The following is a 198,718-nucleotide window of genomic DNA, read 5'->3' as shown; positions in this document are numbered from 1 at the left end:
GCTAATGGCAGTCCCTAGGGGAATTGAACCCCTCTTTCCAGGTTGAAAACCTGGCGTCCTAACCGATAGACGAAGGGACCGCGATTGGCGTGAGGCGGTATTTAGGCGAGCCGTCCGCGCGGCGCAAGAGATAAAATGCCTCTGAACCCATTTTTTTCAAAAGAGGTTCAAAACACCTAACTAAGTGGCCTCGGCACCATCTTCCAAACGGAGTTGCACCGATTGACGTCCGCCCCATGTGTTAATTTCCAAACGCCCTGCCAAATGAAACCGTTTTCCGCCGTGACCTTCTAAGGCTGGGCCAAGTTTGGTATCAAAAGCTCCAAAGCTAATGGCATCCAAGCGTGGGCCTTGGCCGTCAGAAAAACTGATTTTCAGATGGCTTTCTCCGACGCGTTTGGCAAAGTGAATCATGCAACTGGGAAATGCAAAGCGCGGTGCGGCGGCAGATGCCCCATAGGGGCCTGCTGCCTCGATTTTATGGATCAACTCGATGCTAGCGGCGCCAGGCATCAACAACGAATCAAGTTTCAAATCTGCAGGCCCCGCTTCGCCAGCCCCCTGTTTTGCCAAAAGTTCGGACAGGCGCGCCATGGCGGGTTCCAACTGATCGCGCATCACTGTCAAGCCAGCGGCCATCTTGTGCCCACCACCTTTGACCAGAAGGCCCTCTGCCGCCAGACGTTGGATGCTTGCGCCCAAATCAACGCCAGAAATAGACCGGCCAGAGCCCTTGCCCTCATCCCCATCAAAGCCGATCACCACGGCCGGACGATTGGTGGATTCTTTCAAACGTGAGGCAACGATGCCCACCACACCTGGATGCCAGCCATCGGCCGCAGCCCAGACAAGCGGTCCGTCCAAGCCCCGCTCGGCCGCTTGATCCAACGCGCCTGCGCGCACTGTGGCTTCGATCTCGCGGCGCTCTGTGTTCAGGTAATCCAATCGTTCGGCCAGCATTTGCGCTTCGGCCTCGTCCGTGGTTGACAGCAATCGCGCCCCCAAATCCGCAGCGCCGATACGCCCGCCCGCATTGATGCGCGGGCCCAGCATAAACCCAAGGCTATACGCCGTCGGCGCGGTGTCCATGCGCGACACATCGGCCAGTTTGCGAATGCCAATGCGTTCGCGGTCGGCCATCACCCGCAGGCCTTGCCGCACCAGCGCGCGGTTCACTCCAATCAGCGGTGCCACATCAGCCACGGTGCCAAGGGCCACAAGATCAAGATAGCGCATCAGGTTCGGCCCGCGCACATCTTGCGCCCGCAAGCGCCTGTTCACATCCACCAGCAGCAAAAACACCACGCCCGCCGCGCAAAGATGCGCCAGATCGCCAGTTTCGTCTTGGCGGTTCGGGTTCACCACGGCCACACAATCGGGCAGGGTCTCGCCGCCAAGGTGGTGGTCCAGCACAATGACGTCGGCGCCTTTTGCTGCCGCAATAGGGTCGTGTGAGAGCGTGCCACAATCAACGCAGACAATAAGATCGTGATCGCGGGCGAGGGCGGCCATTGCCGGATCATTCGGCCCGTAGCCTTCATCAATGCGATCCGGAATATAGAGCGTCGCGCTATGCCCCATGTCGCGCAGCCATGTGATCAACAAAGACGCCGAAGTCGCGCCGTCCACATCGTAATCTGCAAAAATGGCGATTTTTTCACGCGCCTGTAACGCTTTGATAAAGCGGGTGGCCGCAGGTTCCATGTCTTTCAGAACCATAGGATCAGGCAGCAAGTCTTTGAGGGCAGGGGCTAAAAATGCCTCGGCCTCTTCCACAGCAACCCCGCGCCGCGTCAGCGTTTGACAAAGCGGCAAAGGCAGGTCCGTTTGCTGCGCCATGGCTTCGGCCAAGCGATTGTTTTCAGGGGTGGGGCCAACCCAGCGGCGGCCTGTTAATGAGGCGGAGACGTCAAGAAAATCATTCATGCCCAATTGTATCGTCGCATCTTAGCACACATGCAAACCCTGAATGCACTGGGCGCGTGACTGATTTGTGGAATTTGTGACGTTTGGACAGAGAGGATGCCAATCCCCATCGGCTTGATGGTTGTTCATCACCCGATGATAAGCTTCAGGCGCTCATTGGTATGGGATCAGATTTAGGGGCGCGTGATCAAAACGCGCCCCGATACCAACGTCTAGACCGTCTCAATACGGATTGCGACGGGGTCACTGACCAGAACGCCCGTGGCTTGCATTGTCTCGATCGCCGCATCCAAGCCGCTGCGCGGGGTAGGGTCTGTGACGATCAAAACAGGGGCGACATCGGCGTCGTCGGTTTGGCCGTATTGACGCATTTGGTCGATAGAGACGCCTGCATCGCCCAAAGCGCTGGTGATTTTCGCCATGGCGCCGGGTTTGTCGATAAGCGCCAGACGCAAGTAATAGGGCGCAGGAGTCGCGGCAACCGCAGGGATTGCATCGACCAAGGTGGCAGCGGGTTGGCCAAAGGTGCTGATCCGCGTGCCGCGCGCGATGTCCAAGATATCGGACATCACAGCAGAGGCGGTCGGTCCCATGCCCGCGCCCGCGCCGCGCAAGACGATCTGACCCACTTCGTCGCCTTCCAGCACCACCATATTGGTGCCGCCATCAAGTTGACCCAAGGGGGAGGTGTCAGGCACAAGACAGGGTGTCATGCGCTGCTCAAGGCCGCGCCCAGACATCTGAGTGACGCCTAAGAGTTTGATTTTATATCCCATATCGGCAGCATGCGCGATATCGTCGTTTGAAATGCGCTCGATGCCTTCCAATTCCACTGCGGCGAAATTGACTTTCGTGCCAAAGGCGACAGAGGCCAAAAGCGACAGTTTGTGGCCAGCATCAATGCCGCCCACATCCAGTTGCGGATCGGCTTCAAGGTATCCCAAACGCGCGCATTCATCGAATAGAGCGTTATAACCTTGGCCCGTGGCTTGCATACGGGTGAGGATGTAATTGCAAGTGCCGTTCATCACTCCCATGATACGGGTGATACCATTGCCAGCCAGCCCTTCGGTGAGGGCTTTGATCACGGGGATGCCACCAGCGACGGCGGCTTCAAAGCGCAAGACAGCGCCATTGGCTTCAGCCGTTTCTGCCAAAGCCTGACCATGATGCGCCAAAAGCGCTTTGTTGGCGGTGACCACATCTTTGCCAAGGGCCAAAGCGGCCTCAGTTGCTGTTTTGGCAGGGCCTGAATCGCCGCCCATCAGCTCAACAAACACATCCACATCGCCGCGTTTGGCCAAGGCGACGGGATCGTCTTCCCAGGCGTAGCCAGACAGGTCAAAGCCACGATCTTTGGATTTCGAGCGCGCGGAAACGGCGGAAATGACCACATCGCGGCCGGTGCGAAGGGCCAAAAGGTCTGCTTTTTCCTGCACGATTTTGATCACGCCCATGCCGACCGTGCCCAATCCTGCGATTCCGAGACGAAGGGGGGCTTTGGCGAGGTTTTCTGCGGGCATGATGCGCTCCAAACGATGAAAGTGAACTTGCACGTCTGTTACCGACTTCTGCGAGCCTGTGCAACTGAATGAGGGGTGCCGCGTTATGTGTGGGGGGAGGTTCGGGCGCGTTAGGGGTGACGCGCGACTGCCGCCAAAAGGTGCTTGCGTGTGGCACTGTCCAATACTGGCGCCGACAGGCCGCGGGCACGGGTGCGCAATGCAGCGGCGCGCGCGGTCAGACTGTCGGTGGCCTCCGTGCTGGTCTTGTCTTCGCTCAGGGTTGGGGTGACGGTCTGTTCCAATTGTGCTGTGGTGAACAGCGTCGGCCATGGGAGCGTATTGTCTATCGGCTGGACGCGTCCCTGTAGATCAGGGGGCGGCGTGCAGCCGATGAGTATCAAACAGATCGAAGCCACACCGGCGACGCGCGCCAAGGCAGGGGCGTATGTGAGGCTGAACTTGGACTCTGGGCTGCGCATCGGGGACACTCTTGAGGGGATCAAATCAACGCGACCTTAACTTGCGTAGGACAGGGGAGCAATGCGCCAAAGCTGCGATGGCTGATAGAAATTGGGCTGTGGGGGCTGACAAAACAAGGCATGGCTGGTTTTCGCTTTTCGTTTGTGGCGCTGCAAGGTAGGCAGTTGAAAGATTTTAACGCGGTACATCTTTTGAGGAGGGTCTCATGAGCGACCAAAATGAAGACGGCTACAACGCGATGTCAGCAGAGCATCAGCCTGAAGAGAAAGAATTCGCTTTGCCCGCGACGATGCCGCGACGGGTGTTTGCCGTTGGGACTTTGGGCGGCTTGGGGGTGATCCATCTTTGGATTTTGGCGACCACGCCCCCTGCGGTTTTGATCGGTAAGGTGTTTTTGCTTGCAATGGGGGTGGTGCTTTTGTTTGCCACCTACCGTCTTTGGGTCTCGACCTCACGCGATCTGGTGATGACTGCTGAGGATATCCGTGAAGAGGGCGGTCGGGTCTTGTGCCGGATTGACGATATTCATCACGTACAGCGCGGCGCGTTTGCGTTCAAACCGTCCAACGGATTTGTGATTGTCTTGAATGATAATATGCCAGCCGCGCGCGGTTGGGCGCCGGGTCTATGGTGGCGCCTTGGGCGTCGCATTGGTGTCGGCGGCGTGACATCGCCAGGGGCTGGCAAGGCAATGGCGGATGTTTTGGCCGCGCGTGTGGTGAACCGCCGTTTGAACGCGCAGGCAGATAGTTGATTGCATTTGAAATATCGTAAATGACCACAGGAAAAATGGCCGCCTCAAGTGAGACGGCCATTTTTATTTTTGGTTTTATATCGCGTTTCGTATCGCAGTTTAGATTGAGGCATGTTGGGCCAAACCTAGGAGCCACTGTTGTAATAGCTATAGGTGTCTGTGCCGCTTATATCATCTGATGAATCACCGCCGCCATCGTCGTCTTCGGATCCATCATCAAACAGAACTTGTGTCGCAAAACGAGGTTTGGTCACAACAAAGTCAGTAAAGGTCAGGTCGTCGAGGCCCACGTTGAACACAGGGGCCCAATCGGTTGTCGTTTCCATAACCAATACTGTTTCGCCACTGGTCATGGCCGGCAGGCGGGACACGACGGATGAATAGGACTCTCCGTTGAGCGCCTCGCCACCATTTGCGGCATAAGACCATTCGAGTTTGTAATCGGGTGATCCATCAATGTCTGACCATGTGAAAGACGACAACCGCAGGGATTTGGTTCCTGTATTGGTCAGATAGCCGTAAATACTGGACAGACCTTCGACAAAATCTGCGTCGATAGGGTCAGTTTGGCGGGACACATAATCGGATACCGTATAGGCGGCTTTGTTGGCCATGCCTTTTATTTGAAAGGCAGAAAAATAGGTGTAAGCCAATAGAAGGCCGGTCAATATCACGGGCAGAACCAACACGGTCTCGATGCTCATCGAGCCAAGGTCGCTACATCTATAGCGGCGCGCGATAGAAACGATGCGCTGCTTGGGAATGCGAAAATGTTTCATGCTACATGGCTCCTATGTGTTTGGTTCGTTAACGAAAGCAGCGGTCGAGACCATGGCGATGCCTGAGCCTTCATAGCTTTCAAGCTGTGCCCCAAGCCATGTCGTTGGAAAAATAGGATCGATGTTCACACAGGCGCGCACCAACATCAGTTCGTTTTCATCGCCATCAGAAAAGGTCGTGGCGGGGGTAACATCCTCCGCGCGATCAATGCATTCGGCGTAGCTTGAAGGGATGACAAATCCGCTGGCGACCACAGGTTCAAGTGCGATGTGAATGTTTTCTTCACAATTTCTGATATAAGTCGCATAGCGGCACACGCTGTTTTTCAGCGTTGGCAGATCAACGTCTTCCATAAGACCCAAACGTACATCGCGCACAGCCATGTCCAGACCGCGATCCAGCATGGTTGACGATACCGTGTAATAACCTATCTCGTATCCGCCCATCAGGATGAAGACGAAGATCGGGAACAGCACGGAAAATTCCATGGTGGCAGAGCCGCAGTCGTCTTTCGCAAAAAATCGCGTTGTGTGTTTCAAGCGTGAAAGAATACTCATTCCACCAACCTCAATTCAGTGATTTTGGTCGCCACAGCGGCAAAAGCATCTGCAATCTCTAATCCGTCGGCATCTTTGTAATGCGCTTCCGACGAGGCACAGCTCTTCAAAATAGATGCGGCTGAGCTTGGCGCCTCGAAACCGATCGTGAAGACGATAATGCCTTTGTCTTTGGCGGCTTGGCAGGCTTGTAGCAAACGCGAATTCTTGGTGCTGCTGCCATAGCTTTTGTCAATGTCGCGCCAGTCGTAGTAATCATCTGAATCGCCTGAGGCCTCGTAACGGGTATAGGCGTGGCTATCGATGGTGAAACGGTCCCATACTTCGGGCCAGGTCAACAAACGCACATCATCCCAGCCACCATAAGGATCTTCGTAAAACGATTCATTATGTGGTGCGTAGTATTGGATCACGTCTTCGCAGGTTGTTTTGTATTTTGTCTTACCCTTCCAGTTCGTATACGGCGTCGATGTGCAGACTTCATTCTCTTCTGCAAAAGACACGCGATCTGTGTCGGGGTCCAGATAGATGTCTGAATTGCCTGAACGGTAAGGATCAGGCACATAGTACTGCGATGTGTTCACACCATCAGTCATCACCACCATCACTTTTAGCGTTGATGATGAATATTCATGTGGGCGGCCTGCATTTGACGCGTCCAATCCATCAGCGACCAGTGCTGTCGTCACATCTTGGAACGAGGGGTCCAGCATGGACATGCCCCATTTCACACCGACATCAATGGATGTGTTGCCGTCTGCCGTTAGGCCCGTAATTTTATTCTCGACGGCAGTGTTGGATGTCGAAAAGGGCAAAACGCGATTGTTTTCGGCTGGGTTACAAACCTGTGTCACGAGCCCTTCATTTGGCTCGTTGTAGTACCAAGGGTCAAAATTCAGCGTTTGTTCGTAGGATTTTGGATCGTCATCGGTGATCAACTCGACTGAATTGGTCGTAAAGTCATCTGCGGTAAAGTTTAAACAATGGGAGGTTTCGTGGCTGTCTTCGCGCAAGAATTGCGCGGCGATGTCAGGGCCAACGTTGACCTGCGTTGCGTAGGGCACAACTGAGACGGCCACATGACCGGCAATAGAGTTTGAAAATACGGTTGTCGCAAAGGCTTTGCCTGCAAGGCTCAGGTTTGCCAAACGGCTGCTGCTGTTCATGGATCCGGACACGTCCAAAACCAGCGCCACTTCCAGTTCTGTCATACCTTGTTCGGCGACGCTGTAACTGTTTAGTTCTAAATTATCCACGCCAGAGAGGCGCAAGAAATAGGTCGGAATATCTGCCGTCACGGTGGCTTTAACGCGTTTGCCGTAGCCCACGCCTTCGACTTCCACGTCCTCAAGGAATTCTGTCAAACCGGCTTTTGCGAAGTAATCGCGCACAACAGCTTTGGCTGCATCGGTTGTTTCACTGCTTGCCGCAGCCAAAACGGCGCGGTCGGCGGTGTTTTGCAATTCGGTACGCAGGGTTTCGTGGCGCACGATATCGACGCCAATGCCTGCAAGAACAAGAACGATCACAAAGGTGAAAAGCCCGAAGATGAGCAAAGAGCCCTCTTCATCACGGCCATACTGACGCGCCATGATTTTGGTTCGGTTCAACCATGCCCGACACGCGCTAAGTGTCTTGGCTGGGCGCAATTTGTGCGCTGTGTCCCGAGTGTTTTGTGTCGTCCCAAACATTGTAGCACCAACTCACGTTGTCCAGTGGTGCCCCCATTTCCCAAATGCCGATGCGTCACGGGCTTGCTTAAGGCCCACATCGACACGTCAATATCCCTCAAAGCGTTAACAATGTAAAACGAAACGCGTCTTTGGTGTGCGTTTTTGATCATAAGTATAGCTTAATATTCTTTATGGTTCTTTTTTGCTTTTGATTGAACACAGTGCTGACACAAAGCAAATTGGCTGCCGTATTGATGCCATAATGCCGACACCTGAGGGGCGCGCTTTGGGAACCTACGGCGCAAAAATGCGAATCACTTGGGGGGCAATGAGGTGGATTTTTGCCTGTTTTCATGCCAATTGAGGGGGCGCGTTAACCAATTAGATATACGTGAAAAGCGTTTGTGATGCGCATCGTTGAGTACGTCATTTCATGACTTGGCGATACGCCGGCAAAGTCGCACAGCCGCGCTGGACTCTGGCGACGCGGGCGCAGATAATATGCTCATGTCATTACCACCCGGATTCCTTGATGAGTTGCGCGCCAGAAGTTCCCTGACCCAAGTGGTCGGACGCAAAGTCATATGGGACCCACGCAAGTCCAACCAAGGCAAAGGTGACATGTGGGCGCCATGCCCGTTCCACCAAGAAAAATCGGCCTCCTTTCACGTCGATGACAAACAAGGCTTTTACTATTGCTTTGGCTGCCATGCGAAAGGCGACGCGATAACCTTTATCCGCGAAACCGAAAACACCAGTTTTATGGAGGCGGTCGAAATTTTGGCGGGTGAGGTGGGCATGCCCATGCCTGCACGCGATCCTGTGGCGCAACAAAAATCTGACAAACGCACAGAGCTGGCTAAGGTGACAGAGGCCGCCGTGCGCTTTTTTCGTATGTCTTTGGCGCAAGCCAGCGGCGGGGCCGCACGTGCGTATCTGGACCAGCGCGGCATGTCAGAGGCCACGCGTGACCGTTTCGAGATTGGTTATGCTCCCAACGGAAATGCCTTGCTGGCGCATCTAAAAGCCAATGGTGTCTCAGAAGAAATGGCCATTGAGGCCGGCGTCGCGGCCAAGCCTGACGATGGACGCGGGGCGTATGATTTTTACCGCGATCGGATTATTTTCCCCATTCGCGACGCACGTGGACGGGCGATTTCATTCGGCGGGCGCTCGATGGACCCGAACGCGCGGGCGAAATACCTGAATGGGCCAGAGCGGCTGTTGTTCGACAAAGGCGCTGCGCTGTACAATCACGGCGGCGCGCGCACGGCATGTGGCAAAGGCCAGACCTTGGTTGTGGCAGAGGGCTATATGGATGTCATTGCTCTGTCTGAAGCAGGGTTCGAGGCCACTGTCGCCCCTCTTGGCACGGCTGTCACCGAACGCCAATTGCAATTGATGTGGCGGATGCACCCTGAGCCGGTGATCGCACTTGATGGCGATAAAGCGGGTTTGCGCGCCGCCATGCGGGTGATCGATTTGGCCATGCCTTTGCTTGAAGCCGGAAAATCCCTGCGCTTTGCAATTATGCCTGAGGGCAAAGACCCTGATGATTTGATAAAAGCGGAAGGCCGCGCAGGTATGCGCGCTGTTTTGATGGCCGCTGTGCCCATGGTCACTTTGCTGTGGCAGCGCGAAACCGAAGGGAAAGTCTTTGACAGCCCTGAACGCCGCGCGTCTCTCGACAAAGCGCTGCGTGATGCCATCACCCCGATCAAGGATCGCTCGATCAAGCGCCATTACGGTGAAATCCTTAAAGACATGCGGTTTGAGCTGTTTCAATCCAAGCGCACCCAAAGTGAGCTGGATCAGGGCGGTGATCCTTTTGAGATGGCACCAGATTTTGCAGCTCCGCCCCCTCCAAGTTATGACGCTGGATATACGGGCATGGATCAGGGCGGCTCTGATATGGGCTATGATGATCGCTACGCTGATGCGCCCTCGGGGTCGGGTCAGGGCAATGGCCGCGCTGGGCGTGACGGGGCAGGCGGCAAACGCAACACCGATTTCGAGGCCCGCCCCAAACGCGAATGGGACCCCAAAACCAAGTCTTTCAAATTGCCGGCTGTGCCCGTGCCCTCGACCAAATCCTCGGTCATTGCCTCGTCGGATGACAGCTATATGGACTTTCTGCGCGAGGCTGTGATCTTGGCCACGGCCCTGCGCAACCCGTCCGTGATCCTTGAATTCGATGCGCGCCTTGAGGCGCTTCACCCCGCCAACGCCGAACACGCTAGCCTACTGCACGCGCTGCTGACCCATGCCGATGAGACCGATCCGCAAACTCTGTGGGATAAAGTTCTATCTGATTGTGGCAAGCCAGCCCTTGATCGTTTGATGGCGCATCCCCATGTGCAAATCGCGTCCCAAGTGCAACGGCCAGATGTGGAAATGGCGCAGATGTGCCTGACCGAGGAATTGGCCAAGCTCAAAGCGCGTCGTGGCTATTCGACGGAATTGAGTGACGGTATCTTGGATATGGTCTCTGCGGATGATGAAAACGTCACATGGCGCTTGGCCCAAGCAGCCGAGGCACGCAATCGTGCGACCAAAGCCGAGGCCGAGGATCGCGCAGAATACGATATCGGGGCCAATGGGGCCGAAATGAAACGCGATGAACGCCGCGCATTGGATGATCTGATCGCGCGGATTTCAAAGGGCAAAGGGGCGCAGGGCGGGGCAGAATAGCCTTTTACCTGTGCTAAGCTATATATAATTCACCGCGCGGCACCCTCTGGTGTAGGGACGGTTAAGGAAATATGGGTAAACGGGTGGCGAATCGTTGATTCGCGTGACATGATTCGTAAAGCCATTGATTCGCGCGTCTTTGACGGGCGAATCGCAGGAAACGATTTCGACTGAGGAGAGCCGGATGGCCGCTAAGGACAACGATGATCAAAAAACCGACGTCGCGGAAGCAGATGTTGGTCTCGATATGAGCCAAGCGGCGGTCAAGAAAATGATCGCGGAAGCCCGTGAAAAAGGCTACATCACCTACGATCAGCTCAATAAAGTTCTGCCCCCTGAACAGGTCAGTTCCGAGCAAATCGAAGACGTGATGTCGATGCTGTCAGAAATGGGCATCAATATTATCGAAGACGAGGAAGAAGAAGAGGTCGCCAGCAGTGGCGAGCTTGTCAAAGCTGACGGCCCGCGCGATCTGACGCTGGCCAATTCTGAAACCGAAAAGCTTGATCGTACCGATGACCCTGTGCGGATGTACCTGCGCGAGATGGGCTCTGTCGAATTGTTGTCCCGCGAAGGCGAGATCGCGATTGCCAAACGGATCGAAGCAGGTCGCAACACGATGATTGCGGGTCTGTGCGAAAGCCCTTTGACCTTCCAAGCGATCACGATCTGGCATGACGAGCTTTTAACCGAAGACATTTTGCTGCGCGATGTGATCGATCTTGAGGCCACATTCGGCACAGGTATCGATGGCGACGACGAAGAAAATGTCGTGGGCGGCGTTGTGACGCCTGGTGTTGCGGGCGCGGCGGCTGCTCCTGCGGCTGTAAAAGCCCAAGAACTCGATGCAGATGGCAACCCGATTGCCAATGATGACGACGATGATGATGACGAAGATGAACAAGCCAACATGTCTTTGGCCGCGATGGAAGCTGCGCTGAAACCACAGGTTTTGGAAGTACTCTTGAACATCTCTAACGACTTTGCGCGCCTGTCTGAAATGCAAGATTTGCGCATGTCTGCGACCTTGAACGAAGACGGGTCTTTTTCGAAAGACAACGAGGCCGAATACCAAGCACTGCGCTCGGAAATTGTGATCTTGGTGAACTCGCTTCACCTGCACAACAACCGTATCGAAGCCCTGATCGACCAGCTTTACGGCATCAACCGTCGCATCATGTCCATCGATTCCAACATGGTGAAACTCGCCGACCAAGCGCGGATCAACCGTCGTGAATTCGTTGACGCCTACCGTGGTGCTGAGCTTGATCCAAACTGGCTGGACCGTATGGGCGAAAAATCTGGGCGCGGTTGGCAGATGCTGCTGGAACGCTTTACGCCAAAAATCGAAGAGCTGCGCGGCGAAATGGCCATCGTGGGTCAATATGTTGGTGTTGATATCTCTGAATTCCGCCGCATTGTTCAACAGGTGCAAAAAGGCGAAAAAGAAGCGCGTCAGGCGAAAAAAGAAATGGTCGAGGCCAACCTGCGTCTCGTGATTTCCATCGCCAAGAAATACACCAACCGTGGTCTTCAATTTCTCGATCTCATTCAAGAGGGCAACATTGGCCTGATGAAAGCGGTCGATAAGTTTGAATATCGTCGTGGGTACAAATTCTCGACCTACGCCACTTGGTGGATCCGCCAAGCTATTACGCGCTCTATCGCCGACCAAGCGCGCACCATCCGTATTCCTGTGCATATGATTGAGACGATCAACAAACTTGTGCGCACGGGCCGTCAGATGCTGCACGAAATTGGCCGCGAACCTACACCAGAAGAATTGGCAGCCAAGCTGCAAATGCCTTTGGAAAAAGTGCGCAAAGTGATGAAAATCGCCAAAGAGCCTATCTCTTTGGAAACCCCGATTGGCGACGAGGAAGATTCACAGCTCGGCGATTTCATCGAGGACAAGAATGCGATCCTGCCTTTGGATTCCGCCATTCAGGAAAACCTCAAAGAAACCACCACACGGGTTTTGGCCTCGCTCACACCGCGAGAAGAACGTGTCCTGCGGATGCGGTTCGGCATCGGCATGAACACCGACCACACGTTGGAAGAAGTCGGCCAACAGTTCAGCGTGACCCGCGAACGTATTCGTCAGATTGAGGCGAAGGCTTTGCGAAAGCTGAAGCACCCAAGCCGCTCCCGCAAGCTGCGCAGTTTCTTGGATCAATAAATAGGAGCGCCCTCGGAAACGGGGGCGTTTTTTTATGACAACAGACGAAATACGGAAATCACGTGAAGCCCTGTTTGGGCTTAGAGAGTTGCTGCATCGATGCGTGATGTACGATGTTTTATCCCCACGTAAAACAGACTTGAACTTTTTTCGTATCTATCAGGGCAGCTTGATGGACTCGATCAGTGTGGATTGGTGCAAATTCTTTGGAAAAAATGCTGAGTGTTCTCATTGGAAAAAACTAGTTGTCGATGTGGAGCCTTTTCGCGAGAAACTTAATCGCCGACTTGTTGAAGACGATCTGGGCACTTTGAACGATGTTTGGGATACAATGAAAGGGTATAGGGACAAGGCTGCAGCCCACTTGGACTTCAATGAGAGCAAAAGACCGAAATGCTATCCTTCTTTGAAGGCAGCTAAGGTTACTGCTGAACTTCTTTACCAAGAATTGTATGCACGTCTCCAACGAGAACAAGAGCATCACGATCACGTTGATCCCAGTCAAATAACGGGAGATTCGCGGAAAGGGATTGTCGCACACAATGCAGAATTATTTTCAGTTTGTTTGGATGCGCTTGACGGCTGGAACAATGAGAGCCGTCCATGAAAGGCAATTGGACAGACATGCCAAAATAATTCATCTGGTACAGTCAGTCTTGCCCTCATCCCTCACACACGCCAAACTCCCCTCAACCAAATCAATACGAGGCACCGCACATGTCCCTTCTCTCAAAACTCTTCGGCGGCAAAGCCAGCGCTAAGGTCAAAGACATTGAACCAGAGCTGTACAAAGACTTCCTGATTTTTCCCGATCCAGTAAAAGCCAGCGGCGGGTTTCGCATCGCGGCGAGGATCGAAAAGGACATCGACGGCGAGGTCAAAGTGCATAATTTGTTGCGCGTTGACACCTTGGCATCCGAGGAAGAGGCGGCTCAAGCCAGCATCAACAAATCCAAAGTCTTCATCGACCAAATGGGAGATCGAGTCTTTGACTGACACGGGCCTGTATCGTTGTTTGGGATGCTAAAAGTGAAACCTGTGTTGCAAGCTATCGCCGCTCTCATAGCAACAACGGTCTATGCCACGCCAGCGTTGGCTGTCTGTGCGGGCAATCAGATCGAGCTGTTTTCCTGTTCCTTTGGCAGCAAACAGGTCGAACTGTGCATGACTGCAGATGACCAAAGCGTGACCTATCGGTTTGGCCCCAGTGCGGCCCCGGAGATTGAGCTGACCCGCGGTTTTGACGCGATCACCATGCAGCCGTGGAACGGAATTGGGCGCAACATTTGGGATCGAGTTGTCCTGCCCAACGGTCAGTTTTCCTACGCGCTATATGCCGCCTATGACAAAATGGATCAGCAGCAAAGTGGTGGGCTTGAGGTCTTGCGCGGCGAACAGGAATTGGCATCTCTAAATTGCGCGGCGGATATGTTTTTCGACTTGGACACGCTGCGATTGACAATGGAGCAGGGGGGCTTTTGTCGCAAAGATACCGCAGACGTGCTATCAGCTGAAGCCTGCGACTAAAGCGTTTAAGCGCTACGCGACCTTAGGGACATTTACGTCCAATGCCATATTGGCGGGCCAAATCGCGGGCCATTTGCTCAGGGCGCTGTCCAAGCCAACGCGCGTTCGGGAATTGCGCCTGAAACCGTGCTGCACGGGCGGCGAAATCATTGGCCCAAGTACTGTTATGTCCGTTACAAGCGCCACCAAAATGGGCTGCGTGGCTGATTTCATGCAAGATGATAAACGGGCTGAGGCCTGCCTCTGATTCCGAATCCACATAGACCACACGATTGCGCTTGGTCAGCCCATACAGGCGCGCTTTGCCCGCCGCGCGACCTACGTTGTATATCTTTGGCAATGCGCTGAAATGGCGTACGCCTGCGTGTCGACCTTCTTGGGCTAGAAACGCGATGAACTGCGGGTCTACGCCTAGCGTTTGCAAATCGTTAGCGAGCGTCTGGGGCGTTGTCATCGGCGGTGATGTTTGATCCCCCGTGGGGACGCAACCGGCCAGAAAGGTCATCGACAGCATGAGATAAACGAAAACACGCAACATAAAACCGCTTTCACTTTGGATTAACAACAGGCGGAGGGTCTATTCTGTGGTGAGGTCCACCGTCTGACAGGTATCTATAGCAGAGCGCCTTTTGTGTCATCCCCGCTGAGTCTCTTTGGCAACGCATTGCTGCGCTACATCTAGCGGCAGATTTTGCATCTACCCAATTTGTGGCGGCTGCCCTATAGTGCCTGTGGATAAGTGGGGCGTAGATCCTACAGGTCGAGGCAGTAAACATAGAAAAGGGGACGCCCATGCGCTGTCCGTTTTGCGGAAATTTAGATACACAAGTTAAAGATAGCCGTCCAGCCGAGGACCACGTCGCGATCCGTCGTAGACGTTTTTGTTCCGCCTGTGGGGGCCGTTTTACCACATACGAGCGCGTGCAATTGCGTGATTTGGTGGTGGTGAAAACCAATGGCCGTCGTGAAGAATTCGATCGTGATAAGCTTGAGCGCTCTATTCGCATCGCCACGCAAAAACGGCCCATAGAACCCGAGCGTTTGGATCAAATGATTTCAGGCATCGTGCGTCGTTTGGAAAGCATGGGCGAGACGGATATCCCATCGAAAAACATCGGTGCGATTGTTATGGAAAGCTTGGCGCGGATCGACACTGTCGCCTATGTGCGCTTTGCGTCTGTGTACAAAAACTTTCAAGCTGCGGATGATTTCGATAAATTCGTCAGCGAGTTACGCCCACCTACCGAAGGTGACGAGTAAGTTCAGGTGCCTGAGTCATTGATCGACATGCACCACATGCGCCACGCGCTGTCTTTGGGGGCGCGGGGGCTGGGTCGCACTTGGCCGAACCCTGCCGTGGGTTGCGTGATTGTCAAATCTGGTCGCGTCATCGGGCGCGGCTGGACCCAAGATGGCGGACGCCCCCACGCAGAAACCATGGCCTTGGCGCAAGCGGGGGGAGCGGCAAAAGGGGCCACGGCTTATGTGACGCTTGAGCCCTGTTCGCATATTGGAAAAACGCCACCCTGTGCCCAAAGCTTGATCGACGCAGGGGTGACCCGCGTTGTGGTGGCGCTTGGCGATCCTGATCCGCGTGTTGACGGGCGTGGTTTGAATATGCTGCGGGCTGCGGGCATCACGGTTGATTTCGGTGTGCTTGAAGCTGAGGCCAAAGCCGCGCAGATCGGATTTTTAACGCGTGTGACCCAAGGACGCCCTATGGTGACGCTGAAACTGGCCACCTCATGGGACGGCCGGATTGCAACATCAACGGGCGAAAGTCAGTGGATCACAGGGCCGCAGGCCCGCAGACGTGTACACGCGATGCGTGCCAGCCATGACGCCGTGATGGTGGGCGCAGGTACGGCGCGTGCCGATGATCCCAGTTTGACAGTGCGCGATTTAGGTATTGATCGCCAACCTGTGCGGGTGGTGCTGTCGCGCGCCTTGGATTTGCCTTTGACGGGGCATTTGGCGCGCACTGCGGGCGAGGTGCCTGTGTGGTTGATCCATGGGCCACGTGCAGATGTTGACTTGAGGCGCACATGGGAAACTTTGGGGGCACGTTTGTTTGAAGTGCCTTTGATTGCGGGGCAACTTGATCCATCTGCAGCACTCGCCGCGCTTGGCGAAGCCGGTCTGACGCGTGTGTTTTGCGAAGGGGGCGGGGCATTGGCCGCGTCACTGTTGCACGCAGATTTGGCGGACCATGTGGCGCTGTTTACGGCAGGGCTTGGTATTGGTGCAGACGGCACGCCAAGCCTTGGCGGCTTGGGGCTCACCCGTTTGGCGCAAGCGTCGCGCTATCAAGTGACACATTCAGAAATTCTGGGGGCTGATGCTTTAACGCATTGGCGGAGGTCGTAAACTTAACGATCTAATCCCAGATATTGAGCCCGTAATTGGCGCAGTTTTGCCAAGGCAGATTGCGCCATTTTGCTGCGCCCGTTTGGGGCTGTCAGCAAGACATCTATCGCTTGTTCCGGTGCGAGAGCTGCCCCTGTGGTAGGGTCGAAATAGCGCGGATAATCGATCAATGTTGCATGGGCCAAACCCAAAATGCTGGGCTTGGCGCCACGGCGTGCGGGCGTGTTGCCAAGGTCTGTGGTCAGGCCCCAGCCCGCATAAAACGGCGCGCCGGTGCAGGTGACTGGTTTGTCACGGATGAGGGCTTCGAACCCGATCAACGAGGTCATGGTCCAAACCGCGTCACAGGCATCGATCAGCGCGATGGGGTCTGCTTCATGGGCAATCACATCGGCGATGTCATGCGCATTTTCCACCTTGCCGCGTCGCAGGCCAGCTTCGACATCGGGGTGTGGTTTGAACACGATTATGGCCTCTGGATGGGCTGCACGCGCGGCCATCAGCAGCGCGTGATTGGTGTTGATGTCACCTGCGCCAAGTTTGATCGAGGCGTCATCTTCGACCTGACCTGCGACCAAGATTTTGTATCCTTCGGGCAGGGGCGGGCAGCCATGGCCGACGTTGTATTTGCTGAGTTTGGCCGCATTGAGACGGGTGAGAAATTGTTCGATGCGCAGGCGTGCGTGGTCAGGTAATTGCGCGCGTTTGGTGATCAGCGCCTCAAGTTTGGACGGGTGCGTCGGGTCGAAGTAAATGCCTGTGTCATCCATGATCAAAGACAGCGGGCGCACCAAAGCAGCCCCCAATCCGCGAGACCTGAGAAACCCGTCCTCAATGCGCACAGGGGCGTCGCTTGCCGTTGCGCCCCAAGCCATATGGGTGCGGCCAAGGTTGATCTGCTGAGTGATGGCTGCGGCATCATCACTAAAGGTCATCGCGGTCTGGCCGAAATATCGTCGCATATGCGGTCGTTTCCAGCGCAAGATGTTTGAGGCGACATAGCCGTGCTGATCCTCTAAGGCGGCGCGATTGCGGGCCTCAAGAATGGCCAGCGCGTGCTCGATCTCGCAGAGCGCTTTGGACTTGGGGTCGTACCATTGGCAGTAATGAAACAAAGCCCCCGCAACGAGTTGCGTGCGGGTGAGTTGACGGGTGCGGCGATGGATCGGTGTATGATCTTGTGTCAGACCCCAGCCCGCATACCAAGGCTGACCAAACACAAAGGGTTTGTGCCCTGCAAGGATCGCATCAAATCCGAGCGGCGATGACAGAGTATAGACGGCGGTGGCCAGTTCGAACAGATCCCAAGGATTCGCGGGCTCCGTAAAAAGAGTGATATTTGGCGAGGCATCAGCCCCGTCAAAATGGCCCTCAACTGGTCCTGCGTCGTCACGATTTGGGGAATAGATCAGGATGTTCGCATGTGGGTGCGCTTCATGCGCCAGCACCAACATTTCGCGTAGCTCATTGGTGGCCACGGGTTCGCTGGGAAGGGTCTCGTCGTCTTTGGGTTGATCCAACACGAGAACATATGGAACATTTGGCAGTTCAGTTTGACCGCAGAGAGTTGGATTCTTACACAATTTCAACATTGGCAGGTGATCTGCGACATGTCGAGCGCGAGCCAATATGGTGGCATCGTCCAAAGGCAGCTTGGCCAACATCATCTCAAGGTCAGATGGGTGACGCGCGTCGTGAATAGGGCCGCGCGTGTCTATGGTGATGCCCAACGGGGCTGGGCGCGCCTCTTGCGGGCAGGGTTGATCTGGAATGAATGCCGCACCAATCCATGCCGCGCGGGTCTTGCGCGCAGGAGCAGCGGCCGTGAGAGCCAGCGCATCATCGCGTTGAGGTGTCTTGCGATGCGGGGTCCAACCTGCGGCCGATAGAATTTGTTTTATTTTTGGAATCCGTGCAATTGCAGGGTCGGATAATAAAATCCGTCCGGGCGCATGGGCTCGGACGGATTGATCAGGCACATCGTGGTGCATGTTTTGTTTACTCGACAGCGGTTGCGAGGCTGGCCGCAGCAGAGACTGAGCCTGTGAGCACTGAAAGCGATTTGGTCCATTGGACATAGGGCGCTTCAGTGACGTAAACGGTATCGCCATCGCGGATCAAGAAATCACGGGCAAGGAACAAGCCGTTGGGTTCTGTCAGATTGAGCACATAAACAAGGCGCTGTGTCCCAACGAGGTCATCACGTCCCAATACCTGTTTTGCGATTTCGTCTGTTTCATTGCGCAAGACAAAGACACCAGTTGGATCGGCGCTGTTGGTTTGCAAGCCGCCGACTTGGGCGATGGCTTCCAAAGCGGACAGGGTGCGCGTCTCAAAGGCTACACGGCTTTGCGCGCCAGTTGCGCCAAGTGCCATGAAGGATCGTTGATCGGCTTCGACCAAAATCCGGTCGCCGTTGCGCAGCGCGATATCGTAACGTGCGTCGTCAAACAGATCATCGAACCAAACCGAACCGGTTTCACCACCACGGATCACTTTGATTTGCGCCAAAGAGGGTTCCACCGAAACGCCGCCAGCATGGGCCAGCATCGCCGTTAGGGTGCGGGTGGGGCGCTCAATCGGGTAGACGCCTTGGCCGTTGATTTTACCGGTGATCGACACAGTTGCACCGTCGCCTGCTGCACGAGTCACCATGACTTGTGGATCAGGTGTTTGCGTGTCGAGCTTTTCGGTGATGATGCGGCGGATGGCTTCGGGGCTGTTGCCCGCAGCTTTCACGCGGCCAGCGTATGGCACAAAGATAAACCCTGACCCGTCCACTTGGACTTCGCTGAGCACAGTTGCATTCGCGCCTTGACCAGCCAAAAGACCGTCGTCAACGTTTTCCCAAATGGTGAGAGATAAAACATCGCCCGCTTGGATCGTGTCAGAGCCCAATGTGCCAGCGTTTGTGAAGCGGCTTGAAAAGCCGAGTGAGGGGGTGACACCAGTGGCAGCGTTTACGCGGTCCGTCACAGTCACTACGAAAGAATCACCTTCTTGCAGAACCGAGCCCGAATAGACTTGTTGTTTGGTGGGGCCGGATCTGGGCAGTCCACAGGCGGATAGGCTTGCCACGATACAAAATACCGCTGTGGCACGCAGGGTGCGTGATTTAATAAAACTCACTGCTCGGTCTCCTCTGAGCCATTATTGTGCTCGCATTATGTCGTGATCCTACTGAAGTTGGCCGCAATAATCTAGTCAGAGGTCACCCGATGCAGTTGGAGTTGAAAATGTGTTGCAGGGGCGCAGCTTGTACGCAGGGAATGTGGACGGACGCAGACATACCCGCCAGATATAGTGCCTATTTTCCTGCCTGTAGGGGCAGCCGTGGCGGGGCTTTCCCGATCATCAGCGCCTCGTAGGGGGCTTCTGGTGCCAACATCATGTCCACGACGAGTCGCAACAATTGGCGGCGCCCTGCGGCCGAGTAGTATCCGCCGGGCACTTGGCTGGTTTCCAAAAGGAATTGGCGATAGATGCTATAGGCGCGTTTGTCTGGGCGCGCCGCCTGTTTGAAAAACTCAGGCAATGGCTGGCGCGAGACGAATTCTGGTTTGTCGTAAACGGCAGCACCAAAGACTTTGACGGGCAGGCCGCGCCATAAGACCTGTTGGCCCGCGGTTGAGTTCACGGTCACGGCAGAGCGCGCGAAATTCAACAACTGCGCCAGTTTCCCGCCACGCACATAATGAACGCGCGCCAGTACGCCGTGTTCTTTGGCGATGCGTTTGACTTCGGATTTCAAGTTGCGCCGATCTGTTTCCAGCGGGTGTGCTTTGAACACCAGATGATGATGGCGTGCTGCACCCTGTGCAAAGCCTTCGATCACATCCGCGATGAATTCCGGCATGGTTTCGTAAGGCGAATGAACCTTAAAACTGGTGTCATGTTCCAATTGCAACAAGCAGATATGATAGGGATAACCGCCGTTTTTGATTCTGCGTGTAGACCAAGATCGGCGCAAGTAATGACTGGGCATCATGATCAAGCGTTTGAAGTACAAATAAAACTCTTGAAACACAGACATTTCACGGTGGCGTTTGAAGTGTTTGAACGCCCCGTTTCGGAACATCACAAACCAATGGTACAAAGCGCCGTAAAAGATGTGATGCCGCATGTCGCCCCAATGGGCGGGGGCTTCGATATTGTCGCGCTCGGCATTGGCCAAGGCTGTGCGCATGTCGTCCACAGAGAGCGACATCAGTTCGGAATTGCCGTTGGACCCGCCGCGTTCATAAGTGCACCAATAGGGGCGCAGATAACCTTCTTCAAAGACATGAATGGTCAGGCCAAGCGCTTTGGCACGGGTCACCGCCATGGCGTGCATGGGGCGTGTGTCGCCATACAATACAATATCTGTGACGGATTTTTCACGCACCAAGGTTTCGAATTCAGCTGGCCAATCTTCGGTTTTGCCGACAAAAGGGATGAAACTTTTGGTGGAAAACCAGAACGCCCGGTCGCCCGCGTTAAAGCCCACACGCCACGTTTCAGCGCCAGCCGCGCGCAGCATTTTGCCCAGCTTCCAAAAGAACGGCCCATGGGGGCCTTGGAGCATAAGAAAGACGCGCTGATCTGAGGAGGGGGCTGTACTGTGTTCTATCATGGGCCTGTGATACGGTTTTACAGGGATAAGTCTGCTGCAAAATAGTCAATGCATGGTGAATCTGGCGGATTTGTGACCATCTGGAAACAACGTTGCGCACTTGAAAGCAAGCAAACAGGCGGATAGGTCTAGGGGCAACGACATCGGGACGGAAAAGCCCGATCTGGATAAAGGCGGAGACAGCTATGTTTACTGGGATCATCACAGACATCGGGCGCGTGCTTGATATGAAACAAGAGGGTGATCTGCGTGCGCGCATCGGTTGTGCCTATGACATCGATGGTATCGATATCGGGGCCTCGATTGCCTGCAATGGTGTCTGTTTGACGGTGATTGCGCTGGGGACCACTTGGCAAGATGCGCCGCAAAACTGGTTTGATGTGCAAATCTCAGCCGAAAGTGTGGACCTGACCAACATTGGCGATTGGACCGTCGGTGCGCCGTTGAACTTAGAGCGCGCTTTGAAGCTGGGCGACGAACTGGGCGGGCATATCGTATCGGGCCATGTCGATGGCGTGGCTGATCTGGTCGAGATGCGCGATGAAGGCGACAGCACGCGTCTGACATTCCGCGCGCCAAAAGCCTTGGCTAAATTCATAGCGCCTAAAGGATCTGTCGCCTTGAACGGCACGTCTTTGACAGTGAACGAAGTTGATGGCTGCGATTTTGGCATCAACGTGATCCCGCATACTCAAGAGGTGACAATCTGGGGCAAGGCGAAGGTCGGCGACCGGATCAACCTAGAGATCGACACGGTCGCGCGCTACGTGGCGCGTTTGCAAGATTGGGATAAATGATGTCCAAGCCTGAGCCGCATATTTTGGACCTGCCTAAGTTTGACGATCCTGTGAAACTTTTGATCGTGGTTGCTCCGTATTTTAAAGATATTTCTGACGAGCTGGTGCTGGGTGCCAAAACCACGCTTGAGGACGCTGGTGTGTCCTATGATACGATCGAAGTGCCCAGTGTGGGCGAACTGCCTACAGCCATCGCCATCGCGGAACGCATGTCGAATTTCGACGGCTATGTGGCGCTTGGTTGCCTTGTCCGCGGGGAAACTGCGCTGTTTGAAACTGCCAACAACGATTCGTCGCAGGCTTTGCAAATGATGGGCATATCAGGCCTGTGCATCGGCAACGGGATATTGGCTGTAGAGGCAAAATCACAGGCTGAGGCGCGTGCAGAGGCAAAAGGTCGTAATAAAGGTGGCCAAGCGGCGGCTGCGGCCTTGCATCTTGTCGCACTTTCCCGCAAATGGGCTCGTCCGAGCAAGGGCGTTGGCTTTAACACCGGCGCGATCCGCCTTGCGGGCGAAAACACGGGACCAAATATCGCATGACCGAAGATCACTCACACCTGAAGCCGCCCTCAAAACGCGACATGAGATCCGCCGCCCGCTTATACGCGGTGCAGGCCCTGTTTCAGATGGAAGCCTCGGATATGACCGTGGACAAAGTCCGTCGCCAATTTTACGACCACTTTTTTGGCTTAGAGACCGAAGAAGAGGGCCTGTTCATCGATGGCGACTCCGATCTGTTTCACGAGATCACCGAGCTGGCCGTAAACGATCAGGTGAAAATCGACCAAATGACAGACCGCGCTTTGGTGGCGAAATGGCCTATTGGCCGTATCGACAGCACCATGCGGGCCTTGTTTCGTGCCGCTGGCGGCGAGTTGATTTCGGGACGCACACCGCCGAAAGTTGTGATCACTGAATTTGTCGATGTGGCCAAAGGGTTTTATCCTGACGGCAAGGAATCTAAATTCGTGAATGCTGTTTTAGATCATATGGCCCGCGAAGTCCGGCCTGAAGCATTTAAAGCGTAAGGTCGGACGAGCAAATCAAACATGCTGAAGTCCGGCCCGAAGCCTTAAAGGCGTAAGGCCGCGCGAGCAAATCTATGGTGTTGAAGTGCGTGTGTGCGCATTTACGGCGTAAGACCCGCCGCGACATTTTGCAAAATTGAACAGGGTGGGCCAAAAGCCTACCCTTTTTTTATGCGCAACCTTAAAGGGTTTCACTGAAATTCGAACAGGAATGTCCCGTGCCAAAACTTATTCGTCTTTATATCACCCAAGTTCTGATCGGCTTTGCCATCGCCGCCGCCTTCGTGGGGGTGCTCTTGGCATTGAATGTCGCCAATCTATGGCATTTGATAAGCCATTCCGACATGGGAATTTTGGCCGTTGCAGTGCTTTGGGTGTCTAATGGTATCGTGTTTTCCGGTGTGCAATTCGCCATTTCTGTTATGCGTATGGCGGATCGCGATGACGATGATCAAGGTGGCAAAGGTGATGTCGTTTTTCATGAACCTGTGCGTGTTATCGCCACGCAAGTTTCGCCCAAGGCGCCCAAGCGTTTTTAAAGCACACGGGGTTATTCGCAGGGTCCAAAGGGAAAAGGTGGCGGGGGACCGCAGCAGTCGTTGCGACGCGTATGCTCCCGAAGCCTGATTATATCAGGTGGGCGCCAGGTAAAAGGACCAGGGTCCGGACAGAGCCAGCTCCCGTACGGTTGCGTAAGGCCACCGGAGTCTTGCGCCCATGTGAACGAACCGAGCAGATCCCGCCGTCTCAACACCTAGTGCCTGTGCGGCCCCTCGGCAAGGGGCCACATGCAGTTTGTCATAAGATCAGTGCCTGTGCGCCGATCTGTGTCTCTGGGGCGGCTGTTAAGCGCTCAAAGCCACGCGCAGCGCGGCGATGTGGTCGTCCCAGCCTTTGTCCAGCGCCAGCGTCAATCCAAGTTCTTCGGCTTTGCGGGGCAGGCCAGAATGCACCAGCGACAAACGGGTGATGTTTTCGACCTCTTTGAGGGACCAGATCACCTTGGATTTCACGCCGTTGGTCTGCGCCATCGAAAAGGTGTATTCCAAGCGGTCGTAAGGCGTCGCATCGCGCACGCGACCCCAGCACAGCTTTTCACCGCTGTCGCGTTCGAACATCTCATAGGGCTCACCCATAGTCAGTTCAACAGATGGCACATGAAACCAGGCTTTGAGCCGTTCAGGTTTGGTCAGGTGATCCCAGATTCGAACGCGTGAGGCTTTGACATAAATGGCTTTGCGGATGGTGTTGTCGGTCATGAGATGGCCCCTTTGGGTGCGCGTGATTGATCTTGCAGGGCGTGGGCCCCGTCAAATCCATTGCATAGCTCATGATGCGATCTGTGCGCGGGGTCAAGGAGCAAGGGATTCACGCGCCGTCCCTTTGGCGCTCATACAGGACATTCGAGGGCCTTTGCCCTTAAGGTCAACCGCTGGCGGCTATTTCGCTAGGGCCCGCGCTTGGGCGGCCGCCGCGCGAATTTCTTCGGCGATTTCCTCGGCTTCTTCAGGATCGAAATCCATCGGAATCTCAAGGCCTTCACCTTCGATATAGATGCGCACCATGCCAAGCGTGGTGGGGCCGATTTGGATGTTCGCCTCGACGTCGCTTTCTTTATTGATGCTCATAACCTTGCTCCTTTGGATTGCCTGTTGAAATAAGCCCAAAGACAGCTGTGTGCAAGGGCGCGCTGTGGCTGTGTTGTGACTGTGGACCCTGCTGCGCGACAACCACCACAAAAGGACGTGTAGAAAGGCGGGCGGAGGGCTTCCGCGAAAAAATCGTCAAAATGCGCAATCTTGCTCTTGCATTCACCCAGCACCTTCCGTAAATCACCCCACAAGTGCCGCCTTAGCTCAGTTGGTTAGAGCGCCTGATTGTGGATCAGGAGGTCCCTGGTTCGAGACCAGGAGGTGGTACCATTTCCCCCTTTTATTTTCAAATAGATAAGAAAACGGCTGATTTCGTCCGTCCGACTGTCCGAGTCCGTCCGAGTCGGACGCTGTCGGATTTCCCACAAATTCGATCATTCCTGCCTCGTAGTAAAAGACCAGGAGCGCGCCGAGATTTGATAGTCCGGACGCGGTTTCCCCGAATTTTTTGGCCATTGTATCGAAATCGTTTTTGTTCATGCCGCTTGTTCTTTTGCATCGATGGCGTCAACGCGCACGTTTCCGTCTTCATCGAGGGACGTGACAAAGATGCGTCGAATAGGTGGTGCCATTTCATCTAGAAGGTCATAGAGGGATTTGAGTTCGCCTGGTGATAGTTCGATGCCGATTAGGCTTTCGAGATCCGCACCTGTGTCTGAGATCGCATGGGCGCAAACTCTTGGTTCGTCGTAGGCTTGATTGGCGACAATCGCCCCCATGATGATGCCGAGGTTAAATGATTTTGTGTGTAGGTCTGACATTTGTTTTTTCCAAAATTGCTGGGTTATTTGGGTTCGTTGGATTTATATTCACCGCACCATCCAGTTCGCTTAGCTTCTGGGTTTTTGTCTGATGTAAAAAACGACCATCCGGCAATGATAAGCGGAGCGCGCTGGGGCGGAAATCTCAGGCATCTATGGGCTTGAAAATATCGACATGTATTACATGTGTTTTTCTTAGCGTCCGTCATGTGTCACCTTTGGGTCTGGTCACGGCGTTGACCGCGCGTGTGGTGGTGGCGAGTTGGGATGCCATGTAGATTTCGGCCAGCTGCGGGCTTTTGGCGGCTGAGTTGCCAAGCACGTCGGCGGTGTCTTCTATGGTTGATCCGCCTTCGCGGGCGCGTTTGGCAAAGGTGCGGCGCAGATCGCGAAATTGAACGTCGCGCAGCGATGGCACTTTTTTGGCCGCTTCATCGCGGATCGCGCGAAAGCGTTTGCCGAATAGGTTGGCGTCATAGGGCTTGCGCGTGCTTTCATCGATCAACAGCGCGGGGGCGTCATCGTCGCGCTCTAAGAGCAGCTGTGCCAGTTTGAGGCTGATTTCTGCATGGATGGGCGTTGTGCCCATGTTTTGGCGCTTGGAGCGTCGCAGCGTCCAAATCAGTGCGGAGGTCAGCGTGTTGTCTTTTAGGATGTTGCCCCATTCAAAATCTGTGGGCTTTGCCAGGAACACGTCTGTTTGTCTTTGACCTTGATAAAGCGATAGGCCAATGCCGATGGCCATGTTGTGCCAGCCAAGTGTTTCGGCGGCTTCAATCAGTGCGTCGGTTTCTTCCCAAGTGCCTTGGCGTCTGCGCCCTTTGGGGATCTCTGCGCCAATGCGGCGCGCGGGATTGGTGTTTTCCGGCCGCCAGCCGTGCGTTTCTGCAAACTCGAACAAAATAGACAGCATCCGGTTGAGTGCGACAGCTTGGGTTTTGCCGCGGCATTCGTAATTGGTTTCGTACCAGGCGACGATGATCGGTTTGGAAAATTCTAAGACGGATGTTTCGCCCCATTTTTCATCGATCAATTTAAGATTGCTGCGATAGCTGGCTTGGGTTTTGATGGCGAGCTTTTTGAACCTGCGGCCGTGGGTGTAGGTTGTGATCAAAGCTGACATCGATCTATCGCCAGAGGCGCGCGACGGGGCGGCGCCGGTCACGCGGGCGGTGTCCACGTCTTTGTTTAGCCGCTTGGCTTCACGGATCGACCATGTGAGGCGTTTTTCATCCAGTTCGGTGACAGCAAAGCCCAAGGGGCGGATCGCGGTTTCTGGTTCCCACCAAATGCGCCAAGAGCCATTTGCGCGGGCGCGTTGGCGTAGCCGTGGGATTTTATCCGTGATGGGATTTTTCATGCGCTTTGGGCCATTTCCAGCAAGGCCTTGTTACAGTTTGGCGCTGTTGGCGGCGTTTGTGATGCGGGCAGGCCTTGGGTTGCTGCCCATGCGTTGACCAAAGATGTGCGCCATTTCATCGGCGATTGGCATGTGGGGATTGGCAGTGGAAAATCGTGGTCGCGTTCCAAGCGGGCGCGATTGCGCAGAAATTCTTTGCCGCAGCTGAACCCGATCATTTCGGCCACTGTGTCGGCTGGGATAAAGGTCGCCATTGGGGTGAATTTCAGAAAGGATGGATCTGATTTGCGCGCGTCAAGAGATCCCCCGCGCGCGTGCGGTGGTTGATGTGTCATTGATTTTTGCCTGTTTTGGTGATCGCGACGCGTCAGGACCGCGATGTGTAAGGGAAGGGCCTGCACCAAAAAGAAATGGTGGGGTAATAGCAGCTGACGCGCCCGTGACGTTAGTGGGTTTGTTCGCCCATGCTTTGCAGTGCGTGGTGCAAGGCGGCGGCGCAACATTCGATCATGTCCGTGATCGGGACTTGGGCAACGAGATCGCCCATGCGCACTTCCATGCGTAAATTGGTAGCGGATCTGCAGACCTGAAAGGGTATTTTGTCTGGCCCATATTCGCCATCACCCACTGTTTCATGGATCATTAAGGGCGTTTCGGATTTGTGTTTGACGGTGATTGTGGTGGTTTCTTTTAGTTCGGTCGCGGGCATCACGCGCCCCCAATGTGGTCTTCAAGGTAGACCACGTTTTCTTCGAGGTGCTGCACAATCGCAACTTGGATTTTGCGGCGCTCTAACAGTTCTTCGATGATCGGACCAACTGACACGAGTAGAAATTCAGCTTCGGCGGATGACATGTCTTGGCCATTGGTGGCGCGATGGACCACGTCTTTAAGTCCATGAAGAACACGGTCACTCAGGGGGCCAGAATGGGCAAATGGGATTTGAGGTTGGGCTTGAGGCACGGGGTCTCTCCTAAAGTGGGTTATTGAGCCCAAGTTAGGAGTGCGCACCACCTACTGTCAACTAAAAATTTTAGTTTGCTAAATTATTTAGTAAAGTATCGAGGGTTCTGTTTTCAGGTATTCGTTCTTTTCTGCTGTTAGAATTTGCGAATATTGTTTTGTGAGTGACGCTTTGATGGCGCGCTCTATAGGGCGTGCGACTGCTACCGCAATGCAAGCAGAGATCACTATAGCAAGGATAGAGACTGTTTTGTCGGTGTGGCCAAATGAAAGTTCGGCTGCGATGTGTAGTGCTGTTGTTGATGCGATGAATGTGGGTATGCCGACTTTGAACCCCATCGCGGCGACGCTTGATCTTATTGCGGTGTTTATTGTGGATTGGATGCTGTCCAGGTCGCGTTCTTGTCTTAGTGATGGTGGGGTGCGGATCCATTCGTCAAAGCGGTCGCTTGCGTGATCTGCATCCCTTTGGTCTGTCTTTGTTAGCTTCGCCATTGGGCAACCACCTTGCCTTTGATGACTGTGTTTGTTCCGTCCACTATGATGATGCGCTGGTTTTCATCTAGGGCGCTGTCTGCAATCAAAGCAGGGGGTTCAAAGCGTCTTAGGACGGTTTTTGCGCCGCCGCCTTGGTTGTCGTAGACTTGAGCAATGACCACGTCACCAGCGCGGCATTGTTCTGATTTATGTGTGTCTACAAGTATTTGATCGCCTTTGAGGTATCCGCCCAGGCGCATGCAGTCCGTGCCTACAGTCCAGACATCAACACCTGCGCGTTGGCCAAATTGGATGGCGATGGTTTCGGTCTTTTTTGTCTCAGATGGGCCAGCTGCATAGGGGGTGGCGTCGCTGTCTGAAAAGCCGCGCCGTAAGTCTTTTAGGGTGCGTTCAGTTATTTCGTCGCGACCCGTTTCGCCAGTCTGTCCTGCGCGTCTTAGTATCTCGTCAACGGGTATGTCGAGGGCTTGTGAAAACGCTTGCGCCCATTTTAGGCTCATTTGCTGGCGGCCAGCATAGATGTGCGAAATGTTTGACTGTGCAAGCCCAAGGATGCTTGCAACATCTTCGGAGCTTACGTTTTTTTGCTTTAGCGTGTTCTTGAACCACATTACATCCATGTGAGACAGGTAATCGCTCGTAACTAAAAAATAACGTTAGAAAATCTAAAAATTTAGTTGATTACTAAAAAAATGTGATCTACATCTTGCGTTATGAGTAGTCACCTTACACCACTTCAAGTATGCGAACGCATGATAGGCTCTGTTGAAGATGTTGCGCGGATATGCGGAACGGATCGCAAAGCTGGTTATCATTGGCGTCACGCATCCCAGACCCGCAGTGCCGGAGATTTTCCGTCAGCGCGCCATTTGCGCTTTTTATTAGGCCATGCCGCCAAGATTGGTGCGCCGCTGACTGCAGATCATTTGGTCTGGGGCGCGACAGAAGTTGAAATCAACGCTTTGATGGCAAAGTGGCACAAGCAACGTGCCGCGCAGGTGGCTGCGCAATGAGTTTTTTAGTTACTGCAACACCTGCCCTCTGCTCGGGGTTCCATGCAGGTGTCACCTACGGACGCGCGGCCATCGTGCGTCCGGCTTTTATTCTTATTCGTGAGGTGACGTGTTGCACTTTCACGAATTGGGCGGCGCGGATGGTAGGAGCATCCAGCGCCCCGCGTGTTGCGGCTGTTGTTGGGATGCGGGCAGTCGCAACACTTTCAATTCAGGGGGTGTTGGCATGTCTCGTGAAATTATAGCGCTAAGACAATATGCAATCGGAATTGCAATGCAGGCCATGTTGGGCGGCGTTGAAAAGGACAAGGTCGAGCGCCTTTGGCTGCGTGCCTGTGCTGCTGATATTGATCATGACAGCGGTTTGTTTGTCGCGATCCACGCGTTTGTCAAAGCGTTTGAGGTATCGCGGTTTTCACCGCGCTTGGCCGAGATTGGCGAGAGCTTTCGCGATGCGCTGATGATGGATTTTCCAAAACCAAAAACAGAACAACACGCCACCGCAGTGCTGCCCAATGCTTGGGAAACGAGGAGAGATATTTATGGCTGAGCTTCCAAAATTGACGCTTGCGGATCAGGCGCTGGCCAATGCGATTTATTGCATTGCCGGTATGCCGTTGGTTGATCCCGCGCAGGATGAAAACACCGACATGTTTGTCGCAATTGTCACGGACCTGTTGTTCCAAGTGAACCGCAATCACCCTTACGTCGAAGTGCTTGCCCAAGCGGGTGAAGAGATCCGCGACGCTTACGCGGACAAAGATCATGAGTATTGCAATCGCGCCTATCAGGCCGCCCGTCGCGCCACACGGCATTTCGCGCATTGGCGTTTGGGTGAAGCAATGGAGCTTTTGAATTACGGAGGGCGGGCAGCATGATGGATCAGATCAAAGAAATGGTTGAGATGCGCAAGGATGAAATTGATCTTATCCAATTGCAGGTTCGCGCCCTGGAGCGCATCGGCGCTTTTGTTCAAGGACTGAGAGATCTTGGTGGTGCATTTGATGTTGATTGCGACTTTCCTGCTGCTGGGGTCGTGTTGATCAATATAGATCTTGGTGGGTTTGGCGAAGAAACGCACACGCAAACTGTTGTTTCTGGTGATGTTTGTATCAAGGCCAATCCTGATGCATTGCGCGCGTCTTTGAAAAATACAGTCGGTGACGCGCCGGATCAAACTGTTCCAGAGCCAAAGCCACAATTGAAAACAGGCGACTGGACCGATGCGGAAATGCAGCGATTGCATGACTTGGACAAGCAAGGTTTAGAGACGTCTGACATCGCGGTGCGGTTGGGGCGCAGCGCTCAGTCTGTTGGCGTTAAGCGCCATTGGCTGAAGAAAAACGCGCCAACGCCCAAGCCCGCATCACCCAAGCCCGCAACATCCATCCAAGATGTGACACCAGTTCCGACAGCGCCAAGTGCGCCGAAGGATGGGCGCAGCGGGTCTGTCGGGGTTCCTTCCTCCCGCTCTGATAGATCCACTGTGCCTGCGACTAAACTTGGGTCTCGGTCTGGCGGTTTGCCCCGTGATTTTTCATCTGCTGAGATCGAGGCGCATGTGCGGTTTGTTCACGCAGAGGCCGATCCTTTTTGGGATTTAGAAGCCGATTTGATTTTGGTCAATGCGTTGATCCGTGGCGATGGTGCGCAAGGCGCGGTGGCTGAGTTGAGTGATCGCGATAATGCGCCGACGCGCGGCGCTGTTGTCGTGCGCTGGCAGACCCTGTGCCCCCAAGTGACGATCGCAAATCAAAGCCACCTTAAAGCGGCGCTAGAGCGCCTTATTCGCGAGCGCGACGATGGATGATTTGACGCCAATTTTCACAACAACACGAAGGAAAGATACGATGACAGATCCTAAGCAAAATGAAGCACAGCTGCGCGAGCACATCTTGCAGTTTTTTGACTATGAGCACCTTCCCAAGTTTTTGCAGGACGTGAGTAAGCCCTTTGGTGATTTGGCCTATTCCGTCGCAAATACGATGCCACGCAATCCAGAGCGTACAGTCGTTTTGCGCAAATTGCTTGAGGCCAAAGATGCCGCCGTTCGGGCCGTTGTTGCCAAGTAGAGCCGTCAGTTCAATCCACTCAAACACGGGAAAAACACCATGAAATATCTAAACTTACTCTGCTCGGGGCTTGTAGGATTGTTGCTTTCAGCATCGATCGCGACAGCCGAACCCCTTACTATTTATGCTGGCGGTAAAGGTGGTGGCTATGACACAGCAGCTGTGTCTATAGCAGCGCGCCTCAATCAGCGCGGGATTGATGCTGTTGTTGAAAACCGTGGCGGCTCTGACGACATCACCCTGCAAGCCTGCCGCAACCCCAATTCGGTTTGGATCGCTCAGATTGACGCCCTCTACACCCGCGAATTCAAGGATGGATGCTTCCTGCCCGTGATCGCCGAATATGGCGACGAAGTTGCAGTGCTGATGTTTGCACCAGGGGAAAAGGCCAATGAGCTTTCGGACCTTAACGCGAGCCATACGGTCTTTGTCGACAAAATTGGGTCTGGCTCCGAGCTTACATGGCGCACGATGGTTGCGATTGAGAAAGAACACGGCAAAAGCAACGCTTGGATTGAAGCGAGCTTGGAAACCTCCGATTTGCGCCGCGCTACCGCCTTGGCCGGCCGTGGACTTGTTCACGCCGCACTTTTGGTTCGCAAGCCCAATTCACCGGACATCACGCGACTGCTTGATCAAGGCTGGGATCTTGGCGAACTGTACGACAAGGACATCAACGATCTGAAATTTGGAGCAAAGCCACTCTACAAGGCGACCAAGATCAAGATCGGGAAAAATCGCGGCGATGGCTATGTCGTTCCGTCATTCATCGGCACCACCGAAGCGATTGAGCGCGACAGCCCAGATGTGTTCGACGCGTTGCTGGGCGCTCTGGAATGACCCTAGCTTTGCGAGTTTGGATTGCACGCGGCCTGATCGGCTTAGCTGCAACGGTTGTTGGCCTTGATTGGGCACTCCCCTCAAACATCACCCTGTTTTTCGATGAACTCGCAATGTTCGCAATCGTCTGCGCCATGCGCTGGCTGTTCAAACCAAAGCAAACTTGACCCATCGGTGCGGGCCGACACAGCGCGGCCCCATCCCATGCGCCAGAACTTAACGCAACTCCCAAAAAAACAAGAGGTCTATCATGCCTGATCCATTCGCGAAATTGTTTGAATTTGACGACATCGGGCAGGTGTTGATCACCAAAGAGACGCTTGAGGTTGAGGGCGAGGATCGCCCATCAATCGTGACGCGGGTTGATACGGGGTCTTGCGTCATGACCTTAGATATGAAGTTTCAAAGTGACGACGATGGATGGTCTGCACGCGATCGGGTTTTTGCCGATGTGATTGCAGATTGGGCGCATGCGCGTGGCTCTGAGGCCATCGATCTGGCTGAAAGTTTGGGGCTGTAACGTGAGCGCCCGCCAAACATATTCGATCGATCAGATCAAAGACATGTTGCTCGCGCGGGTGCTTGATGTGGTGTATTTCTATGCGCCACCGGCCAAGGGATCGTATACAAATTTTGGCAAATATTTCACGTTAAACCCTGGGCGCGCGGATCGCAGCGTGGGCAGTTTCTACGTTCATTTGGACGGCCCCAACGCTGGCAAATGGTGTGATCATGCTGTGGCTAATGGTTTTGGCGATGTTTTGGATTTGATCGCGCTGTCGTGTCATTGCGATTTGAGCGGCGCGGTGAAAGAGGCGCGGGCCTATTTGGGGCTAGAGACCTTATCACCAGCTGAAGCGCAGCAGCGCCAAAAGTCGGCTGAGTATTTCAAACGCCAACGGGCAGAACAGGCCGCGCAGGACAAGGCCAAAGCGGTCCAACGTGGCAAGCAAGCCTTTGCCGTTTGGGCGTCGGGCCAAGAGAAAATCAAAGGCACGCCAGTTGAGTTCTATTTGCGTGATGCACGGGGCATTGATTTGTCAGTGCTGGGGCGTCAGCCGCGTGTGATCCGGTATCATCCGGCCTGCTATTACCGGTTTGACGACACAGAGACAGGCGAAATCATCGAGCGCAAGTTGCCCGCGATGCTGGCGCTTGTGAACAACAAACACGGCGAACCTGTGGCGCTGCATCGTACCTATCTTGGCCGTGCTGCCGATGGGACATGGGGCAAAGCAAATTTGCCCTGTGGGACGCCCAAAAAGGTGCTTGGCAGCTATGGTGGCGCGTGGATCAATATCTGGACAGGGACGGGGCCACGCGGCGGCAAGGCAGGATCATTGACCGCCGACGATAAGCCGAAGCACGTCTATATTGCCGAGGGCATCGAGGACGCTTTGAGCGGCGTGTGCCTGTTGCCAGATGCGCGATTTTTATCAGCGATTTCACTGTCGAATATGGGCACGCTTGATTTGCCGCCCTGCGTTCGTTCGGTGACGTTGATCGCGGATCTGGACGAGAACGCCACCGCGCGCAAGCAGTTGGATATGGCTGTGCGCGCGCATCAACGTGCGGGGCGCAGCGTTAAGATTTTTCAAAACAAATGGGGCGGCAAGGATCTAAACGACGCATTGCGCGACGTGATCCAGCCGCAAGATGAGGGGCAGGCACATGGCTGAATTGTTAGTATCGGAACGCTTGGAGCTTCAACTGAAATTGCCTGCTATGGGGGTTTCGTTGGAAAAATCCGACATGAATTTTTTGATTGCGGCCGCGCGCGAGAAAGAAGCGCGGGATATGGTCAAAATAGAATTGCGCGCCGCCCCGCCGATCAAGACGGAGACCGCGCGCAAGGGCTGGATCCGGTCGTGGTTGCTTGTTGGGCTTGTGGCTTTGTTCTATGGCGCGGTTGTGGTCTTGCTCATTGGAACAAGCGCATGAGCGAGACTGTGGACGATTGGGTCACAAATCCTGAAAAGTCTTTGGTGCCATCACGCAAGGATCCAGCGCGGCCAAGTCACGATGACTTGCGCAACGAGTTGGAAAATGCGCCGGAGGCTGTGCCGCTTGAGGCTTACGGCGACATGGGCGGCCAAGGGCCGGATTTCGGGCGCGATCCACAAGACACAGGCGCGGGCTATGACGCGGCCGTGTCTGGGGGCAGTGGTTCTGACGATCGGCCCTTTGGTGAAATTTACAGTGGTTGTCCCGTGAAGCCGTTGGGTATTTATGGCGATCTATCGTTTTACTTGGACGTGCGCGGCCAGTTGCGGGCCGTGAAAAAACATGAGCTGGACACCATTCGGCACCTGTTTGGCGGCCGCATTGGGTTGCTCAGTGAAAAGTGGCCGCAGATCGATGCAAAGGGCTTTGCTAAGAGTGGTAAATTCGACCAGAACGACGCGGCCTTTACGATGGTTCAGGCCTGCGAAGAACGAGGCGTTTGGTCACCCACGGGCCGCGTGCGCGGTGCTGGCGCATGGGTTGACGATGATGGAAAGCTGATTTTTCACGCGGGCGACAAGATCTTGATCGATGGTGAATGGGAAGCGCCTGGCGTCTATGACGGTAAGGTCTATTCCGCAGCTGACAAGATCCCGCGCCCTGCAGAAACTAAGGGCCGCTATGAGGCGGGACAAAAGTTGCTTGAACATCTTGGGTCTTGGTATTGGCGCAGGCCAGACGTTGACCCGCATTTGATGCTTGGCGTGGTCTGCGCACAGATGCTCGGCGGGGCGTTGGATTGGCGGCCGGTGACGTGGTTGTCAGGCGATCAGGCAACGGGCAAATCAACGCTGCAAAAATTGTTGAAAAACGTGCATGGCGGATCCGATGGCTTGCTGCAGGCGTCTGACGCGACAGAAGCGGGCATTCGGTCTGTTATTGGCTATTCGTCGCTGCCAGTGGCGCTGGACGAATTGGAGCCTGACGAGGACGCAAGATCGAACAAGGCAAAGAACATCATAAAGCTGGCGCGTATCGCGGCCAGTGGCGATCAGATTTTGCGCGGCTCAACGGATCAAAAGGGCTATCAGGGCAACGCCTACAGCTGTTTTGTTTTCAGCTCGATCTTGGTTCCCCCGCTCCCCCCACAGGACCGCAGCCGCTTGATCTTGTTCGATCTGAACGAAATACCAAAAGAAGCCCGCAAACTTGATCCCGATTGGCGTGCGATCCGCAATTTGGGCGGTCAGTTGCGCCGCCGTTTGATCGATGGTTGGGAGACCTGGCACGAGCGTTTGGATTTGTGGCGCGCGGCGCTGGCAAATGGTGGCTATGGCGGGCGTCATGCCGACAACTATGGCACCGTTTTGGCGATGGCAGACATGGCGCTGAGTGAAGATTTGCCAAGCGAAGAACTGTTGGCCGGATGGGTTGCAAAAATCGCGTTGCATTTGAAGGACGACACGGCAGACATCGGATCAAATGCGCAAGACATGATGACCCATTTGATGGGGCAACAGCTTGACGTTTGGCGCGGTGGGACGCGGTACAACGTGGGGTCATGGGTGGCGATGGTGGCCAAGTTGCCAGGCGCGCCCCAACAACTTGGCGAGGCGACGCCAGAAAATGGAAATGGCCACTTGGCACAGTATGGCCTGCGCGTGCGTGGATCCGGTGCCAGTGCGGAGTTGGCGATTGCAAATCAGCCGGTGAACCAGCTGGGATCGCTATTTTTTGACAGCAGATGGGCGGGCGGCGTCTGGCAACAGGCCGCACGGCGCGTGCATGGCGCCAAGGCTGGCAATCTATCGTTTGCACGGGTGCGATCGCGGGCGACGTGGATACCGCTGCCATCAATCGCAGGCATGATGGACATGCCCGCAGATCGCGGCGAGCCGTTTAGCCACCCAGAAGGTGCCAGCGGTGATGTGGAGGGCTTCGCATGATTTTGAGCGTCTTGGCCTCAATCAATGGTGCGCGGGCATTTTTGTGCTTTCCCCCAACCCCATTTCGCGCCTATATTTCTCAGGCGTTCTGGCCTTGCGGTTTGGGTCTGGGGCTACAACGCTACAACGCTCTAAAATTGGACCGTTGTAGTTTTTGTTCCAACGATAAGCATTTTAAAACAATGCCTTATCATGTAGCTACAACGCTACAACGCACAAGCCGCCCCTCTCACACACATGCGCACACACACATGCACACGCGTATTTTTACGCGTTGTAGCGTTGTAGCGTTGTATTATATTCTTATCTTATTGAATATAAAGAATAATAACTACAACACGCCCTACAACGCTTTTGCCAAGAGTGTTGTAGGGGCGTTGTGTGCCCTGACTAACCCTTTGAAAAACAATAAAAAAGGGGTTTTTTAATGGCCAAGGCGAAGAACACATTCGAGAAAATGGCGTCCGATGCCGCGACACGGCTTGAAAAGGTGCGGGCAGCGGGCGAACAGTTGGCGCTTTTGCCAGACGAAGCTGGGAACACGCCCGCGCAGGCTGGCAACGCGGCCAAAGGACGTCCGAAGGGTGCCAAGAACAAAGGTTCAACGCAGATGCGCGATTGGCTGGCGTCCAAAGGCTACGCGATGCCCGAAGATATGCTGGCGCAGATGGCTGGTTTGGCCAAGTCCCAAGACGCGATGGTCACAGCGATGGAGAACACTGAGCGGGTTCTGTCATGGGCCTACGATGGCGCGACCAAAGCCAAAAAGGGCGGCGGGACACAGCCGGACACGCCAAGCGGTGCCCAAAGGCTGGCCACGTTCTTGCACCTTTACGCCGTGCAGTTGCGGGCAGCTGATGCGCTTTTGCCGTATGGCGCGCCCAAAGCAACGCCAGACGTGCAGGTCAACCAGAACACCACCGTGATCGTGCCAGCGCAGCCAGTGCAGCCCACACGGGCAGGAGATCACGCGCTTGATGTGACGCCCGTGCGCAAGGGTCGGATGATGCCTGCGGACGTCGCGCAAGAAATTGAGCAAAATCAACAGGTTAACAAGTCACCCAATGGCGTGTCGGACGCAGAAAGTCGGACGGAATGACTAAGGCTTTGATTAATATGGACAAAAAAGGCACCGACACACTGATTGAAAATCAGGCGTTTACCTTCATTGGTATCGATCGCGCGGCAGGTCCAGACATCACGGTTCGCTGGACGTATTCGCGCGTTTTGCCCCCCTGGGGGGTGCCATCCGCGAAGTCTGTATGCGGGTCTCTCCGACCCTGTACAGCAAATTCGAAAGGTCTTTCATAATGGCCCAGAGCGCGAACCTTTGGATGTGGGGATGGGGTCGGGGGGAATGCCTTGGGCCTGCCGACACGGGGTCGGGGGGAACACGCCCTTTGAATGAGGTCGCAAAGACCGCAGAGGACGAGGATGCGCTGAAATCCGTTTTGGAAAGGTTTTCTGCGAAAGAGGCAATTGACAGCGTATCGGGTGAACAGTTCGCTGGCAAGATCGAAGATTTGATAGATGATCTGTCAGAACCAAACGGCAATGTCAGTTTCCCTGGTCCTATATCAGAAGCCTTTTACTGGTCTGATGGAGATGTGGTCGGTATTCAGGGGCCAGTTGGTTCTGGTAAGACTACAACATTGATGAAATCACGTTTGCGGCGCGCGATTATGATGCCGCGCTCCACTATCGATGGTGTGCGTCGATACAAGGTCGTTTTCATTCGTGAGACTTATCGCCAACTGTGGTCAACCACGATCCCATCATATCTTGAAGCTTACCCAAAAAGTATGGGGCAATGGTCTGGTGGTCGCGGCGATCCAGTAACTCACAAAATGCACTTTGAAGACGAATATGGGCCGATAGAGTTTACAGCGGAGTTCAAAGCATTTGGGGACGACATCGTCGCTTCAATGCGCGGTTTAGAAGCAACGGATATTGTACTCAACGAAGCTGACACAATGCCCGTGCTGATTTTGACTGTCGCGATTGGGCGCATCGACCGATACCCTGGTCGCCAGCATTTTGCAGGCTTGGCTGATATTTTGAGATCTTACGGCCAGATTTGTTGTGATTTTAACGCTCCTGATGAGGAAAATTGGACCTTTGGTGTTTTCCACGACGAGGAAGAGCGCACAAAAATGTCTGAAAAACTGACATCTAGTTTGCCTGAGGGTGCGAAGGCAATCGAAATGCTATTTTTCTTGCAGCCTGGGTATGGTGAAGAAGGATGTGAAAACCTACAAAACCTCTCTCCTGGTTACTATCCACGTCAAATAGCCATCAATGAACTTGCCGGCCGTGGCGATATGAATGAACGGCTTGTTTACAACAAAATCACCTACATGCGTGTGGGCGATCCGATCTTTCTCAAGCACTTCAATCGTCGCATTCACGTTGCCGAAGACACGCTTGTGCCGATTGCGGGGATCCCGTTGTCCATCGGTCTTGATCAAGGTTTCAAACCAGCAGCTGTGATCGGGCAATTCATCCCGTCTGGCACGCATGGCTATTGGCGGCTCTATGCTGAGCTGCACTTTCCCAAAGAACGCTTGTTGGCCAAGGTCTTTGGTGACCGTTTGGCTGTGTTGTTGAGCAGTGATCGCTTTTCGCGGTTTCGTGTCGATGCTGGCTGGGGTGATATGGCGGGTGAGGCCGGATCTTCACTGGCCGATGATGAAAATGAAAACTGGAACCTGCTAGCAGGTGGTGCGGCTGGTATCACAATTCGCCCGCAAACGGTTGGTGCAAACAGGATCAATCCACGCCTTGAGGCAATGCGATCGGCATTGGACGCGCCCCTTGTTCAGGGCCACCCTGGTCTGTTGTGTGATCCGTCCATGAAATTTTTCATCGCGGGTCTGTCTGCGCGTTACGTCTGGGTCGATGCGGTTGATACAAACGGTGACAAACGCAAGGTGCCAGACAAAAGCCACACCGAGGCCAACGTCATCGATGCGACGCAATACCTGTTCCTGTCGCAATTCTTGGCCAACGGTATGAGCCCCAATTCCCTGCCAAACAGCAACGGTCAAATCGGCCACAACGGCGGCCCATCTATGAGCCATCGTGGGGCTGCACGGCCATCTGGCCTGATCACTGGCCATGATATTCTTAACCCATACGGAGATTGAAAAAAATGATTGATCTGCGCGACTTCGATGAAGCAGCTGCCTTGTCTGTCTTTCAGTTTTTGGATGCGGATGATCTGCGTGAAGCTGAGTTGGTGCGGGGGCGTGATTGTTCTCGTTACGGGCTTTGGGCCGATTGGCGCGCTATGGTTCCTGCGCATCTTCTGTCTGTTGTCGCGCATAAAACCGCAGCGTTTGGCAGTCCAGCCTTTGCCATTTTGGCCCTTGGCAATACGGGACAATCTGGCGTTGCACAGGCTGCACTTGTCGCGCGGGATCACAAAAAATATCGCAGATCGTTGGCCGAATTTGCGCTGACGATCCGCAACGAAATGCCCCGTTTTTGCCTCGAACGTGGGATCAATCGTGTGGAAGCGCGCGCATGGGCGGATCATCCGCGTGCGTCAGCGTTTTTAACCGCGGTCGGCTTTGTTCTCGAAGCTGAAATGTCGGGTTTCGGCGCTGATGGCGCTGTGACCTTTCGCCAGTTTGTCTGGCTTTCCCCTGAAATCCAAAAGGAGGCTTCAACATGTGCCTGATGAAACAACCAAATATCTCTGCGGCGTCTCAAGTTTTCGCATCGTCAAACAATTCCGAAAGTGTGCGCCAAGCTGACATCGAGGCGCGTCTGCGTCGTCGTCGCGGTGGGGCGGCTGCAAATGTATTAACAAGCGCCAATGGCATCCCTGCCACGCCCAAATTGGGGAGTGCGGTTTGATGGCTGAGCAAAAAACAATCGGCCATAACCCGACCTTTGCCAAAGAGGCAATGCGTCGGTGGGATGAGCTGAAAGCATTTCGCGCCAATTCAGAACGTGATTGGCAAGACATCGCGGCGTTGATCCGGCCACAGCGCAGTGGCATGGGGCGGTCAGATATAGGCGGGCAGCGCAAGTTTGAAAAAGCATTGTCGAGTGAGCCGATTATGGCCGCTGTTGATATGTCGGCAGGGCTTTATGCGGCGATCACCAACCCTGCCAGCAATTGGGTGGGGTTGCAAAGTTCAGACAGTGAGTTCAACAAGTGGAAGCCCATGGCAGACTGGATCGAGGTGTCCACAAAGCGCGTCATGGCGTCACTGTCGCCATCCAATTCGACGTTCTACAGCGCAACCTTTCAAGGCTATTCTGACATTGCGGCATTTGGTCAGTTCGCGGGCTATGACGAAATCGATCTTGTTGAGCGGCGCTTTATTGATCAAACGCTGTCGTTGTCAGAGGTTGTCGTGGACATCGATGGGCACAACCGTGTCTGCGAAGCGGTGCGCAAATTTTTCTTAAAGCCGCGTGCCGCTGTTCGGATGTTTAAAAAATCGGGTGATGTTGTTTCTGCCAAATTGATTGATATGGCTGAAAAAGGTGCAAACGACGACATCGCTTTTTTCCATCATGTTTGTCTAAATGATGGATACTCTGCAGGGGCGCTTGGCCCGCGTGGCAAACGGTATTTGTCTGTTTACGCCACCGAGCTTGAACAAAGCACAATTCGCGTGGCTGGGTTCGATGAAATGCCGTTTTATTATCCGCGTTGGGATGTGGATGGTGGGCAAATTTATGCAACTGGCCCTGGTCATGTTGCCCTGCCAAGTGCGCGTGTAAATCAACAAATGGACGCGGCAACCATACGTGCGGCACAAAAGGCTGCGGATCCGACGATGCTTGCACCGGATCGCCGCGCAATGCCGCTTGAAGGGCGGGTGCGCCCTGGCGAAGTGCTTTATGGGGGCATGAGCGTGCGTGGGCAGCCGCTGGTTGGTGCGTTGAACAATGTTGGTAATCTTAATCTGACGATCGACGAGAAACGCGAAAAAGTTCAGGCGATGAAGAACGCTTTTTATTATTCGCTGATGACCCTGCACAATCGGACAGGGATCACGTCTGAAGAAGTGCAAATCATCGAGGAAGCCAAGTTGCGCAGTTGGGCACCGCACGCGGATCGCATCATGGAGGAATATGCGGCCCGCAAAGTCGAGCGCCGGTTCCGTCAGCTTTGGCGTGCGGGCCAAATTCCACCGCCCCCCAAGGAGGCGCAGGGCTTGCCGCTGTCTGTGCGCTATCAATCGGCCGCGACACGGGCGCTTAAAGCGCGTGAAGGCATTGCTGTGCGTCAATTCATCAATGACTTGGGTGGTTTGGCACAGCTTTCAAGCTCAGGCACGCGCGCAGGGGATCGCTTTGATGAAGATGCCGCGATTGAGGCGTTGCATGATGCCAGCCCGACATTGCCGCAATCAATGCTGCGGTCACGCGAAGAAGCTGATGCGCGCGGTCAAAGTCGCGCAGAGCAACAGCAACAAATGATGCAACAGCAACAAATGATGGAAGCGGCCAAGGCAGGCGGCGGTTTGGCCAAAGACTTGGCTCAGGCACAGGCTGCAGGGGGTGTCCAATGAAGATTTGGGATCGCATTTCTATTGGCATTGCAACGTTTTTGCGTGGGGCTTCCGTTGAGGAGCATGTGGCCGCAGGTCAGGCGGCTGCCGATCTTGCCAAACGATGGTCGCACGCATTTGTCGTCAATCCAGAATTGGCCTGTGACATCATTCGCTTGAGTGGAATTTTGGCCATTGATCCACCGCTTTACGACAACGTGACGGGGCTTTTGGCCCCGCGCGATCCTTACCGTGAATTTGAGCAAAAGGGCGCTCGTGACCTTGCGCTTAAACTGCTCGCCGCCGGTGGGATGACACTGACAGAAATCAACGAACTTATGGAGACATCGGAATGAACTTTTTTGATCTGTATTTGAAGAAACCCGTTTTTGCGCCTGCTGATGATGCTGGTGCTGGTGCGGTAGCTGGTGATGCTGCGGCAGCCGGTGCCGCAGACGCGGGTGCTGGTGATGCTGGCGCGGCGGGTGCTGCCGATGCTGGTGCGGCAGGTGCCGGTGATGCGGGTGCTGCACCAGCTGTTGAAAAATGGTGGGAAAAAGACAAATTTACAGACGATCAACGGCGCTCTTTGACCGCGTCAGGGTATACCACCGAAGATCCATTGGACGCCATTGCCAAACTCACGGATGCTGAAATTGCAGCGCAACGCAAACTTGGCGCAAAGCCTGATCAGCTTATTGGCAAGCCCAAAGAGGGGCAGTCATTGTCTGAATGGAAAGCCGAAAATCGTGATCTGTTTGGCGTTCCTGAAAAGGCCGAAGATTACAAAATTGAAATTCCTGAAGGCTTTGGCGAAGGCGGTTTGAAATGGGACACTGATTTTGAGGGGCGTGTCCGTGAGCTTGCGCATGAGCGTGGCCTATCCAATGAGGATGTTCAGGGCCTCACCGAGATTTACGCAGATAAAATCAAAGCAATGGAAGGGGATGCCACACAGCAACTTGAGCGCGCCAACACGCAAATGATGACCGATCTCACAAAAGACTGGGGGGATCAAACCAATGCAAAAATTCAGCAAGCAAAAAGCGCGGCTGAAATGCTGGCCGCCAAGATTGGCATGGATAGCGAGGCTTTGGCTGGTCTTAGCGATGTTTTGTCCACCAAAGCGGGCGGTGATGCCAATACCCTGAAACTGTTCGCTGCCATTGGCGAAATGATGGGCGAAGACAGCATGGGGCAGATCCGCACCCTTGGCGGGTCTTTGACGACAACGCCAGAGCAAGCCCGCGCTGAGCTGGCCCAGCAACAATCGCCTGATGGGGAATGGTTCAAGGCAACTCAGGCCCGAAATAAAGCCGAGATCGACCGGCTAAAACCGCGCATGGATCAGCTGCGTAAAATTGCAGGATAGACTGTAACACCAAATGTGCCCTGCATGGTGAAAGTGCGGGGCACATTTAGTTTTTTATTGACTTTGGTTTCTTGTTGGTGTTCAGGTTTCTGTGCGCGGGTGGCCCCACGGGGTCCGCTGACATCAGGAATAGAACTGACGACTAGGCGGATGATACCCGTCAGGCGCAGGTCCGGTTAACCGGGTGGCCTCTCCGAAAAATCACACACTTAGATGAATTTTCGCAGGAGGGGCAAATGTCCTATCAACGCTTGGTTGAGTCACACAACCGCACAACCTATTCTGACAATATCAAAATGGTGGCCCAGCAACTCAAAAACCCTTTGGTTGATGCTGTCACCGTGACCCATGAAACAGGCGAAGCCGTTTCTGTAGCGGATCTTCTTGGCAAAAAAGATTACATTGAGGGCGAAGACGGTTCGCGTCGTAACCCAGACAATCCAACGCCAAACTCGCGCCGTTTTTTGTTAAAGCCTGGCGTGATCGAAGATGGCGAATATATCGACAAAGATTTGAAATTTAACCAAGCGATGGATCCAACGTCGAACTTGGTGAAAAACTCTGTCGCCACAGTTCAGCGTGGCGTTTTTGACCGCATTCTTGGCGTCAAAAAGAAATCGGATGGTACTTTTGGTATTCGTTCTGGTGGCATTTATGGTGCTGCGCTCGAAGGCAAGCGGGGCCAAACCAAGGTCCAAATCCCAGGCACATCTATCATCGCTGCTGGGTCTACCGGTTTGACGATTACCAAACTGCGCAAGGCGCAGGAAGGCATGGAAATCGAAGACTTTGGTCTTGAAGAAGAGCAGCAAATGTTTTCGATAATCTCGCCAAAGCAAAAAACTGATTTGCTGGAAATTGCAAAGGCGACAGGCACCGCGTTGAACCAGTTTGACCTTGAGCAAATCAAAACGGGCAAGCCGACAACGCTTCTTGGCATCACTTGGCTGTTTTCCAACCGTGTGCCGCATGTTGCTGGCAATCGCCGCATTGCTTTGTGGACCAAAGACAATGTTGTCGCGAACTTCTGGCAAGAATTGCAGGGCGATATGTGGAACGATACATCCGCCAAAAACATGCCCTACATCTACACCGACGCTTACGTTGATGCGACCCGTGCGGAAGATGCTGGTGTGCGTTTTATCGACTGTGTTGAAGGCTAAACCACAGTCTTGATGCGGCTGACTTAGCGTTGGCCGCCCCCTTTTCAATTCAATTAAGGAGATCATGCCATGGGCATCGTAGCTTTACTTAGCAATCTCATCAAAGATTTTTCAGACGTGGATGGCGTCGGTCCAGATCCGTGTGAGGCGCGTGGTCGCCTTGTGATCGCAACTGGCACAATCAGCAATGAGGCAGATGATAGCGACACATCGACCTATCATCTGTGTGACATTCCCAGCTATGCGCTTTTAGATCCAAGCACATTCTTTGATGTCACCAGTGATGGTTTCGCAGCCATCGCGATTGGCACGTTGACGGACAGCACGGCTTTTGTTGACCAGACCCAAGCAACGGAAAACCTGATCACGCCTGTCGCCCAAGGTGGGGCAGATCACGGCAAGCGCTTGTGGGAAGTTTTGGGGCTTTCAGAAGATCCAGGCGGAATGATCGGCATTTACAAACATGCAGCGGCAGATGCGGCGGGTGCCGGTTCGATGCCATTCCGGTTGGCGTATATCGCAAATTAAAAACGGCATCGGGTTTCGGCCCGAATGCTATTTCTTTGAGGGGCGAGCATGACCAATTCAATTGCGGTATCCACGATAGCGAAACAAGCCTTTCGGATCATGAAGCTCGCCCCCATTTCTTCATTTGCCGATGACAGTGAGCAAGCCGCAGCGGCGGGGGAACAATATCCTCATGCGCTGACGATGTGCCTAGAGGCCTATGATTGGTCATTTGCCCGTCATGTTGTCAAATTGCCAATGTCGGACCTGCCTGAAAACTGGGTGTCTGATTTGGAGCTGCCCTATCTGTATGAGTTGCCAGGTGATTGTGTTGCATTGCGTCACGTCATCGAAACAGGGGCGAATTGGCGCATCGACGGCACCTATCTGCGGGCGAGCGTTGAGGGCGGTTTTTCTATCCGCTACACGCGCTTGATTGAAAATGAAAAGTTGCTGCCATCCAAGTTTCAATATTTCGTTGCTGCTCAACTCGCCGGATTGCTCGCAGACGTCTATGTGCGTGAGGGATCTGAAGTTGACCGTATCAACAATAAAATTGTGACGAGTGAGCAAAAGGCGATCGACAACGATACATTGTCCGCTTCCTCTAGCCGGTCAGATGATCTTCCCGAAGCTGTTGATTGGGTGACGGAGGCAACGCGATGAGTGGCGTCCAAAACATCCCCCAAGTCAGCTTTAATGGCGGGGCAACGTCGCCGCTTCTATATGGCCGGACTGATTATCAGCGCTATCGCACTGGCGTTCGTGAAATTCGGGGTTTTATCCCTTTGCGTCAAGGTGGATTTACGCGCGCGCCAGGCACGATCTTTCGCGGTTATGTCAAAGACAATGCCGAGGCAAAGTTAGTTCCGTTTGAGTTTGCAAAAAACGATAGTCTGCTTTTGGAATTTTCCGACAGTGCGATGCGTGTTTGGCGTTATGGCGCGCTGATCGAAAACGTCGGCGTTTATGAATTGCCGACGCCGTTCTCATTGGACGATGTGAAAAACTTTTCGATCGTGCAATCTGCAGACGTGATCTACATTGCTGATGGCAACCGCACCATTCAGAAACTTAGCCGCTATGATTTGGATAATTGGACCATCGCGGATTGGGATCTGACCACAGGTCCGTTCCGCGTTCAAAATCTAGATGAGGATATTACGGTTTCTTGTTCTGCAAGTTCAGGAACCATCACTTTGACGGGTGTTGGTGATCCTTTTGATGCAGCACAGGTCGGCAGTTTGCTACAAATACAGCCCACCGATATTACTGAAATTCCGTTATGGACAGCTAACACCGAAGCGGCACCAGCTACAAACGGCGGAACCCAGGTTTGGCCGCATGAAGGCCTTGAAGGCTCAGGCGATCTATTCTTATCTGATAGCAGGATCTATGAGCTAACTGCAGGTAATCATACTGGGTATGAGCCGCCTGTGCATTTGGAAGGCGAGCAGCTTTACAACAAATCAGAGGGCACAACGTGGAAATTCGTTTCTGATTTGATCGGTGTTGTCCGGATCACGGCTGTCACTGATGCGAACACAGCGACGGCTGTAGTTATCAAAGCAATTCCAAATCCTTGTATTAATACGCCAACTTATCGCTGGTCAGAGGGCGCATGGTCTGACAAATATGGCTACCCATCGTCCATTGAAATTATGAAGCAACGTTTTGTTGCGGCTGCCACACCAAGTGAGCCACGTACTATTTGGTTTTCATTGATTGGTGACTATGACGACCACACCCCGTCGACCGAAGCGGATGGGGCCTTCCCGTATAATATTGATGGGTCAGAGGGCCAGAATGGCATTTCTTGGCTGCGCCGCAGTCGTAAGGGCATTTACATTGGCACTCTTGGCGAAGTCCTGCGTGGATTTTCTGCGACGACAGGGCAGGCAATCGGACCAACAACATTCGACACAGATGTCGAGGCAACAAATGGCGCCAGCCCCGCTTACCCAATCGCGCCCAACGGTTTTCCAATTTATGTGACCAAGGATCAAACGCGTATCGAAGAGCTGCGTTATTCATTCGAAGTTGATGGTGGTGCACCGATCGATCTGAGTTTGCCGTCTGAACATTTGGGTGCGGCAGGATTTGAGCAAATTGTTTGGCAATCCGCACCTTTGGGCCTTGCGTGGATCCGTAGAGCGGACGGCGAATTGGTCGTGATGATTTATGACGCAAAAGAAGAAGTTCTCGGCTGGGCCGAGGTTCCGATTGCGGGCGGTTTTGTTGAAAGCATGGCCGTTTCCAGTTCAGAGGACGGCAAACGAAATATCCTTACGATGGTTGTACGCCGTGAAATTAACGGCGCGACTGTGCGAATGGTCGAGGAGCAAGATGTTGTTTATGGGGCGTTGCCTGGTGAACCGGACATAAAGTTTGCAAATCACCTGTTTGCCAGCAAGGTTTTTGATCTTGAGGTCGCAACGGATACTTTCGACGTCCCTCATTTGATTGGCGAAAGTGTTTATGCGTGGACCGATGAGGGGCAGTTTGGTCCTTTTGAGGTGGATGTGGCAGGTCAGATTAATCTGCCTGTGGCCGTGGAATATGCCGTTGTTGGACTGTTTGACGACACACATCACGTTGATACGCACGATGTCGATGTTCAAGCCAAAGATGGTGACACCCGTGGTAAAAATAAGCGCATATCTCGCGGCGCAGCTGTTGTTGTTCATCGCACATCTGCGGGAACCATCCGAGGCATTGAGCGTCATTTTGGCCAAGATGAAATTGTAAGGCAGGCCGTACCCCTTGTGCCTGAACGTGTAGCGGCGTCTTTGACACGCGCATATTCGGGTATTTCAAAAGTTGATGCTTGGACCGGGTCTGCGGATGAGGTCAATTTTCGGTTTGAACCAAGCGGTGGCGCACCAATGACAGTCTTGGCCCTTGTCTCACCTGCAGAAGCGGGGGCCAACTGATGTGTATTCCTGCGGTAGGAACTGCGTTTGCATCGATGCTTGCGGGAGGGGGGGCAGCGACTGCTGCCGGTGCGACTGCAGCTGCAACCACAGGTGCAACGCTTGCGACATATGGGACATATTTGGCGGCAGCCGGCAGTCTGCTCAATGGCATCAACCAATCTCGCGCGGCCAAAGCCAATGCTAAACTCATTGAAAATCAACGTATCGAAGAAAAGACACTAACTGCGCAAAAAGACAGTCGCGCCCGTCGTCAATTCCAAGTTCAAATGAGCAAGCAGGTCGCAGAATTGGCGGAGCGCGGAGTGACGCTTGATAGTCCGACTGCTGTGTTGCTTGGTCAAGAAGCCGCTCAGGAAATGTCGTTCCAAAGCCAATCTATCCGTGCAACCGGCCAAGCAACGGATCGTGAGCTATCTGCCAGTGCGTCGGCTTATAGATCCCAAGCGTTCTCATCATTCCTTTCAGGAACCACAAAGGCGGCAGGCACATTGTTGACTGCCGCCCCTGATCTTTGGCCAAATCTTGGCGGGGAAGATGCGTATGTCTGAGTTAACAGTACCACGCGCAGGGCTTGATGCGGGGCGTTCGGCAACCGTTCGTGTCGAGGCAAATTCCGCAGCGGCCGACGTCGCGCAATTTGGCCAGACAATGGCCAATGTTGGAATGCAGCTTGAGGGGGATCGACTTGAGCGGGAAATGAACCGCCTGTCTATTGATCTTACCAAGGACATGAATGATCTTCGTTTGGATCTTGCCCAAATTGGCGATCCAGATCAATTGGAGGCCGTATTCAAATCGCGTGTCAAGGATCTGAAATCATCCTACATCGATGGTCAAAACGACTTGGGTCGCCCCCGTGTGGATCCACGAAATAAAGAAAAGTTTGGGCTGGCCTTTGATGATCTCGCTGTGCGTCAACAGTTTGCTGTTGGTTCGCAGGCGCTTGCAGGGCGATTTGCACAGCGTGAAGCGACCTACATTGAGTATGCTCACACGGCGGCATCGACGGCTGCAACAGCGGATCAAGACACGCGTGATGTGATGTTTGATCAAGGTTCAGCACAAATTGACCAACTAGAAGCGAATGGGATTATTGATCCTGCAACCGCCGCGCAACGCCGTTTGAGCTTGCGTGCATCGATGGATGAAGCGGCAGCGCTTTCATTGTTGAATGAAGATCCTCAACAGTTTTTAGACGCGGACGCTGACGGCGACTTTTCTGGTCTGTCAGGCGATAGCCGGTCGCGGTTCATTGCATCCGCCAACAACAAAATTTTGTCCGCACAGGCAAAAGCCGAAAAAGATTTAGAGATTGCAGTCAAGGCCGAAGAAAAAGCCGTTTCTGATCGTCTTGGTGAGATGTCGGGAATTTGGAGTGCTGGCCAACGCGCTGTTGATGAGGATGCTTATCTGAGCCGTCCCGATGTTCAAGCCCATCCCGATTTTCCAAAAGCAATGGCGCAAAAACAGTTGCTCGATGAACAGCCTGCACTTGATATGATGACTGTCGGCCAATTGGATCAGTTGGTAGATGCAGAGAAAAATCGCCCCAAGGCGTTCAAGTTTCAAGCCGAGCGGCTTGAGGTGTTGGAAGGCAAGCTCGCATCTGAAAAAGAAGCCTGGGCCAAAGACCCGATCGCGCAAGCGCGTCAAAAAGGATTTGGGGCACCAGAGGTTCCGCAGTTTGATCCAGAAAATCCAGATGCGTTTGCGCAAGGGCTAAATCAGATCCGCAATTATTCGTCGTCATTGGTAGAAAATGGCTGGACCGATCATGATGCTGTCTTTTCACAAGACGATATTACCAATTTAAAAGAACAGATTGCGGGTCAAGATGATCCTGCGCAGCTGGCTGTCATGGCCAAAGCAATCGTTGGGTCACTTGGCAGTCGTCCTGATGTTATCGGGCTTGTTTCAAACGATCCTGTTTTCCAATATGTTGGGTCATTGCAATTGAGCAATGGTTCGCCAAAACTCGCTGCAGAAATTCTTACGGGTCAACAGGCCGTTGCCCAGAAAACTGTTATATTGCCCCCACTCAAAGATCGGTTGGAGCCGACTTTTGAAAGTGTTGAAACGTTATTCTTGGACATTCCTGGCGGGCCAAAGTTGCAAGCCAATGTCATGGCGTCCGCTGATGCACTTTATGGTGCGCGCATGGGACGTGTAGATCCTGCGGATGACATCGATGAAGATGTGTATGGGCAGGCGTTGCATGAGGTTTTGGGCGGCACTGGCGCATTTGACGGTCGGAATGCCCGCGGTGGTGTGCAAGATGTTTTTGATACCAAGACGATGCTGCCGATGGGCATTAACGCCAAGCAAGTTGAAAATGCACTTGATGGCCTGACAAAGCAATTGGTCGATGATGGTCTTGGTGGGCCAAATAAAATCACCAAGACGGGTCATGATATTCTGTCTTCTGGCCTGTCTCGAATTGCTGTGCGTGCGGATGAAACTGGCGCGTTTGTTTCTTCTGATGATGTTCCATTGATCAATGGCCAAGACGTATTTCTGCAAAGTTTTGATCGGTTGAAAATCCGAGCCGTCGCGAATGGCGTTTTTGAATTTTTCTACACCGACCAACGCGGGCGCGTTTTGGTGCCTGAAACACAAAGCGGCGAGCCTTATCGGTTTTCAATGTCCGCCCTCATGAAGGGGGCGGCGAAGTGACGTTTTTCTTAGGCGATAAGTCCGTTGCGCCAGACGCAGACGCTATGGAAGCTCAAATTCCAACGACGTATCAGCGGACAACTGCATCGTTCAGTCAGAGGCGTTTTGAAACAGATTCAACAAATCGATCTGTTGTTTATCAAGGCGCTTTAGAGAGCGAAATTCTTGATGAATTGCGCTCAGCCGGAATGCCGCTGGATCCGTCGTTTGGATCCAAAGTGGGGCGCTTGGCTGCGGGGCCCCGCAATGAAATTTTTTCAATCATCACCTCTGCGCGCGAAGAAAATCCAGAAGCCTTTGCAGGACTGCCTGCCAGTGATGATGAGTTCGAGCAAATTTGGCAAGATCGACGTCGCCAAGATTACGCCGAACAAGTGGCCATTACAGATGCCGCACCTGCAGGCAGTTGGGCGGCTGAATTTTTGGGAGCAATGGGGTCTGATATTGCAGATCCTTTGACGGTGGGCACGGCAGTTATTGGTGCAGGTGCGGGTAGCGTTTTGCGTGTCGCAGCAACTGAGGCTGTGATTGGGGCGGCGACTGAAGCGGCAAATGTAGAATTTCGTGAAAAGCCAATTGCTGAAGATTTGGGGATCGAGCCGCCGTCAACTTTGAAATCTGCCGTTGCAGGCGGTGCTTTGTCAGGTGTGCTTGGCGGTGCGCTTGAAGGTGGTGCGCGCTATTTTCAGTATCGTGGCGCAAAGTCGAGTGCAGCTGAAGCTGCCCCAGCTGGCACGGATCCATTGGATGCAAATAGTGCGGTAGACGATGCTCAGGAGGCACTTGAGCGCGGGCAGCTAAATTCCAATGATGCGACTGGCAACAGTGTCTATCAGCTGCCTGAAATAAATCAGGATGCGCCCCCCAATTGGCAAGCTATTCGTGGCGGAATTTTTGCTGGGGAAAGCGGTGGCGATTATGGCGCGCTGTTTGGCTATTCAAACCGTGCAGGCGGGACTTTCGAAAATATCAGCCTGCCAGACATGACGGTAGATCAGGCCATCAAGTTTTCACATCCAGATGGCGCATACGGCCAATGGGTAAAGTCCAAGATTGGTCGTGTGGCCACGCCGATGGGAGCCTATCAAATTGTAGGAAGAACGCTAAGAGCTGCAAAAAAAGGTTTGCGCTTGACTGGCAATGAGTTGATGACGCCTGAATTGCAAGAGCAGCTTGGGATTTGGATTTATAAGCGCCAAGGCACCGGTGCCTGGGAAGGGTATCGCGGCCCCGATGCAGGTTTTCAGCCAAGCAATTCTGGTGCTGGGTTTTCGCCAACGTCTCGTGGATTTACTGGCACAGGCCAATTGCGCGCTGGCGATGATATTACCATCGATGTCAAATATGAAGCGGTTGATGCGAGTTTGCTGCAGCGTGCCAGTGGTGATTTGCAGCCGCGTGATAGATCGCGTGGCACGTCAGATGCTTGGATCGCAGACACGGCCGCGCGGCTTGATCCTGCGCTTTTGATGCCCGCCAGCACGGCGGATCGTGGCGCGCCAGTTGTTGGACCTGATGGGATCATCGAAAGCGGCAATGGTCGCGTTGCTGCCATCGAGCGGGCTTATGATCAACACCCCGATCGTGCGGACGCTTACCGAAACTCTATCCTAAATATGGGCGTGGAAATTCCTGATGGTGTAGACCGTCCTATTTTGATCGCAAGACGCGCGTCTGAGCTGTCTGACACCGCGCGAAAAGACTTTGTTGTCGCAGCCCAAGACAGTGGTGTTGCGCGCATGACGCCAACGGAAATTGCCCAGACCAGTGCGCGCGCTATGACGGCAGATCGCCTTGCAACGTTTCAGCCAGGCGCAAAAATTGTTGATGCTGAAAATGGTGAGTTTGTGCGATCTGTGCTTTCGGCTTTGCCGCGTTCTGAGCGCAATGCAATGTTTGATGCAAATGGTGCCTTGAATGCAGAAGGGCTGCGCCGCCTTGAGGGCGCATTCTACGCACGGGCATGGTCTGCGCCTGATTTGGTTTCTCGCGTTGTCGAAAGTGATGATGCGGGCGAATTAAAAGGGCTTATGGCGGCCATGCAAAAATCTGCCCCAGATTGGGCAACGTTGCGCGCTGAAATCGAAGCAGGTCAGGTCAAAGAGGCTTTCGACATTACCGACAGCGTCACTGATGCAATGCGCTTGATTGCGCGGGCGCGTGAAGAAGCAGGGCAGGGGCGTGCTGTTGCTGACATGGTGGTTGAGATGGTAGGTGAGGTTGATTTGCTTGAAGGCCCCGTGCCGCCTCTCACAGTGCGCCTGGTCAAGCATTTTTATCCAGATGGTCGTGTCGCATCGGCTGACAGCATCACAAGGTTTCTAACGTCATTCGCGCGTGAGGCGCGCCAGATAGGAAAGTCTGGCGACATGCTGGGCGGATCGCCCCGTGATGTGTTGGCATCGATCGACAAATCCTTTGCAGACTTGCCCGAAGACTTGGGGCGTCCGCGTGGGCGCATCTCACCAGATCAAATTGCCCCGATAAAAGAGCCTGTTGTTGTGCCTGAAATCGAAGGGCTTGATGTGGCGGCTTTGCGTGCTGAGTTTTCGTTGGATGATTTGTCGCCAGCCTTTTTGTCCGATGAGATCACTTTGCCTGATGGCACGACTGCAAGCGTGTCGGACCTACTTGATGATCTTGAGCAAGATCGCGGCCTCATCGATGCCGTGAGCCATTGCTATTTGGGGGGTGCTATATGACCAATATGGCTGACTGTATTTCAAGCGCGGTTAAAGCTGGACAGCTTGATCCGGCGCGTGCGAGCCAAGCGCGCTTGAATTTCCAACAGCTTGCCGCACGGTATGAGAATATCATGCCTCGCGCGCAAGCTCACGCCGCCGCTGCCGCAGACCTGAAGGAGGCAACTGAAGCTGCGGCGCGGCGGCGGTTCCATGCTGTGACCAACCAATTGCAAGCGATGCGTCGTTTACGCGATGCCGTTGAAACCGCTGATAATCCTGCGGCTGTATTGCGCAACCTGATCGAATATTCCGAAGGCTCTGGCTACAAAGGCGAAAGTGTTCGATCGATAAAGGAAGCCTACGAAAATCAAATTCGGGCAACCATTTCTGAGACACTCAATGAAACCGGTTTGAACGTGGCTGGTGCTTCACGCAATAAAGCCCGTTTGGAAAACCTAATTCGTGAGCTGCATGGTGAGGCCACGGGGGATGTGCGTGCGGTAGAACTGTCGAATGCTGTCCAAAAAGCACAAGATGATATGCGCAGAGCCTTCAACGCTCATGGTGGCGACATCGGCAAAATTGACGGTTATGGCGTGATGCACACGCATGACATTGCACAATTGCGCAAATCGACCTTTAACGCCTGGCGCGATGACATCGAGGGCAAGCTGGCGTGGGATAAAATCGACGACGCGGCCACTGGCAAACCGTTTGCTGCAGCGGGTCAAGTGCCATCCCGTGCGAAGTCTGAGAAATTTTTGAAAGATGTTTATGAGGGCATCACCACACGCGATTGGGATGATAAAGATCCATCAATGAGTGTTGGCGGGCGGGCATTGTACAACCAGCGTGCTGAAAAGCGCGTGTTGCATTTCAAAAGCGGCAGCGATTGGTTGGCTTACAACAAAAGTTTTGGCGCGACAGATCCGTTTTCCGCAATGATCAATGGCCTGTCAGGGCTGGCAAGTGATGTGGCTTTGATGCGCGTTCTTGGTCCTAACCCGCGTGCAGGATTGGAGTATGCCACTCAGGTCGCTAAAAAACGCGTTGCAACAGTTGCTGGCACTGCGAAAACACCAGATGCGCTGAAAGCGGCCGCAAAACTTGAGACGCGTGTGAACCACGAAGCGGCGCGCGCAAAGGCAATGCTGTCACACGTGACGGGTGACGCCAATGTTCCTGAGCATGCGGCCTTTGCGTCTTTCATGTCGGGCACGCGGTCTGTGCTGACATCGATCCAGTTGGGCAGTGCGGTGGTGTCGTCGTTTTCCGATTTGGCCACAATGAGAATGGCCTCAAAAATTATTGGCCTAAATCCAAACAATGCGATTTCAAAAAGTGTACAGCTGATGGCCAGTCATGCGACGCGCCAGACCGCTGCGCGCATGGGCTATGTCGCCAATACGCTGGCCGACGCTGGTGGGGGGAGTTCGCGTTATTTTGGTGAGCTGTTTGGCGCAGGTATCCCAGAACGTTTGGCTGGCTTCACTCTGCGGGCATCCGGTCTTTCGTTCATCACCGACATGCGTCGTATCGCATTCAAGATGGAATTTTCTGGTTTCATGGCTGACAATGCCGATCGCGCATTCGACCGGATTGATGACAGCCTGCGGCAGATTTTACAGCAGCGCGGCATTTCGTCCAGCGATTGGGATGCCCTGCGCGACCCTGCTGCCCGCTTTGTGGATCAGGCATCGGGTGCCGATTTTATCACACCCTCATATTGGCTTGAGGCCCAAACAGGTTTGAGCCGCGCAGAGGCCGAAGGCCTGTCTATGCGTCTTGATGCGATCATGTCCGAGCACATGGAATATGCAATCCCATCGGCATCGATAGAGGGGCGAGCCTTTATTCAAGGGGCTTCGGTGCCAGGTACGCTGGGTGGAGAATTGTTAAGAAGTGGATCGATGTACAAGAGCTTTGCGTATTCATTGACCCTTGGCCAAGTTCGCCGTTGGAAATCTCTCGATGGTCCAATGTCAAAGTTTCAGTATGCCGTTGAAATGAGCGCATCATTGCTGCTTATGGGGGCGATTTCTTTGCAGCTTAAAGAGATAATCAAAGGCAATGACCCACGTCCGATGAATGAATTAAAGTTCTGGGGCGCAGCGTTGATGCAAGGTGGTGGTCTTGGCATCTTTGGTGATTTTTTTGCGTCAGAAACAAACCGTATGGGTGGCGGGTTCGCCCAGACTTTGGCTGGACCCGTTATTGGCTTTGGTAGCGATATTGCGGGCCCAATTCTTTCAAATGCGGCGCGGTTTGCAAATGGTGATGACCTATTGATTGGCCGAGATGTCGCTAATTTTGTGCGTCGCGATACTCCATTTTTCTCAAGCCATTGGGCCTCTCGCGCCGCCTATGACCGCATGGTGGCTGACACCCTGCAACGGTGGCTTGACCCTGATGCAGAGGCGATTTGGCGTCGGCAAGAACGTCAACGCGAGCGCGATTATGGCGCGACTGCATGGTGGGGAAAAGGTGATGTTTTGCCAAGCCGCGCCCCTGATCTTTCAAATGTAACTGGAGCCAAATAATGACAACCGAAGCATTTACGCCAGTCGTGCCCAAAACAATAAACGGAATTGGCCCATACGCAGTTTCGCATGAGTATGATCTTGGCGCGTTAACATGCTGGGTCTTGGCAGGCGGTAACTTGATAGAGCTATCCAGCGATAAATATTCAGTTTCGCCTGAAGCCTCTGAAGTGTCTGGCAATGTCTATTTGACAGAGCTGACAGCCGATACTTACGACGGCGAAAAAATGTTTATCATTCGTAGAACGCCTGTAGAGCAAGGTTGGACCGGCCTATCTGCCAGAGAAGTTTCGTTGGCGAAACAGTTAGATCAACTGTCGCGTAGCGTTCAAGAAAATACAGCTAATATTGATCGCTCAATTCGCTTTCCCTTTAGTTTCGATCCAATTGATTTTATTACTTCTGACGCAACAGAGCGCGCAGGAAAGGTAATTTCCTTCGATGAAACAGGAACAAAGCCTGTCGCCGTAATAACGGCGGAGGATATTGCAAATGCACAAGGTAATGCGGAAGAAGTGGCGGCTGATCGCATTGCTGTCGAACTCGCTGCGGCCAAACTAATTTTCTCATACACGGACAGCGCGAACATGGCGGCTAACCTCACGTCTGGGGGTGACGGAACTATCCACAACGAGACGGAGAGAAACCTTTCTTGGGTCGAAGATAGCACCTCGCCACTGACTAAAAACGGTGTTGGTTTGCGGCCTGTTATTGATCGGGACGGGAAGGTAGACCTAGAACAGTTTTGGGCGAGCGCTGACTTTGACGACAACGCGGAGATTATCGACCTAGCCATTTCGATGGGTTACGAAAAAATTACAGGAAGCGGCGGTCGTTACAAAACCAGTGGTGGGCACCTACTCGACGCGGTGAGGATTGTAGGCGGCAAGTTTATCCATATAAACGGAAGCATCTTGTCATGCACCTATGCGCAAGCGGGAACTGACGAAATAACAGTGTATTACGTAGGGCACGGCGTCAAAGCGGGCCAGTCTGTTTACATGACCGTCACGCTTGGAGATGTAACAACAGGTCTATACACAGTGCAATCTGTAACAGACGACAGCTTTGTTGTGGGCGGCCCTGAGCTAACCACTTCTGGCACTGTGACTGTGGACCCTTCATTCTGCTGCTTTAAGATTTTCAGAGCTACCTTTGCGGGCCAAACAAAACACACGGGGCTGCATGACGGTGTTGAACTGTTTTCTGAGCGCACGCGAGTACATGGTGCTGGTACTATGATCCAGAACTACGCACACGCTGTAATCGACGCGGAGATTTGGGACTACGATGCAGCGGGTGAGTACGGCACATTACTCGAAAACTATGATGGCCGTTGGGCGGAGCGCTGGCGGATTAACGTCTTGTGGGTCAATTGTAAACACGACATCGCTTTTCGCAACAACAACGCAGTGCCTGGAACAGCGAGCTTTGCTTACGGTAAACTAGAGGGTGTTGGTTCGACCAAACCGGAAGGCGGCACGGGAATTGAGATTGATGGCGTCGATCCCTACGGTGTTTCGTGGGACATGGTAATTTACCAAGAGGGTGACGAAAACTTTATCGGGGTCAATGTCATCAACGGCGGAAAGCTGAACAAAGGATCGGGTTTCATTCGTGGCGAGGCTGCGGGTGACGAGACACCAGAGCATACGTTTTTCCGTGTAGATAGCACCTCAGAATTTCGTGACAATATGGGCCTCGACCTGTTCAGTGGAAACGGCGAGATTGACATTCATGCGTCAGCAACCGTTGTCAATAACCGCTCAGTCATATCTTCACTAAACCCTCACGTCCGCCTGACTTTTGACAATCGGATCGCTGTGAGCGCACGGCTCGGTTCGAGCTTTGACCTCGACGCAGATACGTGGACTACCATTACGGGTTGGACTGAGGACAAAGAGCGCCCTAGTGGTGCAAATAACTTTAGCTCCGGCATTTTCACAGCTCCTATGCGGGGACTCTACGACGCTAAACAAAGTTTAGCCTTCACGCCACGATCCACAGGCGTAAAAATGGCGGTTCGCGTTGTGGGTCCGAGTCGTACATACGTCCTTGGGAGCCAAGTATCACCTAAATACTACTCCTATACGGACGGGGTTGATACTGAGTTGCAGGACGCGGACACAGCCCTTAGCGATGTGATCGTTGTCGGCAGTCATCCTATATGGCTGGAAAAAGGTGAGACCCTTACATTTCAAGGTTATTCTAGCGTCGCGGACACTATCAGGGCCTCGGATACTAACGGGTCCTCCTCCCTTCTCTCCGTCGAGTACCTATCATCATGATCGCCCTATTCCGCATACACGCCGAACTAATAACGACAAGCAATGACGAGACAGTTGAGGTAATTTAACTATGACGAAACTTGAGGCAATTATGACAAAAACAACAACAGGGGTATCAGCGGTTGGGGTGACGATGCCAGCTTGGTGGCCGACATTGGAGGGGGCAAGCAATGTAGCTGTTTTGTTGGTTCCTATCTTGTCGGCCCTTTGGTTGAGCTTGCAGATATTTACATTTGCGCGAAAGCATTGGCGGGCTTACCGAACGGCGGATGATGGGTTTATGGGGCGTCGTGGTGCGTTTGGTATCCTGGCTGCGGCATCACTTGCCGCGGCGGTGCCTGTGGTGTCTCAGTTTGAGGGGCGAAGTTTAAATGCTTACCGAGACATTGTTGGTGTGGCGACGATCTGTGATGGCGTGACGCTTGGTGTGACGATGGGGGACACTGCCACACATGCTGAATGCGATCAGCTCTTAGCGCGAGAGCTGCGGGCACATGCGGCGGGCTTGTCTGCTTGCATCTCGGATGATGTGGAAAAGACGATCCCGCGAGATATGGCCGTGGCCCTGATCTCGTGGACCTACAATGTGGGGATTACTGCCGCTTGCGGATCTACGCTGGTGCGCAAGCTCAATGCCGGTGATCTTGTCGGGACATGTGAGCAGCTACCACGATGGAACCGTGCGGGTGGGCGCGTAGTGCGCGGCCTCACGAACCGGCGCGCGGCTGAATTTGATATGTGCATCGAGGCGCTGTGATGAAGATATTATCAGCAATCACCATAGCCGCGCTGTGTGGGTGCCTAGGACTTTTCGCTTGGGTCATGTTTCTGCGGTCTGGCAATGACGTCCTGCGCGACGATTTAAAGGATGCACAGATTGCCTTGGCGGTATGCAAGGCCGATGTACTCAACCAAATCCAACATGAGGAACGTGAAAATGAAGTCAACGCCACACCTGATGCTGATCTTGGCGTCCTTATTCGTGATGAATGGATGCGCAACGCCGGAGATTGAGGTCACTCAAGACCCCAAGTTTTGCAACCTATACGAACCCCGTAAGTTCTCACAGCAAGAAATTGATTGGCGATCTGATAACGCTCCGTGGAACCTTCGCCGTGACATCACCAACAACAAAGATTTCGATGATGAGTGTGGAGATAATCCTGTCTAATGCCCCAAATACAGGCGATAGTAGATTGCGAGGAAAAAGGTCATCGGCCAAGATATAATGATCAGGGTTCTATTCGCGCGCGCGCCTCCGATAGCATAAATGCCAGGGACGTAAAAAAAGTAATACCGTGCATTCTGAAACGCATGCGTCAATGACCCAAATAACATGATTGTCAAAAATCCAGAACGAGCAGCGGGCGATTTTATGATGTCTATATAGAAGCTTTTCGATAGCAGTTTTTTCCCTAACGCCGCTATGAAAAAGAAAACAGTATATGTGAACCCAAAGTAATAATCTATTTGAGGCTGTATCCCAATTGTCATCGAAGACAAAAAGACAATCACAGATTCAATATACGAAAATTCGGGGTTCACGATGTCTCTCGTATAGTTGTATGCGGCGAGGCCGGGGACGAATGGAAACAAAAGTGATATGTTTTTGTCGATAAAAATAATACCGGCAATCAAGATGAAAATCCAATATAGCTTAGGTTTAAGCACAGATAAAACGATGAAAGACAGCCTGAAAAGCACGATGATTAGGCCGTTGTTTTCATCAAAGAACACCGTCATACCAAGCAGCATCAATATAACCATGACTTCCCGTTTCCAGCCCAATCCAAGAGCGATCAGTGCAAAGGGAAAAAACACGAATTCCACCTTTAATTTCGTGGCTAGGTATGCAGAAAAGGGCAACGCCAAATAGGTGATCAATACTTCACGCTTGATGAGGCCCATTGCTCTAAGCGTCATGACAATCAGAAATGACACCAACGCCATCACGATACGCAAGCTCACCTGATTGTTTTCATCATAGAACGGCTGTCCTTCAGCTAACAAAGCGTTGAACTGACGCCAGCCACGAACAGCATCGCCATAGCCTTGCACTTCTGGATTAAAAAAACTGATACACATCGCAATATTGCCAATGAAAATTAAGGCTGCGACGTAAACGTCAAAATTGGGACGCGAACGAATTGTTTGTGTAGCAGGATCAAAAGTCATCTGGATCTGGCTCCAAGCAGTCGATGTCCAATTTTAACAGCGGGACGCTCAACCAAATGAAACAGGGGTGCTGAAATCAAAATGGACAGCAGCATCACTAGAATGAACAGGATCACGCCTTTTTCAAACCAAGGCGAGATGAGATAAATGATGATCATATGGAACAGATAGATGCCGTAGCTCCAATCCCCCAGCGCTCGCACATGTTTTCCCAAATCAAGCTGTGGGCGTTTTAAAATAACGACAAAGATCAACATGCCCACAATGTAAGTCACGATGTAACGGCTTGAGGTCTCGCCAAAACTTATCGAAAACGAGTAAGCAATCCAGCAGGTTGGGATGGCGACAATTAGGTATGTTTTTATGGGAGGCAAAATGGATTTCCCTTGATTGCTCAAAAAGCGCATTTGAGCGCCGCTGAACATACAAAGAAGCCCCAGAGGTAGCGCAACAGGAAGCTTGGCTTGGAGGCCCCAACGGGCAATGGCCATCAAAATACACACTGCACCCAGCGCCCACAAAACAGTCCTAAAATGATCTGTAAGCAGGGCGGGGCGGAAAAGAAGGCATGCCGTGATGATCGAATACAGCGCAACTTCGATTGTCAGTGTCCAATAGACATCGATGGCATTCTCAAATCCTAAAAATTGTTGAGCCATTGTAATGTTTGCAATCCAATCAGCCAATTCCAATTCAGAGCGCCAAACGACGAAGGCAAACAGCAAAGAGACCCAATACAGCGGATACAGCCGGAACAATCGTTTGATCAAAAAGCGCTTTGCTGAGCCGTCACTTGCAGCACTTGGAATGACCAGAAACCCTGACAAGAAGAAAAATACAACGACACCAATTTTGCCTGGGTCGAATACCGCGTCGTAAAACCATCCATCCTTGGGCATCGTGTGAGAGAATACGACCAAAAACGCAGCTAAGCCTCTCACGGCTTCAATAAGTGCAAAGCGTTGCGATGTTCCATTTTTTTTCTGGATATCATTCGTCACTTTAAGCTCTCCAAATAAAACGGCCGTTTTTTGTTTCTTAAACATTGAGCTCGATATGTCGACTCAAAGATTTAGGTCGGGCCTGAAATATGTTCGTTTAGAGTGTCAAAAGTGCTTGAGTTTTCATCTCCACCTCACTCTAACCCAATGTGTATCCATGGACCTCGCAGTTTGTGCAGATGACAATCTCCATAAGTATTTATCTCCTTTGGGTTCAGTGGAGTGCTCACCAACCAACCTTGGTGCATTTCAGTGCCATTATCTTAAGTCATTGTTTTCATTATCTGTAAAATTGTGGCGTGACTTGTCTATATCATTGAAAACATTGAGTTCACTCTTGATTGTGGATCAGGAGGTCCCTGGTTCGAGACCAGGAGGTGGTACCACTCATACCCCAATACATTCTACTATATCACTTATACTGGGGTTGCAGACCTTATTGGTCTGCCCCGTGGTCCACAATGGCGTTTACCACTCGAATTCTTTCATTGAGTTGATGTCTGCCGCGGCCAAAGCTCCGCGTTCTGCTCCTTTCGTATAAATTTCAGATGCACTCGGTTCGCCGCGTGACATCTCAACCACGCGGCGCAGTTCATTGGATGATAAATCCACGCGTGCCATGACTTTCATTGAGTCAGCCGTGCCCGTGGCAAAGGTGATCGTATGTGAGGATGTTTTCGGTATCGTGAGGCCCGCTGCGGTGACAATAGGAATGATAATGGGGGACATCCGGTTTGCCGAGTTGCAATGCCATCGCCCAAAATTGCGCTTCGCAACGACGCGCGCGAGGGAAAATTCAAGTTGTATCCAAGTTTACTGACAGTCTCTTCGCCCTTCAGCGCCTCTAATGCGACCTTCGCCTTAAACTCTGGATGGTGTTGCTTCCGTTTCGATGTTTCTGATCTCCTTCGTGTTGAAGATCAGCAGACTACAAATTGCAGCTTACGTCAGTGTCCCAATTTCGGGGGGTGCTCTGGGCGATGCAAGCAAGACTAACCAAGCTGCCATCGCCAGAACGCCAGCCATTGAGAACAGAAGTTCAAAGTTCATGCTTGGATCAGGCATAGATCACACCATTGCCTGACATTCCTTTTCAACAGGTGAACGCGCCCTGCCGTGAGGTGTTACAGTGACGACAACGTTCCCCTTCTTATGCCCCGTATCGACATGGGCATGGGCGGCCTTCATATCGTCAAACGCATAACTTCTGTCGATGACCGGCTGAAGAACACCTTGTGCGGCCAGTTTAACGACGGCCTCCAAGATATCCCGGTGCTCAGACGCGACGCCACCCACCATTTTCTTACCCGCAAGACGCGCCTTAAAGCCTCCTAGGACCATGTCCGATGTTATGCCCGCGATCAGGACCATTTTGCCTCCGTCTCGGATCGCGTGTTTGGCTCGCGTCCAAGGCAAGGTCCCAACGGTATCGGCAACCACGTCATATTGGATACCTGGCTCAATGACGTCTTGCGTGCGATAATCAATCACGTGATCTGCCCCCAAACCTCGAACGATCTCTGCGTTCCCACCGCTACAGACTGCAGTGACATGCGCGCCGAGATGTTTGGCGATTTGGACACAGGCCGAACCGACAGACCCAGAGGCCCCGTTGATCAGAACCGTTTCACCCTGTTGTAGTTTGGCCTTGTTGACCAAAAAGTCGTAAGCTGTTGTAGCGCCAAAAGGGATCGCCGCTGCGTGTTCAAAGCCTATATTGTCTGGCTTGAGGGTCAGCTTTCCGTCCGCTGGCATCGTGATAAACTCTGCATGTGCGCCAAATGCAGCACCGGGAAATCCAATCACGGCGTCGCCGATTTGGTAATTAGTGACATTTATGCCAATCTCTTCGATCACACCCGAAAATTCAGTGCCAAGGATTGGCTTACGCGGACCGTGCAAACCAAACACCAGCCGCCCCATCAGGCCAAGACCCTTCGGCATTATCAGGCTGCGGGCCCGCCAATCGCCCGCACTGACAGTGGTGGCGAAGATGCGGATCAAAACCTCATTTGGCTTGGGTATTGGTTGGGGCAGTGTGACCTGAGTAATCACGTCAGATGAACCGTATTGTGTGTATGAATAAGCAAACATAGTTATTCTCCTTTATGCGGTTGCAGATGTGAACCGGAGCGATGTGCGGCCACCGCGGATCAGCAGCCAAAGACCAAAGCTGATCTCGGAAATTGTCACAATCACCAGCAATGCGATGTAGGTGTAGTCGAGTGCCGCGATATCCGTGAACGTCAACTCGACAACGCCTTGCAGCAGATAGCCAAATGCGCCGATGAACAGCCCCCAGCCCAACCATTGCGGAACGACATCGGATTTCAAGATCAGCCAGCCAAGCGCCAGCAAATGGGCCCCGAAGAACAGCTGCCAGACAAAGACTCCCGACGCATGCGCGTCAAAAAACATTTGAACAAGGTCGTGCTGTTGCGCCGTATCCCAGCCTGTGTCGTGGGTCAGCAAGATGTATGGCATCACCCAGAGCAGCATGTTGATGCTGATAACGGTAATCATGCCGGCACGAGAGATCAGCGCGACCATAGCCATTTTGGGCCCAACGTGACGGAACATCTGATAAAGGATCGCAGTAATCGCCAGTTCAAATAGGATCACTAGGCTGTCGGCAAAAAGGCCGAGCTTGTACAGGCCTTGATTGGCCATAAGGTTTGCCACTGAAGTAGCTGCATCGCTCGATACGATCTGCATGGGCACATAACCGATGCTGAACCCGCCGCAGACGGCGATTGCGAGATAGAGTGCGCCAGCTGTGCGAGCGGCAACCGGATCCCAGTTGGTTTGTGTTGGTGTGGTCATCTTCTGTCCTTTCCCGACTCCAATGTGGCGTTACGCAAGGGTCTAGGCCTCAATCTTGCTCATGCGAATTGACCAAATTTTCATTTTTGATATGCATATCTGCATGGATTGGCGTGCCGTAAAATTCGACTGGAACAAAGCCCGCGCTTTTTTGGTGACGGCAGAGGAAGGGTCACTGTCTGCCGCGGCCCGTGCTTTGGGCATGGCGCAGCCAACGCTTGGGCGTCAGGTCGATGGCTTGGAACAAGAACTTGGTGTGGTTTTGTTTGAACGTGTGGGGCGCGGTTTGACATTAACGCCAAGTGGCATGGAGCTATTGGACCATGTTCGCGGCATGGGTGAGGCAGCAGGCCGCGTATCGCTGACCGCCGTCGGTCAGAGCCAAGCGCTGGAGGGATCGATCAGCATTTCCGCGAGCGAGATCTACGCCACAGCCCTATTGGCGCCGATCATCGCCAAGCTGCGCGTTGAAGAACCGGGTATTCAAGTCGAGATCGTCGTTTCAAACCACGCGAGTGATTTGCTGCGGCGTGAGGCTGACATCGCGATCCGCCATTTCCATCCAACAGAGCCCGACCTGATCGCCAAGAAAATCGGAACGGCGGATGCAATTTTATATGCCGCACCCAGCTATATCGAAAAGCTGGGCAACCCTTCTAAGCCATACGATTTGCGCCACGCCGATTTTGTGAACATGGATCGCAACGGCTTGATGCTGAAGGGCCTCAATAGCCTTGGGCTGGGGCTGACGGAGGCGAATTTTCCTCTATTGACTGAAAGCTATCTGGTGATGTGGGAACTGGTAAAGCAAGGTGCTGCCATCGGTATTTTGGATGCGTACATCGGGGACGCCGAACCTGATGTGGTGCGGGTCTTACCCGATCTGGAACCGTTGTCCTTTCCGATTTGGCTGGTTGCCCACCGCGAATTGACGACAAGCCGGCGGATCAGGCGGGTCTATGATTTTCTGATTGAAGAGTTAAAGCGCTAGCTATGGCGCAACCGGCTGAGCGTCACTGGCGTGACACCCAAAAACGACGCGATAAGCGCGTGATTAAAGATGTCCTCAAAACCGAGATAGGTTTCGCGAAACCACCGCAGCCGATCAGCGCCACCAAGGGCAGCCCAATCAAGGATTGTTGCAGGGCTTTTTCACGCATTTCTAACGACGGGCCCTAGAGCCCGCCTTCTTAGCGCAGTTTTGATCTGCGAGCTCATCAAAGCGCAGGCCGTCACTCAAGCATCCGTCTTGTTTTTTAGTCTGTTAGCGCGTCGAGTTTGGCGGCGCAGATGAAATCGTTTTCGGTCAAGCGGCCAAGTTCGTGGGATGTATAGGTGATCACGCAGTAGCCCCACCCAAAGGACACATCCGCGTGGTGACCTTCTTTGTCACTGAGGTATGCAGCGAGATTTGCGGTGTAGACGGCCTTGGCGAAGGCTTTGAATTCAAACCGGCGTGTCAGGCTTTTTCCGTCATCGACAATCTCCCAAGCGTCATGCAGCTGGGCTTTGAGCTTGCTCACCTCTGCCTCGCTCAGCGGCGGAACCCATCCTTCGCATGCAGCGCATGATTGTTCGTTGAGGTCATGCATGTTGTTTCTCCGGGTAGGTTGGCGCAAAGAGGCCGAGTGATTTAGCTTTTTTGATATCGGCAATAAGATCGCGCTGTGAAGCTTCAAGCAGTTGATCAACGGTCTCAAGCACAAAATAAATCGGCTGGTTGATATCGATCCGATACGGCGTGCGCAATATGTCGATCACATCAAAGGGGCGGCGCACGACGGTTTGCTCATTGACCGAATGCCACAGCTCGCCCGGCGAAGAAGCGAGACCTGAGCCGAGTGCTTTGATCCCGTCATTTTCACTGATCAAGCCAAACTCAATCGTGAACCAGTAAAGCCTGATCAGCCAAGCGTATTCGGAGGTGTCACACGCGAGGCCCACTTGACCGATCTTTTGTGAGAAATCCGCAAATCTCTGATCCGTCAACAACGGGGTATGGCCGTAGATCTCGTGAAAAATATCTGGCTCTTCAATGTAGTCAAAGTCTTCGCGGCTGCGGATGAAAGAGGCAGCAGGGAAGCTGCGTTCGGCCAGCATGCCGAAGAACTTTGAAAAGCCGATCAGCGCAGGCACAGGCGCAACGGACCAGCCTGTGAGATCGCGCAGCACCTCGGAGACTTCGTTGCATTGCGGCACGCGCGTCGCTGATAGGTTAAGGGCAGCTTGCCCGTCTAAAAACGGCTGTGCAGCATATTTTTGCACGTTGGGGGTCTGCTGGGCTGCAAGGTCGCGCCAGACAGCATCCTCCTCAGGCGTGTAATGAATATAGCCCGTCCCATCGGGATGTTTTGCTTGGTACTTTGTACTTTTCGGCATTTGGGGTCCTCCATGAGATCAAGTCTTGCCTATAAACGCCGAAAGTTTTTGCCTATTGCAGTGAATTTTGCCAATTTCGAGGTACAGTTTTTCTTAAACTCGCCAATTTTAGGTATAATTATGCTTGATAAATATGAGCGTCTCATTCTGAAGGTTCTTCAAAAAGATGGCCGCGCAAGCACGCAAGAGCTGTCCGATGCTGTTGACTTGTCCCCGTCGCCAGTTTGGCGGCGCGTAAAGCGCTTAGAGGATGATGGCTATATTCAGCGATACGCTGCAATCGTCGACAGTAAGAAGCTTGGGCTTGGGGCTTTTGGCTATGTGCAGGTCTCACTAGTGGATCATAGCGAGAACTCCATCACTATTTTTAAGCACTTCGTTCATAAGAGCGAGCAGGTGCTTGAGTGTGCTTCAATCACGGGAGATTTCGATTTTCTCCTGAAAATCGTGGCCACAGATCCTGAGGCACTTGAAGAGTTCATCATGAAACACATGCTGCGCTTGGGCGTGGTGCGCAACACGACGACCACATTCGTTCTGCGTCGGATCAAAAGCTCAGGCGCGCTGCCTGTTGATATGTAGCGTCGCGCGCCACTGCGCGTGCGTGCTGCGCTTGCTCAGGAACATCTCCATCTGCCCATGTCGGGAAGGTTAACGGAAATGTCTCGCGAGTAACAGCATATCGACACACTTGGGGCGGCACGAAAGCACGTCAGGTCCAGTTTCACAACGCAGCGAATGTCGGCGAACATTTGGGGCACTTTTTACTTTTCATCTCAGCAGATCTGCAAAAGTCATTCTTATCTGGCTCACTGTACGACCATTGCAAATCTGTTCTCGGCAGATTGCCGCAATCGGGCGGCGATGGGGTGGCCACGCATTCCCGCTCTATAAAGCCTATCAACCTCTAGTAGACGAAAGCTCTGGAACCCACCGAGTCTCAAGTCGGCTTGCAACCTTTCAGCCGTTAATCCGGCCCCATAGGGTAATCGGCTGACAATCGCACGATGTGCGGATATTTCTTTAACGGAACGGGGCCTTCTTTCACTGATCCGGTCAGCTATCCAGTTTTTGACCCGTTGCAGGTTGCTTTTACCCGCGACCCAATTGCCATCGACGATCAATAGCTGCCCACCGGGTTTCAAAACCCGGCGCCATTCCTGATAAGCGGTCACCGGATTCGTTAGCGTCCAAGCCAAATGTCGTGTCACCGCAAAATCGAACGTGGAATCCACAATCGGGTGCAAGGCTTCGGCATCGGCTTGCACGGCGCGCCAAGTCTGGTCATTCAGTTTTTCTTGTGCCCGTGCCAGCATGGTTTCTGAAAAATCTACGGCCGTCACATCAGCACCAAGTCCGACCAAGACGCGGCTGATTTCGCCAGTGCCACAGGCGATATCCAACACCTTTTGCCCGTTGAATTGCGCGCCCTCTAAGCCAAAGGCCGTTTCGATAAACCGATGCCATTCGGGCACACCAAACTGGGGTTCAATTTGATGCGACACTGACAAATCAAAATCCGCCGCACGATCTGACCAAAAGCTACGAATTTCGTCTTTCAGGGTGAAATTATTCATGGATTTGGTCAATGGACACACTCCAACGTTGCATCAACATAAAGCGATCCGCGCCGCGTCTGCTCCAATGCGGTTTCAACGCGATAGGTCTGCCCGATCTCGGGCAACGTCAGAATTTTGTCCGCCGTGCCATCGGCCACGATACGCCCTTCGCGGATTAGGATCAGACGATCACAAAACTGAGCGGCAAGGTTCAGGTCATGCAGGGCCGCGATCACGATGGTGCCACGCCGTTTCGTCTCGTGGCGTACGGATGAAAGGATTGACAGCTGGTGGTGCAAATCCAACGCGCTGGTCGGTTCATCGAGCAAAACAATGTCGGGGTTGCGCACGAGCGTTTGCGCCACTGCAACCATCTGGGCCTGACCACCACTAAGGTTTCCTAAGCTTCGGTTCGCCAAATGCGCCAAATTCAGCGCCGTCAATGTTTGCGAGACACGATCAAGGTTGTTCTCATCTACGCGCCAGCCTGTCGTTTGCTTCAAGGCCAATAGCACGCTTTCATACACTGTCAGGATGGCATTGCAGCCAAAGGCCTGAGGCATATAGGCGATCCGGCGCGCGCGATCACGCCGGTTAAGTGTGCCCAGATCGGTGTCACCAAGATGGATCGTTCCAGTCATGGGGCGCAAAAGTCCAGACAAGGTTTTGAATAAAGTGGATTTTCCCGATGCATTCGGTCCAATCAGTCCCACGAATTGCCCCGGCTTAATCGCATCTGCAGTCACGTTATGAAGCACCTGTGTGCGCCCGTATCCGGCAGAGAGGTCGGTGATTTTTAAGCTCATGACAGGCTCCTATGTCGGGTGGAAAGAATGATCGAGACAAAGACTGGCACGCCGATAAGCGCTGTGATGATCCCGATAGGATAGATCACCCCCGGCGAGATTGACTTTGAAATGATCGAGGTCAATGAAAGCACGAGCGCGCCAATCATTGCTGATAAGGGCAAAAAGAACCGCTGATCTTCACCAACAATCATGCGCGCAATATGCGGCCCCACCAGCCCGATAAACCCAACAGTGCCAACAAAAGCCACCGCAGTTGCCGCAAGAATAGACACCACGATCAGCATCTCAATCCGCAGACGGGCCACATCAACACCCATACTTTGAGCCGTCGCCTCGCCCATACGCAACGCCGTCATCTGCCAGCTGCGCATCAGGCCAAACGGAATGGCTAAGGTCAACAGAGCGGCCCCAATCGCAATCTTTTCCCAGCTTGCCCGCCCAAGTGATCCCATCATCCAAAAGACGATCCGCGCAATCTGGTCTTCAGAGGCCATATATTGCATCAGCGCCAGAAGCGCCGAAAAGGTAAAGAAAATGGCGATTCCAAACAGGATCATCGTTTCCGATCCGACTCCCTTGAGGCGGGTGGCAAACAGAATAAAACCGCAAGTGAGCAGCGCAAACATAAATGCGTTTAATGTCACAACAAGCGAGCCGACCATAGGCAGCACGCTCCAGCCCAATACAATCGCCAACGAAGCGCCAAAGCTCGCGGCAGAAGACACGCCCAATGTGAAGGGTTCCGCCAGTGGGTTGTTCAGGATCGTCTGCATCTGGGCTCCGGCCACGGCTAGAATCGCGCCGACGATGACCGCAGTCACGGCAATAGGCAGGCGGTAATCCCAGATAATAACTTTGATCTGCACACCATGCGCCATCGGATTCAGCAAGGTTTCAACCACGGTGCTTAGCGGGTATTTTCCAGGCCCGGTCGAAACATCCACAATAAAGCTGAACAGTAACAACCCCGCAGTAACAGCAAGCACAAAGTAACGCCGCGTGGTTTGGGCGGTATAGCTTGTGCGCATTTCGGAAGTATCGGACATCATCGCCATCGGGGATTCCTTTAAGAATGGTGCTCTCCGCGCGATTTGAGCGCGGAGAATAAAGGTCTTGAGTCAGGCCTTAGTTGGCGGAGGCGTCCAGCGTTCCCCAGAACACACCCGAATAGTCGATCGGCAAGAACCGGTCGTGCAATTCGATCATGTTTGCTTCTGGGTCAAGATCTGCGAACTGATCGGGATGCATCCACTTTGCAAAGGCTTGCATGGCTATGAAATGGTAAGGACTGTTGTAAAACTGGTGATAAACAGAATGGAACTGGCCATTTTTCACCGCCGACAGTTCTGGCCAGCCAGGGCGTGCAGCAAGGCCCGCGAGACGTTCTTGAACCGCTTCGGGTGTGGCCTCATACCCAAAGAGGACCGCCTGCGTTCCGGGAATGGAGTCTGTCCAGTTCGCACCTGTACCAATGATCACCTCAGGGTCTTCTGCGAAAAGGGCCTCAAGGCTGACCGTGCCGCCAAAACCGGGAAATAGCTGTGATCCCCAATTGCGACCGCCTGCAAGGTCAACAAGGCGCCCAAGATTTGCCGAGCCAAACGTGTTGCAACATTTGTTCGGGTTGTTTCCCGCGGCTTGCTCGATAAAGACAGCTGGGCGATCCTCAAGCGGGATCTGATTAACGACCTCATTAACGCGAGCCATCTGTGCTGTATAGAAATCGGTGAATTCGTCGGCTTCGTCGCGTCGATCCAGAATGCGGCCCATCAATTGTAGGCTTGGCACGGTATTTGCTGTCGGGTCTTGCCGGAAATCAATGAAGACAGTTGCGATACCAGCCTCATCAAGTTTTTCAATGATCCCACTTTCTTGTGCTGCAAGCAAATTGCCGAGATTCATAAAGACCACATCCGTTTCCAACGTAATGACGGATTCAAGGTTCCATTCGTCGGAATATGGGCTGCCCAGAGTTGCGATTTCTGTCGCTTGGGGAAAAGCCGTCTTATATTTGTTCCAGGCGTCAGGATCATAATTGATCATGTCGTCTTTCCAGCCGACAACCCGCTCGAAGGGGTTTTTATTATCCAACAGAGCGATTGAATAGATCATACGCCCTTCGCCCAAAACGATGTGATCGGGGTCTTTGTCCACCTTAACGGTACGGCCGGCAATGTCTGTAACGGTGATGATCTCTGCTGTGGCAGGCGTGGCGGACGCGAAATTTATCGCGATGGCTGCGGAGGCGAGGCAGAGGCCCGGGACCAGTTTTGAAAACTGCATGGGTCTCTCCTTAAATGATATGGTGTCGCTGTCTGCGACAAGAAGGCTGATGCTATATCATAGTTTTTTTGTCAACTATAATTTAGAGCTGATGCAGTCTCGGAATTTCTACCTTGAACGAGAATATCCACATCTTTGACGCTTCCAAATCACGCTAAAAAAGTAGCGATTTAGACGAAGCGCGAGTGCCTCTACTCTAAGAGATAACTGTTTGTTGCAGTTGGACTCTAACCCACTTGGGGTTAGAGCTCACGTCGATGTTAAAAATAGCCCCCTACATAGTCATTGCTTTATAAAATCAATTGACCGGAGTTGTATCGGCTGCGCAAATTCGTGGTCGGAATCTGGCTTAACAAATTGTTTTCGATAGATCATTCTAGGGTCACGTGTCGTCTGGTGCCAACGTCACATCGAAACTCACGTAAAGGAATGGGTCTACAACCTTTCCAGACAGTTCCAAGCCAGCAGGAAACGCGCTGGCGGGTTTTGTCTCGTAGGACATTACCAAATCTTCGCGCACGCCAAAGACGGTATCTTGGTCAAGGTATTGATCATCATCTGGGAAGACTTCGGTCACAAGCGAGCGGTAGCCAGGCGCCGTCACGATGTAATGCAAATGCGATGGACGCCAAGGGTGCCTGCCACAGGCATTCAGAATAGCCCCCACAGGTCCATCAGATGGAACCGTGTATTCAACGGGCTTTACAGTGGTGAAGGCATAACGACCATCCGCGCCCACGGTCATCAAGCCATGGAATGAAAAAGTGTCTTGGTCTTCGTCTTGGCTGGCATAAAGCCCGTTCGGTGCGGTTTGCCAAATATCGATCACTGCATTCGGGATCGGGTTTCCCTCGGTGTCGCGGATGACACCTTCCGCCAACAAAACAGGCCCGCCAAAGTGCCGCTTCATATCGCCACCAACAGCCAAGGGTGGCGCACCTGAAACGTGAAATGGCCCAAGCACCGAAGATGAGGTTGCATCGTCGCGCGAGTGTAGCATGTCTACAAGAGAGGACAGCCCCAGCACGTCTGAGGCCAACACGAACTCGTGACGGTCTTCGGTTTCAATCGCCGCGCAGCCCTCAAGAAACGCGATGCCTTGACGCCATTCATCGTGCGTCAGTTTGGTCTCGCGTGCGAAGTCATGCAGGTGCTGTACCAGTGACCCCATGATTTCGCGGGTCCGTGGGTCCATATCAGCGGACATGTAGCTTTTAAAAACATCGGTGATGTTGTCTTTTGTGACGTTGCGCATCGTGCAGGTCTCCTAGTTCAAAAGGATAAGGCTTAGAATTGGGAACTCGATCAAAATGACCAGCGCGATCAGCATGACAAAGGCAAAGGGCAGGGCGCCCATAAAGACGTCCATCAGCGAGATGCGGTCATCGTTCAGTGTCGATTTGATCACGAAACACGATATGCCAAGCGGTGGGGTCAACAGGCCGATTTCTGCACCCACAACCGTGATGATCCCGAACCAAACGAGCGACAAATCCATCGCTTCGACAAGTGGCAGAAACAGCGGCACGACGATCAAAATGATAGAGGCTGTGTCAAGAAGCGTCCCAAGGAAAAGCATCAGCAAAACATATAGGATCATGATCATCCAGAACGACGCCTCACTGCCTGCAAGTATGTCTTGCAATTGGTTTGGCAGACCTGCCATCCCAAGCATTCGGCTGTAAATAGACGCAGCGGTGATCAAGAACAAAATAGCCGCTGTGATGTGCCCTGTTTCCAACAACGCGTCCCAAAAACCTTTGAGCGATATTGATCTGCGAACAATGGCGATGACAAGCGCCACAAGCCCGCCTGCTGCCCCGGCTTCCACAGCTGTAAGCCATCCTGAATAGATACCGCCAAGCACGACAGTGATCAAAAACAAGGTCGGTAGAGTTTTGGATGCAATCTCACGTGTGGACATCCATTCGGTTTCTTGAACGACACGACCGCCAACAAAATTGGGGGTGAAACGCGCCATGAACCAAATCGCACCCACGTAAAATACGGCAAGCATGACGCCGGGAATAACGCCAGCAAGGAACATGTCGCCGACAGATTGCTCAGAGACAAAAGAGTAAATGATCAGCATCGCAGAGGGTGGAATGATCATGCCAAGTACGGATGAGCCAGCAACCACACCCACAGCAAAGCGCGGATTGTAGTCTTGCGCGATCATCTCGGGCACAGAGACCTTTGTGAACACAGACGCCGAGGCGATGGACGACCCTGTGACGGCCGCAAAGATAGCGTTGGCGCCGACGGTGGCCATGCCAATCCCGCCTTTCACCTTGCGAAAGCGCTGGGTCAGTACTTCGTAAATATCACTGCCCAAACCTGCCTTCGAGACGATAAGCCCCATAAAGGTGAACAGGGGAATGGTGGCAAATGAATACTCCATAGCGCTGTCGCCAACGGCCACTTTGAGCAGATTCAACGACAAGGTAAAGTTATCACGCATCAACCAGATAGAGACCAGCGACACAGTGCCAAGCGCGATTGGGATATAAAGCCCTGCGTAGATCAGAAAAACGATTGCGACGACCGAGATTAGGCCAATTTCAATAGGGCTCATTTAGAGGTCTCGTTATGCTCTGGGGCGCGGATCAGGGCGGGGCGATCCTGCGCGGTTATTACCTTGAGAACAAAGATCAGACTGGACAAGGCACAGCCCGACGCGATGACCAATTTGATCGGCCACCAAGGCACTGTGAACAGGCCGGGGATGCCGAAAAAGTCTTGCGTGTTCCACATGTGCACAAATTCAGGAAACATGATGTATGAAATCAAAAACATGAAAATCGCGGACACGGCATTGATGATCCGTCGCAGATTTGCGGTCAGCCTTGGGCGGCGATCGTGAAGCAAGTTTAGAAACCCGTCGGAGCGGGTCAGCCTGTCAACACGGGCCACATCGGCCAATTGCAAAAACACGATAAAAACCACCGAAAGCTGGACGATTTCATAGGTGCCTTTGATGGGGGCGTTAAAAATGCCGCGTGCAATCACGTCGACATTTAGGATCACCACCAGGGCCAGAACCGTTAAGGTTCCGGCCACGTTGGCGGCAATCGCGAGCTTGTGAGCAACCCCAGAAAGGCCGCTAAGTGCAGTTTTAAACATGGATATGTCCTCTTTCTGGGGGCGCTGATTAAGGTTGTGACCAGTCGCGGACACCTGTGAAGCCTTCGGCCTCAAGCTTTGCCAAATAGGCTGCCAACATCTCAGAACCGGGTTCACCTGCATCATTCAAGGATGACGCCCATTCCTGTGCAATGTTCGGAATGGCAGCGGCCCATGCGGCACGATCCTCGTCAGAGACCTCGATGATCGTACCACCAGAGGCGACATAGGTCGCTTCTGATTCAGCGGCGATTTCCATTGCGATATCTGCAAGATGATCACGGTAATCGATGGATACTGCTTGCAGGACGCCTTTGACTTCATCAGGCAATTTCGCCCAGTAATCTGCGTTCACGGTGACCGTTTTAGAGTTCACAGCACCAAGATCAGCGCGCAGCATGTATGGGCCGACTTCTGAGATTTTAAAGGTTGCAGCCGCTTCGGGCCAAAGCATCGCTGCATCCACCAAACCCGTTTGCAACATGTTGTAGAAGTCGGTCAGACCGCCACGCACGCCAGCAGCGTCTTTGATGCCTTCAAGATACCGCAGGTTCATACCCGCGCCTGCGACTTTAAAACCTTCTAGATCGCTGGGTGTCGCAATCTCTTTTGAGGTAAACACTTGGTAGGTATCAAGCACCACGCCTGTGGCCAAATACACTTGGTTCTGTGCTGCAAATTCGTTTTGCATGGCGGGGAATTCGCGGGCGATTTCATCTACCGCTTTCGCGACAGCACGTGCGTCAGATGACACAAATGGTGTTACCGCTGCGATGCCCTGACTGGGCAGTTTCGACGAGTGGAAAATCGTGGTGACGATACCGATATCGCCTAGACCAAGCTGAACGCCTTCCAAAACGCCACGTGGCTTCACGATAGAGCCGCCGTAGTTTTCTTGCCAGTCCATGACGTAGTTGCCAGTCTCGGCAAGGCGGCGGTTCACCTCAGGAATAAAGAAATCCGTAAACTCGCGAACCCATAAGGCACGGTCTGGATAACCATCGATTACAACTGCAGAAATTTTTTCCTGCGCGACGACCGGTAATGCTGTCATCGTCACAAGGGCTGCGCCCATAAGGCCGCAAACTGTCCAATTCTTCATCTTTTTCTCCTCCCAGAAAAGCAGGCGTTGCCCGCAAGATTGATTATGTCTTTTTCTTCCAATTCACGGTTAGATCTGTGCCGGCTGCCTCAAAAAGTTTGGCAATGGCACAGTATTTCGCCGTTTCAACACCCACCAATGTCAGCTCCTCCTGACTGGCGGATGTGGTGCAATTCACAGTTAATGTGATTGCGGGGAACGGTACGTCTATTTCCTCTTGCATGAGGACGCCGCGCCGATCAAATTGGCACGCCGCATCGATGGTGATCTCTCCCAGATCAACACCAAGGCGGTGCGCATTCTTATGTCCGATCACATTTGTACAGGCGATCAGGGCCGTCATCGCTGCCTCTGTCGGAGTCGGGCCAAGATTGGTGCCTCCCCGCTCTAATGGCTCATCGATGACGACCTCGAGATCACGCACAGGAATTTCTGTGCGTGCATGTGTGGGGCATGACGCCGTTGCGCGGTAGGTGACGACAGATTTCATTTTAATTGCCATCTTGTCTATCCTTTACGCAAAGCTGCACACTTGATCGAAGGCAAAGCGGGGCAGCTTTTGGAACAAAGCTGTCTCATCAGCATAGCCGATATTGCACAGAAAATTTGATTTCAAAGTTGTGCCTGCGAAAAATTCTTCATCAACGACCGCGTTCGAAAATCCAGACATGGCCCCAACATCAAGACCAAGCGCGCGGGCGGCAATCATAAAGTAAGCCCCCTGCATGGTGCCGTTGCGGTAGGCTGTGTCTGCGCAATACTCGGGATTGTCCTCAAAAAGGTGGCGGCGGTCCTCATGTGGGAACAAGAACGGCAATTCCTTCCAGAAATCCATATCATGCGCGATGATGGCTGTGACCGGCGCGCCCATCATCTTGCCAACGTTTTGCGGCTTGAGTGACTTTGCCAGCCGTTCTTTGCCTTCAGGTGTTTTCACAAAAACAAAGCGCGCAGGCAGCGTGTTCATGCTGGTCGGCCCATTGATCGTGATGTCGTAGAGTTCGTGCAATAATGCGTCATCAATCGGTTTGTCCGTCCACGCATAATGCGACCGCGCATCGCGCAAGATCAAATCAATTGCATCAGGGGACAGTTTATCGATCCGCCCACGCAAAGCACGATGATCGGCTTGGGCTTTCGCGCGCAGGGCTTCAAGTTCTTTACCAGTTGGAGCAGCCATCACGCGTTCACCTCATCTACGATTGGGTTCGAACAAATGCCGATGCCTTCGATTTCGATGTCCACAATTTCACCGGGCTTCAGCCAACGCGGGTTTGGCTTTTTGGCGTGGCCCACGCCGGGGGGCGTGCCCATGGCAATCAGATCGCCGGCCTCAAGCGTCGTGTATTCGGAAATCGTCGCAATCGTTTGCGCAACCGACCAAATCATGTTGCCTGTGTTGGACGATTGTAAAATCTCACTGCCAACACGGCTTTCGATTTTCAGACCGCTAGCCCCTGCTGGCACTTCGTCAGGGGTCACGACAATAGGACCAATCGCGCCGGTGTTGTCAAAGTTTTTCCCCGGCGTCCATTGATGTGTTTTGCGCTGATAATCACGCACAGACCCGTCGTTAAACACAGTGTAGCCAAAGACGTGATCCAGCGCGTCGGCTTCAGAAATATGACGCCCGCCTTTGCCGACGATGATCATCAATTCTGCTTCGTAATCAAGCTTGTCTGAACAGGTCGGACGCACGAGCGGCGCGCCGGCGGCCATGATGGAATTCTTGGAGCGCATGAAAAGCGCGGGGTAGTCGGGGATCTCGTAGCCGCCCTCTTTGATGTGATCTGTATAGTTCAAACCAAGACAAATGATCGTGCCGGGCTTGGCAACAGGCAGTGCCGGCGTGATGGAGGAGACCGCCACTTGCGGTGCGCCCGCGATTTGATCTGCCACCGATTCGATCAATTCAGGAGACTGGATCAACGCCATCAAATCTGCCCCGATCGCAGGGTTCAAAGCCGTAAGATCAACAGCATTTTCGCCCTGTACAGCAAAAACTGCAGCGCCCGAAGGTGTTTGCCCAACCAAATATTTCATCATCTCAATCCTTGTAAGTTCACACCATTTCTGCCTACTATATTTGTGGCTGTCAATTAATATCGATATTTTAAGGATTGCAAAAAATGGTGAAGTGGACGGATTACAAAGCAGAAGCAAAGTCACGAGGCGCTTTGGCACTCGAACTTTACGTTGCGCAAAGCACACCGGCATTGGGGCCAGATGCGGTAAAAGCGTCGCTTCATGATCACCTTGCCTATCAGGCACAATTGGAAACTGCGGGCCAACTTGCCTTCGCAGGGCCTATGTCTGATGAGAGCGGGGACAACATGCAGGGCATGGGTCTGATTATCTACCGCGCTGAGAGCTTGGATGCCGCCCGCCAACTGGCCGAGGCAGATCCAATGCACCAAAGCGGCGCGCGTGTTTTCACGTTGCGGCGGTGGATGATAAACGAAGGGTCACTGACCCTGACAGTCGGCCTCTCAACCAAGGCCGCTAACCTGACTTAAATGCCAGCACGAGCGTGCTTTAAGAATATGACGCCGAAGTCGCACATAAAGAGCACTTCATAAGTGGCGCTTATATGAGCTTGCGCGACGTATACCCACTTGCGCGACGTATACCCAAAGGACGTCACCATTTCTTGAGTTGATGTCTCGTCGCATCGCGCGCGACCATTGTCCTTGGATCAATGGCGAATTGGGGGCGGTTGGGTTTAAGGTGTTTGCGTGCACACGAATGTGAGCCGCAAAAGTGCGATCAGCACCATTTGTCCCGTGGTTTCTCTCCTCAATTCGTGACAAAACCAGTGCCAAACACAACCACGCCGCGTCTGGAACGATTCCCGTTTGAGAGGTTTTTCGTTTGGGGCGATGAGAGGATTCAGAATGTTAGCAGTTATTTCCCCCGCCAAGAAATTGAACATGGATCCTGTTGTGGGGCTGGAGCGCACGCATCCAAGTTTTAAAGCCGAGACCAAAGAGCTGATCGAGATCGCGCGGAGGTTAGACGCGGCGGCCCTGCGCAAACTGATGGGTATCAGCGAAAAACTGGCGGAATTGAACGTGGAGCGCTTTGCGAATTTCTCTGACACCCCTGACGTGGATGCGGTCAAACAGGCGATGTATATGTTTGATGGCGATACTTATACGGGGCTGGATGCGGTCAGTCTTGAGGCGGACACCATCCCATATGCGCAGGATCATCTGCGTATCTTATCAGGGCTTTATGGCCTCTTGCGCCCCCTTGATGCGATCCAAGCGTACCGTTTGGAAATGGGCAGCCGATTGGCCTCGCCCAAGGGCAAAAATCTGTACGCATTCTGGGGCGATAAAATCGCACTGAGCCTGAATGACGCCGCCAAAGCGAGCCAGTCCGAGTTTTTGGTCAACTGCGCTTCAACTGAATATTTCTCTGTGGTGAAAACAGAAGTGCTGAGCCCAAAAGTGATCACGCCCGTGTTCTTAGAACGCCGTGACGGCACCGAGAAAACCATCAGCTTTTTCGCCAAAAAAGCACGAGGCGCCATGGCGCGCTTTGTTCTTGAGAACCGTATCCGAGAGGTCAAACATCTGCGCGATTTTGACACTGGCGGCTATGCCTATGATGCGGAAAAATCTGACGGGGCGACACTGGTGTTTTCGCGGGATAGTTAAGAAGAATACGATCGGCGGACACGCGTTGCCTCCTGATCCAAGAGTTGCTGTGACCTAGTGGTGTCTGCGGCGCGGTCTGAATAAAGACCGCGCCTGAACCTTATCTGTACAGCAGAACCGGAATTTTCACCGATTGGATCATTGTAGTGGTCGTGGACCCGATAATCAGGGTCCTGATCCGACTATGCCCATAGGCCCCCATCACCAATAGATCGAATCCCTCTTGGGACACCAAATTGTGCAAGGCGTCTTCGGGCTCTCCTGTCGCGACGCGCGAGGTCGCTGCTATCTTGGCGATTTGGAGCTTGGACACAGCTTCATCGGCAACTGTTTGGGCCTGTGTCTGGTTCTGCGCCACGCTTAGGATGCAGACATCGAGATCCGCGAAAACGGGGCTGCTCGACATGCGGTCAATGGCGACCTTGGCACTCGCACTGCCATCATAGGCCACAAGAACCTTTGAAATGGGGCGAAACTCCCGTGAGGCCACAAAGACTGGCACCTTCGCGCTGCGCACGATTCGCTCCAAATTCGACCCCAAATGACCAGAGGCAAAATCAGCTCCTTCGCCGCGTTTGCCGATGGTGATTGCGCGAATCTCGCCTTCAAGTGCGCGCATCTCTTCCAAAAGATCCCCTTTCCGCAGTCGCAGGTTCACATTTGGAATGCCGTCTTGGGCAAGGATCGCTTGTGCATCCTCTAAAATGGCGTGGCCCTTCGCCTGCGCGAGCTTGGCGCGTTGCGCATCCAGCGCGGAAAGCTGTTCCAAAAGCGCGGTTCTCGCACCGAGGCTCAGCGCCCCCGACAGATCCGTCGAAGCGGCACCCTCATTGCGACCTAATACATGCATGGCCTCAACGCTGGCGTTGAGTTTCTGCGCGATCCACGCGGTATGATGGCAGACGCTTTTGGAATAGGCCGAGCCGTCCAGTAGTGTCAGTATCTTATCCATAATGATCCTCCCTCAGTGTCCCATCAACTTGTCCATCGCGCCGGGCTTGTCATGTATGGCAAGCTTATCGACGAGCGTTTCCGTTGCAGCGTTCATGCCCACAACCTCGACCTCTGCGCCTTCTCGGCGGAACTTCAAAATGGCCATGTCCAGCGCCTGAACCGAGCTGATATCCCAAATATGGGCGCGACTTACGTCGATGGTGACACGGTCCAGTGCCTCGCGGAGATCAAAGGCATCGGCAAAATCCTCGGCTGAGCCATAGAATAGCTGACCTTCGAGCACATAGCTGCGGTGGCGGCCATCGTCCGACAAGGTCGATGTGATGCGGAAAAGTTGCGCGATCTTGCCAGCAAAGAAGATGCCGGACAACAATACACCCACCAAAACACCAATGGCGAGGTTATGTGTGTAGACCACTGTGACGACAGTTGCGATCATCACGATAGAGGAGGAGCGCGGGTGTACTTTGAGCGCCTTGATAGATGACCACGAGAAGGTGCCGATAGACACCATGATCATGATCGCGACCAATGCGGGCATCGGGATACGCGCCACAAGGCCACCGAGGCCGACGACCAGAATCAATAAAACAACGCCAGCGATAAAGGCCGATAGACGTCCGCGACCGCCAGACTTTACGTTGATGATCGACTGGCCGATCATGGCACATCCCGCCATGCCGCCAATAAACCCCGTACAGGTATTGGCGATGCCCTGACCTATACATTCTTGGTTTCGGTTGGATTTGGTGTCCGTCAGATCGTCAACAATATTCTGGGTCATCAGGCTCTCCAGCAGCCCCACCACAGCAACGGCAGCGGAATAGGGAAAGATGATCAACAGCGTCTCTATGGTCAATGGGATATCGGGGATCAGGAAAAAGGGCAGGGTATCGGGAAGTGCGCCCATATCGCCCACCGTTCTGACATCCCAGCCCATCGTCAGAACCACCACGGTCAGCACGATGATGGTAACCAGAGGCGAGGGAATGGTCGTGGTGATCCGAGGAAAGAGATAGATGATGGCAAGGCCTGCCGCCACAAGGACATATGTCAGCCAAGTCACGCCGGGGGTGCTTGGATTCAATTCTGGCAGCTGCGCCATGAAAATGAGAATCGCCAAGGCATTCACAAAGCCGGTCATCACCGATTTCGACACGTAACGCATAAAGCGCCCGAGCTTCAAAAGCCCCGCCCCGATTTGCAAGAGGCCCGCAAGAACGGTTGCCGCCAAGAGATATTCAAGCCCGTAATCCTTTACAAGCGTGACCATCAAGACGGCAGTGGCCGCCGTCGCCGCCGAAATCATGCCTGGCCGTCCGCCCGTAAAGGCGATCAACACGGCAATGGAAAAGGAGGCATATAAACCCACCTTGGGGTCCACGCCTGCGATAATAGAGAATGCGATGGCTTCGGGGATAAGCGCCAGCGCCACGACGGTACCCGCAAGCACATCGCCACGAATATTGCCGAACCATTGCTGTCGGTAGTCAGAAATTGAGATCATATAGTCAGTCCATTACCCTGCGCACGAACGTCTTTCACGAGACGGTCTGCGGTATATATTGGGAGTTATCAGGGTTGTCCGGCGGATCAGCGGCCGGAAGAGCCACCCGGGCTCTCACCGGGTCCTTACGCTATTGGGATCACATAAACCCTATCTTCGCGGAAAAATCAAACCTTCAGTTGGCTCTGCGCCGCATTCAGGTCCGTTTTGAGCTGGAATTGCCAAGTCATCGCAAATTGCGAACCGCAACGCGGCCCAGTGCATTCTTATGGCCAGAGGCGTCATGCCGCTCGCGTGCTACTCAATCTCAACAGTCTGGCGCAACGCACCTGAGGTCGCATCAAAGATCAAAATCTGATTGTCTGTTGTGACAATCGCCACCCAATCGGCACCGCGGGTAAAGTTCTGTGCGGTGGCACCGGCGGGCAGGGCGATGTTTTCAGGCAAATCAAAGCTGACAGAGGCGTCCATCGTGGGGAAACGGGTGACAAGCAGGCCGATCAGGAGTAGGAACCCCAAAATCATCACCACCAAGAGCGATGTGACAAGCCTGCGCATCAGCGTGAGCCCTGCCATCGCTTTTGGGTCAATTCTCGCGTCCACGCTCTTTAGGTCGCCCTGTACCGGATCAATCATGTCTCTTAGCGCTCCACTTATCACCGTTGAATTTACCATCGCGGAAAACCCGCCTAACCGTCTTGATAAGGCGATTGCGCGTGATGTGCCAGCGGATGCGAACCTATCGCGGTCGCGTTTGGCGAAATTGATCGCGGACGGGTCTGTTGTGGTCAATGGCAAGCCTGCGCTGGATCAAAAGGCCAAGATTGCCGAGGGGGCATCGGTGGTGATCACTGTCGAGCAACCCGTGGACAGTCACTTGGTGGCCGAAGATATTCCGCTGGATATCATTTTTGAAGATGAGCATTTGGTGGTGATCAACAAACCTGTGGGCATGGTGGTGCATCCTGCCCCCGGTTCACCCTCTGGCACTTTGGTCAATGCGCTGATGCATCATTGCGGTGACAGCCTATCAGGTATTGGTGGCGAAAAACGCCCCGGTATTGTGCACCGTATCGATAAAGACACCTCGGGTTTGCTTGTGGTGGCCAAAAGCGATATGGCCCACCAAGGCTTGGCGAAACAATTTGAGAAACACACAGTAGAGCGCAAATACACAGCGCTGGTTTACGGTATGCCCGATGTGATGGATCCGCGCCTGCGCGGTGTCAAAGGCGTGAGCTTCGAAGGCTCGAACATCATGCGCATCACCACCATGCTGGGGCGTCACAAGACGGATCGGCAAAAACAAGCTGTGTCCTTTTCTGAAGGCCGTCACGCCATCACCCGTGCGCGCGTGTTGGAACAATACGGCCTGCCGCATCAGCTGACCTTGGTGGAATGTTGGCTGGAAACAGGGCGCACGCACCAAATTCGTGTGCATATGACCCACGCAGGGCACGGCTTGATCGGGGATCAAACCTATGGCGGCAAGCGCAAACTGTCGCATAAGGCTGGGATTTCTGAGGCGTCACTAGAGGCCATCGCGGCCTTTCCGCGTCAGGCTTTGCACGCGGCTGTTTTGGGGTTTGTACATCCTGTGACCGAAGAAAACATTCGTTTCGAGGCCCCTTTGCCCAGCGATATGCATGATCTGATTGAGGGCTTGCGCTAATATGCACGCTGTCTGCGCGTTTGGGGCAGGGTTGTAGCAATTGTGCACATTGGTGTGATCTGGCATTCTATCGCTAGACCACCGACAGAAATGGGTTCATCTTTCGTATAAAGATTGATGGTAGCGAACAAAAAACAACTTTTTGCCTCGCGAACCCTTGAACCGCTATAACCGTAGACCTATTTGCATGTTAACGCCTGTAACATTAGGCATTCGACATGGGAGTGACCCGAACAATGAGTAACTATACCAATCTGCCTGCCCCGAGTCCCGAACAGGGCCTCAACCGCTACATGCAAGAAATCCGCAAGTTCCCCATGCTGGAACCGGAAGAAGAATACATGCTGGCCAAGCGCTGGGTCGATCACGAAGACAGCGGTGCCGCGCACCGTCTTGTGACCTCTCACCTGCGCTTGGCGGCTAAAATCGCTATGGGCTACCGTGGATACGGTTTGCCACAGGCCGAAGTTGTGTCTGAGGCCAATGTGGGCTTGATGCAGGCGGTGAAACGCTTTGACCCTGAAAAAGGCTTTCGCCTCTCCACCTACGCGATGTGGTGGATTCGCGCTTCTATCCAAGAATATGTGCTGCGCTCATGGAGCCTTGTGAAATTGGGCACCACATCTGCGCAAAAGAAATTGTTCTTCAATCTGCGCAAAGCCAAAAACCGTATTGGGGCTTTGGAAGATGGCGATCTGCATCCTGATCACGTCAAACGTATCGCGACAGATTTAAGTGTGACAGAGGACGAAGTGATTTCGATGAACCGTCGCCTGTCGGGTGGGGATGCGTCTTTGAATGCCACAGTGGGTTCAGAAGACGGCAGCACTGCACAATGGCAAGACTGGCTTGAAGACGAGAGCATGGATCAAGCTGGCGATTACGAGGCCAAGGATGAAATGGAAAGCCGTCATGTCTTGCTGATGCAGGCGATGGATGCGCTGAATGATCGTGAAAAAGACATTCTCACCCAGCGCCGTTTGGAAGACAAACCCGTGACGCTTGAGGCCTTGTCAGAACAATACTCAGTGTCACGCGAACGCATCCGCCAGATCGAAGTGCGCGCGTTCGAGAAACTTCAGGCGCGTATGAAAGAGCTCGCTGTTGAAAGTGGCGTGTTCGAAGACGCGTAACCGCGTGGTATTTTTGACCTGTGGTCATATTTTGCAAAGGGGTGGTGAATGCCGCCCCTTTTCCTTTGAGACGCGCTCTGCAATGGTCTGTTCAAAGCCTATAGGAGAACGATCATGAGCAAACCGATCCGGTGGGGCATCTTGGGTGCCGCGAATTTTGCCAAAAAACATATGGCACGGGCGATACATAGTGCAGAGGGTGCGCAGCTTGTGGCATTGGCCACCTCAGACCCTGCCAAAGCTGAGGGGTTTCAAAGCTTTTGCCCTCAGCTTGAGGTCGAGACCGACTATGATGCCTTACTTGCGCGCGATGATATCGATGCGGTCTATGTGCCGTTGCCCAATCACATTCATGTGGATTGGACGCTCAAAGCGATGCGTTCTGGCAAACATGTATTGACGGAAAAACCCATCGCGATGACGGCGGAACAGATCGATGATCTGATTGCCCTGCGCGACAAGACAGGGCTCATGTGTGCCGAGGCCTATATGATCGTGCATCATCCGCAATGGAGTCGAGCCAAACAGCTTTTGGCCGAGGGCGCTATTGGCACCGTGATGCATGTCGAAGCTGTTTTTTCGTATAACAACAGTGACATGGATAACATTCGCAATCGCCCTGAAACGGGTGGCGGGTCTATACGCGATATTGGCGTCTACACTTACGGAGCTGCGCGTTGGGCGACAGAGCAAGAGCCGCGCACGATCACGCATACCAATATTCGCTATGAAAATGATGTGGATGTTGTCGCCGAAGTAAACGCGCAATTTGACACGTTTTCCTATCATGCGCTGACCTCGATGCGGATGTGTCCCGCACAAGAGGTGCGCTTTCATGGCGACACAGGCGTGTTGACGATGGAGACGCCATTCAACGCCAATCTATTCGGCCCAACGCGACTGCATCTGACGGATACATCGAACAATGAAATGGTTGAACATTTCACTGGGCAGAACCACTATATAACCCAAGTTGAAAATTTCTGTGCAACTGTGCGTGCAGGGACATCCGCCCATGCCGATTATCCTTGGACCTTGGAAGACGCGCGTGGCACACAAGCGATGATAGACGCTGTTTTCAAAGCGGATAAAGCCGCGCGAAGCTTAAAGGATTAAACATGGCCGACCCACATGAATTTGACGACGTGATGCCCGACCTTGAAAACATGACGCCCAAAATGCCTGAACATCTTGAAGAAAACATCTTTCATCGGATTTTTTTCATGATCCTCATCGCGATCATGATCAGTCTGTCCAAGACACTTTTGGTCCTGCTGACATTGTTGCAACTGGTGTTTGTGGTGCTTGGAAAAGGCAGCCCCAACCCCCGAATCGCAGAACTGGGCACCGATTTGGGCATTTGGATGGCCAAAGCCATCCGCTATCAAACGGCAGCCAGCGAGGTCAAACCTTGGCCTTGGACGGAGCTGGATTAAATGGCGGGTAAGCCCGAGACCTTTCACGCATCTTGCCATTGCGGAACGGTTCAGTTCGACGTGACTTTGCCCGAAGGGTTTGCGTCGGCGCGACGGTGCACCTGTTCGATTTGTGCCATGCGCGGTGCGGTGGCCGTGTCAGCCAATTTGGACGGGATCAATTTCTTGCAAGGCCAAGACGCCCTGACGCTGTACCAATTCAACACGAAAGCCGCGAAGCATTACTTTTGTTCAAAATGTGGGATTTACACCCACCACCAAAGGCGCTCGAACCCCAATGAATTTGGGGTCAATGTCGCCTGCCTGGACGGGGTGAGCCCCTTTGATTTCAAAGAAATCGAAGTACTCGATGGGGTGAAACATCATACCAGCGATACCAAAGCGGGACCGCGCCTTGCAGGTGTGTTGCGTTTTGAGGCCTTCCAGATCGACGACATCTCAAACTGAAAAAGCCCCACCAAATTTGGCGGGGCTTTTTTTCTGATGTTAACACTTTCCGCGTGGGTTTAGTCCATCGCTTCCAATTCATCGATCATCGCTGAAATCATCGACAGACCTTTGTCCCAGAATTTGGGGTCAGAGGCGTCAAGACCGAAGGGGGCCAAAAGGTCGGTATGGTGTTTTGATCCGCCGGCTTTGAGCATGTCGAAGTATTTGTCCTCAAACCCGTCTGGGTTTTCCACGTAAGCTGCGTAAAGTGCGTTCACGAGGCCATCGCCGAAGGCATAGGCGTAAACGTAAAACGGCGAATGGACAAAGTGGGGAATATAGGACCAGAAGGTCTCATAACCGTCCATGAATTCAAACGCAGGCCCAAGGCTTTCGCCTTGCACAGACATCCACAATGCGTTGATGGCGTCAGATGTGAGCTCGCCGCCTTTGCGTGCCTCGTGCAGTTTGCATTCAAAATCGTAAAACGCGATTTGGCGCACAAGAGTGTTGATCGAATCTTCGACTTTGCCCGCCAGCAAGACTTTGCGCTCGTTTTGGGTTTTCGCGCCTTTCAGAAGTTGTTGAAAGGTCAGCATTTCACCAAAGACAGAGGCGGTTTCGGCCAAGGTCAATGGTGTAGATGACAGCAATTCGCCCTGATCGGCCGCCAGCACTTGGTGCACACCGTGGCCAAGCTCATGCGCCAGCGTCATCACATCGCGCTGTTTGCCCAAGTAGTTGAGCATCACATAAGGATGCGCGTCGGTAACGGTCGGGTGGGCGAAAGCGCCTGGGGCTTTGCCCTCTTTCACGCCGGCATCGATCCAGCCTTTGGTAAAGAAAGGCTCGGCGAGTTCGGCCATTTTCGGGTGAAACCCAGCATAGGCCTGCATCACCATATCGCGGGCATCATCCCATTGGATGGCTTTGTCGTCTTCAAGGGGCAGTGGCGCGTTGCGGTCCCAGACTTGCAGCTTATCAAGGCCGAGCCATTTGCGTTTTAATTCATAGTAACGGTGCGACAGCTTGGGGTAGGCGGCGACCACGGCATCGCGCAGGGCCTCGACCACCTCGGCTTCGACATCGTTGGACAGGTGACGGCCCGTTTGCGGGGTCGGCATGCCGCGCCATTTGTCTTCAATATCGCCCATTTTCGCCAGCGTGTTGTGCACACGGGTAAATGTCTTAAGGTTTTGCCCCAAGACATTGGCCACTTCACGGGCAGAGGCTTCGCGGGTGTCGCGGTTTTGGTCTGACATCAAGGTGGCTGCGGCCTCAAGACCAAGCTCTTGACCATTCACGGTGAATTTCAGATCGGCAACCGTTTCATCAAACAGTTTGTTCCACGCAGAGGCACCGACAATGGACATGTCGTGTTCATAGCGTTCAAGTTCGTCAGACAGCTGATAGGGCCGCATTTTGCGCATGCGCTCAAAAATAGGACGGTAGCGCGCTAGATCAGCGTGCTGCAACATCGCCTCGACGGTTTCATCTGGGATGCGATTTACTTCGAGTGAGAAAAACACCAATGGCGCTGTGAAATTGGTGATCTTGTCTTGGATATCGGAAAAGAATTTCGCGCGCTCGCCGTCAACAGTGTTTTGGTAATACAAAAGCCCCGCATAAGACCCAAGACGCCCCGCCACTTGGCTGATGCGCTCATTACGTAATATGCAGTCATACATGCCAGCGCCGTCAAGTTCGGCCAGTTTGCCCTCATAGTCTTTAGCGAAAGACACGCAGGCCTCTTCCAGCCAATCCAGATCGCGTTTCACTTCCGGCGCATCTACGGCAGGGTAAAGGTCGCTGAGGTCCCAATCGGGCAGATCGCCAAAATCGCCTGTTGCCGCCCCTGTGTTCGCGTCAAACACGCGGCTGTCATAGGCGCGGGCGTCGAGGGCTTGGGGGCCGTGAGCACGAAGGGCGGATGTATTGCTGAAACGCATGAAAATTCTCCTGTTCCTATGCTCAACACTTAGGGATGCAGCGCACCGGTTTGCAACCCGTTGAGGTCAAGAGATTGAAGACCATCACAAATTTTGTCAGGCTTGCCGCCTTGATGCGCCGCATAGGGCAGGGCTACTGTCTCAGGGGCGGGGGATTACAGATTGGCGTCGAACAGCGCGCAAGACCGATCAAAGAATATTTTGCGGGTTTCAGGCACTTCCATAGGGATCTCGTGCTGGCCTTTTGGCACTTCAACCAGTTCGCCGCGCGGCCAGCGTGCCATGCGGGACCGCACCGCATCTGTGTTGACGATGGATTCGTCTAGACCCAGAAAGCATAGAGCTGGCACATCGGGGGATGTAAGCATGTCGATATGCCTGTTCTCAGCAATGGATTCGCAGACCCAGCGTGTGGAGGGGCCGCCAAGTCCCAAATCAGGTTCTGCTGCGACTTGTGCGCGCATATAGGCATACATATCAGCGTCACGGGTGAGCACGTTCCCTTTGAAATCTTGTACCATCATATAGGTGTCGCTTTTGGTGCCCGGCGCGCGTTTGCAATCCATGTTGAGCAAGGTCAAAATGGGGGCCAAGAACCGCAACATTGCCTTTTGCACGGTCGTCAGCCCAATGCCCCACATTGGGGCCGAAAAACTGGCAGCTTCAAAGGGCGCGCCTTCAAACAGCGCATGCAGACCAATGGCCCCGCCCATGGAATGTCCGATCATGAACCAAGGTTTGGGCAAATCGAGGTCGCGCGCCATATTGAGCACGGCGGCCATATCCAATTGGTAATCATCAAAATGGTTCACATGACCGATGCTGCGATCAGGCAACATGCGATCCGCTATGCCTTGCCCGCGCCAATCAATCGCCAAAGAGGCATAGCCTCTTGCGGCCAAATCTGTCGCCGCGCGCCCATACTTTTCCACACATTCGGTCCGCCCCGGCAAGATGAACACAGTGCCTTTGGTTTTATCTGCACCTTGGGTATCGCCAGCATGCGGCCAAACGCCCGCGCGAATGCGTAGCCCATCACTGGTGGTCAACCAATAAGCGTGGCCGCCTTTGGGGCCATCACAAACCTGTTCGAAAAAGGGGGCTGGTTGCATGTGGGGCCTCGCGAAGATGCTAGAAAAATATGAAAGCGGAGACATTCCGCAAAGCAAAAGACCCTGCCACTGTGACGCGGCAAGGCTTAAAAACTCTGTAATTTAGGCCAAAGCAGACCCAAGCTGCATGGCCATACCCATGTCGCCATCAACGGTCAGCTTACCTTGCATGAAGGCGGCGGTGGGGTTCACTTCGCCTTCGATCATGCCTTGGAAGGTCTCGACATCTGCTGTCAGCGTGACGTCTGCGTCGTCATCAGAGGCACGTGCGCCATCCGCATCGACAATAATAGAGCCTTCGTCCGCGATGACGAATTTCGCGGTGCCCGCAGCAAAGCCGCCATCGATCTTTTCATTCAAGGCTGCGACGGCTGCTGTTAGGATATCGCTCATAAGTTTTCCTTTGGTTCGGTTGTTTTTGGCTTCTTTTACATATGGGGCATTGCCCACAAGAGCCAAGAAGCTACACTCATAAACATTATGGACCGAATGCAACTGTTTCTCAAATGTATCGTTACGTCTTTGTGTCTGTGTTGGACCCAAAGTGCGCTGGCCGTGGATGCGGATAAATTGAATGGGCTGTTTGACCAGCTGGCCATGGCAGATGAAACACAGGCTGGAGCGATTGAACATGATCTTTATGCCGAATTGGCGCGCTCCGGCTCTGATGCGATGGATTATTTGCTCGAACGGGGGATGGAGGCAATGGAAATGGGCGATTCGCTTTTGGCGATCGATCATCTTACTGCCTTGATCGATCATGCGCCTGACTTTGCCGAAGGGTATAATGCGCGCGCAACCGCCTATTATCACGCGGGGCTTTACGGCGCGGCGATGGCCGATATTGGCACCACATTGACATTAGAACCACGTCATTTTGGGGCGATGTCTGGCATGGCGCAGATTCTGGACGAGTTGGAACAGACCGATAACGCGTTGAAGGTTCTATATGCCATACGGGATATCCATCCGCATATGGGCGGGCTTGATCAACGAATCGAGTTTCTTGAACTGGCACTTAGCGGTGCCGCGCTTTAAATGACATCCAAAGACTAAAAAGGCAGATGCCATGAGCAGCGCAATGGGGCAGGCCGCCCGTATCACCGCCATGTTGGGGGCAACCAACACGGGCAAAACACATTACGCGATTGAGCGGATGTTGAGTTATCGCTCTGGCGTGATCGGCTTGCCGCTGCGGCTTTTGGCGCGTGAAGTCTATGACCGTATCGTCGCCATTCGCGGGCCCTCTGTGGTGGCGCTGGTCACTGGCGAAGAACGCATCGTGCCGCCACGCACGCAATATTGGGTCTGCACGGTTGAGGCCATGCCCACAGACATCGGCCCTGATTTTCTAGCCATTGACGAAGTGCAGCTTTGTGCCGATCCTGATCGTGGACATGTGTTCACAGATCGTTTGCTGCATGCGCGCGGCACGCATGAGACGCTGTTTTTGGGCTCTGAGACGATGAAATCCGTCATCGCGGACCTTGTGCCCAAAGCGCAATTCATGAAACGCGAACGCTTTTCCAAACTGACCTACGCAGGTTCGAAAAAGCTAAGTCGGATGCCTGAACGAGCGGCGATTGTTGGGTTTTCTGTTGAAAATGTCTATGCCATCGCAGAACTTCTGCGCCGTCAAAAAGGCGGCGCGGCTGTGGTGATGGGGGCGTTGAGTCCGCGCACGCGTAATGCGCAAGTCGAGATGTACCAAAATGGTGAGGTCAATTATCTCGTGGCAACAGATGCCATCGGCATGGGGCTAAATCTTGATGTGACCCATGTGGCGTTTTCGGCTACGACAAAATTTGACGGACGGCGGATGCGGCCATTGCTGCCCAATGAAATGGCGCAGATCGCAGGCCGCGCTGGGCGCTATCAAACGGATGGCACATTTGGGGTGACGGGTGAGGCTTCGCCCTTGGACGAGGCGGTGATCGAGGCGATTGAAAGCCATCGGTTCGAGCCAATCAAGAAACTTGTTTGGCGCAATCCACGGCTTGAATTTGGCACAGTGGACACATTAATCGGCTCGCTTGAGCAGCCGCCAAACGATCCAAGCCTGATCAAAGCGCGCGAAGCAGATGACTTAGCGTCACTCAAAACGTTGGGATCTTTGCAGACGGTGCGGCCGCGTATTCGGGGCAGTAAAGACGTGAAACTTTTGTGGGATGTGTGCCGCATTCCTGATTTTCGCGGCATTTCGCACGGCGAACACACCAGCCTTTTGGAGCGAATCTTTGATTTTCTTCATGGGGTTGGGCGGATTCCCGACGATTGGCTGGCCGCACAGATCAAACGCATTGACCGGATTGAGGGCAATATCGATACATTGTCTAAAAGACTCGCCTATGTGCGCACTTGGACGTATGTTGCGCAGCGCACGGGTTGGGTCGACGATGAAAAGCATTGGCGTGCCGAGACCCGCGCAGTAGAAGACCGATTGTCAGATGCGCTACACAATGCGCTGACGCAAAGATTTGTTGACCGGCGGACGAGTGTACTCCTCCGGCGGTTGAAGCAGAAGGAGGGCCTAGTGGCCGACGTGAACGATAAAGGTGAAGTGATGGTTGAGGGTGAACTCATCGGCCGTCTAGAGGGATTCCGTTTCAGTCAAGATACGACTGCGACACCGGACGAAGCAAAGACATTGGCCCAAGCGGCTGTGGCTGTGCTGGCGCCTGAATTCCATTTGCGTGCTGACCGGTTCTACAATGCACCGGACACTGAAATGGATTTCACCGAACAGGGTGGCCTCATGTGGGGTGAGCACGCTGTGGGGAAACTCATAGCTGGCGATAGCGCCTTGCGCCCACGGGTGGTTGCTTTCGTTGACGAGGTTGCTGGCCAAGACGTGATCGACAAGGTTACGCGCCGTTTGCAGCATTTCATCGACCGCAAAGTTGCGACACTGTTTGAGCCATTGCTTGCGATGTCCAAAGACGAAGCGTTGACAGGTTTGGCCCGCGGGTTTGCTTTCCGTTTGGAAGAAAACCTCGGCGTGATCGAACGCGGCGCTGTGGCCGCTGAGGTGAAAGAGCTGGATCAAGACGCTCGTGGAGCTTTGCGCAAACACGGTATTCGGTTTGGTCAGTTCACCATCTTTATGCCTGCGATTTTGAAGCCAGCGCCAACGCGTTTGCGTTTGCTTTTGTGGTCTTTGTCGGCGAAACACGATGTGGCTCCCGATAGCCCCCCCCCTGGCTTGGTGACAATCCCAGCAGCGGCACACGCTCCTGAGGGCTATTACGCGATGTCTGGCTACCGTTTGGCTGGCGCGCGCGCGATTCGCATCGACATGTTGGAACGCTTGGCAGATTTGCTGCGCACTAAAGACAGCCGCGCTGGGTTTGAAGCCAACCCTGACATGTTGTCGATCACAGGCATGACGCTAGAGCAGTTCGCTGATCTGATGGTGGGGCTTGGTTACGCGGCTGAAAAAGGCGAGCGGGTCAAAGTCAAAGCAGCCCCTGAAAAGCCGAGCGATGCGGCTGTCGAAGCCTCTGCTGAAGTTGCGCCAACAGAGGAAGCGGCAACAGAGGATGCGCCTACGACGGAGGCTGTAGCGGCTGAGGCACCTGCGGTTGAAGCCGAAGCGCCAGTTGCTGAGGCAGAACCTGCGCCTGTTGCGGATGCGGCTCCTGTGGACATGGAAGTGTTCTACACCTTCAAATGGGGTGGCAATCGCGGTGCAAACCGTGGGCCGCGCCGTCAAGAAGGGCGTCAAGGCAACCGTCAAGATGGTGAAGCTAAAGGCAAAACTCGCCCACAAGGCAAAGGCAAACCTCGGCGTGACGGTGGCAAACGCGATGGCGGCAAAGGTGGCAATAAACCACAGTCATTCTCTGCGCGTCCTACACGTAAAGAAAAAGCCATCGATCCAGACAACCCCTTCGCAGCAGCGTTGATGGGATTGAAAGACTCTAAATAAGTTGGAAAAGCGGGACACGATACGCCTCGATAAGTGGCTATGGTATGCCCGCTTTTTCAAAACCCGCTCGCTTGCGACCAAGGTCGTCAGCGGCGGGAACGTGCGATTGAATTCTAACAAAGTGGCAAAGCCGTCTGTGGCGGTCGGGGCAGGGGACCTGTTGGTCTTTACCCAAGCCAAAGAGGTCAAAACCGTGCGCGTGATTGCTTGTGGCACGCGACGTGGCCCCGCGCCTGAGGCGCAAATGCTCTATGAGGATCTGACACCTGTTTCAGAGGCAAAGGAATTCGTTCCACAATCGCCTAAATTTGAGGGAAAAGGTCGCCCAACTAAGAAAGATCGTCGCACTGGTCTTCTTTCCCCCAAAGATATGTTTCGAGATGCTTGAATGATTTGGCAATGAGCGTTAGCTAAGGCCGACCTTGAATTTCTGGATGAGCCGCAATGACCTATGTCGTGATCGAAAACTGCATTTCTTGTAAGTACACTGACTGTGTAGAAGTCTGTCCTGTGGACTGTTTCTACGAAGGTGAAAACATGTTGGTCATTCACCCCGATGAATGCATCGACTGTGGTGTTTGCGAACCTGAATGCCCCGCTGACGCGATCCGCCCAGACACAGAGCCAGCAATGGAAAAATGGGTTGAATTCAACCGCAAGTATTCCGAAGCTTGGCCGGTGATCCTGTCCAAAAAAGACCCAATGCCCGGCTATGAAGAAAAAGACGGCCAAGAGAACAAGCTTGAAACCGATTTCTCGGAAGCCCCCGGCGAAGGCGGCTGATCACGCCATTTATGCGTGGCGTGTTTCGGTAGGATTTTTTGCCAAATACCCGAATCATATTCCATCGAGAGCCCTCGTCATGTGTGACATGCGAGGGCTTTGATTTTACTAAATCTTCATAATCAGCCGTATTTTTTCGCTTTATCGCCTTGAAAACAGGCCAAAACTTGCTGCCATGCTCTTGCCCACCTTTTAAATGGTGCGTTTTTTTGGTATGGTACCCCAACAACATCAGGACATATCGACCTCAAACCCCAACAGCATAGTTTGACTGGGGCTTGAGTTTTTCGCGCCAAAATTGACCCTTGGGTCGCACCGTCTTGCCCGCAGTTGCGGCAAAACAGCGTGAAGTCGAAGGTCTTTAATACCTGTTCTTTGAGGAACCAGATTGACTATGAGCAAGACCAATAGACCAGATTACAGCCCCAATGATTTCGTCGTTTACCCGTCGCATGGCGTGGGCAAAGTCGTCTCTATCGAAGAGCAAGAAATCGCTGGGATTTCTCTCGAACTTTTCGTCATCGCGTTTGAAAAAGACAAAATGACATTGCGCGTTCCTACGCATAAAGCTGACGAAGTGGGCATGCGGTCCTTGTCGTCGCCTGATGTCATTGCACATGCGATGAAAACGCTCAAAGGCAAAGCCAAAGTCAAACGGGCTATGTGGTCGCGCCGCGCGCAAGAATATGAGCAAAAGATCAACTCAGGTGATCTGATTGCCATCGCCGAAGTGGTGCGCGATTTGCACCGCACAGACGATCAGCGCGAACAGTCTTACTCTGAGCGTCAGTTGTACGAAGCAGCCTTAGAGCGTTTGACACGCGAAGTGGCGGCTGTGGCTGGCTCGGATGAAGTTGAAGCGGGCAAAACAATTACGGATGTTTTGACGTCGCGCGCACCTGCTGCGGCTTAACAGTCCCAAGCTTACAATTCAGAACCGCCGCGGACATGATCTTGCGGCGGTTTTCTTTTGCGCGAGCACAGAAGATCATTAAAACGCGGCGATCAGTAAAGTGTCGTGCCAATGGCCAGAACGCAAAGTTCGCACAAAACCTGCGTCGCCCCCAAAATATCACCCGTTTGACCACCGATTTTTGCTTTGGCAATTTTCATCACCCCCAAAATCACCAAACCACAGGCACTGGCGGCCAAAACCATTGGAACAAAGCCGATACTCACCCAAGCCAAAGCAAGCGCGATCACAGCGCCGATAGCAGCGGTGGTGCCACTGGGACGTCCAGTTTGTACTGACAGTCCATCATCACGCGCATGGGGCAATAGGGCCATGACAAAAGGCATCGCCGCGCGCGACAGCACAGCGGCGGCAACGAAAGCACCAAGCTGCAAGTTGTTCACCAACATTGTGATGGTCGAGAACCGCAGCAGCATTACCAAAATCAAGGCCAATACGCCGTAAGTACCGATATGGCTGTCTCGCATAATTTCCAAACGGCGGGCAGGGGTCCAACCGCCCCACAGTCCGTCTGCACTGTCGGCGATGCCGTCTTCATGCATGGCGCCGGTGAGGAACACAGCGCTTGCAATGGCGAGACCCGCAGAGACTCCAAGGCTTAAACCAAGCCAATCCGACAGCAAAGCTATCATCACCATGAAGACCCCGACACAAGCCCCAATGAGCGGGAAGGCCCAAGTGGCTTCAGCCGTGCGCGTGAAACTGGCTTGAACAGGCAGGCGGGTCAACAAGGCAAAAGCGGTTTTAATGTCGCTGATTTGGGGTCGAAAAACGGTGGACGTCATGGGCAAATATGCTCCCTGCGGCAAGTTTGTTCTATAATCGCATCGTCCAAGCAGATAGACAAACCCCAGCTTAAAGACAATGACGGAGCCGTCCCATGCCATTCACCACACTTGATGCTTTCCAGGCCATCTTGGCTGCCGCCCCGCATGCTGATGCACAAAGCAAAGCAGGGGCCGAGGCGCGCAATGGCAGTTTGACCAAACCCGCTGGCTCTTTGGGGCGCTTGGAAGACATCGCGATTTGGTATGCGTCTTGGCGCGGGACTGCGCGGCCGACAATCGAAGCGCCTCAGGTGATTGTATTCGCGGGCAACCACGGTGTCACAGCACAGGGTGTCTCTGCCTTTCCCGCAGAAGTCACCGCACAGATGGTGATAAACTTTGAACATGGCGGCGCTGCGATCAATCAATTGTCGAAAAACGCAGGTGCGTCGATGTCTGTTCACGCAATCGATCTGGATCGTCCGACCCATGATTTCACTGAGCAGCCCGCGATGTCCGAGGCCGATTGTGTCGCGGCTTTGACGGTCGGTTGGGATGCCGTGTCCGAGACCGCCGACCTGTTGGTTGTGGGGGAAATGGGCATTGGCAACACCACCCCTGCCGCTGCGATTTGCAACGCGTTGTTTGGTGGCGAAGCGTCCGATTGGACGGGGCGCGGCACGGGCGTGGATGATGCGGGCTTTAAGATCAAACAAGATGTGGTCGCCAAGGGTGTGGCCAAGTTTGGTAATTTGGATGCACTACAGGTCTTGGCCGCTTTGGGCGGGCGTGAACTGGCTGCGATGGCTGGCGCCATTGCGCGCGCACGGGCTTTGCGTATTCCGGTGATCTTGGATGGGTTCATCTGTTGTGCTGCCGCTGCGACCTTGGAACAAGCGCAGGTCGGCGCGCTGGATCACTGCATTGCGGGGCATACATCAGCAGAAGCTGGACATGAACAATTATTGGCTGCTTTGGGCAAAGACGCTCTTATCGACTTTGGCCTGCGCCTTGGTGAAGGCTCGGGGGCAGCACTGGCATTGCCTTTGGTCAAGGCGGCAGTGGCCTGTCATTCTGGCATGGCGACTTTTGCGGAAGCCGGCGTGTCCGAAGAATAGCATGTCAGTGTCGGAGTGCGCGCGCATTGCGTGGGACGGGCTAGGACACTTTGGTATCTGTGTCGCGCCCTTGCTGCAGTTGTGCCACAAGGGCGGCTTCCAAATCGATATCCAAGGCCTTTGAGCGTTCCACATAAGCGGCATTTTCTGACACAGGTTTCCCCGGTTGCCATAGTTCCGCCAATTCGCGCAAAGCGCGGCGATCATGTTGGTAATAGGCCTGTTCACTCTGTGAGGCGTCATAGTCTGACAGACCCATTTCTTCCAAAACATAGCGGCCTGCGCGCAGCGATGAGTCAAACATTTCACGCACGATTTTGTCGGCTCCGGCCTTATACAACTCATACACGTGGATACGATCACGGGCGCGGGCGATGATCATAATATCGGGATTGGCCTTGCGGGCGAATGCCACCAGCTTGAGCGCAGCAGCCTTGTCGTCCAGTGCAATCACCAAAATTTTCGCACTCTCAAGTCCCGCTGCATGTAGCAAATCTGGGCGCGTTGGATCGCCAAAAAAGCCTTTGATGCCAAATTTACGCATCACTTGGATGACCTTGAGATCATGGTCGATCACCGTGGTTTCAAACCCAGAGGCCCGCACCAAACGGTTGACCGTTTGGCCAAATCGACCAATGCCTGCGATGATGATTTTTTGTTTGCCGTCAATTTCGTCATCTGGCTGTCTGTCTTCCATTTTGTCTGACAAACGCGCGCGCAGATAATCTTGGAACATGAAAAACAACGGCGTAAACAGCAATGACAGGGCAATGATTAACAACAAACGCTCGCCCAGCCACAGTTCCAAAACACCTTGTTGCAACGAAAAGGTGGTCAAAACCATACCAAATTCACCCGCTTGCGCCAAGGACAGTGCTAGCAGCCATTGCCCGCGTGTGCGCAGCGAAAACAGGCGCCCGATCATCAGCAAAATCACGCCTTTAAGCAGCATAAGCCCCAGTGTTAGCGCAATGATTTCAAAGGGATCTCGAAACAGGATGCTAAAATTAATGCCTGCCCCCACTGCAATGAAAAACAACCCCAGCAACAGACCTTTGAAGGGTTCGATCGAGCTTTCCAACTCGTGACGAAACTCGGTATTGGCCAAAACCACACCCGCCAAAAACGTGCCAAGTGCAGGCGATAGACCGACGGAGCTCATCAGCAGGGCGATGCCCACCACGATAAACAATGATACAGCTGTATAAAGTTCACGCAGATTCGCCGCGTGTATAAATCTGAAAAAGGGCCGTGTCAGATAGACGCCGGCAAAAATGATCAAGGCGACAGCCCCCAAAGTGGCCAAGGTCACGCCCCAAGCGGGCAAAGTTTGAACCCAAGTCAAATCCTCATGTGCGACAGTTTGCGCGCCGCGCGAAATAGACCCGTCAGGATTGATAGATAATAGATTGCCGACAGCCAAAAGCGGCAAAATAGCGATCATCGGGATGACCGCTATATCTTGGGTCAGCAGCACAGAAAACGACGCACGCCCGCCGCCGGTTTGCATCAATTTCTTTTCCGATAAAGTCTGCAACACCACAGCTGTAGATGACAAAGACAGGATCATGCCTACGGCCACGGCTGTTTGCCACGTCAATCCCATAAGTATCGCAGCACCTGCCACAGCCCCAAGAGTTAGCGTGATTTGCAAACCACCAAGCCCAAGCAATTTATGGCGCATATCCCAAAGCGCGCGGGGGTCCAGTTCCAATCCAATGAGAAACAGCATCATTACCACGCCAAATTCGGCGAAATGCATCAGATCTTCGCTCTCTTTGTGCTGGATCAAGCCCAAAATCGGTCCAATCACAATCCCTGCCAACAAGTATCCTAGGACGGATCCCAATCCCAAACGGCGTGCCAAAGGCACTGCAATCACAATGGCGCTGAGGTAGATGAAAAATGGTGTCAGGATGCTGAGCATCTTAGAAAAGATCCTTTATGAATATAGGCTGGTTGATTGGGGCCAGATCAGGCTCAGCTTAACGCGGCACGGATTTCATTTATCCTAATGATTCATGGATATGCAGCAAGGCCGTTCTGCATTAAGGGCCAAAGTAAGGAAGGCAAAAATCACAAAGCCTTAATAGACGGCGTGTAAGTCTCAGCGGGATTTACGCGCCGATTTTGAGGGTGATCGATCTGTTGCCTTTGACGTAAACCAATGCGCTGTCTGAAATGGATTGAACGCGGCCCCCATCAACGCGATCACCTATTTTGACTTTGGCCAGACGCCCCGATGGCAAACGGACCAAGGCGCGACGATCAGAGCTGGACCCGTAGACGCCCATCAGATTGACTTTGCGCAGGTTGATCGCGTTTTTGACCGTGGCCGCACGCGCCACTGTGGTTGCTGTGGGGCCTGACGGAATTTTAGGCGCTGGAACCGCGGCGGTCACGCGTGTGGCTGATACATTGTCCGTGGTGGATGCAGACCCAGACGCAGCCGCAGTTGCGGCCTGGGCAGCGGCCTCTGCCGCACGCGCAGCGGCGGCAAGTTTGGCGATATTTTGTGGACGCGGTTCGGGCAAGAGCGATGCTGTGACTACAGGAGCAGTGGGTGCAGGGGCGGGGTCCCCTTCGGCCTCGGCGTCTGATTGCGCTGTTTGTTGCGCCGATTGTGGGCGCGCTTTGGGACGAAAAGCCCCCAGTTGGGTGCGGGTCAACCCGCCTAAATTGGCCTGTTCGCTGCGCTCGACCAAGCCTTCAGGGCGTAGACGCGGTGAAAACCCTGCCAAAGCCGCCCGCGCAGTGTTGCCTTCGGTGTTGGCGGCCTCAAGAGCTGCGACGTCGCTGTCCCCTGGACGGGCGGCTGGCGCGATTGGTGGCGTGCCCGCGTAGACCATAACGCCCGACGGGGTGATCGCGCCCTCAGGCGTGGCGCGCACCAACCCGCGTGGATCAAAGTCATAGGTGGTGCCCGCTGGGGCTGGCCCCGCAGCTGCAAGGGGTTGCGCGTCGATTTGGTGGGGCTGTGCATTGGGTAAGGCCACCGCATCTTGCGAGAGAATATTCGGGTCAATAGAGGCTACGTATAGATCCGAAGTGGTGTCCTCAAAGACGCTTGCACCAGCTTCGGGGGGCAAAGGCCAGATGCCAGTGGCCACATATTGTCGTGTGACTTCTGCGATATCGACCGGGTCATCTGCGGAAGGCAACGGCGGTTCAAAGGCCAAATCCACTGTGTCGTCATCGGTTGTGTCGATTTCTATCGCAGCCTCAGACTCCAATGCGAGATCGGTCTCATCCATGTTTGGGATAACATCCGGTGCAATCTGAGAGGTGTTCTCGCTCTGAGTCGTTTCGGTGATCGGGGCAGCCGTGTCTGGCGTGCTCCATGATGCCCACATTGCCACGAGCGCCATAAACAACAAAAGCCCAAGCGTTAGTGCAATCCCAAGGGAAATGCGTTTTGGCTTTGGCGTGGTTTTGCGTGCACCAAAAACGTTGAATTTGGTCTCACTTGCATCTTTGGGAGCCATAAGACCCGCAGCTTTGTCCGACATCGGCTTGGGGCCTGTGTCGATTTCATCGCTGAGATCCTCAATCGGGGCAGGTGTGCTGTCCAACGCCATTTTGGCCTCGGTCGCAGCCTGTGCTTGAGCCGCTTTTTTCGCGTTGCGAGCCTTTAGTGTCGCAAGAGCAAGTGCGCCGCCTTGGGCCAGTTTGGCCCGTACAGCAGTGGCTTTTGGCGTCAATGTTGCAATGGTTGAGGTTGTTGCCTCGGGTGCTTGGGCCTTGGCCGAAAGTGCGGTTTTGGGACCTGGCTTTGGTGTTTTGATCGCTCCAATTTGCAACTTTTGTTCGGTGGATGCAGGCGGCAAGGTGTCGACGCGGCGCTGCGCGGAGGGGGGCGCTGGCATCGCGGGCGGTTCGGGGAGCGGTGCAGATTTATTCGATTTGATATCGTCGCTTTTTTGCGCCCGCAAAATACCACTCGTGCGGCTGTCGCGCGGTTGAGGCAGAGACTCATCGACCACCTCAGCCATCGGTGCGCCGTCGTCATTTGGGATGCTTTTGTCCGTCACGCGTAGGGGTGGAGAACTGACCTCTTGCGGTGGGATTACAGCCGATAAAACGCGTGACGGGGCTGCTGATAAACGCATGAGCGCAGGCTCTGGTGCCGTGCTTGAGCGCGTTGCGGCGAAAGACGCGCGCATGGATTGAAACCCTGTTGTGGGGGCTGTGTCAGGGCTTGGCGCATCGTTTTCAGAGGAAATACTGTCAGTCGCAGATTCTGCGGTACTGTTTGTTTCATCTGCATCATCGGCGTTTGCTGTGATGGGGGGTATGACTGTCTCAACGGGCGCGTTGACGTCACTGTCGTTTGTTTGTTGGGCATCAGTCTTATCTACATCCGTAGCCTCAATGATGTCATCGGCGGAGGCTGGCGCTTGATCTGCCATGTCATTAGGCAAGACGTTGTGAGCGTTTGCGTCTTGAACAGGCGGAGCCGTCACGTCATTTGCCGAAGCGATCTTTTCAGGCGTGGTCTGATCCGTCTCGTTCTCATCAGGCGTTTGATCGACCGTATCAATGGGAACTGTCTCTTGAGGGGGGATGTGTTGAACATCTGAGACAGGATCGTCTTTGGCTGGCGCGGTGCCTTCGGCGTTATTTTTACCCTGTGATGTATTGGCGTGCCCGTTCGAAGCCGTCTCGGTCTCGGCTTGTGGGGCATTCGGTGCCTCGGGTTCTGATCCGATGTCAGTATCTACAGTTGCAGACACGGTCTCAACTGGCGTGGGGTCCGGTTCAGGAAGGACTGCCGTTTGCGTCGCTCCGTAGAGCGCTAAAATATGTATGGCCGATGGGTCACGATCTATCTTGGTGTTTGTTCCGATCAGCGCGTCAGCCGCCGCAGCGCGACCAAAGAAAGGTTCTGCGTCAAACGTGCCGTCTTCGGGGATAGCGACAAAGCACAAAGGGTTAAAGCGATGTTGGCGGGCAAAACTTTCGGCTTCCTCAAGTGTTTCGCGTGCGACCACGGCGATTTGCAAACCGTCCTTGGTGACGTTCCAATCATAAACCAGTTCGTGCAACGCATAGGGTGTGGCACCTGTTAGCGCGTCTTCGATGGATTTCTTGCGCTTGGATTCATTGCGGCCAGGATCAGGAATGGTGCGATACAAAATCTGGCTGTTGGGGATCACCAATTTGGTCGACAGACCTGATGACGCCATGGCGGTTGCTGTGCTGCGCAGGCGCGACAAAGCGGCGTCCATGTCTGGATCTTCCAACGATACATCGCCCATAACATGCCAGCCGCTAGAGGCGCGGTGCAGCAGAGAAATGCCTGTATGGGTAAAATTTAAAGCAAAATTTGGCTTCATACTCTTGGCGTAACCTGATTATGCCGCGTAGATTGCGGCCCGTGACTGTGCTTGACAACGCTACCCTAAGGCCGCGCGCATGCAAAGAAAAACCGATCTTTTTCACTTGGCGGTTTGTCGCGGATATGCGGCACCACAAACGCCGCAGGCCAATTTAACCTAACGCATCCACATATTTGCTTTTTTGATACGATTGCGGATCATCTTTTCACGGCGGGGAAGATTATCGCGGTCAAACATATCGCGGATTCTGTCCCCTTTGTTTTGAAAAACGATGCGCTTGATGGGCTCGTATTCTTTGAGCACTTTCTTGATCCAATTGGGCTCACAGGCATGACGCAGTTTGGTGACCACGTCGTCACTTTCGCGCGCGAAGAGCAGCGGGAAGGTGCGGTAATGACAAGATATCGCACCATCAAGTGTGTTCTCGGGCAAGGTGCTGCGTGCGCCGCCAAAAGAATGGATCACCAGCGGCAAGGCGACTTGGTCAAGCCAAGGGTCAAAGCTTTGCAGCATGGCCTCAGCGGGCGGATCGGCTAAGATTTCCGTTGCATATTGGGTAAAGCGTTCGCCAAAGAGTTTCGGGCATTTGTAAAAGAAAAAGCCCGCGTTGAAATACATGTAGCGTTTCCAATACTCGTCTGGCTGGGTCAGATCGAGAGTCGATTCAAATTCCAATCCGAATTTGTCGTAGAGAGATTTCCAAATTTCGCCATATCCTGGACCGTAAAGTTCGATCTCTGGCCATGTGCCTTCGGCTTTGAGTGAGGCACAGGGGCGATCAAAATCAAACGGTACGCTGGACACAGGGCCTGTGATCAACGTGTCTGTGTCAAAAAACACAAAGGGTTCACCTTCGGGCAGGGCTTTGAGCGCTTCAATTTTATTGCCGTAAGGGTATGACTGGCCAAAATGCACAGTCTCAAATGGTAAAATTTCAGCACCAAGACGCGCGAGAGCAGAGAGTAGATCTGTCTGGCGAATCCGCGGATCGCCGTTCCAATTGGGCCCAGGCTGCGGTTCTGCGATAAACAGTCGTCCTTTGAAATCAGGATCGTTTTGGCGCAATGAGGCGGCAAACAAAAGAGCTTCATACATGAGGCGCCCATTTTGACCGATCACAACAATGTTGAATGAATTTGGCTTTTGGGAGGTACCTGTCATAACGTGTGTATCATCTCTCGGATCAGGGCCACATTTGCTTTTAGTATAGGCTGATTTGTCCCCATTCGAAAGGCGACAAATGCCACCTTATGTAAAAGGATTTTTCCATGAGACGTTTTATGCCTATCGTATTGGCGCTTGGGATAATTTCGCCCGCTTTTGGGGCGAATTTCACCACTGCAGCTGAAGTGAAACCTATATTGCAAGCGACCAAAGCCAATTGGATTGCGGTCCGATTGTATGAAGGGCGTGATCTTTTGTATTTCACCAACCTTTTGGCGTGGCGCTGTGGCGTCGCCAAGATTGAATATGCGGTTAACGGCGGCGATATGGTCAAATTTGTAGCCGAGCCTTGCTATTTAGATCAGGCGCAACCCAATGCGTTGAAGGTCGAAGGGTTGGACGCGATCTTGGTGTCATTCCCGCCGCAGACGATTGAGGCCATCGATGTGCGGGTAACCTTTGCGGATGAAACCGTCGAAGAGGCAACATATACGCGTGCGGCTGTTCAGATCGACTGATTTCGGCCATTGAATTTGCGGCGCTGCACAATTTGCTATGCCTAACAAACAGGCCACCAGTATCCCGAAACGATCTTATATGTTTAGAGGGGGATAAATGGTGGGCGACCCTGGAATCGAACCAGGCGTGGGTCTCCCCGGCGGAGTTACAATCCGCTGCCGCACCTTGCAGCCCGTCGCCCACTCGGATGCGTTAGCATCGTTGTGTGCGGGGTGGATACAAGTGCAGTGGGGGGGCGTCAACAGGAAAATTGCTTGTATCTCAACAAACCGCAAGGCAAGGAAGGGACGCAGGCAAAAACGGGATATCTGGTCATGAAAAAACCCCAATGGGTCGTCGAAAAAGAGCAACACAAACGCAAAGCTGCCGCAGCCACGGTTTGGCTCTTTGGATTGCACGCGGTGCGCGATGCGTTGCGCAACCCTGATCGCGAAAAGCTTAAGCTGGTCGTGACCAAAAATGCTTATGACAGATTGGCCGAAGACATCGACAAATCGGGCATGGATCCAGAAATCGTTGAGCCGCGCAAATTTGACGTGCCCATCGATGCGCAATCCGTGCACCAAGGGGCGGCTTTGGAAGTCAAGCCTTTGGCTTGGGGCTCTGTCTCCGAAATTTGTCTGGGGGCAGGCGAGGGCGTGCCGACGGTTGTTTTGCTTGATCAAGTGACCGATCCACACAATGTGGGCGCGATTTTGCGCTCTGCCGAAGTGTTCGGCGCCGAAGCCGTGATTGCCACCGCGCGTCACGCCACGCCAGAAACAGGTGCTTTGGCGAAAACCGCATCCGGTGCGCTAGAACGCCAGCCGTATTTGCGGGTGCGCAATCTGGCCGACACGATGACCGAATTGCAAAATATGGGTTTCGTTTGTTTGGGCTTGGATGGCACGGCTGAGGTCGAGTTGGATGATGCTTTGGCGGACTTGTCTGGTCGCCCTGTCGCGCTTGTGATGGGGGCCGAAGGGCCGGGGCTTCGTCAAAAAACCAAAGAGACCTGTGATCTATTGGTGAAAATTCCCTACAAACGCGACTTTGGCTCGCTCAATGTATCAAATGCGGCCGCTGTTGCGCTGTATTCTGCGTCCAAACGTTAAAAGAGCCGCGCGTTATAACAACGGATAACGCGCAGTCACGCTTGCGTTGGGGGGGCTTCTCATTGGTCCCCTCAAGCCTCATCCTTTTGTCACGTACACAAAAGGAAATCGCTATGATCACACGTCGCTCGTTGCTCGCTCTTGCCATTGTCCCCGTTGCGGGTGCCGTCTTGGTGCCCCTTGCCAGTTTTGCTGCTGATACTGCCTCGATGAAAATCTACACCAAAAACGGCGTGGCCATTCGAGGGGCTGATCCCGTGGCCTATTTTACTGAAAACGCTTATGTGCAAGGTGATGCAGCCCATGCCGCTGAATGGGCTGGCGAGGTCTGGCATTTCTCATCTGCTGAAAACAAAGACAAATTCGTTGCCGACCCAACAGCCTATGCGCCTGAATTTGGCGGCTATTGTGCTTATGCTGCGGCCAAAGGTGGTCTGGCTGACGGCGACCCTGAGGCTTGGACCATTCACAACGGCAAGCTATATCTGAACTTTAACAAAACAGTGCGTTCCATTTGGCTGGAAGACACGGATGCCAACATCGCATTGGCCGAAACCAATTGGCCTGAATTGAGCAAGCAATAAGGGACATGTTTAGAAACAGTCTGTTGATCACGGGCGTTAACACTGTGTTCACGAATGTATTACATGCTCTTTAACAAGACCCGATAAGACCTAAGTATATCCACAGACACGCACTGGAACCCGCGTGTCGCTTCTATGTCCCTCGTTCCACACTCTGCCCGAGCCGTTTCCCCTGGCTCGGGCTTTTTTATATGGATCGCGGGTGTTTTTTCTCAAAGCCCACACTATCTTTATATCATGAGCCATGTAGACCGTCTGAGTGACCCCGACATCGCACGTATTTTAACGTCAACACGTGTGATCGCGATGGTCGGCGCCTCGCCGCGCCCTGAGCGCGCGTCCAATCGTGTGGGTAATTTTCTCGCGGCGCATGGGTATAAGGTGATTCCTGTCAATCCGGGGCAGGCGGGCAAGGAACTCTTTGGCCAGACATGCGTGGCCTCGCTGCGCGATATTTCCGAGCCTGTTGATATGGTTGATATCTTTAGGCGCTCTGAACATGTCTTGCCTGTGGTCGAAGAGGCTTTGGAACATTTGCGGGGCTTAAAAACGATCTGGATGCAGCTTGATATCGTCAATGACAAAGCCGCCGCGCTTGGACGTGCCCAAGGGGCTGAGGTGGTGATGGATCGCTGTCCTAAGATTGAAATCCCTCGTCTTGGCCTTTTGCCGCTCTCAAGCTGATGCTTTGGCCGCTTTGATCCAGCCTTGAATGGTCTGCAACGTATCCAATTGCGCCTCTTTGGACGTGAAAGCGGTCTTCGGGATGGTCACAAAATGTGCCTCCGCAATCAAAAGCGCAATGCCCTGTGATGTGTTCTGCGCATCCATAAAGGCGTCCCAGCGCACACGGTGCAGCTCAACAGCGCTTTCTTGGGTAAAGCCTTTTTCATCAAGCGTATAGGCCGTGGGCGTCACAAAGGTCTTGGCGTTTTGAATGGACTGATTGAGTTGAATCCGCTTTTGCAACAGCACCCACATGAACAACATCAGGCTCATCATCGCCAAAATAGGTGAGATTCTGATCATCCACATCGGCAAGCTGTTTGGCCAAATATATAACACAGCGGGCGGGCCAAGGGCGAAGAGCGGAAACCATATGTATCGCAAACGATAGAGCCAAGAGCTGCGCGCTCGCATGATCTCTTTGCCGCCTTTGTACATGTCGAAATCGTTAGGTTTGGCGACAAAGTTTAAGGGCATGTGGCTGATCTCATTCCGTGGGATTAGAGGTTGCGGGCGGCTTTTTCCGCGATGCCAGACACGCCAGCGCGGCGATCCAGTTCGTCCATGACCTCGCCCAAGGTGATGTCGCGCGCGGCCAGCATGACACCGAGGTGATAAATCACGTCTGCGGCCTCATATGTCAAATTCTCGCGGTCATTCTTGGCGCAGGCGATGATCGCCTCAATACTTTCCTCGCCAAACTTCTCGGCGCATTTGTCAGCGCCTTTGGCCAGCAATTTTGCCGTCCAAGAGCTGTCGGCAGCCGCAGATTTTCGGTCTTCGATGGTGGCCGCAAGGCGTTCAATGGCATGTGTCATCAGATTATTCCCTAGTTAAGCCGCATCGGAATGCCTTTAGAGGCCATGTATTCCTTGGCCTCCTGAATGGTGTGATCGCCAAAGTGGAAAATGCTCGCCGCCAAAACCGCCGACGCATGGCCCTCAACGACCCCTTCGACCAAGTGATCTAAATTGCCAACACCGCCAGAGGCAATCACCGGCACATTCACCGCATCGGCGATGGCGCGGGTCATTTTCAGGTTGAATCCCGCACGCGTGCCGTCACGATCCATAGAGGTCAGCAGGATTTCGCCCGCACCCTTGGCAGCGATCAATTTGGCGAACTCAACCGCATCAATGGGATTGCCGTCTGTATCAAGGGCGGCTTTGCGCCCGCCATGGGTGAAAATGCCCCATTTGTTCGGCACGCCATGCGCGTCCGTACCAATGGTTTTCGCATCAATCGCACAGACAATACACTGCGATCCAAAGCGATCAGCAGAGCGCGCAATCACATCAGGGTCGGCCACAGCGGCAGAGTTGAAAGAGACTTTGTCGGCCCCAGCCAGCAGTAAATCGCGTACATCGTCAGGCTTGCGCACACCGCCGCCTATTGTGAGCGGCATAAAGCATTGTTCCGCCGTGCGGGTCGCCAGATCAAACATTGTCCCGCGATTTTCATGGGTGGCTTTGATATCGAGGAAACACAGCTCATCCGCGCCCGCAGCGTTATAGGCGATGGCCTGTTCCACAGGATCGCCCGCATCGATCAAATCAACGAAATTGACGCCTTTGACCGTACGGCCTTCGGCGACGTCAAGGCAGGGGATGATGCGGGTTTTAAGCATGGGGCAAATCCGAATGTAAGCGGTGTTGCCCTGTCTTTACTTGGCTCGCGCCTATGATGCAATTGGCGCGGTGCCTTTGTGGCGCGCAATGCGTTTCATACAATCGCGCACAATCAGCACGTGAAAGGGCATGATCACCGCCAAATAGGCGCGCCCCAGTGTGTTGTTACGATGCACCCATGTGGCCATGTGGATGCGATCATCATGGCGGACAAATGAGATGCGAAAGTTAAGATGGCTGTCGTCAACGCCAAGGATCAGTTGATCTGCGTCTTCATAGGTTATGGGAAACAGCGTGTCTTGTCCCTCATCAATATCATCGGATTTCAATCCCAAAGGTCTTACGATGGCATTGCGCAACGCCATCAAAGCCATGGCCCATCTCGGCATTGATAGCCCGATCTCGGCGGCATCTTTAGGGGGCATAGGCGAGGCAACAGAATAATTGTCGATGAAGTCCCCGTTCATAAAGGAGTCCCAAATTTTAGCGTGCTTGGGGTGCGACGGTGTGGTGATCTTTGTCATCTGATATGCTTTCGGTCCTGATGTTGCGCAGACAATCATACAGGTGCGCTGCGTTCAATGAGGCGTGTTGCCACGCAAGAGATCAAGAGCATTTGCGACAGCAAAGATCCGCACCATGACTAAAAAGTGATTGGTCAAGATATCAGCTATCCCATTGAAGTGGCCATATTAATTGTATTCAGGAGAACCGAAATGAAAACGCGAATTTTGACCGCCACAGTGGCTACAGCCTTGTCACTTGCTGCTGCACTGCCTGCCGCTGCTGCTGATTTGATTTCAGTGCCAAGCCACAAGACAGTATCCGAGACTTTGGACGCTTTGGAAGTGGTTTTGGGCAATGCAGGTGCCACTGTCTTTGCGCGCATCGATCACGCGGCGGGGGCTGCGAGCATCGACGCAGAGCTGCGCGACACGCAAGTGTTGATTTTCGGCAATCCAAACCTTGGCACGCCGGCGATGCAGGCTGATCAGCTTGCGGGCTTGTACTTACCGCTCAAAGTCTTGGCCTATGAAAACGCTGCAGGTGACGTTTTCTTGACCTATGAAGACCCAAAAGACACGCTTGCTGATTTGAACATTCCAGCGGATGCGCCTTACGTGGCGATGATGCAGGGCGCTTTGGGTAAATTGACTGCAGCGGCCGTTAAATAATACAGCCGCCGCATGGGGCGCGACAAAACCCTATAAAACAGGTGCTTTGCGGAGGTTATCCGCGCAGCACGTTTAGGGCCTCGCCCAGATCAATTGCGCCGTCATAAAGTGCACGACCTGAAATGGCACCGTTGAGCGGCGCGCCACAGGATTTCAGCGCGCGCAGATCGTCCAAAGACGACACGCCGCCAGAGGCAATCACAGGAATGGACACCGCATTGCCAAGTGCTGCAGTGGCCTCAACATTCGGGCCTTGCATCGCGCCATCGCGATTGATGTCGGTGTAAATGATCGCCGCGACGCCTGCGTCTTCGAATGATTTTGCCAGATCGGTGACGTTGACATTTGTCTCGTTGGCCCAGCCTTTGGTCGCGACCATGCCATTGCGTGCATCGATGCCCACGGCCACATGTCCGGGAAACGCGCGGGCGGCTTCGCGCACAAGATCGGGGTTTTCCACAGCGACAGTTCCCAAAATCACACGTTGCAAGCCTTTGGACAACCACCGTTCAATCGTCGCCATATCGCGAATGCCGCCACCAAGCTGTGCGGGCACTTTGCACTGTTTGAGAATTTCCTCGACAGGGGCTGCGTTCACAGGCTCGCCCGCAAAGGCACCATTGAGATCGACCAAATGCAGCCATTCACAGCCTGCATTGACGAACTCAAGCGCTTGGGCGGCTGGGTTGTCGTTGAACACTGTCGCTTGATCCATTTCACCTTTGTACAGGCGCACGGCATTGCCGTCTTTGAGGTCAATTGCGGGGTAGAGGATCATGGCAGAGGCCCTTTCATAAATCTGTTGATGTCCTTTGGCATGAATGCACAAGAATTGCAAAGATGTGCTGTGTTGCGATTTTCCCCAACGTCAGACTTGCCTCAAAAGGGCACGGGCCACAGGATCGTAGGGATCAAAGGGAGGATTGAGAAAATGCGTAGTTTTGGTTTTATTGCGGCCTTGGTGTTGGGGCTTGGGTCGTGGACGGCCCCTGCGATGGCAGCTGACCCTGTGGAGGGGCTGTGGCAAACGCAGGTGGATGACGGGGCTTTTGCCTATGTCAAAATGGCGCCTTGTGGGGATAAAATTTGCGGCCATATCGCACGCACCTTCAACGATACCGGTGAATATAAATCGCCCAATATCGGCTTGAAATTGGTCTGGGATATGAGTGCGGCGAGTGGCGGTGCCTATAAAGGTGGGCAGATCTATCAGCCTTCGACAGGCAAGACCTTCAAATCCAAAATGGCTTTGAGTGGGGATAGACTCAACGTGTCGGGCTGTGTCGGGCCGATTTGTAAAAAACAAACATGGGCGCGGGTGAAATGATCGGCGCGGGCTGTGTTTAGCGCTAGTTGAATACAGACCAATCTTGCGCTTTGGCCAAGGCTTCCATCGCTTCTGTGCCCAGTTTTGAATTGCCATAGCTGTTCAGACCCGGTGACCAGACCGCGATAGAGGCCTTGCCGGGTGCTATGACCAAAATACCGCCGCCCACGCCGGATTTACCCGGCAGGCCCACACGAAAGGCAAAATCGCCAGAGCCGTCATAGTGTCCGCAGGTCATCATCAGCGCGAGAATGCGCCGCGCACGGGTTTTGGACACAAGGCGCGGGCCAAGCCCGTTAACGCCCCCCAACAAAAAACGCCCTGCACGGGCCAGTTGTAGGCAAGACATATCGATAGCGCATTGATGGCAATAGGTGCCCATGGTCAGTTGCGGGTCATGACTGAGATTGCCATGAGATTTCATGTAATGGGCCAGCGCGAAATTGCGATCTGCCGTTTCCATTTCTCCGCGTGCCACCGCATCATTGATGTGAATGTCGCCGTCTTCGGCTGCATCGCGCACGAAGCGCAACAACCCGCCTAAGGCTTCTTTCGGGGTGGACCCTTGAAGATAGGTGTCGGTGGTGACAATCGCGCCCGCATTGATGAACGGATTGCGTGGACGGCCATTTTCGCGTTCAAGCAACATGATGCTATCAAAGGCCAAACCAGAGGGTTCGCGGCCCACGCGAGACCAAAGACTGTCGCCCACCTTACCCAAGGCTAAAGCCACGGCAAAGACTTTGGAAACCGATTGGCTTGAAAAGGGCGTCAAGGCATCGCCCGCGTGAAATTCACGCCCATCTGCCAAACACACGGCGATGCCAAATTGATTCGGGTCTACATTGGCCAAATCGGGAATGTATTGGGCTGTTGTGCCGCGATCTGGGTTTTGCCCAATCGTTGCGGTGATGTGATCCAGCACCTCTTGCATAGGGTTTACGGCTTCCATGCCAAAAAATTGGCGATGATGCGCAGGCCGGCGGCTTGGCTTTTCTCGGGGTGAAACTGACAGCCGATCATATTGTCGCGCCCGATGATGGCCGTGATATCGCCTGCGTAATCCACATGCGCCAAGCGGTGCGCAGGATTGGCCACGCGCACATGGTAGGAATGGACGAAATAGGCGTGTTCGCCTGTGGTGATACCATCCAAAACAGGGTGAGGGTTGTCGATGATCAGATCATTCCAGCCCATGTGCGGCACTTTGAGCGCCTTATCCGCAGGGTCGATATGCACCACATCGCCGCCGACCCAATCAAAGCCTGAAGTCTGGCTGTATTCATGGCCTGTGGTGGCCATCATCTGCATGCCGATGCAAATGCCCATGAACGGCACCGCGTTTTGGTTGACCTGCAGCTCTATTGCCTCGAATAGACCTGTGTGATCAAACAAATGCGCTTTGCAGGCTGGAAATGCCCCATCGCCTGGCAAAACGATGCGATCAGCACGTGCCACCACATCAGGATCAGAGGTGACGACAACCTCGCCTGCATCCGTTTCGCGCGCCATGCGCTCGAACGCTTTTTGCGCAGAATGAAGATTGCCGCTGTCGTAGTCTACAAGTGCTGTGAGCATGTAAGTCTCAAGTCAATATAGGGAAAAGGGGCAAGGGCAGGCGGGGCTGCTCTTGCGAACTCAGGGCGCTGGGTTACAGCATGCCTTTTGTTGACGGCAAAGAATTCGCCATCCGCGGGTCAAATTCCACAGCCATGCGCAAAGCTTTTGCTACAGATTTGAACGCGGCTTCTGCAATGTGGTGGCTGTTGATGCCGTGCACTTTGTCGATGTGCAGGGAAATGCCGCCGTGGGTGGACAAGGCTTGGAAAAACTCACGCACGAGTTCCGTGTCAAACGTACCGATTTTGGCGGTCGGAAAGTCAACATTCCACACCAAAAAGGGCCGCGCAGACAGATCCAGCGCTGTGGCCACTTGGGTGTCATCCATCGCCAAAGCAAAATGCCCGTAACGGTTCATGCCCTTTTTATCGCCGACAGCTTTTGTCAAAGCCTGCCCAATCGCGATGCCCACGTCTTCGACGGTGTGGTGATCATCGATATGGGTGTCGCCATCCGCGCGAATGGTCATGTCGATCAAAGAGTGGCGCGACAATTGATCCAGCATGTGGTCGAAAAAACCAACGCCGGTTTGATTGTCATAGGTGCCAGTGCCATCGAGATTGATCTCGACGCTGATTTTTGTCTCGGCTGTATCGCGGGTAATGGTCGCTGTGCGCATTGGGGGTCTCACTTTGTGATTTGAGGCGTTTATAGGCCGCAAATGGCGATAGGCCAAGCGCTGTTGCTGGGCTTATGCTGCACGCGTTGCGTCAAAGGTAGCAAAAGCGCCTCGAAGAGAGGGGCTGGGGCATTCGACCCCATTGGCCGTGGGGAAGCCGCTGCATCTGACATCGCGCGAGGCGTTTGCCCTAAGTTCGTAGGACCGCTCTGATATTAAGACTAAGTTAAGCAACTTTTGGTTAACTATAATTGAAGGATTGTAACTGGAGAGCGCCCTTGAGACTGCTCATTATGCATGGTGAGATTGAAACCACGACCCGTTGGCAAGTCGCTTTCGGGGCGCGGGGGCATCATGTCCGTCGTGCGCGCAGTATCGACAGTGCAGAACAACAATTGCGTGAAGATCGTTTCGATCTGCTGTTGTTTGATTTCCTAGTGGATGGGCACAGTTGTCTTTCGACGGCGCTTTTGGCGCAATTTCATCAGCCTCATATTGTGTCAGTCTTGGTTTCAGCGCGCGCGCCGACGATACAGGGGGACATGTTCGCGCGTCTCGCCAGCCTACGCTGTGTTTTGGGAACAGAAACCCCTGTCAGTGATTTGGTCGCGATCTGTGAAGAACTCACCAAAGGCGTGTCTCCACAGCAGGTTGAAGCCATTGAACAGGACAGATCGGAAGGCGAGTCTCGTTTGGCCGCTTTGGAAGCACTCTATCGCGGGCGCACCCGTTCCGACCCTGATGCCCCTAAAAATGGCCGTGGGCTTCACGTTTAACACTGTTTGTCGGTCTGTATTCAGATATGATGTTGATCTCAAAAACAAAAAAGGCCGCCCAAAGGCGACCCTATTTTTGTTCGTTTGTTTGGAGCGGGTGAAGCGATTCGAACGCTCGACCCTAACCTTGGCAAGGTTATGCTCTACCCCTGAGCTACACCCGCTTCCTTGGACCGGAACAATGGCCCTATCGTTTGTGCTTTTCGCTGCTCTCAGCGTTTGGGTGGGTAACCCAAATCTCTCATGGGTGTGAGAGAACCATTGGAGCGGGTGAAGCGATTCGAACGCTCGACCCTAACCTTGGCAAGGTTATGCTCTACCCCTGAGCTACACCCGCTTCGTTGGTGAGGGCGGATATAGGACGTGGGCATTGGGGCTGCAAGGGTAAAATTGCGCTAGGGTTTAATTTTTTTTGCGCAGCCTCAGTCGTCGCGGTCCTGAGCCTTTAAAATAAGGCGATTGCGAGCAAGGTGATCACCAAGACACTCAGCACGGCGAAACATGTCAGAACGCCGAAAGTGCGCAGTTTCAATCCGATGGGCACGGCCATCCGCTCAAGACCCACCACATGGGCGATACGGCTGGCGAGTAAGGCCAAGCCGAGCGCAATCATCAACAAGGTCGGCGCGCCTTGCAGCTCGGCCAACCCCATCAAGATCAACGTCAGAGGCACATATTCGTTAAAATTCCCGTGTTGGCGTATGCGGGTCTCAAGGCGGGGATCTGCCCCATCGCCAAGTGAAATGCGCTTTGCTCTACGGATCGCAATGATACGAAAAGCCAAAACGATATACATCATTGTGGCGAGGCAGGCGAAAATGGATGTGATTGGCAGCATGTGTGGGCCTTTCTGTTTGTCTGATTCTATCGGATACGACGCAGGCCGTGCATTGGCTCAGTTTAAGTTTTTGCAGGCCCCAACAAATCCCATCGATTGCCAAAGGGATCGCGGAAAACAGCCACCATGCCGTAGGGCTCGTTGCGGGGGGATTCTTCAAAATGAACACCTTTGGCTTTCATCACTGCATAGTCCGCTTCAAAATCATCCGAGCGCAAAAACAGCCACACACGCCCGCCGCCCTGCGCACCAATGGCCTGCGTTTGATCGCCAACAGCGCGGGCCAACAAAAATTCTGTCTGCGCGCCTTTAGGTGCAACCCGAACCCATCGCTTGTCGCCGCCCATGTCGGTGTCTTCCAGCAAATTGAACCCCAGTTTTTGCGTGAAGAAATCGATGCCTACATCGTAATCAGGTACTAATATTGCGAGCAAAGAAAGATGGGTGAGGGCCATGTGGTTTGCCTTTCTGGGGGGCTTTGGTGACACGATGTGATCGTAAGCTCATATGAAAAAGGCCACCAGCGCTGATGCACCGATGGCCCTTTTATTAAAGTTGATCGATTGGCTTACGCGAATTCAACCAGCAAGTCTTTGGCGTCAATCTGCGCGCCCGGTGTGATGTGCACCGCTTTGATTGTGCCGTCTTGGTCTGCGGTGATCGATGTTTCCATTTTCATCGCCTCAATGGTCAACAGAACATCGCCTTTAAGCACGGCTTGCTCTGCCACCACAGCGACAGTCGCCACAACGCCCGGCATCGGTGCGCCGACATGGGCGGGGTTGCCCTGTTCGGCTTTTGGACGTGCGATGACTGTGGCTGCCGCTGAACGGTCTTTGACCCGTACAGTGCGCGGTTGACCGTTGAGTTCAAAGAACACTTTTACTTCGCCAGAATCATCTGCTTCGGACAAGGCAGAACAGCGCACTTCAAGTGTCACACCGGGGTCGATGGATACAGAAATCTGTTCCCCTGGAACCATACCGTAGAAGAAGTTTTTCGTCGGTAAGGTGCGCACAGGGCCGTAGGTTTCGTGACGTCCGCGGTAGTCTGAGAACACTTTCGGGTACATCAGGTAGCCGTTGAGATCCTCGTCATCCAGTTCAACCCCCAGGGCTTCAGAGGCCTCTACACGTGTCGCTTCGATATCGACAGGTTTCAGGTGCTTGCCGGGGCGTTCCAAATTGGGTTGCTCGTCGCCCAGAACTTTGGCGAGGATGGTTTTGGGGAAACCAGCCGGCGGCTGGCCCAAATTGCCGCGCATCATATCGATGACAGAATCTGGGAAAGAAACCTCGACAGATGGGTCTTCGACTTGGGTGCGGGTGATGCCTTGAGACACCATCATCAAGGCCATATCGCCGACCACTTTGGACGAGGGCGTCACTTTGACGATATCGCCGAACATCATGTTCACGTCAGCATAGGCTTGCGCCACCTCATGCCAGCGTTCCTCAAGTCCAAGCGAGCGGGCTTGGGCTTTGAGGTTGGTGAATTGGCCGCCGGGCATTTCGTGCAAGTAGACTTCGGAGGCTGGTGCTTCTAGGCCGCTTTCAAATGCTGCGTATTGGTGGCGCACCGATTCCCAGTAGATCGACATCTCGCGGATCGCACTGATGTCCAATCCAGTGTTGCGATCAGAGAAACGCGTGGCCTCAACGATTGAACCCAAACATGGCTGCGATGTGCCGCCGGAGAAGGCATCCATCGCCACGTCAACCGCATCAACGCCGGCATCCGCTGCGGCCAAGATGGTCGCCGCCGCAATGCCGGATGTGTCATGGGTGTGGAAGTGGATCGGCAGGCCGACCTCTTCCTTCAAGGCTTTGACCAACATTGTGGCTTGCGCTGGTTTCAGCAGACCCGCCATGTCTTTGAGACCCAGAACATGCGCGCCTGCTGCTTTCAAATCCTTGCCCATTTGGACGTAGTATTTGAGATCATATTTGGGGCGTGTCGGGTCCAACAGATCGCCTGTGTAGCAAATCGTACCTTCACAGACCTTGCCGCTGTCAATCACCGCGTCCATGGCCACGCGCATGTTTTCAACCCAGTTCAGCGAGTCAAATACGCGGAACACATCAACGCCTGTGTCTGCCGCCTGTTTGACGAAAGATTGCACAACGTTGTCAGGGTAGTTGGTGTAACCCACGCCGTTAGAGGCGCGCAGCAACATTTGGGTCATGATGTTTGGCATGCGTTCCCGAATGTCACGCAGGCGTTGCCATGGGCATTCTTGCAAGAAACGGTAGGCCACATCGAAGGTCGCGCCGCCCCAACATTCAACCGAAAACAGCTGCGGCAGGTTGGCTGCATAAGCTGGGGCCGCATTGATCATATCGATCGAACGCATCCGTGTGGCCAACAAAGACTGGTGGCCGTCGCGCATGGTGGTATCGGTGATCAGCAGTTGCTTTTGCGCGAGCATCCAATCGGCCACAGCTTGCGGGCCTTTGTCTTCCAGCAGTTGACGGGTGCCAGCTTGGATCTCTTGCGTGCGCGGCTTGGGCGCGACCGGCGTGCGCGCATCCGCAGCAGGTTTGGGGCGACCCAATGTTTCGGGGTGTCCGTTGACAGAAATATCCGCGAGGTATGTCAAGATCTTCGTCGCACGGTCGCGACGTGGCTTGAAATCAAACAGCTCGGGCGTGTTGTCGATGAATTTGGTGGAATATTCGTTTGACACAAAGGTTGGGTGTTTGAGCAAGTTTTCCACAAAGGCGATGTTGGTGGACACGCCGCGAATACGGAATTCACGCAAAGCACGGTCCATACGGGCAATCGCAGCCTCGGGGGTGCGCGCCCATGCGGTCACTTTGGTCAGCAAACTGTCGTAATAGCGCGTGATCACTGCGCCAGAATAGGCCGTGCCGCCATCAAGGCGGATGCCCATGCCTGTGGCTGTGCGGTAGGACGTGATGCGGCCATAATCAGGGATAAAGTTGTTGGACGGGTCTTCGGTGGTGACGCGGCATTGGATCGCGTGACCATCGAGTTTGACGTCATACTGGCTGGCAACCCCTGTCGCATCAGTCAAGGATTTGCCTTCAGCGATCAAGATTTGTGCGCGCACGATGTCGATGCCGGTGACTTCTTCGGTGATGGTGTGCTCAACTTGCACGCGTGGATTCACTTCGATGAAGTAAAACTTGCCGCTGTCCATATCCATTAAGAATTCGACGGTGCCCGCGCATTCATAATTGACGTGTTCACAGATTTTCTTACCCAAAGCACAGATTTCTTCGCGCTGGGTTTCAGACAGATACGGGGCAGGGGCGCGTTCAACCACTTTTTGGTTGCGGCGTTGTACCGAACAATCGCGTTCATAGAGGTGATAGATATTGCCGTGGCTGTCGCCCAGGATTTGCACCTCAACGTGACGCGCGCGCACGATCATTTTCTCGAGGTAGCCCTCGCCGTTGCCAAAGGCCGCTTCGGCCTCGCGGCGGCCCTCTTTGACTTTTTCTTCAAGCTCTTCTTCGTTGAACACAGGGCGCATGCCGCGTCCGCCGCCGCCCCATGACGCTTTGAGCATCAATGGAAAACCGACCTCTTTGGCCTCGGCGCGGATCGCGTCGAAATCGTCGCCCAAGACTTCGGTGGCAGGAATAACGGGCACGCCTGCTTCAACCGCGACGCGGCGCGCAGAGGCTTTGTCGCCCAATTGGCGCATTGTTTTGGCTTTGGGGCCGATAAAGGTGATGCCAGCCTCGGTGCAGGCATCTACAAATTCAGGATTTTCGGACAAAAGCCCATAGCCAGGGTGGATCGCATCGGCGCCAGACAATTTGGCGACACGGATAATTTCCTCAATAGACAGATAGGCCGCAACTGGTCCCATGCCTTCGCCAATTTTATAGGCTTCGTCCGCTTTGAAACGGTGTAGGGACAGTTTGTCTTCTTCGGCATAAATAGCGACCGTTCGTTTCCCCATCTCGTTTGCAGCGCGCATCACGCGGATCGCGATTTCGCCGCGGTTCGCGATGAGAATTTTTTTGAAGTCGGTCATAGTCTATTTTCCCCTAAGATAGTGATGACGTCGGTACGCTATGTTTTTTTCTGCGATGCAGCAAACACAAATTGCGTTTTTTGGTCGCAGTCTTGTAATGGTTGCGCAAACAAAACGAAAGGTCAGGAAGTTCGAGACCTGGGAAAATAGCCTAAAACATCGATATTACGTGAGTAAACCCTTGTTTTAACGATTTCCTGCCCCGTGGAGTTGCTCCTCTTTGAGGAACAGTGAAATAATGAATGCCGTGAAAGAAAATCCTGCCACGATCCAATATACGGGCTGAATGGCGCTGGTCACGGACTGCGCGATCTGATCTTGAACGGCCGCTGGCAAGACTGCCAGCATTTGTGGGCCCAGTTCCGCGACCGATGTCATGCCCTCGATTTCGACACCACCTAATGATCTCGCAACGCCTGAGGCAAAGATCGCGCCAAACAATGCCACGGCCACTGATCCACCGATTTGCCGAAACAAAACACCCGCTGCTGTGGCCGTACCAAGATGGGTGCGTGGCACAGTGTTTTGCACAGCCGTGCTGATCACGGGAAAATTCATCCCAAGGCCCGCACCCATAAGGATCAGCATGGCCGAAAAGAACAGGCCGCTCATGTCGCTCGAAATTTGCGTCAGTCCCAGCGCACCAAATGTTGCCAAAAACGTGCCGATGATAGGCAATCTACGGTAGCGTCCGGTTCTGCCCATATAACGACCCGCGATTGTGGAGCCAGATAAGACCCCGATCGTCAGCGGGATAAGTTGTAAACCAGATGTCGTGGGGCTCACGCCTTTGGCCATTTGCAAAAATAGTGGTAAAAAGGTGATGGATCCAAGCATCATAGCGCCCGTGAACAGGGCCAAAAGTGAACACACCACAAAAACATTCATCCGAAACAGGCCCATTGGCAAAATCGGTTCGGCAGCGCGCTTTTCTGCCATGATGAATGCTGCCGTCGACGCGATGCACAGGGCAATTAAACCCAGTGCGGCGGCGCTGTCCCATGCGATATCTCTGCCGCCCAAAGCGGTCACCAGCACCAAAGCGGACAAGGCAATAGTCAATGTCACGACGCCAGAAAAGTCGATGGAGGCTGACTTGCGTTTTCCTGTCGGTTTGAAACCGATCATGAATCCGACCAAAGCCAGCGCGCCAATGGGAAGGTTAATAAAGAAAATCCAGTGCCAGCTCAGCGCATCCACAAACCAACCGCCCAACAGCGGGCCGACCACTGAGGATATACCAAACACGCCCGCGAATACGCCTTGGATTTTGCCGCGATCTTTGGGTGGCAGCACGTCACCGATGATAGACAACGCCAAGACGAACAAGCCGCCACCGCCAAGCCCTTGGACGGCACGCGCCAAGATCAGAAATATCATTGATCCGGCCAAACCGCACAGAATAGACCCGATCAAGAACAGGGTGACGGAAATGAACACCATATTGCGGCGTCCGAATAGATCGCCGAATTTGCCGTAGAGTGGTGCGACCACAGTCGAGGCCAAGATATAAGAGGTGACCACCCAAGACAGATGCTCAAGCCCGCCAAGGTCTGCGACAATCGTGGGCAGGGCGGTGGACACGATGGTTTGATCGAGTGCAGCCAATAGCAATAAAACAGCGACAGAGGCGATCACCAATCCGACAGATTGAGATTCTGTGCTTGGGGCGTGCGGCGCGGGAGATTGGGCGTGTGGCATGTGCGTTCCTCGACGGTATCTTGGACTTTTGTCCTTGGTGTTGGTTTAGGGGGTGAAAATATGTGTGTCAATGTCACATATATGACAATCGCACACACTTGACGGTCGTATATAATTATGGCACCCACAAAACATGTCTCAAAAAACGCCCCCTTACGCATCGACGCAGTCCAAAGCCTCTGGGTTCAAAAGTGATCCCCGCATTCAAAATGGAATTCCCGAATTTCTCAAAGAGAAAGGGTTCTCAGAAGAGGTGACAGAAGCACTATTGCAGTTTGATGTCGCAAACTTTCAATGGCGCAGGATGTGGGAACGCGAAGAATTTCGCGGCAAGGTTCTAAAGGATTTGAGTGACACGTTAGAGCCCGCTTTGTTGCAAGGGCTGATTTCTGTGGCGCGCATCCAAGGTGGTATCGGGCGGCCTGAACCGATGTTGCCGACAGTGGGCTTGGTGGCCGAGATGATGCAAGTGGATCCGTCGCGGGCCTCGCGCATTGTTGCAGATATTGTATCTCGCGGTTATGTCGAGCGCGGCGTCGCGCAAGATGATGCGCGTAAGGCCGTTTTGATCGTGACGACCAAAGGCTACGGTTTTTTGAATGAATTCATGCGGTCGAAATGGTCTTTGATGGTGCAGGCTTTTGAGGGCTGGACCGAGGCTGAGATCGAGACCTTTTCTAGCCTGTTTCAACGCTATGTCAGGTCCATCGAGCGCGTGGTGCAAGCGCCTTAGTGCGCTTGATGGGATAAAACGCGCCATAATGGCTGTGCCGAAGACTCCTTTTGTTGAATTGATCTGCGAACAATTGCAGAACACTCTTTTCCTTGGCGCGCGTCTGCATTAACGTCTGGCTCATGAGCAGATTTGATGAAGAAGACGCCTTCGAGGCCGCCGTTGCCCCTGCTGGGGGCTCTTTGACGCAACGGGCCATGGCCGCGCGGCCAATGCCCTATTTGGATGGGTTGAACCCCGCGCAACGCGAAGCGGTTGAGACCTTGGATGGTCCCGTTTTGATGTTGGCGGGCGCTGGCACAGGAAAAACCAAGGCCCTGACCTGTCGGATTGCGCATTTGCTCAACACCGGACGGGCGCGCCCCAATGAGATTTTGGCAGTGACCTTTACCAACAAAGCCGCGCGCGAGATGAAAGAGCGCGTGGGATCTTTGATGGGCACCTCCGTGGCGGGCATGCCGTGGCTGGGCACCTTTCACTCTGTCTGTGTCAAACAATTGCGCCGTCATGCGGAACTTGTGGGGTTGAAATCCAACTTTACGATTCTCGACACTGACGATGTGCTTCGATTGTTCAAACAGATCATGAAAGCTGAAGGCATTGATGACAAGCGGCATCCTCCGCGTGTTTTGATGGGGCGGATAGATGCTTGGAAAAACCAAGCTCTAAGCCCAGCCAAGGTAATTGGGCGCGAAGAAGATGAGCTTTGGTCCGATCGTCTTTATTCTCAGGATGAAATGGGGACGGAGCATCAAGCCTATGAATTTAAGCGCCGCAATCCCGAAAGTGGGGCGATTGGGCGAAGAATCGTAACGCTGAAAGAACTCTATCGCCAATACCAAGACCGCCTGCGCGCGCTCAACGCCTGTGATTTTGGCGATTTGTTGTTGCACATGGTGACGATTTTTCAAAAGCATCCCGATCTTCTGGAGCAATATCAGCGCTGGTATAAATACATTCTGGTGGACGAGTACCAAGATACCAACGTGGCGCAATATCTGTGGCTGCGTTTGCTTGGGGCGGCGCATAAAAATGTCTGCTGTGTGGGCGATGATGATCAGTCGATCTATGGCTGGCGCGGGGCTGAAGTGGGCAATATCCTGCGCTTTGAAAAAGACTTTCCCGGTGCCAAGGTTGTGCGTCTGGAGCAAAACTACCGCTCAACGCCGCATATTCTGGCCGCCGCGTCTGGCGTAATTGCAGGCAATACAAATCGTTTGGGCAAAGATCTGTGGACGGCAGAACCTGAGGGCGAATTGGTGCGCCTCATTGGCCATTGGGATTACGAGGATGAAGCGCGCTGGATCGGTGAAGAGATCGAGGCCATGGCCTCTGGATCGCGCGCCAAACTGCGTCAGTTTTCACTGGAAGACATGGCGATTCTTGTGCGCGCCTCGCATCAAATGCGCGCTTTTGAGGATCGGTTTCTCAAGATTGGCTTGGCCTATCGCGTGATTGGTGGGCCGAAATTCTATGAGCGTTTGGAATGTCGCGACGCCATCGCCTATTTCCGCGTGGTGATCCAACCTGAAGACGATTTGGCGTTCGAGCGCATCATCAACACCCCAAAGCGCGGTGTTGGCCCGAAAGCCTTGCTTGATATTCAAACTATGGCGCGTGCCAATGGTGTGTCGCTCAAAGAAGGCGCGCGGTTGGCCATTCAAGAGGGGCTGCTCAAGGGAAAAGCCAAGGGCGCTGTCGCCGAATTGGTCACCCAGCTTGACACGTGGTCGTCGTTGGCCGAACAGCAAATTCGTTACCCTGGGATTGAGGATGACGAAGCGGTGGTCGAATCTGTCGATTATGTCCCCGCCGAGATCAGCCATGTCGAACTGGCCGAGCGTATTTTGGACGAAAGCGGCTACACCGCGATGTGGCAAAACGACAAAACCCCCGAGGCACCGGGGCGTTTGGAAAACCTCAAAGAGCTGGTCAAAGGCTTGGATGAGCATGACAACCTGAACGGATTCTTGGAAAACGTGGCGCTGAGCGTTGATAATGATTCCAACGAATTCGACCCCAAAGTCACCATCATGACCCTGCATGGCGCAAAGGGCCTTGAGTTTCCCGTGGTGTTCTTACCCGGTTGGGAAGAGGGCTTGTTCCCGTCACAGCGGTCGATGGATGAAAGCGGGTTGAGCGGGTTGGAAGAAGAGCGGCGCTTGGCCTATGTGGGAATCACCCGCGCCGAAGAGCTGTGCACGATCTCTTTTGCCAGCAATCGTCCTGTGTTTGGGCAATGGCAATCGCAATTGCCTTCGCGGTTTATTGACGAGATGCCGCATGAACATGTCGATGTGATGACGCCGCAGGCCGTGGGCAGTGGCTTTGGCACCTCTCGCGCAGGCGCTGCATCCTTTGATGACCGAGTCTCTGACGCTGATGTGTATAATTCACCGGGCTGGAAGCGGTTGCAAAACCGTCAAAATCGTGCGCCATCAGCCAAGCCGATCACGCTTGATATGCAAGCCGCGCCTGTGTTTACCGTGGGCGAGCGCGTGTTCCACGTCAAATTTGGCTACGGCGAAGTGATGCAATCGGATGGGGCGAATCTGACGGTTGAATTTGACCATGCAGGTTCCAAGACCCTAAAGGCGCAATATGTGAAACCTGCCGCCCAAGCGGATGATGCGCCATTTTAACCCTCTAGGTCGGGGGCGTGTTACAAAGCTTTGAGCTGTACCAGCCTTTGTGGGTGTTGGGTTCACGGTCTGCTGGATGTTTGCGCCTTCGATTCGTGCGTGGCTAAATGCTGTGCAGTTTTGCGTGTAGTCTCAAAATGTCTTTGCAAAATTCATATGAGCGAATGACACTTGCCTTATGGATGAACAATCACGCAAGGATAAGTGACGATGAAATCTCTGTTTTTGGCAGCGGCGCTTGGCTGCTGTGCAACTCTGGCGCAGGCTGAAGATGTTACCTTTTTGAATTCGGGCGCTGTTGTGCCGACCACATTGCCTTTCTCAGAAATGGTCATTGTTGGTGATACGCTTTATCTTTCAGGTCAGATTGGCAACTTGCCAGGCACGCTGACCCTCGCTGAGGGCGGTATTGCGGGACAAAGCAAGCAAGTGATGGATAATATCGCGACCTCACTTGAGGCGCATGGCTACACGATGGCTAATCTGGTGAAATGTACCGTCATGTTGGCGGATATTTCTGAATGGGGCACGTTTAACGAAATCTATGCTGGCTATTTCGAATCTGGCCGATTCCCTGCGCGGGCGGCTTTTGGTGCGAACGGTCTTGCCGTTGGTGCCAGCGTCGAAGTTGATTGTGTCGGCGCGAAGTAATTTTGAACGTCTTTTCAGGGGCGCCGAAATGCGGTTGGCAAATAAACTGCACTGGCGCGTTTGGCGTCCCTTATCTTAAAGATTTGAAAGATCTCGAGCATCAAGATGTTTTGTAAATAAATGCGCGATGAAGCCTGGCTTCGGTAGAGCATCGCAATTGGCGATCTTTCGCAGCATCAACATGAAATATGTCCCATAAAACGAAAAACACCCGCGCCAGGGAGGAGGGGCGCGGGTGTCTTTTTTTGTCGAACCATGATGGGAGGATCAGGTTCTAGACTTAAGGCTGCACCATCAGGGAGGAGGAAGATGAAGCAACCTTGCCTTAGGTCTCTTAGGGAGGAGGAAAAGAGACCAAAGAAGGTGTGGGCGTTGAGCCCGAATTTTTATGCGGTGATGTCAGGGAGGAGGAAGACATCACCGCCTTGCTTTAAGTCCCTCAGGGAGGAGGAGGAAGGACCCAAGACCGTGTGGGCGTTAAGCCCGAATAAGTGCGATGAAGTAGGGAGGAGGAAACTTCACCGCGAGGTCTTCATGGCTTCAGGGAGGAGGAGGAAGCCGTGAATTCCAAAAATGTCGACAGCGTCAGGGAGGAGGAAGACGCTGCCGTCGTAATCAGGACCCAAGGGAGGAGGAGGGGCCCGATATAAGAATTAGTTGCCGTAGGCTGCTTCAAGTGCGATGGCTTTGATGCCAGCGCGGCTGAGGCCTAGGTCGCTGAGTTCGCGATTGGACAGATTTTCGAGTTCTGCCTGTGTTTCGCGGTAAACGCGGTAACGAGCTGCGCGTTCAACAAGAGAGTTTTTGATTGCGTTGAAACGACCTGCAAGACCGAAGTCAGCTGTGTGTGATGCGTTTGCGTATGCCATCGTTTGTAAACCTTAAGTGCGTGGGCGTTTGCCCTTGTGTGTATCTTGGCGTTTGGCGCTCATTGCTGTGTCGCTGTCTGCCTTGCTTGATACTGAATTTAGAGCATTGCTGCGGATGCACAATCCACCCAATGGTCATTGCCGCCATGCAGAAAATGCATAGCAAGTGCTGACCTATTTTTAAGCGCTTTAGGGGACTTTTGAGGCGCTATGAAAACTTCTTGTCAAAAAGCTGAGCTGACAGGTGGTGTCAGGGGGGATTTGGCCCTATTTCAAAGAGGAATTAGACAGAGGGGGCATTTATATGTCGATAAGTCGTGACACAATTATGACAGTGCTGGCTGGAATTGCTTTGCCAAACGGCACGACGCTAGCTCAAGGCGATGTGGTCAAGGCGCTCACCGTTAAGGATGGGGCGGTGAGCTTTGTGATTGAGGCGCCAGATGCCGCCGCCGCGCGGGCTTGGGATTCGGCGCGTTCTGATGCAGAAGTCGCGCTCAAGGCACTTGCAGGCGTGCAGTCAGTCTCTGTCGTCATGACTGCGCACAGCGGCACGCCTTCTGCGCCGTCGGCTCCCGCCAGTGGTGCGGCGGCACCCAATCTCAAGATCGGTCGTCATCCAACACCGCAAAAAGGCAAGATGGCGGTTCCGGGGGTGAAAAGCATCATCGCGATTGCGTCGGGCAAGGGTGGTGTTGGTAAGTCAACGGTATCGTCCAATTTGGCTGTGGCTTTGGCCAAGCTGGGCCGCAAGGTCGGGTTGCTGGATGCGGATATATATGGACCATCACAACCGCGGATGATGGGCGTGTCCAAAAAACCGGCCAGCCCTGATGGCGAAACAATCGAGCCGCTCTATGCGCATGGCGTCACGATGATGTCTATCGGGTTGATGGTGGAGGAGGGCGAGGCGATTGTCTGGCGTGGTCCGATGTTGATGGGCGCGATGCAGCAGATGCTGGGTCAAGTGCAATGGGGCGAGTTGGATGTTTTGTTGATCGACATGCCGCCCGGCACTGGGGATGTGCAATTGACGCTGTGTCAAAAAACCGAGCTCACGGGCGCGATAGTGGTATCGACGCCGCAAGACGTGGCTTTGCTTGATGCGCGGCGCGGGATTTCCATGTTTGAAAAGCTTGGTGTGCCTGTGCTGGGACTTGTAGAAAATATGTCTACATATGTTTGCCCTGAGTGCGGGCATGAGGCGCATATCTTTGGCCATGGTGGCGTCTCTGATGAAGCCGAAAAAATCGGCGCGCCGTTCTTGGGGGCTTTGCCTTTGGCTTTGCCGACCCGTTTGGCGGGCGACAGCGGTGTTCCTATTGTTGTGACTGATGAAGCCTTGGGGGAACCCTATATGCGTCTTGCGGATCGCTTGGTGCAAGGCGGCATCGCTTAAAGCAACACTTCGACGAATTGAAACCTTTATGGCGCGTGGGGCATTTGCTTTGCGCGCCATTTTTGTGGGTGCAAATCATAATGTCTGCGCTGCATGCCGGTGCTTATGCTGGGGCATGGTACTTTTGTGGGAATTGGTGGGAAATGATCTGTTTTTTGTGAAAATGGCAACATAGCCTGTTGGGATATGATGGTCTGACTATATTTTTCCTAAAACTCTTTTGGGAATCTGCTGTCTATATGTAGTAGTGATTTTACACTAATATCAATTTATGGTGATTGATTTGTGATGTTCTTTCTTTGTTCAATCTCGCATCTCTAGAGGATTCACTGTTTTGATTTCTGGGCCCAAAGAAAACCATTGATTACCATGAATTCCCGTGGCATCTTAAGTGCATCAGATGAAACGGGAATGAGCGGCACATCAAGAACCGCGAACATAATCAAAAAAACAAGTCAGGCTTCATACAGGCGCCCGCATTCATCGATACAAAAGAGATCCGGCGCGCGAGCGAGCAGACATCCCCCCAGGTGGCGCGCGCAGCTGGACAGGCCCGAAAATCGGGTGCCCGGAAACGGGATGAGAGCGGCGAATTGAGCAGTGGCAGCAGCTCGGTTCGCCGTTTTCCGTAAGCGGCCTCGGGTTCGAGGGTGAATGTACAAGTCCCAAGTTGGGACGAAGAGAATGAAGGAGCGCCGCATTGGCCGGCATGTTCATTGGCGAACACACCTTTAAGGTGGACGGAAAGGGACGCGTGTCGATCCCTGCCGATTTTCGTCGTGAACTTGAAGAGGGCGACCCCCTTGCCAGCCAGTCAGGCCGCCCCCGTATGGTAATCGTTTACGGTCACGACGCGCAAAAGCAGCTGCAAGTTTATACATATAATGACTACCGCGCTTTGGCGGCTGAAATCGCGCAAATGCCGCGCGGCTCAAAACAACGCAAAATCATGCAAAGCCTTATCCTGAACAAAGCCCGCCCAACCGAAGTTGACAGCGATGGTCGTTTGGTTTTGCCGCAAGCGCTGCGTGACAAAATCGGCCTTGAGGGCACAGCGTATTTTGGCGGCATGGGTGAGACATTTGAAATTTGGAAGCCAGAAGTCTTTGAGGCCAATACGGCGTCAGTGACCGAAACTTGGCTGGAAGAGCAGGGCGATGATTTCGATCCCTTGAGCCTGCTCAATGATTTGGAGGGCTGAGGTATGACCTCTCCCGAGAACGATACACCGAAAGCCCCGCATGTCCCCGTTTTGCTGCGCCCGCTTCTGCGTCAATGTGCGCCGATTTCTGGGCGTTGGTTGGATGGCACCTTTGGGGCTGGCGGTTACACCAAAGGTTTGATCGCTGAGGGCGCTGATTTGGTTTACGGTGTGGATCGCGATCCTTTGGCGCATGACATGGCGTCCAAGTGGATTGGCGATTACGGCGGCAAAATCGAATTGGTTCTGGGCACATTCGGCCAAATGGATGACTACGCGCAGGATTTGGACGGCGTCGTTTTGGATCTGGGTGTATCGTCCATGCAGCTCGATTTGGCAGAACGCGGCTTTTCGTTCATGAAAGATGGCCCGCTTGATATGCGTATGTCGCAAGACGGGCAAACGGCTGCTGATTTTGTGAATTCTGCGGATGAGGCCGAATTGGCCGCTGTGTTGTTTCATTACGGTGAAGAAAAACAATCGCGCAAAATTGCCAAAGCGATTGTGATGGACCGTGTCGAAAAAGAGCCGTTCACAACGACCTTGCAATTGGCAGGGCTGATTGAGCGTATTTTGCCGCGTAAAAAACCGGGTCAAAGTCATCCTGCGACCCGTACCTTCCAAGCGATCCGCATCGCAATCAACGACGAATTTGGGCAATTGATCGAAGGGCTTGAGGCCGCTGAACGTGCGCTTGCCCCCGGTGGTCAACTGGCTGTTGTGACATTCCATTCCTTGGAAGATCGCGTGGTCAAGCGGTTCTTGCAAGAGCGGTCCTCGATTGGCGGGGGGGGGTCGCGTTATGCCCCTGTGATGGCTGAAAAAACGCCTGCATTTGAAAAACTGTCGAAAGCGATTGGTCCTGACGAGGACGAGCTTGAGATCAATCCACGCGCGCGCTCTGCGCGTTTGCGTGTTGCCACCAGAACATCTGCACCTGCCGCGCATGTAGAGCGTGCGGGGCTTGGGTTGCCGAAACCTGTTTTGTCGCGAGGAGGTCGTTAATGCGTTCTGTTTACATCGTTTTATCCGCTTTGTTCGTCATGGGGCTTGCTGTGTGGGCCTATAAAGAAAACTACGCCACCCAAGAGGTGCTGCGCGAGGTCAGTCAAATTCAACGCGATATCGGTCACCAGCAAGAAGAGCTGGCCGTGCTGCGCGCGGAATGGGCTTATCTGAACCGCCCCAGTCGTTTGCGCGATTTGGCCGAGCTTAATTTCGATCGATTGGGTCTGTTGCCCTTGTTGCCAGAGCAATTTGGCGAAGTCGCCAGCGTGGCCTTTCCTGTTGAGGAAGACATCTTAATGGAGTTGGACAACCCCGTTTCAGTTGTTGGCAGCTTGGAGGCCATCGTACAATGACCATGCGTACACCGCTGCGCCCCTTGGCGCGTATCTTGAAAGCACGATCCTCAGGCGAAAATCCTGACACAATCGAGCGCGAGAACCTGCGGCTGCGACATGAAGAAATGCGCGACACCACCCGTTTGCGCGCCGAAGGGCGACTGCTGGTTTTGGGCCTGTGCTTTGTCTCGGCCTTTGTGGTCGTTGGCCTGCGCATGGGGCAGGTGGCCGCGTCCAATCCTGAAGAACCTCAAGCCGTCACCACAGGCACCTCAATTTTGGCGCAGCGTGCTGATATTTTGGACCGCAATGGTCGTATTCTTGCGACCAATCGCACCACGCACAGCTTATATGCCCAGCCGCAAGAAATGATCGATCCGCTTTATGCGGCCAAAGAACTTGCCAAGATTTTTCCCGATTTGAACGAAGATAAATTGATCAAAGACTTTACCGGCACGCGTAAATTCTTGTGGATCAAGCGGCAAATCGCGCCTGAGCAACAACAAGCGGTGCATGATATCGGCGATCCGGGGCTGCTATTTGGCCCACGTGAATCGCGTCTCTACCCGAACGGCAAGCTGGCCAGTCACATTCTGGGCGGGACCAAATTTGGCCGCGAAGGTGTGATGAGTGCTGAAATCGTTGGGCAATCTGGCATCGAACGCTACCGCGATGAATATTTGCGCGATCCGGCAAATGGTGACAAACCCTTGCAATTGTCGATTGATCTGTCCGTGCAATCGACCATGCGTGAAGTCTTGTTCGGCGGAATGCATTTGCTGAATGCCAAAGGCGCTGCCGCTGTTTTGATGGATGTACACACTGGCGAAATCGTTTCGATGGTGTCTTTGCCTGATTTCGATCCCAACGGGCGTCCGACCTTTGCTGGCCAAAATGCAGCCGATAACCCGCGGTTCAACCGTGCGGTGCAAGGTGTGTACGAGCTTGGATCGACGTTTAAGATTTTCGCTGCCGCCCAAGCGATGGAACTTGGGCTCATGACGCCAGATACCCTGATTCCTGCGACGCCGCCGTTCAAGTGGGGCAAGCATAGTATTCGTGAGTTTGAAGGGCATAACTACGGCCCGATGTTGTCTTTGACGGACATGATCGTGAAATCATCGAACGTGGCCACAGCGCATGTCGCCCAACAAATCGGCGTGGCACGTCAAAAGGCATTTCTTGACTCGTTGGGGTTTCTCGACGCAACGCCTGTTGAGTTGACTGAGGCCTCTGGCGCCAAGCCCTTGTTACCGCCCAATTGGTCTGAGCTGTCCACAATCACCATCGGTTTTGGTCACGGATTGTCTGCCTCGCCATTGCATTTGGCGACGGCTTATTCGTCGCTTTTGAACGGGGGCACCCGTGTCACTCCGACTTTGATCAAGCATCAGGGGCCCATTCGACTTGGCCCGCGTGTTGTGCGTCCTGAAGTGTCTGCCGCCTCGCGCGCAATGCTGCGCGCTGTCGTAGGCGAAGGCACGGCTTCATTCGGCGATGTGCGCGGGTATAAAGTGGGGGGTAAAACGGGCACCGCCGACAAACCGCGCGAAAACGGAAAAGGGTATTATGACGATAAAGTCATCACCACGTTTGCCTCTGTTTTCCCAGTTGACGAGCCGAAATACGTCTTGATCGTAACGATGGATGAAGCAGTTGAAACCTCTGGCCCCAAACCACGGCGCACCGCCGGTTGGACCGCTGTGCCAGTCGCAGCCGAGGTGATCCGCCGCGTCGCGCCGATTTTGGGCATCAGACCTGATATTGAAACCCTCGCGCTGGGACAGTAATACTGCTGGAACCGTCACACTTAAGACGAATAACACTTATCAAAGGCACGCGCGCGCATGGCAAAAATGCTTTCCGAATTGGGGCTCACCGCGAAAGGGGCGCGCGATGTCCCTATCAGTGGCCTTGCCGTCGACAGTCGTGAGGTGCGTGCGGATATGTTGTTTGCGGCGCTGCCTGGCGTCAATGTGCATGGGGCCGAGTTTATCACCTATGCTTTGCGTATGGGGGCGACCGCGATTTTGACGGACCCTGAGGGCGCGCGGATCGCGGCAGATACCATTGCCGAACACGACCCCGCCATGGTGATCGTTGAAGATCCGCGGCAGGCTTTGGCCTATACGGCCGCGCTTTGGTATGGGCGTCAACCCAATGCGATGGTAGCTGTCACGGGCACGAATGGCAAAACATCGGTGACGAATTTCACCCGACAGATTTGGCAGTTGATGGGGCACCCTGCAATCAACATCGGCACCACGGGTGTCGAAGGTGATTGGCAAACCCCAAGCCCGAACACCACGCCAGAACCGATTACCCTGCACAAGATGCTTTATGATGCGGCTTTCGAGGGCATAACTCATGGCGCGATGGAAGCTTCCAGCCACGGATTGTCACAGCGTCGCCTTGATGGCGTGCGCCTTATGGCGGCTGGGTTCACCAATTTCACCCAAGACCATTTGGATTACCATGAGACATTCGAAGCCTATTTTGCTGCCAAAGCAGGGCTGTTCACGCGCGTATTGTCCGAAGACGGTGTCGCTGTGGTCAATATCGATGATGCACGCGGCATGGAGGTCGAGGCGCTTTGTGCCGAGCGCGGGATCGATGTCATGCGGATCGGGCGTTCTGATGCGGCGGATTTGCGCATATTAGGCCAGCGTTTCGATGCAACAGGTCAAGATTTGCGCGTTGATTTTGTTGGCAATATTTACCAAGTACGGCTTGATCTGATCGGTGGGTTCCAAGCGGAAAATGTAATGGCCGCCGCGGGGCTTGTGATGGCCTGTGGGGGCGATCCTGAGGAAGTGTTTTCTTGCCTGCCCGAACTAAGCGGCGTGCACGGACGCATGCAGCACGCGGCGACGCGTGATAATGGCGGGACGGTATTTGTTGATTACGCGCATACGCCTGATGCGGTTTCCACGGCGATCAAAGCCTTGCGTCCCCATGTGATGGGACGGGTGATTGCTGTGATCGGTGCTGGCGGGGATCGTGATGCTGGCAAGCGTCCGTTGATGGGGCAGGCGGCGGCTGAAAACGCTGATTTGGTGATCGTCACCGATGACAATCCGCGTTCCGAAGATCCAGCCGTTATTCGCGCCGCTGTGATGCAGGGCGCGCCTGAGGCGCTTGAGGTGGCGGACCGCTCAGAGGCGATTTTGCGCGGAGTTGATGCTCTGCAATCAGGTGATGCTTTGATCGTTTGTGGCAAAGGCCATGAAAGCGGGCAGATCGTTGGCGATATTGTCTATCCATTTGATGATGTTGAGCAAGCCTCGATCAGCGTGGCAGCTTTGGATGGCGCTTTGTGACCTCGTTTTGGGCTTTTTCGGGGACATTATTTGATCGAAGAGTCAAAAAGAACAAATGTCAGCCAGTGGTTGACGGCATCCGAAACTTGGGGCATCCGCTCATCAAATACTACGCGGCCAAGCTGATCTAGGCAGGCCAAACTTTAGGGATAAAAAGTAGATGTTATATTGGTTGGCCGAACTGTCAGATGGCGGTGATTTCTTTAACTTGTTTCGCTATATCACCATGCGGGCAGGCGGGGCGTTTTTCACCGCTTTGATTTTCGGCTTCATCTTTGGCCGCCCTTTGATCGATATGCTGCGTCGCCGCCAAGGCAAAGGTCAGCCCATTCGCGATGATGGCCCTGAAAGCCATTTCGCCAAAGCGGGGACGCCGACCATGGGCGGGCTGTTGATTTTGACCGCTTTGCTGACCTCTACCTTGCTTTGGGCGCGACTTGATAACGGCTATGTTTGGCTGGTGCTGTTCGTGACCTTTGCCTATGGCGCGATTGGCTTTGCAGATGATTTCGCCAAGGTCTCTAAGGCCAATACCAAAGGGGTGTCGTCCAAAATTCGCCTGATCCTTGGTCTTGTGATCGCAGTCATTGCTGGCATCTGGGCGTCTTGGTTGCACCCCGAAGCCTTGACCAACCAGTTGGCTTTGCCTGTGTTTAAAGATGTGTTGATCAATATGTCCTTTGCCTTTGTGCCTTTCGCTGTGATCGTGATCGTGGGCTCTGCCAATGCGGTGAACCTTACCGATGGTTTGGACGGTCTGGCCATTATGCCGGTGATGATCGCTGCTGGCACTTTGGGCGTGATCGCCTATGTCGTGGGCCGTGTGGATTACACCGAATACCTTGGCCTGCATTATGTGCCTGGCACCGGTGAGATTTTGATCTTTACCTCAGCACTGATCGGCGGCGGCCTTGGGTTTTTGTGGTACAACGCCCCGCCCGCCGCTGTGTTCATGGGGGATACAGGGTCTTTGGCCCTTGGCGGCGCTTTGGGGGCCATCGCTGTGGCCACCAAACACGAGATCGTTTTGGCCATCGTCGGCGGCTTGTTCGTGGTCGAAGCCCTGTCTGTGATCATCCAAGTCCTGTACTTCAAACGCACCGGAAAACGCGTGTTCCTGATGGCGCCGATCCACCACCACTACGAGAAAAAAGGCTGGGCCGAATCCACCATCGTGATCCGCTTTTGGATCATCTCTTTGGTGCTGGCTTTGATCGGATTGGCGACGCTGAAACTTAGATAAGCCGTCGCTTTTCTTTGTCGCAAAGTTATGAGAGCCTTCACCCATTGGGTGAGGGCTTTTCTTTTAAAGGCTTTTTAAAAAACGCAATGATGCGTCTCCCAAGGTTGATCTTGTCGATGATTTGTTCGCAGCAAATTGAAGGTCGCGCTTGGCCCTAACGATGCGCAGTGAAATCAAATGATGTGCTCTTTCCATTTGCGCCCATACCGTCGATGATGCGGTGAAAGAATTTGCGGGTGATACAATGATTCCAGTCTATGGATATGACGGACAGAATGTAGCTGTTTTGGGGCTTGGGCGGTCTGGCATGGCCACGGCACGCGCTTTGGTCGCGGGCGGGGCGGAACCCATTTGTTGGGACGACAGTGTCGAGGCGCGCGAGGCTGCTGAGGCCGAGGGCTATACCCTGCGCGATTTGAGCAAGCACGAGGCCTTTGATGGCATCGCCGCCCTCATTGTGTCGCCCGGAATTCCGCATCTCTATCCAGAGCCCAATAAAATCACCCAAGCAGCATGGGCGGCGGGCGTGCCAGTGGACAATGACATCGGCGTGTTTTTCCGCTCGTTTGGATCTGGCGATTGGATGGACCACGACACCCCGCCGCGCATCATCGCGGTGACTGGATCGAACGGCAAATCCACCACATCGGCGCTGATCCATCATATTCTCACTGCCACTGGCACGCCCGCGCAATTGGCGGGCAATATCGGTCGCGGCGTGCTGGATCTGGACGAGCCGGAAGACGGCGAAGTGATCGTGCTTGAGCTCTCAAGCTACCAGACAGATTTGGCGCGATCGATGACGCCTGATATTGCTGTCTTTACAAACCTTTCCCCCGATCATTTGGATCGTCACGGCGGTATGGGCGGCTATTTCGCCGCCAAGCGGCGCTTGTTTGCAGAAGGCGGACCAGACCGCGCCATCATCGGCGTGGATGAGGTCGAGGGGCAATATATGGCCAATCAACTGGTCGATAGCTTTGCTGACGGGCGTTTGATCCGTATTTCCAGCGGCCAAAAGCTCAAAGGTGCGGGCTGGAATATCTACGCGCACAAAGGGTTCTTGAGCGAGTGGCGCAAAGGCCGTCAGGCGGGATCAGTTGATCTGCGCGAGATCGCGGGGCTCCCCGGCGCGCACAACCATCAAAACGCCTGCGCGGCCTATGCCGCTTGCCGCGCGATTGGCACTTCGCCGAAATTGATCGCGGAAGCCTTGAACAGTTTCAAAGGTCTGCCGCATCGATCGCAACTGGTGGGCGAAAAGGATGGTGTGCGTTTTGTGAATGATTCCAAAGCCACAAATGTCGATGCCGCGGCCAAGGCCTTGCAAGCGTTCAAATCGATCCGCTGGATTGCAGGCGGAATGGGCAAAGATGGTGGTATCGCTGAGCTGTCCGCGCATTTGGGCGCCGTGGCTAAGGCGTATTTGATCGGGTTTTCCGCCAAAGAGTTCGCGCTGCAGTTGGGCGACACACCTTACGAGCTGTGCGACACGATGGAGGTTGCCGTGGCCCGCGCAGCAGCTGAGGCACAAGTGGGGGACACGGTTTTGCTGGCGCCTGCGGCGGCGTCTTTTGATCAATATCCAAATTTCGAGAAACGCGGTGACGATTTCATCGCGCAGGTTGATGCGCTGATGTAAAGGCTTAGAGTTTCAGCGCTGCGTAGGTGTCTTTGAGCTTGCGCGCTGACGCCGCAAGTGCGCTGTGTTCGGCGCTGTTCAACGCGGGGAACACTTCCGTGTCTGCGCCGCGCGCGCCGACGATACGCGGGATCGATAGGGCGATATCATCAACCCCTTCGATCTGCGGCGTGACGCAAGATACGGACAGTACCGCTTGTTCGTCGGTGGCAATCGCGCGCACGATGCGTTCCAGTCCTGCGCCGATCCCATACCATGTGGCGCCTTTGCCTTTGATGATGGTCTCAGCCGCACCGCGCACGCCGTCGTCGATCTGGCGTTTGATATCATCAGTCAAAGGCACGCCACGCTGGGCGGCAAAATCAGCAAGGGGCAAGGCGCCAACGCGGGCCGAGCTCCACGCCAGAACTTCGCTGTCGCCATGTTCCCCCAGCACATATGAATGCACAGAACGGGCCGCGATCCCAAGGTGCAGGCCAAGCAGGTGGCGAAACCGTGCGCTGTCTAAAATGGTGCCTGACCCGATCACTCGCGAGGCGGGAAGGCCGCTCAAGCGCGTGGCGATCTGGGTCATGATGTCGACGGGATTGGATGCGATCAGCAAAATGGTCTGCGGCGCGATAGGGCTGAGGTCCGACAATATAGATCGAAACACATCGGCGTTGCGCGACAACAGATCAAGTCGGCTTTCGCCGGGTTTCTGCCCGACGCCTGCGGCCAAGATGATCACATCGGCACCATGCAGGGCTGCGTGATCGCCAGCCGAGACCCGCGTGGCGGATGAAAACGGCACGGCATGGGCGATGTCTTGGGCCTGAGCGCGGGCAAGATCAGGGTTTTGGTCAACAAAAATAATATCGCTGGCCGTGCCTTTCAATGCGATGGCATAGCCTGCGGCCGAGCCGACCATGCCTGCGCCGATGATGCCTATTTTCATAGTGATTGCCTCATACCGATTGTCCCTATGGATGTGATGTGTCGCACCAATCTTTATTATGTCGTGCCCTATGAGCAATGACACGGATCAAGGGGATGCAGGGCGCTGATCTTGACTGTAACGGGGCTATCGGCTGAACATCGCCCGCAAAAAAGGCAAGATGCAATCTATTGTAGCAAAACACGCCAAAGCCCGCTAGGTTGGTCCTATAGATCCGCAAAAGCGGGCAAAGGCAGTAGAGGCATAGGCATCCCATGACAGAAATGGTGTATGGTTCCATTCCCGTACGGGAAGGGGAGCCGGTTCTTCCACGTTGGTGGCGCACGATCGACAAATGGACGCTATCTTGCGTCTTTATGTTGTTTGGTATCGGCATTTTACTGGGTTTGGCAGCCTCTCCGCCTTTGGCTGAGAAAAACAACCTTCCTTATTTTTATTTTGTGCAACGCCAAGTTTTCTTTGGATTTATTGCGCTGAGCACCATGATATTCGTGACCATGATGGACCCGCACAAGGTGCGGCGTTTCGCGGTTGTGGGCTTTGTCGGGGCGTTCATCGCCTTGGCTTTGTTGCCGTTTTTCGGCACTGATTTTGGCAAAGGCGCTATGCGTTGGTATTCGTTCGGGTTTGCCTCTGTGCAGCCGTCCGAATTTTTGAAACCTGCGTTTGTGATCACCTCGGCTTGGTTGATCGCCGCAGCGTTAGAGATTGGTGGCCCACCCGGGCGCTTGTATTCCTTTATGCTGACCGTAGTCATAGTGATGATGCTGGCCTTGCAGCCTGATTTCGGGCAGGCCTGTTTGGTGCTGTTCAGCTGGGGTGTCATGTATTTCGTTGGCGGCGCGCCTTTGTTTCTACTGATTGGTTTGGCCGCATTGGTCGTGTTCGGCGGCACTTTTGCTTACAATGGGTCAGAGCACTTTGCGCGGCGTATTGATGGGTTTTTAAATCCTGATATCGATCCGACCACCCAAATCGGTTATGCCACAAACGCGATCCGCGAGGGTGGTTTTTTCGGCGTTGGCGTGGGCGAGGGGACTGTGAAATGGTCTTTGCCTGATGCGCATACTGATTTCATCATCGCTGTGGCCGCTGAAGAATACGGGACGATTTTGGTGATTGTCATTATCGCCCTATACGCCACGATCACCGTGCGGTCTTTGTGGCGTTTGCTGCGTGAACGCGATCCTTTTATCCGTCTTGCAGGCACAGGGTTGGCCTGCGCCTTTGGGGTACAAGCCTTTATCAATATGGGTGTGGCGGTGCGGCTTTTGCCTGCCAAGGGCATGACCTTGCCGTTTGTGTCCTATGGAGGGTCATCCGTGATCGCATCTGGTATTGCCCTTGGCGCGCTTTTGGCGTTTACCCGCACGCGCCCCCAAGGTGAGATCGGCGATTTGTTGATCCGCCGTGGGCGCTAAGGTGACGCTTTGAAAGGGAACTCTATGTCTGGCTATTCTCCACTTGTCGTGATCGCTGCTGGCGGCACAGGCGGGCATATGTTTCCGGCGCAATCTTTGGCCGAAGTTCTGCTGGCCCAAGGCTGGCGTGTGAAGCTGACGACCGATCCGCGCGGCGCGCGCTATGCTGGCGGCTTTCCCGAGGCTGTCGAGATCGAGGTTCTGACCTCAGGCACCTTCGCGCGCGGCGGGATCTTGGCCAAGCTTGGCGTGCCGTTCAAAATCGCAGGCGGCGTTCTGGGCGCTATGGTCAAGTTTCGCAAAGACCGCCCCAATGTGGTGATTGGCTTTGGTGGCTATCCGGCTATTCCGTCTGTGGCGGCGGCGACTTTGATGAAATTGCCGCGGATGATCCACGAACAAAACGGCGTTTTGGGACGTGTGAACACTGTGTTCGCCCCCAAGGTTGCACAGGTTGCTTGCGGCGTTTGGCCAACGGATTTGCCCGAAGGGTCGCAAGGCGTGCATGTGGGAAACCCTGTGCGTGGTGCTGTTTTAGAACGTGCTGGCGCGTCATATATTCCGCCCGGAGATTACCCGATGGAAATCTTGGTTCTGGGAGGCTCTCAAGGCGCGCGGATCACGTCAGACGTGGTGCCAGAAGCAATCACGAACCTGCCCGAACATATTCGCAAACATCTGCGGGTCAGCCAACAAGCGCGCCCCGAAGACGTGGAACGGGTCGAGCAGCATTATATGCAGCACGGTATGTCTGCGGATATCAGACCCTTTTTTGATGATGTGCCCAATCGTATGGCCGAAGCGCAGCTTGTGATCGCGCGCTCTGGGGCTTCGACTGTTGCGGATATTTCCGTGATTGGGCGCCCCTCTATTTTGATCCCGTTTGCCGCCGCCACGGGCGACCATCAGACTGCCAATGCGCGTGGGCTGGTCGAAGCTGGGGCTGCGATTATGATTCCTGAAAGCCAATTGACGCCTGCAAGTTTGGCCGCGCAAATCGCTTTGGTTTTCGACAATGCCGAAGGCGCAGCCACCATGAGCCAGGCGGCTTTGTCAGTCGGCAAACCAGAGGCGGCATATGAATTGGCAGAGCTTGTAACACGGCTTGCCCAGTAATTTTGTCGGCCACACCCAACAAGGCCGCACCGAGATAGAAGAGAGATACGACATGAACGCATCCGCAACCAAGCTGCCCACGGAAATGGGGCCCATTCACTTTGTTGGCATCGGCGGTATCGGCATGTCGGGGATCGCAGAGGTTCTTTTGGATCATGGGTATACGGTGCAGGGTTCTGATCTGAAGGGTTCGAAGATTACCAAACGCTTGGAAGAGCTGGGGGCGAAAGTCTTTGTCGGTCAAAAGGCCGAGAACCTAGAGGGCGCGGCTGTCGTGGTGATTTCATCCGCGATCAAACCGGGCAATCCTGAATTGGACACAGCGCGTCTGACGGGCTTGCCTGTTGTGCGCCGCGCTGAAATGCTGGCCGAATTGATGCGGCTGAAATCCAATATCGCCGTCGCTGGCACCCATGGCAAAACCACCACAACAACGATGGTAGCAGCGCTTTTGGATCAAGGCGGCATCGACCCCACGGTGATCAACGGCGGCATCATTCATGCCTATGGGTCTAATGCGCGTGTTGGGGCCAGTGATTGGATGGTTGTCGAGGCGGACGAGAGTGACGGCACGTTCAACCGTCTGCCTGCAACCATCGCGATTGTCACCAATATCGATCCTGAGCACATGGAACATTGGGGCGATTTCGATACGCTGCGCCAAGGCTTTTTGGATTTCGTGTCCAACATTCCGTTTTACGGTCTGGCCGTGTGCTGTACCGATCACCCCGAAGTGCAAACACTGGTGGGCAAAATCACCGACCGCCGCGTTGTGACCTTTGGCTTTAACGCCCAAGCCGATGTGCGTGCGATCCACCTGACCTATAAAAAAGGCGTGGCGCATTTCGATATAGCGCTGCAACAAGATGACATCGTGATCAAGGATTGTAGTCTACCGATGCCAGGCGATCACAACGTGTCCAACGCTTTGGCGGCTGTGGCTGTGGCGCGTCATTTGGGGATGAAGCCAGATGAAATCCGCGAAGCCTTGGCAAACTTTGGCGGCGTGAATCGCCGCTTTACCCGTGTGGGCGAAGTGGGAGGCGTGACCATTATTGATGACTATGGTCACCATCCTGTGGAAATTGCAGCCGTTCTCAAAGCCGCGCGTCAAGCCACTGAAGGTCGCGTGATTGCAGTGCATCAACCGCACCGCTTTAGTCGGTTGCATTCGCTGTTCGAGGATTTCTGCACCTGTTTCAACGAGGCTGATGTGGTTGGTATCGCGGATATTTTCTCGGCCGGTGAAGACCCGATTGAGGGCGCTGGCCGTGACGATTTGGTCGCAGGGCTGATCCGTCACGGGCACCGTCATGCTCGCGCTGTGACCTCTGAGGAAGACTTGGAACGTCTGGTGCGCGAACAAGCCCGCGACGGCGATATGGTTGTTTGCCTTGGCGCGGGTACGATTTCGACTTGGGCTTACGGTCTGGCTGAACGCCTTGCCAAGAACTAGGGTGATGTTCATGTGGTTTGTTGAGCGCCATTGTGACGCCTTTGGGGCAATCCATTGACCTCAATCACCGCGATGTGCATTTGGGCGCTTGCCACCATGGGGCTTTCACCGTTACCAATTAGGTATCAGATTCTGCCTGGGGCAGGACTTTTGCTCGTCTTGCCCATACTTTTGATATGGCTGGGGCGCGATTATGGCGCGCTGCCGGTTGTTGTTTGTATTTTTGCTGCTGTGTCTATGTTTCGCAAGCCGTTGATAGCTCTTGTCTTGGGCTTGAAACGTTGGATCACTCGGACCTGAACAGAGGTGCTTATGACGCTATCCCTTATTCTTGCTTGCCTTTGGGCGATCGTGGCGAATGTCATCGCCATGCTGCCGTCTCGCACATCCCATTGGCGTGCAGCTTATGCTTTGATCGCCGTTGGGGTTCCCATCTTGGGCTTTGTCACCTATGAAAACGGCCCATGGGTTGGGCTGGTCGTTCTTGCTGCGGGGGCGTCTGTTTTGCGGTGGCCATTGCGGTATTTGGCGCGCTGGATCAAGGCAAAGCTTACCCAAATCTAATACTGGCAAGGGCCTGACTTCATCGGGCCTTAACGATAAGGCGTTTTTATGAATCTCCCTGATGTGCGTGGCACTTTGACTGAAAACCGTCCTTTGGCTGATTTGACATGGTTGCGTGTGGGCGGACCAGCGGATGCTTTGTTTCAGCCTGCGGATGTCGATGATCTGCAAACGTTCCTTAAGAATCTGGATCAAACTATTGATGTCTTTCCCATGGGGGTCGGGTCGAACTTGATCGTGCGCGATGGGGGCATCCGAGCTGTGGTGATCCGCATGGGACGAGGGTTTAACGACATTTCTTTTGACGGCAATCTGGTCACGGCTGGCGTGGCTGCCTTGGATGCCCATGTGGCGCGCAAGGCGGCTGCACAGGGGCTGGATTTGACGTTTTTGCGTACTATTCCAGGGGCTATCGGTGGCGCTGTACGCATGAATGCGGGGTGTTACGGATCTTATGTGGCGGATCATTTTGTCTCGGCGAAAGCGGTCACGCGCAGGGGCGAGATCGTCACGCTCACCGCCGATGATTTGAATTTCGAATATCGTGGCTCAACCTTGCCAGAGGGTTGGGTTTTGATCGAAGCGACATTTAAAGCTGGCAATGGCGATGCAACCGAGCTTGAGGCGCGGATGCAGGCCCAGCTCAAAAAGCGCGACGAGACGCAGCCCACCAAAGATCGTTCTGCGGGATCGACCTTTCGCAACCCCGCTGGATTTTCCTCAACAGGGCAGGCGGATGATGTGCATGATTTGAAGGCATGGAAGGTCATCGATGATGCGGGACTACGTGGTTTTTCCATCGGTGGCGCACAAATGAGCCCGATGCATTCTAACTTTATGATCAATACAGGTGATGCCACTGCGCATGATTTGGAAAGCCTTGGCGAAGAGGTGCGAAGAAAAGTGTTTCAAAACTCAGGCCTTACGCTAAGATGGGAAATTAAGCGCATCGGAGAATTTTTAGGCAAACCTGTTGTCAGCGGGTGCTCCACTGGTTAAACGATTCGCAAGACCTCTTTGCAAATGAGGTGATTTGGGCTTAGCCCTTATGAGATAAGTATAAATTGAACCGCAAAAGGTTCAAAAAAAGCACAGGGACCAAAAAGGTTCCGGAGTATGAGGCACTTGTGGGTATGTCGAGCAGGACACCCCGAAAAGTGGCGGTATCGATTGACGTGGCTTCGTTTGAACGCGAGGCGTCGTTGTCGTCGTGGCGTATTGGCGCTGCCGCGCTTAGGGGCATAGTGAGAAAAGATGTCGGTTCAGACTCAGGCGCAGTGCTGCGTCAGCGGATTTGTGTCGCCGATACAGTTTATGTTTTATCGCACCAGTTTTTGTCAGTTTTTGCCTTATCGCAGCCTCAGTCTTTAATGTCGGAGGTCAAATGACGCGTCCTGTAGATCCATTGACCTTTGCCAAACCTGCGTCTGCCGGAGGGTCCGTCCGCGTATCCGAGGCTGTGGCGCGGGTGATCCGAGCGCGCACAGGCGTAAGCGAAAGTGCTGCGCCGCGCCCACGTGATCCAGCTCCCTCCCGTGCCGCCTATAAGATGAGCCGCTTGTGGTTGACCCCGTCGTTTCGCTTTGCGATGCGCAAATTGGCCCCCCTTGCGGTTCTTGTGGCGGTCGTTGGGGTTTGGGTCTCCAATGAGGACAACCGCCAAATCATCGCTGATCAGTATGATGTGATGAAAGCCGAGCTGCAAAACCGCCCAGAGTTTATGGTCAAGATGATGGCGATCGATGGCGCTTCTCCCGATTTGTCTGCCGACATTCGCGAAGTGGCCCCTGTCGATTTTCCGATTTCCTCATTTGATCTCGACCTGAATGGAATGCTTGATCAGATCGAAGGTCTGGATGCCGTTGCGAGTGTCGGTTTGCGTGTGCGCGCTGGCGGGATTTTGCAGGTGGATATCACCGAACGTGTGCCCTCCGTCGTGTGGCGTGGTCCGCAAGGGCTTGAACTGCTTGATGTTGATGGGCATCGGGTTTCCGCTTTGGCTTCTCGCTTGGATCGCCCTGATTTGCCGCTGATCGCGGGCGAGGGGGCTGAGCGCGAAGTGGCCCAAGCTTTAGGTTTGCTTAAAGCAGCCGAGCCTTTGATGGACAGGATGCGTGGTATCGTGCGAGTCGGCGAACGTCGTTGGGATATCATTTTGGACAACGACCAAGTCATTATGCTGCCCGAGACCAATCCTTTTGCGGCGCTGGCCCAAGTGATTGCCTTGGATCAAGCCCAAGATCTATTGGCGCGCGATGTGCGCGCCGTCGATATGCGTAACCCGGACCGGCACACATTGCGGATTTCAGACGCCGCACGTGATGAATTCCGCCGTCTTCAGGGGCTATAACCGGAGTGTTTTTACTATGACCGATCTTTACTCTGCTCAACGCGCCATGCGCAATATGCGCAAAGCGGCTATCCAACGCGGTGTCATCGCTATTCTGGACGTGGGCACATCAAAGATTGCCTGTCTTGTTTTGCGCTTTGATGGTGACAAATTCGTCGGGGCTGACGGTGTTGGCACGCTTGCGGGTCAGTCAGGGTTTCGGGTGATTGGCGCTGCGACAACGCGGTCTCGCGGTGTGAAATTTGGCGAAATTGACGCCATGGGTGAAACAGAACGCGCCATTCGGACTGCCGTGCAAGCCGCACAGAAAATGGCGCAGACCCGTGTGGATCACGTGATCGCCTGTTTCTCTGGGGGCGCGCCGCGCTCTTATGGCTTGGCAGGCCAGGTTGATCTCGAAGGTGAGTCCGTGTCGGAACAAGATGTGGCGCGGGTTCTGGCCTCTAGCGATGTGCCAGATTACGGTGCGCATCGCGAAGTCATCCACGCGCAACCGGTAAATTTTGCGCTGGACCACCGCTCGGGCATGGCTGATCCACGTGGTCAGATTGGGTCCACTTTGGCGGTTGATATGCACATGTTGACTGTCGATACGGCGACGATCCAGAACCTTTTGTATTGTATTAAGCGTTGCGATCTTGAAGTGGCGGGCATTGCGTCCTCTGCTTATATGGCGGGCGTGTCGGCTTTGGTCGAGGATGAACAAGAGTTGGGCGCGGCCTGTGTCGATCTTGGTGGCGGTGCTTCGGATGTGTCGATCTTTATGAAAAAACACATGATCTATGCCGATTCCGTGCGCATGGGCGGGGATCAAGTGACTTCAGACATTGCGATGGGTCTGCAAATTCCAAACGCGACGGCGGAGCGGATCAAGACCTTTTATGGTGGTGTTGTCGCCACTGGAATGGATGATCGCGAAATGATCGAGATTGGCGGCGACAGCGGCGATTGGGAGCGCGATCGTCGTACTGTGTCACGTGCTGAACTTATCGGCATCATCCGTCCGCGTGTTGAAGAAATTCTCGAAGGCGTGCGCGATTGTTTGGATGCGGCTGGGTTTGAACACCTGCCAAGCCAACAGATCGTTTTGACAGGGGGGGCAAGTCAGATCCCTGGTCTTGATGGGTTGGCGCCGAAAATTCTGGGGCAACAGGTGCGCATTGGTCGGCCTTTGCGCGTTCAAGGTCTGCCGCAGGCAGCAACGGGTGCAGCTTTTGCCTCTGCTGTTGGGCTATGCCTTTTTGCTGCGAACCCGCAAGATGAATGGTGGGACTTTGAAATTCCGGCTGAGCGCTATCCTGCGCGTTCTTTGAAGCGCGCAGTGCGTTGGTTCAAAGAAAATTGGTAAGGTTTGCAAAAGCTGAATTGTGATTGGTGCGTGTGTGAAATAGGTTTGCACGCGCGCTGTTTCATATTAACATCGTGTTACGAAGTGACCCTATGAGGGCTGATCAGAGAATCCTAAGGATCGAGATCGTCAGATTCGTGTCAGGTGCCGAGCAGTGCTTTGACAAAAGTGTTAACGTTTGCGGGGTTTAGCCCCGTTTTCTCCGCAAGAGTGTTTTGCGGCTAGGGTATTTTGACGTCTTTGACCCCAAATATAGAGGGGGTGCGCAAAATACCGCCTAACTTTATGTAATATTCTACCACATTTTGTGTCTCGACTGTGTTTTTTGGGTGACGCCGCTGTCGAAAACCCATAGGATGGATGGTGAATAGGTAAGATTTGTCCGGCGCAATGTTGGGCAGGGACAGTCAAAGGGCAAGTGTGTGGGACAGCGCGCTGCCTCGTAAACAGATAAAACAGGCGGTAGATCATGGCTTTGAACCTCACAATGCCCGAGCGGGAAGAGTTGAAACCTCGTATTACAGTGTTTGGCGTCGGCGGCGCCGGTGGTAATGCGGTCAACAACATGATTGAAAAAGAGCTTGAAGGCGTTGAATTCGTTGTTGCGAACACCGACGCACAGGCTTTGCAGCATTCCAACGCCGCAGCAAAAATTCAAATCGGCATCAAAGTGACCGAAGGTCTCGGTGCTGGCGCGCGCCCCACTGTTGGTGCCGCCGCAGCTGAAGAGAGCATCGAAGCCATTGTTGATCACCTTGCTGGCGCTCACATGTGTTTCATTACGGCTGGTATGGGCGGTGGCACGGGCACGGGTGCAGCCCCAATCATCGCGCAAGCCGCGCGTGAGTTGGGCGTTTTGACCGTTGGTGTCGTAACCAAGCCTTTCCAGTTTGAAGGCAACAAACGGATGCGCCAAGCCGATGAAGGTGTTGAAGCGTTGCAAAAGATGGTCGACACATTGATCATCATTCCGAACCAAAACCTGTTCCGTCTTGCCAATGAGAAGACGACCTTCACCGATGCCTTTTCTATGGCCGATGACGTGTTGTACCAAGGCGTGAAGGGTGTGACTGATTTGATGGTTCGCCCCGGTCTGATCAACCTCGACTTTGCAGATGTTCGCGCTGTGATGGACGAGATGGGCAAAGCTATGATGGGCACAGGCGAGGCAGAGGGCGAAGATCGCGCGATCCAAGCGGCAGAAAAAGCCATCGCAAACCCATTGCTCGACGAGATGTCACTGATGGGCGCCAAAGGCGTTCTGATCAACATCACCGGCGGCGACGATTTGACCTTGTTCGAACTCGACGAAGCCGCCAACCGCATCCGCGAAGAAGTCGATCCAGAAGCCAACATCATCGTCGGCTCTACTATGGATCCGTCCTTGGGGGGCAAAATGCGTGTGTCTGTTGTGGCCACAGGTATCGATGCGGCACCAAGCTCAGCTGATATGCCAACGCCACGTCGTCGTCTGGCTGAGCCTCTCGCTCCTGCGGCTGCTATTGCTGCAGTCGAAGCTGCACCTGCACCTGTTGCACAGCCAGAGCCGCAAGAGGCACCAGTCCAGCAGCAAGCGCCTGCACAACCCACTTTGGATGTCTTTGACGCCCATGCTGCTGCGGCAGAAGAGCAAGCCGAAGAGCTGTTTGATACCGCCGATGAAATGCCTGCGCCTGCCTATCAGCCGCGTCCGGAGCCAACCTATCAGCCCTCTATGCATGAACCGGAAGCGGACGCCTATGTTGCGCCACGCGCGCCATCTGCGGGTGTGCCTTCTCCTGAGGCGATGTCACGTTTGCAAGCGGCTGTGTCTAAGCGCCCTGAAGCGCCAATGCACCGTCAACCGCAGCAACCTCAAGTCCAGCATCCAGGTCCGCAATCGCGCAGTTTTGGCGCGCCTGAGCAACCCAAGCAGGGCCGTTTTGGTATCAATTCTTTGATTGGTCGTATGACTGGAAATGGCGCGGAAGAGGCGCAAGCTGAACAGCCTCGTCACGCTGCGCCTGTTGCGCGCCAAGCGGCTCAACCGAGCCGCCAGCCACAAGTGCATCAGTCTTACGACGAAGATCAGGATCCGAATCCTGAACAAGAGAAGATTGAAATCCCAGCGTTCCTGCGTCGTCAGGCAAACTGATAGTTTTCGCGAGATGCGGGGTTTTCCTGCATTAGCGTGATCACAATTTGTATTACATAGAGTTTTAAAAGGCCGGTTTATTCCGGCCTTTTTCTTATTTATCAATTGCTTGCTGCGATGCAGCACGAGTGTGCGCGATTTGTCGCCCGTGGCGCGGGGGCTATGTTACATTCCGTTACAAAGATTGAGTTGAGTGGTTGTCCAAAGATGCTTAACCAAGTCTCAACAAGTTTTGCTGCGTTGGTGTGCGTCGATTTGACGGGGGCCACAGTAAACGAACTAAGGATTGAGGCACAGCGTGCAAAAGACAGTTGCCAAGACAATTACCTTTGATGGCGTAGGCCTTCACTCTGGTGCGCCGGTGCGGATGACGATTGAACCTGCACGCGCAAACTCTGGCATTTCCTTTGTACGGTCCGATATCGCCGCCGATGTCACGGATACCCGTAACGCCTCGATTGCTGCGCGTTGGGATTCTGTCGTGCCTTCCAAACTGTGCACGCTGATCCGCAATGATGATGGCGTTGAGATTTCAACAATTGAACACATCATGGCGGCGCTTGCTGGCTGTGGCGTGACCAATGCTCTTGTGCATGTCAACGGACCCGAAGTGCCAATCGAGGACGGGTCTGCTGCGCCTTTTGTCTCCGCTATTCTGGACGCAGGCCTGTCACGCCAAGAGGGGCCAAGCCGTGCCTTGAAGATTTTGAAACCTGTTGAGGTCATCCTTGGCGATGCGACAGCGCGTTTGGAAGCCGCAGAGACCTTGGAAATTGATTTTCATATCGATTTTGAAGACGCGGCGATTGGCGTGCAAAGTAAAAATCTTGTGATGGCCAACGGGGCTTTCATTCGTGAATTGTCGAACTGCCGTACATTTTGCCGCAAAGCCGAGGTGGATTGGATGCAATCCAACGGTCTTGCGCTTGGGGGAGTTCCCGGTGAAAACGCCATCGTGTTTGATGGCGCTAAGGTCGAAGGTGGGGTGGCTGGTCTGCGCCACGAAGATGAACCTGTCCGCCACAAAATGTTGGATGCTTTGGGGGACTTGGCGCTTGCGGGTGCACCGATTCTTGGGCGTTACGTTGGCGTACGCTCAGGGCATGCGATGACAAACGCTTTGTTGCGCAAGGTTTTTGCAACACCCGGCGCATGGGCTTTTGTCTCTGTTGACGAAGCGACAGCGCAAACTTTGCCCGGGGCAGGTGTCACAGCTTTGGATCTCGCTTACTGCGCGTGATCCGCTGGTTTTCGCCACCAACTCTTCACTTCTTAATTTTCCGCACCAAAGGCGTTTTGCACCGAAAAATTCTGTGCTAGGAGTTGATCCATCGCTCGCGTTCGCGGGCACGATATTTGACGAAGGTGGAACGTTCATGCGTGCAGCACTGTATAGCGGCCTCAAAGTGGCAGCAGTTTTCTCAGTGGCAGTCTTAACAGCTTGTGGAGATGTCGCGCCCACGCGTGATCTTGAAGGCTATTCTGCTGAAGAAATCTACAAGCGCGCAGAATATGAAATCAGCACCAATGATTTTGATACGGCGGCGCATCATTTTGGCGAAATTGAACGGCTTTACCCCTATTCGTCATGGGCCAAGCGCGCGTTGATTATGGAAGCCTTTTCCTATCACCGTGATCGCGATTACGAACCCGCACGTCTCGCAGCCCAACGTTTCATTGATTTCTATCCAACAGATGCCGATGCCGCCTATGCGCATTACCTATTGGCCTTGTCCTATTACGACCAAATCGATGACGTCGGCCGCGATCAAGGTCTGACATTCCAAGCGCTGCAAGCCCTGCGCGTCGTGATCGAACAATTCCCCGAAAGCGAATATGCGCGGTCGGCGATTTTGAAGTTTGATTTGGCGTTTGATCATTTGGCAGCCAAAGAAATGGAAATCGGGCGTTACTATCTGAAACGCAAACATTACACGGCAGCCACCAACCGGTTCCGTGTCGTCGTTGAGCAATTCCAAACCACACAGCACACGGCTGAGGCTTTGCACCGTCTGGTCGAATCCTACCTTGCCTTGGGGCTGACCGAAGAGGCGCAAACCGCAGGCGCGATTCTGGGTCACAACTATAAATCCACCCAATGGTATGCGGACAGCTATGCCTTGTTGACGGGGCAGGGGCTTGAGGTCAAATCTTTGGGCAACAATTGGTTGAGCGCCGTTTACCGCCAAATGGTGCGCGGCGAATGGCTCTGATCGGTGGCTTGACGTTACCATGCTAAGAAGTCTCGATATCCGTGACATGTTGATTATCGATCGGTTGGAACTGTCGTTTCAGCCTGGTCTCAACGTGCTCACGGGCGAGACTGGCGCGGGTAAATCCATCTTGCTCGACAGTCTTGGTTTTGTTCTGGGCTGGCGTGGTCGCGCCGAACTTGTTCGTGCTGGGGCCAAACAAGGCGAAGTGATCGCTGAATTTGATGTGCCACAGGGGCCTGTCGCACAAGCGATCTTGGATGAGGCAGGCATCGACACCAGCGATGGCGAATTGATTTTGCGCCGTATCAACACCGCAGATGGTCGCAAAACCGCATGGATCAATGATCGTCGTGTCTCTGGCGATGTGCTGCGGCGCTTGTCTGAATTGTTGGTGGAATTGCACGGCCAACACGATGATCGTGGCTTGTTGAACCCTCGTGGTCACCGTGTGTTGCTCGACACTTTCGGTTCATTGGATGCCAAGCTCGAGAAAACCCGCAAAGCATGGAAAACGCTGGCGGTCATCCGCAAGTCCTTGAAAGTGGCGAAAGATCAACAGGTCGCGCTGAAGGCTGAAGAAGAATTTTTGCGCCACGCTGTGGGCGAACTGGATAAAATCAACCCAGAAGCTGGCGAAGAAGCCAAACTTGATGCCGAGCGTCGCTTGATGCAATCGGCTGAAAAGATTGCTGTCGATATTTCCAAGGCGCATCAAGCCATGTCTTATGATGCTGCAGAGGGCGCTTTGATTGATGCGCTGCGCTGGTTAGAGGGCGCCGCTGACAAAGCCGATGGGCGTCTGGATGCCCCGATTGAGGGGCTCAATCGCACCCTTAATGAATTGGCCGAAGCGCAATCGGGTGTCGAGGACTGTATGGAGGCCCTGCAGTTCAATCCGCATGAGTTGGAAAGCATCGAAGAACGCCTGTTTGCCATTCGCGGCCTCGCACGCAAGCACAACGTTCTGGCAGATGACTTGGGGCCTTTCGCCGATACATTGCGCAGCAAACTTAAATCGCTTGATGGTGGGGCGGATGATTTGATCCGTCTCGAACAAGAATTGAAAGACGCGGAGGCTCTTTACACGCAGGCTGCAAGTGCCTTGACCAAAGCGCGCGTCGCAGCCGCCAAAGAATTGGATGCGTTGATGGGGGCCGAACTTGCGCCACTCAAAATGGAGCGCGCGGTTTTTGCCACGCTGGTTGATGCTGGCGACGCTGGCCCTGACGGACAAGATGCCGTGTCGTTCACTGTCGCGACCAATCCCGGTGCCCCTGCGGGGCCGCTCAATAAGATTGCATCAGGTGGCGAGTTGTCACGATTTTTGCTGGCGCTCAAAGTCTGTCTGACGCGTGATCAGTCTGACGTGACGATGATCTTTGATGAGATTGATCGTGGCGTTGGCGGGGCCACGGCGGATGCTGTCGGGCGTCGCCTGAAAGCCTTGGCCGCTGACGGACAAGTGCTTGTCGTCACTCACTCGCCGCAAGTGGCCGCTTTGGGCGCACATCATTGGCGTGTGGCAAAACGGGTCGAGAATGGCATGACATTGTCCGAAGTGGTGCCGCTGATCGACCAAGATCGTATCGATGAAATCGCGCGGATGTTGTCGGGTGATACAGTCACAGACCCAGCGCGCGCGGCAGCACAGGCTTTGCTCGACGGCTAGAGCTTGGCCCCAAGATTTACGGCACAAGCTTTCCAGGGTTCATGATATTTTTTGGATCAAGTGCCGCTTTCAACGCTCCCATGGCGGCCCAAGCCTCGGCCCCGTGTTCGCGCGTCATGAAATCTTTTTTGCCAAGCCCGATCCCATGTTCGCCAGTGACCGTCCCGCCGAGTTTGAGCGCGCGCAATGCCATGCGGTGCGCCAATCGTTTGGCCTCGGCCAGCTCCAATTCGTTGTCGGGCTCAACCAGCAAGACCGAATGAAAGTTGCCATCCCCTACGTGACCCAAAATGGGCCCGTCAATAAAGGATTTCGCGATGTCATCCGCCGTCTCGCGGACGGCTTCGGCCAGTTTTGAGATCGGCACGCAAATGTCCGTGACAACGGAAATACATCCCTTTTTCAATGCCAAACAGGCATAGAATGCGTTGTGGCGCAGTGTCCAGAGCGCGTTGCGGTCCTCAAGTTTCGCGGCCCAGTCAAAACCGGATGCGCCAAAATCCTGAACGATTTCGCCAAACATCGCCACTTGATCGGCGACGCCCACCTCAGAGCCGTGAAATTCAACGAACAAATGAGGCATCAAAGGATAAGTCGTCCCAGCGTAGGCGTTCACCGCTTCAACACTTTTGCTGTCCAAAAATTCGATACGCGCCATGGGAATGCCCATTTGGATCGTCGCCATCACCGCGTTCACAGCACTGTCCAAATCATCAAAGGCGCAGACCGCCGCATTGATCGTCTCAGGCTGTCCATGCAAACGCAGTGTGAGTTCGGTAACAAGGCCAAGGGTGCCCTCGGAGCCGACGAAAAGCGCAGTTAGGTCGTAACCGCTGGACGATTTGCGTGCCCGCGATCCGGTGTGAATGATCGTGCCATCGGCCAAAACCACTTCGAGTCCAATGACATTGTCGCGCATCGTGCCATAGCGCACGGCGGTGGTGCCAGAGGCCCGCGTCATCGCCATGCCGCCAAGCGATGCATTGGCGCCGGGATCAACGGGAAACATCAAACCGGTGGAGCGAAGATCAGTGTTCAACTGTTCACGGGTCACGCCGGGTTGCACCGTGACGTCCATATCCGCATCATGAACCTTTAGGATCGCGTTCATCTTTGAAAAATCAACACATAACCCGCCATGCACTGCTAAACTTTGCCCCTCAAGCGAGGTGCCGGTGCCCCAGCCGATGACAGGAATCGCCTGCGCGTGACATATCTTCATCAGCGCGCTGACTTCTGCCGTCGTATGCGGATAGGCCACAGCATCAGGGGCCGCATTTGCAAACCACGTCTCGGATTGGCCATGTAAATCAAGATCGGACTTGGAACGAGTCACGCGACCCTCTAGAACGAGAGAAAGTTCGGTAAATTGAGTGTCTGTGATCATTAGGGGCTCGTTTGCTGGTGGGGCTGTTATGTCTTTAGGGTGCAGTGCCAATGTGAAAAGCGCAAGTGACAATGCGGACAGCAGATAGGACCGGCGAATCCGATGGCCGATGACAATTCATCCTACCCACATAAAGCGTGGCGTGACATGTGTAGCGGCTTCAAATCGGCGTTGCAGTTGATGCGCCTGCGCGGCCCGTCACAGGTGCAGTTTTGGTTCATAGCACTTTTGATCGGCGTGGCCTCGGGCTTTGCTGCGTTATTTTTTCGCAAGTGGATCAACGCTTTGCAGTCGTTTTTCTATGGGGTGGATGATCTACACATCTTGCACAGTGCGGCCAGAGATCTGCCGTGGTTTTGGGTGCTGTCTTTACCTGTGATGGGCGGTTTGGTCGTTGGGGTTATTCTCAATTGGTTCACGCCTGATGGGCGCGTGCGCTCGGTCGCGGATGTGATCGAGGGGGCTGCGCTGAATCAAGGACGCGTTGAAAAACGCGCGGGCTTGGCCTCGGCTGCGGCGTCTTTGATCACCTTGTCGACAGGCGGGTCGACAGGGCGTGAGGGCCCCGTGGTGCATTTGGCTGCCGTGATTTCAAGTTGGGTGTCCAATCGAATCCACGCCAGCGGCCTCACGGGGCGCGATCTTTTGGGCTGTGCGGTTGCGGGGGCAGTGTCTGCCTCGTTCAATGCGCCTATTGCGGGGGCGCTTTTCGCGCTTGAAGTCATCTTGCGCCATTTCGCCGTTCACGCTTTTGCACCGATTGCTATCGCTGCCGTTGCGGGCACTGTGATCAACAGGTTGGAATTTGGCGATGTGACCGAATTCACCTTGGCGGCTGAAGGGGCGCTGTCATTTTACGTCGAGCTGCCCGCCTTTATGTTGTTGGGCTGCGTTTGCGGGTTGATCGCTGTGTTGATGATGCGGTCTATTTTTATGGCCGATGATTTTGGAACTTGGGTGGTGGAAAAAATACATCTTCCGCCGGTGTTTCGCCCCGCGTTGGCTGGGCTGATGTTGGGGCTTTTGGCGATTGTGTTTCCCCATGTGATTGGGGTTGGATACGAGACCACATCGGCTGCATTGACGGGGCAATTGTTGATCTGGCAGGCCATCGTCTTCACCGTGATCAAAGTGGCAGCCGTCGCCATCACCATGGCGGGGCGTATGGGGGGGGGCGTATTTTCCCCTGCGTTGATGGTCGGCGCTATGTCTGGTTTGGCATTTGGTTTGATCGCCACGGCCGTGTTCCCTGATGTGTCTGGCACTGTGACGCTTTATGCTTTGGCGGGCATGGGCGCAGTGGCCGCTGCCGTTTTGGGCGCGCCGATTTCGACAACATTGATTGTGTTTGAGCTGACGGGCGATTGGCAAACGGGGCTGGCTGTGATGGTGGCTGTGTCCTTATCCACGGCCATTGCGTCAAAGCTTGTGGATCGGTCGTTCTTTTTGACACTGTTAGAACGCCGGGGCGTGCATTTGGCCGCAGGTCCGCAGGCTTATTTATTGGCCACTGTACGGGTGCATCAGTGCTATCGCGCACCAGATGCAGCACGGGCCGCCAAAGAAGACGAGTGTAAAAGACTGATCAAAAAGGGGCTTTATATTTCGCCAAATGCGACACTTAAGACCGCGATGCCGATCTTTGAGGCACATAATTTGGTGTTTATTCCCGTTGTGACGTTGCTTGAGGGCAGCGAGCCTGAATTGCATGGTGCGCTATTTCACGTCGATGCTTTGCGAGTGTTTAGCAAGGCTTTGGCCGAGACCGCTGCTGAAGAGCATAGCTGATCGGGCGTTTGTTTTGGACGACATAAAAATAAAACCGGCATGAAAAAGGCGCCACCGAGAGCGCCTTTTCATACCTATAGCCATGTTCAAAATAGATTAGAGCATCTCTACTGCGGCTTTTTGCGGATAAAACGCAATGTAATCTTTGATGCGCTCGATACCCGCTGTGGGGGATTCATATGACCAAGCGGCATCTTTAATCAAAACAGACTTGGTTTGAATCGAAAAATGCGAGGCGACGCCTTTGTGCGGGCAGGTGGACGTCGTGTCAGACGCGTCCAAAAATGCCATGGCCAGTGCGTCGCGTGGAAAATAAATCACGGGCGGGTAATCACCTTCGGTCAGTTCCAATGCCGCATTTGTTTCGCCCAAAACGGCACCGCCTGCACGCACAACCCAAGTCCCAGGTGCCACGCGAATGTGTATATGGTCAGTCATTATCTGTCCCCCTCGTTCAAATTTAGTTTATTCTAGCAGACCAGTCTTAACAGGTATATGTCACAATGCAGCGGTTGCCTGTCGCAACCACTCGCGCGCGGCCTCGCTCACGCGGGGGGAAATAACATCCCAGACCTGCGCGTGATACCCGTCAAGCCAATCGCGTTCCCATGGTGCCAATTCATCGGCGTTTATCATGTCGCGGTCAATTGGCACAAAGGTCAGGGTTTCGAAATCCAACATGTCGCGGGCATCGCTGCCTGAAATTTCACCAGCCTTGCGCACGACGATCAGGTTTTCAATGCGAATGCCATAGGCACCGGCCTTATAATACCCTGGTTCATTGGACAGGATCATGCCTTCTTGCAAGGCCAAAAGAGATGCCCGCGAAATACGCTGCGGGCCTTCATGCACAGACAAATAGGCACCAACGCCGTGGCCTGTACCGTGGTCATAATCACGCCCCATGCGCCACAAAGGCGCGCGAGCCAGCGCATCCAAATGCGCGCCCGCGACACCGCGTGGAAAGCGCGCGGTTGAAATTGCGATCATGCCTTGTAGCACGGCAGTAAAGGAGGCGCGTTCTTCGGCTTTGGGATGCCCCAGAGATACCGTGCGGGTGATATCCGTTGTGCCATCAACATATTGCCCGCCGCTGTCGATCAATAGAATTTCACTTTCGGACAACGGGCGATCTGTATCAGTGTTGACGCGGTAATGGACGATGGCGCCATTTGGCCCAGAACCACTAATGGTCTCAAAGGAAATATCTTTGAGCTGGTTGGTGGCGGCACGGAACCCTTCAAGCGCTGTGGCAGCTGAAATCTCAGACAGTGTGCTTGGGTCTTGCGCGTCGAGCCAAGCCAAAAATTCAACCATGGCAGCACCATCACGCAGATGCGCCTCGCGCGCGCCTGCGATTTCGGCTTCGGTTTTACAAGCCTTGGGCATGATGCAGGGGTCTTTGCCGGTGACAATCGTGGCCCCTGCGTCCTCGATCAAGCTGCGCAAGGCGTAAGGTGCTGAGGCCGGATCGATCAGAACTCTGCCTTCAAGTGTTTTCAAATAGGTTTGAAATTCTGAGCGGGGCGCGATTGTGATGCGCGGATCAGGGCCAAGGCTGTCATATTTAGAGGCCTCATCAAACAGATGCATCTTACCCTCTACGTTCAGCGTGGCAAAAGCCTGCACCACAGGATTATGTGCCACATCAGCTCCGCGAATATTGAGCAACCAAGATAAACTGTCAGGCAGGGTGAAGACAACGGTATCGGCCCCAGCATCCTTCAGGGCTTCAATGATCATCGCAAACTTGTCTTCTGAACGTCGCCCCGTCAACTCGATCGGTAAAGACATCACGGGAGCGTTGGGGCGTGCGGGGCGGTCTGTCCAGATTTTGTCGATCACATTGCTGGTGGCCACAACGGTTTTGCCGCTGGGCTCAAGCGCTTTGCGCAGGGCGATGATGTCTTGTTCTGTGTGCAGCCACGGGTCAAAGCCGATGATTTCAGCATCGCGCGAGGCGATCCATGTGCCAAGTGACGTGGCGGGCCAATCAACATAGTCAAAAATCTCTGCATCACATTGTGCGCGCACTTGTACGGTGTAACGCCCATCGGTGAACATGGCCGCGGCATTGCGCGCAACAACGCAAAACCCTGCCGAGCCTGTGAAACCCGTCAACCAAGCGAGACGATCATCGCAAGGGGCAACATATTCGCCTTGGTGTGCATCGGCGCGCGGCACGATAAAGGCATCTAACCCCGCATCTGCCATGGCGACGCGCAGGGCTGTGACGCGCGGGGCGGCTTGCTCGGGGCTGCTTGTGACATCATAGCTTTGAAACATCTCATAGATCCTTGTCTTGGGCGCCATGAGGCGTCGGCATCATTCACGTATTATTAATATCACCTGTGGATCGCGTGTCTTACATGGCTTTGCGAATGCCAGCAAAACGGGCTCTTGCGCGTGGATCTGTGTCGAACAAAGACGCCAACTGTTCGGTCATCGCTCCGGCCAATTGTTCCACGTCTGTGATGGTTACAGCGCGTTCGTAATAACGGGTCACATCATGGCCGATGCCGACCGCGATCAGTTCGACCTGTTTGCGTTTTTCAACCAATTCAATCACATCGCGCAGATGCTTTTCCAAATAATTCGCAGGATTCACTGATAGGGTGCTGTCATCCACAGGGGCACCGTCAGAGATCACCATCAAGATTTTACGCGCCTCAGGGCGTGCCATCATCCTGCGGTGCGCCCATTCAAGCGCTTCGCCATCGATGTTTTCTTTCAGCAAGCCTTCTTTCATCATCAGACCCAAATTGGCCCGTGTGCGGCGCATCGGCGCGTCTGCATTTTTGTAAATGATGTGGCGCAGATCGTTCAAACGACCGGGCATTTGCGGGCGACCATGGGCCAGCCATTCTTCGCGGCTTTGCCCGCCTTTCCACGCGCGGGTGGTGAACCCGAGCACTTCGACTTTGACCGAGCAGCGTTCCAGCGTGCGCGACAGCACATCGGCACAGATCGCCGCGATTGAAATCGGGCGTCCGCGCATTGAGCCTGAATTGTCGAGCAAAATGGTCACGACGGTGTCGCGGAACTCAGTGTCTTTTTCGTGCTTGAACGACAAAGGTGTGGTGGGGTTGGCAATCACGCGGGCCAAGCGGCCAGCGTCCAATGTGCCTTCCTCTAAATCAAATTCCCATGACCGGTTTTGCTGGGCCTGCAAGCGGCGTTGCAATTTGTTGGCCAAGCGCGATACAGCGCCTTTCAAAGGCTCAAGCTGTTGGTCCAAATAGGCGCGCAGACGTTCCAGCTCAGCGGGTTCAGCCAAGTCTTCGGCTGTGATTTCTTCGTCATATTTTGTTGAAAAGACTTGGTAATTTGGATCGGCGTCAGACACAGGGGCCGATTGAGGGGGCTCGGCTTCGGCCTCCTCGTTGGGCATTTCCATCTCGTCGGCGTATTCTTCTTGGGCCATATCGTCTGACGACACTGTGGCCTCAGAGGCGTCTTGTTGTTCCTCTTGAGCGCTCTCTGGCGCGGCCTCTTGATCGTCTTCTTGCTCTTGATCTTCGCCCTCGGATTCGACGTCGTCTTGGTCTTCGTCGTTTTCAGCGTTTTGGTCTTCGTCAGAATCCAATTCATCTGGGTCGTCCCCCAGTTGATCGCCGTAGCCGAGGTCTTCGATCAGGCGGCGCGCAAGGCGGGCAAAAGCGCGCTGGTCGTCCAAAAAACTGTCAAGATCATCAAATGCGCCGGTTGTTTGCTGTTCGATGAAATTGCGCCAAATCTCCATCACGTTTTGCGCACCGGCGGGCAGATCGCGCCCTGTTGTGAGGTGGCGCATGTAATAGCCCATAGCCTGAGCCAGAGGCGCATCATCGGTGGATTTCACCCCGTCATAGCCACGGCGCATCGCATCGTTGCCGATTTTCGCATCGATGTTTTTGCTGGTGCCCGGCATGTGGCGCGCGCCGACGGCTTCGACCCGTGCGGTTTCCAGCGCGTCATAGATGTCGAACGCCATTTGCCCTTGAGGCGCATAGCGATTGAAGGTGCTGTCGTTGTGAAATTTGTGCCGTAAAGCCAAGGCGTCAGCCGTGCCGCGTGCGATCAACACCTCGTCACGGGTCACCCGACGCGAAATCTGCGGCAACCGCACTGTGTCAGGTGTCAGGCCCGATGGATCCATAGAATAGGTGATGGTCAAATCGGAATCATTGGCCAAGACTTTGGTGGCCTCTGCTAGGGCCTTTTTGAACGGATCTGCGGGGTTGTCGCTGGGCTTTATCATGCCTCGTGTTAAATCACTCTGCGCGGCGGCGGGCAAGAGAAAGCGGGGCGTCACGGGTGCAAAATCGACTGCAATTTGGACGGGGCAAGCCGCAGATCCAACAAACAATCACGTCAGTTGGATTTCGAAATTATGTGGCATCTGCGTTAAAATTAAAGAGGGACGCAAAATGCATCCCTCTTTTGTCATTTCATAACTGTCTTATTCAAGTCGTTGCCGCAGCGAGCACTGGCTTACATTGTCATGCTGACAGCTGATTCAGGCAATTCTTCGTCAAAGCAGCGCTGGTAAATCTCGGCCACTGTCTGACGCTCAAGTTCATCACATTTGTTGAGGAATGTCAGGCGGAAGGCATAGCCCACATCGCGGAAAATCTCTGCATTTTGCGCCCAAGTGATCACGGTGCGCGGTGACATCACGGTGGACAGGTCGCCGTTCATAAAGGCCGTGCGTGTCAGCGCAGCCGTTGTCACCATTTGGCTGATCTGTTTGCGGCCTTTTTCGGTGTTGTAATGCGGGGTCTTGGACAAAACGATGTTGGTTTCCGCATCATGGTTTAGGTAGTTGAGCGTTGCCACCAAAGACCAACGGTCCATCTGCGCTTGGTTGATCTGTTGCGTGCCGTGATACAGACCGGTTGTGTCGCCAAGGCCCACTGTGTTTGCTGTCGCGAACAAACGGAAATAGGGGTTCGGCGTGATGATTTCGTTTTGATCAAGCAAGGTCAATTTGCCGTCTGTTTCCAAAATCCGCTGGATCACGAACATCACATCTGCGCGGCCCGCGTCATATTCGTCGAATACAATCGCAACAGGGTTGCGCAGGGCCCAAGGCAAGATTCCTTCATGGAATTCCGTGACCTGTTTGCCATCGCGCAATTTGATCGCGTCTTTGCCGATCAAATCGATACGCGAAATATGGCTATCAAGGTTCACACGCACGGAGGGCCAGTTGAGGCGCGCTGCCACCTGTTCGATGTGAGTGGATTTGCCCGTGCCGTGGTAGCCTTGGATCATCACGCGACGATTGTGCGAAAATCCCGCCAAAATCGCCATCGTGGTGTCCGGGTCAAATTTATAAGTGCTGTCGACCTCAGGCACGCGGTCGGTGCGATCCGCAAACCCTTTGACGGTCATATCCGTGTCGATACCAAAAACATCGCGGACTGAAATCACTTCGGTAGGTTTTGCATTCGCATCCATGGTGTGGCCTGTTCTGATAGCTGTTGTGTCTTTGTGCCTTCTTGCCCTTTTCAACGCGTGGGTGCAAGGGGCGCGCAGGGGATCAATCGCTATAAACATGATTGTGCACATACGGTGCAGCGCTGCCTTTGGATCACATTTTGATCTCAATTCAACGTGACCATCATGTGATGATTTTAAATGGTCCAAAGTCAAAGGGGCTCCGTACCCATTGTAACCTCGCCAAAATGGACGAGGGTTTTGACACCCAACGGAGAAACATCATGACTTTCGCAAAAACACTTCTTTCGGCTACAACTGCAATCGCTTTGACAGCTGGCGCCGCTTACGCCGATCACCATGGTGAAAACCCGATGGTTGGCGGCGCTGAAATGTTTGCCGATAAAAATATCGTTGAGAACGCCGTAAACTCTGCCGATCACACAACTTTGGTCGCGGCTGTGACTGCAGCTGGTTTGGTTGACACATTGGCAGGCGACGGCCCGTTTACGGTGTTCGCTCCTGTGAACTCAGCTTTCGCAGCGCTGCCAGAGGGCACCGTTGAAACATTGTTGATGCCTGAAAACATTGACCAATTGACCACGATCCTGACCTGCCACGTTGTCGGCAAAGCCGTGATGGCAGACGCATTGCAAGGCATGATCGCAGACGATGGCGGCAAGCACCCCGTGCCAACTTTGGGCGGCTGTACATTGCAAGCCTCTTACGTTGATGGCGTGATGATGTTGGAAGACGAAAACGGCAATATGGCTTCCGTCACCATTGCTGACGTGAAGCAATCAAACGGCGTGATCCACGTGATCGACGCGGTGATGTTGCCAGCGATGTAAGCTGACGACGACAGTTTTTTAACGAGTGATATGGGGCGTCCTTTACAGGGCGCCCTTTTTTATGGGCAAAAACGAGACAAACCTTGAGGATCATTTGCCTCTGGTCGCGCGCGCCACTACATATGAGGCAACCAAAGCGTGAGGACGAATATATGAGTGGCTTGTTGGCCCTATTGGATGACGTGGCAGGGATCGCCAAAGTGGCGGCCGCCAATGTAGATGATATCGCAACTCAGGCGCTGAAAGCCTCAAGCAAGGCTGCAGGCGCTGTGATTGATGACGCTGCCGTGACGCCCAAATATGTGCAAGGGTTTCAGCCTGCGCGTGAGTTGCCCATCGTTGGCAAAATCGCTTGGGGATCGATCAAGAACAAGCTGATCATTTTGTTGCCTGCGGCTTTGCTGCTGTCGACCTTTGCACCGTGGTTGATCACGCCGCTCCTGATGCTGGGCGGGGGGTATTTGTGTTTTGAGGGGGCTGAAAAAGTCTATCACCTGTTCAAGCCTCATGCGCCCTATGCGGATGGACAAAAAGCGGGCGAGGGCGATCCGGTTCATTTGGAAGAGTCCAAGGTGGCCGGTGCCGTGAAAACAGATTTTATTTTATCGGCTGAGATCATGACAATCATTTTGTCGGGCATTGATCCAGAGGGATCGATTTGGTTCAAAGCGGGGGCTTTGGGCCTTGCTGGGATATTTATCACGGTCGCTGTTTATGGCGCTGTGGCGCTGATCGTGAAAGCCGATGATGTTGGTCTGTGGTTGGCGCGGGTTGGGCGCTTGGGGGTGACGCGGGCTTTAGGCCACGGGATCGTGAAATTCATGCCTTATCTGATGAGGGCGTTGCTGATCATTGGCACCGCCGCGATGATTTGGGTTGGCGGGTCTATTGTGATTCATGGTCTGCACGCATTTGGACTGCATGAACCTTATCAAAGTATTCATGACCTGGCCGAGGGGGCTGCGCATATGGTCGGTCGTGCCACGGGATTTGTCACATGGTTTGTCACCGCGTTCTTTGATGGGATTTTCGGGCTGATCGTCGGCCTGCTGCTGATCCCTTTGGTGGCGAAGATCATTGATCCGGCGATTGCCAAACTGACGGGAAAAGAAAACACGCATCACTGATTTCATGCATGTTGTATGACTATGCAAAAAGGCCGCCCAAATGGAGCGGCCTTTTTAGTATCTGATGCGCCAAGCTGACTTAAAATCGGTGGCTTACTTGAACCAGCGGCTTTCTTTGACTTGATCCCATGCCCAAACAACTTGTTGCAGCTGTTCTTCTTGTGATCGGTCGCCGCCGTTGACGTCTGGGTGCAAGACTTTGATCAAGCTGCGGTACTGCTTTTTGATCTCGGCCTTGGTCCAGTGATCTTTGACTTCCAGAATCTCAATCGCTTGACGCTCAAGGGGTGGCAGTTTGCGGGTTGAGGCACCGGGGTCGCTTCGTCCGGGGTTTTGTGTGGCGTTTTCACCCAAAACTTGATGCGGATCATCCACGCCGAGACGCGCCCAAGCGCGTTCTTCGCTGGTGACTTTACGGCCAAAAGGCTTGGTCGGGCGTTCACCCGTTTCCGATGCCTTATGCTGTTCGTCTATTTCTTCTGGCGTTGCATTGTCGAAAAAATTCCATTTCAGGTTATAAGCCCGAACATGTTCTTTGCAGAACCATTTGAATTCATCCAAATGATCAGGGGAGCGCGGGGCGCGGTATTGACCGGCTTCGGTACATCCTTCGTGTTCGCACTCTCTTTTCGAGGTCTCGAACGCACCTGACATGCCGCGGCGTCCGCCGCGACGCTTTTGTTTGTCCTTCGCTGCGGACATATCGAAACCAAAGGGATCGTCTTTTTGCATGTGGTTTAACCTTCTAGACTCAGGCAAAAGACCATAGACGATATGGAGAATTTGGAAAGAGGAGAAAGCCTAAATGTCGATCTCAGATGACATGAAATCACGATTGACCGACGCTTTTTCGCCGACACGCTTGGAAGTGGTCGATGACAGTGCCTCGCATGCGGGGCATTCGGGCAATCCTGGTGGCGACGGCGAAACGCATTTCAACGTTTTGATCCGCTCCGCCGCCTTTGACGGGCTGTCCCGCGTGGCGCGACATCGTGCCGTGCATAAGGCGCTTGGCGATATCGTGCCGCGCATTCATGCACTGGCACTTGATTTGGACGTTTAATGTGATCTAGGCGCGCTCTGCATCGGTTTGATCGTCGTTGTCGTTGGTTTCCGTCTGTGTTGCGGCCTGTGCTGTGGCGTCATCCGCCAAAGCTTCGGCTTCTTCGGCGGCGGCCAACGCGTCGGCGTCCTCTTGGGCAAAGGTGCCGAAGCCTTTGTTTTCTTCCGTGAACATACCGAAATCGGCGTCGCGGCGGAAAATCAATACGGTGTGGTAGCTTACGGTTTTGGAGGTCAGCCCTGCACGTTCTTCCATGGGCACAACATCAGAGCGCAGATATTCCCAGCCCTCTTCACCAAGGGCATTCAGGCGGGTTTCCATAGCCTGTGCCATGCGGGCCTCAGGGGTTTTGATGCCCTTGGCTTTTTCGCCTCGGCGTGGGGCAGGGATGACGCGGTACTCGTAGGCTGACATGGAAGGCTCCGTTATTGGCTGGCTTAGTTAGACCTTAATGGACTGTGTATTGCATGAAAAGGTTTGCGTTTTTGCTAATGATCGCAAACTTCTGTTAACGCGTAAAAAAACGAGGCCTCCGATGAGCGCCCCGTTTTTCAATTTTCATGATCGTAAAGTTCGGGTTTGGTTAAAGCCCAAGCTTTTTCACAACCAATTCGTTCACCGCTGCAGGGTTGGCTTTGCCGCCTGACGCTTTCATCACCTGACCCACAAAGAACCCAACCAGTTTGGGGTTTTGTTTGGCTTTTTCGACCTGTGCAGGATTGGCTGCGATAGCTGCGTCCACAGCCGCTTCGATGGCGCCCATGTCTGTGACCTGTTTCATGCCGCGCTCTTCGACGATCTGTGCTGGATCGCCGCCTTCAGTGTAGACGATCTCGAACAGGTCTTTGGCGATTTTGCCAGAGATGTCGCCGGATTTGATCAATTTGACCACGCCGCCAAGCTGTTCGGCTGACACAGGGCTGTCTGCAATGTCTTTGTCGTCTTTTTTCAAACGACCAAACAATTCGTTGATCACCCAGTTGGCGGCCAGTTTGCCGTCTGTGCCCTCTGCCACGCGTTCAAAATAAGCGGCATTGGCGGTGTCTGCGGTCAAGACCGATGCGTCATATTCGGACAGGCCAAATTCGATCACAAAACGGGCTTTTTTCTCGTCTGGCAATTCAGGCAAGCTGGCTTTGATGTCATCCACCCAAGCCTGTTCGATTTCCAAAGGCAAAAGATCGGGATCAGGGAAGTAACGGTAATCGTGCGCTTCTTCTTTAGAGCGCATAGAACGGGTTTCGTTCTTGTCCGCATCGTACAGGCGTGTTTCTTGCTTGATCTCTCCACCGTCTTCGATGATGGCGATTTGGCGGCGCGCCTCATAGTCGATTGCAGCTTGGATAAAGCGGGTGGAGTTCATGTTTTTCAACTCACAACGCGTGCCCAAGTGACTGAAATCACCTGTTTCTGCAAATTTCTCGTATTGGCCAACACGGCAGACAGAGACGTTCACATCTGCACGCATAGAGCCGTTTTGCATGTTGCCATCGCATGTCCCCAAATACCGTAGAATTTGGCGCAGCTTCAACACATAGGCAGCGGCTTCTTCGGGGCCACGAATATCTGGAAACGATACGATTTCCATCAATGCAACACCGGTGCGGTTGAGGTCGACGAACGACATGGTCGGGTCCATATCGTGGATGGATTTACCCGCGTCTTGTTCCAAGTGGATGCGCTCGATGCGCACTTTGCGTGCCACACCGGGTTCCATATCAACCAGAACTTCGCCTTCGCCCACGATGGGGTGATAGAGCTGCGAAATTTGGTACCCTTGGGGCAAATCAGGATAAAAATAGTTTTTGCGATCAAAGGCTGAGAACAGGTTGATTTTGGCTTTCAGGCCAAGACCTGTACGCACCGCTTGTTCGACACAGTATTCGTTGATCACTGGCAGCATGCCGGGCATGGCGCTGTCAACGAAAGCCACGTTCGAGTTGGGCTCTGCACCGAATTGCGTAGAGGCGCCGGAAAACAGCTTGGCGTTGCTTTGCACCTGAGCGTGAATTTCAAGACCGATGACCAGTTCCCAGTCGTGTTTTGCACCCGCAATCACTTTGGGCTTTGGACTTGTGTATTGAATGGTGTCAAGCATGACGCGGGCTCCGGTAAATCAGGTTCATCCGCGTTCTAAGATATGGCAGGGCGGGGGGCAAGGCCTATGCCCGCCCGCCGCCGTCAGTAATATTGGCTAAACAGCGCGTTTGAGGGCTTCTGCTTCCCATGATTTCAACTCATAACGTGACAATTGAGCTGTGCTGCTGTCATCACTCAGTTCGGGGAAGATGGTTAGAATCTCTGCGCGTGCATCACCAGACACGGCATCGAGGGCCTCTTGACCCGGAAACAGGCTTTCAGTGGGGCAACTTTCGGCGAAGATGATCTGGTGTGTGTCAAACAGCATGTGGAAATAATCGACTGTTCCACCGCTCACGATGCGGATTTTATCGTCGTTGACCAGATGTTTGGCGGCGACCAGAACATCACGTTCACCGAACAGGATTTGTGCTTGGGGGCCGCGCACCAACATGCGGTGGTTTTGCGACACTTTGAGATCACGCAGATTGCCCATGGCACCAGCTTTGATCAGCACAGGCGCCAACGCGGCTTGCGCGGGCATTGTACGCGCGCCGATCCAACGAATGGCTTGCGGGCCATTGTCGAGCGTGTTGACCATGTCGCCCGCTTTCAGGGTCTCGATGTATTTCGGGCCATTTGGAGTGTCGATCAGCGTACCGCGGGTCAAGCATACGGCAGCCCCGATGATATCTTCGGCAAAGACGTTGTTGTCGACGTTGAAATTGCCATCGCCAATCTTGTCGATCACGCCATCGCCATCATAATCCATGTCGGTTTCATGGTCGATCTGGATGATCGGGCGCAGGTCTGTGAGGTCTTGTCCTGGGGCAATCAATACATTGTTCAAACTTGGGCCACCATCAGAAGAGACCAGCACGTTTGCGTTAAAGCGCAGATATGTATCGCCCAGCCCTGAAAGATCGCTTTGAATCGTGGCCGATTGTCCAGGGTTCATAGGCTCATAGGTGTATTTCACCGTACCATTTACATAGTCGGTGGGGGAATCGTAGACGATGATGCCCACGACCTTGCTTTGGCCTGTCACCTCACCATTATAGACGTCTTCCACTGTAATGACGATGACATCGTCTGTATCAAAATCGGTGTCACCGTTTTTGATCATCACGCGACCGCCATTTTGGCCGCCGTGGTTTGTACTAACAGAAACGTTGTCGAGAAGGGACGAGCCCATCACGAGAATCTCTTCGGTTGCCATATGCTTTGCCTGTATGTCTTGGGTTTTGACACCCGCTGCCTCAAGATGACGCTTATCTATGGGCTACAGGTCTTCTACCGAGACCCTTTGCGCAGCACCACGCGTCTAAGGGTTAAGGTTAAGGCTAAAAGTGTTAATTTGTCTAGCGGCTTGCCGATCCTGTCGCATGTCGTGGGAAAAGCGTGGCTTTTGCGCAAATACGCGACTGTTCTGGCTGAATAGGATGGCATCCAGTCGCGTCTCAAGCATGAGCTTTGGTGAGGCGTGGGTTTTAAAGTGGCCCAAGCCCTGCACGCATGACACCCATTCGTACAGGCTTGATATCATGAACGGCTTTGAGACCCAGCAGGCGCACAGATTGCAAAATGCTGTCTTCGGATTGCACCACACGGTTGAACAGATCCACGACGCGGGCGCGGGCGGTGATGTCGCGGTGTCGGCTGCGCGCATAGGCGTCAAGCATGGCAGTATGACCTATATCGCCGCCATTGGCCTCGCACAGTGTCAACAGTTCGGCCAGATCGTTCAGCGATGTGTTCAAACCTTGCGCGCCAATCGGGGGCAGCACATGTGCGGCTTCCGCGATAATCGCGACTCGCTGTGCGGACAATTGATCCGCCACTTGGGTGATGATGGGAAAGACCCCGCGCTGTGAGGCCAGTTCAAGATTGCCATAAAGCCCCGCCGAGCGATCCGTCATCTCTGCGTTAAAGGCAGGTATATCCATGTTCAAAAGCTCAATCGCCTTAGGGCCTTTGTTCATCCAAACGATGGCGGAGGCTGGCCTGCCGTCTATGTCTTTCAACGGCACCATGGTGAAAGGGCCCCCATCGCGGTAAATCTCGGTCGATAGATTGCCGTGTGGCACGTCGTGAAAGGCTGTAAAGGCCAGCGATTTTTGCCCATAGCGCGTGGTGGACACTCCGACCCCTGCGGCTGTGCGCACAGACGAGTCGCGCCCGTCGGCGGCCACAACCAATTTCGCCTCAACCGACGCGCCGTCCGTCAATGTAACAATGGCAGACCCCGTGCGGGTCAACATGGATTTGAACCCAACGCCATAGCGGATTTCGGTTTGTGGGATGTTCGGCAAAATGCGCATCAATTCGCGCCGCATGTGCCAGTTGAGAAAATTCCACCCGAAGGGTTCGTCGGCTGTTTCACGCCCTTCAAACTGACGCTCGTTGCGCAACACAGGCCCGTCTGGGCCGTCAGTAGTGTCGACAATGCGCAGACCCTCAAGCGGTGTGGCATGGGGGGCAAGCTGGTCCCAAACGCCAATTTTTTCAAACAGATCGCGCGCAGGGCGTAAAAATGCGGTCGAGCGTAAATCAGTGCCAACCTCATCGCCTACGATCACAGGCGGAACAGGGTCAATCATCAAGGTTTTAAACCCAGAGGCGCCAAAAGCCGCCGCCGCAATCATGCCTGAAATGCCCCCGCCAACAACAAGCACATCGACTTTGGGGCGGTTGGGTTTCTGAGCTGTCTGGGTCATGGGTTATTCCTTCGCGCATGGTGGCGCAAATGTTGCAAGTCTTGGCGTCAGTGCAAGTCTGAGCCCAAGTGATAGGCGCAAATCCATGCAATGTCCAAGCGGCAGCCTGTCTCAGGGTGGTGTCAGAGGAAAGTTCTATTTGCCGACGGTCAAAAGAATCAAGCAGACAAAAACGATTGGCACACAGGCCAAGGCCACAAGACCCAGAACAGGCCAGCCAAACAGCGCGATGGCCCCAGCAATGACTGCACCAAGGAGGCTGATGATCGTCAGCGTCATAGCAACTTGACGCGGTGTTGCGATATATTTCTCATCATGGTGTTCAGTGTCTGTCAAAGGGCTGGTCTGCGCGTGCGTCATTCTGACTCTCCGTCAATGATGTATTTCAAAGTCAGCTTTTAACGAAAGACTGTCAGTACTTCAGGGTGGCGGGGTGTCGCATGACAACCTCAGACCTTGGCGATATAGAACTCAAATGCTCATAAAGCAGCAAGGCCTGTGGATTATATCTATCGTCGTTTTTATTGGGTGCTGACTAAAAAACGCGCCAAATCATCCGTATGGTGATGAATATACTCACGCCCCGTGATCTCATTTTTGGGGGCGACGTGGACGGTTTTCATGCCTAAGGCATGTGGCACTTCTAGGTTGCGAGGATCATCTTCGAACATCGCGGCTTCGGTGGGATCCAGCCCGTCTTGTTCAATGACACGCGTATAGGCATCAGCGTTTGGTTTTGGCTCAAAGTTTGCGTGTTCAACGCCGTAGGTGGCATCGAACACACCAGACAGCCCACGTGCCTCTAGCACATCGCCTGCATAGGGCGCGGTGCCATTTGTAAAAATGATTTTGCGTCCAGGGAGCGCCTCAATCGCTTTGCGCAGCTCTGGGGCAGGATCAAGTACAGTGAAATCAATGTCGTGCACATCTTCCAAATAGGGATAGGGCTCTACGCCGTGCAGCTTCATCAGCCCTGCCAATGTGGTGCCATGATCACGCCAATATGTGGTGCGCAGGGCGCTCGCCTCAGCGTGGGAAACGCCAAGAGTTTGCATCATAAACGCCGTCATCTTGATCTCGATTTGCGGAAACAACGAGGTTGCAGGCGGGTAAAGCGTGTTGTCGAGATCAAAGATCCACGTGCGCACATGAGAGAATTGTTTTTGCACCATGGCCCCTTGTTAGGCCTGCGGTTTGGATCAAACAAGCCCCTTTAGCCTGTTAAAGCTTGAACCATCGCAACGGGCCTGTTTATGGTGCAGCCTCGTACGGTAAAGGGGACGCCGATGAAAGATGCACATAAAGATCACGCTTCAGGCCAGATCTCTGGACAGGCCGTCGGACAAAAAGACGCCTATAGTTTGATCTTGGAAGCCATCGATACAGGTATTTATCGCCCTGGTGATCGCTTGGTTGAAAGCGAGCTTGCCGAACGCTTTGGTGTGTCGCGCACCCCAATTCGCGAGGCGCTGCAACGGTTGGAAACCCAATCTATGCTCACCCGCGATGGGCGCTCATTGATTGTGGCTTCCTTGGATCACAATCAAATGGCTGATCTTTACGTGGTGCGTACTGAACTTGAAGGTTTGGCCGCACGATTGGCCGCGCGCCATGCCACCCCGGAAGAAATCCGCGTGCTGCGTGATATGGTCGATGAAGATCGCGCTTTGGTCGCTGATCCTGATGCGCTTTCAAAGGCGAACAGACGGTTTCACAAACAGATTCATTTGGCGTCGCACAATCGCTATTTGGTCAAGCAGTTGGATTTGGTGCATCGCTCCATGGCGCTTTTGGCGACGACCTCTTTGGCCGTCGAAGGACGTGGGGCAGAAGCCATCGATGAACACAATCAAATCGTATCCGCGATTGAGGCTGGTGATGGCAATGCCGCCCATGCCGCTTTAAGCAATCATATTTCCAAGGCCTTTGTGACGCGCCTTAAAATAGATGCGGAAACAGAGCGTTAAGAATTTATTTCCGCTTTGGGCTCAGGCCGTTGATTGCGCGTTTTAAACGACGGAGTTTTTGACGGGGCGATACAGGCAACCACTCGGGTGTGTCTGAAAACGCCGCCGTATGCGCCATATCGGGCGCCATTTGTGCGTTGTCCGCGACTGGGCGCGGTAGATTTTGCAGCAATTTTGGCATAATATTCTGGCCGGTGGCGATTGGGTTTTCATGTGCCGATGTGTCGGAGCCATGACGTTTTGGCGCTGGGCGTACAGGTGACAGATCACTGTTCGCACCAGTGAAGCCTGCGTCGTTTTGCACTGGCTCTGACACTGGCACGATGTCTTTCACATCATATGCCAAATTCAATCCAAAGGTCAGGCGTCGCTGCCTAGGTGTTGCCGCTGGCATATTGTCAAAATCTGCGCGGGCTTCACGAAACCCTGACGCGTGTTTGAAAGTCGGTGGATCAACGCGATTGGCCTGCGTTAATTTATATGGCACGTCCCCTATGGCAACACGGTTGCAGGGCTTTAAAACCAAGGGCGCAGTAGAGTGTAGAACCGTCGCATCCGAATGGGTTTGTGCGCTCTGTGTCACCGCAAAAGCGTCAACATTCAGTTGGTCGCCGGTTGCGCTGCCTGCATCTTGGACAGATATCTTCGGCTTTTGTTCAACTTGGGGGGAGACGTTGTCTTGGTGATCTGGATCTGCAATCAGATCATGCAAACCATGGGCGGTTTTATCCCAATAATATGGTCGCGTGACCACTTCCCACAACCCTTTGATCGCGGCCAGAGTGCCCAGTGGATAATAGAAATGCAATGTGGGCACCCATTTCCAAAGCCCTTTGTGTTTCGGCGTTGAGGTGGCCAGCATGCCAATTGCGACGGTGATCACTTCTGACATTAAAAACAAAGCGCCCAATGCCAAGAAAGTTCCGTTTGGCACGACGTCTTGTAACGGATGATGCAGTCCGAGCGGCATAGACCAAAACGACCACAGCAGCGGCGCAAGTAAGAAATTGGACAAAGCCCCAAAGAACAAAACCTGTACGCCAAAGAATTTCCACCAGCCCAAATCTGCCAATAATTTGCGTGGATTGCGCATATGCATCGCCCAAGTCATCGCATAGCCTTTGAGCCAGCGTGATCGCTGTTTGATCCATGGCCACAACCGGCAATTTGCCTCTTCGTCGGTGACGGTACGAATAAGCTCGGTGCGATAGCCATGGCGGGCCAATCGAATGCCCAGATCTGCATCCTCTGTCACATTATGAGCATCCCAACCGCCAAGCTTTTCAATGGCTTCACGGCGGAAAAACAAAGTTGTCCCCCCCAATGGTACGACCAGCCCAAGGCGTTCATACCCAGGCAAAATAATGCGAAACCAAGAGGCATATTCAACGGTAAAACACCGTGCAAGCCAGTTGGTGCGGGCGTTGTAAAAATCCAGAATACCTTGCACGCAGGCCACATCGGGGGGCGCTTGGGCAAAATGATGCGCCACTTTGTGGATTTGGTCCGGCTCGGGTGCGTCTTCTGCATCATAGATGCCAATAAGTGTGCCACGGCAAAAATCGAGTGCAAAGTTCAACGCCCGCGGTTTGGTTTTGACGCCGCCACGGGGCACAACAATCATCCGCATCCAACGGGGCAGGTCTGTACGCGCGACGGCGTCTTGGGTGATGGTGTCATCTTCCTCAACCACAAGGCAAATGTCCAAAAGTTCGCGCGGATAGGTCAGTTTTGACAGGCGCTTGACCAGCCGTCCTGCAATCTCGCGTTCATGAAACAGCGGTACCATCACCGACACGGTGGGTAATTTTTGCGTACGCCGTGTCGTGCTAAAGGTAGATTGGCGTTTTTGCGACACACGCGCCTGTGCAAACGCGGCCGCAAGTTTCAAGATAGATGTGATGACAAGGACCAAAATGGCCCAGCACACCAGAGCCAAAAACATCGCATGTGGAAAGGCAACTGTCGCGGCAATGACAACGAAACCAATGGCCGACATCACACGGGTGAGGCGGGCAATATCAAGTTCGCGACAGCTTTCATGAGCTGCAACGCGGGTCTCTGCGGCCTTTGCAAGCTTGCGTTGACGCGATTGCATCAAAGCCTCATGCATCGTTGTTTCTGAAATCACCGCCATGCGCACAGGCCCAAACAGCGCCGTCAGACGGGGGCGCATGTCTTCGAATTGTTCGGGGCGGCAGGATGCGATAAGCACGGTTGAGCCAACGCGACGCCACGGCAGGAGCCCTTTGCGCAAGCATTCGTCGGCCCCAAGCGCATCAATCAAGCGTACATCTGCGGCATGGGCGTCGAAATTCGCGACTTCCGCGCCATATTGCTTGGCCAAAATGGCGTATAGAGTCGTTTCGTTCACCATGCCATGCGCCAACAAAATATCGCCGATCCGCGCATCATGGCGTTGACGCATCGCAGTGGCGCGAACCAAATCTTGCGCGGTCAGCGCGCCTATATCGACAAGCATTTGCCCGATTGGTGTTCGGCTGGCGTTGTTTGAGGCTCGAAACGCCTGTGGGCCCGCGTCCCTAAAGGGAGAAGCTTTAAATATACCGTGCCGCAGTTGCGTCATGTCCCACCAAAAATCCAGTCCGAGCGAGGGATTTTGTCCCTACGCTAGGATGACCTAAGATGGTTAATGGCCCGTTAATTATTAACCATGTTTGGTGAGGAGATGGTTCCTAAACTGCGATAGATATGGATTGTTTCGCATGTTTTACGAAAAAAGCCGACTTAGAAAGCCGGCTTCATCGAAATATAATCAGTGGTTTAAGCTGCCGCGCGGGCTGTCATAGCCTCTGCAAAGCGTTCAAACAGGTAGTAGCTGTCCATCGGACCAGGGGAGGCCTCTGGGTGGTACTGAACTGAAAATACAGGTTTTCCAGAAACCTTGATCCCACAGTTAGACCCATCAAACAATGAGACATGTGTTTCGACAACACCTGCGGGCAATGTTTGCGCATCCACAGCAAAACCGTGGTTCATTGATGTGATTTCAACCTTGCCTGTGTCTTTATCTTTTACAGGGTGGTTTGCACCGTGGTGGCCGTGATTCATCTTGACGGTTTTGGCCCCAAGCGCCAATGCCAGCATTTGGTGACCAAGACAGATGCCAAACACAGGGATATCAGCGGCCAAGACAGCTTTGATCATCGGAACGGCATAGACGCCGGTCGCTGCAGGGTCACCGGGGCCATTGGACAAGAAAACGCCGTCTGGCGCGTGTGCAAGCACCTCTTCTGCCGTGGCAGAGGCCGGTAGGACGGTGACATCGCAACCGGCAGAGGCGAGGCAGCGTAGAATATTGCGTTTGGCCCCAAAATCGATGGCCACGACCTTAAAGCCTTTGCTGGTGCGTTTTGGGAAACCATCAGGCCAAGCCCACCGCATTTCGTCCCATACATAGGATTGTTTGCAAGTGACGTCTTTGGCCAAATCGGTGCCCTCCAACCCTTTGAAATCACGCGCCATTTGTACCAGTGCTGCGATGTCAAAGTTGCCTTCAGGATCGTGGGCCATGGCGACGTGCGGTGCACCTTGTTGGCGGATCGCGCGGGTCAGCCGGCGGGTGTCAATGCCGCCCATGCCGATACGTCCGCGTGCAGACAACCATGGGCTTAGCTCGTTTTCTGTGCGCCAATTCGATGGGTCTGTGGGGTCCCATTTGACCACCATGCCTGCAGCGACGGGATCGGACGTTTCGTCATCTTCCGCGTTTACACCGGTGTTGCCGATATGTGGAAACGTAAAAGTCACGACTTGACCCGCGTAAGACGGGTCTGTCATGATTTCTTGATAGCCGGTCATGGCGGTGTTGAAACACAACTCGGCGGTGGTGGTGCCTGTGGCCCCGAACCCTTTGCCGTAGAAAACAGTGCCGTCTGCAAGCGCCAAGCATGCTGTCGGTTTCGCAGTTGAGTGTACGGTGGTCATGGCACGACTCCCCTTAAAAGGCCCAAAATTGTCGGGAAACTAAGGAAAGCAGCGGGGGGCGTCAAGCGCGTGTTGCTATTTTCCGTGAAGTTTCTGTTGTCTATATTTTTCAATGGGTTACCCTTTGAGTTAAGATGTTGTTAATTGCCGCTCTTTTGGGTAGGGTGAGGACTTGCAATGGCTCAGGGGATGAGACACCAATGGATATAAGAACGCGACTTAGCACGGCTTTAAAGGCGGCTATGAAAGACAAAGACGCAGCACGCCTGTCGACATTGCGGTTGATCAGCGCTGCGATCAAAGATCGCGATATCGCGCTGCGCAGTGAAGGCAATGATGCAGGGGTATCTGATGCAGATGTCCTTGGTATTCTTGAGAAAATGGTCAAGCAGCGCAAAGAAAGCGCTCGCGCATTTGACGAAGGCGGCCGCATTGAAATGGCCGAAAAAGAACGCGCTGAGATCATCGTGATTGGTGATTTTTTGCCACGTCAATTGACCGATGCTGAGGTTTCACAAGCGATCGATGATGCGATTTCGACCTCTGGTGCTGAGTCGATCCGCGACATGGGCAAGGTGATGGGCGCGCTGAAAAGCAAGTACACCGGTCAGATTGATTTTGGTGCTGTTGGGCCGCGCGTGAAAGAAAAATTGGCTTAATTCGCAAAAATGCGCTTTTGAGTGCGCTTTGCTTAGATAAATGACAAATTGAAAAGACCGCCGAGCTTCGGCGGTCTTTTGCGTTTGCCGCCTCATCAGGAGCGTCTTTTTTATATTTGCGGTTTATTAAGATGTCTCGGACATCCTCAATCGAATTGGGGGCTTATGTTTTGGCCCTGCATTTGATTTGGGAGGATTCTGTGACGACACGTTTGATTTCATCTTTGCTTGAAACCCGCCAGGCTGCAGAAGTTGCGTATTTGGCTAAAATAGATGCTGAGACCCCGCAACGATTGGAGGGATTGCCACGCCAAATGTTTGACCATTTGACCGCAGATGAACTGGCTGAAATGGCGATGATTCACGCGGAACAGTCTGAGGCGGCATAGGCAATCATAAGGTCGGATTATGCCCTACCTGGATTTGAGTTGGCTCAAGACATAGGTCAAATTCTGGTGCAGGGTTTGGCGCTCTTCTGGTGATAAAAATGCGGCCAATTCGACGGCGCGCCCCTTGTCTGTCGTGCTGCTGTATAGGGTCAAATATTGGTTGACGGGACCGCCCTCTGCGCGCAGATGTAGTTTGATCCAATAGGGATTGGCTTGCCACTCTTTGCGCAAGTTCTTTGTTGTCCAATGGGTCAAGATCACCTTGTCAGGCCAGATCAACAGCTCTTCGCGCAGGCGTTCGCGATCTGAAAGGCGCAAAGCCGTCCATAGAGCAGCCAGTGTGATCAGGAGGCCCGCCAATAAGACCCAAAACGCCGCTGTGCCGATAAACGCAAGTACAGGCAAACAACCCGCCAAGAACATCACCCAAATGGCGGCTTTGAAGCCTGCGTTTGGCATGGAACGATGTGGCCAAATATCCAAACGTATCAATGGCTCAGTCGTGGCTTGATCAGGCAAAGTCCCGAGCGTTTGATGATCTGGTGTCCATTCATAAGGCATATGATTTTGTCCACGGTCCTGACTAGGCCATAAGCCAAGCGAAAGCGCGTTTCAGAAAGCGGTTTGCGTCTTTGGTTACAGGGCGCCCATGTGCCATAAGCACCTGCGTGGCGGGCCAACCAAGAATGGTTTTCACAGCCGCTCTGGCCGCGTCGCGATCCCGAAACGCCAAGCGAAATTTGCGTGGCACTTGGGGTTCTGTGCCTTCCATCAAATCCAATCGCGCGACGATGGCACGCCATCCGGTGAACCAGCCTTTGTCGAACTGTTGCAAAATATCGGTGAACAACACTGTGCCGCTGGCCTTGTGAAAAAATACCACTTCGTCGGTCACCATATTGCCGCGCATAATCACCTGCGCCAGCTCACCCATCCAGATCACATCAGGGGCATCGGTCAGGGTTGCATCGAAATTGATGTCTGAGCGTTTTTTCTCAAGACGCGGAGCAGCAAAACATTTGGCTGATGGGTAAGCGAGAGCCCAATCTTTGAAGAACACGTGATGAAACGAATTCGGTGCAATCAAGGCTTTAACAGGACCAAGGGCATCTACGGCTTCTTTAAGGTCCGGCGTTAAAGTGACTGGCGACCAAATCACCAAGTTGCCGTCACTAAGCCGGACAATGGCGCAGCGTGTCGGGTATTTAAACCCTGCCGTTGACAGAACTGGCCCTTTTGCGATCCAAATATTGGTGCCAAATGGTGTGAGCATAACTGTTTTCGACGTTCCTCGTGTTACTTATGGTTGTATCGGTTTTATCGTGAATGAAAAGCCCCACATCGTTGTGAGGCCCTGTGCAAGTTTTAGCTATGCCGGTGCTGCCGTAATTCGGTAACTGATTGATGCAGAATTTGCCACGCAGATGACAGAAATAACCCTGCCATCAACAGGGCGACGACCAAATCAGGCCATGCAGTTTGGGTGATCCAGACCGCCGCAGCTGCAATCATCACTGCGATATTACCGATGGCGTCGTTGCGCGAACACAGCCAAACAGAGCGCACATTGGCGTCGCCGTCTTTGTATTTCACCAAAAGCATAACGCTGACCAGATTGGCTGCGAGCGCTAAGAAGCCGATACTTCCCATCAGCGGGGCCATGGGCAGCTCTAAGAAAAGAAATTGATAGGCCGTCATAGAGAACACCCAAATCCCCATCAATAACAGGCTGATCCCTTTAGCAAAAGCAGCCCAAGCGCGCACCGAAATTGCCGCGCCGATCACCGCCAAAGATAGCCCATATGTGGCGGCATCTGCAAGAAAATCCAAAGCATCGGCTTGTAAGGCTTGTGATCCGGCAGCTTGCCCTGCGCTCATTTCAACACCGAACATCACAGCGTTTATGGCCACGACGGCCCAAAGGCGGCGTTTGTAATCTTTTGATAGCCCATCAAATTTGGCCTTGTTATCGCAACATGCAGACATGTGAGTCGTCCTTTTCTTTTGTCTGCAGTATGTCTAATCTCTCTAGTGACTAGAGGTTCAAGAGGTTTTTATGTTGTCTATCGGAATGCTGTCCAAACGCTCTGGGGTCAAAGTCCCAACCATTCGCTATTACGAAGAGATCGGAATTTTGAATGAGGCCGAACGTAGTGCGGGTAATCAGCGGCGCTATCGGGACAGTGATTTGGAACGGTTGGCGTTCGTGAAACATGCGCGTCAGCTTGGGTTCTCGTTGGATGGCATCGCGAACTTGATCGCGTTGCAAGAGCACCCCGATAGGTCTTGTGCAGAGGCAGGTGAATTGGCGCGAGCGCAACGGCAATTGGTGAAAGACAAGATCGTGCGATTGCAAAGGTTGGAGCAAGAGCTGACGCGGATATCGGACGGTTGCACAGGGCAGGGGACGACTGGAGACTGTTATGTGCTGAGCAGTTTAGGGGATCATGGGGCTTGCGTGACGGATCACGAGTAACTGTTAAGCTGAACCAACACCTGTGACCCATAAAGACAAAAGGCCCCGCAACATCTGCGGGGCCTTTGTTTAGATCAAAGAGGGATTAGTGCGCTGGCGCTTTGTCCCAGTCTTCTTGTTTTGGCAGGGTCTCGAATGTGTGCTCAGGTGGTGGGCACGGTAGGGTCCATTCGAGTGTATCTGCGTATTCATTCCAGTAATTGTTTTCGGTGACGCGTTTGCCCCATTTAAGGGAGTAGATCACGATGCCGATAAAGAAGATGAATGACGCAAAGGACAAGAATGCACCGTAAGAAGAGACTTTGTTCCAAAGCGAGAAGGCTTCTGGGTAATCGATGTAGCGACGTGGCATGCCTTGGCGACCCAAGAAGTGTTGTGGGAAGAAGGTCAAGTTTGCGCCGATGAACATCATCCAGAAGTGCAGATGTGCAGCCCATTCAGGGTAGTGACGGCCAGACATTTTACCGAAGTAAAAGTAGATACCGGCAAAGATCGAGAAGATCGCACCCAAGGACATCACGTAGTGGAAGTGCGCCACAACGTAGTATGTATCATGGTAAGCACGGTCCACGCCCGCTTGGGACAAGATAATGCCTGTCACGCCGCCAACGGTGAAGAGGAAGAGGAAGCCAAAAGCCCAAACCATAGGCGCTTTGAATTCGATCGACCCGCCCCACATGGTGGCGATCCAAGAGAAGATTTTAACCCCTGTTGGCACGGCGATAACCATGGTTGCCATCATGAAGTATGTCTGTTGGCTGAGCGACATGCCGACTGTGTACATGTGGTGCGCCCACACAACAAAGCCAAGACCACCAATCGCGATCAGCGCCCAAACCATCGGCAAGTAGCCGAACACGGGTTTGCGGGCAAAGGTTGCGATGATGTGAGAGATCAAGCCAAAGCCGGGCAAAATGATGATGTACACTTCTGGGTGTCCGAAGAACCACAGGATGTGTTGGTACAAAATCGGGTCGCCGCCGCCGCCAGGTTGGAAGAAGGATGTGCCAAAGTTGCGGTCTGTCAGCAACATGGTGATCGCGCCCGCCAAAACAGGCAAAGACAAAAGGATCAACCAAGAGGTCACAAAGATCGACCAAGCAAACAATGGAACCTTGAACAATGTCATGCCTGGTGTGCGCATGTTCATGAATGTCGTGATCATGTTGATCGCGCCAAGGATGGACGAGGCACCTGAAACGTGGACCGCAAAGATCGCGAGATCCATGGAATAGCCCGCTTCAGAGGTGGACAAAGGTGGGTAGAGAACCCAACCAACGCCGGAGCCCGCTTGACCATTGCCGCCAGGGGCGAACAAGGACGCGATGCCCAAAGCAACACCACAAACGTACATCCAGTAAGACAGGTTGTTCAAGCGTGGGAAGGCCATGTCCGGCGCGCCGATTTGCAGCGGCATAAAGTAGTTACCGAAACCGCCAAAGAGCGCTGGAATAACCACAAAGAACATCATCAAAACACCGTGGTAGGTGATCATAACGTTCCAAAGGTGCCCGTTTGGCGCACATTCGTCGCCGCCAAAGCCAGAGATCAGGCGCGCGGCTGCGTTGCCGGCCTCATCAAGACACATGAATTGCACACCCGGTTCCATGAGCTCAAGGCGCATGTAAACTGTGAGGGCGACAGAGATAAAGCCCACCACCGCAGCGGTGATGAGGTAAAGGATGCCGATATCCTTGTGGTTCGTTGACATGAACCAGCGCGTAAAGAAGTCGCGGTTGTCTTCATGTTCGTGGCCGTGAATGGCTGCGTCTGCCATGCGGTCCTCCCGATTTATGCTTAAGCTATGCGTTAATCCGCGCTGCAACCAAACAGAGTCACCACACGGAATTGCGTATGGTCTTAAAGGCAATATATCGCTGGGGCAATGTGTCAACGCGCCCCATGGGGTGAAAAAGTGTCTCATGTGGCTTGAATTTTGATACCGGCTGCCGCCTCACGGGGATTCGACGCGTGTTGCGAGGGGCATGGCTTTCGATAGAGGGCTGTGATCTGGTGGTTTGTGCCGTGGTGTCTTGGGGGGACATAGCGCTATGCGCAAGCATTCGGGGAATCGATGCGCCATAAAAAAACGCCGCCCCGAAGGGCAGCGTTTCAAAATCTATCTGTGTGAGGCCTTCTTACTCGGCAGGGGCCGCGTCTTCTGTTGGCATGTCTTCCACTGGCATCTCTTCGACAGCGGGTCCAACGGACGCCAAGTAAGCGGCAACGTCTGAGGCGTCTTTGAGTTTGAACGACATTTTGGATTTTGCCGCCGTATCAAGCTGCGCGCTCAAGAATTTTTTTGGATCTTGCACATATTCAACCAAAAGCTCTTCGGTCCAAACCAGACCTGCCGCACCGACCGCAACCAAGTCGTCACCGTATTTTGTAAAGCTTTCTTCTGTTCCAGCTGTACGCCCGATCACGCCATAAAGGTTCGGACCGGTTTTGCCGCCTTTGAAAATCACGTCATCGCCATTTTCGACCGTGTGACAGGCTTTACATTTTTTCATATCTTTTTCGCCTTTGACGGCGTCACCTGCATAGGCAGATGTCGTGGCTAAAAGGGCAGCGGCAGTGAGAGCGAACATCTTAGTCATCGGAATCTCCAACGTGAGTCGTTTACGGTTGTATAGACAATAGCGCTTGTATCTTAAGATGCGAGTTCGAGATTGTCGCAGGGCGCGTTTGGCGCCGTTCTTGGGCATTATTTGTGAATAAGCGATACGATAGCGCGGCTTTTTTCGGTTTTTACTGCGGGTCTGGCGCATCTCCGAACACATCGTCAAAGGCACGACGCAAGGCTATATCCACATCATCCATGGTGACCGGCAGGCCCAAATCCACCAAAGACGTCACGCCATATTCTGTGATGCCACAAGGCACGATGCCATCGAAATGCGACAGGTCCGGCTCGACGTTGATCGACAATCCATGAAATGACACCCATTTTCGAATGCGCAACCCGATTGCGGCCACTTTGTCTTCGGCCTTCTTGCCCGTCACGGTCAGCGGTTTGTCGTCGCGTTCAACCCAAACGCCGACACGCCCCTCACGAATTTCACCTTTGATATTGAATTCCGCCAAGGCCGCGATCACCCATGTTTCCATGTCATGTACAAATTTGCGCACATCGCGCCCGCGTTTGTTCAGGTCAAGCATAGCGTATGCGACCCGTTGCCCAGGCCCGTGATAGGTATATTGCCCGCCGCGCCGCGTGTTATAAACAGGGAAGCGATCTGGTTGCACGAGATCTTCGATCTTGGCGGATGTGCCGGCTGTGTACAAAGGCGGGTGTTCGACCAACCATATCAGCTCATCCTCTTCACCCTTGGCAATCGCATCCGCACGCGCTTCCATAGCGGCCAGCGCCGTGTCGTAATCGGTCAAGCCGTCTGAGATTTTCCATTCAACCATAGTGTATCAGGGCAAAACCCTGCCTCCTTGAGCACAGGGACATAGGTGCTTGGCATTGGAATGTCACGCCCATCCGAAATTTTGATCGCAGCTTTCGCGCCAGCACGTTTCTCGGCTGCAATGCTCATTCATTCGGGTCCGCAGGCAATGGAGCTCAATCTCTTGCGCCCAAACACTTCGACCCAAAAGGGTTTGCCTAAATCCACATCAGGTCGAAAAGACGATGACATTTGGTGGCGTCATTGGCTTGTCATTTTTTTCCTACAAAGATCATTTTTGGCCTTTCCATCCATCCGCACCTTCGTTAGATACGCCTCACCAAGTCAAGACTGTGCGGTCGTGGCGGAATTGGTAGACGCGCAGCGTTGAGGTCGCTGTGGGGTAACACCCGTGGAAGTTCGAGTCTTCTCGACCGCACCATTTACTTTCCAGTAAATTACCTTTGCTCTTATGAATAAGAGATATAACAAAGGTTTAGGCATGGCCTTATCCCCTCATTTACCTCTAAGTTGACCAATCATGCGAATAGACATGTTTGTTCTTTATTCAGGGCAGATTTTGTCAGTCAAACCGTTATTGTAACGCTGGCCTAAGCGCGCTTATTGATGTGTGCTGGCGGTGAGAATGCGGCGCAGGCTTAAGGCGCGCGCCACACACCGCGCCAGCCATCGCGGCGCTCATAGTATGCGCGGGTATGAACAGGCGCAGCCAAAGACACCACATCCATGTCGAACAAGGTCATACGTAGGATTGCGAAGCGAGCCTGATCAGGCTGGCGCGCATAGGATGTGGCTGTTGGAATGTCTGATCCCGGGGGCGGGGTCACGCCATAGTTGGGCAAGGCCAGATCGGGTAAGGCCGACCATGCGGCTTGCGCCTCAAGCCCCTCAACAATCTCGATCGTGCCAGACAGACGCAATTGTAGTTGTAAATCCTCACGCCAAAGGGTGAGCGCCGCGCGGGGGTCATTGGTGATTTCAGCGCATTTTGGGGTCGCGGCATCCGTGAATATATCAACAGATGCACGTGACCTGTCACTGGCACGCAAAACGACACTGCGGGCTGCGGGTGCACCACCTTGACCGACGGTCGACAGTGTCGCAACTTGCGCTTTGCGCTTGTCCGCGACGATCTGTGGGACCAATGCGGACCATGCAATGGTTGAAAATTGTGCAAGGTCTGCGGGATGTGGTGCATTCATGTCATGTGTCATGGGTTTAAACTGGCCTGTGTCACGTCGTATTGCAAGCTGCTGGACGCGGGTGCACTTGCATGTGATAATTAGAGTATGCAGATTGATATGAACGCCCCGACGACGCCCTTGAATTTTTCCGAAATGCGCGAACGTGCTTTTGAAGTGTTTATGGCGGGAGTTGGTGAAGCCGATCCGGCCAGTGCTGTCGAAGAGGCCTTGAAAAACCGTACTTTTGTACGCCCTGCCATCGTTGCCGTTGGTAAGGCTGCGCGCACGATGGCGCAGGCTGCTATGAAACATGTCCAGGCTGAAACTGTTTTGGTCGTGACCAATTACGAGAACGCGGAACCCCTTGATGGCGCTGAAGTCCGTGGAGCCGCGCATCCTGTCCCTGATGTTGAAGGTGCACGTGCCGCCCAGCGGGTTGAGAGCGTGCTGAGCATGGCCCAAGGCGATGTTATCGCTTTGATTTCTGGCGGTGGGTCTGCTTTGCTGCCCGCGCCCGTTATGGGGGTCAACCTAGAAGACAAGGCCGCAGTGAATGCGCTTTTGCTCGCCTCTGGGGCTGATATCGTCACGATGAATTTGATCCGCCAGCAGCTGTCGCGTCTTAAAGGTGGCGGACTTTTGCGTGCGGCCAGCCCGTCGTTTGTCACCACTTTGGTTCTGTCCGATGTGGTGGATGACGATTTGCGTGCCATTGCCTCTGGCCCATCTGTGTCGCCTATTGGAACGCGCGCGGATGCTGTCGCAGCTTTGAAGTCATTGCAGGTTTGGAACAGATTGCCTGAATCTGTGCGCAAACATTTATTGCAGGTCGAGCCAGACCTTGGACCGTTGCCTGATAGTGAAACCATTTTGATTGGATCGAACGCGCGGTCTGTCGCGGCGATGGCGCGTGCTTGCGGCGGTGTGGGGCAGGGGGTTCACCTGTTTCCAACGCCTCTTGAGGGTGACGTGGACGCCGCAGCCCATGTGATTTTAGACTGTGCCAGCGAGCCCGGCATATTTCTGTTCGGTGGCGAGACTACTGTAAAACTTGCTGGCCGAGGGCTTGGCGGACGCAATCAGGAATTGGCGCTGCGTGTGGCAAAGCTTGCCGGTGAACGTGGGCTTGACGACTATGTGTTCTTGTCTGGAGGCACCGATGGACGCGATGGCCCAACGGATGCGGCGGGCGGTCTTGTGGATGGATCAACGCTTGCGCGCCTCAAATCGGCAGGTGTGGACCTCAATGATATCTTGGCGCGCAACGACAGCTATCACGGACTTGAGGCGGCGGGAGATCTGTTGAAAATCGGCGCGACGGGCACGAATGTCGCTGATCTTCAGGTGCTTATGCGGCGTTGATCAGGTGACGGGTGAAAAGCCGTAAATCAGGTGTCGCAGGCCCAATGCGGCGCCAGCGATAATGGCCACCACTGTGATGGGGGCCGAAAAGGCCAGCACTGACATGGCGGAAATGCCTTGCCCGATGGTGCAACCAAAGGCCAAAACCGCGCCGACACCCATCAAAGCTGCCCCGCCAATTTGGCGTTTCAATTCGCGTGGATCATCGCAGGCCTCCCATCTGAAATGACCTTTGATCCGCGACCCAATGGCCGCACCGATCAACACACCCGCCACAGATCCAATACCAAAGCTTGGCGTCGTGGCCGAAGACATCATCAGAAAAAACAGCGTATCGCCAATGGGCGCGGCAAAGGAATGGGACGCAAGGGGGACGGCCTCAAACGTAAGATGTGACAGCCAAGCAGTGCCTGCCCAGCCAGAGGTGATTGCCAAGCCAACAATGCCGCCCCACAGAATGGATTTTGGGTCAGACACGAACGATTTTGAACTCAGCGCAAGGATAAGAACGGCAAGGCCGATGCTTAGTCCTGCAGGCACCAAAGGCACGCCGTACCCATTGAGCCAATGCGCGATGCCAGCAGGGTTTTGCGCGGGCGCAGGCGGAAATAAAACAACGCGCAGCTCTGCCAGTGGCCCGTTCAACGCCATATAACTGAACAGCCCCATGACGATCACGATGACGAAATTGCGCAGGTCGCCGCCGCCAAGGCGCGCCAATGCCCCAAAGCCGCAGTTGCCGGCCAAGGCCATGCCGTATCCGAACATCAACCCGCCCAGAATGGACGCCGCAGGGGACCATCGCAATGCTAAGAAATGGGACGCCGTTGGGTCAAAGCCAGAAAGCCCGATAAGAGTGAATACACCGATGATTGCCACGCCAATCGCCACACCCCATTGGCGCGCACGGATATATGAGCCTTGGTATAAGGCATCCTCAATTGCACCCATAGAGCAAAAACGCCCAAGCCGCGCAGCCAAGCCAAGTCCAATGCCTCCAGCACAGCCGATCAGGGCCGCCAATGCGCCCGGACTTAAAATATCAAGCATATGTCCTCCCTATCGGTGGGAGAGGCGGGGCTAGTTGCCGCGCTTTTCCGCACCGTTATCTGCGCCACAAAACAGGTCGTAGATAACTTCAAGGATGCGTTTGGGGCGATCATCGGTCAAGGAATAATAAATTGCTTTGCCGTCGCGCCGTGGGGTCACAAGCCCTTCAAGGCGTAGCCTTGCCAGTTGTTGGCTGACGGCAGCTTGGCGGGCAGATAGCAGGTCTTCCAACTCTGTGACCGATTTTTCCCCCGTGACGAGGTGACACAAAATCATCAAGCGCCCCTCGTGAGACAGCGCTTTGAGCAAGTTTGAAGCGTCACAGGCACTCGACATCATTTTGTCGAGTTCTGCGTCAGATAGATCGTCCGAAAACACTGGCAAAGAAGAGGTCATCGCCCCAGTCCCTTATTGTTAAAACGCGATATCATCCAATATCGCATCAATCCCGTCTTGAGCACAGCGCTCGTCAATATCCGGCCCTGGTGCCCCTGATACACCAATACCCGCGACAATAGAACCCGCGGCTTCGATCATCAGCCCGCCACCAAGCGCGAGGGGTTCTGACAGTTCGCGGATGCCCGCCATCATCTCGCCTGGGGCCGTGATGGTGGCAAGGTCTAATGTCGAGGTGCGAAAAGACACGGCCGTCCAAGCTTTGCGGCGCGCGGTCTCGAACACGTGCAAACCTGCATAGCGGTCGCGCAGATACACTTGCGGGATACCAAAGCGGTCAACAACCATAACGCCGACCTGATAGCCCTGTTCGCGGCAGCTTTCCATCGCGGCCACGCGGGCCACTTCGGGTTTGAGCACTTTGAAGGTGACAAAGGCGTCATCGTCTTGGGCAAAGCTTGGGTATGCCGTCGCAGTCATTAGGGCAAAGGCGGTGAAAATGCGTTTCATATCAGTGTCCTCCCGTTTATTATTTCTATTTTTATTCAGTGGCTTCCTCGCCGAAGTCGCTGTGGTTTTGCAACGTCACAGTCAGCATCGCCCAAAACATTTCATCGCCGCCGTAGCCCTCGATCCGTGCTTGTTCGACACCGTTTTCGACCAAAACAAATGTGGGCGTGATCGCGAGTGGCCCTTTGAATGTGATGTCTTTTGGAGGCTCGGCGCGCAGATCCATGCGGCGCAGCGGGGCAAATTTGCCCTCTGGCGTTTTGGGATAGATGTCAGAGATTTCTGCATTCCAGCGCGCGCAATAGATGCATCCGTCCTGTTCCACCATGATCAGCTGCGTACTGGTTTTTGAAAGGGGGGCCATTTTCTCGGCTTGATCTGCGGCAGCTGCGCCAAAGAACATCACAAGGGGGATGCACAAAAAACGGGCTAGAATGAAACGACGTGTTTGCATAAGGATGTCGAGACCACTGGATTTGATTGCAAAGAATGTTTGTTGACGTCTGCTTAACAATCAACATAATTTGAATATGTGAATAACACAAGGTTTTCACTGCGCAAAACACCTCGCGCAGGTAAGGCCGAGGGAGGAATAATATGTTAGATGTGACGGTGGTCTCCGCTTTTCTAGGGGGGCTGATTGTGTTTTTTTCGCCCTGCATTCTGCCCATCGTGCCGTTTTACCTGTCCTATATGGCGGGTACATCGATGGGAGAAATCTCTGAGGATGGTCAATTGGCGCCAGGCCTGCGCAAGCGTGCTGTCATATCATCTATCATGTTTTCGCTTGGTATTATCACGGTTTTTGTCGCTCTTGGTGCTGCCGCGTTTTCCTTTTCGCAGGTGTTTCGCGGCCAACAAGATCTGTTTCGCATCCTCGCCAGTGGCATCGTGTTTGTCATGGGGCTGCATTTCTTAGGTGTTATTCGAATTGGCATTTTAAATCGCCAGTTCCAGATGGATGCGGGCGATACCTCGAACATGAGCGTGTTTGGCTCTTACGTTGTCGGGCTGGCCTTTGCTGCGGGCTGGACGCCTTGCGTGGGCGGTGTTTTGACGGCGGTGGTCTTTACCGCTTCGGTTGAAGAAACCGCTGTGAAGGGCTTGATCATGATGCTGGTTTTCGGCGTCGGGATGACCCTGCCGTTTGTTGTGGCGGCTGTGTTTATCAAGCCATTTTTGAAATTCGCGGCTAAATTCAGACGTCATTTGCCCAAGGTTGAAAAACTCATGGGGGCATTTTTGATTGTCTTCGCCATTCTTATTCTAACCAATTCTGTCAATATGATCGCGGCTTGGATGTTGGAAACCTTTCCGGCCTTCACCAAAATCGGATCAACTGGGAGCCTATAAAATGTTTCATATCTCACGTCGCACCTTTGGCGCGCTCGCGCTTGGTTTTGCCTGCACATTAACCCCAGCTTTTGCCGCCGTATTGGGGGATGACGGTTTGCACAAAGCGCCATGGCTGCGCGAAACGTTCAAAGACCTGCGTGAAGATTTGGAAGAGGCCACAGCCGAGGGCAAGCGCTTGATGGTGATGATCGAGCAGCGTGGCTGCATCTATTGCACCAAAATGCACGAAGAGGTGTTTCCCGATCCGGAAGTGACGCAAATGATCGAGGACAATTTCTTTGTCGTTCAGATCAACATGTTTGGCGACGTAGAGGTGACTGATTTCGATGGGGAGGTCTTGTCCGAAAAGGACATGGTGCAAAAATGGCGGGCTTTGTTTACGCCCACGACCTTTTTCTTTCCCCAAGAGGTCCCTAAGGGGTTAAGCGCGCCTGAGGCGGCTGTGTCCACTGTGCCCGGCGCTTTTGGCCGTATGACCACCTATAATATGATGGCTTGGGTGCTTGAGCAGGGCTATGACACCGATGTGCCCTTTCAAAAATATCATGCAGACCGCGTGGCACAGCAGCAAAAGGCAGGTACACTGCGCCTTGACGCTCAATGATTCTAATAAGATAACATCCTTCGTCCGTTTTGCGATTTGATCGCTTTTACAAATATTAAAATTCTGTTTTTTGAATTTGTTCTTGCGCCAATGCGAAATGCTGGTCTACGGTATCTGACAATACACAAGTCTTTCTAGGGAGGAGACATGAAACGCATCGCAACGACACTCGTCGTACTTGGCCTAACGGCTGGTGCCGCACTCGCAGAGGTAACGCCAAATGACGTTGCCTATGTTGATGGCGCAATCGCAGACTCTTTGACTGGTGTTGCTGGCAACGCTGAAAAGGGACGCGAAATCTTGACATCTAAAAGTCTCGGCAACTGCGTGGCGTGTCACGCGGCTGAGGCTTATGACGACATCTCTTTCCACGGCGAAATCGGCCCCATGCTTGATGGTGTGGGATCGCGTTGGGAAGAAGCTGAAGTCAGGGGCATCGTGGCCAACGCCAAGATGACCTTTGAGGGCACAATCATGCCCGCTTTTTATAAAACAAATGGCTACATTCGTCCGGGCGATGCCTACACAGGCAAAGCCGCAACAGGAGATTTGCCACCGCTTTTGAGTGCGCAGCAGATCGAAGATGTGGTCGCCTACCTTATGACGCTGAAAGACGAGTAATCGCTTTGAGCTGGCTGGAATTTTTGAGGAGAACACTATGAATCTCACACGACGTGACGCTCTTGCGCTTGGGCTTGGGGCGACGGCTGCTTCATTATTGCCTTTGCGCGCTGTTGCTGCCGCTGACGATGCGATTGCCGCCTTTACGGGTGGTGCAGAAATCGGTTCTGGTGGTATCACTTTGACCGCACCTGAGATTGCTGAAAACGGCAACACTGTGCCTGTGTCAGTTGATGCGCCTGGGGCCGTTTCTATTATGGTTTTGGCGACCGCAAACCCGACACCTGGCGTGGCGACCTTTAACTTTGGTCCATTGGCTGGGTCGCAATCTGCGTCTACGCGGATGCGTTTGGCGGGGACGCAAGACGTTGTTGCGATTGCCAAAATGGCAGATGGTTCTTTTGTGAAAGCATCGAGCACTGTCAAAGTAACCATCGGCGGCTGCGGCGGCTAACTTAACCGACTAATCTAGGAGACCCTATCAATGGCATCAGGTGTAAAACCCCGCGTGAAAGTCCCCAAGTCGGCAGCAGCTGGCGAGACAATCACCATCAAGACACTCATCTCTCACATCATGGAATCTGGTCAACGCAAAGACGGTGATGGCAACATCATTCCGCGTTCGATCATCAACCGTTTTACCTGCGATTTCAACGGTCAGTCCGTGATCGATATTAAAATGGAAGCGGCCATTTCGACCAATCCATATTTCGAATTCGACGCTTTGGTTCCCGAAGCTGGCGAATTTAAATTCACTTGGTATGACGATGACGGCGATATCTATGAAGACGCTAAAGCTATCGCAATCGCATAAACCAAGCGCTTAGGGAGGAGACACGCATGAAAACGAAATTGCTTAGCAGAGTGCTTGGCACGGCGGCGCTTTCGGCTTTGGTATTTGCAGCACCTGTGCTTGCAGATGAAGAGGCCGAACTGGTCATCAATGGCGAGCTAGAGATCGTTACCAAAACCGCCGCGCCAGCCCATTTGTCAGACAGTCTTGACGAAATTCTATCTGGATGGCGCTTTCGTTCGGATGGGACGCAAGCGATGCAAATGGATGATTTTGACAATCCCGGCATGTTGGGCGCTGAAGTTGGCCTTGACCAATTTGAGACGGTTATGGGGTCAGAGGGCAAAGCCTGCGCTGATTGTCATAACGGTCCTGAAAGCCTGTCCACAGTGCGTGCCACATATCCGAAATGGAATGAAAGCGCGGGCGAAGTTCGTACTATTCAGATGCAGATCAACGATTGTTTGACGACGCAAATGGGTGCGGAGCCAGAGAAGTACGACAGCGCTGCAATGTTGAATTTTGAAGCTATGCTTGCGGTTGCGGCGCGCGGCACACCGATCAATGTTGCGATCGATGGGCCTGCTCAATCCACATGGGAGCAGGGCAAAGAGATGTATTACACGCGTTTTGGTCAGCTTGAATTGTCTTGTGCCAATTGTCACGAAGACAATTATGGCAATATGATCCGCGCCGATCATCTGTCGCAAGGTCAGATCAACGGTTTTCCAACATATCGTTTGAAAAACACCAAGCTCAACGGGTCGCATTCACGCTTTAAAGGCTGTATCCGCGACACGCGCGCCGAGACCTTTAACGCTGGTTCGCCTGAGTTCGTTGCACTTGAGTTGTATGTCGCGTCACGTGGCAATGGACTGTCGGTCGAGGGACCGTCTGTGCGCAACTAAGTCATAGAAGACCCCGCCAGAGATATGTCTGAGCGGGGTCTTCTTTCTAATTATATATTCAAGTTTACGCATAAGAGGTCGCGCGCGACCCTTGCGATTTTCGGAGCCAAATATGATCAATCGTCGTGATTTTCTTCAGGTGTCCATGGCCGCTTCTGCCGTGGTTGGTGCGTCAGGATTTGGCGATTGGTCGCGTTTGGCTGCGCAACAGCTTTTGACCCAAGATCAGTTGTTGGATTTTGACACTTTTGGCAATGTGTCTTTGATTCATGTGACCGACATCCATGCGCAGCTTAAACCGATCCATTTTCGCGAACCCAGCATCAATATCGGTGTGGGCGACAACAAAGGCCAAGTGCCGCATATCACCGGTGCGGATTTTCGCAAGCTTTACGGCATCGATGACGGATCAGCGTCTCATTATGCGCTGACGTCCGATGATTTCGCAGCTTTGGGACAGACCTATGGCAAAGTGGGCGGTTTAGACCGCGTGTCGACCGTGATCAATTCGATCCGCGCTGCGCGCCCCGATGCGTTGCTGCTGGATGGAGGGGACACATGGCATGGGTCCTACACCTGTTATCACACCGAAGGCCAAGACATGGTCAATGTGATGAACGCGCTGAAACCTGATGCGATGACCTTTCACTGGGAATTCACACTGGGGTCTGATCGTGTGCGCGATATTGTGCAGGACTTGCCGTTCGCTGCCTTGGGTGCCAATATCTATGACGCGGAATGGGACGAGCCTGCCGAGGATTTCGAGCCTTACAAATTCTTCGTACGTGGCGGGGTGAAAATCGCTGTCATCGGGCAGGCTTTTCCTTACATGCCCATCGCCAACCCCGGTTGGATGTTCCCCGAATATTCATTCGGCATCCGCACAGAGCGCATGCAAGAGGTCGTTGACGAGGTGCGTGGGCAGGGGGCCGAATTGGTGGTTCTGTTGTCGCACAACGGCTTTGACGTGGACAAAAAAATGGCTGGACTGGTCAAAGGCATCGATGTTGTCTTGTCGGGGCACACCCATGACGCCTTGCCGGAACCTGTTTTGGTGGGCGAGACGATCATCGTCGCCTCTGGGTCCAACGGAAAATTTGTGTCTCGTGTGGATTTGGATGTGCGCGATGGCCGGATGATGGGCTTCCGACATAAGTTGATCCCTATTTTCTCTGACGTGATCGAGCCTGACAAAGCTGTCACCGAATTGATCGACGCACAGCGCGCCCCATATGAGGCAGCCATGTCCGAAGTGATTGGCGAAACTGATGGCGTTTTGTACCGTCGTGGCAATTTCAACGGCACATGGGATGATCTGATTTGTGACGCGCTGTTGTCTGAACGCGAGGCTGACATCGCGCTCAGCCCTGGCGTGCGTTGGGGGCCGTCATTGATGCCCGGCGATCAGATCACCCGCGAGGACATCTTTAACACCACCTCAATGACTTACCCCAATGTTTATCGCACTGAAATGACAGGTGAATTGATCAAAACGATCATGGAAGATGTGGCCGATAATATCTTTAATCCTGACCCCTATTATCAGCAGGGTGGCGATATGGTGCGCCTTGGTGGGCTTGGCTACCGTATCGATGTGACCAAACCGCAGGGGTCGCGAATTTCGGACATCACTATGCTGAAAACCGGTGAGCAACTGGACCCTTCGAAATCATATGTCGTTGCGGGCTGGGCATCCGTCAATGAGGGCACTGAAGGTCCCGAAATCTGGAATGTGGTCGAAGATCATATTCGCAAAATTGGCACCGTGCACCCGACCGAGAACACCTCGGTGAAAGTCGTCGGCGCTTAAATCTATTGGCCGTCTTGCCGATCTGGCAGGGCGGTTTTTAAACCTCAGTTTCATTCACATAGTTGAATGAAAGAATGCATAAGGGAGACATCCCCATGACTGACAAACGGATTGAAACGACACTAATTCAAGCCCCATCGCGGCGCGCGTTTTTGCGTGGGGCGGCGGCCACGGGCGCGGGGCTTGCCGCCAGTGCCGCCAGTGGTCAAGATATCCCCGATCCACTGATCACCGAGGTTCAAGATTGGGCTTCAGGCACGGGGGATGGGGTTGATGCGACGCCTTACGGATTGCCCATCGAATTTGAAAGCGATGTGATCCGTCGCAATGTGGCTTGGCTCACGGCAGACACGATTTCATCGATCAATTTTACCCCTATTCATGCCCTTGATGGCACGATCACGCCCCAAGGCTGCGCGTTTGAACGGCATCACTCTGGGGCGATTGAGCTGAGCAAAAGTGACTATCGCTTGATGATCCACGGATTGGTCGATACTCCGCTTGTGTTCACCTATGCCGATTTGGAACGCTTCCCCCGCATCAACAAGACGTTCTTTTTGGAATGTGCTGCCAACACTGGCATGGAATGGGCGGGCGCGCAGTTGAATGGCGCGCAGTTCACCCATGGCATGATCCATAATATGGAATATTCGGGCGTATCTTTGCGTAGCTTGCTGAACGAGGCGGGCCTGACTGCCGCAGGTGATTTCAAAGACAAATGGGTTTACGTCGAGGGGGCAGATGCCTCATCAAACGGGCGCTCTATTCCGCTGGAAAAGGCGCTTGATGATGTGATGATAGCCTTCAAAGCCAATGGCGAAGCCCTGCGTAAAGAGCACGGCTATCCGGTGCGTTTGGTCGTGCCCGGTTGGGAAGGCAATATGTGGATCAAATGGTTGCGCCGTATTGAGATCACCGATCAAGCCATTGAATCGCGTGAAGAAACGTCGAAATACACTGACACATTAGAAGACGGCACAGCGCGCAAATGGACATGGGTGATGGATGCCAAATCTGTCGTTACCTCGCCCAGTCCACAAGCGCCGATCGCGCATGGCAAAGGGCCTTTGGTGATCACAGGTCTAGCGTGGTCTGGCCGTGGGGCCATCATTGGGGTTGATGTGACGATTGATGGCGGCAAAACGTGGCAAAAGGCCCGTTTGGCCGCCCCCGGTCAGCCGATGGCGCTGACACGGTTCTATTTGGATATCGATTGGGATGGCTCAGAAATGTATCTGCAAAGCCGCGCCCATGACGACACCGGCTATGTGCAACCGACTAAAACGCAGCTGCGCGAGGTGCGTGGGCTCAATTCGGTTTATCATAACAACTGCATTCAAACGTGGTGGGTCAAAGCAAACGGGGAGGCCGAAAATGTCGAAGTATCTTAAACTGGCACTTGTAACGGCGATCACCACTGGCTGCCTTAGCGCGCCCGTTCTGGCCGCAGGCCTTGGGGTGGGGCGTGTCGCACTGCCTGAGGAAATCGCGGCTTGGGACAAAGACATCGCGCCCGATGGCACGGGGCTGCCTGTTGGATCTGGCTCTGTTGAATATGGCGAAGAGATTTTCTCTGAGACTTGTGCAAGTTGCCACGGTGAGTTTGCCGAAGGCGTGGACAATTGGCCTAAGCTTTCGGGGGGCATGAACACCTTGGATCGCGAAGACCCCGTGAAAACGATAGGGTCATATTGGCCATATCTGTCAACAACTTACGATTATATCCGCCGTTCTATGCCCTTCGGCGGGGCGCAGACCCTATCGGATGACGATGTCTATGCCATGGTCGCCTATATACTGTATTCCAACGATCTGGTGGATGACGATTTTGTCCTCTCGAATGAGAACTTTCTTGACGTTGAAATGCCGAATGCTGGCGGTTTTATCGTCGATGACCGCACTGTCACCGAATACGCGCATTTTACATCTGAGACGGCCTGTTATGAGAATTGTAAAGATACGGTCGAGATCACCATGCGCGCCGCTGTGTTGGATGTGACGCCAATAGAAGACACGCCTGACACCGTGGTTGAACCGGTGCAAGAAGCCGCTGTTGAGGTGGCTCCTGTCACGACTGAAGAATCTCCAGCGGTCATCGCAGCCTTTGACGCCGATCTGGCGGCAGCTGGTGAAAAGGTCTTTAAAAAATGCAAAGCCTGTCACCAAGTGGGCGAGGGCGCAAAAAACAGGGTCGGGCCGATGTTGAACGGCGTGGTTGGGGCATCCGTCGCCCATGTGGATGGGTTTAAATATTCCAATGACCTATTGGCGGCAAAAGACGCAGGCCGTGTTTGGGATGAGGCTTTGATATCAGAGTTCTTGGCCAAACCGAAATCCGTGTTCAAGAAAACAAAGATGAGTTTTGCAGGCCTGAAAAAGGACAGTGAAATTGCATCTGTGATTGAATATTTGAAATCTGTGTCGCAGTAATTTTTGAGCGATCTTTGGACAAAGGCGGCGTGATGCCGCCTTTATTCGTTTGCAGCGTTGATCTATGCTATGATCAAGCTAGAAAGGATTTTGTCATGAGAAATAATCTGTTAGCTCTCGTTCTGAGTTTCGGAATTGCCTCACAAGCCAGCGCCGGTGAGGCGATTTTATATGACTACGATGGCACGTTCGAGGACGCGGCATTCGCGGTTGAAGACGCCATCGTGTCAAAAGGTTTGGTGATCGACTACCGCTCGCACACAGGCGAAATGTTGGAACGCACCCGTGAGACCGTGGGGTCTGATGTGGTTCTGTTCGACAACGCAGATATATTTTTATTTTGCTCAGCCGTAGTGTCGCGCAAGGTGATGGAAGCGGACCCGATGAACATCGTACATTGTCCATTTTCTATTTTCGTTGCCGACCAAGCAGGTAAGGTGACAATAGGTCATCGTGACTATCCCGAAGGCCCGATGCAAATGGTTGAAGACTTGTTGACTGAAATTGTGACAGAGGCCACGTCGTTTTAAACAACAAGGCAATGAACATAGCCGTTTTGGTTATGCACAAAGGCAAAGGCGACTATGGACTGGATTGATAGATTTGCAGGGCTGTCTCAGCTTGAGGACAGCTTGCGCAACACCTTGGTGTCGAAATCTCAGATCGTGAATCTGCCCCAAAAAACCGTGCTGTTTGGCCCTGGGAATTCGCCTGAAAACCTATTGCTGTTGCTGGACGGCGTCGTGCGTGTGCAACAGATTACAGAAGGCGGGCGCGAGATTGTCCTGTACCGCGTACATGCGGGCGAAAGCTGTGTGCTGACGACAGCCTGTCTGTTGGCCTATGAAAACTACGCCGCCGAAGGCATTGCAGAGACCGACGTCAAAGCGGTAGCGATTCCGCGTATTGTGTTTGATGATCTTGTGGCTGGCTCGAAATCGTTCCGGAATTTCGTGTTCTCAGCTTATTCGCGCCGCATTACTGATTTGTTCCATGTGATCGAAGAAATAGCCTTTCAAAAGGTCGATATTCGTCTGGCGCATAAACTGGTGGAACTGGCAGGACCAGATGACAAGTTGTCAGCGACCCATGCGCAACTGGCCGCAGAGCTGGGCACAGCACGCGAAGTGATTTCGCGGCAATTGCAAGAGTTCCAGCGCCGCGGATGGGTTTCCACCGCCCGAGGCGCAGTCACGTTGACGGATCGCAGCGCTTTGGAAACCCTGTCTGAAGCAGGGTAGCGCAAAGCGCGTTGAGCCTTTATTTTTTGATTTTACAGGTGTTGATCCCGATGAGGGAATACAAAGCGCAACTGCTCATCAAACCCGTGACCAAGGGCACGATACCGATGAGGTAGAGCCAGCGGTAAGCTGCGTCTGCGTTGATCACAAACCCAGCCAAAAGCGCGACTCCGACGACGATGCGGATGATACGGTCAATCTTGCCGACATTCTTAGAAAACATGGTGTAACTCCCCTGATGTTTTATTGAACATCGCATAAGTGGCGCGGGGCTGTCTGTGACAAGGTCACCAAGTTCAGCTGAAATCCTGTTTTGAAACGAATGTTGGAAATTGAATAGAAAAGGGCGGGCTTTCTAACGACAACCCGCCTCATTAATCGTATTTGTGTAGTTTAGCGCTTAATCGAGCGCTTTGAAATTCAACGCAGCGCCATCTTTGATGCCAGAATACCAACGGGATGTGACGGTTTTCGTCTTGGTGTAGAACTTGAACGCGTCAGGACCGTATTGGTTCAAATCGCCAAAGGCTGATTTTTTCCAGCCGCCGAACGAAAAGTAAGACAAAGGCACTGGGATCGGGAAGTTGATGCCCACCATGCCCACATTGACACGAGACGCAAAATCACGCGCTGTGTCACCGTCAGCGGTATAGATCGCGGTGCCGTTGCCGTATTGGTTGTCCATGACCAGTTTGAGCGCGTCTTCGTAATTGTCTGCGCGCACTGTGGTCAATACAGGGCCAAAGATTTCTTCTTTGTAGATGTCCATGTCCGGGGTCACGTCATCAAACAGTGTTGGGCCGATGAAATAGCCGTTCTCATAGCCTTGTAACGCGAAATCACGCCCGTCGATGGCCAGCGTCGCGCCTTGCTCAACACCAGAGGCGATAAGGCCTGTGATGCGTTCCAAGGATGCGGAGGTGATCACAGGCCCATAATCCACGTCGTCGCCCGCCGTATAAGGACCGACTTTCAAGGCTTCGATTTTGGGCAGCAATTTCGCAACGAGTTTGTCAGCCGTGTCTTTGCCCACGGGCACAGCCACAGAAATCGCCATACAGCGTTCGCCTGCCGCGCCAAAACCAGCGCCGATCAATGCGTCAGATGCTTTGTCGAGATCCGCGTCCGGCATGATGATCATATGGTTTTTCGCGCCGCCAAAACACTGCGCGCGTTTGCCATTGGTGGCTGCACGACCGTAGATGTATTGCGCGATTGGCGTTGAGCCAACAAAGCCGACTGCTTGGATCGTGTCATTGTCGAGCAGGGTATCAACAGCTTCTTTATCGCCGTTAATCACTTGCAGCACGCCATCAGGTAGACCCGCTTCAGAAAACAATTCCGCCAAACGTAAAGCTGTAGAGGGCACGCGTTCGGAGGGTTTCAAGATCATCGCGTTGCCGCACACAATCGCAGGGGCCATTTTCCACAGCGGGATCATCGCAGGGAAATTGAACGGCGTGATGCCTGCCACAACGCCCAAAGCTTGGCGCATAGAGGTCAAGTCGATGCCTGGGCCTGCGCTGTCCATGAATTCGCCTTTGAGCATCGCAGGCGCGCCCATGCACACTTCGACCACTTCCAAACCGCGCTGGACGTCGCCTTTGGCGTCTGGGATGGTTTTGCCGTGTTCACGTGCAACGAGTTCGGCCAACTCTTCCATGTGCTCATTGATCAAGGCACCGAATTTCATCATGACACGGGCGCGACGTTGTGGGTTCACTTTGGCCCATTCCACTTGCGCAATCGCGGCTTTTTCAACCGCGTCTGCAACTTCATCAGGGGTCGCAAGCGGCACACGCGCTTGAACTTCGCCTGTGGCTGGATTGTAAACGTCTGCAAAGCGGCCAGATGTGCCTTTGACGTGCGCGCCGTTGATGTAGTGAGTGAGCTCTTGCATGAAATCCTCCTAAGGCATTTTTTTCCAATCTACTCTTGCGAAAATGTCTGAAAAAGAGGCAATAATTCAAAAAAGAAATGCAAAAATGCAAAACCCTGTGAGGCGATGTGCATTTGAGCAGATAAATACGGGGTGAGTAGATGAATTGGGATGATATACGCGTGTTTTTGGCTGTGGCACGCACCGAAAGCCTGTCTGGGGCTGGACGCGCACTGAAAATGGACCCTGCAACAGTGGGGCGGCGGGTGGCACGTCTTGAGCACGGCATGAGCGTGACATTGTTTGCCAAGTCTCCACAGGGGTATGATTTGACACGTGACGGTGCACGATTGTTGACCCATGCGGAAGACGCGGAAAAGGCCATGACCTTGGGCGCGGCTGATTTGGAAGGCAAGGGGGACACATTGAACGGGGTGATCCGTTTGGGTGCACCAGATGGCTGTGCAAATTTTGTTTTGCCTAAAGTCTTGGCGCGCATCGCGGCTCAGCATCCTGATTTGCAGGTGCAAGTCGTGGCCTTGCCGCGGGTGATCAGCCTGTCCAAGCGCGAAGCGGATCTGGTGATTTCTGTCAGTGCGCCGCAAACGGGGCGTCTTTTGGTGCAAAAGATAACGGATTATCACCTCTCACTGGCGGCGATGCGCTGGTATCTGAAGCAAGAAGGCGAGATCGAAACCCTAGATGATGTGAAAAAACATAAGATTGTCGGTTATGTCCCCGATTTGATTTTTGATAAAGAACTCGACTACTTAGACAGTATCGGTGGTGCCACGGCGGATTTTTCATCGAATACGGTGTCGGTGCAGTTGCACATGATCAAAGCGGGTTTGGGGGTCGGTGTCGTGCATGATTTTTGCCTACCACATGTTCAACGCATGGTGCGCATTTTGCCTGACGATTTTCGGCTCAAGCGGGCTTTCTATTTGATCCGTCATGCGGATGATCGCAAGGTGGAACGCCTTACGCGATTTGCCGATCTTTTGGTGAGTGAGATGAAAATTGTCGTCGAAGAGCTTGAAGGTGATGCTTGACACATGAGGCTGTCTGACGGACGCTGAAGGTGGGAGCAGGACAATTAAGGAGGAATTATGTTAGTCGGTCAGATTCTAAAAGAAAAAGACATTGCAGAGATTGTTACAATCGGACCAGATATGACGATTGCCGCAGCTGCAGAGCTTTTGTCATCGAAAAAAATCGGTGCTGTTATTGTTCAAAGCAAAGTCGGCGGGTTTGATGGCATTTTGTCCGAACGTGATGTTGTGCGTGAGCTGGGCAAAGAAGGCGCAAGCGTGTTGAAGCGCAAAGTGTCCGACTTGATGACGACAAAGCTACAAACATGCGTGTCCGATGACACCGCTTTGGCCGTGCTTGAACGCATGAGCTCGGGGCGTTTTCGCCACATGCCTGTGGTCGATGGCGGAAAATTGGTGGGCCTTGTGTCTATCGGCGATGTGGTGTCCGCGCGGTTGTCGCAGCTTGCGATGGAAAACTCGGCCCTTGAGGGCATGATTATGGGGCATTGATGGAGCGAGAATGATCCATCACCCTCTATCGCCATTGCTGAGAGCTTTGTCTGTCAGAATGGGGTAGAGGCCCTGTTCAGTGAATGCTTTGATGTGGGGCGGTGACAGTTTCAAGCTGAGGTGAAAAACTGTCGACTTGTGCTTGCAATTGGGGGCGCAATATTGTTGCGTTCGCTCAAGCAAAAGGAGAATGCGATGCGCATTGGGCTATACCCTGGAACCTTCGATCCAGTCACTCACGGTCATCTTGATATCATCCGCCGAGGCTGTGCCTTGGTGGATCGTTTGGTGATTGGTGTCGCAATCAACCGATCCAAGGGACCATTGTTTTCTCTTGAGGAACGTGTGGCCATGCTTGAGCCGATTTGCGCACAATTGTCGCAAGATACGGGATGCGAAGTGGTTGTTCACCCGTTTGAAAACTTGCTGATCCAATGTGCGGCGGATGTCGGGGCGTCAATCATTGTACGAGGCTTGCGAGCTGTCGCCGATTTTGAATATGAATATCAGATGGTTGGCATGAATAGAGCGCTGGACGATAGTATCGAAACCGTGTTTTTAATGGCCGAAGCGCGGCATCAGGCGATTGCCTCTAAACTGGTCAAAGAAATCGCACGCCTTGGCGGTGACGTGTCCAAATTCGTCACGCCAGAGATCGAGCTGCGCTTGAAAGACAAGCTGGGCAGCCGCTAAATTGGGACTTTAACAGCAGATCAACGACAAATCGCTGCAATTATACTTCTGCGACGGCGTTCATGACATTAGGTGTTCGGGGGCGTTAGAAGTCTGGAATGACGCCAATGGCCACAAAACCTTGCAGCACTGTGTCGACCGCAACTGCTGCTAAAATCATGCCCATCACACGGCTGACAATTGCAGCCCCTGTGTCGCGCAGTATCCGCAAAATGGGGCGCGCAGCCAGCAGTATACCCAGTGTGATGATCAAGATGAGGGTCATGACCGTGGCTGTCATCATTTGATGGGCCACTGAAAAACGATCATTGTCTGTTAACATGACCACCGCCAACATGGCACCCGGCGAGGCGATAGATGGCATCGCCAAGGGAAAGACTGCCACGCGGCGTGCGTGCAAAGATAGGGATTTCGTTTCTGGGGATGTCTGCCCCGTTTCCTGTTGGGGTTTCCCATCCCCAAAAATCATCGTCATGGCAAAGAGAAACAGCACAAGGCCGCCAGCAATTTGGAACGATGGCAAACCGAGGCCAAGCGCGTCCAGCACAACCTGACCAAAGACAATAAACACCAACAAAATCGCGAAAGCTGTCGCAGTCGCACGTATGGCGACTTTTCTGGAAAGCCGAGGGTTCAACGAGGCTGTCGCGGCGATAAAGACGGGAAGAGTGCCGATAGGATCAATCACGACCCAAAGGGTAATAAATTCGCTTAGGATCGTCTGGAAATTAATCATGAATTGGATAAATCGTCATTTTGGGGGCATATGGGCTCAGACCTACATATGCTCATTCATGGGCGGAAAATCAATGAGCAAGCCGACAAAGCTTGAGGGGGATTGCAAAAAAAAAGCCCCGCACAGGGCGAGGCTTTTGAATGTTGTAATCGTGACCGCGCAAGCAGGGCTTGCACAGGCATCTACATCTGCCTTTACAGGAATTTTCCCATCGCAACGGCTGTGTCGGACATACGGTTTTTAAAGTCCTGCGCAAGCAGGGCTTGCACAGGCTTCAACGTCTGCCTTTACAGGAATTTTCCCATCGCAACGGCTGTGTCGGACATACGGTTTTTAAAGTCCTGCGCAAGCAGGGCTTGCACAGGCTTCGACGTCTGCCTTTACAGGAATTTTCCCATTGCAACGGCTGTGTCGGACATACGGTTAGAAAAGCCCCATTCGTTGTCGTACCACGTCAGGATGCGCACCATTGTGCCTTCCATGACCTTGGTTTGGTCTGTGTGGAAGATCGAAGAATGCGGGTCGTGGTTGAAGTCAGAGGACACGAGCTGTGCGTCTGTGTAGCCTAGAACGCCTTTGAACGGGCCGTTTGCAGCGTCACGAATCAACTGGTTTACTTCTTCGACAGTTGTGTCGCGGGCCGCTTCAAATGTAAGGTCG

At 53.6% G+C, this 198,718-nt stretch carries 201 protein-coding genes, 6 tRNA genes, 1 pseudogene and 1 other annotated feature (1 of these 209 cut by a window edge); of the genes and pseudogenes, 113 read left to right on the top strand and 95 right to left on the bottom strand.

The window, feature by feature from the left end:
- Positions 1-5: 5 nt before the first annotated feature.
- The 4 genes from KO497_RS08750 to KO497_RS08735 all read right to left on the bottom strand — a co-directional run bounded on the left by KO497_RS08750 (position 6) and on the right by KO497_RS08735 (position 3,910).
- Positions 6-80 (bottom strand) — tRNA-Glu (locus KO497_RS08750).
- A gap of 100 nt (positions 81-180) precedes the next feature.
- Positions 181-1,926, bottom strand: a complete 1,746-nt coding sequence (gene recJ / locus KO497_RS08745) for a single-stranded-DNA-specific exonuclease RecJ (RefSeq protein WP_215943578.1) — start codon at positions 1,924-1,926, stop codon at positions 181-183.
- Between the two features lie 212 nt (positions 1,927-2,138).
- Positions 2,139-3,449: a homoserine dehydrogenase gene (locus tag KO497_RS08740; protein ID WP_215943577.1), complete on the bottom strand. Its 1,311-nt coding sequence runs from the start codon at positions 3,447-3,449 to the stop codon at positions 2,139-2,141.
- A 110-nt stretch (positions 3,450-3,559) separates the two neighbouring features.
- Positions 3,560-3,910, bottom strand: a complete 351-nt coding sequence (locus tag KO497_RS08735; protein ID WP_215943576.1) for a hypothetical protein — start codon at positions 3,908-3,910, stop codon at positions 3,560-3,562.
- A gap of 206 nt (positions 3,911-4,116) precedes the next feature.
- Between KO497_RS08735 and KO497_RS08730 the strand changes: the two genes are divergently transcribed.
- A complete protein-coding gene (locus tag KO497_RS08730; RefSeq protein WP_252729572.1) occupies positions 4,117-4,665 on the top strand; it encodes a hypothetical protein in 549 nt (182 codons plus the stop codon).
- 125 nt (positions 4,666-4,790) lie between these two features.
- On the opposite strand, the gene KO497_RS08725 is transcribed toward KO497_RS08730, so the two are convergent.
- Genes KO497_RS08725 through KO497_RS08715 form a run of 3 tightly spaced genes read right to left on the bottom strand, consistent with a single transcriptional unit; the run spans position 4,791 to position 7,693 of the window.
- Positions 4,791-5,444 (bottom strand): TadE/TadG family type IV pilus assembly protein, encoded by a 654-nt coding sequence (locus tag KO497_RS08725; RefSeq protein WP_215943575.1) that lies wholly within the window; start codon positions 5,442-5,444, stop codon positions 4,791-4,793.
- A gap of 12 nt (positions 5,445-5,456) precedes the next feature.
- Positions 5,457-6,002, bottom strand: a complete 546-nt coding sequence (locus tag KO497_RS08720; protein ID WP_215943574.1) for a TadE/TadG family type IV pilus assembly protein — start codon at positions 6,000-6,002, stop codon at positions 5,457-5,459.
- Complete coding sequence (locus KO497_RS08715; RefSeq protein WP_215943573.1) at positions 5,999-7,693, bottom strand: TadE/TadG family type IV pilus assembly protein; 1,695 nt, start codon at positions 7,691-7,693, stop codon at positions 5,999-6,001. The genes KO497_RS08720 and KO497_RS08715 overlap by 4 nt, the downstream gene beginning before the upstream one ends.
- Before the next feature lie 489 nt (positions 7,694-8,182).
- Between KO497_RS08715 and dnaG the strand changes: the two genes are divergently transcribed.
- The 5 genes from dnaG to KO497_RS08690 all read left to right on the top strand — a co-directional run bounded on the left by dnaG (position 8,183) and on the right by KO497_RS08690 (position 14,072).
- Positions 8,183-10,366, top strand: a complete 2,184-nt coding sequence (dnaG, locus tag KO497_RS08710; RefSeq protein WP_215943572.1) for a DNA primase — start codon at positions 8,183-8,185, stop codon at positions 10,364-10,366.
- A gap of 184 nt (positions 10,367-10,550) precedes the next feature.
- The gene (rpoD, locus tag KO497_RS08705) at positions 10,551-12,545 is read left to right on the top strand and encodes an RNA polymerase sigma factor RpoD (RefSeq protein WP_215943571.1); all 1,995 of its coding nucleotides are present in this window, start codon (positions 10,551-10,553) and stop codon (positions 12,543-12,545) included.
- A 34-nt stretch (positions 12,546-12,579) separates the two neighbouring features.
- On the top strand, positions 12,580-13,152 hold the full coding sequence (locus KO497_RS08700; protein ID WP_215943570.1) for a hypothetical protein: 573 nt from the start codon (positions 12,580-12,582) through the stop codon (positions 13,150-13,152).
- Positions 13,153-13,262: 110 nt separating this feature from the next.
- On the top strand, positions 13,263-13,541 hold the full coding sequence (locus tag KO497_RS08695; RefSeq protein ID WP_215943569.1) for an HlyU family transcriptional regulator: 279 nt from the start codon (positions 13,263-13,265) through the stop codon (positions 13,539-13,541).
- 33 nt (positions 13,542-13,574) lie between these two features.
- Positions 13,575-14,072, top strand: a complete 498-nt coding sequence (locus KO497_RS08690; protein ID WP_215943568.1) for a hypothetical protein — start codon at positions 13,575-13,577, stop codon at positions 14,070-14,072.
- A gap of 22 nt (positions 14,073-14,094) precedes the next feature.
- Here KO497_RS08690 and KO497_RS08685 read toward each other — a convergent pair whose 3' ends face one another.
- The gene (locus KO497_RS08685) at positions 14,095-14,610 is read right to left on the bottom strand and encodes a hypothetical protein (RefSeq protein ID WP_215943567.1); all 516 of its coding nucleotides are present in this window, start codon (positions 14,608-14,610) and stop codon (positions 14,095-14,097) included.
- A 254-nt stretch (positions 14,611-14,864) separates the two neighbouring features.
- Between KO497_RS08685 and nrdR the strand changes: the two genes are divergently transcribed.
- A complete protein-coding gene (gene nrdR, locus KO497_RS08680; RefSeq protein WP_215943566.1) occupies positions 14,865-15,332 on the top strand; it encodes a transcriptional regulator NrdR in 468 nt (155 codons plus the stop codon).
- A gap of 36 nt (positions 15,333-15,368) precedes the next feature.
- Complete coding sequence (gene ribD, locus KO497_RS08675) at positions 15,369-16,439, top strand: bifunctional diaminohydroxyphosphoribosylaminopyrimidine deaminase/5-amino-6-(5-phosphoribosylamino)uracil reductase RibD (RefSeq protein WP_215943594.1); 1,071 nt, start codon at positions 15,369-15,371, stop codon at positions 16,437-16,439.
- Positions 16,440-16,441: 2 nt separating this feature from the next.
- On the opposite strand, the gene KO497_RS08670 is transcribed toward ribD, so the two are convergent.
- The 3 genes from KO497_RS08670 to KO497_RS08660 all read right to left on the bottom strand — a co-directional run bounded on the left by KO497_RS08670 (position 16,442) and on the right by KO497_RS08660 (position 21,003).
- A complete protein-coding gene (locus KO497_RS08670) occupies positions 16,442-18,418 on the bottom strand; it encodes a capsular polysaccharide biosynthesis protein (protein ID WP_215943565.1) in 1,977 nt (658 codons plus the stop codon).
- A gap of 19 nt (positions 18,419-18,437) precedes the next feature.
- The gene (locus KO497_RS08665) at positions 18,438-19,568 is read right to left on the bottom strand and encodes a polysaccharide biosynthesis/export family protein (protein ID WP_215943564.1); all 1,131 of its coding nucleotides are present in this window, start codon (positions 19,566-19,568) and stop codon (positions 18,438-18,440) included.
- A gap of 178 nt (positions 19,569-19,746) precedes the next feature.
- The gene (locus KO497_RS08660) at positions 19,747-21,003 is read right to left on the bottom strand and encodes a capsule biosynthesis protein (RefSeq protein ID WP_252729571.1); all 1,257 of its coding nucleotides are present in this window, start codon (positions 21,001-21,003) and stop codon (positions 19,747-19,749) included.
- A gap of 233 nt (positions 21,004-21,236) precedes the next feature.
- Here KO497_RS08660 and KO497_RS08655 point away from each other — a divergent pair, with 233 nt between their 5' ends.
- The 4 genes from KO497_RS08655 (at position 21,237) to KO497_RS08640 (ending at position 23,417) form a co-directional block, all read left to right on the top strand.
- Positions 21,237-21,848 (top strand): riboflavin synthase, encoded by a 612-nt coding sequence (locus KO497_RS08655; protein WP_215943562.1) that lies wholly within the window; start codon positions 21,237-21,239, stop codon positions 21,846-21,848.
- Positions 21,848-22,390, top strand: a complete 543-nt coding sequence (locus KO497_RS08650; protein ID WP_215943593.1) for a 6,7-dimethyl-8-ribityllumazine synthase — start codon at positions 21,848-21,850, stop codon at positions 22,388-22,390. The genes KO497_RS08655 and KO497_RS08650 overlap by 1 nt, the downstream gene beginning before the upstream one ends.
- The gene (gene nusB, locus KO497_RS08645) at positions 22,387-22,878 is read left to right on the top strand and encodes a transcription antitermination factor NusB (RefSeq protein ID WP_215943561.1); all 492 of its coding nucleotides are present in this window, start codon (positions 22,387-22,389) and stop codon (positions 22,876-22,878) included. Before KO497_RS08650 ends, nusB begins: the two co-directional genes overlap by 4 nt.
- A gap of 218 nt (positions 22,879-23,096) precedes the next feature.
- Positions 23,097-23,417 (top strand): hypothetical protein, encoded by a 321-nt coding sequence (locus KO497_RS08640; RefSeq protein ID WP_215943560.1) that lies wholly within the window; start codon positions 23,097-23,099, stop codon positions 23,415-23,417.
- Between the two features lie 306 nt (positions 23,418-23,723).
- On the opposite strand, the gene KO497_RS08635 is transcribed toward KO497_RS08640, so the two are convergent.
- Together KO497_RS08635 and KO497_RS08630 are read right to left on the bottom strand one after the other, a co-directional pair.
- Positions 23,724-24,137, bottom strand: a complete 414-nt coding sequence (locus KO497_RS08635) for an SRPBCC family protein (protein ID WP_215943559.1) — start codon at positions 24,135-24,137, stop codon at positions 23,724-23,726.
- Positions 24,138-24,317: 180 nt separating this feature from the next.
- A complete protein-coding gene (locus KO497_RS08630; protein ID WP_215943558.1) occupies positions 24,318-24,506 on the bottom strand; it encodes a DUF6324 family protein in 189 nt (62 codons plus the stop codon).
- A gap of 217 nt (positions 24,507-24,723) precedes the next feature.
- Here KO497_RS08630 and KO497_RS08625 point away from each other — a divergent pair.
- A tRNA-His gene (locus KO497_RS08625) sits at positions 24,724-24,800 on the top strand.
- A 206-nt stretch (positions 24,801-25,006) separates the two neighbouring features.
- On the opposite strand, the gene KO497_RS08620 is transcribed toward KO497_RS08625, so the two are convergent.
- The 7 genes from KO497_RS08620 to KO497_RS08590 form a co-directional block, all read right to left on the bottom strand.
- Entirely contained in the window at positions 25,007-25,291 is a 285-nt protein-coding gene (locus tag KO497_RS08620) for a hypothetical protein (protein WP_215943557.1), read from the bottom strand.
- Positions 25,292-25,496: 205 nt separating this feature from the next.
- Complete coding sequence (locus tag KO497_RS08615) at positions 25,497-26,651, bottom strand: tyrosine-type recombinase/integrase (RefSeq protein ID WP_215943556.1); 1,155 nt, start codon at positions 26,649-26,651, stop codon at positions 25,497-25,499.
- Positions 26,648-26,986, bottom strand: coding sequence for a hypothetical protein (locus tag KO497_RS08610; protein WP_215943555.1), 339 nt, complete (start codon positions 26,984-26,986; stop codon positions 26,648-26,650). The genes KO497_RS08615 and KO497_RS08610 overlap by 4 nt, the downstream gene beginning before the upstream one ends.
- Before the next feature lie 110 nt (positions 26,987-27,096).
- A complete protein-coding gene (locus KO497_RS08605; protein WP_215943554.1) occupies positions 27,097-27,360 on the bottom strand; it encodes a hypothetical protein in 264 nt (87 codons plus the stop codon).
- Positions 27,360-27,614 carry a hypothetical protein gene (locus KO497_RS08600; RefSeq protein ID WP_215943553.1) on the bottom strand — a complete coding sequence of 85 codons (255 nt, stop codon included), beginning with the start codon at positions 27,612-27,614 and terminating at the stop codon, positions 27,360-27,362. Before KO497_RS08600 ends, KO497_RS08605 begins: the two co-directional genes overlap by 1 nt.
- An 87-nt stretch (positions 27,615-27,701) precedes the next feature.
- Positions 27,702-28,109: a hypothetical protein gene (locus KO497_RS08595; protein ID WP_215943552.1), complete on the bottom strand. Its 408-nt coding sequence runs from the start codon at positions 28,107-28,109 to the stop codon at positions 27,702-27,704.
- Entirely contained in the window at positions 28,097-28,723 is a 627-nt protein-coding gene (locus tag KO497_RS08590) for a helix-turn-helix domain-containing protein (RefSeq protein ID WP_215943551.1), read from the bottom strand. Before KO497_RS08590 ends, KO497_RS08595 begins: the two co-directional genes overlap by 13 nt.
- A 141-nt stretch (positions 28,724-28,864) precedes the next feature.
- On the opposite strand from KO497_RS08590, the gene KO497_RS08585 reads away from it, so the two are divergent.
- From KO497_RS08585 to KO497_RS08440, 30 genes are all read left to right on the top strand, one after another.
- Positions 28,865-29,125: a hypothetical protein gene (locus KO497_RS08585; protein ID WP_215943550.1), complete on the top strand. Its 261-nt coding sequence runs from the start codon at positions 28,865-28,867 to the stop codon at positions 29,123-29,125.
- A 226-nt stretch (positions 29,126-29,351) separates the two neighbouring features.
- Positions 29,352-29,675, top strand: a complete 324-nt coding sequence (locus tag KO497_RS08580; RefSeq protein ID WP_215943549.1) for a hypothetical protein — start codon at positions 29,352-29,354, stop codon at positions 29,673-29,675.
- Entirely contained in the window at positions 29,668-30,003 is a 336-nt protein-coding gene (locus KO497_RS08575; RefSeq protein WP_215943548.1) for a hypothetical protein, read from the top strand. Before KO497_RS08580 ends, KO497_RS08575 begins: the two co-directional genes overlap by 8 nt.
- Positions 30,000-30,935 (top strand): hypothetical protein, encoded by a 936-nt coding sequence (locus tag KO497_RS08570; RefSeq protein ID WP_215943547.1) that lies wholly within the window; start codon positions 30,000-30,002, stop codon positions 30,933-30,935. The genes KO497_RS08575 and KO497_RS08570 overlap by 4 nt, the downstream gene beginning before the upstream one ends.
- A gap of 40 nt (positions 30,936-30,975) precedes the next feature.
- Complete coding sequence (locus KO497_RS08565) at positions 30,976-31,197, top strand: hypothetical protein (protein ID WP_215943546.1); 222 nt, start codon at positions 30,976-30,978, stop codon at positions 31,195-31,197.
- Between the two features lie 39 nt (positions 31,198-31,236).
- Positions 31,237-32,037, top strand: a complete 801-nt coding sequence (locus KO497_RS08560) for a hypothetical protein (protein WP_215943545.1) — start codon at positions 31,237-31,239, stop codon at positions 32,035-32,037.
- A complete protein-coding gene (locus tag KO497_RS08555) occupies positions 32,034-32,204 on the top strand; it encodes a hypothetical protein (protein ID WP_215943544.1) in 171 nt (56 codons plus the stop codon). The genes KO497_RS08560 and KO497_RS08555 overlap by 4 nt, the downstream gene beginning before the upstream one ends.
- A gap of 83 nt (positions 32,205-32,287) precedes the next feature.
- The gene (locus KO497_RS08550; protein WP_215943543.1) at positions 32,288-32,557 is read left to right on the top strand and encodes a hypothetical protein; all 270 of its coding nucleotides are present in this window, start codon (positions 32,288-32,290) and stop codon (positions 32,555-32,557) included.
- 1 nt (position 32,558) lies between these two features.
- A complete protein-coding gene (locus tag KO497_RS19435) occupies positions 32,559-33,716 on the top strand; it encodes a DUF7146 domain-containing protein (protein WP_215943542.1) in 1,158 nt (385 codons plus the stop codon).
- The gene (locus tag KO497_RS08540; protein WP_215943541.1) at positions 33,709-33,978 is read left to right on the top strand and encodes a hypothetical protein; all 270 of its coding nucleotides are present in this window, start codon (positions 33,709-33,711) and stop codon (positions 33,976-33,978) included. Before KO497_RS19435 ends, KO497_RS08540 begins: the two co-directional genes overlap by 8 nt.
- Complete coding sequence (locus KO497_RS08535) at positions 33,975-35,927, top strand: DUF927 domain-containing protein (protein WP_215943540.1); 1,953 nt, start codon at positions 33,975-33,977, stop codon at positions 35,925-35,927. The genes KO497_RS08540 and KO497_RS08535 overlap by 4 nt, the downstream gene beginning before the upstream one ends.
- Entirely contained in the window at positions 35,924-36,355 is a 432-nt protein-coding gene (locus KO497_RS08530) for a hypothetical protein (protein WP_215943539.1), read from the top strand. Before KO497_RS08535 ends, KO497_RS08530 begins: the two co-directional genes overlap by 4 nt.
- On the top strand, positions 36,355-37,026 hold the full coding sequence (locus KO497_RS08525; RefSeq protein ID WP_215943538.1) for a hypothetical protein: 672 nt from the start codon (positions 36,355-36,357) through the stop codon (positions 37,024-37,026). Before KO497_RS08530 ends, KO497_RS08525 begins: the two co-directional genes overlap by 1 nt.
- A gap of 211 nt (positions 37,027-37,237) precedes the next feature.
- Positions 37,238-39,073: a hypothetical protein gene (locus KO497_RS08520; protein WP_215943537.1), complete on the top strand. Its 1,836-nt coding sequence runs from the start codon at positions 37,238-37,240 to the stop codon at positions 39,071-39,073.
- Positions 39,074-39,078: 5 nt separating this feature from the next.
- Positions 39,079-39,609, top strand: coding sequence for a hypothetical protein (locus KO497_RS08515; RefSeq protein ID WP_215943536.1), 531 nt, complete (start codon positions 39,079-39,081; stop codon positions 39,607-39,609).
- Positions 39,600-39,788, top strand: coding sequence for a hypothetical protein (locus KO497_RS08510; protein WP_215943535.1), 189 nt, complete (start codon positions 39,600-39,602; stop codon positions 39,786-39,788). The genes KO497_RS08515 and KO497_RS08510 overlap by 10 nt, the downstream gene beginning before the upstream one ends.
- Positions 39,788-41,461 (top strand): portal protein, encoded by a 1,674-nt coding sequence (locus KO497_RS08505; protein WP_215943534.1) that lies wholly within the window; start codon positions 39,788-39,790, stop codon positions 41,459-41,461. Before KO497_RS08510 ends, KO497_RS08505 begins: the two co-directional genes overlap by 1 nt.
- On the top strand, positions 41,458-41,796 hold the full coding sequence (locus KO497_RS08500; protein ID WP_215943533.1) for a hypothetical protein: 339 nt from the start codon (positions 41,458-41,460) through the stop codon (positions 41,794-41,796). Before KO497_RS08505 ends, KO497_RS08500 begins: the two co-directional genes overlap by 4 nt.
- On the top strand, positions 41,793-42,812 hold the full coding sequence (locus KO497_RS08495) for a hypothetical protein (protein ID WP_215943532.1): 1,020 nt from the start codon (positions 41,793-41,795) through the stop codon (positions 42,810-42,812). The genes KO497_RS08500 and KO497_RS08495 overlap by 4 nt, the downstream gene beginning before the upstream one ends.
- A 236-nt stretch (positions 42,813-43,048) precedes the next feature.
- Positions 43,049-43,975: a phage capsid protein gene (locus KO497_RS08490; protein ID WP_215943531.1), complete on the top strand. Its 927-nt coding sequence runs from the start codon at positions 43,049-43,051 to the stop codon at positions 43,973-43,975.
- Between the two features lie 69 nt (positions 43,976-44,044).
- Positions 44,045-44,503, top strand: a complete 459-nt coding sequence (locus KO497_RS08485; protein WP_215943530.1) for a hypothetical protein — start codon at positions 44,045-44,047, stop codon at positions 44,501-44,503.
- Positions 44,504-44,551: 48 nt separating this feature from the next.
- Positions 44,552-45,148: a hypothetical protein gene (locus KO497_RS08480; protein WP_215943529.1), complete on the top strand. Its 597-nt coding sequence runs from the start codon at positions 44,552-44,554 to the stop codon at positions 45,146-45,148.
- Entirely contained in the window at positions 45,145-47,415 is a 2,271-nt protein-coding gene (locus tag KO497_RS08475) for a hypothetical protein (RefSeq protein WP_215943528.1), read from the top strand. The genes KO497_RS08480 and KO497_RS08475 overlap by 4 nt, the downstream gene beginning before the upstream one ends.
- On the top strand, positions 47,415-47,966 hold the full coding sequence (locus tag KO497_RS08470) for a hypothetical protein (protein WP_215943527.1): 552 nt from the start codon (positions 47,415-47,417) through the stop codon (positions 47,964-47,966). The genes KO497_RS08475 and KO497_RS08470 overlap by 1 nt, the downstream gene beginning before the upstream one ends.
- Positions 47,959-50,091, top strand: a complete 2,133-nt coding sequence (locus tag KO497_RS08465) for a hypothetical protein (protein WP_215943526.1) — start codon at positions 47,959-47,961, stop codon at positions 50,089-50,091. The genes KO497_RS08470 and KO497_RS08465 overlap by 8 nt, the downstream gene beginning before the upstream one ends.
- Entirely contained in the window at positions 50,088-52,793 is a 2,706-nt protein-coding gene (locus KO497_RS19430; protein ID WP_215943525.1) for a hypothetical protein, read from the top strand. Before KO497_RS08465 ends, KO497_RS19430 begins: the two co-directional genes overlap by 4 nt.
- The gene (locus tag KO497_RS08455) at positions 52,790-55,315 is read left to right on the top strand and encodes a hypothetical protein (RefSeq protein ID WP_215943524.1); all 2,526 of its coding nucleotides are present in this window, start codon (positions 52,790-52,792) and stop codon (positions 55,313-55,315) included. Before KO497_RS19430 ends, KO497_RS08455 begins: the two co-directional genes overlap by 4 nt.
- Positions 55,315-57,603, top strand: coding sequence for a hypothetical protein (locus KO497_RS08450; protein WP_215943523.1), 2,289 nt, complete (start codon positions 55,315-55,317; stop codon positions 57,601-57,603). The genes KO497_RS08455 and KO497_RS08450 overlap by 1 nt, the downstream gene beginning before the upstream one ends.
- Before the next feature lie 91 nt (positions 57,604-57,694).
- The gene (locus KO497_RS08445) at positions 57,695-58,360 is read left to right on the top strand and encodes a lysozyme (RefSeq protein ID WP_215943522.1); all 666 of its coding nucleotides are present in this window, start codon (positions 57,695-57,697) and stop codon (positions 58,358-58,360) included.
- Positions 58,360-58,617: a hypothetical protein gene (locus KO497_RS08440; protein WP_215943521.1), complete on the top strand. Its 258-nt coding sequence runs from the start codon at positions 58,360-58,362 to the stop codon at positions 58,615-58,617. Before KO497_RS08445 ends, KO497_RS08440 begins: the two co-directional genes overlap by 1 nt.
- A gap of 153 nt (positions 58,618-58,770) precedes the next feature.
- Here the strand turns inward: KO497_RS08440 and KO497_RS08435 are convergent, their stop codons facing one another.
- The 5 genes and pseudogenes from KO497_RS08435 to KO497_RS08415 all read right to left on the bottom strand — a co-directional run bounded on the left by KO497_RS08435 (position 58,771) and on the right by KO497_RS08415 (position 63,602).
- The gene (locus KO497_RS08435; RefSeq protein WP_215943520.1) at positions 58,771-59,778 is read right to left on the bottom strand and encodes a hypothetical protein; all 1,008 of its coding nucleotides are present in this window, start codon (positions 59,776-59,778) and stop codon (positions 58,771-58,773) included.
- Positions 59,775-60,824, bottom strand: a complete 1,050-nt coding sequence (locus tag KO497_RS08430) for an acyltransferase family protein (protein ID WP_289846666.1) — start codon at positions 60,822-60,824, stop codon at positions 59,775-59,777. Before KO497_RS08430 ends, KO497_RS08435 begins: the two co-directional genes overlap by 4 nt.
- 516 nt (positions 60,825-61,340) lie before the next feature.
- Positions 61,341-61,514 (bottom strand): annotated as a pseudogene (locus tag KO497_RS19120) (thymidine phosphorylase); the annotation flags it as partial.
- A 333-nt stretch (positions 61,515-61,847) separates the two neighbouring features.
- A complete protein-coding gene (locus KO497_RS08420; protein WP_215943517.1) occupies positions 61,848-62,873 on the bottom strand; it encodes an NAD(P)-dependent alcohol dehydrogenase in 1,026 nt (341 codons plus the stop codon).
- 12 nt (positions 62,874-62,885) lie between these two features.
- Entirely contained in the window at positions 62,886-63,602 is a 717-nt protein-coding gene (locus tag KO497_RS08415; protein ID WP_215943516.1) for a DUF4386 domain-containing protein, read from the bottom strand.
- A 91-nt stretch (positions 63,603-63,693) separates the two neighbouring features.
- Here KO497_RS08415 and KO497_RS08410 point away from each other — a divergent pair, with 91 nt between their 5' ends.
- A complete protein-coding gene (locus KO497_RS08410; RefSeq protein WP_215943592.1) occupies positions 63,694-64,593 on the top strand; it encodes a LysR family transcriptional regulator in 900 nt (299 codons plus the stop codon).
- A 265-nt stretch (positions 64,594-64,858) separates the two neighbouring features.
- Here KO497_RS08410 and KO497_RS08405 read toward each other — a convergent pair whose 3' ends face one another.
- The gene (locus KO497_RS08405) at positions 64,859-65,194 is read right to left on the bottom strand and encodes a 4a-hydroxytetrahydrobiopterin dehydratase (RefSeq protein ID WP_215943515.1); all 336 of its coding nucleotides are present in this window, start codon (positions 65,192-65,194) and stop codon (positions 64,859-64,861) included.
- Complete coding sequence (gene phhA, locus KO497_RS08400) at positions 65,187-65,981, bottom strand: phenylalanine 4-monooxygenase (RefSeq protein WP_215943514.1); 795 nt, start codon at positions 65,979-65,981, stop codon at positions 65,187-65,189. Before phhA ends, KO497_RS08405 begins: the two co-directional genes overlap by 8 nt.
- Positions 65,982-66,101: 120 nt before the next feature.
- On the opposite strand from phhA, the gene KO497_RS08395 reads away from it, so the two are divergent.
- Positions 66,102-66,563 carry an Lrp/AsnC family transcriptional regulator gene (locus KO497_RS08395; protein WP_215943513.1) on the top strand — a complete coding sequence of 154 codons (462 nt, stop codon included), beginning with the start codon at positions 66,102-66,104 and terminating at the stop codon, positions 66,561-66,563.
- Between the two features lie 227 nt (positions 66,564-66,790).
- Here the strand turns inward: KO497_RS08395 and KO497_RS08390 are convergent, their stop codons facing one another.
- From KO497_RS08390 to KO497_RS08340, 11 genes are all read right to left on the bottom strand, one after another.
- Positions 66,791-67,558 (bottom strand): class I SAM-dependent methyltransferase, encoded by a 768-nt coding sequence (locus KO497_RS08390; protein ID WP_215943512.1) that lies wholly within the window; start codon positions 67,556-67,558, stop codon positions 66,791-66,793.
- Positions 67,559-67,566: 8 nt separating this feature from the next.
- A complete protein-coding gene (locus KO497_RS08385; protein ID WP_215943511.1) occupies positions 67,567-68,346 on the bottom strand; it encodes an ABC transporter ATP-binding protein in 780 nt (259 codons plus the stop codon).
- Positions 68,343-69,404, bottom strand: a complete 1,062-nt coding sequence (locus tag KO497_RS08380; RefSeq protein ID WP_215943510.1) for a FecCD family ABC transporter permease — start codon at positions 69,402-69,404, stop codon at positions 68,343-68,345. The genes KO497_RS08385 and KO497_RS08380 overlap by 4 nt, the downstream gene beginning before the upstream one ends.
- A 70-nt stretch (positions 69,405-69,474) precedes the next feature.
- On the bottom strand, positions 69,475-70,632 hold the full coding sequence (locus KO497_RS08375; RefSeq protein WP_215943509.1) for an ABC transporter substrate-binding protein: 1,158 nt from the start codon (positions 70,630-70,632) through the stop codon (positions 69,475-69,477).
- 382 nt (positions 70,633-71,014) lie between these two features.
- Positions 71,015-71,887: a dioxygenase gene (locus KO497_RS08370; RefSeq protein WP_215943508.1), complete on the bottom strand. Its 873-nt coding sequence runs from the start codon at positions 71,885-71,887 to the stop codon at positions 71,015-71,017.
- Positions 71,888-71,899: 12 nt separating this feature from the next.
- The gene (locus tag KO497_RS08365; RefSeq protein WP_215943507.1) at positions 71,900-73,207 is read right to left on the bottom strand and encodes a TRAP transporter large permease; all 1,308 of its coding nucleotides are present in this window, start codon (positions 73,205-73,207) and stop codon (positions 71,900-71,902) included.
- Positions 73,204-73,755: a TRAP transporter small permease subunit gene (locus tag KO497_RS08360; protein WP_215943506.1), complete on the bottom strand. Its 552-nt coding sequence runs from the start codon at positions 73,753-73,755 to the stop codon at positions 73,204-73,206. The genes KO497_RS08365 and KO497_RS08360 overlap by 4 nt, the downstream gene beginning before the upstream one ends.
- A gap of 28 nt (positions 73,756-73,783) precedes the next feature.
- Complete coding sequence (locus KO497_RS08355; RefSeq protein ID WP_215943505.1) at positions 73,784-74,857, bottom strand: C4-dicarboxylate TRAP transporter substrate-binding protein; 1,074 nt, start codon at positions 74,855-74,857, stop codon at positions 73,784-73,786.
- Between the two features lie 43 nt (positions 74,858-74,900).
- Positions 74,901-75,359 carry an OsmC family protein gene (locus KO497_RS08350; RefSeq protein WP_252729570.1) on the bottom strand — a complete coding sequence of 153 codons (459 nt, stop codon included), beginning with the start codon at positions 75,357-75,359 and terminating at the stop codon, positions 74,901-74,903.
- Positions 75,360-75,371: 12 nt separating this feature from the next.
- Positions 75,372-76,037 (bottom strand): malonic semialdehyde reductase, encoded by a 666-nt coding sequence (locus tag KO497_RS08345; protein WP_215943504.1) that lies wholly within the window; start codon positions 76,035-76,037, stop codon positions 75,372-75,374.
- Positions 76,037-76,903 (bottom strand): fumarylacetoacetate hydrolase family protein, encoded by an 867-nt coding sequence (locus KO497_RS08340; protein WP_252729569.1) that lies wholly within the window; start codon positions 76,901-76,903, stop codon positions 76,037-76,039. The genes KO497_RS08345 and KO497_RS08340 overlap by 1 nt, the downstream gene beginning before the upstream one ends.
- Positions 76,904-76,986: 83 nt before the next feature.
- Here KO497_RS08340 and KO497_RS08335 point away from each other — a divergent pair, with 83 nt between their 5' ends.
- Both KO497_RS08335 and yaaA read left to right on the top strand, forming a co-directional pair.
- The gene (locus KO497_RS08335) at positions 76,987-77,373 is read left to right on the top strand and encodes a YciI family protein (RefSeq protein ID WP_215943503.1); all 387 of its coding nucleotides are present in this window, start codon (positions 76,987-76,989) and stop codon (positions 77,371-77,373) included.
- Between the two features lie 378 nt (positions 77,374-77,751).
- Positions 77,752-78,519 carry a peroxide stress protein YaaA gene (gene yaaA, locus KO497_RS08330; RefSeq protein ID WP_215943502.1) on the top strand — a complete coding sequence of 256 codons (768 nt, stop codon included), beginning with the start codon at positions 77,752-77,754 and terminating at the stop codon, positions 78,517-78,519.
- A gap of 100 nt (positions 78,520-78,619) precedes the next feature.
- On the opposite strand, the gene KO497_RS08325 is transcribed toward yaaA, so the two are convergent.
- From KO497_RS08325 to KO497_RS08315, 3 genes are all read right to left on the bottom strand, one after another.
- Positions 78,620-79,474, bottom strand: coding sequence for a universal stress protein (locus KO497_RS08325; RefSeq protein ID WP_215943589.1), 855 nt, complete (start codon positions 79,472-79,474; stop codon positions 78,620-78,622).
- Between the two features lie 9 nt (positions 79,475-79,483).
- Positions 79,484-80,980, bottom strand: coding sequence for a SulP family inorganic anion transporter (locus KO497_RS08320; RefSeq protein ID WP_215943501.1), 1,497 nt, complete (start codon positions 80,978-80,980; stop codon positions 79,484-79,486).
- Between the two features lie 72 nt (positions 80,981-81,052).
- Positions 81,053-81,108, bottom strand: a sequence feature (sul1 is cis-regulatory element that is thought to sense ions involved in sulfur or methionine metabolism; They are found in Alphaproteobacteria).
- A gap of 169 nt (positions 81,109-81,277) precedes the next feature.
- Entirely contained in the window at positions 81,278-81,616 is a 339-nt protein-coding gene (locus KO497_RS08315; protein WP_436799284.1) for a DUF6476 family protein, read from the bottom strand.
- On the opposite strand from KO497_RS08315, the gene KO497_RS08310 reads away from it, so the two are divergent.
- The 5 genes from KO497_RS08310 (at position 81,615) to KO497_RS08290 (ending at position 85,668) form a co-directional block, all read left to right on the top strand.
- Positions 81,615-82,652, top strand: coding sequence for an RluA family pseudouridine synthase (locus tag KO497_RS08310; RefSeq protein ID WP_215943500.1), 1,038 nt, complete (start codon positions 81,615-81,617; stop codon positions 82,650-82,652). The genes KO497_RS08315 and KO497_RS08310 overlap by 2 nt on opposite strands.
- 236 nt (positions 82,653-82,888) lie before the next feature.
- Positions 82,889-83,785: an RNA polymerase sigma factor RpoH gene (rpoH, locus tag KO497_RS08305; protein ID WP_215943499.1), complete on the top strand. Its 897-nt coding sequence runs from the start codon at positions 82,889-82,891 to the stop codon at positions 83,783-83,785.
- A gap of 114 nt (positions 83,786-83,899) precedes the next feature.
- On the top strand, positions 83,900-84,901 hold the full coding sequence (locus KO497_RS08300) for a Gfo/Idh/MocA family protein (protein ID WP_215943498.1): 1,002 nt from the start codon (positions 83,900-83,902) through the stop codon (positions 84,899-84,901).
- A gap of 2 nt (positions 84,902-84,903) precedes the next feature.
- Positions 84,904-85,221 carry a DUF4389 domain-containing protein gene (locus tag KO497_RS08295; RefSeq protein WP_215943497.1) on the top strand — a complete coding sequence of 106 codons (318 nt, stop codon included), beginning with the start codon at positions 84,904-84,906 and terminating at the stop codon, positions 85,219-85,221.
- Complete coding sequence (locus tag KO497_RS08290; RefSeq protein ID WP_215943496.1) at positions 85,222-85,668, top strand: GFA family protein; 447 nt, start codon at positions 85,222-85,224, stop codon at positions 85,666-85,668.
- A gap of 59 nt (positions 85,669-85,727) precedes the next feature.
- Here KO497_RS08290 and KO497_RS08285 read toward each other — a convergent pair whose 3' ends face one another.
- The 3 genes from KO497_RS08285 to KO497_RS08275 all read right to left on the bottom strand — a co-directional run bounded on the left by KO497_RS08285 (position 85,728) and on the right by KO497_RS08275 (position 89,104).
- Entirely contained in the window at positions 85,728-87,599 is a 1,872-nt protein-coding gene (locus KO497_RS08285) for a M3 family oligoendopeptidase (protein ID WP_215943495.1), read from the bottom strand.
- A gap of 155 nt (positions 87,600-87,754) precedes the next feature.
- Positions 87,755-88,711 (bottom strand): alpha/beta hydrolase, encoded by a 957-nt coding sequence (locus tag KO497_RS08280; protein WP_215943494.1) that lies wholly within the window; start codon positions 88,709-88,711, stop codon positions 87,755-87,757.
- 102 nt (positions 88,712-88,813) lie between these two features.
- A complete protein-coding gene (locus KO497_RS08275) occupies positions 88,814-89,104 on the bottom strand; it encodes an SCP2 sterol-binding domain-containing protein (protein ID WP_215943493.1) in 291 nt (96 codons plus the stop codon).
- Positions 89,105-89,200: 96 nt separating this feature from the next.
- On the opposite strand from KO497_RS08275, the gene KO497_RS08270 reads away from it, so the two are divergent.
- The 5 genes from KO497_RS08270 to KO497_RS08250 all read left to right on the top strand — a co-directional run bounded on the left by KO497_RS08270 (position 89,201) and on the right by KO497_RS08250 (position 94,335).
- The gene (locus KO497_RS08270; protein WP_252729567.1) at positions 89,201-89,749 is read left to right on the top strand and encodes a tetratricopeptide repeat protein; all 549 of its coding nucleotides are present in this window, start codon (positions 89,201-89,203) and stop codon (positions 89,747-89,749) included.
- 43 nt (positions 89,750-89,792) lie between these two features.
- Positions 89,793-92,639 carry a helicase-related protein gene (locus KO497_RS08265; protein ID WP_215943587.1) on the top strand — a complete coding sequence of 949 codons (2,847 nt, stop codon included), beginning with the start codon at positions 89,793-89,795 and terminating at the stop codon, positions 92,637-92,639.
- Position 92,640: 1 nt separating this feature from the next.
- Positions 92,641-93,027, top strand: a complete 387-nt coding sequence (locus KO497_RS08260) for an RNA-binding S4 domain-containing protein (protein ID WP_215943491.1) — start codon at positions 92,641-92,643, stop codon at positions 93,025-93,027.
- A gap of 56 nt (positions 93,028-93,083) precedes the next feature.
- Entirely contained in the window at positions 93,084-93,422 is a 339-nt protein-coding gene (fdxA, locus tag KO497_RS08255; RefSeq protein ID WP_215943490.1) for a ferredoxin FdxA, read from the top strand.
- A gap of 394 nt (positions 93,423-93,816) precedes the next feature.
- The gene (locus KO497_RS08250) at positions 93,817-94,335 is read left to right on the top strand and encodes a CarD family transcriptional regulator (protein ID WP_215943489.1); all 519 of its coding nucleotides are present in this window, start codon (positions 93,817-93,819) and stop codon (positions 94,333-94,335) included.
- A gap of 92 nt (positions 94,336-94,427) precedes the next feature.
- Here KO497_RS08250 and cobS (KO497_RS08245) read toward each other — a convergent pair whose 3' ends face one another.
- Positions 94,428-95,180: an adenosylcobinamide-GDP ribazoletransferase gene (gene cobS, locus KO497_RS08245; RefSeq protein WP_215943488.1), complete on the bottom strand. Its 753-nt coding sequence runs from the start codon at positions 95,178-95,180 to the stop codon at positions 94,428-94,430.
- A 95-nt stretch (positions 95,181-95,275) separates the two neighbouring features.
- Between cobS (KO497_RS08245) and cobT (KO497_RS08240) the strand changes: the two genes are divergently transcribed.
- A complete protein-coding gene (cobT, locus tag KO497_RS08240; RefSeq protein ID WP_215943487.1) occupies positions 95,276-96,280 on the top strand; it encodes a nicotinate-nucleotide--dimethylbenzimidazole phosphoribosyltransferase in 1,005 nt (334 codons plus the stop codon).
- A gap of 40 nt (positions 96,281-96,320) precedes the next feature.
- Here cobT (KO497_RS08240) and KO497_RS08235 read toward each other — a convergent pair whose 3' ends face one another.
- From KO497_RS08235 to KO497_RS08225, 3 genes are all read right to left on the bottom strand, one after another.
- The gene (locus tag KO497_RS08235; protein ID WP_215943486.1) at positions 96,321-98,207 is read right to left on the bottom strand and encodes a monovalent cation:proton antiporter-2 (CPA2) family protein; all 1,887 of its coding nucleotides are present in this window, start codon (positions 98,205-98,207) and stop codon (positions 96,321-96,323) included.
- A gap of 190 nt (positions 98,208-98,397) precedes the next feature.
- Complete coding sequence (locus KO497_RS08230) at positions 98,398-101,616, bottom strand: hypothetical protein (RefSeq protein ID WP_215943485.1); 3,219 nt, start codon at positions 101,614-101,616, stop codon at positions 98,398-98,400.
- 159 nt (positions 101,617-101,775) lie between these two features.
- Positions 101,776-102,780, bottom strand: a complete 1,005-nt coding sequence (locus KO497_RS08225) for a hypothetical protein (RefSeq protein WP_215943484.1) — start codon at positions 102,778-102,780, stop codon at positions 101,776-101,778.
- A 107-nt stretch (positions 102,781-102,887) separates the two neighbouring features.
- On the opposite strand from KO497_RS08225, the gene KO497_RS08220 reads away from it, so the two are divergent.
- Entirely contained in the window at positions 102,888-103,301 is a 414-nt protein-coding gene (locus KO497_RS08220; protein ID WP_215943483.1) for a hypothetical protein, read from the top strand.
- A 98-nt stretch (positions 103,302-103,399) separates the two neighbouring features.
- On the opposite strand, the gene KO497_RS08215 is transcribed toward KO497_RS08220, so the two are convergent.
- Positions 103,400-103,483, bottom strand: a tRNA-Tyr gene (locus KO497_RS08215).
- Positions 103,484-103,616: 133 nt separating this feature from the next.
- On the opposite strand from KO497_RS08215, the gene rlmB reads away from it, so the two are divergent.
- From rlmB to KO497_RS08200, 3 genes are all read left to right on the top strand, one after another.
- Complete coding sequence (gene rlmB / locus KO497_RS08210) at positions 103,617-104,396, top strand: 23S rRNA (guanosine(2251)-2'-O)-methyltransferase RlmB (RefSeq protein WP_215943482.1); 780 nt, start codon at positions 103,617-103,619, stop codon at positions 104,394-104,396.
- A gap of 113 nt (positions 104,397-104,509) precedes the next feature.
- Positions 104,510-104,980 (top strand): YHS domain-containing (seleno)protein, encoded by a 471-nt coding sequence (locus tag KO497_RS08205; RefSeq protein ID WP_215943481.1) that lies wholly within the window; start codon positions 104,510-104,512, stop codon positions 104,978-104,980.
- Between the two features lie 237 nt (positions 104,981-105,217).
- A complete protein-coding gene (locus tag KO497_RS08200) occupies positions 105,218-105,664 on the top strand; it encodes a CoA-binding protein (protein WP_215943480.1) in 447 nt (148 codons plus the stop codon).
- On the opposite strand, the gene KO497_RS08195 is transcribed toward KO497_RS08200, so the two are convergent.
- Genes KO497_RS08195 through KO497_RS08180 form a run of 4 tightly spaced genes read right to left on the bottom strand, consistent with a single transcriptional unit; the run spans position 105,656 to position 107,858 of the window.
- Positions 105,656-106,183: a YcxB family protein gene (locus KO497_RS08195; RefSeq protein WP_215943479.1), complete on the bottom strand. Its 528-nt coding sequence runs from the start codon at positions 106,181-106,183 to the stop codon at positions 105,656-105,658. The two genes, KO497_RS08200 and KO497_RS08195, sit on opposite strands and share 9 nt — an antisense overlap.
- Positions 106,184-106,206: 23 nt before the next feature.
- Positions 106,207-106,524: a phosphoribosyl-ATP diphosphatase gene (locus KO497_RS08190; protein WP_215943478.1), complete on the bottom strand. Its 318-nt coding sequence runs from the start codon at positions 106,522-106,524 to the stop codon at positions 106,207-106,209.
- 11 nt (positions 106,525-106,535) lie between these two features.
- Positions 106,536-107,333 carry an imidazole glycerol phosphate synthase subunit HisF gene (hisF, locus tag KO497_RS08185; protein WP_215943477.1) on the bottom strand — a complete coding sequence of 266 codons (798 nt, stop codon included), beginning with the start codon at positions 107,331-107,333 and terminating at the stop codon, positions 106,536-106,538.
- A gap of 51 nt (positions 107,334-107,384) precedes the next feature.
- The gene (locus KO497_RS08180) at positions 107,385-107,858 is read right to left on the bottom strand and encodes a DUF2867 domain-containing protein (RefSeq protein WP_215943476.1); all 474 of its coding nucleotides are present in this window, start codon (positions 107,856-107,858) and stop codon (positions 107,385-107,387) included.
- Positions 107,859-108,050: 192 nt separating this feature from the next.
- Here KO497_RS08180 and KO497_RS08175 point away from each other — a divergent pair, with 192 nt between their 5' ends.
- A complete protein-coding gene (locus tag KO497_RS08175) occupies positions 108,051-108,509 on the top strand; it encodes a DUF302 domain-containing protein (protein ID WP_215943475.1) in 459 nt (152 codons plus the stop codon).
- Positions 108,510-108,564: 55 nt separating this feature from the next.
- Here the strand turns inward: KO497_RS08175 and hisA are convergent, their stop codons facing one another.
- On the bottom strand, positions 108,565-109,287 hold the full coding sequence (gene hisA, locus KO497_RS08170) for a 1-(5-phosphoribosyl)-5-[(5-phosphoribosylamino)methylideneamino]imidazole-4-carboxamide isomerase (RefSeq protein ID WP_215943474.1): 723 nt from the start codon (positions 109,285-109,287) through the stop codon (positions 108,565-108,567).
- Between the two features lie 153 nt (positions 109,288-109,440).
- Between hisA and KO497_RS08165 the strand changes: the two genes are divergently transcribed.
- Positions 109,441-109,836 carry a DUF2147 domain-containing protein gene (locus tag KO497_RS08165; RefSeq protein ID WP_215943473.1) on the top strand — a complete coding sequence of 132 codons (396 nt, stop codon included), beginning with the start codon at positions 109,441-109,443 and terminating at the stop codon, positions 109,834-109,836.
- 22 nt (positions 109,837-109,858) lie between these two features.
- Here the strand turns inward: KO497_RS08165 and KO497_RS08160 are convergent, their stop codons facing one another.
- From KO497_RS08160 to hisB, 3 genes are all read right to left on the bottom strand, one after another.
- A complete protein-coding gene (locus tag KO497_RS08160; RefSeq protein ID WP_215943472.1) occupies positions 109,859-110,788 on the bottom strand; it encodes a glutaminase in 930 nt (309 codons plus the stop codon).
- On the bottom strand, positions 110,776-111,414 hold the full coding sequence (gene hisH / locus KO497_RS08155; protein ID WP_215943471.1) for an imidazole glycerol phosphate synthase subunit HisH: 639 nt from the start codon (positions 111,412-111,414) through the stop codon (positions 110,776-110,778). Before hisH ends, KO497_RS08160 begins: the two co-directional genes overlap by 13 nt.
- Positions 111,415-111,487: 73 nt before the next feature.
- Positions 111,488-112,075 carry an imidazoleglycerol-phosphate dehydratase HisB gene (gene hisB, locus KO497_RS08150; RefSeq protein WP_215943470.1) on the bottom strand — a complete coding sequence of 196 codons (588 nt, stop codon included), beginning with the start codon at positions 112,073-112,075 and terminating at the stop codon, positions 111,488-111,490.
- A 278-nt stretch (positions 112,076-112,353) separates the two neighbouring features.
- Between hisB and KO497_RS08145 the strand changes: the two genes are divergently transcribed.
- On the top strand, positions 112,354-112,851 hold the full coding sequence (locus KO497_RS08145) for a hypothetical protein (protein ID WP_215943469.1): 498 nt from the start codon (positions 112,354-112,356) through the stop codon (positions 112,849-112,851).
- 89 nt (positions 112,852-112,940) lie between these two features.
- Here the strand turns inward: KO497_RS08145 and KO497_RS08140 are convergent.
- From KO497_RS08140 to KO497_RS08115, 6 genes are all read right to left on the bottom strand, one after another.
- Positions 112,941-113,015 (bottom strand) — tRNA-Gly (locus KO497_RS08140).
- 98 nt (positions 113,016-113,113) lie between these two features.
- Positions 113,114-113,188, bottom strand: a tRNA-Gly gene (locus KO497_RS08135).
- Between the two features lie 108 nt (positions 113,189-113,296).
- Entirely contained in the window at positions 113,297-113,689 is a 393-nt protein-coding gene (locus tag KO497_RS08130; RefSeq protein ID WP_215943468.1) for an MAPEG family protein, read from the bottom strand.
- Positions 113,690-113,751: 62 nt separating this feature from the next.
- Positions 113,752-114,144, bottom strand: a complete 393-nt coding sequence (locus KO497_RS08125; RefSeq protein WP_215943467.1) for a VOC family protein — start codon at positions 114,142-114,144, stop codon at positions 113,752-113,754.
- Positions 114,145-114,257: 113 nt separating this feature from the next.
- Entirely contained in the window at positions 114,258-117,698 is a 3,441-nt protein-coding gene (locus tag KO497_RS08120; protein ID WP_215943466.1) for a pyruvate carboxylase, read from the bottom strand.
- 186 nt (positions 117,699-117,884) lie between these two features.
- On the bottom strand, positions 117,885-119,399 hold the full coding sequence (locus KO497_RS08115; protein ID WP_215943465.1) for an MDR family MFS transporter: 1,515 nt from the start codon (positions 119,397-119,399) through the stop codon (positions 117,885-117,887).
- Between the two features lie 133 nt (positions 119,400-119,532).
- On the opposite strand from KO497_RS08115, the gene KO497_RS08110 reads away from it, so the two are divergent.
- The 4 genes from KO497_RS08110 (at position 119,533) to KO497_RS08095 (ending at position 123,989) form a co-directional block, all read left to right on the top strand.
- Positions 119,533-120,132, top strand: coding sequence for a MarR family winged helix-turn-helix transcriptional regulator (locus KO497_RS08110; protein WP_215943464.1), 600 nt, complete (start codon positions 119,533-119,535; stop codon positions 120,130-120,132).
- A gap of 122 nt (positions 120,133-120,254) precedes the next feature.
- Positions 120,255-122,774, top strand: coding sequence for an ATP-dependent helicase (locus KO497_RS08105; protein WP_215943463.1), 2,520 nt, complete (start codon positions 120,255-120,257; stop codon positions 122,772-122,774).
- A gap of 210 nt (positions 122,775-122,984) precedes the next feature.
- Complete coding sequence (locus tag KO497_RS08100) at positions 122,985-123,425, top strand: RidA family protein (protein ID WP_215943462.1); 441 nt, start codon at positions 122,985-122,987, stop codon at positions 123,423-123,425.
- A gap of 309 nt (positions 123,426-123,734) precedes the next feature.
- A complete protein-coding gene (locus tag KO497_RS08095) occupies positions 123,735-123,989 on the top strand; it encodes a hypothetical protein (protein WP_215943461.1) in 255 nt (84 codons plus the stop codon).
- A gap of 89 nt (positions 123,990-124,078) precedes the next feature.
- On the opposite strand, the gene KO497_RS08090 is transcribed toward KO497_RS08095, so the two are convergent.
- Positions 124,079-124,294 (bottom strand): DUF1127 domain-containing protein, encoded by a 216-nt coding sequence (locus KO497_RS08090; RefSeq protein WP_215943460.1) that lies wholly within the window; start codon positions 124,292-124,294, stop codon positions 124,079-124,081.
- A gap of 304 nt (positions 124,295-124,598) precedes the next feature.
- Between KO497_RS08090 and KO497_RS08085 the strand changes: the two genes are divergently transcribed.
- The 8 genes from KO497_RS08085 to murD all read left to right on the top strand — a co-directional run bounded on the left by KO497_RS08085 (position 124,599) and on the right by murD (position 134,442).
- Positions 124,599-125,693, top strand: a complete 1,095-nt coding sequence (locus KO497_RS08085; protein WP_215943459.1) for an Mrp/NBP35 family ATP-binding protein — start codon at positions 124,599-124,601, stop codon at positions 125,691-125,693.
- A 709-nt stretch (positions 125,694-126,402) separates the two neighbouring features.
- On the top strand, positions 126,403-126,894 hold the full coding sequence (mraZ, locus tag KO497_RS08080; protein WP_252729578.1) for a division/cell wall cluster transcriptional repressor MraZ: 492 nt from the start codon (positions 126,403-126,405) through the stop codon (positions 126,892-126,894).
- A 3-nt stretch (positions 126,895-126,897) separates the two neighbouring features.
- Complete coding sequence (rsmH, locus tag KO497_RS08075; RefSeq protein ID WP_215943457.1) at positions 126,898-127,899, top strand: 16S rRNA (cytosine(1402)-N(4))-methyltransferase RsmH; 1,002 nt, start codon at positions 126,898-126,900, stop codon at positions 127,897-127,899.
- Positions 127,899-128,255: a cell division protein FtsL gene (gene ftsL, locus KO497_RS08070; RefSeq protein ID WP_215943456.1), complete on the top strand. Its 357-nt coding sequence runs from the start codon at positions 127,899-127,901 to the stop codon at positions 128,253-128,255. The genes rsmH and ftsL overlap by 1 nt, the downstream gene beginning before the upstream one ends.
- Complete coding sequence (locus KO497_RS08065; RefSeq protein WP_215943455.1) at positions 128,252-130,027, top strand: peptidoglycan D,D-transpeptidase FtsI family protein; 1,776 nt, start codon at positions 128,252-128,254, stop codon at positions 130,025-130,027. The genes ftsL and KO497_RS08065 overlap by 4 nt, the downstream gene beginning before the upstream one ends.
- A 57-nt stretch (positions 130,028-130,084) precedes the next feature.
- A complete protein-coding gene (locus KO497_RS08060) occupies positions 130,085-131,557 on the top strand; it encodes a UDP-N-acetylmuramoyl-L-alanyl-D-glutamate--2,6-diaminopimelate ligase (protein ID WP_215943454.1) in 1,473 nt (490 codons plus the stop codon).
- Positions 131,558-131,717: 160 nt separating this feature from the next.
- Entirely contained in the window at positions 131,718-132,800 is a 1,083-nt protein-coding gene (gene mraY / locus KO497_RS08055; RefSeq protein ID WP_215943453.1) for a phospho-N-acetylmuramoyl-pentapeptide-transferase, read from the top strand.
- 244 nt (positions 132,801-133,044) lie between these two features.
- On the top strand, positions 133,045-134,442 hold the full coding sequence (murD, locus tag KO497_RS08050; protein ID WP_215943452.1) for a UDP-N-acetylmuramoyl-L-alanine--D-glutamate ligase: 1,398 nt from the start codon (positions 133,045-133,047) through the stop codon (positions 134,440-134,442).
- Between the two features lie 4 nt (positions 134,443-134,446).
- On the opposite strand, the gene KO497_RS08045 is transcribed toward murD, so the two are convergent.
- The gene (locus tag KO497_RS08045; RefSeq protein ID WP_215943451.1) at positions 134,447-135,379 is read right to left on the bottom strand and encodes an L-lactate dehydrogenase; all 933 of its coding nucleotides are present in this window, start codon (positions 135,377-135,379) and stop codon (positions 134,447-134,449) included.
- Positions 135,380-135,633: 254 nt separating this feature from the next.
- On the opposite strand from KO497_RS08045, the gene KO497_RS08040 reads away from it, so the two are divergent.
- The 12 genes from KO497_RS08040 to recN all read left to right on the top strand — a co-directional run bounded on the left by KO497_RS08040 (position 135,634) and on the right by recN (position 149,653).
- Positions 135,634-136,800: a peptidoglycan glycosyltransferase FtsW gene (locus KO497_RS08040; protein ID WP_215943450.1), complete on the top strand. Its 1,167-nt coding sequence runs from the start codon at positions 135,634-135,636 to the stop codon at positions 136,798-136,800.
- Between the two features lie 24 nt (positions 136,801-136,824).
- Positions 136,825-137,916, top strand: a complete 1,092-nt coding sequence (murG, locus tag KO497_RS08035; protein ID WP_215943449.1) for an undecaprenyldiphospho-muramoylpentapeptide beta-N-acetylglucosaminyltransferase — start codon at positions 136,825-136,827, stop codon at positions 137,914-137,916.
- A 52-nt stretch (positions 137,917-137,968) separates the two neighbouring features.
- Positions 137,969-139,372 (top strand): UDP-N-acetylmuramate--L-alanine ligase, encoded by a 1,404-nt coding sequence (murC, locus tag KO497_RS08030; RefSeq protein ID WP_215943448.1) that lies wholly within the window; start codon positions 137,969-137,971, stop codon positions 139,370-139,372.
- A gap of 54 nt (positions 139,373-139,426) precedes the next feature.
- A complete protein-coding gene (locus KO497_RS19425; RefSeq protein WP_215943447.1) occupies positions 139,427-139,672 on the top strand; it encodes a DUF2484 family protein in 246 nt (81 codons plus the stop codon).
- A 12-nt stretch (positions 139,673-139,684) separates the two neighbouring features.
- A complete protein-coding gene (locus KO497_RS08020; RefSeq protein WP_215943446.1) occupies positions 139,685-139,936 on the top strand; it encodes a DUF2484 family protein in 252 nt (83 codons plus the stop codon).
- A gap of 48 nt (positions 139,937-139,984) precedes the next feature.
- The gene (murB, locus tag KO497_RS08015; protein WP_215943445.1) at positions 139,985-140,935 is read left to right on the top strand and encodes a UDP-N-acetylmuramate dehydrogenase; all 951 of its coding nucleotides are present in this window, start codon (positions 139,985-139,987) and stop codon (positions 140,933-140,935) included.
- Between the two features lie 385 nt (positions 140,936-141,320).
- Positions 141,321-142,286, top strand: coding sequence for a cell division protein FtsQ/DivIB (locus KO497_RS08010; RefSeq protein WP_215943444.1), 966 nt, complete (start codon positions 141,321-141,323; stop codon positions 142,284-142,286).
- Between the two features lie 16 nt (positions 142,287-142,302).
- Positions 142,303-143,634 carry a cell division protein FtsA gene (gene ftsA / locus KO497_RS08005; protein ID WP_215943443.1) on the top strand — a complete coding sequence of 444 codons (1,332 nt, stop codon included), beginning with the start codon at positions 142,303-142,305 and terminating at the stop codon, positions 143,632-143,634.
- A gap of 469 nt (positions 143,635-144,103) precedes the next feature.
- Entirely contained in the window at positions 144,104-145,768 is a 1,665-nt protein-coding gene (ftsZ, locus tag KO497_RS08000) for a cell division protein FtsZ (protein WP_215943442.1), read from the top strand.
- 298 nt (positions 145,769-146,066) lie between these two features.
- The gene (gene lpxC, locus KO497_RS07995; protein ID WP_215943441.1) at positions 146,067-147,008 is read left to right on the top strand and encodes a UDP-3-O-acyl-N-acetylglucosamine deacetylase; all 942 of its coding nucleotides are present in this window, start codon (positions 146,067-146,069) and stop codon (positions 147,006-147,008) included.
- 136 nt (positions 147,009-147,144) lie between these two features.
- The gene (locus KO497_RS07990; protein WP_215943440.1) at positions 147,145-147,981 is read left to right on the top strand and encodes an outer membrane protein assembly factor BamD; all 837 of its coding nucleotides are present in this window, start codon (positions 147,145-147,147) and stop codon (positions 147,979-147,981) included.
- Positions 147,982-148,000: 19 nt separating this feature from the next.
- On the top strand, positions 148,001-149,653 hold the full coding sequence (gene recN, locus KO497_RS07985) for a DNA repair protein RecN (RefSeq protein WP_215943439.1): 1,653 nt from the start codon (positions 148,001-148,003) through the stop codon (positions 149,651-149,653).
- A gap of 16 nt (positions 149,654-149,669) precedes the next feature.
- Here recN and KO497_RS07980 read toward each other — a convergent pair whose 3' ends face one another.
- Entirely contained in the window at positions 149,670-151,040 is a 1,371-nt protein-coding gene (locus KO497_RS07980; RefSeq protein ID WP_215943438.1) for an FAD-binding oxidoreductase, read from the bottom strand.
- 102 nt (positions 151,041-151,142) lie between these two features.
- Between KO497_RS07980 and KO497_RS07975 the strand changes: the two genes are divergently transcribed.
- Positions 151,143-152,828, top strand: a complete 1,686-nt coding sequence (locus tag KO497_RS07975) for a chloride channel protein (RefSeq protein WP_215943437.1) — start codon at positions 151,143-151,145, stop codon at positions 152,826-152,828.
- Positions 152,829-152,924: 96 nt separating this feature from the next.
- Here KO497_RS07975 and KO497_RS07970 read toward each other — a convergent pair whose 3' ends face one another.
- The 4 genes from KO497_RS07970 to cobS (KO497_RS07955) all read right to left on the bottom strand — a co-directional run bounded on the left by KO497_RS07970 (position 152,925) and on the right by cobS (KO497_RS07955) (position 158,270).
- Positions 152,925-153,266, bottom strand: coding sequence for a DUF427 domain-containing protein (locus KO497_RS07970; RefSeq protein ID WP_215943436.1), 342 nt, complete (start codon positions 153,264-153,266; stop codon positions 152,925-152,927).
- A 60-nt stretch (positions 153,267-153,326) separates the two neighbouring features.
- Complete coding sequence (locus KO497_RS07965; protein ID WP_215943435.1) at positions 153,327-155,114, bottom strand: aminopeptidase P family protein; 1,788 nt, start codon at positions 155,112-155,114, stop codon at positions 153,327-153,329.
- Between the two features lie 79 nt (positions 155,115-155,193).
- Positions 155,194-157,068 carry a cobaltochelatase subunit CobT gene (cobT, locus tag KO497_RS07960; protein ID WP_215943434.1) on the bottom strand — a complete coding sequence of 625 codons (1,875 nt, stop codon included), beginning with the start codon at positions 157,066-157,068 and terminating at the stop codon, positions 155,194-155,196.
- 233 nt (positions 157,069-157,301) lie between these two features.
- Entirely contained in the window at positions 157,302-158,270 is a 969-nt protein-coding gene (gene cobS / locus KO497_RS07955) for a cobaltochelatase subunit CobS (protein WP_215943433.1), read from the bottom strand.
- Positions 158,271-158,533: 263 nt separating this feature from the next.
- Between cobS (KO497_RS07955) and KO497_RS07950 the strand changes: the two genes are divergently transcribed.
- Positions 158,534-159,100 carry a fasciclin domain-containing protein gene (locus KO497_RS07950; RefSeq protein WP_215943432.1) on the top strand — a complete coding sequence of 189 codons (567 nt, stop codon included), beginning with the start codon at positions 158,534-158,536 and terminating at the stop codon, positions 159,098-159,100.
- Positions 159,101-159,252: 152 nt separating this feature from the next.
- Positions 159,253-160,227 carry a DUF808 domain-containing protein gene (locus KO497_RS07945; protein WP_215943431.1) on the top strand — a complete coding sequence of 325 codons (975 nt, stop codon included), beginning with the start codon at positions 159,253-159,255 and terminating at the stop codon, positions 160,225-160,227.
- Between the two features lie 93 nt (positions 160,228-160,320).
- Here KO497_RS07945 and KO497_RS07940 read toward each other — a convergent pair whose 3' ends face one another.
- Positions 160,321-160,959 carry a DnaJ domain-containing protein gene (locus KO497_RS07940; protein ID WP_215943430.1) on the bottom strand — a complete coding sequence of 213 codons (639 nt, stop codon included), beginning with the start codon at positions 160,957-160,959 and terminating at the stop codon, positions 160,321-160,323.
- Positions 160,960-161,032: 73 nt separating this feature from the next.
- Here KO497_RS07940 and KO497_RS07935 point away from each other — a divergent pair, with 73 nt between their 5' ends.
- Positions 161,033-161,290 (top strand): BolA family protein, encoded by a 258-nt coding sequence (locus KO497_RS07935; protein WP_215943429.1) that lies wholly within the window; start codon positions 161,033-161,035, stop codon positions 161,288-161,290.
- Positions 161,291-161,296: 6 nt separating this feature from the next.
- Here KO497_RS07935 and KO497_RS07930 read toward each other — a convergent pair whose 3' ends face one another.
- The 6 genes from KO497_RS07930 to KO497_RS07905 all read right to left on the bottom strand — a co-directional run bounded on the left by KO497_RS07930 (position 161,297) and on the right by KO497_RS07905 (position 167,258).
- Positions 161,297-161,704 carry a DUF4177 domain-containing protein gene (locus tag KO497_RS07930; protein ID WP_215943428.1) on the bottom strand — a complete coding sequence of 136 codons (408 nt, stop codon included), beginning with the start codon at positions 161,702-161,704 and terminating at the stop codon, positions 161,297-161,299.
- A gap of 169 nt (positions 161,705-161,873) precedes the next feature.
- Positions 161,874-163,388, bottom strand: a complete 1,515-nt coding sequence (gatB, locus tag KO497_RS07925) for an Asp-tRNA(Asn)/Glu-tRNA(Gln) amidotransferase subunit GatB (RefSeq protein WP_215943427.1) — start codon at positions 163,386-163,388, stop codon at positions 161,874-161,876.
- A 96-nt stretch (positions 163,389-163,484) separates the two neighbouring features.
- Positions 163,485-164,588, bottom strand: a complete 1,104-nt coding sequence (locus KO497_RS07920; RefSeq protein WP_215943426.1) for a Hint domain-containing protein — start codon at positions 164,586-164,588, stop codon at positions 163,485-163,487.
- A 271-nt stretch (positions 164,589-164,859) separates the two neighbouring features.
- Entirely contained in the window at positions 164,860-166,086 is a 1,227-nt protein-coding gene (locus KO497_RS07915) for an FAD-dependent monooxygenase (RefSeq protein WP_215943425.1), read from the bottom strand.
- Between the two features lie 135 nt (positions 166,087-166,221).
- Entirely contained in the window at positions 166,222-166,446 is a 225-nt protein-coding gene (locus tag KO497_RS07910; protein WP_215943424.1) for a hypothetical protein, read from the bottom strand.
- A 161-nt stretch (positions 166,447-166,607) separates the two neighbouring features.
- The gene (locus KO497_RS07905) at positions 166,608-167,258 is read right to left on the bottom strand and encodes a pyrimidine 5'-nucleotidase (protein ID WP_215943423.1); all 651 of its coding nucleotides are present in this window, start codon (positions 167,256-167,258) and stop codon (positions 166,608-166,610) included.
- Between the two features lie 114 nt (positions 167,259-167,372).
- Here KO497_RS07905 and KO497_RS07900 point away from each other — a divergent pair, with 114 nt between their 5' ends.
- Entirely contained in the window at positions 167,373-168,053 is a 681-nt protein-coding gene (locus KO497_RS07900; RefSeq protein ID WP_215943422.1) for a GntR family transcriptional regulator, read from the top strand.
- A 4-nt stretch (positions 168,054-168,057) separates the two neighbouring features.
- On the opposite strand, the gene KO497_RS07895 is transcribed toward KO497_RS07900, so the two are convergent.
- On the bottom strand, positions 168,058-170,535 hold the full coding sequence (locus KO497_RS07895; RefSeq protein WP_215943421.1) for a glycosyltransferase family 2 protein: 2,478 nt from the start codon (positions 170,533-170,535) through the stop codon (positions 168,058-168,060).
- A 302-nt stretch (positions 170,536-170,837) separates the two neighbouring features.
- Positions 170,838-172,001, bottom strand: a complete 1,164-nt coding sequence (gene carA / locus KO497_RS07890; protein WP_215943420.1) for a glutamine-hydrolyzing carbamoyl-phosphate synthase small subunit — start codon at positions 171,999-172,001, stop codon at positions 170,838-170,840.
- 200 nt (positions 172,002-172,201) lie between these two features.
- On the opposite strand from carA, the gene KO497_RS07885 reads away from it, so the two are divergent.
- Together KO497_RS07885 and KO497_RS07880 are read left to right on the top strand one after the other, a co-directional pair.
- Entirely contained in the window at positions 172,202-172,660 is a 459-nt protein-coding gene (locus tag KO497_RS07885) for a GatB/YqeY domain-containing protein (protein WP_215943419.1), read from the top strand.
- Between the two features lie 131 nt (positions 172,661-172,791).
- Positions 172,792-173,049 (top strand): hypothetical protein, encoded by a 258-nt coding sequence (locus tag KO497_RS07880; RefSeq protein WP_215943418.1) that lies wholly within the window; start codon positions 172,792-172,794, stop codon positions 173,047-173,049.
- Positions 173,050-173,073: 24 nt separating this feature from the next.
- Here the strand turns inward: KO497_RS07880 and KO497_RS07875 are convergent, their stop codons facing one another.
- The 3 genes from KO497_RS07875 to KO497_RS07865 all read right to left on the bottom strand — a co-directional run bounded on the left by KO497_RS07875 (position 173,074) and on the right by KO497_RS07865 (position 175,035).
- The gene (locus tag KO497_RS07875) at positions 173,074-173,610 is read right to left on the bottom strand and encodes a DUF2244 domain-containing protein (RefSeq protein ID WP_215943417.1); all 537 of its coding nucleotides are present in this window, start codon (positions 173,608-173,610) and stop codon (positions 173,074-173,076) included.
- A 22-nt stretch (positions 173,611-173,632) separates the two neighbouring features.
- A complete protein-coding gene (locus KO497_RS07870; protein WP_215943416.1) occupies positions 173,633-174,322 on the bottom strand; it encodes a DUF4336 domain-containing protein in 690 nt (229 codons plus the stop codon).
- A gap of 92 nt (positions 174,323-174,414) precedes the next feature.
- Entirely contained in the window at positions 174,415-175,035 is a 621-nt protein-coding gene (locus tag KO497_RS07865; protein WP_215943415.1) for a cation transporter, read from the bottom strand.
- Between the two features lie 70 nt (positions 175,036-175,105).
- On the opposite strand from KO497_RS07865, the gene KO497_RS07860 reads away from it, so the two are divergent.
- The gene (locus tag KO497_RS07860) at positions 175,106-175,525 is read left to right on the top strand and encodes a MerR family transcriptional regulator (protein WP_215943414.1); all 420 of its coding nucleotides are present in this window, start codon (positions 175,106-175,108) and stop codon (positions 175,523-175,525) included.
- Positions 175,526-175,610: 85 nt separating this feature from the next.
- On the opposite strand, the gene KO497_RS07855 is transcribed toward KO497_RS07860, so the two are convergent.
- The 4 genes from KO497_RS07855 to KO497_RS07840 form a co-directional block, all read right to left on the bottom strand.
- Complete coding sequence (locus KO497_RS07855; RefSeq protein ID WP_215943413.1) at positions 175,611-177,302, bottom strand: cytochrome c oxidase subunit I; 1,692 nt, start codon at positions 177,300-177,302, stop codon at positions 175,611-175,613.
- 361 nt (positions 177,303-177,663) lie between these two features.
- Positions 177,664-178,125 carry a c-type cytochrome gene (locus KO497_RS07850; protein WP_215943412.1) on the bottom strand — a complete coding sequence of 154 codons (462 nt, stop codon included), beginning with the start codon at positions 178,123-178,125 and terminating at the stop codon, positions 177,664-177,666.
- Positions 178,126-178,276: 151 nt separating this feature from the next.
- Positions 178,277-178,942 (bottom strand): lipoyl(octanoyl) transferase LipB, encoded by a 666-nt coding sequence (gene lipB, locus KO497_RS07845; RefSeq protein WP_215943411.1) that lies wholly within the window; start codon positions 178,940-178,942, stop codon positions 178,277-178,279.
- Positions 178,912-179,070 carry a hypothetical protein gene (locus KO497_RS07840; RefSeq protein WP_215943410.1) on the bottom strand — a complete coding sequence of 53 codons (159 nt, stop codon included), beginning with the start codon at positions 179,068-179,070 and terminating at the stop codon, positions 178,912-178,914. The genes lipB and KO497_RS07840 overlap by 31 nt, the downstream gene beginning before the upstream one ends.
- A 205-nt stretch (positions 179,071-179,275) precedes the next feature.
- Here KO497_RS07840 and KO497_RS07835 point away from each other — a divergent pair.
- A tRNA-Leu gene (locus KO497_RS07835) sits at positions 179,276-179,362 on the top strand.
- A 217-nt stretch (positions 179,363-179,579) separates the two neighbouring features.
- Here the strand turns inward: KO497_RS07835 and KO497_RS07830 are convergent.
- On the bottom strand, positions 179,580-180,143 hold the full coding sequence (locus KO497_RS07830; protein WP_215943409.1) for a pyridoxamine 5'-phosphate oxidase family protein: 564 nt from the start codon (positions 180,141-180,143) through the stop codon (positions 179,580-179,582).
- Positions 180,144-180,242: 99 nt separating this feature from the next.
- Between KO497_RS07830 and KO497_RS07825 the strand changes: the two genes are divergently transcribed.
- A complete protein-coding gene (locus tag KO497_RS07825) occupies positions 180,243-181,487 on the top strand; it encodes a glycerate kinase type-2 family protein (RefSeq protein WP_215943408.1) in 1,245 nt (414 codons plus the stop codon).
- Here the strand turns inward: KO497_RS07825 and KO497_RS07820 are convergent, their stop codons facing one another.
- From KO497_RS07820 to KO497_RS07805, 4 genes are read right to left on the bottom strand one after another with little or no spacing between them, the layout of a single operon-like run.
- Positions 181,488-182,537, bottom strand: coding sequence for a YeeE/YedE family protein (locus tag KO497_RS07820; protein ID WP_215943407.1), 1,050 nt, complete (start codon positions 182,535-182,537; stop codon positions 181,488-181,490).
- 30 nt (positions 182,538-182,567) lie between these two features.
- Complete coding sequence (locus KO497_RS07815; RefSeq protein ID WP_215943406.1) at positions 182,568-182,933, bottom strand: ArsR/SmtB family transcription factor; 366 nt, start codon at positions 182,931-182,933, stop codon at positions 182,568-182,570.
- Positions 182,934-182,951: 18 nt separating this feature from the next.
- Positions 182,952-183,443 (bottom strand): GlcG/HbpS family heme-binding protein, encoded by a 492-nt coding sequence (locus KO497_RS07810; protein ID WP_215943405.1) that lies wholly within the window; start codon positions 183,441-183,443, stop codon positions 182,952-182,954.
- Between the two features lie 31 nt (positions 183,444-183,474).
- A complete protein-coding gene (locus KO497_RS07805; RefSeq protein WP_252729564.1) occupies positions 183,475-183,897 on the bottom strand; it encodes a thioredoxin family protein in 423 nt (140 codons plus the stop codon).
- 143 nt (positions 183,898-184,040) lie between these two features.
- Between KO497_RS07805 and KO497_RS07800 the strand changes: the two genes are divergently transcribed.
- The 11 genes from KO497_RS07800 to KO497_RS07750 all read left to right on the top strand — a co-directional run bounded on the left by KO497_RS07800 (position 184,041) and on the right by KO497_RS07750 (position 193,206).
- Complete coding sequence (locus KO497_RS07800; RefSeq protein ID WP_215943404.1) at positions 184,041-184,796, top strand: cytochrome c biogenesis CcdA family protein; 756 nt, start codon at positions 184,041-184,043, stop codon at positions 184,794-184,796.
- Between the two features lies 1 nt (position 184,797).
- Positions 184,798-185,403 carry a thioredoxin family protein gene (locus KO497_RS07795; protein WP_215943403.1) on the top strand — a complete coding sequence of 202 codons (606 nt, stop codon included), beginning with the start codon at positions 184,798-184,800 and terminating at the stop codon, positions 185,401-185,403.
- A 147-nt stretch (positions 185,404-185,550) separates the two neighbouring features.
- On the top strand, positions 185,551-186,024 hold the full coding sequence (gene soxX / locus KO497_RS07790; RefSeq protein WP_215943402.1) for a sulfur oxidation c-type cytochrome SoxX: 474 nt from the start codon (positions 185,551-185,553) through the stop codon (positions 186,022-186,024).
- Positions 186,025-186,061: 37 nt separating this feature from the next.
- Positions 186,062-186,478, top strand: coding sequence for a thiosulfate oxidation carrier protein SoxY (gene soxY, locus KO497_RS07785; protein ID WP_215943401.1), 417 nt, complete (start codon positions 186,062-186,064; stop codon positions 186,476-186,478).
- A 30-nt stretch (positions 186,479-186,508) separates the two neighbouring features.
- The gene (soxZ, locus tag KO497_RS07780) at positions 186,509-186,838 is read left to right on the top strand and encodes a thiosulfate oxidation carrier complex protein SoxZ (RefSeq protein ID WP_215943400.1); all 330 of its coding nucleotides are present in this window, start codon (positions 186,509-186,511) and stop codon (positions 186,836-186,838) included.
- 26 nt (positions 186,839-186,864) lie between these two features.
- The gene (soxA, locus tag KO497_RS07775) at positions 186,865-187,725 is read left to right on the top strand and encodes a sulfur oxidation c-type cytochrome SoxA (protein ID WP_215943399.1); all 861 of its coding nucleotides are present in this window, start codon (positions 186,865-186,867) and stop codon (positions 187,723-187,725) included.
- Positions 187,726-187,837: 112 nt separating this feature from the next.
- Positions 187,838-189,535, top strand: coding sequence for a thiosulfohydrolase SoxB (gene soxB / locus KO497_RS07770; protein ID WP_215943398.1), 1,698 nt, complete (start codon positions 187,838-187,840; stop codon positions 189,533-189,535).
- Positions 189,536-189,630: 95 nt separating this feature from the next.
- A complete protein-coding gene (gene soxC, locus KO497_RS07765; protein ID WP_215943397.1) occupies positions 189,631-190,926 on the top strand; it encodes a sulfite dehydrogenase in 1,296 nt (431 codons plus the stop codon).
- On the top strand, positions 190,910-191,965 hold the full coding sequence (locus KO497_RS07760; protein ID WP_215943396.1) for a c-type cytochrome: 1,056 nt from the start codon (positions 190,910-190,912) through the stop codon (positions 191,963-191,965). Before soxC ends, KO497_RS07760 begins: the two co-directional genes overlap by 17 nt.
- A gap of 95 nt (positions 191,966-192,060) precedes the next feature.
- Positions 192,061-192,495, top strand: coding sequence for a DUF302 domain-containing protein (locus tag KO497_RS07755; RefSeq protein WP_215943395.1), 435 nt, complete (start codon positions 192,061-192,063; stop codon positions 192,493-192,495).
- A gap of 54 nt (positions 192,496-192,549) precedes the next feature.
- Complete coding sequence (locus KO497_RS07750; protein ID WP_215943394.1) at positions 192,550-193,206, top strand: Crp/Fnr family transcriptional regulator; 657 nt, start codon at positions 192,550-192,552, stop codon at positions 193,204-193,206.
- 19 nt (positions 193,207-193,225) lie between these two features.
- Here KO497_RS07750 and KO497_RS07745 read toward each other — a convergent pair whose 3' ends face one another.
- Together KO497_RS07745 and KO497_RS07740 are read right to left on the bottom strand one after the other, a co-directional pair.
- Positions 193,226-193,429, bottom strand: a complete 204-nt coding sequence (locus tag KO497_RS07745; protein WP_215943393.1) for a YgaP family membrane protein — start codon at positions 193,427-193,429, stop codon at positions 193,226-193,228.
- A gap of 177 nt (positions 193,430-193,606) precedes the next feature.
- Positions 193,607-195,106, bottom strand: a complete 1,500-nt coding sequence (locus tag KO497_RS07740; protein WP_215943392.1) for a CoA-acylating methylmalonate-semialdehyde dehydrogenase — start codon at positions 195,104-195,106, stop codon at positions 193,607-193,609.
- Between the two features lie 140 nt (positions 195,107-195,246).
- Between KO497_RS07740 and KO497_RS07735 the strand changes: the two genes are divergently transcribed.
- From KO497_RS07735 to coaD, 3 genes are all read left to right on the top strand, one after another.
- Complete coding sequence (locus tag KO497_RS07735) at positions 195,247-196,137, top strand: LysR family transcriptional regulator (RefSeq protein WP_215943391.1); 891 nt, start codon at positions 195,247-195,249, stop codon at positions 196,135-196,137.
- Between the two features lie 57 nt (positions 196,138-196,194).
- Complete coding sequence (locus KO497_RS07730; RefSeq protein WP_215943390.1) at positions 196,195-196,629, top strand: CBS domain-containing protein; 435 nt, start codon at positions 196,195-196,197, stop codon at positions 196,627-196,629.
- Between the two features lie 195 nt (positions 196,630-196,824).
- Positions 196,825-197,322, top strand: a complete 498-nt coding sequence (gene coaD, locus KO497_RS07725; RefSeq protein ID WP_215943389.1) for a pantetheine-phosphate adenylyltransferase — start codon at positions 196,825-196,827, stop codon at positions 197,320-197,322.
- Between the two features lie 85 nt (positions 197,323-197,407).
- Here coaD and KO497_RS07720 read toward each other — a convergent pair whose 3' ends face one another.
- Entirely contained in the window at positions 197,408-198,058 is a 651-nt protein-coding gene (locus tag KO497_RS07720) for a MarC family protein (RefSeq protein WP_215943388.1), read from the bottom strand.
- Positions 198,059-198,438: 380 nt separating this feature from the next.
- On the bottom strand, positions 198,439-198,718 hold the 3' portion of the coding sequence (gap, locus tag KO497_RS07715; RefSeq protein ID WP_215943387.1) for a type I glyceraldehyde-3-phosphate dehydrogenase. Its footprint extends 722 nt past the window's final position; the window shows 280 of its 1,002 coding nt (coding positions 723-1,002); the start codon falls outside the window, past its right edge; it ends in the stop codon at positions 198,439-198,441.

It is taken from the genome of Pacificibacter marinus, assembly GCF_018860665.1.
GTDB lineage: Bacteria > Pseudomonadota > Alphaproteobacteria > Rhodobacterales > Rhodobacteraceae > Celeribacter > Celeribacter marinus_A.
Note: the sequence above shows the minus strand (reverse complement) of the source record. Positions and strands in the feature narration are given on the sequence as shown.

Excerpts from the sequence above, each read along its gene's own strand:
- recJ (WP_215943578.1), bottom strand. The coding sequence starts at position 1,926 with ATGAATGATTTTCTTGACGTCTCCGCCTCATTAACAGGCCGCCGCTGG.
- KO497_RS08740 (WP_215943577.1), bottom strand. The coding sequence starts at position 3,449 with ATGCCCGCAGAAAACCTCGCCAAAGCCCCCCTTCGTCTCGGAATCGCA.
- KO497_RS08735 (WP_215943576.1), bottom strand. The coding sequence starts at position 3,910 with ATGCGCAGCCCAGAGTCCAAGTTCAGCCTCACATACGCCCCTGCCTTG.
- KO497_RS08730 (WP_252729572.1), top strand. The coding sequence starts at position 4,117 with ATGAGCGACCAAAATGAAGACGGCTACAACGCGATGTCAGCAGAGCAT.
- KO497_RS08725 (WP_215943575.1), bottom strand. The coding sequence starts at position 5,444 with ATGAAACATTTTCGCATTCCCAAGCAGCGCATCGTTTCTATCGCGCGC.
- KO497_RS08720 (WP_215943574.1), bottom strand. The coding sequence starts at position 6,002 with ATGAGTATTCTTTCACGCTTGAAACACACAACGCGATTTTTTGCGAAA.
- KO497_RS08715 (WP_215943573.1), bottom strand. The coding sequence starts at position 7,693 with ATGTTTGGGACGACACAAAACACTCGGGACACAGCGCACAAATTGCGC.
- dnaG (WP_215943572.1), top strand. The coding sequence starts at position 8,183 with ATGTCATTACCACCCGGATTCCTTGATGAGTTGCGCGCCAGAAGTTCC.
- rpoD (WP_215943571.1), top strand. The coding sequence starts at position 10,551 with ATGGCCGCTAAGGACAACGATGATCAAAAAACCGACGTCGCGGAAGCA.
- KO497_RS08700 (WP_215943570.1), top strand. The coding sequence starts at position 12,580 with ATGACAACAGACGAAATACGGAAATCACGTGAAGCCCTGTTTGGGCTT.
- KO497_RS08695 (WP_215943569.1), top strand. The coding sequence starts at position 13,263 with ATGTCCCTTCTCTCAAAACTCTTCGGCGGCAAAGCCAGCGCTAAGGTC.
- KO497_RS08685 (WP_215943567.1), bottom strand. The coding sequence starts at position 14,610 with ATGTTGCGTGTTTTCGTTTATCTCATGCTGTCGATGACCTTTCTGGCC.
- nrdR (WP_215943566.1), top strand. The coding sequence starts at position 14,865 with ATGCGCTGTCCGTTTTGCGGAAATTTAGATACACAAGTTAAAGATAGC.
- ribD (WP_215943594.1), top strand. The coding sequence starts at position 15,369 with ATGCGCCACGCGCTGTCTTTGGGGGCGCGGGGGCTGGGTCGCACTTGG.
- KO497_RS08660 (WP_252729571.1), bottom strand. The coding sequence starts at position 21,003 with ATGCTCCAAGGCCCCCATGGGCCGTTCTTTTGGAAGCTGGGCAAAATG.
- KO497_RS08655 (WP_215943562.1), top strand. The coding sequence starts at position 21,237 with ATGTTTACTGGGATCATCACAGACATCGGGCGCGTGCTTGATATGAAA.
- KO497_RS08650 (WP_215943593.1), top strand. The coding sequence starts at position 21,848 with ATGTCCAAGCCTGAGCCGCATATTTTGGACCTGCCTAAGTTTGACGAT.
- nusB (WP_215943561.1), top strand. The coding sequence starts at position 22,387 with ATGACCGAAGATCACTCACACCTGAAGCCGCCCTCAAAACGCGACATG.
- KO497_RS08635 (WP_215943559.1), bottom strand. The coding sequence starts at position 24,137 with ATGACCGACAACACCATCCGCAAAGCCATTTATGTCAAAGCCTCACGC.
- KO497_RS08630 (WP_215943558.1), bottom strand. The coding sequence starts at position 24,506 with ATGAGCATCAATAAAGAAAGCGACGTCGAGGCGAACATCCAAATCGGC.
- KO497_RS08620 (WP_215943557.1), bottom strand. The coding sequence starts at position 25,291 with ATGTCAGACCTACACACAAAATCATTTAACCTCGGCATCATCATGGGG.
- KO497_RS08615 (WP_215943556.1), bottom strand. The coding sequence starts at position 26,651 with ATGAAAAATCCCATCACGGATAAAATCCCACGGCTACGCCAACGCGCC.
- KO497_RS08610 (WP_215943555.1), bottom strand. The coding sequence starts at position 26,986 with ATGACACATCAACCACCGCACGCGCGCGGGGGATCTCTTGACGCGCGC.
- KO497_RS08605 (WP_215943554.1), bottom strand. The coding sequence starts at position 27,360 with ATGCCCGCGACCGAACTAAAAGAAACCACCACAATCACCGTCAAACAC.
- KO497_RS08595 (WP_215943552.1), bottom strand. The coding sequence starts at position 28,109 with ATGGCGAAGCTAACAAAGACAGACCAAAGGGATGCAGATCACGCAAGC.
- KO497_RS08590 (WP_215943551.1), bottom strand. The coding sequence starts at position 28,723 with ATGTGGTTCAAGAACACGCTAAAGCAAAAAAACGTAAGCTCCGAAGAT.
- KO497_RS08585 (WP_215943550.1), top strand. The coding sequence starts at position 28,865 with ATGATAGGCTCTGTTGAAGATGTTGCGCGGATATGCGGAACGGATCGC.
- KO497_RS08580 (WP_215943549.1), top strand. The coding sequence starts at position 29,352 with ATGTCTCGTGAAATTATAGCGCTAAGACAATATGCAATCGGAATTGCA.
- KO497_RS08575 (WP_215943548.1), top strand. The coding sequence starts at position 29,668 with ATGGCTGAGCTTCCAAAATTGACGCTTGCGGATCAGGCGCTGGCCAAT.
- KO497_RS08570 (WP_215943547.1), top strand. The coding sequence starts at position 30,000 with ATGATGGATCAGATCAAAGAAATGGTTGAGATGCGCAAGGATGAAATT.
- KO497_RS08565 (WP_215943546.1), top strand. The coding sequence starts at position 30,976 with ATGACAGATCCTAAGCAAAATGAAGCACAGCTGCGCGAGCACATCTTG.
- KO497_RS08560 (WP_215943545.1), top strand. The coding sequence starts at position 31,237 with ATGAAATATCTAAACTTACTCTGCTCGGGGCTTGTAGGATTGTTGCTT.
- KO497_RS08555 (WP_215943544.1), top strand. The coding sequence starts at position 32,034 with ATGACCCTAGCTTTGCGAGTTTGGATTGCACGCGGCCTGATCGGCTTA.
- KO497_RS08550 (WP_215943543.1), top strand. The coding sequence starts at position 32,288 with ATGCCTGATCCATTCGCGAAATTGTTTGAATTTGACGACATCGGGCAG.
- KO497_RS08540 (WP_215943541.1), top strand. The coding sequence starts at position 33,709 with ATGGCTGAATTGTTAGTATCGGAACGCTTGGAGCTTCAACTGAAATTG.
- KO497_RS08535 (WP_215943540.1), top strand. The coding sequence starts at position 33,975 with ATGAGCGAGACTGTGGACGATTGGGTCACAAATCCTGAAAAGTCTTTG.
- KO497_RS08530 (WP_215943539.1), top strand. The coding sequence starts at position 35,924 with ATGATTTTGAGCGTCTTGGCCTCAATCAATGGTGCGCGGGCATTTTTG.
- KO497_RS08525 (WP_215943538.1), top strand. The coding sequence starts at position 36,355 with ATGGCCAAGGCGAAGAACACATTCGAGAAAATGGCGTCCGATGCCGCG.
- KO497_RS08520 (WP_215943537.1), top strand. The coding sequence starts at position 37,238 with ATGGCCCAGAGCGCGAACCTTTGGATGTGGGGATGGGGTCGGGGGGAA.
- KO497_RS08515 (WP_215943536.1), top strand. The coding sequence starts at position 39,079 with ATGATTGATCTGCGCGACTTCGATGAAGCAGCTGCCTTGTCTGTCTTT.
- KO497_RS08510 (WP_215943535.1), top strand. The coding sequence starts at position 39,600 with ATGTGCCTGATGAAACAACCAAATATCTCTGCGGCGTCTCAAGTTTTC.
- KO497_RS08505 (WP_215943534.1), top strand. The coding sequence starts at position 39,788 with ATGGCTGAGCAAAAAACAATCGGCCATAACCCGACCTTTGCCAAAGAG.
- KO497_RS08500 (WP_215943533.1), top strand. The coding sequence starts at position 41,458 with ATGAAGATTTGGGATCGCATTTCTATTGGCATTGCAACGTTTTTGCGT.
- KO497_RS08495 (WP_215943532.1), top strand. The coding sequence starts at position 41,793 with ATGAACTTTTTTGATCTGTATTTGAAGAAACCCGTTTTTGCGCCTGCT.
- KO497_RS08490 (WP_215943531.1), top strand. The coding sequence starts at position 43,049 with ATGTCCTATCAACGCTTGGTTGAGTCACACAACCGCACAACCTATTCT.
- KO497_RS08485 (WP_215943530.1), top strand. The coding sequence starts at position 44,045 with ATGGGCATCGTAGCTTTACTTAGCAATCTCATCAAAGATTTTTCAGAC.
- KO497_RS08480 (WP_215943529.1), top strand. The coding sequence starts at position 44,552 with ATGACCAATTCAATTGCGGTATCCACGATAGCGAAACAAGCCTTTCGG.
- KO497_RS08475 (WP_215943528.1), top strand. The coding sequence starts at position 45,145 with ATGAGTGGCGTCCAAAACATCCCCCAAGTCAGCTTTAATGGCGGGGCA.
- KO497_RS08470 (WP_215943527.1), top strand. The coding sequence starts at position 47,415 with ATGTGTATTCCTGCGGTAGGAACTGCGTTTGCATCGATGCTTGCGGGA.
- KO497_RS08465 (WP_215943526.1), top strand. The coding sequence starts at position 47,959 with ATGTCTGAGTTAACAGTACCACGCGCAGGGCTTGATGCGGGGCGTTCG.
- KO497_RS08455 (WP_215943524.1), top strand. The coding sequence starts at position 52,790 with ATGACCAATATGGCTGACTGTATTTCAAGCGCGGTTAAAGCTGGACAG.
- KO497_RS08450 (WP_215943523.1), top strand. The coding sequence starts at position 55,315 with ATGACAACCGAAGCATTTACGCCAGTCGTGCCCAAAACAATAAACGGA.
- KO497_RS08445 (WP_215943522.1), top strand. The coding sequence starts at position 57,695 with ATGACAAAAACAACAACAGGGGTATCAGCGGTTGGGGTGACGATGCCA.
- KO497_RS08440 (WP_215943521.1), top strand. The coding sequence starts at position 58,360 with ATGAAGATATTATCAGCAATCACCATAGCCGCGCTGTGTGGGTGCCTA.
- KO497_RS08435 (WP_215943520.1), bottom strand. The coding sequence starts at position 59,778 with ATGACTTTTGATCCTGCTACACAAACAATTCGTTCGCGTCCCAATTTT.
- KO497_RS08430 (WP_289846666.1), bottom strand. The coding sequence starts at position 60,824 with ATGTTTAAGAAACAAAAAACGGCCGTTTTATTTGGAGAGCTTAAAGTG.
- KO497_RS08420 (WP_215943517.1), bottom strand. The coding sequence starts at position 62,873 with ATGTTTGCTTATTCATACACACAATACGGTTCATCTGACGTGATTACT.
- KO497_RS08415 (WP_215943516.1), bottom strand. The coding sequence starts at position 63,602 with ATGACCACACCAACACAAACCAACTGGGATCCGGTTGCCGCTCGCACA.
- KO497_RS08410 (WP_215943592.1), top strand. The coding sequence starts at position 63,694 with ATGCATATCTGCATGGATTGGCGTGCCGTAAAATTCGACTGGAACAAA.
- KO497_RS08405 (WP_215943515.1), bottom strand. The coding sequence starts at position 65,194 with ATGCATGACCTCAACGAACAATCATGCGCTGCATGCGAAGGATGGGTT.
- phhA (WP_215943514.1), bottom strand. The coding sequence starts at position 65,981 with ATGCCGAAAAGTACAAAGTACCAAGCAAAACATCCCGATGGGACGGGC.
- KO497_RS08395 (WP_215943513.1), top strand. The coding sequence starts at position 66,102 with ATGCTTGATAAATATGAGCGTCTCATTCTGAAGGTTCTTCAAAAAGAT.
- KO497_RS08390 (WP_215943512.1), bottom strand. The coding sequence starts at position 67,558 with ATGAATAATTTCACCCTGAAAGACGAAATTCGTAGCTTTTGGTCAGAT.
- KO497_RS08385 (WP_215943511.1), bottom strand. The coding sequence starts at position 68,346 with ATGAGCTTAAAAATCACCGACCTCTCTGCCGGATACGGGCGCACACAG.
- KO497_RS08380 (WP_215943510.1), bottom strand. The coding sequence starts at position 69,404 with ATGGCGATGATGTCCGATACTTCCGAAATGCGCACAAGCTATACCGCC.
- KO497_RS08375 (WP_215943509.1), bottom strand. The coding sequence starts at position 70,632 with ATGCAGTTTTCAAAACTGGTCCCGGGCCTCTGCCTCGCCTCCGCAGCC.
- KO497_RS08370 (WP_215943508.1), bottom strand. The coding sequence starts at position 71,887 with ATGCGCAACGTCACAAAAGACAACATCACCGATGTTTTTAAAAGCTAC.
- KO497_RS08365 (WP_215943507.1), bottom strand. The coding sequence starts at position 73,207 with ATGAGCCCTATTGAAATTGGCCTAATCTCGGTCGTCGCAATCGTTTTT.
- KO497_RS08360 (WP_215943506.1), bottom strand. The coding sequence starts at position 73,755 with ATGTTTAAAACTGCACTTAGCGGCCTTTCTGGGGTTGCTCACAAGCTC.
- KO497_RS08355 (WP_215943505.1), bottom strand. The coding sequence starts at position 74,857 with ATGAAGAATTGGACAGTTTGCGGCCTTATGGGCGCAGCCCTTGTGACG.
- KO497_RS08350 (WP_252729570.1), bottom strand. The coding sequence starts at position 75,359 with ATGGCAATTAAAATGAAATCTGTCGTCACCTACCGCGCAACGGCGTCA.
- KO497_RS08345 (WP_215943504.1), bottom strand. The coding sequence starts at position 76,037 with ATGGCTGCTCCAACTGGTAAAGAACTTGAAGCCCTGCGCGCGAAAGCC.
- KO497_RS08340 (WP_252729569.1), bottom strand. The coding sequence starts at position 76,903 with ATGATGAAATATTTGGTTGGGCAAACACCTTCGGGCGCTGCAGTTTTT.
- KO497_RS08335 (WP_215943503.1), top strand. The coding sequence starts at position 76,987 with ATGGTGAAGTGGACGGATTACAAAGCAGAAGCAAAGTCACGAGGCGCT.
- yaaA (WP_215943502.1), top strand. The coding sequence starts at position 77,752 with ATGTTAGCAGTTATTTCCCCCGCCAAGAAATTGAACATGGATCCTGTT.
- KO497_RS08320 (WP_215943501.1), bottom strand. The coding sequence starts at position 80,980 with ATGATCTCAATTTCTGACTACCGACAGCAATGGTTCGGCAATATTCGT.
- KO497_RS08310 (WP_215943500.1), top strand. The coding sequence starts at position 81,615 with ATGTCTCTTAGCGCTCCACTTATCACCGTTGAATTTACCATCGCGGAA.
- KO497_RS08315 (WP_436799284.1), bottom strand. The coding sequence starts at position 81,616 with ATGATTGATCCGGTACAGGGCGACCTAAAGAGCGTGGACGCGAGAATT.
- rpoH (WP_215943499.1), top strand. The coding sequence starts at position 82,889 with ATGAGTAACTATACCAATCTGCCTGCCCCGAGTCCCGAACAGGGCCTC.
- KO497_RS08300 (WP_215943498.1), top strand. The coding sequence starts at position 83,900 with ATGAGCAAACCGATCCGGTGGGGCATCTTGGGTGCCGCGAATTTTGCC.
- KO497_RS08295 (WP_215943497.1), top strand. The coding sequence starts at position 84,904 with ATGGCCGACCCACATGAATTTGACGACGTGATGCCCGACCTTGAAAAC.
- KO497_RS08290 (WP_215943496.1), top strand. The coding sequence starts at position 85,222 with ATGGCGGGTAAGCCCGAGACCTTTCACGCATCTTGCCATTGCGGAACG.
- KO497_RS08285 (WP_215943495.1), bottom strand. The coding sequence starts at position 87,599 with ATGCGTTTCAGCAATACATCCGCCCTTCGTGCTCACGGCCCCCAAGCC.
- KO497_RS08280 (WP_215943494.1), bottom strand. The coding sequence starts at position 88,711 with ATGCAACCAGCCCCCTTTTTCGAACAGGTTTGTGATGGCCCCAAAGGC.
- KO497_RS08275 (WP_215943493.1), bottom strand. The coding sequence starts at position 89,104 with ATGAGCGATATCCTAACAGCAGCCGTCGCAGCCTTGAATGAAAAGATC.
- KO497_RS08270 (WP_252729567.1), top strand. The coding sequence starts at position 89,201 with ATGCAACTGTTTCTCAAATGTATCGTTACGTCTTTGTGTCTGTGTTGG.
- KO497_RS08265 (WP_215943587.1), top strand. The coding sequence starts at position 89,793 with ATGGGGCAGGCCGCCCGTATCACCGCCATGTTGGGGGCAACCAACACG.
- fdxA (WP_215943490.1), top strand. The coding sequence starts at position 93,084 with ATGACCTATGTCGTGATCGAAAACTGCATTTCTTGTAAGTACACTGAC.
- KO497_RS08250 (WP_215943489.1), top strand. The coding sequence starts at position 93,817 with ATGAGCAAGACCAATAGACCAGATTACAGCCCCAATGATTTCGTCGTT.
- cobS (WP_215943488.1), bottom strand. The coding sequence starts at position 95,180 with ATGACGTCCACCGTTTTTCGACCCCAAATCAGCGACATTAAAACCGCT.
- cobT (WP_215943487.1), top strand. The coding sequence starts at position 95,276 with ATGCCATTCACCACACTTGATGCTTTCCAGGCCATCTTGGCTGCCGCC.
- KO497_RS08235 (WP_215943486.1), bottom strand. The coding sequence starts at position 98,207 with ATGCTCAGCATCCTGACACCATTTTTCATCTACCTCAGCGCCATTGTG.
- KO497_RS08230 (WP_215943485.1), bottom strand. The coding sequence starts at position 101,616 with ATGAAGCCAAATTTTGCTTTAAATTTTACCCATACAGGCATTTCTCTG.
- KO497_RS08225 (WP_215943484.1), bottom strand. The coding sequence starts at position 102,780 with ATGACAGGTACCTCCCAAAAGCCAAATTCATTCAACATTGTTGTGATC.
- KO497_RS08220 (WP_215943483.1), top strand. The coding sequence starts at position 102,888 with ATGAGACGTTTTATGCCTATCGTATTGGCGCTTGGGATAATTTCGCCC.
- rlmB (WP_215943482.1), top strand. The coding sequence starts at position 103,617 with ATGAAAAAACCCCAATGGGTCGTCGAAAAAGAGCAACACAAACGCAAA.
- KO497_RS08205 (WP_215943481.1), top strand. The coding sequence starts at position 104,510 with ATGATCACACGTCGCTCGTTGCTCGCTCTTGCCATTGTCCCCGTTGCG.
- KO497_RS08200 (WP_215943480.1), top strand. The coding sequence starts at position 105,218 with ATGAGCCATGTAGACCGTCTGAGTGACCCCGACATCGCACGTATTTTA.
- KO497_RS08195 (WP_215943479.1), bottom strand. The coding sequence starts at position 106,183 with ATGCCCTTAAACTTTGTCGCCAAACCTAACGATTTCGACATGTACAAA.
- KO497_RS08190 (WP_215943478.1), bottom strand. The coding sequence starts at position 106,524 with ATGACACATGCCATTGAACGCCTTGCGGCCACCATCGAAGACCGAAAA.
- hisF (WP_215943477.1), bottom strand. The coding sequence starts at position 107,333 with ATGCTTAAAACCCGCATCATCCCCTGCCTTGACGTCGCCGAAGGCCGT.
- KO497_RS08180 (WP_215943476.1), bottom strand. The coding sequence starts at position 107,858 with ATGACAAAGATCACCACACCGTCGCACCCCAAGCACGCTAAAATTTGG.
- KO497_RS08175 (WP_215943475.1), top strand. The coding sequence starts at position 108,051 with ATGAAAACGCGAATTTTGACCGCCACAGTGGCTACAGCCTTGTCACTT.
- hisA (WP_215943474.1), bottom strand. The coding sequence starts at position 109,287 with ATGATCCTCTACCCCGCAATTGACCTCAAAGACGGCAATGCCGTGCGC.
- KO497_RS08165 (WP_215943473.1), top strand. The coding sequence starts at position 109,441 with ATGCGTAGTTTTGGTTTTATTGCGGCCTTGGTGTTGGGGCTTGGGTCG.
- KO497_RS08160 (WP_215943472.1), bottom strand. The coding sequence starts at position 110,788 with ATGGAAGCCGTAAACCCTATGCAAGAGGTGCTGGATCACATCACCGCA.
- hisH (WP_215943471.1), bottom strand. The coding sequence starts at position 111,414 with ATGCTCACAGCACTTGTAGACTACGACAGCGGCAATCTTCATTCTGCG.
- hisB (WP_215943470.1), bottom strand. The coding sequence starts at position 112,075 with ATGCGCACAGCGACCATTACCCGCGATACAGCCGAGACAAAAATCAGC.
- KO497_RS08130 (WP_215943468.1), bottom strand. The coding sequence starts at position 113,689 with ATGCTGCCAATCACATCCATTTTCGCCTGCCTCGCCACAATGATGTAT.
- KO497_RS08125 (WP_215943467.1), bottom strand. The coding sequence starts at position 114,144 with ATGGCCCTCACCCATCTTTCTTTGCTCGCAATATTAGTACCTGATTAC.
- KO497_RS08120 (WP_215943466.1), bottom strand. The coding sequence starts at position 117,698 with ATGACCGACTTCAAAAAAATTCTCATCGCGAACCGCGGCGAAATCGCG.
- KO497_RS08115 (WP_215943465.1), bottom strand. The coding sequence starts at position 119,399 with ATGCCACACGCCCAATCTCCCGCGCCGCACGCCCCAAGCACAGAATCT.
- KO497_RS08110 (WP_215943464.1), top strand. The coding sequence starts at position 119,533 with ATGTCTCAAAAAACGCCCCCTTACGCATCGACGCAGTCCAAAGCCTCT.
- KO497_RS08105 (WP_215943463.1), top strand. The coding sequence starts at position 120,255 with ATGAGCAGATTTGATGAAGAAGACGCCTTCGAGGCCGCCGTTGCCCCT.
- KO497_RS08100 (WP_215943462.1), top strand. The coding sequence starts at position 122,985 with ATGAAATCTCTGTTTTTGGCAGCGGCGCTTGGCTGCTGTGCAACTCTG.
- KO497_RS08095 (WP_215943461.1), top strand. The coding sequence starts at position 123,735 with ATGAAGCAACCTTGCCTTAGGTCTCTTAGGGAGGAGGAAAAGAGACCA.
- KO497_RS08090 (WP_215943460.1), bottom strand. The coding sequence starts at position 124,294 with ATGGCATACGCAAACGCATCACACACAGCTGACTTCGGTCTTGCAGGT.
- KO497_RS08085 (WP_215943459.1), top strand. The coding sequence starts at position 124,599 with ATGTCGATAAGTCGTGACACAATTATGACAGTGCTGGCTGGAATTGCT.
- mraZ (WP_252729578.1), top strand. The coding sequence starts at position 126,403 with ATGTTCATTGGCGAACACACCTTTAAGGTGGACGGAAAGGGACGCGTG.
- rsmH (WP_215943457.1), top strand. The coding sequence starts at position 126,898 with ATGACCTCTCCCGAGAACGATACACCGAAAGCCCCGCATGTCCCCGTT.
- ftsL (WP_215943456.1), top strand. The coding sequence starts at position 127,899 with ATGCGTTCTGTTTACATCGTTTTATCCGCTTTGTTCGTCATGGGGCTT.
- KO497_RS08065 (WP_215943455.1), top strand. The coding sequence starts at position 128,252 with ATGACCATGCGTACACCGCTGCGCCCCTTGGCGCGTATCTTGAAAGCA.
- KO497_RS08060 (WP_215943454.1), top strand. The coding sequence starts at position 130,085 with ATGGCAAAAATGCTTTCCGAATTGGGGCTCACCGCGAAAGGGGCGCGC.
- mraY (WP_215943453.1), top strand. The coding sequence starts at position 131,718 with ATGTTATATTGGTTGGCCGAACTGTCAGATGGCGGTGATTTCTTTAAC.
- murD (WP_215943452.1), top strand. The coding sequence starts at position 133,045 with ATGATTCCAGTCTATGGATATGACGGACAGAATGTAGCTGTTTTGGGG.
- KO497_RS08045 (WP_215943451.1), bottom strand. The coding sequence starts at position 135,379 with ATGAAAATAGGCATCATCGGCGCAGGCATGGTCGGCTCGGCCGCAGGC.
- KO497_RS08040 (WP_215943450.1), top strand. The coding sequence starts at position 135,634 with ATGACAGAAATGGTGTATGGTTCCATTCCCGTACGGGAAGGGGAGCCG.
- murG (WP_215943449.1), top strand. The coding sequence starts at position 136,825 with ATGTCTGGCTATTCTCCACTTGTCGTGATCGCTGCTGGCGGCACAGGC.
- murC (WP_215943448.1), top strand. The coding sequence starts at position 137,969 with ATGAACGCATCCGCAACCAAGCTGCCCACGGAAATGGGGCCCATTCAC.
- KO497_RS08020 (WP_215943446.1), top strand. The coding sequence starts at position 139,685 with ATGACGCTATCCCTTATTCTTGCTTGCCTTTGGGCGATCGTGGCGAAT.
- murB (WP_215943445.1), top strand. The coding sequence starts at position 139,985 with ATGAATCTCCCTGATGTGCGTGGCACTTTGACTGAAAACCGTCCTTTG.
- KO497_RS08010 (WP_215943444.1), top strand. The coding sequence starts at position 141,321 with ATGACGCGTCCTGTAGATCCATTGACCTTTGCCAAACCTGCGTCTGCC.
- ftsA (WP_215943443.1), top strand. The coding sequence starts at position 142,303 with ATGACCGATCTTTACTCTGCTCAACGCGCCATGCGCAATATGCGCAAA.
- ftsZ (WP_215943442.1), top strand. The coding sequence starts at position 144,104 with ATGGCTTTGAACCTCACAATGCCCGAGCGGGAAGAGTTGAAACCTCGT.
- KO497_RS07990 (WP_215943440.1), top strand. The coding sequence starts at position 147,145 with ATGCGTGCAGCACTGTATAGCGGCCTCAAAGTGGCAGCAGTTTTCTCA.
- recN (WP_215943439.1), top strand. The coding sequence starts at position 148,001 with ATGCTAAGAAGTCTCGATATCCGTGACATGTTGATTATCGATCGGTTG.
- KO497_RS07980 (WP_215943438.1), bottom strand. The coding sequence starts at position 151,040 with ATGATCACAGACACTCAATTTACCGAACTTTCTCTCGTTCTAGAGGGT.
- KO497_RS07975 (WP_215943437.1), top strand. The coding sequence starts at position 151,143 with ATGGCCGATGACAATTCATCCTACCCACATAAAGCGTGGCGTGACATG.
- KO497_RS07970 (WP_215943436.1), bottom strand. The coding sequence starts at position 153,266 with ATGACTGACCATATACACATTCGCGTGGCACCTGGGACTTGGGTTGTG.
- KO497_RS07965 (WP_215943435.1), bottom strand. The coding sequence starts at position 155,114 with ATGTTTCAAAGCTATGATGTCACAAGCAGCCCCGAGCAAGCCGCCCCG.
- cobT (WP_215943434.1), bottom strand. The coding sequence starts at position 157,068 with ATGATAAAGCCCAGCGACAACCCCGCAGATCCGTTCAAAAAGGCCCTA.
- cobS (WP_215943433.1), bottom strand. The coding sequence starts at position 158,270 with ATGGATGCGAATGCAAAACCTACCGAAGTGATTTCAGTCCGCGATGTT.
- KO497_RS07950 (WP_215943432.1), top strand. The coding sequence starts at position 158,534 with ATGACTTTCGCAAAAACACTTCTTTCGGCTACAACTGCAATCGCTTTG.
- KO497_RS07945 (WP_215943431.1), top strand. The coding sequence starts at position 159,253 with ATGAGTGGCTTGTTGGCCCTATTGGATGACGTGGCAGGGATCGCCAAA.
- KO497_RS07940 (WP_215943430.1), bottom strand. The coding sequence starts at position 160,959 with ATGCAAAAAGACGATCCCTTTGGTTTCGATATGTCCGCAGCGAAGGAC.
- KO497_RS07935 (WP_215943429.1), top strand. The coding sequence starts at position 161,033 with ATGTCGATCTCAGATGACATGAAATCACGATTGACCGACGCTTTTTCG.
- KO497_RS07930 (WP_215943428.1), bottom strand. The coding sequence starts at position 161,704 with ATGTCAGCCTACGAGTACCGCGTCATCCCTGCCCCACGCCGAGGCGAA.
- gatB (WP_215943427.1), bottom strand. The coding sequence starts at position 163,388 with ATGCTTGACACCATTCAATACACAAGTCCAAAGCCCAAAGTGATTGCG.
- KO497_RS07920 (WP_215943426.1), bottom strand. The coding sequence starts at position 164,588 with ATGGCAACCGAAGAGATTCTCGTGATGGGCTCGTCCCTTCTCGACAAC.
- KO497_RS07915 (WP_215943425.1), bottom strand. The coding sequence starts at position 166,086 with ATGACCCAGACAGCTCAGAAACCCAACCGCCCCAAAGTCGATGTGCTT.
- KO497_RS07910 (WP_215943424.1), bottom strand. The coding sequence starts at position 166,446 with ATGACGCACGCGCAGACCAGCCCTTTGACAGACACTGAACACCATGAT.
- KO497_RS07905 (WP_215943423.1), bottom strand. The coding sequence starts at position 167,258 with ATGGTGCAAAAACAATTCTCTCATGTGCGCACGTGGATCTTTGATCTC.
- KO497_RS07900 (WP_215943422.1), top strand. The coding sequence starts at position 167,373 with ATGAAAGATGCACATAAAGATCACGCTTCAGGCCAGATCTCTGGACAG.
- KO497_RS07895 (WP_215943421.1), bottom strand. The coding sequence starts at position 170,535 with ATGCTTGTCGATATAGGCGCGCTGACCGCGCAAGATTTGGTTCGCGCC.
- carA (WP_215943420.1), bottom strand. The coding sequence starts at position 172,001 with ATGACCACCGTACACTCAACTGCGAAACCGACAGCATGCTTGGCGCTT.
- KO497_RS07885 (WP_215943419.1), top strand. The coding sequence starts at position 172,202 with ATGGATATAAGAACGCGACTTAGCACGGCTTTAAAGGCGGCTATGAAA.
- KO497_RS07880 (WP_215943418.1), top strand. The coding sequence starts at position 172,792 with ATGTCTCGGACATCCTCAATCGAATTGGGGGCTTATGTTTTGGCCCTG.
- KO497_RS07875 (WP_215943417.1), bottom strand. The coding sequence starts at position 173,610 with ATGCCTTATGAATGGACACCAGATCATCAAACGCTCGGGACTTTGCCT.
- KO497_RS07870 (WP_215943416.1), bottom strand. The coding sequence starts at position 174,322 with ATGCTCACACCATTTGGCACCAATATTTGGATCGCAAAAGGGCCAGTT.
- KO497_RS07865 (WP_215943415.1), bottom strand. The coding sequence starts at position 175,035 with ATGTCTGCATGTTGCGATAACAAGGCCAAATTTGATGGGCTATCAAAA.
- KO497_RS07860 (WP_215943414.1), top strand. The coding sequence starts at position 175,106 with ATGTTGTCTATCGGAATGCTGTCCAAACGCTCTGGGGTCAAAGTCCCA.
- KO497_RS07855 (WP_215943413.1), bottom strand. The coding sequence starts at position 177,302 with ATGGCAGACGCAGCCATTCACGGCCACGAACATGAAGACAACCGCGAC.
- KO497_RS07850 (WP_215943412.1), bottom strand. The coding sequence starts at position 178,125 with ATGACTAAGATGTTCGCTCTCACTGCCGCTGCCCTTTTAGCCACGACA.
- lipB (WP_215943411.1), bottom strand. The coding sequence starts at position 178,942 with ATGGTTGAATGGAAAATCTCAGACGGCTTGACCGATTACGACACGGCG.
- KO497_RS07840 (WP_215943410.1), bottom strand. The coding sequence starts at position 179,070 with ATGAGCATTGCAGCCGAGAAACGTGCTGGCGCGAAAGCTGCGATCAAA.
- KO497_RS07830 (WP_215943409.1), bottom strand. The coding sequence starts at position 180,143 with ATGAATGCACCACATCCCGCAGACCTTGCACAATTTTCAACCATTGCA.
- KO497_RS07825 (WP_215943408.1), top strand. The coding sequence starts at position 180,243 with ATGAACGCCCCGACGACGCCCTTGAATTTTTCCGAAATGCGCGAACGT.
- KO497_RS07820 (WP_215943407.1), bottom strand. The coding sequence starts at position 182,537 with ATGCTTGATATTTTAAGTCCGGGCGCATTGGCGGCCCTGATCGGCTGT.
- KO497_RS07815 (WP_215943406.1), bottom strand. The coding sequence starts at position 182,933 with ATGACCTCTTCTTTGCCAGTGTTTTCGGACGATCTATCTGACGCAGAA.
- KO497_RS07810 (WP_215943405.1), bottom strand. The coding sequence starts at position 183,443 with ATGAAACGCATTTTCACCGCCTTTGCCCTAATGACTGCGACGGCATAC.
- KO497_RS07805 (WP_252729564.1), bottom strand. The coding sequence starts at position 183,897 with ATGCAAACACGTCGTTTCATTCTAGCCCGTTTTTTGTGCATCCCCCTT.
- KO497_RS07800 (WP_215943404.1), top strand. The coding sequence starts at position 184,041 with ATGTTAGATGTGACGGTGGTCTCCGCTTTTCTAGGGGGGCTGATTGTG.
- KO497_RS07795 (WP_215943403.1), top strand. The coding sequence starts at position 184,798 with ATGTTTCATATCTCACGTCGCACCTTTGGCGCGCTCGCGCTTGGTTTT.
- soxX (WP_215943402.1), top strand. The coding sequence starts at position 185,551 with ATGAAACGCATCGCAACGACACTCGTCGTACTTGGCCTAACGGCTGGT.
- soxY (WP_215943401.1), top strand. The coding sequence starts at position 186,062 with ATGAATCTCACACGACGTGACGCTCTTGCGCTTGGGCTTGGGGCGACG.
- soxZ (WP_215943400.1), top strand. The coding sequence starts at position 186,509 with ATGGCATCAGGTGTAAAACCCCGCGTGAAAGTCCCCAAGTCGGCAGCA.
- soxA (WP_215943399.1), top strand. The coding sequence starts at position 186,865 with ATGAAAACGAAATTGCTTAGCAGAGTGCTTGGCACGGCGGCGCTTTCG.
- soxB (WP_215943398.1), top strand. The coding sequence starts at position 187,838 with ATGATCAATCGTCGTGATTTTCTTCAGGTGTCCATGGCCGCTTCTGCC.
- soxC (WP_215943397.1), top strand. The coding sequence starts at position 189,631 with ATGACTGACAAACGGATTGAAACGACACTAATTCAAGCCCCATCGCGG.
- KO497_RS07760 (WP_215943396.1), top strand. The coding sequence starts at position 190,910 with ATGTCGAAGTATCTTAAACTGGCACTTGTAACGGCGATCACCACTGGC.
- KO497_RS07755 (WP_215943395.1), top strand. The coding sequence starts at position 192,061 with ATGAGAAATAATCTGTTAGCTCTCGTTCTGAGTTTCGGAATTGCCTCA.
- KO497_RS07750 (WP_215943394.1), top strand. The coding sequence starts at position 192,550 with ATGGACTGGATTGATAGATTTGCAGGGCTGTCTCAGCTTGAGGACAGC.
- KO497_RS07745 (WP_215943393.1), bottom strand. The coding sequence starts at position 193,429 with ATGTTTTCTAAGAATGTCGGCAAGATTGACCGTATCATCCGCATCGTC.
- KO497_RS07740 (WP_215943392.1), bottom strand. The coding sequence starts at position 195,106 with ATGCAAGAGCTCACTCACTACATCAACGGCGCGCACGTCAAAGGCACA.
- KO497_RS07735 (WP_215943391.1), top strand. The coding sequence starts at position 195,247 with ATGAATTGGGATGATATACGCGTGTTTTTGGCTGTGGCACGCACCGAA.
- KO497_RS07730 (WP_215943390.1), top strand. The coding sequence starts at position 196,195 with ATGTTAGTCGGTCAGATTCTAAAAGAAAAAGACATTGCAGAGATTGTT.
- coaD (WP_215943389.1), top strand. The coding sequence starts at position 196,825 with ATGCGCATTGGGCTATACCCTGGAACCTTCGATCCAGTCACTCACGGT.
- KO497_RS07720 (WP_215943388.1), bottom strand. The coding sequence starts at position 198,058 with ATGATTAATTTCCAGACGATCCTAAGCGAATTTATTACCCTTTGGGTC.